This is a genomic window from Enterobacter sp. AN-K1, assembly GCF_020971765.1.
In the GTDB taxonomy this organism is placed as follows: domain Bacteria; phylum Pseudomonadota; class Gammaproteobacteria; order Enterobacterales; family Enterobacteriaceae; genus Enterobacter; species Enterobacter hormaechei_C.
On sequence record NZ_CP087390.1, the window covers coordinates 1,261,262 to 1,490,072 of the forward strand.

Here is a 228,811-nt window from a genome sequence, read left to right on the forward strand (position 1 = left end):
CAAACGGGCCAAGCATGCGCAGGATGAAGCCGTACAGCAACGTCCCCAGATAGCCGGTGGCATCCACCAGCCCGCCGAGGCCAAAGATCAGCTTCTGGAAATGCGGCCAGACCACGGTCATCAGCGCGCCGACGAGTATCGCTGCCAGTGAGCTGATAATGGGAACGAAGCGTGAGCCGCCAAAAAAGCCCAGGAATTGCGGAAGCGCGATTTTATTAAACCGATGATGCAGTGCGCAGGTCACCAGCCCAATAACTACCCCACCAAACACGCCCGTTTCAAGCGTCTGAATACCCAGCGTCATGCCCTGCCCTACGGCGCCCGGGTTTTCATGCGCCAGTTTTCCGGTCAGGATCAGCAGCGCATTGATAGTGGCATTCATCACCAGATAAGCGAGCAACGCCGCCAGCCCTGCCGTGCCTTTATCATTTTTCGCCAGCCCAACGGCGACCCCAACAGCAAACAGTACCGACAGGTTTGCAAACACAATCGAGCCTGCGCTGCTCATGATGGTAAAGATGGCCTGTAGCCAGCCAACGTCTAAAAATGGATACGCGGTAAGCGTATTCGGATTCGATAGCGCCCCGCCAATCCCCAGCAACAGACCTGCTGCGGGCAGTATGGCGATGGGTAACATAAAGGATTTGCCAAAGCGCTGCGCTTTTTCAAACCATCCGCCGGAAGACGCTCCGCTGAACATTTGCATCATTTTTTTATCCCCCTGGTTATTGATGAAAATTTTTACCACATATATTTTTAATTGTGAAAATTACCACCAAAAACCAGGACGCCGATCATACTTTTTCGAAATGACTGGCATCTCTCCCCCGCTTTCCGCCACACTAGTTGGCAGAGAAACGCATTAAGGATCTAGCATGTCGGACCATGAAAACCTGCTGCTGAAGCTACGCCAGGAGGCTTCCGGGTACAGCCCAACGCAACAAAAACTGGGGGAGTTTGTCCTCAACGATCCTGCCAGGGTGCTCTACCTGACGATCACCGAGCTGGCGCGTGAAAGCGGCACCAGCGAGGCCAGCGTCACACGCCTTTGCCGCACGCTGGGCTGTAAGGGATATAACGAATTTAAAATGGCGCTTGCGCTGGATATTCAGCAGGGTTTGCCGGAGCGTCAGGCAGGAGATGCGATAGATAACGTGGTGGATGAGTCTGTCCAGGCGCTGCAAGATACCGCAAAACTCCTCGACCGGGCCCAGCTTGAACAGGCGACACTGGCCCTGCATCAGGCGCAGTCAGTGCAAATTTACGGGGTGGCGGCCAGCGCAATTCTGGGGGAGTATTTGCATTACAAGCTGCTGCGACTCGGCAAACCTGCACAGCTGTTTAGCGATATGCATCGCGCCGCCATGAATGCGACGACGCTCTCGAAAGAGACGCTGGTGGTGGCCATCTCAAGTTCCGGCTCTACACGGGATCTGCTTCACGTGGTGAAACTCGCCCGCAAGAGGGGCGTTAAGGTACTGGCACTCAGCAATACGCCTCGCAGCCCGCTGGCCTCCCTGAGCGATTTACAGCTGGTTGCAGCCAAACCCGAGGGACCGCTGAGCGCGGGTGCGCTCAACGCCAAGGTTGGCGTGATGCTACTGGTTGAACTGCTAACCACTTCCCTTATTGCAGTAGACAGCCATTACGGTGACGTTAGCCAGCAAACGGCAAGCGCCACGTTGCCGCTTCTGCTATAGAAAACAAAAAACCCGCCGAAGCGGGTTTTTTCATAAGAACGAAGGTTCAGGCTTATGCCTGGCCTTTGATCTCTTTACGACCGTTGTAAGGTGCTTTTTCGCCCAGCGCTTCTTCGATACGAATCAGCTGGTTGTATTTAGCAACACGGTCTGAACGGCTCATAGAACCGGTTTTGATCTGGCCAGCAGCGGTACCAACAGCCAGGTCAGCGATGGTAGCGTCTTCAGTTTCGCCAGAACGGTGAGAGATAACCGCGGTGTAGCCAGCGTCTTTCGCCATTTTGATCGCAGCCAGCGTTTCGGTCAGAGAACCGATCTGGTTGAATTTGATCAGGATGGAGTTAACGATGCCTTTCTCGATGCCTTCTTTCAGGATCTTGGTGTTGGTTACGAACAGATCGTCACCAACCAGCTGGATTTTGTCGCCCAGTACTTTGGTCTGGTATGCGAAACCATCCCAGTCAGACTCGTCCAGACCGTCTTCGATAGAAACGATTGGGTACTGTTTGGTCAGGTCTTCCAGGAAGTGGGTGAACTCTTCAGAGGTGAACGCTTTGTTGCCTTCGCCGGCCAGAACGTATTTACCGTCTTTGTAGAATTCAGATGCTGCGCAGTCCATCGCCAGGGTGATGTCTTTGCCCAGCTCGTAGCCTGCTGCTTTAACCGCTTCAGCGATAACAGCCAGTGCTTCTGCGTTAGAACCCAGGTTTGGCGCGTAGCCGCCTTCGTCACCAACAGCCGTGTTCATGCCTTTAGCTTTCAGAACTTTAGCCAGGTTGTGGAACACTTCAGAACCCATACGTACCGCTTCTTTCAGGGTTTTCGCGCCAACTGGCTGAATCATGAATTCCTGAATATCAACGTTGTTGTCTGCGTGCTCACCACCGTTGATGATGTTCATCATTGGTACAGGCATAGAGTATTTGCCTGGGGTGCCGTTCAGTTCAGCGATGTGCTCGAACAGTGGCATGCCTTTAGCTGCCGCTGCCGCTTTGGCGTTCGCCAGGGAAACGGCCAGGATTGCGTTCGCACCGAAGTTAGATTTGTTTTCAGTACCGTCCAGATCGATCATGATCTTGTCGATGCCAGCCTGATCTTTAGCATCTTTGCCAACGATAGCCTGAGCAATAGGACCGTTAACAGCGCCAACCGCTTTCAGTACGCCTTTGCCCATGAAACGGGATTTGTCGCCATCACGCAGTTCCAGCGCTTCGCGGGAACCTGTAGAAGCACCTGATGGAGCCGCTGCCATACCGACGAAACCACCTTCCAGATGAACTTCAGCTTCAACGGTCGGGTTACCACGGGAGTCGATGATTTCACGACCGATGACTTTAACGATTTTGGACATTAGATTTTCCTCAGTACAAGTTAAACTAAAACTCCAGACAAACAACGCGTACCAAAGGTACGCGTTGCCGTTCTAACTTTTTTTACTTCGCCTGACGCTTCTGGTACTCGCTGGCGGCTTTCACGAAGCCTGCAAACAGCGGATGCCCGTCACGCGGCGTAGAAGTAAATTCCGGGTGGAATTGGCAGGCCACGAACCACGGATGGTTAGGCACTTCGATGATCTCGACTAACTGATCATCCCCGGAACGGCCCGCAACACGCAGACCCGCAGCTTCAATTTGTTTCAACAACATGTTGTTGACTTCATAGCGGTGACGATGGCGCTCGGTGATGACCGGCTCGCCGTACAGCTTGCGTACCACGCTATCGTCGGACAGCTGGCAGGCCTGTGCGCCAAGACGCATGGTGCCACCCAGATCGCTCTTCTCGGTACGGACTTCGACGTTACCGTCTTCGTCGCGCCATTCCGTAATCAGCGCCACAACAGGGTACTTACAGTCTGGCACAAATTCCGTAGAGTTCGCGTTTTCCATTCCCGCTACGTTGCGCGCAAATTCAATCAGCGCAACCTGCATACCCAGGCAGATACCGAGGTATGGAATATTGTTTTCACGCGCATAGCGTGCAGTGGCGATCTTGCCTTCAACACCACGGTAGCCGAAGCCGCCAGGGATGAGGATAGCATCCAGATCTTTAAGAATTTCAACGCCGCGCGTCTCCACATCCTGTGAATCAATCAGCTTGATGTTCACAGAGACGCGATTCTTCAGACCACCGTGTTTCAGCGCTTCGATAACTGACTTATAGGCATCTGGCAGTTCGATGTACTTGCCGACCATACCGATAGTCACTTCGCCGCCCGGATTGGCTTCTTCGTAAATCACCTGCTCCCATTCAGACAGGTTAGCTTCCGGACAGTTCAAGCTGAATCGTTTACAAATATAATCGTCCAGACCCTGTGATTTCAACAGGCCCGGGATTTTATAAATGGAATCGACATCTTTCATTGAAATAACGGCTTTTTCAGGCACGTTACAGAACAATGCAATTTTCGCGCGTTCGTTCGCCGGAATCGCGCGATCGGAACGGCAAACCAGGATGTCAGGCTGAATACCGATGGAGAGCAGCTCTTTAACAGAGTGCTGAGTCGGTTTGGTTTTCACTTCACCTGCTGCTGCCATGTAAGGCACCAGCGTCAGGTGCATGAACAGCGCGTGCTCACGACCAATATCTACCGCCAGCTGACGAATCGCTTCGAGGAACGGCAGGGATTCGATATCCCCTACGGTACCGCCGATTTCAACCAGCACAACGTCATGCCCTTCGCCACCGGCAAGGACACGTTCTTTGATGGCGTTAGTGATGTGTGGGATGACCTGCACGGTCGCGCCCAGGTAGTCACCACGGCGCTCTTTACGCAGAACGTCAGAGTAGATACGGCCAGTCGTAAAGTTGTTACGACGGGTCATTTTGGTACGGATGAAACGCTCGTAGTGGCCAAGATCCAGATCGGTTTCAGCGCCGTCTTCAGTAACGAACACTTCCCCGTGTTGGGTTGGGCTCATGGTGCCAGGATCGACGTTGATGTACGGATCCAGTTTCATCATGGTCACATTGAGGCCACGGGCTTCAAGAATGGCTGCGAGGGAGGCTGCGGCAATGCCTTTACCCAGAGAGGATACGACCCCGCCGGTCACAAAAATATAGTTCGTTGTCATGCTGAACCTGAGAAGTTAGGGTGAAACGATGGAATAACCAGGACGGGAAAGTAGTATACCCGAACACGACGAGCGCCACAAACTTTCATTCTCCGTCTCCACTCCAGGCCATGACAAACATAAGGAGTGAGAAAATAGCCCCTTTTGGGTAAATGTTTTTGACGCAAATCAAGCGCTTGTCATTTAAAAAATCACACAAATTGCGCTTGATCGCAAAATCTCGTTAGAGATCATGTTCCTGGCGTTTTACTTCCTGCCAGACTTCTTCCATCGCGTCGAGGTCAATCCCGCTCATTTCCAGGCCGCGCGAGGCCACAATCCGCTCAACTTCGCGAAAGCGTCGTTCGAATTTAATGTTCGCTTTTTGCAGGGCGGTTTCCGCTTTTACACCGAGGTGGCGCGAAAGGTTGACGGTCGCAAACAACAGATCGCCCATCTCCTCTTCCAGCTTTGCTTCATCCACAACGGCCTGCTGCGCTTCATGCATCACTTCGTCGATCTCTTCGTGCACTTTTTCCAGCACCGGGCCGAGAGAGTTCCAGTCAAACCCTACCGCCGAGCAGCGCTTTTGAATTTTGTGCGCGCGCATCAGCGCGGGAAGGTTCAGGGGAATGTCGTCCAGCGCCGAGTGCTGGGATTTTTCAGCGCGTTCGGCGCTTTTGATCTGCTCCCAGCGCGCCAGCACTTCCGCACTGTTGCCTGCGGAGGCATCACCAAAGATATGCGGATGACGACGCTCCAGCTTGTCGCTGATAGCGGCGCAGATATCGTCAAAGTTAAAGCGCCCCTCTTCCTGCGCCATCTGCGCGTAGAACACAACCTGGAACAGCAGGTCGCCCAGCTCACCGCGCAGGTCGTCGAAATCTTCGCGCGAAATCGCGTCCAGCACTTCGTAGGTCTCTTCCAGCGTGTAAGGCGCAATGGTGGCGAAAGTCTGCTCTTTATCCCACGGGCAGCCGTTTTCCGGATCGCGCAGGCGTTTCATGATGCCAAGCAGGCGGTCGATTTGAGTCATAACAGATTCCATTAAATGCCTGAGCCGGGTGGCGGCGTTGCCTTACCCGGCCTACAGAAGAGGATGTTTAGCCGCCGTGCAGACGACGCGCGTCAATCACATCCGGCACCTGGTTCAGTTTGCCGAGTACGCGGCCCAGCACCTGAAGGTTATAGATTTCGATAGTCATATCGATGGTGGCAAGCTGCTCGCGGGTATCGCTGCGGCTGGCAACGCCCAGCACGTTGACCTTCTCGTTGGCGAGAATGGTGGTGATGTCGCGCAGCAGGCCGCTGCGGTCGTTGGCAGTGACGCGCACCACCAGCGAGTAACCCGCCGAGTAGCTCTCCCCCCAGACGGCTTCCACGATACGTTCCGGCGCATGCGATTGCAGCTCTGCAAGCTGATCGCAGTCGGAGCGGTGAATCGAGATCCCGCGCCCCTGGGTGATAAAGCCGACAATATCGTCTCCCGGGATCGGCTGGCAGCAGCGGGCAATATGGTGCATGAGGTTACCCACCCCTTCAACCACCACACGGCCATTGTCCTTGCTGCGCTGCTGCGGAGCGTAGGTTTTCTGCTGGAGCTGTTTCAGCGCCGCCGCATCCTGCTCCGCTGCGCTTGGCTTGTTGAACTGCGCTTGCAGGAAGTTCACCATCTGGTTCAGGCGGATATCGCCGCCACCAATCGCCGCTAACAGTTCGTCGAGCTCGTTGAAGTTGTAGCGCGGCAGCAGGAATTTCTCCGCCTCTTTCAGGCTTATCCCGATATGTTCCAGCTCGTCGTCCAGGATCTGACGACCGGCAAGGATGTTCTTGTCACGATCCTGCTTGCGGAACCAGGCGTGAATTTTAGAGCGCCCACGGCTGGTGGTAACGTAACCGAGGTTCGGATTCAGCCAGTCGCGGCTTGGGTTTGGCTGCTTCTGGGTGATGATTTCAATCTGATCGCCCATCTGGAGCTGGTAGGTAAACGGTACGATACGTCCGCCGATCTTCGCCCCGATGCAACGGTGCCCCACATCGCTGTGGATGTGGTAGGCGAAATCGAGCGGCGTGGAGCCTGCCGGCAAATCAACCACGTCCCCTTTCGGGGTAAAGACGTAGACGCGATCGTCGAAGACCTGACTGCGCACTTCGTCGAGCATTTCGCCGGAGTCGGCCATCTCTTCCTGCCACGCAATCAGCTTACGCAGCCAGGCGATACGGTCCTCGTGACCGGAGCGACCGCCACCGGAGGTACCCTCTTTGTATTTCCAGTGCGCCGCCACGCCCAGCTCGGCGTCTTCGTGCATCTGTTTGGTACGGATCTGAATTTCCACCGTTTTGCCGCCAGGGCCGAGCACCACGGTATGAATAGACTGATAGCCGTTTGGTTTGGGGTTGGCGACGTAGTCATCGAACTCATCCGGCAGATGGCGGAAGTGAGTATGCACTATACCCAGCGCGGCATAGCAGTCCTGGAGACGCTCCGCCACGATACGTACGGCGCGCACGTCAAACAGCTCGTCAAAGGCGAGATGTTTCTTCTGCATTTTGCGCCAGATGCTGTAGATGTGCTTTGGACGCCCGTAGACCTCGGCGCGCACATTCTCCTCTTTCATCGACTGGCGCAGCCCGCTGACAAATTCCTCGATATAGTGCTCGCGGTCAATGCGGCGTTCGTGCAGCAATTTTGCAATGCGTTTGTATTCCGCCGGATGCAGATAGCGGAAGCAGTAATCTTCCAGCTCCCACTTCAGTTGCCCGATACCGAGACGGTTCGCCAGCGGCGCATAGATATTCGTACACTCTTTAGCGGCCAGGACGCGCTCGTCTTCCGGCGCATCCTTCACTTCACGCAGATGGGCAACCCGTTCGGCCAGCTTGATAACCACGCAGCGGAAATCATCTACCATCGCCAGCAGCATGCGACGGACGTTATCCACCTGCTCGGAAGAGACAGAGTCCGTTTGCGCGGCTTTAAGCTGACGAATGGCTGCCATGTCACGCACGCCGTGGATAAGCGCCACGACGGACTGGCCGACGCTTTCACGCAGGACGTCTTCCGTCACCACGTCGGCGTCCGCCAGGGGGAACAGCAGTGCGGCCTGTAGCGTTTCGATGTCCATGTTCAGCATGGAGAGAATTTCAACCATCTCCACGCCGCGCCACAACAGCAGTTCAGCGTCCGGATGCCCCTGCGTTGTGCGTAAACAATAGGCCCAGGTTTCGGTTAAGCGTTCACACGACTGCTGGCTGGAAATCCCCAGACTTGCGATCCATTTTTGAGGGTCAAACTCACCAGCTTTATTTAAATGTGCACTTCTTACCGCAACCATCGTCCTCTCCTTTAGGGACAAGGGCCTGTCGAAGTCGACAAGCCAAACTCATTAGATGTGCTCGAACAACACCATCGATTCCAGATGACCAGTGTGCGGGAACATGTCCAGCATTGCCAGACGCCGAATCTGGTAACCCCCGCTCAATAATGCTTCGCTGTCACGGGCAAGCGTCGCCGGGTTACAGGAAACATAGACCACGCGTTCAGGCGCGAGTTTAATTATATGCTGCATCACGCCCGGCGCACCTGCGCGCGCCGGATCGAGCAGGATCTTATCAAAGCCCTGCTTAGCCCACGGTTGCCGAGTGACATCATCCTCAAGATTTTGATGAAAGAATGTCACATTTTGCAAACCGTTCTGTTGGGCGTTCTCCTGGCCTTTCGCCACCAGCGCCTCAACGCCTTCCACCCCGACCACGCTGGCTGCTCTGCGCGCCAGCGGCAGGGTAAAGTTCCCCATGCCGCAGAACAGATCGAGCACCCGATCGGTGGGTTGTACGTCCAGCCACGCCAGCGCGTTCGCTACCATCTGCTGGTTCACGCCGTCGTTAACCTGGATAAAATCCCGCGGGCTGAACGTTAAGCGTAGCCCGTCTGACGCATACCAGGGCGCTTCTCCGCTGACCTGCTCAAGTATCTCGCTTTGCGGCGCGAGGAAAAGCGCAAGCTCATGAGAATGCGAAAAGCGTTCCAGTTTTTCGCGATCCGCCTTTGACAGCGGCGCGGTGTGGCGCAGCACCATCAGCGGGCCACTGTTGGCCAGCACCAGTTCGACATGGCCCAGCGAACGCACGCCATCCAGCGATGCAAGACAGTGGTGCACGTCCGGGAGCAACACCCCAAGATGGGGCGCCAAAACAGGGCACTGCGTGACAGAGACGATATCGCTGGAGCCAGCTTTGCGAAAACCCATCTCCAGCCGCTCGGTTTTGGGCTGGTAGCTGAGGCTCAGGCGAGCGCGGCGACGGTAGCCCCAGGGCCGATCGGCAATGATGTCATTCACGTCGTGTCCGACCAAGCGGGCCAGCGCGCTGCTTTTACTTTTTTGCTGTAATTCTGTGCTGGCATGCTGTTGCTGGCAGCCGCCGCAGACGCCAAAATGGGGGCAGCGAGGCGTCACGCGCTCCGGGCTATCATTAAGACGGCGCTTGACCTGACCGCGCGCATACTGACGTTTGTCTTCCGTCAGCGTAATATCTGCGCGTTCTCCTGGCAGCAAACCTGTGATAAACAGTGTCTTACCCTTGTGACGCGCCACCCCCTGTCCAAAAGGATCGAGGTCCGTGGCTTCAACAGTTATGATCTGACGCGTCGTCACGCGTCGTTTTGCAGAGTAGAATTGCGCCATCGCCGAGATTGTTCTCAAATAAACATAATTAGCCTGATTGTCCCATAACGGAACTCCATGACCAACTACAGCCTGCGCGCGCGCATGATGATTTTGATCCTCGCTCCTACCGTTCTCATCGGTTTGCTGCTGAGCATTTTCTTTGTGGTGCATCGCTATAACGATTTGCAGAGACAGCTTGAAGATGCCGGGGCCAGCATTATCGAACCGCTGGCCGTCTCCAGCGAGTACGGCATGAACCTGCAAAACCGTGAATCTATTGGTCAGTTAATCAGCGTGCTGCACCGCCGTCATTCAGAGATCGTGCGCGCCATTTCCGTTTATGATGAGCATAACCGTCTGTTCGTCACCTCGAATTTCCATCTGGATCCCACGTCGCTGAAAATCCCGGAGGGTACCCCCTTCCCGCGTCACCTTACGGTGTTGCGGCGCGGCGATATCATGATCCTGCGCACGCCGATTATCTCCGAAAGCTATTCACCCGACGAATCCGCCCAGTCCGATGCGAAGTCCAGCAATAATATGCTGGGATATGTGGCGCTGGAGCTGGATCTCAAGTCGGTGCGGCTCCAGCAGTACAAAGAAATTTTCATCTCCGGCGTGATGATGCTGTTCTGTATCGGCATCGCGCTGATCTTCGGCTGGCGACTGATGCGCGACGTCACCGGGCCTATCCGCAACATGGTGAATACCGTTGACCGGATCCGCCGGGGTCAGCTCGACAGCCGCGTGGAAGGCTTTATGCTCGGCGAGCTGGATATGCTGAAAAATGGCATCAACTCAATGGCGATGTCGCTGGCGGCTTATCACGAAGAGATGCAGCACAACGTTGACCAGGCCACCTCTGACCTGCGCGAAACGCTGGAGCAGATGGAGATCCAGAACGTGGAGCTGGATCTGGCGAAAAAACGTGCGCAGGAGGCGGCACGAATTAAGTCTGAGTTCCTGGCGAACATGTCGCACGAGCTGCGCACGCCGCTGAACGGGGTGATTGGCTTCACCCGTCTGACGCTCAAAAGCGAGCTGAACCCGACCCAGCGTGACCATCTGCATACCATTGAACGCTCAGCCAACAACCTGCTGACCATTATTAACGACGTACTGGACTTCTCGAAGCTGGAAGCGGGCAAGCTGATTCTGGAGAGTATTCCCTTCCCGCTGCGCAGCACGCTGGATGACGTGGTCACGCTTCTTGCCCACTCATCGCATGATAAGGGTCTGGAACTGACGCTCAATATTAAAAATGATGTGCCGGATAACGTCATTGGCGACCCGCTGCGCCTGCAACAGGTCATTACCAATCTGGTGGGCAACGCGATTAAGTTCACCGAGAGCGGCAACATCGACATTCTGGTCGAAAAAAGGGCGCTCAGTAATAACAAAGTCCAGATTGAAGTGCAGATCCGGGATACCGGCATCGGTATTCCGGAGCGCGATCAGACGCGTCTGTTCCAGGCTTTCCGCCAGGCCGATGCGAGCATTTCCCGTCGTCACGGCGGAACGGGCCTGGGGCTGGTGATCACCCAAAAGCTGGTGAAAGAGATGGGAGGCGATATCTCCTTCCATAGCCAGCCTAACCGGGGCTCAACCTTCTGGTTCCATATCAACCTTGATCTTAACCCGAACGTGCAGACCGACGGCCCGGTCACCGGCTGCCTGAAAGGGATGCGTCTGGCCTATGTGGAACCGAACGCCGCGGCGGCGCAGTGTACGCTGGATGTATTAAGCAGCACGCCGCTGGAGGTCATCTACAGCCCGACCTTCTCCGCGCTGGCTAACGATCATTACGATATCCTGTTGTTGGGGATTCCGGTGACGTTTACCGGAGAACTGACCATGCAGCAGGAACGCCTGGCGAAGGCGGCCTCAATGACGGACTACCTGCTGCTGGCGCTGCCGTGCCACGCCCAAATCAACGCCGAAGAGCTGAAAAACGACGGAGCGGCGGCGTGTCTGCTGAAACCCCTCACCGCCACACGGCTGTTACCTGCGTTGACCGAATATTGCCGTCTGACGCATCAGTCCCTGCCGCTGGAAAACGACGAACATAAGCTGCCGATGACGGTGATGGCCGTGGACGACAACCCGGCGAACCTGAAGCTGATTGGCGTGCTGCTTGAGGATCAGGTTCAGCATGTTGAGCTGTGTACCAGCGGCGCCGAAGCCGTGGAACAAGCCAAACAGATGCAGTTCGACCTGATCCTGATGGATATTCAGATGCCGGGCATGGATGGCATCCGCGCCTGCGAGTTGATTCGCCAGCTTCCGCACCAGCAGCAGACGCCGGTGATTGCCGTGACGGCGCACGCGATGGCGGGGCAAAAGGAGAAACTGCTGGGTGCGGGCATGAACGATTATCTGGCGAAACCGATCGACGAAGAGAAGCTGCACAGCCTGCTGCTGCGCTACAAGCCGGGGCACATTGGCGGGACATACACCATTACAGCTGAATCGCCGGAGATCAGCGTTAACCAGAATGCCACGTTTGACTGGCAACTGGCGCTGCGCCAGGCGGCAGGCAAACCCGATCTGGCCCGCGATATGCTGCAAATGCTGGTGGACTTCCTGCCTGAGATCCGTAACAAGGTTGAAGAACAGCTGGTGGGTGAAAACCCCGAAGGACTGCTGGAAGCCATTCATAAACTGCATGGCAGCTGCGGCTACAGCGGCGTACCGCGGTTGAAAAATCTCTGCCAGTTGCTTGAACAGCAGCTCCGCGCGGGTACGCCAGAATCCGATCTCGAACCGGAGTTCCTGGAGCTGCTGGACGAGATGGACAACGTGACGCGGGAAGCAATGAAGGTGTTGGGGAGCTAAGACCAAAGCCCGGTGGCGCTTCGCTTACCGGGCCTACAGGAGCACGAACGTTAACGCGACATCCCCTGCCCCACCTTCAGCACCGCCGCAATATTCCTTGCGGCCATCTGTACATTCTGTTGCGCATTTTCCAGCGCATCCTCCAGCGAGCAGATGGTGTAGATCACGCTGAATACGGCATCCAGTCCATGCTCATGCACCACGCCAACATCCGCCGTCAGGCTGCCGGCAATGCCGATAACTGGCTTGTTATAGCGCTTCGCGACTCTCGCCACGCCAACGGGCACTTTGCCGTGGATCGTCTGGCTGTCGATACGCCCTTCGCCCGTGATCACCAGATCGGCGTCCGCGACCTGTTCATCAAGATGCAGGGCATCGGTGACAATCTCAATCCCCTGACGGAGCTGTGCGCCGCAAAATGCATACAGCGCCGCCCCCATTCCGCCAGCCGCACCGCCGCCCGCCAGGTTTAAGACGTCAATATCCAGATCCCGGGCGATAATTTTTGCGTAATGCGCCAGCGCGTTGTCCAGCGTCCTGACCATCTCCGGCGTCGCCCCTTTCTGCGGACCAAATACCGCAGAAGCGCCAGCTTCGCCGATCAGGGGGTTGGTCACATCGCAGGCCACTTCAATTCGACAGTCTGCCAGCCGCTTATCCAGCCCGCTAAGATCGATATGCGCAAGGCTTGCCAGTTCGCCGCCGCCCGGCCCTACGGGCTGCGCTTTCGCATCCAGCAGTTTTACGCCCAGCGCCTGCACCATGCCTGCGCCACCGTCATTGGTCGCGCTGCCTCCAATGCCAATAATGATATGCTTAACGCCCGCATCCAGCGCATGACGGATCAGTTCCCCGGTTCCCCAGGAGGTGGTGATTAACGGGTTACGCTTTGCGGGAGCAACAAGCTCCAGACCGCTCGCTGCCGCCATCTCGATAAAGGCGCTTTTCCCGTCTCCGGATAACCCGAAAAACCCTTCCACGCGTTCACCCAAAGGCCCGGTAACGGGAACATGGACAAGACGCCCATGCGTGGCTGCCACCATCGCTTCCACCGTCCCTTCGCCACCATCGGCAACCGGTAATTTGACATAGTCCGCTGACGGGAAAATGTCGCGAAAACCGACCTCTATCGCCGTCGCCACCTCCAGCGCGCTCAAGCTTTCCTTATACGAGTCCGGAGCGATAACAATTTTCATAAGCCATCCTTACGCATGTTAGTTACGTTAAGCATACACCACGTAAGGGACCACTCATGGGAGCGGTCCCAATGTGCTTATCGTACCATGCACGGACGTTTATTGTCGAATGTCCACTCTGGGATCAGGTATTGCATCGCCAGCGCGTCATCACGCGCACCCAGGCCGTGTTTCTGGTACAGCTCATGTGCTTTCATGACCTGGTCCATATCCAGTTCTACGCCCAGACCCGGCGTAGCAGGAACCTGTACCATACCGCCTTTGATTTCAAACGGCTGTTTGGTCAGGCGCTGGTTGCCCTCCTGCCAGATCCAGTGGGTGTCGATGGCGGTAATGTTGCCCGGCGCGGCAGCCGCCACGTGGGTGAACATCGCCAGCGAGATGTCGAAGTGGTTGTTGGAGTGCGAGCCCCAGGTCAGGCCGAACTCATGGCACATCTGCGCCACGCGAACCGAGCCCTGCATCGTCCAGAAGTGCGGGTCTGCCAGCGGAATGTCCACCGATTGCAGCGAGAGCGTGTGCCCCATCTGACGCCAGTCGGTCGCGATCATGTTGGTGGCGGTTGGCAGCCCGGTGGCGCGACGGAACTCCGCCATCACTTCACGTCCGGAGAACCCCTGCTCTGCACCGCACGGATCTTCCGCATAGGCCAGCACGCCTTTAAGCTGCTTACCGATTTTTATCGCCTCATCAAGCGACCAGGCACCGTTCGGATCCAGCGTGACGCGCGCCTGCGGGAAGCGCTTCGCCAGCGCGGCGATCGCCTCTGCTTCTTCTTCACCCGCCAGTACACCGCCTTTCAGCTTGAAGTCATTAAAGCCATATTTTTCATACGCGGCTTCCGCCAGGCGCACTACCGCGTCCGGGGTCATCGCTTCATCGTGACGCACACGATACCAGTCGCATTTTTCGTCCGGCTGGCTCTGGTACGGCAGCGGGGTGAGTTTGCGGTTGCCGATAAAGAACAGGTAGCCGAGCATTTCCACTTCGCTGCGCTGTTGGCCGTCGCCCAGCAGGGAGGCGACATTGACGCCAAGATGCTGGCCCAGCAGATCCAGCATCGCGGCTTCAATGCCCGTGACCACATGAATAGTGGTGCGCAGATCAAACGTTTGCAGACCACGGCCACCCGCATCACGATCGGCAAAGGTCGTACGCACGCGAGTCAGCACATTTTTGTACTCGCCCAGCGTTTTACCCACCACCAGCGGAATCGCGTCCTCCAGCGTTTTACGGATCTTCTCCCCGCCCGGGATTTCACCGACACCGGTATGCCCTGAGTTGTCCTTGATCACCACAATATTACGGGTGAAGAACGGCGCATGGGCGCCGCTCAGGTTCATCAGCATGCTGTCATGTCCCGCGACAGGAATGATCTGCATGGAGGTGACTACAGGGGTAGAAAATGTGCTCATCGTTCGATCCTTTTATCAGTGACGTCCAAATACAGGGCGCTTACGGTCAAATGTCCAGCCGGGGATAAGGTACTGCATCGGGCCTGCGTCGTTGCGCGCGCCGCCCGGCAGTTTTTTATACGCTTCATGCGCCTTGTGGATCTGATCCCAGTCAAGCTCCACGCCCAGCCCCGGCGCATCCGGTACGGCAATTGTGCCGTTTTTGATTTCAAGTGGATTTTTCGTCAGGCGCGCTTCGCCTTCCTGCCAGATCCAGTGCGTATCGATGGCGGTCGGGTTGCCCGGCGCCGCCGCTCCAACGTGGGTAAACATCGCCAGCGAAATGTCGAAATGGTTATTGGAGTGGCAGCCCCAGGTGAGCCCCCAGTCATCGCACAGCTGCGCCACGCGCACCGCGCCGGAAAGGGTCCAGAAGTGCGGGTCCGCCAGCGGTATGTCCACCGCATTCAGCATCACCGCATGGCCCATTTCGCGCCAGTTGGTGGCGATCATGTTGGTCGCAACCGGCAGCCCGGTAGCGCGGCGGAATTCGGCCATCACCTCGCGGCCAGAAAATCCCTGCTCAGCGCCGCACGGATCTTCCGCGTAGGTCAGCACGTCGCCCAGCCCTTTGCACAGCGTGATAGCTTCATCCAGCAGCCAGGCGCCGTTCGGATCGACGGTGATGCGTGCCTCCGGGAAGCGTTTTTTCAACGCGCGCACGCTGTCAATCTCCTGCTCGCCGGGCAGAACGCCGCCTTTCAGCTTGAAGTCTTTGAAGCCGTAGCGATCCTGCGCCGCCTCTGCAAGGCGTACCACCGCCTCGCCAGAGAGCGCCTCCTGATGACGCAGGTGATACCACTCGTGGCTGCCCGGCGAGCGTTCCAGATACGGCAGATCGGTTTTCGTCCGGTCGCCAACGTAGAACAGATAGCCCAGCACCGTTACCGCATTACGCTGTTTGCCTGGCCCCAGCAGTTCGCAGACTGGCACGTTCAGCGCCTTGCCCAGTAAATCGAGGAGGGCCGCCTCCAGCGCCGCCACCGCGTTAACGCGCAGTTCAAACGTCCAGGCGCCTTTGCCGAAGGTATCAAAATCCGCCGACTGGTTACCCTTATGCACCCGCTGAACCACCTTGTTCAGGCGGGCGACCTCCTGCCCAACCACCTGCGGGATGGCGTCGACCAGCGTCTGGTAAATCACCTCTCCGCCAGGCGCTTCCCCGACGCCGGTATTCCCTGCGCTGTCGGTCAGCACCACAATGTTGCGGGTGAACCAGGCGTTATGCGCGCCACCAATGTTGAGCAGCATGCTGTCCTGCCCCGCCACCGGAATGACCTTCATCTCCGTCACGATCGGGCTTGATTGCGTTGTCATCATCCGCGCTCCCCAACAGGTTTCAGTTCGATTCGTTTGATGTCACCCACCAGCACCAGATAACTGAGTACCGCCACCAGCGCATGGACGCCTACATAAATCAGCGCGCCGTTGAAGGAGCCAGTGGTGCCGACGATGTAACCGATAGCGATTGGAGTGACAATGCCGGAAATGTTGCCAAACATGTTGAACAGACCGCCGCTCAGGCCGCTGATCTCTTTCGGCGCGGTATCTGCCATCACCGCCCAGCCCAGTGCGCCAATGCCTTTACCGAAGAAGGCCATCGCCATAAAGCCGATAATCATCCACTCCGCGCTGACGTAGTTACAGAACACCATGGTCATGGAGAGCAGCATGCCGAGTACGATTGGCGTTTTACGCGCAATATTCAGCGAACCGGTACGACGCATCAGCCAGTCGGAGATGACCCCGCCAAGCACCCCACCCACGAAGCCACAGATGGCCGGCACGGAGGCGACAAACCCCGCCTTCAGAATCGACATCCCGCGTGCCTGCACCAGGTAAACCGGGAACCAGGTGATAAAGAAGTAGGTTAAGGCGTTAATGCAGTACTGGCCGAGATAGATACCGATCATCATTCGTGAGCCGACGAGCTGTTTGATCTGCCCCCATTTCTGGCTGAACGGAACTTTAGCTTTCTGGGTTTTCTGATCCATGTTAATCAGCGCCCCACCTTCAGCAATGTAGTCCAGCTCTTTCTTGTTCACGCCCGGATGCTGGTTTGGTTCGTGGATCACTTTCAGCCAGATGAAGCTGATGACGATCCCCAGCCCGCCCATGAAGAAGAAGACGTGCGACCAGCCCACTTCGTGCGTCAGCCAGCCCATGATTGGCGCGAAAATAACCGTCGCAAAGTATTGCGCCGAGTTAAAGATGGCTACCGCCGTTCCCCTCTCCTGCGCCGGGAACCAGGCGGCCACAATACGGCTGTTGCCAGGGAATGATGGCGCTTCCGCTAAGCCCACCAGGAAGCGGAGGGTAAAGAGCGCAATGATAATGCCGAAGCCGCTGAAGATATCCACGAAGCCCTGTAACAGGGTAAACATCGACCAGATGAAAATGGACCAGAAATAGACCCGTTTTGAACCAAAGCGGTCCAGCAGCCAGCCGCCAGGGATTTGGCCGATTACGTAGGCCCATGAAAATGCGGAGAAAACATAACCCATACCTACCGGATCAAGTCCGATGTCCTTTGCCATCTCAGAGCCGGCAATGGATAACGTGGCACGGTCGCCGTAGTTGAAAGAGGTGACGATAAACAGCATCACCACTATCCAGTAGCGGGCGTTGGTGCGCTTCTCAGCGCTGCTCGCCGCGTGGCTTAATGTACTCATTGTTGCACTCCTGAAACATAGCTTTCGCCTGGTTCATTCTGTACAGCACCTGTAGGGTAATCAGAATGAGAGATTTGTGTTTGGTTTTGGTACGGCCAGAAGCCGTTTTATAGTGACGGGAAAAGTATATGAAGGAGTGCCTCTTCACCTCACCGTGCAAAAACACAGTATTGAAGGGCGTGAGGGAGGTTGTTTAGGGCATAAGCCCAGAGGAGTGGAAGGTGGTTCACGGAAATGGCGTTTGGGGCGGGGTGTAATGCCGGGTGGCGGCTACGCCTGACCCGGCCTACCATTGGTATAGCGCAGGGTTATTTAAGTAGCGTTGCCCAGTGCTCGACCCACGGGTTTGACTCGCTTTCTGGCTCAGGGTGTTCACCCGCATCAATCAGCAACATCTCTCCGACGCGCTGAGCGCTCTGTTCCTGCAACAGCGCGTCGAACTGCTTACCGCCACCGCAGAAATTGGCGTAAGAGCTATCGCCGAGGGCGATGATGCCATAGTGAACATCTGGCTGATAGCCAAGCTGGTCTTTAATGCCCTGGAAAAGCGAGACGATGCTGTCCGGCAGATCCCCCTGCCCGGTGGTGGAGGTCACCACCAGAATGTATTTATCTTTATACTTTTCCCAGTCCGCCAGCTCCGGATCTTCATAGACCGTTGCTTTATGGCCCTGATTTACAAGGATTGCTTCCGCTTCCTCCGCCACCAGCAGCGAGTTGCCGTACATCGTGCCGACAAAAATGCCTACTTCAGCCATGCTTTGCTCCCGTAATTATTGCGCTTGCTGTTCATCCTGAACGTTGACTGCGGCAAACTCAACCCTTTCATTTTCGGGGAGTTGTCCCAGCCAACCAAACTGTGACAACGCCTGCATCCAGACCTCGTCCAGCCCCGCGCGAATAGTCAGCGGTTCGCCGGTAAACGGGTGCGTCAGGCGTAGCTCGCTGGCGTGCAGCATCAGCCGGTTACAGCCAAAGTGCTCGGCCGCGCTGCGGTTCTGGCGCAGATCGCCGTGCTTGCTGTCGCCGATAATCGGGTGGCGCAGATGTGCAAGATGGCGGCGAAGCTGGTGCTTGCGCCCGGTTTTGGGCAAAAGCTCAACCAGACTGTATCGCGTGGTCGGAAATTTGCTGGTCGCCACCGGCAGTTCTGTGGTCGCCATACCGCGATAGTCGGTCACCGCAGGCTGCGGGCCTTTATCTTCGCGGGCAAATTTATCGGCGATTTTATCCAGTTCCTCCACCAGCGGATAATCAAGCGTGGCGGAATCCGTCAGCCAGCCACGCACGATGGCGTGGTAGCGCTTTTGCATCTGGTGCTGCTCAAACTGCTGCGAAAGCAGTCGACCCGCCTCACTGGAAAGCCCCATCAGCAGAACGCCAGAGGTTGGCCGATCCAGACGATGAGCAGTAAAGACGTGCTGACCGATCTGATCGCGCACGGTTTGCATGACCACCACTTTCTCATCGCGATCGAGCCAGCTACGGTGCACCAGCCAGCCGGACGGTTTATTCACCGCCACTAACCACTCATCCTGATAAAGGATCTCAAGCGTCATGCATCGTCACCGGCGAAAAGCGCATCGAGCTTTTCCAGCTCCACCAGCATCATGGCACGCGCCGGGTGGGTCGCTTCCAGCGCCATTTCGTAATAGGGAGAGACGGCAAAAGACGCGGGCAACGCGTGACCACCTTCCAGCAGCGCGTGCATACGCGGAATTAAGACCCACTGGAGCCACTCGAACGGGGCCAGCGTATCCAGACAAAACGGTTGGGTGCTGGCGAACGCGTCTGGCTGCGGCGCGTTATCCTGCCACAGCTGATGCTGGCGCATAAGGGCTTCGATGGCGTGCAACTGCGCACGAACGTTGTCATGATGCGACATATATACCTCAACTGAAAAACGGAATGGCGCGAAGCATAGCATTGCGGAAGACAGAAATAAAAAAAGGGAGCACTGTAAAAACAGTGCTCCCGGTTCGTTTCGCAGCATTCCAGCTACAATACGTGCTCCCTGCTCATCCGTGACAACTTTTCCTGATGCCCGAAGGCCTGGTCATCCCTTTACCTTTTGCTTCCTGCTCACATCGTCCTGATGTGTAGGTTTCATCCTGAAACGTCCTGGCCATCCTGACCCACCGACCATCCTGACCGGCTCTCGTTCTCCTTCCTGGAGGTGTCCCTTACGCATCCTGCATGATCCACTTTGCTTCATCCTGAAGCCTTCCTGCGGCGTCATCCTGACGTGTCCCTGGTAAGAAACGCCATCATCCTGATGTTCGTTTCTCGTGTCGGCATCCTGTCGACACAGATAGAATCCGCTATTCTGCTTCGTCTTACAACCCACCTTGTAAGCAATGTAAGCCAGGCGAAACGGGGGATTCCCTTTCAGAAAACCACTAACCTGTTGAAAGAAAAGTTAATATTAATCTGAAATTCCTAAGGCAACGCTAACTGTTTCGGCGATGTCTCACAGAGCGTGTAAGAGATCTCTCACACGTCCAGTAGCATCATGGATTACAGAAGCGGCTCAATTTGGGTAAGAAAATCCGCAAGTGAAGGCGCGAGAACGTCGCGATTGCGGGTGCCGAGCGTCTCTTTGATGACCTCACCAGACAGGTTGCAGACAGAAATGACGTCCAGTTCACTGTCGAGCGTCGCAATAAAAAGAGTCGGAGAGAGCTTAAGGCGTTTTTGCGTGACCAGGTGACCAATGAGGTTTTCCTGAACGCGTTGCAGATCGTCTTCGCTCCAGGTTTGCAGCAGCGTCAACGGCTGTCCTGCAAAACATGCAGTCATATCCCCGGCAAACTGCGTGGTATAAAATGCATGAAGCGCAGGTTGTATCACAATGTCCATCGCGCGTTCAACCGCATTTACATTCTGCTCGCCCGTGAACGGTTTCGGTTGCCAGATAACGTAATCATCCTGCGAAGCGATAATGCACGGTGACGGCACGCCATATAAGTCAGTACTTTGCGGCCACGTCCCCCGCTTTTCATGCCAGGCATCGCAATAGCGGGTCGTGAAGGACGTCAGGGCATTTGCAGTTTCGATATCCACCGATTTCTCTCTTCTTGTAAGACAGGATAAACTCAGCCCATAAGTGTACCTGTAAAGTGGCTATGAAACATGTCTTACGAAAATCATCAGGCGTTAACGGGCTTAACGCTGGGTAAATCGACCGATTACCGCGACACCTACGATGCAAGCCTGTTGCAGGGCGTGCCGCGCAGTCTGAACCGCGATCCGCTCGGGCTGCACGCTGACGCGCTGCCGTTTGTCGGCGGCGACATCTGGACGCTGTACGAACTCTCCTGGCTGAATGCGCGCGGTCTGCCGCAGGTGGCCGTGGGCCACGTCGAGCTGGATTACGCCAGCGTAAACCTGGTCGAATCCAAGAGCTTTAAGCTCTATCTCAACAGCTTTAACCAGACCAAATTCAACAGCTGGGACGAGGTACAACAGACGCTTGAACGTGATTTAAGCGCGTGCGCGCAGGGCAACGTAACCGTCTCGTTATACCGTCTGCATGAGCTGGAAGGACAGCCCATTGCCCATTTCCACGGCACCTGCATCGACGATCAGGACATTGAGGTGGAAAGCTATGAATTTAGCACCGACTACCTGGAAAACGCGGCGGGCGGAAAAGTGGTCAGCGAGACGCTGGTCAGCCATCTGCTGAAATCCAACTGCCTTATCACCCATCAGCCGGACTGGGGCTCGGTACAGATCCAGTACCGCGGCCCGCAGATTGACCGTGAAAAGCTGCTGCGTTACCTGGTGTCATTCCGTCATCACAACGAATTTCACGAGCAGTGCGTGGAGCGCATCTTCAACGACATCCAGCGTTTCTGCCAGCCCGAAAAGCTGAGCGTTTATGCCCGCTACACCCGTCGCGGCGGTTTGGATATCAATCCGTGGCGCACCAATACCGATTTTGTGCCTGCCACCGGACGGCTGGTGCGCCAGTAAGATAAATATTTTCACAATATGCGGGCGGTATTCCGCCCGAAGTGTTGTGAAACGTCATAAGCCAGGGCTATTGTAATCAACAGGGAAAGACGATAATCGTCCCATAAGGAGCTCACTTGATTACACATATTAGCCCGCTTGGCTCTATGGATATGTTGTCGCAGCTGGAAGTGGACATGCTTAAACGCACCGCCAGTAGCGACCTTTATCAACTGTTTCGTAACTGTTCACTTGCCGTACTGAACTCCGGAAGCCTGACCGACAACAGTAAAGAGCTGCTGTCCCGCTTCGAAAGTTTTGATATCAACGTGCTGCGCCGCGAGCGCGGGGTGAAGCTGGAAGTGATCAACCCGCCGGAAGACGCTTTTGTCGACGGGCGTATTATTCGCTCACTTCAGGCCAACCTGTTTGCCGTGCTGCGCGACATTCTGTTCGTTAACGGACAGATCAGCAACGCCGGACGTTTCCAGCATCTTGACCTGGAAAGTTCCGTTCATATCACTAACCTGGTCTTCTCCATTCTGCGTAACGCCCGCGCCCTGCACGTGGGCGAAGCGCCGAACATGGTCGTCTGCTGGGGTGGTCACTCTATTAACGAAACCGAATACCTGTATGCCCGCCGCGTGGGGACGCAGCTCGGCCTGCGCGAACTGAATATCTGTACCGGTTGCGGTCCTGGCGCGATGGAAGCACCAATGAAAGGCGCGGCAGTAGGTCACGCGCAGCAACGCTATAAAGAAGGCCGTTTTATCGGCATGACCGAGCCGTCGATCATCGCCGCTGAGCCGCCTAACCCGCTGGTTAACGAACTGATTATTATGCCGGATATCGAAAAACGTCTTGAGGCGTTTGTCCGTATCGCGCACGGCATTATTATCTTCCCGGGCGGCGTAGGTACGGCGGAAGAGCTGCTTTATCTGCTCGGGATCCTGATGAACCCGGCCAACAAAGATCAGGTTCTGCCGCTGATCCTGACCGGCCCGAAAGAGAGCGCCGACTACTTCCGCGTGCTGGACGAGTTTATCGTGCATACGCTGGGCGAAGACGCGCGCCGTCACTACCGCATTATTATTGACGATGCCGCAGAAGTGGCCCGTCAGATGAAAAAAGCAATGCCGCTGGTGAAAGAGAATCGTCGTGATACCGGAGATGCCTACAGCTTTAACTGGTCCATCCGTATCGCACCGGATCTTCAGATCCCCTTCGAGCCGTCGCATGAGAACATGGCGAACCTCAAACTCTATCCGGATCAGCCGGTGGAAGTGCTGGCTGCCGACCTGCGTCGTGCCTTCTCCGGCATCGTGGCGGGGAACGTGAAAGAGGTGGGGATACGCGCAATTGAAGAGTTTGGCCCGTATAAGATCCACGGTGATCCGGAGATGATGCGCCGCATGGATGATATGTTGCAGGGCTTTGTCGCTCAGCACCGCATGAAGCTTCCAGGCTCTGCCTATATTCCGTGTTACGAAATCATCAAGTAAAGCGACATTCCTCTCCTCTCAAGCCGGATCGTCATCCGGCTTTTTTATTCGTGTTGCAATTCATAGCGATCTTCAATGTTATTAACAAATCTGACGCCTGCGCAAACGATTACCTCGTTTTTGAAACCGTAAATAATCAGTCTTAATCGAAATTACCCGCCAGAAAATCCTAAAATCCCATTTCTTTACAGCGAAAGACACCTATCTCGCGGGTCGACCTTTTCGAAAACATGTCGTTAATGGTAGCCTTCGCGCCCGTAAATTCTCTTTGATGTTTTTTTAACAGATAAATGGTCTAAAGATACCCACATCACAAGTGGATTATTGCATTTGGGATCGCGATCACTGATAGATTCATAACTAGAATGTATCTTTCCGCCCGCCAATAGTTACGGGCAAAAATTATTAAAAAACCGTCACTGAACGAATTTCATATTACCGTCAGGCGCTTTTTCATCGGATTTGACTAAAAACCTGACAATTTGCTTCCTCCAGGAGATACAGATGGAAACCACTCAAACCAGCACCGTTGCTTCGATTGAATCCCGAAGCGGTTGGCGCAAAACGGATACCATGTGGATGCTTGGCCTGTACGGCACAGCAATCGGCGCTGGTGTACTGTTCCTTCCTATCAACGCAGGTGTCGGCGGTATGATCCCGCTGATCATCATGGCTCTCATCGCCTTCCCGATGACCTTCTTTGCGCACCGAGGCCTGACCCGCTTCGTGCTGTCCGGTAAAAACCCGGGCGAAGATATCACTGAAGTCGTTGAAGAACACTTCGGCGTCGGCGCAGGTAAGCTGATTACCCTGCTCTACTTCTTCGCGATTTACCCGATTCTGCTGGTGTACAGCGTTGCTATCACCAACACCGTAGAAAGCTTTATGATGCACCAGCTTCAGATGACCCCGCCGCCGCGTGCGATTCTGTCCCTGATCCTGATCGTCGGTATGATGACCATCGTGCGCTTCGGCGAGCAGATGATTGTGAAAGCGATGAGCGTGCTGGTGTTCCCGTTTGTTGCGGCTCTGATGGTGCTGGCTCTGTACCTGATCCCACAGTGGAACGGCGCTGCGCTGGAAACCCTGTCTCTGAGCAGCGCATCCACGACCGGCAACGGTCTGCTGCTGACCCTGTGGCTGGCGATCCCGGTGATGGTGTTCTCCTTCAACCACTCGCCAATCATCTCTTCCTTCGCAGTAGCGAAGCGTGAAGAGTACGGCAATGGCGCAGAGAAGAAGTGCTCCAGCATCCTGGCTCGCGCGCACATCATGATGGTACTGACCGTAATGTTCTTCGTGTTCAGCTGCGTGCTGAGCCTCTCCCCGGCGGATCTGGCGGCGGCGAAAGAGCAGAACATCTCTATTCTGTCTTACCTGGCAAACCACTTTAACGCACCGCTGATTGCGTGGATGGCGCCGATCATCGCAATTATCGCCATCACCAAATCCTTCCTGGGCCACTACCTGGGCGCACGTGAAGGCTTCAACGGCATGGTGATTAAATCTCTGCGTGGTAAAGGCAAGACCATTGAAATCAACCGTCTGAACAAAATCACTGCGCTGTTCATGCTGGTGACCACCTGGGCGGTAGCCACCCTGAACCCAAGCATTCTGGGCATGATTGAAACCCTGGGCGGCCCAATTATCGCGATGATCCTGTTCCTGATGCCGATGTACGCGATTCAGAAAGTGCCTGCGATGCGTAAATACAGCGGCCATATCAGCAACGTGTTCGTTGTTGTGATGGGCCTGATTGCCATCTCCGCTATTTTCTACTCGCTGTTCAGCTAATACCTCCTGCGCCGTCTGCGGACGGCGCACTTCTCCCCTCTGACTGAAGCAATGGACGCATCATGATTAGCGTATTCGATATCTTCAAAATCGGTATTGGTCCTTCCAGCTCTCACACCGTCGGACCAATGAAAGCCGGTAAACAATTCACGGATGACTTGATTGCACGCGGCATTTTGCACGACATCACCCGCGTGGTTGTCGATGTATATGGTTCCCTTTCCCTGACCGGTAAAGGCCACCATACCGATATTGCCATTATCATGGGGCTGGCGGGTAATCTGCCGGATACCGTTGATATTGATGCAATACCTGGCTTTATCCAGGACGTGAACACCCACGGTCGTTTGCTGCTGGCGAACGGCGAGCATGAGGTTGAATTCCCGGTTGATCACTGCATGAATTTCCATGCGGATAACCTGTCGCTTCACGAAAACGGCATGCGCATTACCGCGCTGGCCGGCGACAAAGCGGTTTACAGCCAGACGTATTACTCCATCGGCGGCGGGTTTATCGTCGACGAGGACCATTTTGGTCAAAGCACCAATTCTGCCGTTGATGTGCCGTACCCTTACAAAAACGCGGCCGACTTACAGCGTCACTGCCAGGAGACAGGGCTTTCTCTCTCCGGCCTGATGATGAAAAACGAGCTGGCCCTGCACAGCAAAGAGGAGCTGGAACAGCACTTCGCTAACGTCTGGGAAGTGATGCGCAGCGGCATTGAGCGCGGGATCACCACCGAAGGCGTGCTGCCGGGTAAACTGCGTGTTCCGCGTCGTGCGGCTGCGCTGCGCCGCATGCTGGTCAGCACCGACAAAACCACCACCGACCCGATGGCCGTCGTCGACTGGATCAACATGTTCGCGCTGGCGGTGAACGAAGAGAACGCCGCGGGTGGCCGCGTCGTCACCGCGCCAACCAACGGGGCGTGCGGAATTGTTCCGGCGGTTCTGGCGTATTACGACAAGTTTATCCGTGAAGTGAATGCAAACTCACTCGCGCGGTATATGCTGGTCGCCAGTGCGATTGGCTCACTGTACAAGATGAACGCCTCGATTTCCGGCGCGGAAGTGGGCTGTCAGGGTGAAGTGGGCGTCGCCTGCTCTATGGCGGCGGCGGGTCTGGCCGAATTACTGGGCGCAAGTCCTGCGCAGGTTTGTATTGCGGCGGAAATCGGCATGGAACATAACCTGGGGCTGACCTGCGATCCGGTCGGCGGACAGGTCCAGGTGCCATGCATCGAGCGTAACGCCATCGCCTCTGTGAAAGCGGTGAACGCGGCCCGTATGGCGCTGCGTCGTACCAGCGAACCGCGCGTCTGCCTCGACAAGGTTATCGAAACCATGTACGAAACCGGTAAAGATATGAACGCCAAATACCGCGAAACCTCCCGCGGTGGCCTGGCGATGAAGATCGTCACCTGCGATTAAGCCTCTCAGGAAGCCTCGTTTTGCGAGGCTTCTTCCTGTTTTCCCCACCATTCATAGTTTCATGCTGCGCTCAGTGTTACCCTTCCCCCATTAGACAGAAGGGAGATTATCTGTGGCCGTTCATTTGCTTATCGTCGATGCACTTAACCTGATTCGCCGTATTCATGCGGTACAGGGCACCCCCTGCAAGGACACCTGTTTACACGCGCTGGAGCAGCTCATTCGCCATAGCGAACCCACCCACGCTGTTGCCGTATTCGACGATGAAGCACGCAATACCGGCTGGCGGCACCAGCGCCTGCCGGACTACAAAGCCGGACGTGCGCCGATGCCGGACGATCTGCACGCAGAAATGCCCGCTATCCGCGCGGCCTTTGAGCAGCGCGGCGTTCCGTGCTGGGGCGCCCACGGTAATGAGGCTGACGATTTAGCCGCAACGCTGGCGGTTAAAGTCGCGAGCGCCGGGCATCAGGCGACTATCGTTTCAACCGACAAAGGCTACTGCCAGCTGCTCTCTCCAACGATCCGCATCCGGGACTACTTTCAAAAACGCTGGCTGGACGCGCCATTCATTGCCAGCGAGTTTGGCGTATCGCCTGAGCAACTGCCGGATTACTGGGGGCTGGCGGGGATCAGCAGCTCTAAAGTGCCGGGTGTCGCCGGTATTGGACCCAAAAGCGCCGCACAGCTGCTGACGGAGTTTCAGAGTCTGGAAGGAATTTACGCCAGGCTTGATGAAGTGCCGGAAAAATGGCGCAAAAAGCTGGAGGCGCATAAAGAGATGGCGTTTATCTGCCGGGAGGTGGCGACGCTACAGACGGATTTACAGCTGGACGGGAATTTACAGCAGTTAAGGTTAGAACGTTAAAACAACTACACGATTTTGTAGGCCCGGTAAGCGCAGCGCCACCGGGCGTTACAAACGTTATCGCTCGTCGCGACGCCCACCCACGGCCGCCCACCAGCGACGGATATGCACCGTCACTTCTTCGCGGTCGTGATAAAGCTGACGCGCCTGGATTTCCGCGTTAATCCCGTGTTCGTCCAGCTGCTGCTGAATATAGGCCAGGTTCTGCGACACCTCTTCGTAGCGCTTTTTCATCGGCAGCTTGAGGTTGAAAATCGTCTCACGACACCAGCCGTTCACCAGCCAGGAGGCCATCAGCGCCGCGACTTTCGCCGGTTTTTCTACCATGTCGCACACCATCCAGGAGATGTTGTTGCGGTTCGGGCGATAGCGGAAGCCGTCCTCACGCAGCCAGGTGACCTGCCCGGTATCCATCAGGCTTTGCGCCATCGGGCCGTTATCCACAGACGAAACCCACATATTGCGTTTCACCAGCTGATAGGTCCAGCCGCCCGGGCACGCGCCAAGGTCGACGGCATACATGCCGTTTGCCAGACGTTCGTCCCACTCGTCCGCCGGGATAAAGACGTGAAACGCCTCTTCCAGCTTCAGGGTTGAACGGCTCGGCGCGTCTGCCGGGAAGCGCAGACGCGGGATCCCCATAAAGAACGGCGAATTATTGGTGGTATACGAGTAGCCGGCGTAGCAACATCCTGGCGCAATAAAGAAGATATGCACGACCGGGCGCTTTGGCGTTTCGTAGTTTGTCAGCACACCCGCATCACGCAGCGCCGCGCGCAGCGGCACGGTGAACTTACGGCAGAACTTCATCAGCTCTTTGCTTTCGTTGGTGTCGGCCACTTCCACGCGCAAATCGCCGCCCTTCTCCACCACGCCCTGCAACAGGCCAACAATCGGCGTGATGCGATCTTCCGGCGGAAGATCTTTCAGCAGTTCGCCCGCGACAAACATCTGACGGGCGAAAATCAATGAGCTGAACGGCAGTTCGCGCGCCAGCTTGTCGGCATCATCAGGCTGATAGCATTCAAATACCACATAGCCCGCGTTCTCTTTGACGCGAGCGAATCCGAAGACTTCACGCTTCGCCGCTTTATCGGTGATTTCCGCGGCGCACTCTTTCTCAAACCCCGGGCGACAATATAAAACAACCTTATTCATGAACAACGCCCTTGCGTTTCAGACGGATAGCTCCGATAAACATTAACACCCAACCCGCCAGGAAGCTGACGCCGCCGACAGGTGTAACAAACGCCCACAGGCGTAAATGCGACAGCGCCAGACAGTAAAGACTGCCGCTGAACAGTACGGTACCCAGCGCCAGAAAGACGCTGCTCCAGTAAAACCAGATGCTGATGCGGCGCTGCATCGCCACCGCCAGCCCAAAAATTGCCAGCGTGTGGAACGCCTGATATTCAAGGCCGGTCTGGATCCAACCCATCTCTACAACGCCCAGAGATTTGCTTAAGACATGCGCGCCAAACGCGCCCAGAGCTACAAAAATAAAGCCACTCACCGCGGCGAAAATCAGCATGAATCGGCTGGTCATGTTTAAGTCCTGAATTGATGCGTGCCCGGCACACAAACGTTATTGTTCATACCTGAAGCGGAATTTTTCTTGCTCGCTTGCCGCTTTCGCCAGTATCCACTGCCGGAAAGCGGCTATTTTACCCAGTTCTGCCTGACTGTCATGACAAACCAGATAAAATGCATTCTTGCTGACCAGTACATCGTTAAATGGGCAAACCAGACGGCCTGCCTCAATTTCGGACTGCGCCATAACGTTGTTTGCCAACGCCACGCCCTGCCCGTGAATGGCAGCCTGTAGCACCATCGCGCTGTGGCTAAAAATGGGCCCCTGCTGCACGTTTATATGATTAAGACCTAACTGGCGGGTATAAGTTTGCCAGTCGCGACGCGAAGCATCGTGCAAAAGCGTATGTTGCGCCAGATCGGCGGGCGTTTTGAGCGCTTTATCCCCCGTCAGCAGCAGCGGTGAACAGACCGGCAACAGATATTCTGCGTATAATTTTTCCACACGCAAGCCCGGCCAGTTACCGCGACCGTAAAAAATCGCCACGTCCACATCATCTGCCAGCTTGTCTTCCTGACGGTCCACCGCCTGGATTCGGACATCGATTCCCGGATAAGTTGAGTTAAAGCTTGAGAGTCGCGGCACCAGCCACTGAATGGCAAAACTGGGCAATAAACTCACAGTCAGAGCGCCTTTTGCGCTCCGGGCCTGAAGCTTGCGCGTGGCTTCCGTCAGCTGGGAAAAAATCTCTTTAATATCCTGAAAATAGCTCTGCCCCTCTTCGGTCAACAGCAACGAACGGTTGCGTCGACGGAACAGCTTAAGCCCCAGAAAATCTTCCAGAGACTTGATTTGATGACTTACTGCGGCCTGTGTCACAAAAAGCTCATCGGCTGCGCGGGTGAAGCTGAGGTGGCGTGCTGCTGCATCAAAAACACGTAATGCATTTAGGGGTGGCAATCGCTTGGACATGGTTATCTGGCTTAGATGTTAACGAGATTTAACATATAGGAAACAACGTTTAACCTATTAGTTTTTTTTATCTGAGCCATTATAATTTGTCCGTTGAGGAACTACCAGCAAATACCTATAGTGGCGGCACTTCCTGAGCCGGAACGAAAAGCTTTTTTTGGAATGCGTGTTCTGAAGGGCTTTTGGCTTACGGTTGTGATGTTGTGTTGTTGTGTTTGCAATTGGTCTGCGATTCAGACCACGGTAGCAACGCTACCAATTTTTCACTTCCTGTACATTTACCCTGTCTGTCCATAGTGATTAATGTAGCACCGCCAACTTGCGGTGCTTTTTTTTCGCTTATCTAACTGTTAATGCTCGATTTCCTTCATCTCTTTCACGTCACTGCGGTTGATCTGCTGTTTGTTCCCGTTAGCATCTTTGTAAGAAATCATCCCGGTATCATTATCGGTTGTCGGTTTCCCTTCAGAGACGATAGATCGACCATCGTTGGTATGCATTACGTAGTTATTACCAGAACAGGCGCTCAGGGCAAAGGTCAACGCACAGGCAGAAATGATTGCAGCTGTCTTTTTCATGATTATCTCCTTTAGCAATTAATGCTATTCAAACCTCGATTTATAACAGGCTAAAACATCCGCCTAACACTATTTAGCATAACCTGCTTTTTCAGACTCGCCAGGATAAGCAGACAAATCTGATAGATATCAACTTCCTTGCCCTGCCGATGAATTTGCGCGACGATCGTAGAATCGATATGAGGAATTCCATGAACGCTTTCAGTCCTGCGCAGTTTCGCGCACAGTTTCCTGCGCTGGCCGATGCCGGCATTTATCTTGATAGCGCCGCCACGGCCCTTAAACCGCAGGCGGTGATTGAGGCAACCCGCCAGTTTTACAGCCTGAGCGCCGGGAACGTGCACCGCAGCCAGTATGCCGACGCGCAGCGCTTAACGGCGCAATACGAAGCCGCACGGGATCAGGTCGCGCGCCTGATCAATGCTGACAGCGGTAAGAACATCGTCTGGACGCGGGGCACCACAGAGGCCATTAACATGGTGGCGCAATGTTACGCGCGTCCGCTGTTGCAGCCCGGGGATGAGATCATCGTCAGCGAGGCGGAACACCACGCCAACCTGGTACCCTGGCTGATGGTGGCCGAACAAACCGGGGCACGGGTTGTAAAGCTCCCGTTGGGTGCGGACTTCCTGCCTGACGTGGCGCGTCTGCCTGAGCTGATTACGCCGCGCAGCCGTATTCTGGCGCTGGGGCAGATGTCCAACGTCACCGGCGGCTGCCCGGATCTGGCGCGTGCCATTGAGATTGCCCATGCCAGCGGCGTGGTGGTGATGGTCGACGGTGCGCAGGGTGTGGTGCATTTTCCGGCTGACGTTCAGGCGCTGGATATCGACTTCTATGCCTTCTCAGGACACAAATTGTACGGGCCAACCGGTATCGGCGCGCTGTACGGCAAAGCTGAACTGCTGGCCCGGATGACGCCGTGGCTCGGCGGCGGCAAGATGATTACCGAAGTCACCTTCGACGGTTTTAAAACGCAGGATGTACCCTACCGCCTGGAAGCCGGTACCCCAAACGTGGCCGGGGTTATCGGTCTGAGCGCAGCGCTCGAATGGCTGGCAGAAACGGACGTGGTTCAGGCTGAAAGCTGGAGCCGGGGTCTGGCGACGCTGGCGGAAGAAGAACTGAAAAAACGTCCGGGTTTTCGCTCGTTCCGCGTCCAGGACTCCAGCCTGCTCGCCTTTGATTTCGCGGGCGTGCACCATAGCGACATGGTGACGTTGCTTGCCGGATATGGCATTGCCATGCGTGCCGGACAGCACTGCGCCCAGCCGCTGCTGGCGGCTATTGGCGTGAGCGGTACCCTGCGCGCCTCGTTTGCACCGTACAATACAAAAAGCGACGTCGATGCGCTGGTTTCCGCCGTCGACCGCGCCCTGGAATTACTGGTGGATTAATGACAAGTTCAGCTTTAGCCGGACACCCGTTCGGCACCGTTATTACTGAAGAGACGTTAAAACAGACCTTCGTCCCGCTCACGCAGTGGGAAGATAAATATCGTCAGCTGATCCTGCTGGGTAAACAGTTGCCTACGCTGTCTGACGAGCTGAAATCACAGGCGAAGGAGATCGCAGGCTGCGAGAACCGCGTCTGGCTTGGGTTTAGCGTATCCGGTGAGAAACTGCATTTCTTCGGCGACAGCGAGGGACGCATTGTTCGCGGTCTGCTGGCGGTGCTGTTGACCGCAATCGAAGGGAAAAGCGCCGCAGAGCTGCTGGCGCATTCTCCGCTGGCGCTGTTTGATGAGCTGGGACTTCGCGCGCAGCTTAGCGCCTCGCGCGGTCAGGGACTGATTGCGCTAAACGACGCGGTACTGGATGCCGCCCATCAGGCTCAGGCCTGACGTTCCGCCTTCGCCATCATCTTCTTCAGGGCGTGAGAGACCGCCACAAAGCCGAAGGAGGCGGTCACCATGGTGGCCGCTCCAAACCCTGAGGCACAATCCATCCGCTTTGGCCCTTCCGCCGTGCTTTTCATTGCACAGACCGAACCATCCGCCTGCGGATAAACCAGCGCTTCTGTCGAGAACACACAGTCCACGCCCAGCTTGCCTTTGCTATTTTTCACCACGTTGAAGTCGCTTTTTAAGCGCTCGCGTAGCTTAGCGGCCAGCGGATCCTGAATGGTCTTCGCCAGATCCGCCACCTGGATCTGCGTCGGATCAATTTGTCCACCCGCGCCGCCCGTTGTCACCAGCGGCACCTTGTAACGACGACAGTAAGCGATCAGCGCCGCTTTTGGCCGCACGCTGTCGATGGCATCAATCACATAGCTGTAGCCTTTGCTCATGTACTCCGCGACATTATCTGCCGTCACAAAGTCGTCGATCACCGTCACACTACACTCCGGGTTGATGAGACGAATACGCTCCGCCATCACCTCGGACTTCGCCAGACCGACGTTATCACGCAGGGCGTGGATCTGACGGTTAGTGTTAGTGACGCAGACGTCATCCATATCAATCAACGTAATTGCGCCAATGCCGGTTCTCGCCAGCGCTTCTGCCGCCCACGAACCCACACCACCAATGCCCACCACGCAGACATGCGCATCCGCGAACAGTTGCAGGGCTTTTTCACCATATAACCGTGCCGTGCCGCCGAAACGCTGGCGCCAGGCATCGCTGATTACCACAGACATAAAACCTCAGATGTAAAAAGGGTGAGGTATTCCTCACCCTGAACCGTAATCCGTCTTGCCCTCAGAATACCACAATCAGCCGCTGAATACGTTTCCGGTACCCGGCGCTGCCTTCAGCACCCACACGCGTCCGTAGTGGTTATACCAGCCTGCACGATGGCCGGCATCCGGGCCGATGCCCTGATAAATGTCGAAGTGCTGGCCTTTGATCGCCCCACCCACGTCCAGCGCCACCATCAGGCGTAATTCATACTTGCCATTGAATTTGCCGTTGTTGTCGAGGAGTGGAACTTCCGCCAGCAGCGTAGTACCTGCCGGGATAATCGAACGATCCGATGCCACAGAAGCGCGGCCAATCAGCGGGACGGCGCTCGCCCCTTTCACCGGCGCAAAGTTCTGCGGTTTGAAGAAGACAAACGATGGGTTCTGCTCAAGCAGCTCACGCACTTCCGCTTCGCTGTGTTTTTCGCCCCACTCGCGGATCGCCTGCATCGACATATCTTCTCGTTTCACTTCGCCACGGTCGATGAGCACCTTACCGATGCTGCGATAGGCATGGCCATTTTTCCCGGCGTAGCTAAAGAAGTTCAGCGGCGAGCCGTCGCAAAAATCAATATAGCCGCTGCCCTGCACGTCCATAATGAAGTTGTCCATCAGGGAGTTGCTGTAGGCCAGCACGTAATTTTCGCTCAGCGCGCCAGCGTAGATCTCGGCGCGGGACGGCAGACGACCGCGTTTCGGCGGCATACGGTAAATGGGATACTGGAACTCGCCCTGGCGTGTGTGTCGCGCCTGGACAACCGGGGTGTAGTAACCGGTGAACTGGACGTTACCGTAGTTATCCGCCCCCTCCATCTGCCAGGCATCGATACCAAACTGGCGCATATTGCGGGTATCACCGCCTGCACGCAGCCAGTCCTGGACGGCGCTATAGACATTGTTCTGCGAACCGTATAAACGCGGAGAAGCAGTGCGGATCTGGTAGACCTGCTCGGAGAAGTCTCCGGCATTGATCGGAGCGCCCACGGCGTCTGGCTGGTTAACTAAAGAGAAAGGCTGGGATAACTTCCCGTCTTTATACTGTTGACCGCGATCGGTCGGTTTGGAAGAGCAGGCCGCAAGAATCGCCACCATTGCGCCTGTCATCAGATACTTCGCCCAACGTCCTTTCATTATATCTCGTCTTTTAGTTGCCCAATTCCGCGAGATGAAGATAACAAACCCACCGTGTTAATGAAATGCAATCACCTTCCCTTTGGCAAATTCTGCACAAAAAATAGTCCAAAGTGGCTTTTGCCGTTCATTTTGCATACAAAATAATGAATTATGTGAAAAAGGGGTTGCATCACAAACCTATCCGAGTATAGTGCGCTTCCACGGACGCGGGGTGGAGCAGCCTGGTAGCTCGTCGGGCTCATAACCCGAAGGTCGTCGGTTCAAATCCGGCCCCCGCAACCAATTAAAATTTGATGAAGTATCTTCTACGACAGTAGAAGTTTTTGCGAAGTAGTTCGAATCACAGCAAGGCGACGACGCAGTGAATCCTTAGGAACTTACTCCAGTAAGTGACTGAGGTGAACGAGGAAAGTCAACGCAGATGTGGTTTGAAATACGAAGCAAAAAGACGGACGCGGGGTGGAGCAGCCTGGTAGCTCGTCGGGCTCATAACCCGAAGGTCGTCGGTTCAAATCCGGCCCCCGCAACCAATCAAATTTGAAGAAGTAAGTTTCTACAAGTGTAGAAAGACGGACGCGGGGTGGAGCAGCCTGGTAGCTCGTCGGGCTCATAACCCGAAGGTCGTCGGTTCAAATCCGGCCCCCGCAACCAACACTTCTTAAAACAATAAACACCCTGAAGGGTGTTTTTTTGTATCTGGCGTTTGTGAAAATGCCGGGCATGATACCCGGCTTAATGCCCTACCCCCGCCGCGCCAGCGTTTCCCCGTCTGAGAAGTAGGCCCGGATCCCCGCCAGAATCGACTCCGCCACTTCCTGCTGGAATTTAGCCGTCTTGAGCTTACGTTCCTCTTCCACGTTACTGATAAACGCGGTTTCGACCAGAATGGATGGAATATCTGGCGCTTTCAGGACCGCAAATCCGGCCTGCTCGACGCTGTTTTTGTGCAGCTTGTTGACCCGGCCCAGCTTGCCCAGCACCGCTTTACCAAACTTCAGGCTGTCGGTAATGGTCAGCGACTGCACCATATCAAACATCGTATGGTCGACGTAACGGTCGCCACTTTTGCTCACGCCACCAATTAAATCCGAGGCGTTCTGCGTGTCCGCCAGGTATCTCGCGGCGGTACTGGTCGCCCCTTTCGTTGACAGGGCAAACACTGAAGATCCACTCGGCTGGCGGCTGGTGAAGGCATCCGCGTGAATAGAGACAAACAGATCCGCGCGCTGCTTTTGCGCTTTTGCCACGCGGACCTTCAGCGGGATAAAGACATCTTCGTTGCGCGTCATGTAGGCACGCATATTGCCCTCTTTGTCGATCAACGCCTTCAGACGACGGGCAATTTGCAGCACCACATCTTTTTCGCGGGTGCGATATTTCCCGACGGCGCCGGAATCTTCTCCGCCGTGGCCAGGATCGAGCATGATCACAATCGGGCGATCGCGCCCCGCCTTGCCCGGCTGTGGGCCACTTTGCGCTGGCGGAACCTGGCTGTCGAGATCGCCTTTGTTGTAATCCTCAAGTAATGCCAGAAGCGGATCCTGAATATCCGTCGCATTCGCCGGATAGAGATCCATCACCAGACGCTCCTTAAAGGCGGCTACAGGCGCAAGGGCAAAGAGCTGAGGTTTCACGTTCTGCTTCAGCTCAAACACCATGCGCACGGTTTGCGGATCGAACTGCCCGACGCGCGCCGATTTAATAAACGGATCGTCGCCACGGATCTGAGCTGCCATGCCTTTAAGCACGGAGTTGAGGTTCACACCTTCGAGATCAACCACCACACGTTCAGGATTGCTGAGGGCAAATTGCTTGTATTTCAGCACGCGATTGGACTCGACCGTCACGCGCGTATAGGTCGACGACGGCCAGACGCGCACCGCGACTACCTGGCTTGTGGCGGCAAGACCCACCTGGCTGACGCTAAGCAACCACATCGCCCCGGCCCCTTTTAACAAGCGGCGGCGGCTTATTGCTGAATTGGATCCCGACATGCTTCTCCCGAGCAAGAAATCTGATTGATGAACAAAACGCCCAAATTGACCGAAAACTTTAACGAATGACGCATAAACTGTCATCTATAAAAGGGTAAACAATCATACGTTAACGCACGGATTACTTATTATTTTCTGTGGGTCGCAGAAAATTTAGGCTTGCACACGCGGCCACAATCGAATAAAAATACAGAAATTACGAATAAACATTCACTAAGGGTTGTGTCATGGTTAAGGAACGCAGAACCGAACTGGTCCAGGGATTCCGCCATTCTGTTCCCTATATCAACACCCATCGGGGAAAAACGTTTGTCATCATGCTTGGCGGCGAAGCCATTGAGCATGAAAACTTTTCCAGCATCGTCAATGATATCGGCCTGCTGCACAGCCTCGGCATCCGTCTGGTGGTGGTGTATGGCGCACGTCCGCAAATTGAAGCCAACCTGGCCGCCCATCACCATGAGCCGATCTACCACAAACACACGCGCGTGACGGATGCGAAAACCCTCGAGCTGGTCAAACAGGCGGCGGGTCTGTTGCAGCTCGATATCACCGCCCGCCTGTCGATGAGCCTGAATAATACGCCGTTGCAGGGCGCGCACATCAACGTGGTGAGCGGCAACTTTATCATCGCTCAGCCGCTCGGCGTGGACGATGGCGTGGATTACTGCCACAGCGGCCGCATCCGCCGTATTGATGAAGAAGCCATTCACCGCCAGTTAGACAATGGCGCGATCGTTCTGATGGGCCCTGTTGCCGTCTCCGTAACGGGTGAAAGTTTTAATCTGACCTCAGAAGAGATTGCCACCCAGCTGGCCATCAAGCTGAAAGCGGAAAAAATGATCGGCTTTTGCTCCTCACAGGGTGTCGTGAACGATGAGGGCGTGATTGTGCCAGAACTTTTTCCGAATGAAGCCCAGGCGCGCGTCGAAGCGCTGGAAGCAGAAGGCGATTACTATTCCGGTACCGTGCGTTTTCTGCGCGGCGCCGTTAAAGCGTGCCGTAGCGGGGTGCGCCGCAGCCACCTGATCAGCTATCAGGAAGACGGCGCGCTGTTGCAGGAGCTGTTCTCCCGTGACGGGATCGGTACGCAGATCGTCATGGAGAGCGCCGAGCAGATCCGCCGTGCCACCATCAACGATATCGGCGGCATTCTGGAGCTGATCCGTCCGCTGGAACAACAGGGAATTCTGGTTCGCCGATCCCGCGAGCAGCTGGAGATGGAGATCGACAAGTTCACCATCATTCAGCGGGATAACCTGACCATTGCCTGTGCGGCGCTTTATCCGTTCCCGGAAGAGCAGATTGGCGAAATGGCGTGCGTCGCCGTGCATCCTGATTACCGTAGCTCCTCACGGGGGGAACTGCTGCTTGAACGCGTGGCGGCACAGGCGCGCCAGATGGGTCTGAGCAAGCTGTTCGTGCTTACCACGCGCAGCATTCACTGGTTCCAGGAGCGCGGCTTCACGCCGGTGGATATTGATTCCCTGCCGGAAAGTAAGAAAGAGATGTACAACTACCAGCGCCGCTCGAAGGTGTTAATGGCGGACCTGGGATAACAGTCACCCTCTCCTGCTGGAGAGGGCGTTCACTCAGACAGATTCAAATATCGCGCTTAATCCGCTTCTGCGCTCGGTACGGGTGGCAATCGCCTGACTCAACACGCGCTCATCCGCATACAGCGACAGAAGCTGGCGCGCACGGGTAATGGCGGTGTAGACCAGCTCGCGGGTCACAACCGGCGACAGCTGGGTAGGCAGGATCAGCGCCGCATGGTTGAACTCGGAGCCCTGAGATTTGTGTACCGTCATCGCCCATGCCGTTTCATGCTCTGGCAGGCGGCTGGGCTGGACGGACTTCACGCTGCCGTCCGGCAGCTGGAACCAGACGCGCAGTCCGTTACCGCGATCGAGCGCAATGCCGATATCGCCGTTGAACAGCCCCAGCGCACTGTCGTTGCGGGAGATCATCACTGGCCGGCCTTCATACCATCGCGAATGCTGTTGACGGTTAATTTTGCGTTTCTGCACCAGCAGTTGCTCCAGCCTGTCGTTCAGGCCCGTGACGCCAAACGGCCCTTCCCGCAATGCGCACAGAAGCTGGTATTCGCCAAATGCGGCGATGACCTGCCCGGGCTGACTGCGCTGCTGCACGCAGCTCAGAAAATGCTGGTATCCCTGAAGAGCCTCCTCAAGCATAGCCTGATACTCTTCCCCGCTTTGCAGCGATTTCTTTTCAATGTCAGTGAAGGAACCGTCAAACACCGTGCGCGTGGCGTGCCTGTCGCCACGGTTGACCGCCGCAGCCAGCTGGCCGATGCCGGAGTCGCTACCGAAACGGTAGCTTTTTTGCAGCAGGCACAGGCTGTCACGCAGTGCGCCCGCGATCGGCGTGTGATCGGGTTCAAGCGAGCAACCGGTCAGACGGGCGAGCTCCTGCGCCCGCGCGGGGGTATAACCGTAACTGGCGTAGGTACAGATATCCCCCAGCACCGCCCCGGCTTCTACAGAGGCGAGCTGATCGCGATCGCCCAGGAAAACCACGCGCGCATGGGGTGGCAGCGCATCGATCAGGCGCGACATCATGGTCAGGTCGATCATGGAGGCTTCATCCACCACCAGCACGTCCAGATGCAGCGGATTGCCCGCATGGTAGCGCAGCCGCTGGCTACCCGGCTGCGCGCCGAGCAGACGGTGCAGAGTACTTGCTTCACCCGGGAAAAGCGCAAGCTGCTCCTGGGTGAGCGGCAGCCGTTGCATCGCACCGCCCAGTGATTCGGTCAGACGCGCCGCGGCCTTCCCGGTGGGCGCCGCCAGACGAATACGGCATCGCTGCTCGCCTGAAAGCTGTATCAGGGCTGCCAGCAGCTTTGCGACGGTCGTTGTTTTCCCGGTTCCCGGGCCGCCGGATATCACCGAGATCCGCCGCGTAAGGGCGACGGCTGCCGCCACTTTCTGCCAGTCTGTGGCCTCACCGGAGTCAAACAGCCTGTCCAGCGTCTGGCGAAGCTGTGCTTCGTCGCAGGGAAGCGGCGCATTGGTCTCACTAAAGAAACGCGCTACCGTCAGTTCGTTTCGCCACAGGCGGTTCAGGTATAAGCGCTCCCCCGTAAGGATCAGCGGTGCCTGGTTGTCTCCCGGCCCGACGGCTGACGATTCACGCAAGATTTTCTGCCAGTCCACCTTATCTCCCAGCAGCGCAAAGCAGGACTGGAGGACAGGCGGCATTTTCTCGTCAACCACCAGACGCGAGAGCGGCAGACACACATGCCCCTCTCCGGCATCTTTACTCAACAGGGCAGCGGCAAGCATCACGGCGGGCTGGTCAGCGGCAATCATCATGGCAAACTGCACGTCCAGCTGACGCAGCACGCGTTGCTCTACCGCATCCAGCAATAAGTCCTGCATCGTCATGCCATCTCCTCCGTGTTTGCTGCAAACAGGTTATCCATTTTATTAATCAATTCCGCATCCGGACGAGTGCTGAAGATCCCGGAGCGCGGATCGGCAGCATCAACCCCGCGCAGGAACAGATAGATGACACCGCCAAAATGATCGTCGTAGCGATAATCAGCAATACGGTGGCGCAAATAGCGGTGCAGCGCCAGGGTATAGAGCTGATATTGCAGATCGTAGCGATGCATTTGCATGGCGGCCGCCATCGCCTGCTGGGTATAGGCTTCGCTGTTCTCGCCCAGCCAGTTCGATTTGTAATCCAGCAGGTAGTACCGTCCTTCGTGACGGAAGACCAGGTCGATAAACCCTTTCAGCATGCCCTGCACCTGACGGAAGTTCAGCGGCGGGCAACCGGCTGACAGCGGATCGTACTGACGGATGAGCGCATCGAGCGCGTCGGCCTTAAGCGGGCCTGCGACGGGCAGATAAAACTCCATCTCAACCTGCTTATTTTTGGCCGTTAACTGGCGAAGAGAGAAGCCCTGCGTCGTCAGCGGCGCCTGCAAAATGGCGTTGATCCAGTCAGTGAGAACGGGCTGCCAGTGCGCGTCATAGCCTCCGCTCTGCAACATCTTCAGCACCCACTCCTCACTGACAGGCTGGGTGAAATCAAGCTCTTCAAAGAGGCTGTGCAAAAAGGTGCCCGGCGACGCGCCGCGTGGGAACTGATGTGGAGTTAACGTCGGTTCAACCGGAACATCGCCCACCCCTGCGGCATCCACGTCCAGCTTCGGCATGAGATCCTGCGCAATACTTTGCCCGTGCTGTTGCAGGCCAGAATAGCTGGTGACGCGCCAGTCGTCGGCAAGCACCCGTGTAATCTGGCGCGCGTTAAGATCGGTCGCGGGCTCTTGCGCCATTTCCCAGCGGCTGTTGTCTGGCAGAGAAGGGATATGCAGGGCGATATCGTCTCCGCAAAGCGACTCAATACAGAGGCGCAACCCCGCCGCATCTTTCGGCTCACCACGCTGAACAAGCCGCCCTAAGGCGCTTAAATGGAAATCGCTCTCCCCTGTTTTCTCCCCGCGACGGCGGAAAACCGGCGCGACGCCCAGGCTGCAATGCCAGACAGAACGGGTCAGCGCCACGTAAAGCAGGCGCAAATCCTCCGCCAGACGCTCCGCTTCCGCCAGCTCAACGCTGGTTTCCGCCTTGCTGAGATCGAGCACCGCATCGAAAGTCTCGCGGTCATGATAATAGGCCTGATCCTGAACGCGGTAGTTGGCGATAAAGGGCAGCCAGACCAGCGGATACTCGAGACCTTTCGATTTGTGAATGGTGACGATTTGCACCAGATGCTTATCGCTCTCAAGACGCATCTGCTGGCTTGAGGCGTTACTGTTTGGATCCGCGATTTGCTGCGCCAGCCAGCGCACGAGGGCATGTTCACTTTCAAGCTGGGTGCCGGCTTCCTGCAACAGTTCGCTGATGTGTAAAATATCGGTAAGACGCCTTTCACCGCCCGATGACGCCAGCATATTTTCGGCAATCTGGCGCCGCGTCATCAATTCGCGCAGCATCGCCATGACGCCGCGTTTTTGCCAGCGTTCACGGTAATGGACAAACTCTTCCACCACCGCATCCCATGCGTTTTCGTCATGGTTGAGCTCATCTATATCGCGCGCGTTCAACCCCAGCATAGAGCAGGCCAGCGCGCTTCGAAGCGTATTTTCGCGCTCCGGGGCCAGCACCGCCTGAAGCAGCCAGAGCATTTCCTGGGCTTCCAGCGTGTCGAACACGCTGTCGCGGTTAGAGAGATACACTGACGGAATATCCAGCAGCGTTAGCGCATCGCGGATTAGCGCCGCTTCCTGACGACTGCGCACCAGCACGGTAATATCAGAGGCTTTAACAGGATTCGCCTGTTCCCCCTTCCACAGCAGCGCCTCGCCGCGCGCGCCTGCGCTCAGCCAGTCACGGATTTGCGCGGCGCAGTGCTGGGCCATCGCCGCCTGATAGTCGGCAACCCCATAGCCTTCCCCTTCCAGCAGCCAGAAGGTCATGGCGGGTTGTACCGCGCTACTGACTTCGAAGCGCAGGGATGCGTTTTTTGGGGCGGATTTCACCGGCAGGAAAGGGATTTCATTGAACATGAACGCCGTCTCCATACGGCTGAACAGCGCATTGACGCTCTCAACCATCCCCGGCGCGGAACGCCAGTTAGTTTCTAACGTGTAATGCGCGACAACCTCACTACGGGCTTTCATATAGGTGAAGATATCTGCCCCACGGAAGGCGTAAATCGCCTGTTTAGGGTCGCCTATCAACAACAGGGCAGTGTCGGGCTGCTGTCGCCAGATGCGGCGAAAAATGCGGTACTGCTGAGGGTCGGTGTCCTGAAATTCGTCAATCATCGCCACAGGAAAACGGGTACGGATCGCGCTGGCGAGCGCTTCACTATTCTCGCTGGACAGCGCCTCGTCCAGGCGGCTCAGCATGTCATCAAACCCCAGCTCGCCCCGGCGACGTTTTTCGCGCGCGACGGCCTGGCGGATCTCCGTCATAGCGCGGGTGATCATCAGGTCATTGAGCGTTAATGGCTCCGCAAGCAGCGCATCAATCGCCACAAACAGGGAATGCTCAGGCACAATGCCGTCGGCTTTGGTTCGCTCGGTCAAAAAGCGCTGCGAAAATTTTTCCAGCGCGTCCGGAAGCTGGTAGCCCCGCGTCTCCTCCTGGGCCCAGACGCTGATCTTTTCGATCCACTTCCCCTGGTTCCCACGGTTGAACTTGCGTCTGTCGATGCCTGAGTTTTCGATGATTGCATCAATTTCACCAACCGACTCATTCCACTTATGCTTAAGCGCCGCAATTTTGGCGACGATCTTTTCATGGCGCGAGGCCAGCGTTTCATCGGCAGGCGGCGGAGATTTAATGACCGGCGCTTCGCCTTGCAGGTAACGGTCGATGGCGCGAAGAAGCTCTTCCGGACCTTTCCACAGGGCGTGAACCGCTTCGGCAATGTCGCGCTGCAATGGATAACAGTGACGACGCCAGAAATCCGCACAGGCCTGATAGCGAAGCTCGGATTCATCTTCAATAAGCTGCTGCTCAAAGAGCATGCCGGATTCAAACGCATTCAGGCTTAACATGCGCTGACAAAAACCGTGAATGGTGAAGACGGACGCTTCATCCATTTGCCGCTCGGCCAGCAGCAGCCATTGCGCAGCCTGTTGCTTATCCGCAATCTCGTCAAGCAGGCTCGCGTAGAGGGGGTTATCCGTCGTCTGACGCAAACAGGCGATGCGCAGCTCATGAATGTTGCTGCGAATACGGCCACGCAGCTCGGCAGTGGCCGCTTCGGTGAAGGTTACCACCAGCAGCTCTTCCACGCTTAACGGGCGCGAAAAAGCGGCGTTGCCGCCGAGCCCCAACAGCAGACGCAGATAGAGCGCGGCGATGGTATAGGTTTTTCCCGTTCCCGCTGAGGCTTCAATCAGTCGCTCACCCTGTAGAGGTAAACTTAGGGGATCAAGCGGCTCAGCGGTATGGGTCATTCTTTCTTACTCCAGGGCATAGTTTGTTGCAGCGCGCTGACGCTCTTCCAGACGGTCCACTCTTTTGATTTTACGTAGTCCGTTTTCCCGTTCTGGCTGCCAGAAACCTGAGACAGGATGGCCATACCCTGCGGTTTTACTACCGCCTGATGGAAGAAATCGGCAACCTTTTGTGGCGTCAGCTGTTTTATTTCGGCCACTATTTTATCACGCGAATCAAATTTCATATTACCGCGATCAAAATCTTTGCTCAGCTGCGAGGCCTCTTCACCCAGCGTCTGCGGCGGCTGCATCACCTGGGCGATAACCGCCTGCTGAATCTGGGCAAACTCTTCCGGCTTCATGGCGCGCAGTTTTGCTTCCGCCTGCGGGAAGAACGCCTGATAACGCTGCCACAGGTAAGCGGGTTGCTTGTCGCTGCTTTGCAGAAGGAAGCCCAGCCCCCACTGACGGCCCACATTCATAGAGAAAGCGAATACCGCATAGCCCAGCTGCTCTTCGGTGCGCAGCTGGTTGTAAAACCACGGCTGAATAATTTGACCAAGCACCGCACTCTGGGCAGAGCTGGTAAATTCGTCATAACCGACAGGGACAAACACCGCGGCCAGCGCGGAATCCGTGCTGCTTCCCGCTTTTTCGAAGATCACGTTCTGCTTTTTCTCTACCAGCACATCCTGGTTACGGCACCACTCATCGCCTTTTGAACCCAGTTGCGCACGGACGTTTTGCGCCAGCGTTTTAGCCTGATCTTCGCTCATATTCCCTACAACCAGGAACTCCGGACGGGTATTGGTTTTCAGCGCATCACGGTAAGCCAGCACCTCTTTTAAGGTGACTGAGGGCAATAACGCGCGGCGATCTTCGCGCTGGAAGTACGGAATTTGCGACAGCATCTGTGCTGGCATAATCGCCTGATCGTAGGCTTTACCCTTCTCGGCAGAATCCATCATCTGGGCATACCAGGACTTAGCCTGCTCGAGCTGTTCTTCCGTAGGCGTATAGCTGAAATAACCGTCCAGCAGCGCCTGGAACAGCTGCGGCAAACGCTGGGTATAGCCGTTGGCATTCACCATCAGGCCGTTATTGGCATTGGTGGAGAAACTGATACCACCAACGGCAGCCTGGTTGCTGAGCTGATCGAGAGCAATACCGGCCAGATAATCGTTAAGCGCAAACAGCACCTGGTTTCTGGCGCTGTCCATTGCTTTGGGGTTACGCAGCACCACGCTAACATCCGCTTTTGGCTCGTCGGCGAAATAGCGGCTTGGGGTGTAGACCACGCGCAGCGTCGGCTCATCAACAATCAGCTCCGGGTGCGGATACGCCTTTGCGGGTTTGATCAGCGAGAAATCGTCCGGGATGTAGGGGTTAAGCTCCGGTAACTTCAGCGCAATTTCCCCGGCCTTTTTCTGCCAGCCCGCAAAGGTCTGTTCGCTGATTTTTTCAACCTGATACGGGGCATCAACGAAGTAGGCCATTTTGTTATGCGGTTCGTTCGGGCTGATATACCAGACGCGGGCATTCTGCGGAGTCATCATCGCCAGACGCGCTTTGAGCGCTCCGGCGTCATACTGGTCGGCAATATTTACCGCATCCAGCGTATGTTCCACCGGCACGCGGATCATGGTATCTGCCAGCCACTCAACGTAGTCCATATCACGCGTGATAGAGGGATAGCGGAAATCGAGATCCAGCACGTGCGCCAGCTCGTCAAAGTAGCGTTTATCGACGCCTTTATCGCGCAGCAGAGAGAGGTAACTGAAAATGGCCGCAACGACGTCGTCCCGGTGAGCCAGCCCTTTATCGGTCAGCGTCGCGGAGATGGCCAGCACGCCGCTATTCCCGTTTACAACGGGATCGGAGTCAGCGCGAATACCTTCCACCAGCCCCTGCTTTTGCAGCCAGTCGGAGAGCGTACCCGGGCTGCGGTTGCCGATAAGATACGTCACCAGCTCGTCGGTTTTGCTGCGGAACTGCGCCGTGTTGTTATCAATACGGAATTCAACGCGTAACACCTTGCGCGGCAAGGCTGGTACATAGTGAATAACAATGCCTTTTTGCGCGTCCGTGACAACCGGCACGTTAATCTGCGGCAGATCGATATTTTTATTTGGCACCCTGCCGTAGGTCTGCGCGGCCATGTTTGCCAGCGTCGGCAACGGTTTATTGCTGTAGATAACCGCTTTCATCAGATTGGCGGAATAGTATTTTTCACGAAACGCATGCAGCGCATCGAGCACCGGGCTACCTGGCTTGTCGCTCAGCGTTTCAAGGTTGCCGCCTGAGAAGCGCGAACCCGGGTGCGCCGGATTGATGGTTTCAGCGCTAACCTGCGCCATGCGCATACCGTCTCGCGTGCGCGCCATCGTCAGTTCGGCGTTCACGGCATTACGTTCCCGGTCAGCGTATTTTTTATCCAGCAGCGGTGCGGCGATGGCATCCGCCAGACGGTCCACCGCCCCATCAAGCGCATCATTTTCCACTTCCAGGTAAAACGCGGTGCGATACGGCGCGGTACTGGCGTTGTGGCTGCCGCCATGCATTTTCAGAAATTCGGACAGGCTGTCAGGCTGTGGGTATTTTTTAGAGCCCATCAGCGTCATGTGCTCAAGGTAGTGAGCCAGTCCAGGATGGGCGTCAGGATCTTCCAGCGAACCCACCGGCACAACCAGCGCGGAGAGCGATTTCACCGCCTGAGGATCGGAAACCAGCAGCACGGTCATCCCGTTATCAAGACGAATCGCCTGATACTCACGGGTGTCCTTATCGCTCTTACGGATTGTTTCCTTGACAGGTTGCCAACCGGAATCGGCCTGAGTGACGGGAGCCCAAAGGGCGATAAACAAAACAAACGCTTTGAACAAGGTGCTGCCTGGCATTACGACCTCTTTATCACGGCTACATCATTAACAACGTGCGTGCTGGACACGCCAGCATCTCTTTCTTTGGGTACATCAGTCCGTGATAAGAGGTGCATCATAAATGAACACCTCATACTGCGCAATTTTTATACAGCACTCAGGACTGATTAAATTTGAACAACGGTAACAGGTAGCGTTGCGCCTCCTGGGTGATAATGTCGAAATATTCTGGCTCCAGCGTTCGCCATAAACGTTGATACCAGACATCGTCACCTTCGCCACGTACCATCATGTTCCCTTCGTAGGCCTGCAAAAACTTGCTGCGCGCTTTCTGGAGCGAAGCCTCATCCGTTAACATGGCATCATTCTGCGCGTCGTAACAGGCTTTTATCCACGCCCCCCCACTTTCAGGCAGCAAAAGCAGAGGTTTGTTCATGCCCTGACGGTAACCTTCAATATAAAGCGACAGATACGTCAACGCCTGCTCAGGCTCCATCGGCGGGAAACGCCATTCGCCGTCCTTACGTACAAACAACCGGCTTTCACCTTCGTGACCACTCGCACTGTAGACAAGATGTTCGAGCCAGAGTTGCAGGCCATGTGAAACGCTGAGCATGGATGGCCGCCAGCGCAGCAGCCCGTCAGACTGCACGTGCGTGAGCCAGCCGCTGAGGTGCATACCGTTACAATCGAGATCGATTTCAATGCTGCTCGCCGGCTGCCGACACGCGATAACGCGGTCAGCAAGCGCTCGCATCTCCTCGCACTGGGCATCCCAGACGATTTCGCCGAATGCACCATACGGAAGTAATCCCGACGCCCTGTAACGTCGGAACAGTTTACTGGCGTCTTCTTCGTCAACCAGCGCATTCAGAAGCTGGGAATTAAGTTTAAAACGCTCCAGCCCATCAAGAATAAACGGTTCCGCATCGGGGATTTCGCTCTCTTCAGAGCGGAAATTCACCTGCAAGCGTTGCTGGAAAAAAGCCCGGACCGGGTGCGCCCAAAAACGCTGTAGCTGCTCAAACGAGAGGGTATCTATGACGCGCGGTTCGAGCGTCTTAATAAAATCGGTTTGCGGCGTCCCCGCTTTCTTCGCGGCGGGAAGCCACTCGCGGGCGTAGCTTTGCAGTTCATCAGGAACGTAATTGACAGGATCAAACGGCATACGGCTATGGTGACAGGTGATATGCGCTATCACCCGACGTTCGCTTTCGTCGCAGTTGCAGGCTTCATCCCCCGGCAGATAGTGGCTCTGTCCGATGTAATCCACCAGCTCCTGCACCAGCACAGACGGGAAACGCTCGCTGTTGTCCTGAATTGAACGACCGATATAGCTGATATACAGCCTGCTTTGCGCAGACATCAGCGCCTCAAGAAAGAGATAACGGTCATCATCGCGGCGGCTGCGGTCGCCCCGCTTCGGTTGTGCGCTCATGAGATCAAAACCCAGAGGTGGAAGCGCACGCGGATAAATACCGTCGTTCATGCCAAGCAGACAGACTACTTTGAACGGGATTGAACGCATTGGCATCAGGGTACAAATATTCACCGGCCCCGCAAGGAAGCGCTGGCTGATGCGCTCCTGATCGAGACGTTGCGTCAGCTCATCACGCAGAAGCGAAAGAGGAACCGCCTCGTGATAGTGCGAATTAACCCCCTCATCAACGATGGCCTGCCACTGCTTCTCGATAAGCGCCATGGCCGCTTCAGTTTCGCTGTCCGGCAGGAAGAAATCATTCAGCATTTCGCGGCAAATCGGCAGCCACTCTTCGAGCGGGCGGGGCTGCATCAACGCACGGCGCCAGCGGTTGAGCTGCATAAGCAGCGAGGCTAAGTGACCAACCAGTTCCGCGATTAACCCACTGGACTCATCGTACGGCAGCACGTCATTCCATTCGCCGTGGATGCTCTCCATCGCATACCCCAGCAGCATGCGCGTCAGGCCAAACTGCCAGGTATGCTGGCCGGTCGCAGGCAGTTCGAACTCCTGGACGTTATCATCGTCGATACCCCAGCGGACACCGGATTCGTTGACCCACTGGCGCAGATAGCGCAACCCCTCTTCGTTAATGTTGAAACGTGCGGCCAGAACTGGCACATCCAGCAGTGCCAGCACATCCTCAGAGATAAACCGGCTATCAGGCAGCGAAAGCAGGCTGATAAAGGCCTGTAGCGCCGGGTGTGACTGACGAGCGCGACGGTCAGAGATGGCGTAGGGCAGATAGCGGTCGCCCGTTGCGCTGCCAAATACCGCCTGAATAAACGGGCTGTAGCTGTCGATATCCGCCACCATCACCACGATATCGCGCGGCGTCAGGGTTGGGTCGTCCTGCAACATGGCCAGCAGGCGGTCATGAAGAATTTCAACTTCACGCTGTGGGCTGTGGCAAACGTGGATCGCGATACTGCGATCGTCAGGATCCAGTTTTCGCTTCTTATCGCTTCGCGCAAACTCTTCGGCAGTGATCCCGGCAACGGCACGGTTTTCTAAATCCAGAATATCAAGCTGAATATTGTGCAGCAGGCTGTCCGGCGTAATATCCGCAAACGCATCCACATCCCCTTCTCCCGAAGAGGTGATATCTGAAAGCAGATAAATATAGTCGCGTCCGAGCTTGCCCCACGAGGCAAGCAGCGGGTTCGGCAGGTTCTGAATCCCTTCTTCATCAAAAAGCTGCGCCGCGTTTTCACTGTCTTTAAACAGCGGCACGGCGCGCTCTTCAAAGAGGCGCTTTCTCTGGCGGGTGACCAGCCGTGAAAGCCAGCGCGGATCCTGAATATCCCCCCAATAGTGTCGACACGGGTTGGTAAAGAGGATATGGATATCAGTGTGCTTACCGAGCGCTTTTAGCGCGTTCAGGTAGACAGGCGGCAGCGCGGAGATACCGCAAATGAACACGCGTGACGGCAAACGGGCTGGCCGTTCTGCGCTGTTCTCAAGTATTGAGATAAAGCGATCGTACAGGTTAGCACGGTGCCACTTAGGCTGACCGAGTTTCCCGGTATGCTCGACCAGCGCTTTCCAGAGCGGCGCCTGCCAGATTTGCGCTTCCGGTAACCCATCGACTAATTCTCCCGCTTCCCAGCGAATCAGCCAGTCTGCACGGTAAACCAGATACTGGTCATAAAGGTCGGCAGTACGTGAGGCCAGCTGGAAAAGTTTACGCTTGTCGGTGTCGTCATTCAGATAGTGCCGCAGCATGGCAAACTCATCATGCGCCAGCATGTCCGGCAGCAGCGTCATCAGTTTCCAGGCCATGCTTTGTTTGTTGAAGGCGCTCTGCTCAGGGATATCCGGCAGGACGCGAACAAACATCTCCCAGATAAAGCTCGCGGGCAGCGGAAAATCGATGTTCGCCGCAATGCCAAATTTCTGTGAAAGGGACATTTGCAGCCACTGCGCCATACCGGTGCTCTGCACCAGCACCATTTCTGGCTCAAACGGATCGTCAAGACGCTCTTGCTCAACGATATACTCCATCAGTGCTTCCAGCACATCCAGACGATTTGAGTGGTAAACCCTTAGCATAAACGCTCCCGACTAGCGGCTAACCGGGCAATGCAGACGCGTCAACGCGCCCTGCCGCCCCATAGGAGAAATAAGTGTGACCGTGATGCTGACACATCCGGACTGTGTTGTCTGCCCCCGACTGACCTGCCAGCCCGGCGGGAGCGTTAATGTTGAGATCTGCGACTGATTCCACGCATGATGCCATAGCTGACGATACTGGCTAAGCGCCGCATACCGGGCTGCCAGCGCGCGATGATAGCCGGATAACGCCATCACAACCACAACCAGCAACATCATTGCCAGCAAAACCTCAACCATGCTAAATCCTTTTTGTCTGCTCAGGGTAACTGACATAGCGTACTTTCCTTAAGGGGGCAGAAATCACTCCAGCCGTGGGCGGAAAAGCGTATCTGCCCCTCCGAGATGTCCCCGCCTCGCCATAGCAATAGATTGTCATTGCCGGCAATAAGCAACACACGCGCCCCAAACAGCCTTATACAGACCCGCAAACGTTGTGTCTGTTTGCACTGAACCTCTGGCTGTAAAGCCCATTCCTGAACGCGCCCCCACTCCAGTGCAGATTGCACGGCAGCCTGCTGGCGAACAGACAAACTCTCGCCACTCACCAGCGTGCTAAAGGTTTGCAGCTGCTGATTTAATCCGGTGAGGATCAGCGTGCCGAGCACCAGTAATAGCAGGACCAGCGCCAGCGATGACATGCCCCGCTGACGATTCACAGATTAAACCCCGTTACGGTATGGCGAGCCGAAAAGGGTGCGGCCAGTTCACCTTTGCGGCGGGCACGCAGCTTGATACTGATGACCGGCGCAAAGCCATCATGATCGGTTTTAGTGACCATAAATTGCTCTATCAGGACCCGATCCGGGTCGGTGAGCTTATCCCATCCCTTACCGTCACAGGATGTGGCGCCCCGCAGCGTTTCAAGCGATCCGGACTCAAGCCGGAATCCCGTACTGTCGTTTTCTGACGCGGTGCTATCCCACTGGCCGTTGCTGTTCGCATCCCATAGCACAATCGCACATCGTCCTTGCCTGCCGATGATCATCCCCTGCCCCTGGCAATGCCCTGCACAATATCCTGCCCTCTGAAACTGTTTACCAATCGCGAACAGACGTTGCCAGACCTCATCCTCCAGCTCCTGCTGTCCGGATTGCAGTAAAACACCCCGCTGTAGCCCCGGTAAAAAACGTGACGTGCTGAGTAACAGAATGCTGCTTATCGTCATCGCAATAAGCACTTCCAGCAGGGAAAACCCTCTTCGATTTACTGGCATGCACCTTCTCCTGCGGCATTACACAGCCTGATACGTCCGCCATTTGAGACAATAACCCACCACGCACCGGCGCGGCTCTGCACGCGGATATGTCCGGCCCACGCGGTATCCCTTAAACCGTAAAATCCCAGCGCAGGGGTTATGTCGCTTATCGTGACCCCGGGCCACATCGGCTTCATCACGAACGGTCCGCCGCTGTCACAACCGGTCACCGCTGAACTGGCCAGACACTCCTTTTCACCGTCGTTATACAGCGCGATCCTGTGCTCGCTGTTGTGACGGTTGGCGTCATTGCGCAAAAACACCAGGTAATCCCGCACCTGGCAGGCGGTTTGCCAAAGCCGCTGCCGCTGCTGCCAGCTGTCCCAGACATAGAGCCCTGTGGCGCTGAGGATCACTGTCAGCGAAACGGCGATAAGGGTTTCGATAAGCGTAAAGCCTTGTTCGTTTTTCATGGCGGGAGTGTGGCGGAATAGCAAAAACGGTGCGAGCGTCAAACCAGAACTTTACGAGCCGCTTTCCGGAGATTTTCACCCGTTGCAACGCGTTGCATCATCTCTGGAAACAGGCTCGAAAAACAAAACGGGCGTGAAAAAAAACCGGCGCTAAAGAGCACCGGTTGTGTCAGGATTTGCCGTATCAGATGGCGACAGGAGCTTTAATGCCGGGATGCGGGTCGTAACCCTCAATCTCGAAATCATCAAAACGGTAATCGAAGATCGATTCCGGTTTACGTTTGATCACCAGCTTCGGCAATGCACGCGGTTCGCGCGTGAGCTGGAGATGCGTCTGTTCCATATGATTGCTGTAGAGGTGGGTATCACCGCCCGTCCAGACAAAATCGCCCACTTCAAGATCGCACTGCTGCGCCATCATGTGCACCAACAGCGCGTAGCTGGCGATGTTAAACGGCAAGCCGAGGAACACGTCGCAGGAGCGTTGATAGAGCTGGCAGGAGAGCTTGCCGTCCGCCACATAGAACTGGAAAAACGCGTGGCAAGGCGCCAGCGCCATTTTATCCAGTTCCCCCACGTTCCAGGCAGAGACAATGATACGGCGCGAGTCCGGGTCATTTTTCAGCTGGTTCATGACGGTCGTGATCTGGTCAATATGGCGGCCGTCCGGGGTAGGCCACGCGCGCCATTGCTTGCCGTAGACCGGCCCCAGGTCGCCGTTCTCATCTGCCCACTCGTCCCAGATGGAGACATTGTTTTCATGCAGATAAGCAACGTTGGTATCGCCTTGCAGGAACCAGAGCAGTTCATGAATGATCGAGCGCAGATGGCAGCGCTTCGTTGTCACCAGAGGAAAGCCTTCTTGCAGATTGAAGCGCATCTGGTGGCCAAAAATGGAGAGCGTACCGGTGCCGGTACGGTCGTTTTTCGGCGTGCCCTCGTCGAGCACTTTTTTCATCAATTCAAGATACTGTTTCATGATTCCTCAGGAAAGTTGTTGCTGTGGACGACGACGATACGCCCAAATCATCATAATGGCACCCGCGACAATCATCGGGATGGAGAGGATCTGCCCCATGCTGATGTACTGTACCCATTCCCCGGTAAACTGCGCATCCGGCTGGCGGAAGAACTCGACGATGATACGAAACGCGCCGTAGCCAATCAGGAATAGACCAGAGACAGCCCCCATTGGGCGCGGTTTGCGGATATACAGATTCAGGATGATGAACAGCACCACGCCTTCCAGCGCCAGCTCATAGAGCTGTGACATATGGCGCGGCAGAACGCCGTAGGTATCGAAAATAGACTGCCACTCAGGATGCGAAGGCAGCAGCGCGATGTCCTCCGCGCGGGAACCCGGGAACAGCATGGTAAACGGCACGCTCGGATCGACACGCCCCCACAGTTCACCGTTGATGAAGTTGCCCAAACGCCCTGCGCCCAGCCCAAACGGGATTAACGGCGCAATAAAATCAGCCACCTGGAAGAAGTTGCGTTTGGTGCGTCTGGCGAAGATCACCATGACCAGGATCACACCAATCAGCCCGCCGTGGAAAGACATGCCACCGTCCCAGACGCGGAACAGATAGAGCGGGTCGTTCAGGAATACCGGGAAATTATAGAACAGGACATAACCGATGCGACCGCCCAGGAACACGCCGAGGAAGCCGGCATAAAGCAGGTTTTCCACTTCGTTCTTCGTCCAGCCGCTGCCTGGACGACTGGCGCGACGGCCAGCAAGCCACATGGCAAAGACGAAGCCCACCAGGTACATCAGACCGTACCAGTGCAGCGCTACAGGTCCTATTGAGAAAATAACCGGATCGAATTCCGGAAAATGCAGATAACCACTGTTCATCTGTCACCACAAGATGTTGTTATTCCGCTGAAAGTGGACAGCGGGTGAATTGCATTCCCGCCGTTGGCAGGTGCTCCAAAGTTGCGAATCATAGCATAAGGCAGGCGTGGAGGATGCGCCTGAGATGTAAAAGATGTGTATAGGGTTTCATGCGCGCTGTTCCCCCTCACCCCATCCCTCTCCCTCAAGGGAGAGGGGGTCGTCGGAGCCGTCATTATTTTGTGGGGATCAGCGGCCGCCCCGGATCAAACCGCCCATGCCGCGTCGCTCCATAAACGCAGCCACCTGATGGCGCACTTCGGCTGCCAGCTGTGCTTCCAGGCTACGCGCGGCCAGTTCGCGCGCCTCATCTTGTTCGATGTGACGTAACAGGTATTTCACACGCGCAACGGAACGTCCGTTCATTGACAGGTGACGGAAACCGAGACCAATCAGGATCGCCACGCACATCGGATCGCCGGCCATTTCACCGCACAGGCGCAGGTCGATATTATGCTGCTCGGCTTCGCGGGCGATCATCGCCAGGGCACGAAGCATCGCCGGATGCAGGCTGTCGTAGATGCTGGCAACGCGCGTATTGTTGCGATCGACCGCCAGAATGTATTGCGTTAAGTCGTTGGTGCCAACGGAGATAAAATCAACGCGGGTCGCCAGCTGCGGCAACATAAAGACCATCGAAGGCACTTCAAGCATCACGCCAATACGGGGTTTAGGGATCGCATAGCCGATCATCTCTTCCACTTCGCGCCCTGCACGTTCTATTAACCGCCGCGCTTCGTCGATCTCGTCAATACTGGTGACCATCGGCAGCAAAATGCTGAGATTCCCCGTGGCCGCGTTGGCACGCAGCATCGCACGAACCTGGATAAGGAAGATTTCCGGCTGATCGAGGGTTATGCGGATCCCACGCCAGCCGAGGCAGGGATTCTCTTCACTGATAGGCATATAGGGCAGTTGCTTATCCGCGCCGACGTCCAGGGTGCGCAACGTGACGGGTTTGTCGTTAAACATCTGCAACATGCCCTGATACTGCGCCACCTGTTCCTCTTCTGACGGGAAGCCGCTTTGCAGCATAAACGGTATTTCGGTGCGGTAGAGGCCGATGCCATCGATGCGGCTGCCGAGCTTCTCTTCATGCTCGGGGCTTAAGCCAGCATTGAGCATCACCTTCACCCGCTCACCGCTCTTGAGCTGCGCGGGCAGGTTGACGTCATCTTCCGCCAGCTTGCTTAATTCATTCTCTTCGCTGATAAGACGCTGGTACTCCTGAAGGAGAACCGGCTCAGGATCCACCAGCAACTCACCGCGGTATCCGTCCACCACCAGCGTACGGCGGTGCAGTACGGAGGGCTGAATATCCGCCCCCATCACGGTCGGAATACCGAGCGCGCGCACCATAATGGCGGCATGGGAGTTAGCTGCGCCATCGCGCACCACCACGCCCGCCAGCCTGTCCTGCGGTAATTCCGCCAGCGTCGTCGCCGAGAGTTCATCAGCCACCAGCACAAACCGGCTCGGCCAGGCATTCGCCCCCTGAATAGTATCATCAAGGTGGAACAGCAGACGTTGCCCAAGCGCGCGTAAATCGCCGGCGCGCTCTTTCAGATAACCGTCAGTCAGCACCGCAAACTGCTCGGCAAATTTTTCAATGACCTTTTTAACCGCCCACTCTGCCACCGAACCTTTATCGACCTCGGCAAATAACTCACGACGCAAACGCGCATCGGAAAGCAGGTGTGAGTAGAGGTCGAAAATGGCCGCCGTCTCTTTTTGCGCGCCAGCGGCAAAGCGTTTGCTGTAGCGACGAAACTCATTTGCCGCCTCTTCCAGCGCAGCGGTAAGCCGTTCGCGCTCAAGCGCTTCATCCAGCGTCGAGGCTTCATAGACCTGCTCCATCAGCGGGAGCGTGGCATCCATCCAGCCTTCGGCAATCGCGACGCCCGGCGAGGCCGGAAGCGCGCGGATGCGGGTATGACGATACTGCCCAAAAAGGGCTGCCAGCTGAGACTGGGAGAGGATCGCAGCCATCTGCGTTGCCAGCGTGACGAGGAAAGACTCCTCGCTTTCGTCGTACTGCCGCAACTCTCGTTGCTGGACAACAAGCACGCCAAGCAGTTGACGACGCTGAATAATCGGCACGCCAAGGAAAGCGCGGAACCGCTCCTCTTTGACGGAAGGGATATATTTGAAGCTGGGGTGTTTTTGCGCATCGGCAAGGTTGATTGGCTCCGCCAGTCGCCCGACCAGGCCAACAATACCTTCATCAAACGCGAGCGTGACGGTGCGTCCCCGTGGTTTTTTTAAACCGCGGGTTGCCATCAGGTAGTAGCAACGTCGGTCATGGTCGGCCAGGTAGACCGAACAGACCTCGGTTTCCATCGCAAGACAGATGTCCGTCACCAGAATATTCAGCGCCTCGTTGAGGCGAGGCGCACTGGCAACCTTTTCAACTATTTCTCGCAAGCGGGTGAGCATGATTTGCGTAGCTTAACCTCTTTTACGTCGCCAGGCAGGTGCGCTCTGTGGCTTCGGAGGCGTCTCCTGAAGCTGCATCACGACACTTGCGAACTCTTTCATCACCCTACGATATACATCGCGCTTAAATGACACGACCTGACGAACCGGATACCAGTAGCTTACCCAGCGCCAGCCATCAAACTCTGGCGTGCTGCTGGTTTGCATATTGATATCTGAATCGTTGCCCACCAACTGCAAAAGAAACCACTTCTGTTTCTGGCCGATACAAACCGGCTTTGTGTCCCAACGCACCAAACGTTTCGGTAACTTGTAACGCAACCAGTTGCGGGTCGAAGCCAGGATGCGAACATCTTTTCGGCTTAAACCAACCTCTTCAAACAGCTCCCGGTACATCGCTTGTTCTGGGGACTCTCCGGGATTGATCCCGCCTTGCGGGAACTGCCAGGAGTGCTGACCATATCGCCGGGCCCACATCACCTGGCCCTGACGATTACAAATTACTATTCCTACGTTTGGGCGGTAGCCATCGTCATCAATCACCGGACTACCCCAAACTAAATCTGATATATGAATGATTGTTTCACACTACAGGGAGGCGGTAAACCACTCTCTTACAGGCCTGCAACCTAATAACATTTGAATAACTCACAATTTAGTGCGGAGTTATAAACAGATGCGGGCGACAGAGACCATTTTTATTCACCTTTTCTGTGGATATAGTTGTGAAGAAGTGCGGAATTACCGATGAACAACCTTGTAGCCCGACGAGCCGCCAATTTACCCCGCTTATAATAAATCATTTAAATTCATACGATTATATTGAAATTAAGGGTATCCAGGGCGATAAACGTGACGATCATCACATCAAAGATCCTCCTGCTGATGAAAGATCGAACAGCGTCGGTTTTATCCACAGTTTGTGCCAATAAGTTAGGCACAATTTGTGTGAAAATTCGATTTTCATCGCACGTCAAGGCTGTAAATTGAAACAGTAGTGGCAGTTATTCCCAGTTATCCCATTTTTCTGTGGATAACATGGTGTAAGATCCTGTTTATTGTCAGTGACCAGAATTGCACAACCTGTTTTTTAGCCGCCGCGGGACGGATTATATTCTAAAAAAGATGATATAAATCATCCACATGGAATAGGTGCACAGAAAAAGGTAAACTCTGTCCACAAGGGATAAAATATCAGCTCATTTTTTAATCAAAAGGTCGTTAGCATGCATTCTCTCGCCCCACTGCTCTCTCCTCCCGTCAGTGAAGCCCAGTTGCTCCAGCAGGCACAACGCCTGGCAGGCTATTCACTGGGCGAGCTGGCCGTGATGGCGGGGTTGACGATACCTAACGATCTAAAGCGTGATAAGGGCTGGATCGGCGTGTTGCTGGAACGCTGGCTGGGCGCAAGCGCGGGCAGTAAACCCGAGCAAGATTTTGCGGCGCTGGGGGTGGAACTGAAGACGATCCCCATCGATAGCCAGGGACGGCCGCTGGAAACCACCTTTGTCTGCGTTGCGCCGCTCACGGGTAACAGCGGAGTGACATGGGAAACCAGCCACGTCAGGCATAAGCTGAAGCGGGTGTTGTGGGTACCCGTTGAGGGCGACAGGCAGATCCCGCTGGCTGAGCGTCGCGTTGGCGCCCCGCTGCTCTGGATCCCGAATGAAGAAGAGGAGAGACAGCTTTCCCAGGACTGGGAAGAGCTGATGGACATGATTGTGCTGGGACAGGTTGAGCGTATCACCGCCCGGCATGGCGAAGTGCTGCAACTTCGTCCCAAAGCCGCCAACAGCAAAGCGCTCACTGAAGCGGTAGGCGCACAGGGCGAACCGATCCTGACGCTGCCGCGCGGTTTCTATCTTAAAAAGAATTTCACCGGGGCGCTGCTGGCACGCCACTTCCTGTTGAAAACATAGTTTTTTACCAATTTTGCGCTCCGGCTAACATAATCTCCTCCTTTTTAAGATTTCCCCCCTTTCACCTGTCGTAATATCAGGTTATTACTACACTATGATTTGATACGAGCCAGGTGAGGATGAGAACGATGAAAAAATGGGCAGTAATTATCTCAGCAGTCGGTTTAGCGTTTGCGGTATCGGGTTGCAGCAGCGACTATGTCATGTCAACGAAAGATGGTCGTATGATCCTGACCGATGGCAAACCCGAAGTCGACGACGATACCGGTCTGGTGAGTTACCGCGATCGCGAAGGCAATCAAATGCAGATTAATCGCGACGAAGTCTCCCAGATCATCGAGCGTTAAACAGATAAAGGTCAGTAGCTTGCTGGCCTTTTTGATTTTTTCCTTCCCCTTTTGCCTTCCCTCTGCCATGTTTATATTCCTTTGTCGGGAGGTTCCTGACGCAGTCTGTATGTCAAAAAAAGGAAACCGGCTATGCATTATCACCGTATCCCCCACAGCGCTCTGGAGATCAGCCAACTGGGGTTGGGCACCATGACATTTGGTGAACAAAACAGCGAAGCCGATGCCCATGCACAACTCGATTACGCCGTCAGCCAGGGCATTAACCTGATTGACGTGGCGGAGATGTACCCCGTTCCTCCCCGCCCGGAAACACAAGGTCTTACTGAAACGTATGTCGGCAACTGGCTGGCGAAACGCGGCAATCGCGAAAAGCTGGTCATCGCCTCCAAAGTCAGCGGCCCTTCCCGTAATAACGATGCCGGGATCCGCCCTAACCAGATCCTCGATCGCAAGAATATCCGTGCCGCGCTGGATGCCAGCCTCAAGCGCCTGCAAACCGACTATCTCGATCTTTATCAGGTGCACTGGCCGCAGCGTCCGACGAACTGCTTCGGTAAGCTTGGCTACACCTGGAACGAAAGTGCTCCGGCAGTTACCCTGCTGGAAACGCTGGAAGCGCTCACGGAGTGCCAGCGGGCGGGTAAGATCCGCTACATTGGCGTTTCCAACGAGACGGCGTTTGGCGTGATGCGCTATCTGCATCTGGCCGATAAACACGATCTGCCGCGCATAGTGACCATTCAGAACCCGTACAGCCTGCTGAACCGCAGTTATGAAGTGGGTCTGGCGGAGGTGACGCAGTACGAAGAGGTGGAGCTGCTCGCCTACTCTTGCCTGGGCTTCGGCACCCTGACGGGCAAATACCTGAACGGCGCGAAACCGGCTGGCGCGCGTAACACGCTTTTCAGCCGCTTCACCCGCTACAGCGGCGAGCAGACGCAAAAAGCCGTTGCGGCCTATGTGGATATCGCGAAACGTCACGGACTCGATCCGGCGCAGATGGCGCTGGCCTTCGTGCGTCGCCAGCCGTTTGTGGCGAGTACCCTGCTCGGCGCCACGACGATGGATCAGTTGAAAACCAATATTGAGAGTTTCCATCTGAACCTGAGTGAAGAGGTATTAGCGGAGATTGAAGCGGTGCATCAGGTATACACCTACCCGGCACCGTAATAAAAGCAAAACGGCAACGCACGTTGCCGTTTTTAGGGTTTTCACCCTCTCCCTGTGGGAGAGGGCCGGGGTGAGGGCATCAGGCCGCACAATTCAACGACGACGCTGCCAGACCCACAGACCGCTAATCGCCAGCGCGAACAGCGCGCCGAATCCTACCCCGATTGCCACGACCGGTGCACCTGCTTTTACCGCCAGCGAGTAAATCCCCAGCATCAGTAACATCGCCATGTTTTCACCAAGGTTTTGCACCGCAATGGCGTTACCCGCCCCAACGGTCTGCTTGCCGCGCTCCTGCAACAGCGCGTTTAGCGGCACCACAAAGAAACCGCCTAACATGCCGATCAGCAACAGCAGGGCATAGGCAGGCAATAGGGCATGTTGCAGGGAGAAGAACAGAACGCCGACGCCGATCAGGATCCCCGCAGGCATGCAGCGCCCGACGGTTTCCAGCGTCACCAGTTTTGCCGCAGCCCCGGCCCCGACAACAATCCCGACGGCGACCATGGCATTCAGATAAGTCGGCGTGGCGTTGTCAGTAATGCCCAGCGCCACCGGCACCCACAGCACCAGCAGGAAACGCAGCGTAACGCCGGCCCCCCAGAACATGCTGGTGCCCATCAGCGAGAAGCGTGTTTCACCGTTACGCCACAGTACGCGGCAGGCGTTGAAGAAGCTGCCGGTCATTGGCCCGAAGCGCCAGGATTGCCCCGGACGCGCCACGGCCAGTTTGGGGATAAACAGGTTGGCGATCACCGCGCCACCGTACATCAGGGCGCAGATGCCAAGCGCGGCGAGCACATGCCAGTCTGCCAGTACGCCACCCGCCACCGAACCCAGCAGAATAGCCGCAATGGTGGAGGACTCCATCAGGCCGTTGGCCTTCACCAGCTTATCACCGGTGGTGAGCTCACCCAGAATACCGTACTTCGCCGGGGAGTAGGCTGCCGCGCCAATGCCCACCAGCGTGTAGCCGACAAACGGGTTGATACCAAAGCAGATACTTGCCGCGCCCAGAAGCTTAAGGCTGTTGGCAAACATCATGACCCGACCTTTCGGGAAGCTGTCCGCCACCTGGCCGACAAACGGCGCAAATACGATGTAAGCACCCACAAACACCATCTGTAGGATCGGCTGGCTCCAGTCGGGATAAAACTCAGCTTTCAGCAATGCCAGCGTGGCAAACAGCAACGCGTTATCGCCGAACGCGGAAAGAAACTGGGCGGCGATAACCGCCATCATGCCTTTCGACCAGATTGAAGTGTTAGTGTGCACTGACTCACGCATTTTGCTGTTCTGCCTCTTCAACCATGCCCTTCAGGGTCACGAAATCGGGTTTACCGCTGCCCAGCACCGGTAACTGTTTGAGGTAACGAATATCGCGGGGGACCGCCAGCTCGGGGATACCGTGTTCGCGTGCATACCTGAGCAGCGCATCACGCTTCAGTTCACCGTCTGTCGTGAAGAGCACCAGCGCCTCGCCTTTACTGGCATCACTTTTCACCACGGTCGCATGCATTTTCTCCGCCGAGACTGCGGTCGCCAGCGTTTCGACCATTTCAAGAGAGACCATTTCCCCGGCGATTTTGGCGAAGCGTTTTGCACGTCCCTGGATCTGCACGAAGCCCTGATCGTCGAAGCGCACGATATCGCCCGTGTCGTACCAGCCCGTTTCAACCTCGCCATTGACGTTCTCGGCCGTCGGCGCCTCAAGCACGCCCGGGTTTTCCACACGCAGATAGCCGTTCATGACGTTCGGCCCTTTCAGCTGAAGACGTCCTCCGTCTTCAATACCCGGCACCGCCAGCAGACGCGCATCCAGCCCCGGCAGAATGCGGCCAACCGTTCCCGGTTTTGCCGCCATCGGAACGTTGATGGAGACCACCGGCGCGCACTCCGTCACGCCATAGCCTTCCAGAATGCGCAGGCCAAACTTGTCCTGCCAGATCTGGCGCGTGCTGTCCTGGAGTTTTTCCGCGCCCGCCACCACGTAGCGTACGCGGAAGAAATCATACGGGTTGGCGAAGCGCGCGTAGTTACCGAGGAAGGTGGACGTCCCGAACAGCACCGTGCAGTTACGGTCATAAACCAGTTCCGGCACAATGCGGTAGTGCAGCGGGCTTGGGTAGAGGAACACCTCAGCACCGGTCAGCAGCGGCGTAAAGAGACCCACGGTCAGACCAAATGAGTGGAACAGCGGCAGCGCTGACATAAAGCGATCGTTGGCGGTAAAGTCAGCAATGGTTTTAATCTGTTCGACGTTCGCCAGAATGCTTTTGTGGCTATGAACCACACCTTTCGGGTTGCCTTCAGAGCCGGAGGTAAAGAGGATAATGGCATCATCTTCCGGCTGCTGCTTAACCTGCGCCAGACGCGGCATCAGCAGGTGCGCGAAAATCCACAGCTTGTCGGCGGTCGTGACGTCTGCTTTCAGATCTTCCAGGAACACCCAGCGCACCTGCGTCAGCTGTTCCGGCAGGTGCCACAGCTTGCCTTTATCCAGGAACTGGCGGGAGGTAAAGATGGTGTTGATTTGTGCTGCGGTAATCGCGCTGGAGAGCCCTTTCACGCCCGCCGTGTAGTTCATCATCGCCGGAATGCGGCCCCGGGACACGGCACCAAAGATTACCGCCGCGCTGATACCCGCGTTTGGCAGCATCAGGCCGATCTTTTCGCCCTGTTTACTGTACTTTTCCAGAATACGCCCGACAAACAGCGTTTTGGTCAACAGCTTACGGTAGGTATCTGGCGTAAAGTTGATGTCTTCGATGCAGTTTTTCTTCGCACCGTAGCGATACTGGGCCGACAGCAACGATTCATACAGCGTTTCGCGCGGGCGAACGGCCATGCGCGCTTCCATCATAATCTGGTGCAGCATTTCCCCGGCGATTTTACGGCGGTCGCGCGCGCGCGGCGCCTCGGGCATCGGCAGTGACGTCGGCGGTAATATATGCAGGGTAATTTTCGGGAACAGACGCTGCTTCACCAGCCCTTTCAGACGGCTGAAAAAGGTCAGCTCAGCCCCGTCGATGCGTAGCGGCACGACGGTGGCCTGAGACTTCGCCGCGACAAAACCGGCCCCGTCGTAAATTTTCATCAGGGAGCCCGTCACTGAAATACGCCCTTCCGGGAAGATAACCACCGGGCGCCCCTGCCCAATCAGACGCACCAGATGTTTAATCATCATCGGTTTGGTTGGGTCGAGCGGGACAAAATCAATCAGCGGTTTGAGCCAGCGCATGTACCATTTTTCACTGATGGAGCTGTAAACCGCGAAGACGGGCCGCACGGGCAAAAACAGCGCCAGCAATACGCCATCAAGAAAAGAGACGTGATTCGGTGTGATAAGCACACGCTCGCCATAGAGTGCCTGCGTATCGCCAGTCACGCGGATGCGAAACAGGACACGAAACAGTGTGCGGAAGAACCCAAAAAGCATTTCAACTCCCTTTGCCAGCCAGTGTGAAAGGTATAAATGGTGGCAGATTACACGAGAAGTAGTGAGGGAGCGATAGCAAAAACAGAGGCGAAAAAAAACCTGCGCATCCGCGCAGGTTGGTGCAAGAGAAGAGTACGAAAACGTACCAGGAATTCTCACCAATCAATACCTCTGGGATCTTGATTGTGGCCTCCGGCGACAGGCTTCGCCAGCGGGAAAACGCAAGGGAATGAGCCGAAGTGCAACCAGGTGTGAATATTCTCTTTTGCTGTTACAGGTTGAACTTACAGGCAAAAAAAAACCTGCGTAAAACGCAGGTTGGTGTAAATCGTGTTAATCAACCGAAGTTGATTCCACCTATCAATACCTCTGGGATCTCGACTCTAGCAATTCACTACGCATCGTTGCTAACGGACAATCGCAACAGCCTGAGGCAAAGTGTAACTAAAGGTTCAGATTGACATTATTCAGACATGACTGGCCGTGTAACGATTACACCGCGAGGGATGTTCTGCTTCACGTTTGCAGAGGACGCTTACCCGCTCCCCTTGAATGCGCGCCGCTTTTCCGCAACACTAGTTAGTGTGTAAACGCTTACCCCAATAAGAAGGTATTGAATGGCGACAATTAAGGATGTGGCTCGTCTGGCCGGTGTTTCCGTCGCGACCGTCTCCCGCGTGATCAACAACTCCCCTAAAGCGAGTGATGCATCGCGCCAGGCCGTGCAGGACGCCATGGAAAACCTGAATTATCACCCTAACGCCAACGCGCGCGCCCTTGCCCAGCAGTCGACAGAAACCATCGGGCTGGTGGTCGGAGATGTATCCGATCCGTTTTTCGGTGCGATGGTCAAAGCCGTAGAACAAGTCTCTTATCACACCGGAAATTTCCTGCTGATTGGTAATGGCTACCACAATGAACAGAAAGAGCGCCAGGCCATTGAGCAGCTGATCCGTCATCGCTGTGCGGCGCTGGTGGTCCATGCAAAAATGATCCCCGACGCCGAGCTGATCCATCTGATGAAACAGATGCCGGGGATGGTGATTATCAACCGTATTATTCCCGGTTTTGAAACCCGCTGCGTGGCGCTCGACGACCGTTACGGCGCATGGCTCGCAACCCGTCATCTGATCCAGCAGGGCCATACCCGAATTGGTTATCTGTGCTCCAACCACCCAATTTCCGATGCGGAAGATCGCCTTCAGGGCTATTACGACGCGCTGCGCGAAGCCGGTCTGCCGTGCAACGATCGTCTTGTGGCGTACGGAGAACCGGATGAGAGTGGCGGCGAGCAGGCGATGACGGAGCTGCTGGGCCGCGGGCGGAATTTCACCGCCGTGGCCAGCTATAACGACTCCATGGCCGCCGGCGCAATGGGCGTGCTGAATGATAACGGGATTGACGTCCCGGCAGAAATTTCGCTGATTGGCTTTGATGATGTGCTGGTGTCGCGCTACGTGCGCCCTCGCCTGACCACCGTGCGCTACCCGATTGTGACCATGGCAACGCAGGCGGCAGAACTGGCGTTAGCGCTGGCCGAGCATCGCCCGCCACCGGAAATTACCCACCTGTTCAGCCCAACCTTAGTGCGCCGTCACTCGGTGGTATCGCCCGCGGAAGCCGTGAGCGAACAGCGATAGAGATGGACGGTTTTATCCGGGTATTCCAGCGCATCGCCAATGTAGTGCCAGCCGTAACGTTCGTAGAAGTCGCGGCAGGCAGACCAGAGATGAAGCTCGTGATACCCGGCGCGTCGCGCGTAGCCGATAACATGCTGCTGAAGTTTTCCCGCCAGCCCGTTTCCCCGGGCGGCTTCATCGACATACAGCGCAGCCAGCCAGGGGTAGAGATCCTGCCGGGAAATTAAATCGCAACGCCACAACCCAACGGTACCCAGCAGCTGGTCATCCTCAACGGCAATAAAGGTGAGCGGTAACTTGCCCGGCGTCAGGCTGTGCTCAACAATGCTCTGGAAAAAGGCACGCGGCATACCTTCACCAAACGCGTTCCAGATCCAGTCGATCACCCGCTGTGTAAACTGCGGCGCAGCGTGAAGCGGCAGTATATTCACACCAGCTTCCCCTGGAAAAGGGGGACCGATTCAAAGAGATAGCCGTCAAAATCGGGCGCGTCTTCGTCTGACAGCTCAAGCAGGCTCTTTTTGACGTTTTCAAGATGCTGGAACATCGCCTGCCACGCCCCCATCACGTCGCGGCGGCGGAGCGCAGCGAGAATGGTTTGCCTGTCGCCGAGCCATTTCAGCCGCCATGCGCGGCTGGCGATGTGGCCATTAAACTGCTGCCACAGCGGGCTGCTGTCCATGTGATGCCAGACGCTTTCAACGGTCGCCAGCAGCATCTGGTTTTGTGTGGCTCCCGCCAGCACCAGGTGGAACATTTTGTTGTTGTCCTGGCTGCGATCGTCGGCGGCAATAGCCCGTTGCTCCTGCTCGATGATGCGGCGCAGGTTGTCGATATCCGCCCGCGTCGCCATTTTTGCGGCAAAGGCGGCAATGTTGCTTTCAAGCAGCTGACGCGCCTGGAGAATTTCAAACGGACCCACGTCACTGTTCAGAAAACGCTCTTCCTCATTTTCATGCTCCTCCGGAATGCGCATCACGTACACGCCAGACCCCTGGCGAATATCCACCGTCCCCTGTAGCTCAAGCATCAGCAGCGCCTCGCGCACGATAGTGCGGCTCACGCCATACGTCTCGGCAATGTTGCGCTCCGGCGGCAGACGCGATCCCACGGGATAATGCCCCTGGATAATCTGCGCCCGTAAATCCTCGCCAATCTCCTGGTACTGTTTTTTTTCCGGCAGGATGACAGCCTTATCCACGTTTTCACCTGTGTTTATCAGTTAATGCGCGGGCCGGACGTCCTCCCGGCCAGTTTGTGCGCTATTTTACCAGAAGGCTTACTTCCATTCATCGTCAACCCTGAGCGTCAGCACACGCTCATCGCGCAGCTGGCGAAACCAGGATGCCGATTTCTTTGCCCGCCGTGCGCGATGGTTTTCAAGGTCGATCTCAATAAGCCCGTAGCGGTTTTTAAACGCGTTCGTCGGGGAGACGTTGTCGGTGAAGGCCCACAGCATATAGCCGTGGCAGTTAGCCCCCGCCTCCCGCGCCAGCAGCGTGTAATAAAGATGTTCGCTGAGAAACGCAATGCGGTATGCGTCATCGATAATGCCGTCGCGATTGCGAAACTGCGCTTCGTTCTCCACGCCCATCCCGCTTTCCGCTACAAACCAGTCAATGTTGCGATAGTCGTTTTTAATCCGCATCGCCATGTCGTAAATAATGCGCGGGAAGATCTCCCAGCCGCGGGAGGTGTTCATCCTCCGCCCCGGCAGCTCGAACGGCTCGTAGTAGTACGCCGGGTGGAACGGCGTCTCCGGGTGCCAGGCGCGGGACGGGGCTTTGACGCGATGCGGGTAATAGAGGTTAATGCCCAGCTCGTCGACGGTGTTGTCGGCAATCAGCGCCAGCTCGTCAGCCGTGTAATCCCACTGCACCTGATGCTGCGCCAGCAGGGTAAAAAGCGCCTGCGGATAGCGCCCGTGCACCAGCGGGTCAAGAAAGACGCGGTTATAGAACAGATCGTACATCTCTGCCGCCCGCACGTCATGCGGCGCGCGCGAGCGCGGGTAGGTCACCTCCGGGTTGAGAATACAACCCACCGTGCCGTCATACCCTTTCTCGCGAAACAGCTTCACCACTTTCGCCGTCGCCAGCACCTTATGGTGGTTCCACTGCATCCAGGTGCTGGTGTTCTGCTCATAGGGCCAGCGCAGTGCGTCAAGGTAGACGCGCGTCTGGACCACAATCGGCTCGTTGAAGGTAAACCAGCGGGTGACTTTGCCGTGAAAGCGCTCAAACACCTTTTCCGCATAGCGAACGAACAGCTCGACGACGTGCTTCGACGCCCAGCCGCCGTAGGTCTCCAGCAGCACGCCCGGCAATTCGTAGTGTTCCAGGCAGATCATCGGCTCAATGCCCTGACGGTGCATTTCATCGAACAGCGCGTCGTAATAAGCGGCGTACTCTTCATCTACGGTGGCGTTTTCATAGTCGGTCAAAAAGCGCGACCAGTTGATCGAGGTGCGATAGTGGGTCAGTCCCGCCTGCTTCATCAGCGCCACGTCTTCGCGAAAGCGATTGATAAAGTCGGTTGCCACCGCCGGGCCGTAGCCGTTGTGCCAGACGTGACGATCGTTCTTGTACCAGAGATCGATCCACGAATCCTGCCCCGACTTTTTGCCGCTCCAGCCCTCGGTCTGCCAGGCCGATGCCGCCGCGCCCAGCATAAAATCTGGCGGTATGGTTATCTGTTTTATGCTCATCCTGTCCTCATGCGTTATCGGTGGCTTGTTGCAGTGCGGCCTGATCTGCGCGGCGTGAGGCAATTTTCACAAACGGCAGATAGATAATCACCGCGGTCACGATGCAGATAAACTGGGTGATCACCGCCCCCATGGAGCCCGCGGTTGACAGCCAGGCGTTGATCAGCGGCGGCGTGGTCCAGGGCACCATCACCACGGCTTTCCCGGCAAATCCGGTCACGGTGGCAAAGTAGCCAATCGAGCCCGTCACCAGCGGCGTGATGATGAACGGGATAGCCAGGATCGGGTTGAGCATGACTGGCATCCCGAAGATCACCGGCTCGTTGATGTTAAAAATACCCGGGCCGATGGAGAGCTTAGCGATCTCCTTCATCTCTTTACGTTTGGTGGCAATCATGACGGCTATCAGCAGGCCGATGGTCAGGCCGGAGCCGCCGATGCTCATATAGACGTCCCAGAACGGCATGGTGATGATGTTTGGCACCTCTTTGCCCTGCTCGAACGCGCTCATGTTGACAGTGATCGCCCCCAGCAGCAGCGGCTCGCGGATCGGCTTGATCATCTGGTTGCCGTGAATACCAATCACCCAGAACAGCTGGGCGACAAACATCAGCAGCAGGATCCCCGGCAGGCTTTGCACCACGCGCTCCAGCGGCTGTTGCACCACCTGGTAAACCGCGTCGTAGAGATACATTCCGGTAACCCGATGAAACACGAAGCCAAAGGTGGCGATGGCGGTGGTGGTGATAATGGCCGGGATCAGCGCAGAGAACGACGCGGCGACGTTCGGCGGCACCGTGTCTGGCATCCTGATTTTCAGCCCCTTGCGGTTTTCCAGCCAGCAGTAAATCTCCACTGACAGGATGGCGATAAACATGCCGAGGAACAGGCTGCGGGTATCCGAGAACTGGCGCAGCAGCACGTCTTTCACCACGTGCATCTCGCCGTCCACCAGCATTTCCACCGTGGTCGGCGTCACGCAGATAAAGCAGATCACCGCCAGCAGGCCGGGGAACAGGGACTTAATGCCGTTAATACGCCCCAGCTCAATGCCGATTAAAAACACCGCGCCGATGTTGAGAAAGTTGAGCGTGGCATAGTTCAGCGCGCTGGTGATCGGCTTTAACGCCGCCAGAAACGACAGCGACTGAAAGCTCGCCAGGCCGTTTTTCGGATCCAGCACCATATTGGAGATCAGTACCGAGAACGCCCCCACAATGATGACCGGCATTAAGGTAATAAACGCAGACTTGATCGCCTGGATATAGCGATAGCTGTTGAAGGTGGTGGCAAAACTGCCCAGAGCGTCGATCAGTTTTTCCTGAAATGCCATAGGGTAATACCTCAGTAAAAGGGCTTTTATTGAATAAGATGGACAGCCGGATACTATTGGTATGCCAAAAATAGCGTCCACAGGCGCTTTGTTCTGTGATTAAGCTCTCAATGAGGTAAGAGGTATTCCAGATTGCGATTTATCACCATTTTGGCATGCCAATGACAGGCATTTATCCCGCGGGCGAGGATCGTTACCGAAAAGCGTGATCGTTATGGGGTTTTGCCCTTCCCACGTCGCTTATGCGCCGGATGGTCTGTGTTAAACTGCAAACCATTACGTGGAAACAGGAATTTCGAATGGCAACAATGCTGGATGTCTCACTGCGTGCGGGCGTGTCGAAGGCCACCGTTTCGCGCGTGCTGAACGGCACAGGTCAGGTTAAAGAGAGCACGCGTCAGCAGGTATTTCGCGCGATGGAGGAGCTGGGCTATCGTCCGAACTTTCTCGCGCGTTCGCTGGCTAACCAGACCAGCAACAGCATTGGTCTGGTCGTCTCGACGTTCGACGGTTTTTACTTTGGTCGTTTGCTACAGCAGGCGTCACGGCAGACCGAAAAGCACGGAAAACAGCTGATTGTTACCGACGGTCACGACGCCCCTGAGCAGGAAGAACAGGCGGTCCAGATGCTCGCCGATCGCAAGTGCGACGCCATCGTGCTGTATACGCGTTACATGAGCGAAAAGACGATCCTGAAGCTGATCAACAGCGTGCAGACGCCGCTGGTGATCATTAACCGTGAAGTGAGCCAGGCGGCGGATCGCTGCGTCTTCTTTGAACAGCAGGACGCAGCCTTCAAAGCGGTGGATTACCTGATAAGCCAGGGCCACCGGGAGATCGCCTGTATCACCGTCCCGATCCACACGCCAACGGGTAAAGCGCGACTGATGGGCTACCGTAAGGCGCTGGAGAAGCACGGTATTCGTCTCGACGAGCGGCGGATTAAATACGGCGATGCAGGCATGACGCGGGGTTACGAGCTGTGCAAGGAGCTGATTGCGGAAAAGACATCGTTCAGCGCCCTGTTTGCCTGTAACGATGATATGGCCCTGGGCGCCTCCAAAGCATTACACCAGGCCGGGCTGAAGATCCCGCAGGATATTTCGCTGTTTGGTTTTGACGATGCCCCCAGCGCAAAGTGGCTGGAGCCTGCCCTGTCGTCGGTGTATCTGCCGATCGACAACATGATCGTCACGGCGATCGACCAGGCGATCCGGCTGGCAAAAAACCAGCCGGTTGAAGCGATCCCGCCGTTCACCGGCACCCTGGTGTTACGCGATTCGGTGACAACAGGGCCCTGGTTTAATCAGACCAGCTCTAACGCCAGCAGCTCCTGAATGGTCTGGCGACGGCGAATCAGCCGCGCCACGCCGTTATCAAACAATACTTCCGGCAGCAGCGGGCGGCTATTGTAGTTGGAAGACATAGACGCCCCGTACGCACCGGTATCATGCAGCACCAGATAATCTCCCGGTTTTACCTCTGGCAGCGAACGGGTTTCGACTTTCCCGCCTTCCTGCTGAGTAAAGACGTCACCGGATTCACACAGCGGGCCGGCAACAACGGTCTCGATGCGCGGGGCGTTAACCAGATCGCGGCCATCGGCGGCAAGTGCGGTGATGTGATGATAGCTGCCGTACATGGACGGGCGCATCAGATCGTTGAAGCCAGCATCAATCAGCACAAAGTGACGGCTTCCCATCTCCTTCACGCTCCGCACCTGCGCCACCAGCACGCCAGCTTCGGCGACCAGGAAACGACCCGGCTCAATCTCCAGCTTCACCGCATGACCCAGATGGGCGGCGATGCTGTCACGCGCGGCGCTCCACAGGCCGTAATAGTGATCCGTGTCGATCGCCTCTTCCCCTTCGCGGTAAGGAATCGAAAGCCCTCCCCCGGCGGAGATCGCCTCCAGATCCTGACCAAAATCGATAACCTGACGCACCATGGCGCCACAGACCTGCTCAAGATGGCCGTAATCGACGCCGGACCCGATATGCATGTGAATGCCCACCAGCTTGAGGTTGTAGCGTTGTAAAACCTCCAGCGCCGCAGGCATATCGGCATACCAGATCCCGTGCTTGCTGTTTTCGCCCCCGGTGTTGGTTTTCTGACTGTGGCCGTGTCCAAAGCCCGGGTTGATGCGCAGCCAGACGCGATGGCCAGGAGAGACCTGCCCAAGCTGTTCCAGCATATCCACCGAACCGGCATTGACCGGGATTTGCAGCTCATGCACGCGCGCCAGCGTGGCGTCGTCTATCAGGTCAGCGGTAAAGACGATCGCGTCGCTGTCGGCTTTCGGATCAAACCCGGCCGCCAGTGCACGTTCGATCTCACCCAGCGATACGGAGTCAACCTTCACGCCCTGCTCGCGCATCAGGCGCAGAATATGAATATTGGAGCAGGCCTTCTGCGCAAAACGCACCACGTCAAACTGATGCAGCGCGGCGATCTTCTCGCGGACAATCTGTGCATCGTAGACCCACACCGGACAGCCGAATTCGGCAGGCAGGCGCAGCAGGTTATCGGCGTTTAAATCGGTCTCAGTCTGGTTGAGTGGGCGTGGCATGGTCGTCTCCGGAAATCTGTTTTTTATCATTACGACATAGCCTGAAGAGAATAAAAAATATCGTTTTATCTTGAGTCTATGCAAAAATGATATGGACTACGCTCAGCCATCAGGTGCCCTATGCCCGCCGTTAACCTACGCCATATCGAGATTTTTCATGCGGTAATGACCACCGGCAATCTCACTGAAGCCGCGCACATGCTGCACACCTCGCAGCCGACGGTCAGCCGCGAGCTGGCGCGTTTTGAGAAAGTGCTGGGGCTGAAGCTGTTTGAACGCACCCGCGGCAGGCTGCATCCAACGGTGCAGGGTTTACGTCTGTTTGAGGAGGTTCAGCGCTCCTGGTACGGGCTGGACAGGATCGTGAGCGCGGCAGAGAGCCTGAGGGAGTTCCGCCAGGGCGAGCTGTCCATCGTCTGCCTGCCGGTCTTTTCCCAGTCATTCCTGCCGGTACTGTTACAGCCGTTTCTGGCCCGCTATCCGGAGGTCAGCCTGACCATCGTGCCGCAGGAGTCGCCGCTGCTGGAGGAGTGGCTTTCGGCCCAGCGCCACGATCTGGGTCTGACCGAAACCCTCGTCACGCCAGCGGGAACGGAACGCACGGAGCTGCTGTCGCTGGATGAGGTCTGCGTGCTACCTGCCAGCCACCCGCTTGCCCACAAAGCGGAGCTGACGCCGGCGGATTTTCACGGTGAGAACTATATCAGCCTGTCGCAGACCGACAGCTACCGGCAGCTTCTGGATGGTCTGTTTGCCGAACATCAGGTGAAGCGGCGGATGGTGATGGAAACGCACAGTGCGGCGTCTATTTGCGCGATGGTACGCGCGGGCGTGGGTATTTCGGTGGTGAACCCGCTCACGGCCATGGACTACGCCAGCAGCGGCGTGGTTCTGCGCCGTTTTAGCGTTTCCGTTCCCTTTACCGTGAGCCTGATCCGCCCGCTGCACCGGCCCGCCTCAGCGCTGGTTGATGCGTTTAGTGAACACCTGATTGCGCACGCGCGTCAGGTGGCGCTTCGCTTACCTGACCTGCAAAAACCACTATGACAGCATGAACTCCACCGCATCCGCGGCATGGATGGCGGCGGTATCGAAGACCGTTATCGGGCTTTGGTCTGCCGGCACCAGCAGGCCAATTTCGGTACAGCCGAAGATAACCCCTTCCGCCCCCTGCTGCGCCAGTTTCTCAATCACGCTGACGTACCATGCGCGCGACGTTTCGCTGAAGGTGCCCAGACACAGCTCATCAAAAATAATCTGGTTAATGCGCGCCCGGTCAGCCTCTTCAGGGATCAGGCTTTCAATCCCGAACTGGCTGTTCAGCCGCCCGCAGTAAAAATCCTGCTCCATGGTGTAGCGCGTCCCCAGCAGCGCCACGCGCGTCATGCCGGCGGCACGTATGGCACGCCCGGTGGCATCCGCGATATGTAAGAACGGCAGCGAACAGCGGTCTTCAATGTGCGACGCCACCTTATGCATGGTGTTGGTACACAGCAGAATACCCTGCGCGCCCGCACGCTCCAGCCCGAGCGCGGCGTCCGCCAGCATCTGCCCGGCTTTGTCCCACTCCCCGCTCGACTGGCAGGCTTCTATTTCATGGAAATCCACGCTGTGCAGCAGCAGGCTGGCCGAATGCAGACCGCCCAGACGCTGTTTGACACCTTCATTAATCAGGCGGTAGTACGGGATCGTTGATTCCCAGCTCATGCCCCCTAACAGACCGATCGTTTTCATCTTTCCTCCTGTGCGTTTCACCCAGTGAAGCAAACTTGTGATCGCCTTTCCAGTTATTTGGCTAAACGTTTCCTTTTCGCCGCGGGTGCGATAAGTTAAATGAAACAATGTTTCATTACATAACAGGGCGAAAATATGTTTATTTTCCATAAAGAGACCACGCTTGAGGATCTGGGCAACGGCGTGACGCGTCGTATTCTGGCGCACGACGGCAGGATGATGGCGGTGGAAGTGAATTTCGAGCAAGGCGCGATTGGCCCGATGCATAACCATCCGCATGAGCAGCTCACCTACGTTCTCTCGGGGGAATTTGAGTTCACCATTGGCGAGGAGAAGCATGTGGTGATGGCGGGCGACACCCTCTATAAAGCGCCGCACGTGATGCACGGCTGCGTTTGCCTGAAACCCGGCACCCTGCTGGATACCTTTACGCCGGTTCGCGAAGATTTCCTGAAATAAAAAAAGGCGCTCAGTTGAGCGCCTTTTTTGATGTTATTCCGTAACCGGCTCAGGAAGTTGTTCCGGCAGCGGGTTGCGGGTGCTCATTGCCTCGCGCAGCAGCACGCTGCCACAGGCGAACAGTCCACCCAGAATACACGCCAGCAGTACGATCAGGGCTTTGCCCGGGCCATCTTTTTTCACCGGCATAGAAGGTGAAAGCTGGTATTTGAACGGCTCCAGGCTCACATCTTCGAAGGAAAGTTTTTGCAGCTGTGCCAGATAGTATTCGCGGTTCTGGAAATCGGCGTTCAGCTCAGAAACGTCCTTCAGATTTTTTTCAATCTGCAATTTCTGCGCAATCCCGTCCGCACCGAGGGCGACGGAATAATCCGGATCGTCTTTCACCGCCTGTCCATTGCTGTAGACCGGCTTTTTGATCCCTGCCGCGTTCGCCACTTCCAGCGAGTAGTTCAGGCGTTGCAGGTTGGTATTATGGATATTTGTCAGACGGACCCGATCCAGCTCCAGCTGCTGCTGAACCGTTTTGGTTCTCAGGATAAGCTGATCGCGAATGTTTTGCATGGTCTCCTGCTCGACGATGCGGGAGATGTACTGAATGTAACCCTTCAACACTTTCTGCGCGTCCTCTGCCGTTGGGGCAGTGAAGCTTAACGTCCAGGAGAGGTACGGTGCTTTATCGGCATTTTTTTCCTGCGTGTTATCAACGGCTTTCATCTTTTCGGCAATATTGACCACCGCGCGGTGCAGCTCCAGCGGGTCAACCTGAGCGCCATCGAGCTGAGCCATCACGTAAGGTGAGCTCTTCATGTACTCTTCAAGCAGAGACTGGGACTGAAACTTTTTAACAAACAGATTAAACACATCCGCACGGGTAATTTTCACGTCGACATCAAGCACCTGGAGCGCCACCATCATCTGGCGTAGCGAACTCCACTGCGTCTGTTCCGCGGGCGTAATGACCGCTTTACTGGTCCATTTTTGCGGTATCAGAAAAGCGATTGCCAGGCCGACCAGTGCAAATGCAAAGACAATGGTGATGATGCGTTTTTTTGCTGCCAGCAGGACGTCCAGCAGACCCAGAAGATCTATTTCTTTAGCGCTGACCGCCGGGGGAGCATAGTGAGGAAAATTGAGATCCGTATGTTTTTTGAAATCCATCGCTGACATAACTGTTCTTCTTTTAAGGATGCAGTGAAATTCTGCCTGACTGGTTCCGGTGTAACAAATCATACAAGAATGTAAGAATTATCTGAATGACGAATTGGTACATCTGTAGACCTGCTATCAGATCTGGTAGTTAGCCACGCTGCGTGACTATTCTTATTCCCGCTCCCTTTTTGCTTCGTTATCTCTTCCTCATGGCCGGCGGCAAAGCTTCGTGAAAAGTCAAAAATGCCACCTCCCTCACTATATTGAAACAGCGTTTCGACACCGATCACATTTCCACCATTAAGCGAATGACGCAGAAATAAATCGCAATAATATAAAATAAAACGATGTTTTAGTATCCAAGAACGCCGGTTCAGCTCTTTTGAAACCAGAAGCGCTTACAGCACAAAGAAAGACAAAAAAGCGTTAAAAAACAAACGTATATTTCGCCTTTTCCAGACGTTGCACCCTGAATTTCAGCTCCCATGCCGCGCATCGCAGGCCCGGGAAAATGTAACAAAGCAGATTTCGTATTAAACCATTGATTGCCAGGTAGGTATGTATGAATGAAAACAAGCTGCTGGGGCTCGCATGGATATCACCCTACATCATCGGGCTGATACTCTTTACGGCATTCCCCTTCGTCTCATCGTTTTTCCTCAGCTTTACGGATTACGATTTGATGAGTCCGCCGGTGTTTAACGGCATTGAAAACTATCGCTACATGTTTACCGAAGACACGCTCTTCTGGAAATCCATGGGCGTGACCTTTGCCTATGTATTTTTAACCATCCCGTTAAAGCTCGCCTTTGCATTAGGAATTGCCTTTGTCCTGAACTTTAAATTACGCGGCATCGGCTTTTTCCGAACGGCCTACTATATTCCGTCGATCCTCGGCAGCTCCGTCGCCATTGCCGTATTGTGGCGCGCCTTATTTGCCATTGATGGTCTGCTGAACAGCTTTATCGGTGTATTTGGCTTTGATCCGGTCAACTGGCTGGGCGAGCCGTCGCTGGCGCTGATGTCCGTTACCCTGCTACGTGTCTGGCAGTTCGGTTCCGCGATGGTCATCTTCCTGGCCGCGCTGCAAAACGTTCCGCAGTCCCAGTATGAAGCGGCAATGATCGATGGCGCATCGAAATGGCAGATGTTCATGAAGGTGACCGTGCCGCTGATTACGCCGGTGATCTTCTTCAACTTCATCATGCAGACCACGCAGGCGTTCCAGGAATTTACCGGGCCGTACGTCATTACCGGCGGCGGGCCAACCTATTCGACCTATCTGTTCTCGCTCTACATCTACGACACCGCGTTCAAGTATTTCGATATGGGCTATGGCGCGGCGCTGGCGTGGGTCCTGTTCCTGGTGGTGGCTGTCTTCGCCGGTATCGCCTTTAAGTCGTCGAAATACTGGGTGTTCTACTCCGCCGATAAAGGAGGCAAAAATGGCTGATATTCAACAACTCTCCACGGCAAGAAGCGTCGCCGAACGCGAAGTGGCCCGCACGCTGCGCAGAGAGAAAATCAACGCCTCCGTTCGCTATGTGATCCTGCTGGTTGTCGGCCTGCTGATGCTTTACCCGCTGGTGTGGATGTTCTCCGCGTCGTTCAAACCGAACCACGAGATCTTCACCACCCTGAGCCTGTGGCCAGCCCACGCCACCTGGGATGGTTTCGTAAACGGCTGGAAAACCGGCACCGAGTACAACTTCGGCCATTACATGCTGAACACCTTTAAGTATGTGATCCCGAAAGTGATCCTGACCATTATCTCCTCCACCATCGTGGCGTACGGCTTTGCCCGCTTCGAGATCCCGTGGAAGAAGTTCTGGTTCGCCACGCTCATCACTACCATGCTGCTGCCCAGCACCGTGCTGCTGATCCCGCAGTACCTCATGTTCCGTGAAATGGGCATGCTCAACAGCTATATGCCGCTGTACCTGCCGCTGGCCTTCGCCACTCAGGGGTTCTTCGTCTTCATGCTGATCCAGTTCCTGCGCGGCGTCCCGCGTGACATGGAAGAGGCGGCGCAGATTGACGGCTGTAACTCCTTCCAGGTGCTGTGGTACGTGGTGGTACCGATCCTGAAACCGGCCATTATCTCCGTCGCCCTGTTCCAGTTCATGTGGTCCATGAACGACTTTATCGGGCCGCTGATTTACGTCTACAGCGTGGATAAATACCCCATCGCACTGGCGCTGAAAATGTCCATCGACGTCACCGAAGGCGCGCCGTGGAACGAAATTCTGGCAATGGCGAGCATCTCCATTCTGCCATCCATCATTGTCTTCTTCCTGGCACAGCGCTACTTCGTACAGGGCGTCACCAGCAGCGGAATTAAAGGTTAAGAGGGAAATACCATGGCTGAAGTTATTTTCAACAAGCTGGAAAAGGTCTACTCCAACGGCTTTAAAGCGGTACACGCTATCGATCTTAAAATTGCTGAAGGGGAATTCATGGTGATTGTCGGGCCGTCCGGCTGCGCCAAATCCACGACCCTGCGCATGCTGGCGGGGCTGGAAACCATCAGCGGCGGCGATGTGCGCATCGGCGACAAGATCGTGAACAACCTCGCGCCGAAGGAGCGCGGTATTGCAATGGTGTTCCAGAACTACGCCCTCTATCCGCACATGACGGTGCGCGAGAATCTGGCCTTTGGTCTCAAGCTGAGCAAACTGCCGAAAGATCAGATTGAGTCTCAGGTGAATGAAGCAGCCAAAATTCTTGAGCTGGAAGAGCTGCTCGACCGCCTGCCGCGCCAGCTTTCCGGCGGCCAGGCGCAGCGCGTGGCGGTAGGCCGTGCGATTGTGAAAAAGCCGGATGTGTTCCTGTTCGATGAGCCGCTTTCAAACCTCGACGCCAAACTGCGCGCTTCGATGCGTATCCGTATTTCTGACCTGCACAAGCAGCTGAAGAAGTCAGGAAAACCGGCGACCACCGTTTACGTGACCCACGACCAGACCGAAGCGATGACCATGGGCGACCGCATCTGCGTGATGAAGCTCGGCCATATCATGCAGGTGGACACGCCGGACAACCTCTACCACAAGCCGAAGAACATGTTCGTAGCGGGCTTTATCGGCGCGCCGGAGATGAATATACGCAAAAGCGTGCTGGTCGAAAAAGCGGGCCAGCTGCACATCGCCATTGGCGATGAAACCATGCCGCTGAACGCGGAGAAGCAGGAGAAAGTCGCGGCTTACGCGGGTCAGGAGATCTTCTACGGCGTGCGCCCGGAATTTGTGTCGCTCTCTGATGAGCCCTTCCCGAATGGCGGCTGTAGCGGGGAGATGGTGCGCGTGGAGAACATGGGCCATGAATTCTTTGTGTACCTGAAGGTCGCGGACTACGAACTGACCGCCCGAATCCCGTCCGATGAAGCTAAGCCAATGATTGATAAAGGGCTTCATCGTAAGGTGTATTTCACGTTTGAGATGAACAAGTGTCATATTTTTGACGCAAAAACTGAACAGAACCTCTCTCTCTGATGGAGTGATAAAAATGAAAAAAGTGCTTTTAAGCGCAGCAATCTCCGCGACCCTGGGCCTTACCGCTTTGCCATCGATGGCGCAGAATGTGGATTTACGGATGTCCTGGTGGGGCGGCAATGGCCGTCACCAGGTCACTCTGAAAGCGCTGGAAGAGTTCCATAAGCAGAACCCGGACATCAACGTAAAAGCGGAATACACCGGCTGGGACGGTCACCTCTCCCGTCTGACCACCCAGATTGCGGGCGGCACCGAGCCGGACGTGATGCAGACCAACTGGAACTGGCTGCCGATCTTCTCCAAAACCGGTGACGGCTTCTACGATCTGAACAAGATGAAGGACGTGATCGACCTGTCGCAGTTCGATCCCAAAGAGCTGCAAACCACCACCGTGGACGGCAAGCTGAACGGCATTCCGATCTCGGTGACGGCGCGCGTGTTCTACTTCAATGACGAAACCTGGAAAAAAGCGGGTATTGCGTACCCGAAAACCTGGGACGAGCTGATGGCGGCCGGTAAAACCTTCGAGAGCAAGCTCGGCAAGCAATACTATCCGGTGATCCTGGAGCACCAGGATACGCTGGCGCTGCTGAATTCGTACATGATCCAGAAGTACAACATTCCTGCGGTGGATGAGAAAACCAAAAAGTTCAGCTACACAAAGGAACAGTGGGTGGAGTTTTTCCAGACCTACAAAAAGCTGATCGACAGCCACGTCATGCCGGACACCAAATACTATGCCTCGTTCGGTAAGAGCAACATGTATGAGATGAAGCCGTGGATCCAGGGTGAATGGGGCGGCACCTACATGTGGAACTCCACCATCAACAAATATTCCGACAACCTGAAGCCACCGGCGAAACTGGAGCTGGGCAGCTACCCAATGCTGCCGGGCGCCACCGACGCGGGTCTGTTCTTCAAACCGGCGCAGATGCTGTCGATTGGTAAGACGACCAAAAACCCGGAAGCGGCAGCGAAGCTGATTAACTTCCTGCTCAACAGCAAAGAAGGGGTTGATACGCTGGGTCTTGAGCGCGGCGTGCCGTTGAGCAAAGTGGCGGTGCAGTATCTGACCGAAGACGGCACCATTAAAGAGGACGATCCATCCGTGGCGGGCCTGCGCCTGGCGCAGTCGCTGCCGGCGAAACTCACCGTCTCGCCATACTTTGACGACCCACAGATTGTGGCGCAGTTCGGTACTTCTTTGCAGTATATCGACTACGGGCAGAAAACCGTGGAAGAGACGGCCGCTGACTTCCAGCGTCAGGCGGAGCGTATTTTGAGACGTGCGATGCGGTAAACACAAAGCCGGGTGGCGGCTACGCCTTACCCGGCCTACAGGCTATCGTAGGCCCGGTAAGCGAAGCGCCACCGGGCAATGACATTACACGCCGATATTACGTAGTTTCTCCCCTCTCATCAGCTTGCGTTCAATATGCTCCAGGGTCACGCCTTTGGTTTCCGGAATCAGCCAGAAGGTCACGCCGATAAATGCCACGTTCAGCACCGTATAGAGCCAGAAGGTGCCTGCCGCGCCAATCGCATCCAGCAGCGTCAGGAAGGTCGCGCCAATGATCATGTTCGACACCCAGTTGGTGGTGGTGGAACAGGTGATACCAAAGTCACGGCATTTCAGCGGCTGAATTTCAGAGCACAGGATCCACACCACCGGCGCGGCGCTCATCGCGTAACCGGCGATGCACATCATGGTCATGCCGACGGAGAGCCAGGAGAGGCCGCTTGACGCCGTGCCGTTATCGAACTGCATCAGGCAGTAGCCGAGTATTAAGGTGCCGAGCGCCATCACGCTAAAGCCAATTTTCAGGGCCGGTTTACGTCCGGCCTTATCAACGGTGAACACCGCGATAAAGGTGGCGAACATAAAGGTCAGCCCTACCACCAGCGTGGCGATCATCTGCTGTTCGGTGGTGGTAAAACCGGCCATTTTAAAGATGCGTGGGGCGTAATACATGATGATGTTCATCCCCGTGAACTGCTGCATCGCCTGTAACAGCATGCCGAGGAACACCGCGCGGCGCACGTTGCGGTTTGCCTTAAACAGCGACCAGCCGCCCTGCTTCAGCTTCAGGCTCTCGCGGATTTCGTTCAGCTCTTCACGCGCTTTTTCAGACGTGTCGCGCAGCATGCGCAGCACCTCTTCCGCCTCCACGTGACGCCCTTTTTGCGCCAGCCAGCGCGGGCTGTTCGGCAGGAAAATGACTAACACAATCAGCAGCACCGCAGGCAGCGCCAACACGCCAAGCATTGCCCGCCAGTTGCCGCTGTAGCTGAAGTACGTATCCGACAGGAACGCCAGCACGATACCGAGCGTCACCATCAGCTGGTACATGCTGATCATCTTCCCGCGCACGTTTTCGCTCGCCATTTCGGAGAGGTAAAGCGGCGCGGTGTAGGACGCGATACCCACCGCCACGCCCAGCAGCACGCGGGAGAGCAGCAGCACCTCAACGTTGATGGCAAACGCCGAGCCAATGGAACCGGCAACAAACAGGATCGCCCCAACCATCAGGCTGTATTTGCGCCCGAGACGGAACGACAGCCAGCCATTAAACAGTGCGCCGATGGCCGCACCCAGCATCATGCTGCTCACCACCCACTCTTGCAGGCGGTTGCTTAACGTAAAGTGGTCGGTAATAAAGGGCAGTGCGCCAGCAATAACGCCGATATCCAGACCAAACAGTAAACCGGCTACGGCGGCCGCAACAGAAACAAACTGGTTCATGCGTCGGGTATCGCGCAGCGCAGCGGGCATAAGGGTAGAGTCATTTACAGATGTCATAGTTTCCTGCCTCAACAGCGAAATTCGTTAAGTGAAATTACGAGATACCGGAAGAAAGTGTCAGGCCGGAACTGGTGAAGATATGGATTATTTCGCTACGACATACCGATCTGTGATGGACATTACAATTTCAAATCAGGGTGGTTTAACCTTATTTTTTATTAATTAGTTAATATTTAAGAAATAAATGTGTGATACCTGTCATTCATTCCTTTTCAGTATGGATTTTTCATCTTTAAGGATATGGATAAAGCCAATTTTGGCGCAAAAAAAACCTCCACCCGAGGGCAGAGGTTCTTTATTCGGGCTGAATTATCGTGCCAGCCAGCCGCCGTCTACGGCAACGGTGTAGCCGTTAATATAATCCGAAGCCGGGGACGCCAGGAACACAACCGGGCCCATCAGATCGCTCGGCAGACCCCAGCGACCCGCTGGAATACGCTCCAGGATTGCCGCGCTCCGCTCTTCATCCGCACGCAGCTGCTGGGTATTGTTGGTGGCCATGTAGCCCGGCGCAATCGCGTTGACGTTGATGTTGTGCTGCGCCCACTCGTTCGCCAGCAGACGGGTCACGCCCATCACGGCACTCTTCGATGCGGTGTAAGACGGCACGCGGATGCCGCCCTGGAAAGAGAGCATGGAGGCAATATTGATGATCTTGCCCCCTTTCCCCTGGGCGATGAAGTGCTTCGCAGCCGCCTGGGACATAAAGAACACGCTCTTGATGTTCAGATTCATCACGTCGTCCCAGTCCGTTTCGCTGAAGTTAATCGCGTCTTCACGACGGATCAGGCCGGCGTTGTTAACCAGAATATCGATATGCCCAAACTCCGCCACCGCGCGATCCAGCAGCTCAGGGATCGCATCGATTTTGCGCAGGTCCGCGGTCAGGCTCAGGAAACGGCGGCCCAGCGCGGTGACGCGCTCGATGGTTTCCGTTGGCTCAACGATGTTAATCCCGACGATATCGCAGCCCGCTTCAGCCAGACCTAACGCCATACCCTGCCCCAGCCCGGTGTCACAACCGGAAACCACAGCCACTTTACCTTGCAGAGAAAATGCATCCAGAATCATGTTTATTCCTTAATCGTTCAGCGCCTGTCAGCAACAGGCAGATATATACTTAACTGCCTGCGACTAGCGCAGATCCTTAACAGCGACGTGGTCCATGTCATCGAAGACCTGGTTTTCACCGACCATACCCCAGATAAAGGTATAGGCTTTCGTTCCCACACCAGAGTGGATAGACCAGCTCGGCGAAATGACCGCCTGCTCGTTGTGCATAACGATATGGCGCGTCTCCTGCGGCTGTCCCATCATGTGGAACACGCAGGCGTCTTCATCCATGTTGAAATAGAAGTAGACCTCCATGCGGCGCTCGTGGGTATGGCACGGCATGGTGTTCCACAGGTTGCCCGGCGCAAGCTCGGTCAGCCCCATGCTGAGCTGACAGGTTTCCAGCACATCCGGAACAAAGTATTTGTTGATGGTGCGACGGTTGCTGGTGAGGTTATCGCCAAGGGTCACCGGGGCAACATCCGCTGGCGTGACTTTTTTGGTGGGGTAAGTCGTATGAGCCGGGGCGCAGTTGTAGTAAAACTTCGCCGGTTTGCTGCCATCAATGCTGGCGAATACCACTTCTTTCGCCCCTTTGCCGACGTACAGCGCGTCGCGGTGACCAATTTCGTAGCACTGGCCATCAACGGTAATGGTGCCCGGCCCGCCGATGTTAATCACGCCCAGTTCACGGCGTTCGAGGAAGTAGCTCACGCCCAGCTGTTTGCCCACTTCACCGCCCACGGAGACGGTTTTCGCCACCGGCATAATCCCGCCCACAATAATGCGGTCAATATGGCTGTAGACCATGGTGTACTTGTCGGCTTCGAACACTTGCTCAACTAAAAACTCACTGCGCAGCCCCTGAGTATCCAGCGTTTTAGCGTGCGCACTGTGGATGCTTTGTCTGACGTCCACGTAAACCTCCAGAAATGATCGTGCCCGAAGGCAAAGACAATTAACGAAACAACGTTCCGTTTTCGTGATGAACACATATTATCCCCTGACCACGGGGTTTTCAATTGCATTTAAAACAACGTTTCATTTTTTCTGCTTGTTTATGCCAGAAATGGTGTTTCGATCACGATAAATCTTTAAGACCCTCAATCTGGTTAATGAAACTGAGAAAGTGCGCTGTCAGTCACACATAATGAAACAACGTTTTGATAATTTATCACCTAGCTTTCAACCTACATTACGCGTTTAAAGGAGTGCATTATGGCTAAAGGTATGCGGGTCAAGCTGAACTATGAGGTCAGCCGCGATCCGGATACAGGCGTGGAAGTCACCCGCCTGACCCCACCGGAAGTAACCTGTCATCGCAACTACTTTTACCAGAAGTGCTTCTTTAACGATGGCAGCCACCTGCTGTTCGCCGGGGAGTTCGACGGTCACTGGAACTATTACCTGTTGGATCTGAAAAACGCCGAAGCGGTACAGTTGACCGAAGGCGCGGGCGATAACACCTTTGGCGGGTTCCTCTCTCCGGACGATAAATCCCTCTACTATGTGAAGAACGATCGCACCCTGCTGGAGGTGGATTTACAGACGCTGGCAGAGCGCGAAGTGTACCGCGTCCCGGAAGAGTGGGTCGGCTACGGCACCTGGGTCGCGAACAGCGACTGCACCAAACTGGTGGGTATTGAGATTGCCAGACGTGACTGGACGCCACTCAACGACTGGAAAATTTTCCACGACTTCTTCCACAAAGGGCCGCACTGCCGCCTGCTGCGCGTTGATCTGAAAACGGGTGAAAGCACCACCATTCATGACGAGAAGATCTGGCTGGGACATCCGATATATCGCCCGTTCGATGACAATACCGTGGCCTTCTGTCATGAAGGGCCGCACGACCTGGTCGACGCCCGCATGTGGCTGGTGAACGAAGATGGCAGCAACGTGCGGAAAGTGAAAACGCACGCGGAAGGTGAAAGCTGTACACATGAATTTTGGGTGCCGGACGGGTCCGCGCTGATCTACGTTTCTTACCTGAAAGGTCAGCAAGGGCGCACCATCTCCCGCTTCAACCCGGACACCGGCGTGAATGAAGCGGTAATGAATATGCCCGCCTGTTCGCACCTGATGAGCAACGTCGACGGCACCCTGCTGGTTGGCGACGGCTCCGGTACGCCTGTCGATGTGAAAGACACCGGCGGCTACACCATTGATAACGATCCTTATCTGTATGCCTTTGACGTGGCGAAGAAAGCCTGTTACCGCATCGCCCGTCATGACACCTCATGGGCTACGGTGGCGAACAGCCGCCAGGTAACCCACCCGCATCCGTCCTTCACGCCGGACGAAAAAGCGGTGCTGTACAGTTCCGATAAAGACGGCAAACCGGCCCTCTATATCGCGAAACTCCCCGAGCAACCTGAAATGTTGCATGTCTGATTTGAGTTAGTGTTTCTGTAACTGGCCTTGCCCTCCGTTTCGGAGGGCTTTTTTTTGGGTGACTGCGCGGCGCTTTTTGCCGGGTGGCGCTTCGCTTACCCGGCCTACGAAACGACGGATTGGAAGGAAGGTGTAGGTCGGATAAGAAGGTGTAGGCCGGGTAAGCGTTAGCGCCACCCGGCGGTTTTAGCGAAGAAGATAAATTATCAGAAGGAGTACGCCACGCCTAAACGGAAACGGGTCTGGCGTTCGTCCGTGTCTTTAACCCCCACGTTGCCCACCTCCACATACGGCGCCCAGTTTTTATCCCATTTGTAGGCCAGCTTGGCGTTATATTCGTTGGAATAATCTTTATTGTTATTTCGGGCCACGCCTTCAGAACTTTTCGCGTAAACATAGTTCAGCTCGGTACGCCAGTCACCTAATACCCAACCGACCCACGCATCGCCACGGTTAACTTTATCGTCGTCCTTATTTGAGCTTGACGGGTAGCGGGTATATTCGTAACGGTAACGCGCAGCCACGTAGAAGCCATTATCGAAGCTATATTGCACATGCAGATTCGGTTTATAAATGGTGCGACTGTCTGTGCTTTCAATCGTAAACGCAGGGGTCAGGGCGATATTGTCTGTCGCTTTCCAGCGCCAGCTAATCTGATCTTCGTGACCGTTCCCCACTACATCCGCGAATGGCTGATCTGCCTTGTCCCCGCCTGATTTCCACTTCGCCTCGACTGAAAAACCGAAGCCATTATCAAAGCGGTGCGAGACGGCAACACGGTCGGCATTCGAGCCGCTGTCAATATATTCGTGACGCAGATCGACGGTAACGGCGCTAGCCGCAAAAGAGGCACTAATAAGGGAAGCAAGGAGCAGAGATTTCTTAAACATGAAAAAACCCTCAATTAAAATAACGTTTCGTTTTTATGAAACTTGAGTTTATTTTTTATGCACCGTTATTTTAGTGACAAGGATCGAAATTATTTGTTTCATTTTTTTTGGCAAAGATTGACGTGAACCCCATCAACAAAAAAAGGGTATTAACCGTAAATTTCAGGCGTGAGATCACATTAAGCACTTCACAAAGCCAATAATTAACCGCGCAATAATTATTGCGGGCTTCAGAAAGAACGCAGAAGTGTTAAAAAAGGATTCTGCGGACACAAAAAAACCTCCCGTGGGAGGTTTCTGTGCACAGAGAGAGGAAACTACCGTTCGATAGCCAGGGCCACCCCCTGCCCCCCGCCAATACAGAGTGTTGCGATCCCTTTTCGGGCGTTACGCTTTTTCATTTCGTGGACCAACGACACCAGAATGCGGCAGCCGGAGGCGCCAATGGGATGGCCCAGCGCGATGGCTCCGCCGTTGACGTTGACCCGCAGCGGATCCCATTCCAGCATTTTCCCGACCGAGATCGCCTGTGCAGCAAAAGCTTCGTTGACCTCAATCAGATCCACATCGTTCAGCTCCCAGCCCGCCCGCTCCAGGCAGCGGCGCGTGGCATAGACCGGGGCGATCCCCATTAACGCGGGATCAACGCCCACGCTGGCAAACGCTTTGATCCGCGCCAGCACCGGCAGCGCCAGCTCCTGGGCTTTGCTTTCACTCATCATCATCACCGCCGCCGCACCGTCGTTAATGGATGAGGCGTTGCCTGCCGTTACGGAACCGAGCGTTTCAAAGGCCGGATCGAGTTTTGCCAGCCCTTCTGCGCTGGCATCGGTGCGCGGCTGCTCGTCGGTATCGACGATGAGCGCTTCACCGTTCTGGCGCTGGGTACTGACCGGGACAATTTCATCGCGAAAACGCCCGGAGTCGATCGCTGCACGCGCTTTTTGCTGTGAGCTGAGGGCATATGCATCCTGAAGCTCGCGGCTGATACCGTATTCCCGCGCCAGGTTTTCCGCCGTTACGCCCATATGGTAGTCGTTGAAGGCGTCCCACAGCCCGTCGTGAACCAGGCTGTCAAGCAGCTGACTGTTCCCGAGCTGCGCGCCGGTCCGGCTGTCGGTCAGGACATGCGGGGCGCGGCTCATATTCTCCTGCCCGCCGGCAATGACCACATCCGCTTCACCACACTGGATGGCCTGCGTTGCAAGATGGAGCGCTTTCAAACCTGAACCACAGACGTCGTTAATGGTAATTGCCGAAACGGTATTAGGCAGGCCGCCCTTCAGCGCCGCCTGGCGCGCAGGGTTTTGTCCCGCGCCAGCGGTCAGCACCTGGCCCAGGATCACCTCATCAATTTCATGTGCGGCAATCCCGCTGCGTTCCACCAGCGCTCTTACCACCACGCTGCCAAGATCAACCGCAGAATGACGCGCAAGCGCTCCCTGAAAACAGCCGATAGCCGTACGTAACGCACCCACTATAACGACATCTTTCATCACGACCTCTGTGCAAAATGACATGACGATAGTAGAGGATTGTTATCAACAATTGACGCAAATGTTTAAAATTAGTGAGTTTAGTCACAGGATTATCGTGCGTCCTGCAAGTACTGGCGCAGCCAGCTTCCGGCGACGCCGGGCGGGGTTCGTTTGTTCCATACCAGATCGATGGCAATCGACCTCGGCCAGCCCGGCACGTTCAGCTGCACCAGCGATTTCGACGCGGCAAATTCGTCGACCAGCGCGCAGGGTAACGCGCACCAGCCAAAGCCCTGTACCGCCATGCTCAGCAGTAACAGATAATTCGGCGCAGACCAGACCGGCCCGCGCGAAAGGGGCGCTTCCCGTTCAAGATAGGTGCTCAACCGCAGCTCGCGCCAGCCATGCAGCTCGTCCGCCTGCGTCTCATGTTGCCCTGCCAGAGGATGTCCGGCAGAAACGTAGATGGCCATCCGCGTCTGCATAGGCAGACGGGTCGCGCCAATATCGGTCGGATAGCTGTCGCGCGCTTCCGTCAGGCCAATTTGCGCCCGCTCCTTTTGCAGCAGATCGATCACGTCCTCCTCTTCCCCAATCAGGCACTCAAATTCCGTGTGCGGAAAACGCTGGTCGAACTGGCTCATCATCTGTTCCAGCACGGCCGGGTTAAGCGTATCGGAGAGAACAAAGGTAAAACGCGCCTCCGTTTGCGCGGTTAAAGATACGGCCAGCTCATCCAGGCGCGCGCTGGCGGCGAGTATCGACTGGACATAGCCCAGCACCTGTTCACCCTGGGCGGTTAATACCGGGTGACGCGCCGAGCGATCGAACAGCTCAAAGCCAAGGTCAGCTTCAAGGTTGGCGATGGAGGTGCTGATGGTGGACTGGCTTTTACGCAGCCGTCGTGCCGCAGCAGAAAACGAACCTGCGGCGACAGTTTCAACAAACGCGGTCAGTGCTTCGGGAGAATAACGCATGATGTATCTGCTTTATCGATGGATACCATCTTTTATATATCACCTTAAGCGATAAGAATAGGCCGCATCAACGCCCATACTGGCGTCAATATGAGGTAAATATGCAACATCAGGATGCACTCCAACGTAAATTGCCGGAGCGGATCTTCCATGCCGTCTGTTTTGAAGGCATTGCTACGGCGATCCTCGCCCCGACGGCCGCGTGGCTAATGCAGCGCTCGGTGGTTGAAATGGGGGGTCTCACCATTATTCTGGCGACCACGGCAATGCTCTGGAACATTATCTATAACTTTGGCTTCGACCGTTTCTGGCCCGTCCAGCGGGTGAAGCGCACGGCGAAAGTGCGCGCCCTGCATGCCCTGGGTTTTGAATGCGGCTTTATTGTGATTGGCGTAACCATCGTTGCCGCCGTGCTGGGCGTGACGCTGCTCCAGGCTTTTACCCTGGAAATTGGTTTCTTCCTGTTCTTCCTGCCGTACACCATGCTCTACAACTGGGCGTACGACACCCTGCGGGATAAAATCATCAAGCGCCGCCAGCAACGACGCGCCCTGGCAAGCGAATAACCTTCCGGCCGGAGACCTGCTCCGGCCCACCCCCTGCGAAGCAACGGCGACCTCAACGCATAATTATGGTAAATTGCACTCCTTTTTGTTCGTTTTATAGTTGATACGTTGCTCTAATGTCGAAAATTTGGTCAAAAGAAGAGACTCTCTGGAGTTTCGCCCTCTACGGCACTGCCGTGGGCGCAGGAACCCTGTTCTTGCCCATTCAGCTCGGCTCTGCTGGCGCGATTGTCCTGCTGATCACCGCCCTTGTGGCGTATCCCTTAACCTACTGGCCGCATAAAGCGCTGGCGCAATTTATTCTGTCGTCGAAGACGAAAGGCAACGAAGGGATCACCGGTGCCGTTTCCCATTACTACGGCAAAAAGATCGGCAACCTGATCACCACGCTCTATTTTGTGGCCTTCTTTGTGGTAGTTCTGATTTACGCGGTGGCGATAACCAACTCACTCACTGAACAGCTGGCGAAACGGATGACGGTGGATACCGGCATGCGGATGCTGGTGAGCTTTGGCGTGGTGCTGATTTTGAATCTGATCTTCCTGATGGGGCGGCACATCACCATTAAGGTGATGGGTTTCCTTGTCTTTCCACTGATCGCCTATTTCCTGTTTGTCTCGCTGTATCTGACGGGCAGCTGGCAGCCGTCGCTGCTGACCAGCCAGATGGCCTTCGACCAGCATACGCTGCACCAGGTGTGGATTTCGATCCCGGTGATGGTTTTCGCTTTTAGCCATACTCCGATCATCTCGACCTTCGCCGTAGACCGTCGCGAGAAATACGGTGAAGAGGCGATGGGTAAATGCAAAAAAATCATGAAAGTGGCGTACCTGATCATCTGCCTCAGCGTGCTGTTCTTTGTGTTCAGTTGCCTGCTTTCGATTCCACCGTCGTATATCGTGGCGGCAAAAGAGGAAGGGGTGACGATCCTGTCCGCGCTGTCGATGATGCCTTCCTCCCCGGCATGGCTGGGCATTTCCGGCATTATCGTGGCGATTATTGCGATGTCGAAATCGTTCCTCGGCACCTATTTTGGCGTGATTGAAGGGGCAACGGAAATTGTGAAATCGTCGCTGATTCAGGTGGGTGTGAAGAAAAGCCGCGCCTTTAACCGCGCGGTTTCGATTCTCGGCGTGTCGCTGATTACCTTTGCGGTCTGCTGCATCAACCCGAATGCGATCTCAATGATTTATGCCATCAGCGGTCCGCTTATCGCCATGATCCTGTTCATCATGCCGACGCTGTCGACGTACCTGATCCCGTCATTAAAACCGTACCGCTCCATCGGTAACCTGCTGACGCTGATTGTGGGTGTGCTGTGTGTGTCGGTGATGTTTGTGGGTTGAGTATGCTGCCCGGCGCAATGCCGGGCATCTGTTTTACGCCCGAATATCGTCATACTCCCGCGTATTATCAAACTCATGCTTCGCAAATGGACACAGCGGGATAATTTTACGATTCTCACCGCGCATCTTCTCTACCACCTTCGCCACCAGCTGTTTACCCACACCCTGCCCTTTCAGGCTCGGATCCACATCGGTGTGCTCAATGATGCTCAGATGCTCGCCGGTCGGGACAAAGACGATCTCCGCTACCTGATTGCCTTCGGCGTCGTTGACGTAAAACTTGTTATGGCCTTCAAGAATTTCCATGGTTCCTCGCTTATTTTTGGCGGTACTTCAGCGCACCGATCGGGCAGGTATCAATTACGCGCATAACCGTTTCTGCATCTACTTCATCCGGCGCGATCCATGGTTTACGCTTCAGATCGAACAGCTTCGCGCTGCCGCGCACGCAGTTGCCCGAGTGTTTGCAGATCCCGGTGTTGAAGTAGACATCGATTTTCTCACCGGTATAGGCCCGGTACCCCGCATCCAGTAGCTCCTGATCCATGACATTGCCTCTGTAATTATTGTGGTGACAAAAGAAGCATACCCTCACCCGATCCGCCTGACCACGTCAAAAACGAGGTTTAGCCACACTCTTTTCAGCGCATGACTTCTTCACGTTCATAGGATTATTCCGAATACAAGAACCCCCGTTGCGAAGATATATTTTTGCGCTGTGTCAATTCTTGTAATAATTCACGCCACGTTCACATTAGGATTATTAGCCAAGCGCAATCTTAACCTCCGGATTTATTTTCATCTAACTGATGGATTTCCCATCCGTTTTTAAAACTCGTAACGAAGCGGTATTTCTTCACTCCCTGCAAAATTACCGCAAAACAACCCAGACAAGAAATTTGACTCTTCTCACATAACGACTAATGTTAATTTCTGAACGACAACTGATACGAATTACTTATCGTATCTCCTGACATAAACGCAACATGAGGGTTGATATATGGCAGAGCAACATCGTGGTGGTTCCGGTAATTTCGCTGAAGACCGTGAAAAGGCATCAGAAGCTGGACGTAAAGGCGGCCAGCACAGCGGCGGTAATTTCAAAAACGATCCGCAACGCGCATCTGAAGCGGGTAAGAAAGGGGGACAGAGCAGTCACGGCGGAGGCCGTAAATCTGATAACTCCTGATCTTATTTAAAGCTCTTATAAATATACCGAGAGCATGCTGCGGGCCCGTCGGCTCGCAGTACCTTCCCTTTATTTCACTGGAGCGAAAATATGAATATGAAAACTGTTGAAGATGTATTTATTCACCTGTTATCCGACACCTACAGCGCTGAGAAGCAGCTGACCCGCGCGCTAAGCAAATTAGCTCGCGCCGCATCCAGCGAGAAGCTGAGTGCCGCGTTCACGGCTCACCTCGAAGAGACGCAGGGACAGATCGAACGTATCGATCAGATTATTGAGCAGGAATCCGGCCTCAAACTGAAGCGCATGAAATGCGTTGCGATGGAAGGCTTAATTGAAGAAGCCAACGAAGTTATTGAGAGCACTGAGAAAAATGAAGTACGTGACGCTGCATTAATTGCTGCCGCACAGAAAGTTGAACACTACGAAATTGCCAGCTACGGCACCCTGGCCACCCTGGCTGAACAATTAGGCTATAAAAAAGCCGTTAAACTTCTTGCCGAAACGCTGGAAGAAGAAAAAGAAACCGATCTCAAATTAACCGATCTGGCTGTCGGTAATATTAATCAAAAAGCCCAGAAAGGATAATTAATATCTGATGAGCATCAGCACCAAAAATTAACCAGAAAATAAATCACAGGAGTTAATTATGAATCATGTAGAACACTACCATGATTGGCTACGCGATGCCCATGCGATGGAAAAGCAAGCCGAATCCATGCTGGAATCAATGGCCAGCCGTATTGATAATTATCCCGACTTACGTGCACGAATTGAACAACACGTTAATGAAACTAAACACCAAATTACCGTGCTGGAAGAAATTCTCGACCGCAATGATATTTCCCGTTCGGTCATAAAAGATTCCATGAGTAAAATGGCGGCGCTCGGCCAGTCCATTGGCGGCATGTTCCCTTCCGACGAAATTGTTAAAGGCTCTATCAGCGGCTACGTTTTTGAGCAGTTTGAAATTGCCTGCTACACCTCTCTGCTGGCTGCGGCCAAACAAGCGGGCGATACCGCCTCCATTCCAGCCCTTGAATCCATTCTGGAAGAAGAGCGCCAGATGGCAGACTGGCTGCTCCAGCATATTCCACAGACGACGGAACAGTTCCTGCTGCGCTCCGACGCGGATGGCGTTGAAGCTAAAAAATAACGAAATAGGGAGAATGTATGTTTCGACACGTAAAACAGCTGCAATACACGGTACGCGTAGCCGAACCGAATCCGGGCCTGGCCAATCTTCTGCTTGAGCAGTTTGGCGGGCCACAGGGCGAACTTGCCGCGGCATGTCGTTACTTTACGCAAGGATTGAGCGACGACGATCCCGGTCGTAAAGATATGCTGATGGATATCGCGACCGAGGAGTTAAGTCACCTGGAAATTATCGGCACCCTGGTGGGTATGCTGAATAAGGGTGCGAAAGGCGAACTGGCGGAAGGCGTTGAAAATGAAGCGGAACTGTACCGCTCCATGACCGAGAACGGCAACGACAGTCATATCACCTCCCTGCTCTACGGCGGCGGTACTCCGCTTACTAACTCCGCAGGCGTACCGTGGACGGCGGCGTACGTGGATACCATTGGCGAACCGACCGCGGATCTGCGCTCTAACATAGCGGCCGAGGCGCGCGCCAAAATTATCTACGAACGGCTTATTAACGTAACGGACGATCCGGGTGTTAAAGATGCGCTGGCGTTTTTAATGACGCGTGAGGCAGCACACCAGCTCTCGTTTGAGAAGGCGCTCCAGTCGATCCGTAACAATTTCCCACCAGGTAAATTGCCGCCAATCGAAGAGTACACCAACAAGTACTACAATATGTCTGAGGGGGGAGAAGTTCGCGGCAGCTGGAACAGCGATAAGCACTTCGACTACGTGGAATCTCCTCAGCCAGCGGTCGATGGCGGTGACGGCGGCGCAAGCGTAACGCTCACTACAGAGCAGGAAACGCTGGTCAAAGCGATGTGCGCACGCACGAAATCCGACCCCAATGCCGATCCGCTTACCGGTGCCGAGCTTGGTGCAGGTAAGAAAAAACCGTAACCGGTTTTGCCAGGCAGCCTGAGGCTGTCTGGCAATGCCTTGTGCGCTATCAGTTCCAGAGGTACGGAGCATGTTCGAGCTTGATGCGTTTCATCTGGCCAGGATACAGTTCGCCTTTACCGTCTCTTTTCATATTCTCTTCCCGGCGATCACCATCGGGCTTGCGAGCTATCTGGTGGTTCTCGAAGGCATGTGGCTTCGCACCAAAAATGATGTCTGGCGCTCGCTATACCATTTCTGGCTGAAAATTTTCGCCGTCAACTTTGGTATGGGCGTGGTTTCCGGGCTGGTCATGGCTTACCAGTTTGGGACTAACTGGAGCGGCTTTTCCCAGTTCGCAGGCAGCATAACCGGCCCTCTGCTCACCTATGAAGTCTTAACCGCCTTCTTCCTGGAAGCTGGTTTCTTAGGCGTGATGCTGTTCGGCTGGAACAAGGTCGGCCCCGGCCTGCACTTCTTTGCCACCTGCATGGTGGCGCTGGGCACGCTGATGTCCACCTTCTGGATCCTCGCCTCCAACAGCTGGATGCACACCCCGCAGGGCTTCAGTATTCAGAACGGTCAGGTCATTCCCGAAGACTGGCTGGCCATTATCTTTAACCCCTCATTCCCTTACCGCCTGATCCATATGTCCATCGCCGCCTTCCTGTGCAGCGCCTTGTTTGTGGGCGCGTCCGGGGCATGGCATCTGCTGCGCGGTAACGATACGCCCGCTATTCGCACAATGTTCTCCATGGCCATGTGGATGGCGCTGCTGGTCGCGCCCATTCAGGCCGTGGTTGGGGATATGCACGGCCTGAATACGCTTGAGCACCAGCCTGCCAAAATCGCCGCGATTGAAGGCCACTGGGAAAACCCGCCCGGCGAGGCCACCCCGCTGCTGCTGTTTGGCGTACCGGATATGGAAGAGGAGCGCACCAAATACGGGCTTGAAATTCCCGCGCTCGGCAGCCTGATCCTGACGCACAGCCTGGATAAACAGGTCCCGGCGCTGAAGGATTTCCCGAAAGAGGACCGCCCTAACTCGCTCATCGTCTTCTGGTCCTTCCGCATTATGGTCGGCATGGGGCTGCTGATGATTACCCTTGGCGTGCTGAGCGTCTGGCTGCGCTATCGCCGTCGACTCTATCACTCGCGGCCATTCCACTGGTTTGCCCTCTGTATGGGGCCTGCCGGACTGCTCGCGCTGCTCGCCGGGTGGGTCACCACCGAAGTGGGCCGCCAGCCGTGGGTCGTTTACGGCTATCTGCGCACGATAGATGCGGTGTCTCTGCACAGCACGTTGCAGATGAGCATCAGCCTGCTGGCCTTTATCGTGGTCTACTGTTCGGTGTTTGGCGTGGGTTATGTGTATCTCGCCCGGTTGATTAAGAAAGGTCCGCAGCCTGTGGGCACGCTAACGTCTAATACGTCGGGCACCCCTGCCCGTCCGCTGTCCGCCGCCGAGTCCGTTCCGGAAGAGGAGAAGATCTGATGGGCGTCGATATCCCGGTCATCTGGTTTGCCATTATTGTCTTCGCCACGCTGATGTACATCATCATGGACGGTTTCGATCTCGGTATCGGCATGCTGTTCAGCTTTGTGGGCGATGCCAAAGAGCGCGACGTGATGGTGAACAGCGTCGCCCCGGTCTGGGACGGAAATGAAACCTGGCTGGTTCTCGGCGGTGCAGGGTTGTTCGGCGCGTTTCCGCTGGCCTACGCAGTGATTATCGATGCCCTGACCATCCCGCTGACGGCCATGCTGATCGGGCTTATTTTCCGCGGGGTGGCGTTTGAGTTTCGCTTTAAGGCGACCCCTTCACACCGCAAATTCTGGGACTACTCCTTTGCCGGCGGTTCCCTGCTGGCAACCTTCAGCCAGGGGATCGTGGTTGGCGCGATGATCAACGGCTTTGACGTGGAAGGGCGTCGCTTTGTGGGCTCCTCGCTGGACTGGTTCACCCCGTTTAATCTGTTCTGCGGGCTGGGCTTAATTGTCGCCTATACCCTGCTGGCTACCACGTGGCTGATCATGAAAAGTGAAGGCGCGCTGCAAAACCGGATGCGCGAGCTGACCCGCCACGTGCTGCTGGCGCTGATTGCCGTTATTGCGGTGGTAAGTATCTGGACCCCGCTCGGCTGGCAGTTTGTCGCCGAGCGCTGGTCTACTCTGCCTAACTTCTTCTGGTTCCTGCCAGTTCCGGTTCTGGTCGCGGTATTCAGCCTGTGGATCTGGCGGCTGACGCGCAATCCTGACAGCCATGCCCGTCCGTTCCTGTTAACGCTGGGCCTGATCTTCCTCGGCTTTAGCGGCCTGGGCATCAGCCTGTGGCCACACATTATTCCGCCGCACATCACCCTGTGGGAAGCCGCCGCGCCGCCTGCCAGCCAGCTGTTTATGCTGATTGGTACGCTGTTAATCATCCCGGTGATCCTGGTTTATACCGCCTGGAGCTATTACGTCTTCCGGGGCAAAGTGTCTGATACCGAAGGTTATCATTAAGGATTGCTATGGCAGGCTGGCATACACGCGCCATTATTTACCAGATTGATACCGCCCTGTTTTACGATCTTAACGGCGATGGCTGTGGCGACATCGCCGGAATCACCGCGAAGCTGCGCTACATCCGCCGGATGGGCGCGACGGTTATCTGGATCACCCCGTTTTACCTCACGCCTTTTCTCGATGAAGGCTATGACGTGAGCGACCATTTGCAGGTCGATCCCCGCTTCGGCAAGCTCAACGATATCATCGCCTTTATTGAACAGGCGCGGGAGCTGGGGATGCAGGTCATTATTGAGCTGCTGATCCAGCATACCTCGGATGCGCATCCCTGGTTTCAACAGGCCCGCCGCAACCCCCAGTCACCCTACCGTGACTATTACCTGTGGTCCGACACGGACGACGACGATACGCCACCGATGTTCCCCGGCGTGGAGAAGAGCATCTGGACATGGGACGACGAGGCGGGGCAATACTACCGGCATATGTTTTATCACCACGAGCCGGATCTCAATCTCGCCTCCCCTGCGGTGCTAAAGGAGATTGAGAACATCATCATCTTCTGGCTAAAGCTCGGGGTGTCGGGCTTTCGCCTGGATGCGGCATCGCACCTGACAAAACAGGCCGGACGTGGGGATGAAAAACGCGGCCTGTGGATCCTGGAGCATCTGCGCCGTCTTATCGGGCAGCGTAACCCGGACGCGATCCTGCTCGGCGAAGTCGACGTGGAGGTCGAGGCCTACAAAGATTATTTTGGTCAGAACGACCGGCTCAACCTGGTGCTGAATTTCTGGCTCAATAAGTACTTTTACGTCAGCCTGGCAGAGAAGAGCGCACGACCGCTGCGCAACGCGGTGAAGAAGATGATTGTGCCGCCGGACTCCTGCTGCTTCGCCAACTGGCTGCGCAATCATGATGAGCTGGATCTGGAAGGGATAGGAAAAAAAGCGAAGCAGACCGTCATCGATACCTTTGCCCCTGATGAAGAGATGAGTGTGTATCAGCGAGGTATCCGCCGCCGTCTGGCGCCGATGCTTAATGGCGATCGAAAGCGGCTGGCCTTTTGCCACGCGGTCTTGTTTTCGCTGCCGGGGGTACCGGTCATGCGCTACGGGGATGAGATTGGCATGGGGGATGATTTGGATCTGGAGGAGCGTTACGCCGTACGCACTCCGATGCAGTGGGCCGGATCGCAAGGCGGCGGTTTCTCAGACGCCGCCCCGGAAACCTTTATCGCCCCGATGATTGACCATGGCCCGTACCGCTATCAAAAAATCAACGTGGCGGATTCGCTGTTGCACCGCAACTCACTCCTGCACTGCATTATCGATATCGCCAATACGCGCTCGGAGTTCCCTGAGATCGGCGTCGCGCCGTTTCGTCTTATTAATATCGACAGCGATGCGGTGCTGGGGATCTATTACGAAACCGACACGCGCAGCATTCTGACCTTCGTTAACTTCAGCAATAAGCACGTTAATTTTACCGCCAGAGGGATCCGGCATGCGACCTGGACCGCCTGCCTGGCGGACAAACGCTACAACGACGCGCTGGTGTGCGGCAAAACCGTCGCGCTTAACCTCAGCGGCTATGGCTACCGCTGGTTCTGGACCGATCGTACCGCACTGCGCTGATTATCGTCTCCGCGAGAGCAGCAGACGGGCCACGATCGCGCCCGTGACGGCAAGGGAGCCGAGCAGCACTTTCCCCGGCATGCCGGAGGTGACGCTGATAGCGCGCTCTTTTGCTTCGTCGGTGAAGTGCCCGTGGATTTTATGCAGGTCGTTAACCGGCTGATCCAGATAGTCCTGACGGTCATCCGCATTTAACGTATCGGTCATCTGCCCTTCCCAGGCCTTTTTAACCATCAGCCGATCCAGAAAGCCGGGGAAAAGAAATTGCCCGACAATCGACTGGACGGTGCTGCTGCCCACCCACAGTTCCCGCACCGGTTTCTGCGCCACCTTAAAAATAGCGCTGGCAGCTACTTCCGGCTGAAAAACGGGAGGAACCGGGCGCATCGCCCAGGCAAATTTATTCCTCGCCCACTCGAACTGCGGCGTATTGAGGCCTGGCATCTGTACCATTGCGATCTGCACCCGGCTGTTTTCATGCATCAGTTCGGTGCGCACGGCATCGGTAAATCCGCGGATCGCGGCTTTCGCCCCGCAGTAGGCTGACTGCAAGGGAATGGAACGGTAGGCCAGCGCGGAGCCAACCTGAATAATCGTTCCGCGATCGCGTGGGGTCATTAACTCCAGCGCGGCGCGGGTGCCGTTAACATAGCCCAGATAGGTCACCTCGGTGACGCGGCGAAACTCCTCCGGGGACATGGTGCGAAACGGCGCCAGCATCCCGCCCATAGCGTTATTCACCCAGACATCGATGGCCCCAAGCCGGTATTCAATCTCGTTAGCAGCATCGGTCACCGCCTTGCTGTCGGCCACGTCGGCCTGAACGGCACGGGCGTTGATCCCAAAACGGCGCAACTCCTCTTCTGTGGAGCGCAGGCTCTGCTCGTCGCGGGCAATGATGCCCACATCGTAGCCCGCTTTGGCAAAGTGCAGCGCCGTGGCTTTCCCCACGCCCGCCGTACCGCCGGTAATAACGATCACAGCCATAGCCTTTCCCCTTGTTTCAGACGTTATCCCAGCCGGAGAGTATTTCGATCAGTTCAGACAGGGAATAACGCACCGCTTTATCCACCACATCCTGACATTCACCGGAAAACAGCACGGTGCGGGTTTCCGTCTGTCCGCGAATATTCCAGCCGAAGCAGACCGTACCGGCTGCGGTGCCATCGTCGCCGCCTTCCGGTCCCGCATAGCCGCTGATGGCAAGGCCGATATCCGCCTCGGCAATTTCGCGAATTTTAGCGGCCATCTCGGTCACCGTTTGTTCACTGACGGCGGTGAAGCGCTCAATGGTTTCGTGCCGCACGCCGAGGATCCTCTCCTTCGCCGCATCGCTGAACACCACCATGCCAACGTCATAAAATTCCGCCGTGTTCTCTTCGGCACAAAGCGCAACCGCGAGATTGCCGCCGGTACAGGACTCTGCGGTGGTTAACCGCAAACCTCTGTCCGTAAGCTGAGTGGCGAGCTTTTTCGTCAGCTCGCTGATGGTGCTGTTGCTGTCGTGAATAAGGTTGCTCATCGCGTTGCCCCTTAATTTTCGTCCGGAATAATAGAAATATGACCATTACGCTCAAGAATAGCGTATTTAATCTCCTTCAATTCTGTAATACCGTGATTCTGGCGGGCTGATACCAATATATCATCACAGGATACATCGACCTTTTTCAGTTTATCGGCAAGGGGAACACCGTTCTCCACCAATATCACCGGCGTGCCATCAAGAATATTCTCGACAGTGGAAAAATATTTTTTCAGCAGGCCAAAAATAATATCCACAACCACCAGCGTCGTTATTGTAATCATCGCGCCGGTGACGGAGAAATCTTCGCCAAGCAGCGCCTGTTGTGTCGCCTCACTGATAATTAAGAGCAAAATAAGGTCAAAACTGGTCATTTGTAGCAGAGCGCGTCGCCCGGCAACTTTAAACACAATGACCAGAAACAGGTAAATTGCCAGGGCACGAAAAACCATGTCCATATTCGACTCCTAGGGGTAAATAAACTGCCAGAAATGGATATCTGGCTCGTTGTTTACGCGGATGCTGTTTGTCCACTTCCCTGCTTTTGACGGCGTGATGAATAACAAAACGGTAAATTTATCGGTCTGTTGTAAACGATCGTAGACGAGAAACAGGGTATTCCCCCGGCTGTACATGCTGTCCGGCTGTGGCCAGACGCTGCCGGGCTCATATGCGTCGCTGCTTTCGCTGGTCATGCTGAGGGTATATTTCCCCTCAGACGTCACCGGAAACGTCAGTGCCATCCGCGATTCGGTCTGGCGGCGACCGAAGCGCTCATAGCTCAGGGTCAGGGATTTTGCTTCGTTTGTTTTCTCCACGTCGCTGACCGCGCCGCTGGAAAACAGGCCGGCTATCGCGGCCACGATAATAGCTAACAGCACAATAAAACCCACCTGGCGAAATGCATACTCAAACGTCAGTAAACGGCTACTCTCTTTTATCCCAGGCACTTTTTCATTTTTTGGTTCCATGGCTGTGGTCACCGTTTCGCTTAATTGCCGAAATTTATGATTTTCCTGTGCAAATGCTTTTAAGACTTATCACATTTGCCACATAAAGGAATAGCAACAATACTTAATAAGTCAAGACATCCAAAATGAAGGATATCAGATGAAATTATCAGTGATTTCAGCCTTGTTTATATTAATTATCCCTACTGCATGGGCAGATAATAACGGCGGGTTACAAAAGGGTGACGCGCCGCCACCGCCGCATGCGCTGGACAGCGGTTATCGTGGTACCGATGATGCGCGCATTATGACCATTACTCAGGCGAAAGAGATGCATGATGGTGCCTCTATTTCATTGCGCGGCAATCTTATTGATGGCAATGGCGATAAATACGTTTTCCAGGATAAAACCGGGAAAATCGACGTTATTATCCCGAAAGCCGTATTTGACGACAGAACCGTGGAACCTGACAACATGATCAGTATTAGCGGCTCGCTCGATAAAAAATCATCCCCACCCGTAGTGCGGGTCAGCCACTTGCAAAAATAATTCAGCGAAGCGTTAACGCTGTAACTATCCATCAAATCTCACCCCTAACAAGGAGTTAGCTATGAGTGATAATGAACAACGTACGAACGCTTACCCAACGCCACCTTTCCCGGAGCAGCCCCAGACGCCACCGGGCCTGGCCTCTGAGATGGAACCCGTACCCGACCACGGCGAGAAGAGCTACAAAGGGCATGGTCGTCTTGCCGGTAAGAAGGCGCTAATTACCGGGGGCGATTCCGGCATAGGACGCGCGGTAGCCATTGCCTATGCCCGCGAAGGGGCAGATGTCGCGATTAACTATTTGCCGGAAGAGGAAGAAGACGCAGCGGAAGTCATCGCCCTGATTAAAGCGGAAGGACGAAATGCCGTCGCGCTTCCGGGCGATGTGCGGGACGAAACTTTTTGTCAGAACCTGGTGGAGCAGGCCGTCTCAAAACTGGGCGGGCTGGATATCCTGGTGAATAACGCAGGCCGCCAGCAGTACCGTGAATCGCTGGAAGAACTGACCACGGAAGATTTTGACGCGACCTTTAAGACCAACGTCTATGCGCCTTTCTGGATCACAAAGGCGGCGTTGCGCCATATGAAAGCCCCTGCTTCCATCATTAACACCTCCTCCGTTCAGGCGGTGAAACCGAGCGCCGTACTGCTTGACTATGCGCAGACCAAAGCCTGTCTGGCGGTGTTCACCAAAGCGCTGGCGAAACAGCTGGGGCCGAAGGGGATCCGCGTGAACGCGGTAGCGCCGGGACCTTACTGGACCGTGCTTCAGCCCAGCGGTGGGCAGCCACAGGAAAAAGTGAAACATTTTGGCGAGAGTACCCCTCTGGGACGCCCGGGACAGCCCGTGGAGATCGCACCGCTGTATGTCACCCTGGCCTCGGATGAGTGTTCATACACCTCCGGGCAGGTGTGGTGTTCAGACGGCGGGGATGGCGTCATCTAGCGCTCAAGGCGCGCAGAGTGTAGGCCGGGTAAGGCGAAGCTGCCACCCGGCAAATTGTTGCAGGCGAAAGCTAAAGGGCTGCGAAAGCAGCCTTTTTTACGTTTAAGGGGTGACGACAGGAAACCAGAAGCTGAAGCTTTCCATGCAGCGCAGCATTTCGTTTACCTTCGCGGCATTGCCGACGATCGTCACCTCTCCTGCCTGTTGCGCCTTTTTCAACGTGGTCTCTTTGAGGATGATTTTATTCAGCGTTTCGCGGCTGAGCGTGATGGTTGCATCCGGATCTTCTGCCTGAGCGTTGGCGCTATGGTTCAGCACGCCATTCTCCAGCTCCAGCTTGTACCTGCCGCCCTCGCGACCCAGATCAACGTTAAAAATCCCTCTGGCATTCGCAGCTCTGACGCCGTTAAGGTGAACGCCGAAGTAGTCAAAAATCATCTCAGTCGACATGGCACGAACCGCATCCGGGCTGGCGGTATTGGGCGTCGGCATCCTCTTCACCCCGTTACGCAACTCCTGCGCACCGGTGAGGTAGGCGTTACGCCAGGGTCCTGACTCGGCCTGGTATCCCAGCTGTTCAACCGCGTCCGCTTCCAGTTCGCGCGCCGCCTTATTATTTGGATCGGCAAAAACGACTTTACTCACTACCTGCGCCACCCAGCGGTAATTTCCCCGGGCATAATCAACCCGGGCTTTTTCAAGGATCGCGCGGGCTCCGCCCATGTAATCGACATATTTTTTCGCTGCCTCGACCGGAGGCAGTTCATTGAGCGTCGCCGGATTTCCGTCGAACCAGCCAAGATAGTAGACATAGGTGGCTTTGACATTGTTGCTTACCGAGCCGTAATAGCCACGGCCTGCCCAGGATTTTGCCAGCCCGTAAGGCAGGGCGAAATAAGCGGCTATCTCATCCCTCGTCAGCCCTTTATTCGCCAGCCTCAGCGTCTGGTCGTTGATATAGCGGTAGATATCACGCTGGCTTTTCATCAGCTTCACCACTTTTTTATTACCCCATGTGGGCCAGTGGTGCTGCGCGATAATAATTTCCGCTTTATCCCCCCAACGATCGAGGGCGTTATTGATGTATTTTGACCATGCCAGCGGATCGTGTATCTTCGCCCCGCGCAGCGAGTAAGTATTGTGCAGGGTGTGAGTGACGTTCTCTGCTGCTTCAATCAGCTTTTTCTCTTCCACATACCAGAGCATTTCAGACGGCGCTTCCGACCCCGGCGCCAGCATAAAATCATAGGTGAGACCGTCGATGATCTCTTTCTGCCCGTCTTCGGTAATGGCGTGAGTGGGCGCGATAAGCGTGACCGTCCCGGCTGAGGTGGTCGTCCCCAGACCCGCCCCTACCTGACCTTTTACATTGGCCTTTAACAGGTTTCCGTAGATATAACTGGCACGGCGGCTCATGGCATTTCCGGCCATGATATTTTCCGATACCGCCTCTTCCATAAAACCTGCTGGAGCATAGACTTTCACTTTGCCGGTTATCACTCCCGCTTCATCGACTACGCCACGCACGCCGCCATAATGATCGACATGACTATGGGTATAAATAACGGCAACAACCGGGCGTTTGCCACGATGTTGAACGTAAAGATCCATGCCCGCTTTGGCCGTTTCCGCAGACACCAGCGGATCGATAACCGTGATCCCCTCTTTGCCCTCTATAATCGTCATATTCGACAGATCGAGGTTACGGATCTGGTAGACGCCTTCCGTGACCTCAAACAGACCGCCAATATTATTCAGCTGCGCCTGACGCCACAGGCTCGGGTTGACGGTATCCGGCGCTTTTTGCCCTTCTTTGATAAAAGCGTATTTCTGGGGGTTCCAGATAACGGCGCCTTTTTCGCCTTTAATCACCGCGGGTGGCAGCGGGGCAATAAAGCCTTTGTGCGCATTTCGGAAATCGGTCTTATCAAAGAAGGGCAGTTGACCATAAAGTGCATCATTCATCTCTTTCGTATGGGCAGTGGCTCCCTTCCCTTCCTTTTGTGCCAGGACAGGCAATGAGGTCAACGACACTAATAGCAGACCAGCAACGGCCATCGCACTAACGAGAGTTTTAAATTTCATACTTCCTCGAGGAGTTATATTCACGCTGGCGGTATATGGGGGGAAAGGAGGCTATCACCAGGCTTATCTTTAACCTATGGAAATAACGTTTATAAATAAATTAGTTTATTCTTTCGTCGCTGCGTCCTTAAGGGATAATGCTGAGTCCAGTTATTTCCCCGGAGTGATTCGATGAAGAGCCTGCCGTTCTTTTTCGCTGTATTAACCATCAGCACATTATCAGCCTGTAGTTCTCCCCAACCAGACAATGTTGAAAAAATTAATCATCTGCAAATTCCACTGGTGTTGCCGGGGGAAAAACCGCCGCAGGCACAGATATCGCATATCGCGTCTCTTTATCAGGAAAATAAACAGCAGATCGAGACCTTAACGCGCAGCGTAAAATCACAGTATCTACAGGACACCACCGCAAAAGAAATTTTTGTTGCGGACAGTGACGTTCAACGCGTCTATGCCTCGCTGACCAAACTGGAACAGTTAGATATGGTTAATCAGCAATACCTGAAAGATAATAATGTCACGGGCCTGCAAAATATTCATATCATTCTTGAACCGTTATTCACCAGCTGAAAATAAAAAACCCGGCAACATAAGCAGCCGGGTTTTTATTAATGGGCATATCACGGGCATCAGTCGTACTGACCAAAGCGATAGCTAAGCCCTGCGGTGACGGAACTCAGGTCGCTGCTCACGCCGATCTGGTTAACATTGCCCACGTTGCTTACCCACTGATATTCCAGGCGGCCCGCCCAGTTTTTATTGAAAGCGTATTCAGTACCCACGGCTGCAAGCGGGCGCACACCGGTTTCAAAACGATTGTGACCACTTACATCGGATTCAGCGCGATAGCCCATTGCGCCGGCACGGCCGTAAATATCCCAGTCACTGGTCAGGGCATAACTGGCCTTCAGAGACATTTGCAGGCCCTGCGTCTTCATTTGCGCCCCGGCGCCATGCTGACCTTTAATCTGCATGTTACCTAAATAATCATAACCACCTTCTACCGCAAGCCATGGGGTAATCTGATAACCCGTATAAACACCCCCGCCGACATTATCATGGTTAAAATCGAAGTGATCGGAATACGTGTTCTCAAACGCTTTTGAACCCATATTGGTATCAAAATAGTGAGACCAGCCGAATTTAGCCCCGCTATACCAGGTGCCCGCATCAGCGGCGGCGAACGCGGAAGTGGCGGTAAATGCATTAGCCATAATCAATGCGATAACTGTCTTTTTCATAAATATACCGTTTACTTGATAATGTTAAATCTGAGAAAGCAAACGATATAGAAAATTAACGGTAGCGTTAATTGCATTTCTGTTTAATTTTAAACTTCCGCTAGAATGACTCGGGTAAATGTCTGACCTCAAGCAGATATCCACCGCGCTTAAAGGCGATATATTCCCCCTGCTTAAGGGCAGATAATACATTGAGTATACTGCTGCGAGAGAGCAGCGTACGATCCTGGATATATTCCAGAATCGTGGTACGCAAACGCGTCTCTTCCGGGAGCAAAATCATTTCCTGAAGGTGGTTACGAATAACGGAATAGGTACGCTGCTGGAGTACCTGGGCATCACGGAATATTAAATAGGCCGTATGGTATGAGAGCAGCGCGGCGACATCCTCCCAGACGCCCTCGGCACGAAACAATTCAGCCGCCTTGTCCGCATCGAGACGTAAAATAGTCGACTCTCTTTCAGCACGGAGAAGGTGCCCCTGCGTAGGCTGGATCATCTCTGCAATACCAAACAAATGCGGCTCGTAAACGGTCACTACCACCAGTCCATCCGAAGCCCGCAGCAGGGACAACTCCCCTTCCAGAAAGAGGTACATCTGCTGTTTCCCCTTCCGTAACCAGGTGAGTCGTTTACGCGGAACAACGTGCACTTTCTCCGCTATCGGCTCAAGGATGGCGGTCAGTCGTTCGATGGATTTTTCGGGTCGAACAGGCGGTAAAATATGCATGGTACAACCTTCTGACATTCAATATCTGCCATTATAGACCATATATTTTAAGCGGTTAGCCGATCAAAACTGATAGCTGTAGTTGACGCTGGCAAACCAAAGATAAGGATGATCGTAACTTCCGGCAAACGCCGTCGGGGATTTCACATGCGACGACTGCATATGAAGATACGACACGGCAATACCAATATTGCTGGCCGGGGTGATCTGATACTGGGCTCCCGTGCCAAATCGCCACTCATCCCCGGTGGGTAAAGTTAAGGCCACATCACTCTGACTCTCATACGGCGAGCTGTCGAACGCCACACCGATATTCAGTCGCCACTGAGGTGTTGGACGATACTGCACGCCCACCGCGCCGTGCCACGTATCCTTCAGGCGGCTGACGTTGTTCAGTTGCCGATCCCCAACGACGATTTGCGGGGCACCGAACTGGCTCCAGTCCTGCCAGCCGAGATCGCCCATAACCGACCACCGCGGGTTAATATCATGCACAAGACTGAGCATGATTTGCTGCGGCGCGCTGATTTGTGCCGACACCGGCAGGTCGTAGGCGCCATTCTGCATGCGAGCTTTGCCGTCAACAGAGTAGCGATAGTTCGTCTCGCTGTTCCATGTAATACCGGCTCGTGTCTGGTCGGTCAGTTGCATGAGTAGCCCAAGCCGATAGCTCATGGCCCAGTCCTCATCATGCTGCCGATAGTCATTATCATTAACGTTGCGGGTCAGCGAGAAATAACCGTAATTAACGTTGGCGGACGCCCCTATTGAGAGTCGGTCGTTGAGCTTGTATGCCAGTGACGGACTGAGCGTCATTGCAACCAGGGTGCTCTTTTTAATCAGCCTGTCGCCCGCCCAGCTACCGTAATCGATCCCCAGACCGTAATTACCGTAAAGCCCGATCCCGGCATAAAGATCATCGTTTATCTTCTGGCTATAAAAGGCGCTGGCATTCGGGATGGTTTTCATCACGTCGCCGGGGCTTTGATGGGCATGGTTATCCAGCTGGTTGTCGATGGAGCCATCCATAACCTGTAACCCACCGGTGACCATATGATCCGGCAGGCGCGTCATGCCAGCAGGGTTGGTCATGATTGTCGAGGCGTCCTGCGCACGAGCCGCCTGCCCTGCTCCGGCAAGCGCGGTATCTTCGGTGCCGGCTTCATAAAAATAGAGGGCGCTGGCATGGGCACTGGAGGCGGCAAATAAGCCCGCGCACAGGAGGAGTCGTGTTTTCATCTGCGATCCGGGAAATAAAAAATTTGCCGACAGATATAACAGGGGCGCCTGATGACGTAAAAAGGAAGAGGGTTTAATTTTAAATTATGCGCGGTTCAGCCCCTCTTAATATCTCTGAAAATTCAGCGACGTCCGGAATACGACGCCGCTACGTCCTGCACCTGTAATACGTTCAGGTACAGGACGATAAAATCCAGGAATTTTGTTCAGGTTTATCCGGCCTTACTTATAATGCTCCAGATTGGTTTCCGGGCCCGTTCTGGCAATTTCCTGAGCTTTGCCGAAACTTTCAATCAGGCACTTATATTCCGGACAGACATGCTCTGCCAGGATCTCAGCAAAGCGAGAACCTTCCGCGCGGTTCCAGGTTCTCATTAATTCAGCGACAATGGCAAACGTATCGGTAGGGATCGCTCCCGCCTGAGCCACGCGCGCGATGGTGGTATCGGTCGCGATTTTGGACCAGTTCCCCGAGGCATCCACAACACAGTAAACCTTATACCCCTCCTGGACAGCGCTAACCGCAGGGAACGCCATGCAGACGCTGGTGAGCGTGCCGGCAATAATCAGGGTCTTTCTGCCCGTCTTTTCCACTTCCTTCACAAACGCCGGATTATCCCAGGTATTAATCTGCCCGGTGCGTGGAACATACACGGCATGGGGTGCATATTTGTGAATTTCCGGGATGAGCGGGCCATTGGGACCGTCAGGAACAGAGGCCGTGGTGATCACCGGGATATTTAAAAGCGTGGCAACTTTGGCTATCGCTGTCACATAATTACGAAGGTCTGGTACAGGCACATCACGTACCGTGTTGAATAAGCCACTCTGATGGTCGATGAGTAAAATTACAGCGTCATCAGTATCAATCATACCGTTTGTAGCAGCCATATTTCTTTCCTCATGATTTCTTTTACATTGCCGTCAACTCTCCCGGCTCCGCGATTTTACATGCACATGGTCAGGGTATAATGCATTGATAAATCATAATGAATAGTAGTCCGATCCGGTCTGAATACCGCATCATTTCAGGACAATTTCTGGCACGGTACGCTGAGCCATCGACGCTGACGGAAAGCCCTCGTGAGGAGAAGAGATCTTTACAATGCCGTTATGCGGCCATTCGTATTCGTTCGGCTGAAGGCAAGCGTTACTCACTACTGGGATCGCCCTTATCCTCCCGCATGGATTCGATAAACTCCCGTTGCTCCTCTGTGAGTTCAAGCTCATCCAGCAAGCGATCTAACTCTTCTTCAGGTGATTCCTTTTGGTTCTTTCTCTTCCCGGTAGCCATACTCACCCTTGAGTTATTAGGATTAATCTCAGGGTATCCAGGGTACAGGAAATGTGCAACTTAGCGTGTTATGCCGACAACCGATCATAACAATGAACGAAAGGGGGAAGCAGGTACGCCAGTACAGGAAAGACTGATAGGGGTATTCCTGTTCCGGCGATGAAAGATAGCCAATTGAAAGCCTTGCCAGATCACATACGGGCTTTGCAATAATCGAGAGGGTGCAATGCCAACCTTCCCTTTAATTTAACTTAACTCAAATTTAATCACATTTAAATTAATGATTTTGTTAGATTTAATCGTTTATTGCCCTCTCACACATAGGTACACTTTCTCTATGGTTTTTTTTATAACAGCATGAGGAAAAAGTGAAAATGGCTATTCCAGCTTACCTATGGCTTAAAGATGACGGTGGCGCAGGATGGGCGCAAAGCCGCGCAGGAACAACGGATCCGGCTTTTGGTGATTGGTTTGGCTCAACGCCTTACGGTGATGATCCTAACGACCAGTACTGGATAAGAGCGGGTATCGACTATGCAAAACGCACAGGTTTTTAAGAAGCGGTATCTACTTCTGATCCTGTTGGCTGTTGTCGCCTATGGGATATACAACTTGCTGCACTTCTCACCACTTGAGCAAGTGATTATTAAGAAGGTGAAAGTTAACAATCTGGCTAATCTTTACATCACAGAAGCGAGTGCAGGAGCCACCACAGGCTTTTCCTACCGTTTCTATCTCTATGATGTAACCAAAGATGATAAAGCGTTTATGGCGAGTCTGGAGAACGATCACCAGCCTTTCATGATCACCACGGACAAAGATGCATTGAAGAAGGTCGAGAATAATGCGATCTACCTTTCCGTGAAGGGAACCATTTACACCTTTCACAGCCCTGCGGATTATCTGGCAGGTGGCTCGATCTACTCCGTCCCTGTCTATTTAACCGCATCACCATACTAAAAACATAGCCAGCTGCCACGCTGGCTCTTTCTCTTCTGGTTTTAGACAACAGAAACCATTAAGCCCCTTAGAGGTTAGAAGACAAGCGAAGCACAGCGATTTCATAAGACTGTCAGAGGGTTACCTGCATTTCGTGTGCAGGGAGGACGTCAATGCTCTACAGGACATAACGCCTAAACAAGTTAGTCAGCGCTACTGAGCAACCTACTGAAATAAAGAAAGTTTTTGAACGGTTCTACTTGGGGAAATTCTGGAGCGGGCGAAGGGAATCGAACCCTCGTATAGAGCTTGGGAAGCTCTCGTTCTACCATTGAACTACGCCCGCTTTGAGGTGCGTAAGGCATTATAGACCTTACGCCTCTTCATACAAGCCTTTACCCCACTAAGTGGCGATTAAATAATCACTTAACACTTCGGCTTACTGCCCTGCGCCGGAAGATAACGCTGCGGATCGATGGCTGTAGCCTTATAGCGGATCTGGAAGTGCAGCTTCACCGTATCCGTCCCGGTACTGCCCATGGTCGCAATCTTCTGCCCCGCCTTCACGTTCTGGCCGTTATTGACCAGCATCGTGTCGTTATGCGCATACGCCGTAATGTAGTCCTCACCATGCTTAATCATGATCAGGTTACCGTATCCACGAAGCTGGTTACCGACATAGACCACCTTCCCGGCCCCTGAAGCGTAAACCGGTGTGCCGCGTGCGGCAGCGATATCAATACCTTTATTGCCACCTTCCGAGAGCGAGTACGGCGCAACCACTTTTCCGCTTGCAGGCCAGATCCAGCAGCGCTGACCGACCGGCGGCCAGGATGATTTAGGCACCTGATAGGATGGCGTGACTTTGGCTGTTTTACGCGTTGAGGACTTTTTCCCTGAAGAGGAACCGCCGTTAACCTTGAGCTTCTGCCCTACCTCAATAGTATACGGTGGAGAGATATTATTCAGGCGCGCCAGCTCCTTCACGCTGGTTCCCGTGGCGCGTGAGATGCGGTAGAGCGTGTCCCCGCGCTTAACGGTATAGACTGCACCGGAATAACTGCCCATATCCGAAGATTTACTCCCCGAGCATCCTGCTACAAGTAGCGTCAGCGTCAGGCAGAAAACGGCAATGATCGGGTTTCTCGTCAGGCTTCCTGCAAACAAAACAGCTCCTCGGTCAGCGTGAATGGCGCACTATGATAGCAGCCCAAACTGATGCGGGTCATGCCCTTTTCCGCTCTGTGGGCCAAACCGTTCGCATAAGAATGCAGTATAATAATTCCGCTGGTGGTGCTGAACCATTAAGCATTTTGGCACTGGAGCATCAATGAGTATTCAAGAACACGTTATTTTGGTAAATGACCAGGGAAAGGTGATTGGCACTCAGGAGAAGTACGCCGCGCACACGTCACACACCCCGCTACACCTGGCCTTCTCTTCATGGCTGTTTAACGCTAATGGAGAATGTCTGATCACCCGGCGCGCATTAAGTAAAAAAGCCTGGCCCGGCGTATGGACCAACTCCGTTTGCGGCCATCCACAGGCCGACGAAGCGACAGAGCAGGCGATTATCCGCCGCTGCCGCTTTGAAGTCGGCGCCGAAATCACAGACATCACCCCCATTGCCCCGGAGTTCCGCTACCGTGAAGCCGACCCGTCAGGGATCGTTGAAAACGAAATCTGCCCGGTCTATGCCGCCCGCGTAACGAATACCCTCGCAATCAATGACGATGAAGTGATGGAGTATCAGTGGGTGGAGCTGGACGCGCTATTCCGCGCGCTGGACGCCACACCGTGGGCATTTAGCCCGTGGATGGTGCAGGAAGCGAACACCGCGCGTGAAAAACTCAGCGCCTTCGCGGCGCAATAAAAAAGCCCCGGCGATAAACGCACGGGGCTTTTTTTACGTCTTAACGGCTTATTTCACCGGACGCATCGCCGGGAACAGGATCACGTCGCGGATGGTGTGGCTGTTGGTGAACAGCATCACCATACGGTCGATACCAATACCCAGGCCAGCCGTCGGCGGCAGACCGTGCTCCAGCGCGGTCACGTAGTCTTCGTCGAAGAACATCGCTTCGTCGTCGCCTGCCGCTTTCGCGTTAACCTGATCCTGGAAGCGCTGCGCCTGATCTTCTGCATCGTTCAGCTCGCTAAAGCCGTTACCGATTTCGCGGCCACCGATGAAGAATTCGAAGCGGTCAGTGATTTCCGGGTTCTCGTCATTACGACGCGCCAGGGGAGACACCTCCGCCGGGTATTCAGTGATGAAGGTCGGCTGAATCAGATGCGCTTCGGCCACTTCTTCGAAGATCTCGGTCACGATACGACCCAGGCCCCAGCTCTTCTCAACCTTAATACCGATGCTTTCAGCGATCGCTTTCGCAGAGTCGAAGTTATCCAGATCCGCCATGTTGGTTTCCGGACGGTATTTCTTGATCGCTTCGCGCATGGTCAGTTTTTCGAACGGCTTGCCGAAGTCGAACACCTCTTCACCGTAAGGCACCTGGGTGGTGCCCAGAATGTCCTGCGCCAGGGTGCGGAACAAGGATTCAGTCAGCTCGATCAGATCTTTGTAATCCGCATACGCCATATAGAGTTCCATCATGGTGAACTCTGGGTTATGACGTACGGAGATACCTTCGTTACGGAAGTTACGGTTGATCTCAAACACACGGTCGAAACCGCCGACCACCAGACGCTTCAGATACAGTTCCGGCGCGATACGCAGGTACATGTCCAGGTCCAGGGCGTTGTGATGGGTGATGAACGGACGGGCAGAGGCACCGCCTGGGATCACCTGCATCATCGGGGTTTCTACTTCCATAAAGTCGCGGTTAACCATGAACTGGCGAATACCGGCCATGATCTGGGAGCGAATTTTGAAGGTCTTACGGGATTCATCGTTAGAGATGAGATCCAGGTAACGCTGACGATAGCGCGCTTCCTGATCCTGCAAACCGTGGAACTTGTCCGGCAGCGGGCGCAGGGCTTTGGTCAGCAGACGCAGTTCGGTGCAGTGGATAGACAGTTCACCGGTCTTGGTTTTGAACAGTTTACCTTTAGCGCCCAGGATATCGCCGAGGTCCCACTTTTTGAACTGCTCGTTGTAGATGCCTTCCGGCAGGTCGTCACGAGAGACGTACAGCTGAATGCGGCCGCCAACGTCCTGTAAGGTCACGAAGGACGCTTTACCCATGATACGACGGGTCATCATGCGGCCCGCCACGGACACTTCAACGTTCAGCGCTTCCAGCTCTTCGTTCTCTTTACCGTCGAAGTCTGCGTGCAGTTGGTCTGAGGTGTGGTCACGACGAAAATCGTTCGGGAACGGCACGCCCTGCTTGCGCAGCGCTGCCAGCTTCTCGCGGCGGGTTTTCAGTTCGTTGTTAAGATCGACTACCGCGTCAGCGCCCTGTGCTTGTTGTTCAGACATGTTGGTTCCTCATAACCCTGCTTTCAAACTTGCTTCGATAAATTGGTCCAGGCTGCCGTCCAGCACCGCCTGCGTGTTGCGGGTTTCAACCCCGGTACGCAGGTCTTTGATGCGGGAGTCATCAAGGACGTAAGAACGGATCTGGCTGCCCCAGCCGATATCGGACTTGTTGTCTTCCATCGCCTGCTTCTCAGCATTTTTCTTCTGCATCTCCAGCTCATAAAGCTTCGCTTTCATCTGCTTCATGGCCTGGTCTTTGTTCTTATGCTGGGAACGGTCGTTCTGGCACTGTGTTACCAGCCCGGTTGGAATGTGGGTAATACGCACCGCAGATTCCGTACGGTTAACGTGCTGACCACCCGCGCCGGATGCGCGGTAAACGTCGATACGCAGATCCGCCGGGTTGATGTCGATATCGATATCTTCATCGACTTCCGGGTAGACAAACGCGGAGCTGAAGGAGGTGTGACGACGGCCGCCGGAATCGAACGGGCTCTTACGCACCAGGCGGTGAACGCCGGTCTCGGTACGCAGCCAGCCGTAAGCGTAATCGCCAATAATCTTGATGGTGACGGATTTGATACCCGCCACTTCACCTTCGGACTCTTCGATAATCTCGGTTTTGAAACCGCGCGCTTCCGCCCAGCGCAGGTACATGCGCATCAGCATGCTCGCCCAGTCCTGCGCTTCGGTACCGCCAGAACCTGCCTGAATATCGAGATAGCAGTCAGCGCTATCGTATTCGCCGGAGAACATGCGACGGAATTCCAGCTGCGCCAGCTTCTCTTCCAGCACGTCGAGCTCTGCCACGGCTTCGTTAAAGGTTTCTTCGTCGTCGGCTTCGACAGCCAGCTCCAGCAGCCCAGAAACATCTTCCAGACCCTGCGCCATTTGATCCAGCGTATCTACGATGGCTTCGAGGGAGGAACGCTCTTTACCCAGCGCCTGAGCGCGCTCAGGTTCGTTCCAGACGTCCGGCTGTTCCAGCTCGGCGTTTACTTCTTCGAGACGCTCTTTCTTGGCATCGTAGTCAAAGATACCCCCTAAGAACGTCAGAGCGCTCCGTGAGGTCCTGAATGCGGTTTTTTACCGGATTAATTTCAAACATGGTCTGTTTTCTTTTATGAGCTTGTCAAAATGCGGTGATAAGAGCGGGATTGTACCGAATCCACGCCCTTTTTTATAGAGATTACTGACGCTAAATTGGCCAGATATTGTCGATGATGATCTGAAGGGAGCGGTTACCGCGGAACTCGTTAATATCCAGCTTATAGGCCAGCTCAACCTCGCGCACGCCGTTGTCCGGCCAGATGGAGGTATCAACGTTAAAGGCGATGCCGTCGAGCAGCGGTCCGCCGCCGACCAGTTCCACCATCACTTTGAGATGGCGTTCGCCCACGATGCGCTGTTGCAGCAAACGAAAACGTCCGTCGAAAAGCGGCTCCGGGAACATCTGCCCCCACGGGCCGGCATCGCGCAGCATCTGCGCCACCTCCATGGTCATTTCAGCCGGTGAAAGCTCACCGTCAGAAACCACTTCACCCTGCAACAGAGCCGGATCGATCCACTCGGTGACCAGTTCGCCAAACAGACGCTGGAATTCGTCGAACTTCGCCTCTTCCAGCGACAGGCCTGCCGCCATCGCGTGACCGCCGAACTTAATCATCAAGTTTGGATGCAGCGTATCCAGACGCTCCAGCGCATCGCGCATATGCAGACCCTGAATGGAACGACCGGAGCCTTTCAGCGTGCCGCCCCCGGCGGGGGCGAACGCGATCACCGGGCGGTGGAAACGCTCTTTAATGCGCGACGCCAGAATGCCCACCACGCCCTGGTGCCATTCGGGGTGATACATCGCCAGCCCGCCCGGCAGGGTATCGCCGCTGCGCTCCAGCTTTTCGCACAGGGTCAGCGCTTCGGCCTGCATGCCCTGCTCAATCTCTTTACGGGTCTGGTTGAGTGCGTCCAGCTCACTGGCCAGCACGCGCGCTTCGCCGATGTTGTCGCACAGCAGCAGCGCAACGCCAACCGACATATCATCCAGCCGCCCCGCCGCGTTCAGGCGCGGGCCGAGGGCAAAGCCTAAATCGCTTGCCGCAAGCTTCAGCGGATCGCGGTTGGCAATTTCCAGCAGCGCCTTAATCCCCGGACGGCATTTACCTGCCCGAATGCGGCTTAAGCCCTGCCAGGTGAGAATACGGTTATTGGTATCGAGCGGCACCACGTCCGCCACGGTTCCCAGCGCCACCAGATCGAGATACTCCGCGAGGTTCGGCACGGCAATTCCGCGCGATTCGAACCAGCCCTTATCTCGCAGCAACGTGCGTAACGCCAGCATCAGATAAAACGCTACCCCTACTCCGGCCAGCGATTTCGACGGGAAATCGCAGTCGCGCAGGTTCGGGTTAATGATGGCTTCGGCGGCAGGCAGAGTTTCGCCTGGCAGGTGGTGATCGGTGACCAGTACCGGGATCCCCAGCGCATGGGCATGATCGACCCCCGCATGAGAAGAGATCCCGTTATCCACGGTCATGATCATCTGTGCGCCACGGGCGTGGGCCTGATCGACCACTTCCGGGCTGAGGCCGTAGCCGTCTTCAAACCGGTTCGGCACCAGGTAAGTCACGTTATCACAGCCCAGCGCACGCAGGCTGAGCACGCTCAGCGCGGTACTGGTTGCGCCGTCGGCATCGAAATCGCCCACCACGACAATCCGCGTGCCTTCCCGGAACGCGTCGTAGAGCATTTCAGTCGCTTTTTCGATGCCATTCAGCGCCTGCCAGGGCAGCATGCCTTTGACGCTGCGCTCAAGATCGCTTGCCGTACGCACGCCACGGCTGGCGTACAGCCGCTTTAACAGCAGCGGAAGCGTGTCTGGTAAATCCGCGGTTTCACCCGCATCGCGGCGGCGCAGTTTTATCGGGGCTTTCACGCGAATTATTTACCACCCATCTGTTTCTGGTGCTCGTCGAGGAACGCTTTCATCTCTTTTGGACCCTGGTAGCCCGGTACCACGTAGCCGTTACTCAGCACAATGGCTGGCGTACCGCTCACGCCAAACTGTACGCCCAGCGCGTAGTGGTTAGCGATGTCGATATCGCAGGACGCGGGCTTCACGCCTTTGCCGTTCATCGCATCATCAAAGGCCTTGTTGCGGTCTTTCGCACACCAGATCGCTTTCATATCCTGCTCAGGCTGGCTCTGCACGCCAGCGCGTGGGAAAGCCAGGTAACGCACGGTAATGCCCAGCGCGTTGTAGTCTTTCATCTCTTCATGCAGCTTGTGGCAGTAGCCGCAGGTGATGTCGGTGAAGACAGTAATAACGTGCTTTTCCTGCGCCGCCTTGTAGACAATCATCTCTTTTTCGAGCGCGTTCAGGTTTTTCATCAGCAGCTGGTTAGTGACGTTCACCGGCTGCGCGCCGCTCACGTCGTACATAGGCCCCTGAATGATGTGTTTGCCGTCTTCGGTCACGTACAGCACGCCGCTGTTGGTCAGCACCGTTTTCATGCCAGCCACCGGCGCTGGCTGGATCTCGCTGCTGGCGACGCCGAGTTTCGTCAGAGACTGTTTAATGGCGGCATCGTCCGCATGGGCAATACCGGAAACCGAAGCTGCCAGCAGGGTGAGCAGCGCTAAAGACTTTTTCATATTTGTTCCTGTAACAATTCGTCGGCACTCACGCGCGAGGGTGGTGCTGTTGGTGTAGCTGCCGCAGGCGTTCCGTCGCGACATGGGTGTATATTTGCGTCGTTGAAAGATCGCTGTGTCCAAGCAACATCTGCACCACGCGTAAATCAGCGCCGTGGTTTAACAGATGCGTCGCGAAGGCGTGACGCAAAACGTGCGGCGACAGCTTCTCACTGTCAATACCCGCCAGTGTGGCGTAATGTTTAATGCGATGCCAGAACGTTTGTCGCGTCATCTGCTGCGCGCGCTGGCTCGGGAACAATACATCTATGGAGACGCCGTTCAGCAGCCACGGACGCCCGTGTTCCAGATACGTCTCCAGCCAGTAGACCGCCTCTTCACCCAGCGGCACCAGCCGTTCTTTGTTCCCTTTACCGATAACGCGCACCACGCCCTGACGCAGGCTGATATCGCTCATCGTCAGGCCCACCAGCTCGGAAACGCGCAAGCCCGTGGCATACAATAGTTCAAGCATGGCTTTATCGCGTAACTCCAGCGGAAGGTCAACTGCGGGCGACTGTAATAATCTCTCAACTTGTGCTTCGCTGAGATCTTTTGGCAGCCGCTGAGGCAGTTTAGGCGATGCCAGCAGTGCGCTGGGGTCATCCGCGCGGATCTTCTCGCGGTACAGGTGCTGGAACAGGCGGCGCATGGCGCTCAGCAGACGTGCAGAGCTGGTGGCTTTGTACCCCCCTTCCATCCGCTCAGCCAGTAACCCTTGCAGGTCATCGCTTTGCGCGCTTTCAAGCGTCAGCCCACGATGTGCCAGCCACTCGACCAGCAGCGTGAGATCACGACGATAGGCGCTGAGCGTATTTTCAGCGAGGTTTTTCTCCAGCCACAGCGCGTCGAGAAACTGTTCGATGAGTGCGAGATCCTTTTCCACATCAGCCCCTTTGGTTCTGCAATCTGGCCATTATGCCTGATTGCCATCGGTTTCTGGTACACTACGCGCAAAGTCATAGCAAGAATTGAGATAGTTACGCGATGAATATTGGTCTGTTCTATGGTTCCAGCACCTGCTACACCGAAATGGCGGCGGAGAAAATTCGTGACATCATTGGCCCGGAACTGGTGACGCTGCATAACCTGAAAGATGACGCGGTTGCCTTGATGGAGCAGTACGATGTGCTGATTCTGGGTATCCCTACCTGGGACTTTGGTGAGATTCAGGAAGACTGGGAAGCCATCTGGGATCAGCTCGATTCAGTCAATTTTGAAGGCAAAATCATTGCGATGTACGGCATGGGCGACCAGTTGGGCTACGGGGAGTGGTTCCTTGACGCACTCGGCATGCTGCACGACAAACTGGCGCCAAAGGGCGCGACCTTTATCGGCTACTGGCCTACGGAAGGCTATGAGTTCACCAGTCAAAAACCGATTATTGCCGACGGTCAGCTGTTTGTCGGGCTCGCGCTGGATGAAACCAACCAGTACGATCTTAGCGACGAGCGCCTCCAGAGCTGGTGCGAGCAGATTCTGGGTGAGATGGCCGAGCAGTTCAGCTGATTTACTCCTGCGTCGGCTGTTGCACGATCAACCGGCGCAGATCTCGCCACTCCGCAGGATCCATACTGTCTGCGGCCAGCCACAGGTGCTGGCGACGGTTATCCTCGACCCGACGCAGCCGTAGCATCATCCCGGTATTAAGCATCCACGGCGTCCCCATCATCTCCCACTCTTTTCCCTGCCAGCGCAGGCGAGAATCCATCAGCAGCTTAATTTCACCCTGACGGGCGTTGATTCGACGCTGGCTGCGCACGCTGTCAAACACCACAAACGACAGCAATAGCAACCACAGAGGGGTATAGCTAAGCGGCCACGGCACCAATAACACCAGTGCCGCCACCAGCCCGTGGAGCAGTAAGGACATCCACTGTGAGCGCCACGAGACGCGAAGATCAGATTGCCACAGGACCACGTTCCTGATTCCGTGTTTGAATTAATTGCACCATCCGTTGCAACTCGGTGTCGGCGGGCTTGCCGTGATTCATCAGCCAGTTGAATAAATCCGGATCGTCAGACTCAAGCAGACGGACAAACAGGCGCTTATCGTCATCGCTTAAGCTGTCGTACTCATACTCGAAGAAAGGCATGATGGAGATATCAAGTTCACGCATGCCGCGACGGCACGCCCAGTGAATACGGGCCTTGTTGTTAATATCCATGTTCTGTTTCCTGCATTACGTTTGGCACAGTCGGTATCCCGTTTGGTATTCATTATTGCTCTCCGGGAACACCTGCTAGTGTAACGTGTTTTTGACCGTTTCTTTACTGGAATATTGCGAACCTCGAGCAGGCTCCCTGAATAATCCTTATAAAGACAGCGGATTACACTATTTTGCGTAGCGCCACGCATAACCGCGTAATGGCACGAATGGCCTGCTGAAAGCGCTTGCATTGAATACAGTCTCTTTTACCATTAGGTATTATCAAAGCGTTAAGCAATTCAGGACATCACTATGGCATTTACACCATTTTCTCCTCGCCAGCCCGCCGCCTCTGCGCGTCTGCCGCTGACGCTGATTACTCTTGATGACTGGGCACTGGCGACACTGACTGGTGCGGACAGTGAAAAATACCTGCAAGGCCAGGTCACGGCGGACGTGGCGCAGTTGACTGAGCACCAGCATCTGCTGGCCGCGCATTGCGATCCAAAAGGCAAAATGTGGAGCAACCTGCGTCTGTTCCGCCGTCAGGACGGATTCGCCTTTATTGAGCGCCGCAGCCTGCGTGACGCCCAGCTTAAAGAGCTGAAAAAATACGCGGTCTTTTCTAAAGTCACCATCGCCCCGGACGATGAACACGTTCTGCTGGGGGTCGCGGGTTTCCAGGCGCGTGCAGCGCTGAAAAACCTGTTTGCCGAGCTGCCGGATGCTAAAAAACAGCTGGTCAGCGAGGGAGCGACCTCCATTCTGTGGTTCGAACACCCGGCGGAGCGCTTCCTGCTGGTAACCGACGAAGCAACGGCGGAACGCGTCACTGACGCCCTGCGCGGTGAAGCACAGCTCAACAACAGCCAGCAGTGGCTGGCGCTGAACATCGAAGCGGGCCTGCCGGTGATTGACGCGGCAAACAGCGCGCAGTTTATCCCGCAGGCGACAAACATCCAGGCGCTGGGTGGTATCAGCTTTAAGAAGGGCTGCTACACCGGTCAGGAAATGGTGGCGCGTGCGAAATTCCGCGGCGCGAACAAACGCGCCCTGTGGACGCTGGCTGGTCACGCCAGCCGTGTGCCGGAAGCGGGTGAAGATCTTGAGATGAAGATGGGCGAAAACTGGCGCCGTACCGGCACCGTGTTAGCCGCCGTCCAGCTCGATGATGGCCGCCTGCTGGTGCAGGTTGTCATGAATAATGATATGGAGCCCGACAGCGTGTTCCGCGTGCGGGATGATGCAAACACGCTCAGCATTGAGCCGCTGCCGTATTCACTGGAAGATTGATGCTGTATCGCCCGGTGGCGCTGCGCTTACCGGGCCTACGGTGTTGATATTCTCCCTCTCCCTGTGGGAGAGGGTCGGGGTGAGGGCATCAGACCGCACCTTACAAAAAAACTACACCTGCCCAACATACAGATAAATTGCCAGGAAGTGGCACACGCTGCCGCCCAGCACAAAGCCGTGCCAGATGGCATGGTTGTACGGAATACGCTTGCAGACGTAGAAAATAACGCCCAGCGAGTAGACCACCCCGCCCACCGCCAGAAGCGTCACGCCCCCCACCGCCAGCTTAATGGCTAACTGATACACCACAATCAGCGACAGCCAGCCCATTGTCAGATAGGTAACCAGCGACAACACTTTAAACCGGTGCGCAATAGTCAGCTTAAACAGGATCCCCAGCAGCGCCAGGCTCCAGATCACAATCATCAGGCCACGCGACAGCGGTGAGTTGAGCCCCACCAGCAAAAACGGCGTATAGGTACCCGCAATAAGAAGATAGATAGCGCAGTGGTCAAATTTCTTGAGCCATATCTTCGCCCGTTGATGCGGAATAGCGTGATACAGCGTTGAGGCCAGGAAAAGCAGGATCATACTCCCGCCATACAGACTGTAGCTGGTAATGGCCATCGCGCTGGCGTTGGTATCCACTGCCTGTACCAGCAATAACACTAAGCCGACAATCCCAAAAACCAGGCCAATGCCGTGGCTTATACTGTTGGCTACTTCCTCAGCCAGCGAATATCCCTGTGCGATTAATGGTCTGCTCACCATACTTAACTCCGGGAAAACAAAAGATGATTATTCATCGCCAGTCTATGCTAACTGAGAATGATTCCAGTGAACACCTGTTAGCTAAAATAAATCCACATTCAAGATTTATCCTTACAAATCAGCATAATGTAAAAACAATCCACCGCACAGGTGTAAATGATTTCATTAACATCTAAGTAATCAAGGAGATAAATCCGTCTCCCGCCCTTCGTCATCATGGTATGCTTCAGGAATAGTGTCCGACAGCGAGTTTAGCCATTGTGAGTATGTTCAGCCATTCCGCCATTGCCAGCCTCAACAATCTGGAAATGATGGTCTACAACTATGTCATTAAGAACCGCGATAAAGTGATGTACATGACCATCCGCGAGCTGGCGGATGCGGCGGGCGTTTCCACTACCACTATCCTGCGCTTCTGCCGCAAGCTCAACTGCGATGGTTACTCGGAATTTCGGGTGCGCTTTAAACTCTATCTGGAGCAGAACGAGCCGCAGCAGGCGAATTTTGGTGCCAGTGAAATCATCAGCTTCTTTAAAAGCGTAAATAACGAAGAGTTTGATGCGCTATTAGATAACGCCGTCGATATTATTTTATCATCTGAACGAATTATTTTTGTCGGTGCGGGCACCTCCGGATCGCTGGCAAAATATGGCGCACGTTTCTTTTCAAATATCGGGAAATTCAGCAACCATATCGACGATCCTTATTTCCCGGTCACTAACGATATGGCTAAAAATGCGCTGGCTATTGTACTCTCCGTCTCCGGCGAAACCGAGGAGATCCTGCGCTTCGCCAGCCAGTTCAGCCTGCACCACTGCAAGGTGCTCTCAGTCACCAGCCACGAACATTCACGTCTCGCAAAGCTGGCGGACTTTAACCTCTCCTGGCACGTCCCGCAAACGCGCATTGGCGGCGTTTACGACATCACCACGCAAATTCCCGTCATCTATATTCTGGAATCATTAGGCCGGAAACTGGCGAAGAAATTAACAGAATAAAACATCCTGTTTTTTTGATGTGACAAATTACAATTTCCGCAAAATGTTATATCGTGACATTTAATTCCGCTTTGCTAGACTCGAAATCAATAAGTCCTGAATTGAGAATAGCAAAGATGAAAAAACTCACCTTACCGAAAGATTTTTTATGGGGCGGCGCGGTAGCGGCGCACCAGGTTGAAGGCGGCTGGAACAAAGGCGGCAAAGGGCCAAGCATCTGCGACGTGCTCACCGGCGGCGCACACGGCGTTCCGCGAGAAATCACGCAGGAAGTGATTGAAGGCAAATATTACCCCAACCACGAAGCCGTCGACTTCTACGGCCATTACAAAGAAGACATCAGGCTGTTTGCCGAGATGGGCTTCAAATGTTTCCGTACCTCCATCGCCTGGACGCGCATCTTCCCGAAAGGCGACGAAACTCAGCCAAACGAAGAGGGGCTGAAGTTTTACGACGACATGTTCGATGAACTGCTGAAGTACAACATCGAGCCGGTGATCACCCTCTCCCACTTTGAAATGCCGCTGCACCTCGTTCAGGAATATGGCGGATGGACCAACCGTAAAGTGGTCGATTTCTTTGTGCGCTTCTCGGAAGTGGTATTTGAGCGCTACAAAAATAAGGTCAAATACTGGATGACCTTCAACGAAATCAACAACCAGCGCAACTGGCGTGCGCCGCTGTTCGGCTACTGCTGCTCTGGCGTGGTCTATACCGAGCACGACAACCCGGAAGAGACCATGTACCAGGTGCTGCACCACCAGTTCGTGGCCAGCGCGCTGGCGGTGAAAGCCGCACGCCGCATTAACCCGGAAATGAAAGTCGGATGCATGCTGGCGATGGTGGCGCTCTATCCGTACTCCTGCAAGCCAGAAGATGTCATGTTCGCTCAGGAATCCATGCGCGAGCGCTACGTCTTTACCGACGTACAGCTGCGCGGCTACTACCCGTCTTACGTGCTGAACGAGTGGGAACGCCGTGGCTTCTCCATCAAAATGGAAGCGGGCGACGGGCAGATCCTGCGTGAAGGCACCTGTGATTACTTAGGTTTCAGCTATTACATGACCAACGCGGTCAAAGCGGAAGGCGGTACCGGTGACGCCATTTCCGGCTTCGAGGGCAGCGTGCCGAACCCACACGTCAAGGCGTCCGACTGGGGCTGGCAGATTGATCCGGTAGGCCTGCGCTATTCGCTGTGCGAACTGTACGAACGTTATCAGAAGCCGCTGTTTATCGTGGAAAATGGTTTCGGCGCCTACGACACCGTGGAAGAGGACGGCAGCATCAACGATGACTATCGCATCGACTACCTGCGCGCCCACGTGGAAGAGATGATGAAGGCGGTGACCTGGGATGGCGTGGATCTGATGGGCTACACGCCGTGGGGCTGCATCGACTGCGTCTCCTTCACCACCGGCCAGTACAGTAAGCGCTACGGCTTTATCTACGTCAACAAGCACGACGACGGTACCGGTGACATGTCCCGCTCCCGTAAGAAGAGCTTTGAGTGGTATAAAACCGTCATTGCCAGCAACGGCGAAACGCTGTAATGGCTCGCCCTCTCTGCAAGCGGAGAGGGCAAACCGCTTATCTTCCAGACACTTCTTTACAGCTTTTGCGTTGCCAAAATATGTTCGCCCGATAATATAGGCGTCCTGAATATTTGAGGCGAACATGATCAAGCGACAACGCAACGCTATCCTGCTTGTAGCCCTGGCCTGCCTGGTGGTGCTGATATGCACCGCCCAGCGGATGGCCGGGATGCACGCGCTTGTCATGAACGTCACCGCCACGAGCCAGTCTGTCCAGCAGGGGCAGGAGAGTACCGACGCACCGGTAACCCCGTGTGAGCTTAGCGCCAAGTCGCTGATGTCGGTCCCGCCTGTTTTGTTTGAAGGCGCCCTGATTGCCGTCACCCTGCTGCTGGCGTTGCTGGCAGCCAGTCCACCGCGCCGCGAACGGCAGTGGCCTCCCCGCGTTATCTCCCCGCCCCGGTTAAGGGTGCATCTGCGATTATGCGTCTTCCGTGAATGAACCTTCGCCTGTTACTTCAGGTTAATTCATCATTTACGGAGAAAATTTATGTTTACTGTATTCAGGCGACTGCTGGTCTGCCTGCTTTGGCTATGGCTGCCCCTCAGCCAGGCTGCCGACAGCGGCTGGCTGCGCGCCGCCGATAATCAGCACGCCAGCGTCAGGTTGCGTGCGCAACCCGAAAGCACTGGCGAAACCCGCCTGCTGCTGGACGTCGCCCTGCAAAAAGGCTGGAAAACCTACTGGCGCTCGCCGGGTGAAGGCGGCGTCGCACCCGCGATTAAATGGCATCAGCCCGTCGAGGCGATCTGGCGCTGGCCTGTGCCGCAGCGTTTCGACGTCGCGGGCATCACCACGCAGGGCTACCACGGCGATGTCAGCTTTCCCATCACTCTGCGGGGCGACGTCCCGAAGATCCTGAGCGGCGTACTGACGCTCTCCACCTGTAGCAACGTCTGTATTCTTACCGACTACCCGTTTTCGCTGAACATGACCGCATCCGCAGGCGCCGGTTTTGATTACGATTTCAGTCGGGCCATGGGCACCCTTCCGCTCAGCGGCGGGTTGACCTCAACGCTTAACGCCACCTATGCCCCCGGCAAGCTGACCGTAACGGCGCAGCGTGACGCAGGCTGGCAGGCGCTGTCCCTGTTTATCGACGGTATGGATGATGTTGATTTCGGCAAACCGGCCCTCACCGTGCGCGGTGACTCGCTGGTCGCCACCGTGCCCGTGACGGACAGCTGGGGCGAGGCCGCGCCCAACCTCAGCGGCAAAACCCTGTCGCTGGTTCTGGCCGATAGCGGGCAGGCACAGGAGTCCAGCCTGAGCATTCAGCCGGGGAACGCCGCGCCGACGCTCTCGTTAGGCTGGGTGCTGCTGATGGCGATGGCGGGCGGTCTGATCCTTAACGTCATGCCCTGCGTACTGCCCGTGCTGGCCATGAAGCTGGGCACGCTGATGCAAACCGAACGGCAGGCGCGGGGTCAGGTACGCCGACAGTTTCTTGCGTCGGTAGCCGGGATCGTGATCTCGTTCCTCGCGCTGGCGCTGATGATGACGGTTTTACGCTTAGGCAATCAGGCGCTCGGCTGGGGGATCCAGTTCCAGAATCCGTGGTTTATTGGCGCGATGGCGCTGGTGATGGTGCTTTTCAGCGCCAGCCTGCTGGGGTTGTTTGAAATCCGTCTCCCTTCCGGCGCCAGCACCTTCCTCGCCACGCGCGGCGGCAATGGGCTTGCGGGTCATTTCTGGCAAGGCGCGTTTGCCACGCTGCTGGCAACGCCCTGCACCGCGCCGTTCCTGGGGACGGCGGTCTCGGTCGCGCTGGCGGCGCCGCTCCCCCTGCTGTGGGGGATCTTCCTGGCGATGGGTATCGGCATGAGCCTGCCGTGGCTGCTGGTGGCGGCCTGGCCGGGGCTGGCCCAGCGGTTGCCGCGTCCGGGACGCTGGATGAACGTCGTACGCGTAGTGCTGGGGATGATGATGCTCGGCTCATCGCTGTGGCTGCTGAGCCTGCTGACGGTGCACATTGGCAGCCTGCCCGTCATCACACTGGGCGTGTTCCTGATCCTTACGCTGCTGCTGGTCACCGCCTGGCGCTACCGCTGGCAAACGGCACTGCGCGCCGGGGTATTAGCTGTAGTGGTGGCCGGGGCGGTCGCGTTTGTATCCGGTTCCGGCGGCGAGGGTTCCCGCCGCGATCGTATTCACTGGCAGCCGCTCAGCGAGCAGGCCATTGCCCGCGCGCTGGCGGAGAACAAACGGGTGTTCGTCGACGTGACCGCCGACTGGTGCGTGACCTGTAAAGCCAATAAATACAACGTGCTGCTGCGCGACGACGTGCAGGATGCGCTCTCCTCCCCGGACGTTGTCGCCCTGCGCGGCGACTGGAGCCGCCCCTCAGATACCATCAGCCAGTTCTTAACCACGCGCGGCAGCGCCGCCGTACCGTTTAACCAGATCTACGGACCGGGATTACCGCAGGGCCACGTGCTGCCTGCGTTGTTAAGCCGCGAAGCGGTGCTGAGCACCCTGTCCGATGCAAAAGGAAAATAACATGAGAGCCTTCGTTGCCTTACTTCTGCTGTCGTTATCAACGTTCGGTTTCGCCGCACCTTCTGATGACGCTTCCAGCGACCAGCTGGCAAAACTGCTGTTTAACGACCCCAACAGCCCGCGAACCGGCGCGACATCGCCGAAGCTGACCATCGTCTCCTTCACTGACTACAACTGCCCGTATTGCAAGCAGTTCGACCCAATGCTTGAGAAAATCGTGCAGGAAAATCCCGACGTGCAGCTCATCGTCAAACTGCTGCCGTTCAAGGGACAAAGCTCGGTAAATGCCGCGAAAGCGGCACTCTCAACGTGGCAGCAGGCGCCGGATAAATTCTGGGCGCTCCACCAGCGGCTGATGATGAAAAAGGGCTATCACGATGACGCCAGCATCGCCGCCGCGAAGGTAAAGACCGGAACGGACAGCATTAAAACGGATGATAAAACCATGGACAGCCTAAAGATGAACCTCATCCTGGCGCAGGTGCTGAATATTCAGGGTACCCCGGCGACCATTATCGGCGACCAGATGGTGGCGGGCGCAATCCCGTATGACGACCTGGAGGGGCTGGTCAAAGAACAGCTGGCAAACGCCCGTGGCAAGTAAGCTTCCGCGCCTGCTGCGCGAGCTGGGCGTGTGGCTGCTGATTGGCGTAGCCGTGAGCCTGGCGGTGGACTATTTCCGCCAGCCCGCGCTGCCGCAGAATTTCTCCGCGACGGCACTGCACACCCTCGACGGTCAGCCCGTCGATCTTATCGCCATGAGTAAGGAGCGACCGCTGCTGGTCTACGTCTGGGCGACATGGTGCGGCGTCTGCCGCTACACCACGCCGTCGGTGGCGGCGCTTTCCGCGGACGGGGGTAACGTGATGTCGGTTGCGCTGCGCTCGGGCAATAACGCGACGCTCGAAACCTGGATGAGGAAGAAGAAGGCGATGATGCCCACGGTCAACGACGCCAGCGGAGAACTGGCGCGTAAGTGGGATGTTAAGGTGACGCCAACGCTGGTGGTGATCTCTCACGGTGAAGTGAAGTCGATCACCACCGGCTGGACCAGCGGCTGGGGAATGCGCCTGCGGCTGTGGCTGGCGTCGTAGCGTTACTTCCCGCCAGCCAGCTCCAGGAAGCTACCGGTGACATAGGAGGCTTTGTCGCTCAGCAGCCAGACAATGGCCTGGGCGACCTCCACCGGCTGACCGCCACGCTGCATCGGTAACATCGACTTCACCCGATCCACACGCCCCGGCTCGCCGCCGGAGGCGTGAATATCGGTATAAATCAGGCCTGGCCGCACGCCGTTAACGCGAATGCCCTGCGCCGCCACCTCCAGCGCGAGGCCGGTGGTCAGGGAATCCACCGCCCCTTTTGAGGCGGCATAATCCACATATTCCCCCGGCGCGCCCAGCCGTGATGCCGCCGAGGAGACATTCACAATCGCGCCGCCCTTGCCGCCGTGTTTATGCGACATGCGCTTAACCGCTTCACGGCAACAGAGAAAATAGCCGGTGACGTTGGTAGCCAGCACGCGGTTAATACGTTCAGCGGAGAGGTTTTCGATCGTGGATTGTTCAAACAAAATCCCGGCGTTGTTCACCAGCGCGGCGAGCGGCTCACCTTCGCGATCGATGCTGTCGAACATCGCCATCACCTGCGCTTCATCGCTGATGTCCGCGCGCACGGCAAAGGCTTTACCACCCGCGTCCACGATCTGATTAATGACGTCCGTCGCGGCTTTGATGTTGTGATGAAAATTCACCGCAACGGTGTAGCCTTCGCTTGCCAGCTGTAGCGCGGTGGCTTTACCAATACCCCGGCTGGCGCCGGTGACCAGTGCAATTGCCATTCTTTTCTCCCAATAAAAAAGCCGGGTGGCGGCTTCGCCTTACCCGGCCTACGTTACTACAGGAACAACGTTACTGGTATTCGCTCATCGGTACGCAGGAGCAGAACAGGTTACGGTCGCCGTAAACATCATCAAGACGTTTCACGGTTGGCCAGTATTTGTTTGCCACACCTGCCGGGAAGACAGCCAGCTCGCGGGTATAACCGTGGTTCCACTCTGCCACCAGTTCATTCTGTGTATGCGGCGCGTTCACCAGCGGGTTATCTTCCAGCGTCCACTCCGCGCCTTTCACGCGGTCGATTTCGCTGCGGATCGCCAGCATGGCGTCGATAAAGCGATCCAGTTCCACCTTGCTTTCAGATTCGGTCGGCTCAACCATCAGCGTTCCCGCAACCGGGAAGGACATGGTTGGCGCGTGGAAGCCGTAGTCGATCAGGCGCTTGGCAATATCCAGCTCGCTGATGCCCGTCTCTTCTTTCAGAGGACGAATATCGAGGATGCATTCGTGCGCCACGCGACCGTCGCGGCCGGTATAGAGCACCGGATAGGCGTCCTTCAGACGCGTTGCGATGTAGTTGGCGTTGAGGATCGCCACCTGGCTGGCCTGCTTCAGCCCTTCCGCGCCCATCATGCGGATGTACATCCAGCTGATTGGCAGGATAGAGGCGCTGCCGAACGGTGCCGCGGAGACTGCGCCCTGACGGGTCAGCATGCCTTCAATCTGCACCACGCTGTGGCCCGGCACAAACGGTGCCAGGTGCGCCTTCACGCCGATAGGACCCATGCCCGGGCCGCCACCGCCGTGCGGAATGCAGAACGTTTTATGCAGGTTCAGGTGCGACACATCCGCGCCAATAAAGCCCGGAGAGGTGATGCCCACCTGGGCGTTCATGTTTGCGCCGTCGAGGTAAACCTGGCCGCCGAACTGATGCACCACATCACACACTTCACGGATAGTTTCTTCGTACACGCCGTGGGTGGATGGGTAGGTCACCATGATGCAGGAGAGTTTGTCGCCCGCCTGCTCGGCTTTGGCGCGCAGGTCGGCCAGATCGATGTTGCCGTTTTTGTCGCACGCCACAACCACCACTTCCATTCCTGCCATCTGGGCAGAAGCCGGGTTGGTACCGTGGGCAGAGCTTGGGATCAGGCAGATATCACGGTGGCCTTCATTGCGGCTTTCGTGATAGTGACGGATCGCCAGCAGACCAGCGTATTCACCCTGCGCACCGGAGTTCGGCTGCATGCAGAGCGCGTCGTACCCGGTCAGCTTCACCAGCCAGTCGGAGAGCTGGTTGATCATCATGTGATAACCTTCCGCCTGCTCAGCCGGGCAGAACGGGTGTAGCTCAGAGAATTCAGGCCAGGTAATTGGGATCATCTCAGCCGCGGCGTTCAGCTTCATGGTGCAGGAGCCCAGCGGGATCATCGCCTGGTTCAGCGCCAGATCTTTACGTTCCAGAGAGTGCATGTAACGCATCATCTCGGTTTCGCTGTGATAGCGGTTGAACACCGGGTGAGTCAGGATCGCGTCGTCGCGCAGCATGCTTTCCTGAATGGAGCGGCTGTCGAGCGCAACCTCTTTGTCGAGCGTATCAACGTCCAGACCGTGTGCGTCACCCAGCAATACGTTGAACAGGGTCAGGATATCGTCACGGGTGGTGCTTTCGTCCAGCGTAATGCCGACCGCATTGTGAATGTCGCTGCGCAGGTTGATTTGCGCTGCCTCGGCGCGCGCCAGCACGGCCGCTTTGTCTGCCACCTCGACGCACAGGGTATCGAAATAGTGTTCATGACGCAGTCTGAGACCTTTCTGTTGCAGACCGCAGGCCAGGATATCGGCCAGACGGTGGATGCGGCTGGCAATACGTTTCAGGCCAGCCGGACCGTGGAACACCGCGTACAGGCTGGCAATGTTAGCCAGCAGCACCTGCGAGGTACAGATGTTGGAGTTCGCTTTCTCGCGGCGGATATGCTGCTCGCGGGTCTGCATCGCCATGCGCAGCGCGGTGTTACCGGCGGCATCTTTCGATACGCCGATAATACGGCCTGGCATGGAACGTTTAAATTCATCTTTCGCGCCAAAGAACGCCGCGTGCGGGCCGCCGTAGCCCATCGGCACGCCGAAACGCTGAGCTGAGCCGAAGACAATATCCGCGCCCTGTTTGCCTGGCGCCGTCAGCAGCACCAGCGCCATAAAATCAGCGGCGACGCTAACAATAACCTTACGGGATTTCAGCTCGGCGATCAGTGCGCCGTAGTCGTGCACTTCCCCGGTGGTGCCCACCTGCTGCAACAGCACGCCGAAGACGTCCTGGTGATCCAGCACTTTTTCAGCGTCGTCGACAATCACCTCAAAGCCGAAGGTTTCCGCACGGGTGCGCACCACGTCCAGCGTCTGGGGATGCACGTCCGCCGCCACGAAGAAGCGGTTGGCGTTTTTCAGCTTGCTCACGCGCTTCGCCATCGCCATCGCTTCGGCGGCGGCGGTGGCTTCGTCCAGCAGCGAGGCAGAGGCGATATCCATACCGGTCAGATCCAGCGTCACCTGCTGGAAGTTCAGCAGCGCTTCCAGACGGCCCTGGGAGACTTCTGGCTGATACGGGGTATAAGCGGTGTACCAGCCCGGGTTTTCCAGCATATTACGCAGGATCACCGGCGGTAACTGCACGTTGGTGTAGCCCATGCCAATGTAAGACTTATAGCGCTTGTTAAGGCCGGCGATGGCCTTCAGCTCCGCCAGCGCGGCGAACTCCGTCGTGGACTCGCCTACCTGCGGCGGCGTAGCAAGCTGGATGTCTTTTGGCACGATCTGGCCGATCAGTGCGTTTAATGAATCCGCGCCAACTGTCTTCAGCATCTCCTGCTGTTGCTGAGCATCCGGCCCAATGTGACGTTCAATGAAAGCGCCACGGTTTTCAAGCTGGCTTAAAGTCTGTGTCATGAGCGATGGTTCCTGAAACGTGCAGTGAATCGTAGTTATCTGTAACGCTGTTGCCCGGTGGCGCTAACGCTTACCGGGCCTACGTTGACCTGTAGGCCGGATAAGCGCAGCGCCATCCGGCACAACGTTATTCGTCTTCCAGTAGTGCTTCGTACGCGGTCGCATCCAGCAGCGCGGCAACCTGCGCTTCGTCGCTGGCTTTGATCTTGAAGATCCAGCCGCCTTCATACGGTTCGCTGTTGACCAGCTCCGGGGAGTCGCTCAGCGCGTCGTTCACGGCAACAATTTCACCGCTCACCGGGGCGTAGATGTCAGAGGCCGCTTTAACGGATTCCGCCACCGCACAGTCGTCGCCTGCGCTCACGGTTGCGCCCACTTCCGGCAGGTCAACAAACACCATGTCGCCCAGCAGCTCCTGCGCGTGCTCGGTGATCCCAACGGTGTAAGTGCCGTCCGCCTCTTTGCGCAGCCACTCGTGTTCTTTGCTGTATTTCAGTTCTGCTGGCACATTGCTCATTGAAGTTCTCCTGATAAAAATAGTTAGGCGACCGGCTTACCGGCGCGAACAAAAATCGGTTTGGTCACGTTGACCGGCATTTCGCGGTTGCGGATCTGCACCACCGCCGTTTCGCCAATCCCCGCCGGCACGCGTGCCAGGGCAATACTGTAGCCGAGCGTCGGGGAGAACGTTCCGCTGGTGATCACGCCTTCGCGATGATTGCCATCGGCATCGGTGAAGCGCACCGGCAGCTCGCCGCGCAGAACGCCTTTTTCTTTCATCACCAGGCCGACCAGCTGTTCAGTGCCCTTCTCGCGCTGCATCTCCAGCGCTTCACGACCAATAAAATCACGGTCAGCCGGTTCCCAGGCGATGGTCCAGCCCATATTGGCCGCCAGCGGAGAGACGCCTTCGTCCATCTCCTGACCGTAGAGGTTCATCCCCGCTTCCAGACGCAGCGTATCGCGCGCGCCCAGGCCCGCAGGCTTCACGCCCGCCTCCACCAGCGCACGCCAGAAATCAGCGGCCTTCTCGTTTGGCATCGCAATTTCGTAGCCCGCTTCACCGGTGTAGCCGGTGGTGGCGATAAACAGATCCCCCGCCTGCACGCCGAAGAATGGCTTCATGCCTTCGGTGGCTTTGCGCTGCTCGTCGCTGAACAGAGACGCGGCTTTCGCCTGCGCGTTTGGCCCCTGCACCGCAATCAGCGAAAGATCGTCACGAACGGTGATGTCTATGGCGTAAGGTTCAGCGTGTTGGGAAATCCAGGAGAGGTCTTTTTCGCGGGTGGCGGAGTTTACAACGAGGCGGAAGAAATCTTCGGTGAAGTAGTAGACGATGAGGTCGTCAATCACGCCGCCCGAGGCATTCAGCATGCCGGTATAGAGCGCTTTGCCCGGCGTCTTCAGTTTGGCGACGTCATTTGCCAGCAGATAACGCAAAAACTCCCGGGTGCGGCTACCGCGCAGGTCGACAATCGTCATATGAGACACGTCGAACATACCGGCATCGGTGCGCACCGCGTGGTGCTCATCAATCTGCGAGCCGTAGTGCAGCGGCATCATCCAGCCGTGGAAGTCCACCATGCGGGCGCCGCACAACACGTGCTGTTCGTACAAAGGAGTCTGTTGAGCCATCTTTTCCTCGTTGAAAAATTCACCGTGAAACCCGGTGTCGGCCTCGCGATCGGGGGCCGACGCAAACGTTCTCTTTTACCTGAACTTACCACCGAAACCGGCGGTTAACCATAAGGTAAAACAGGTCATCACATTAGCTTATGACCAAAAATCGCTGAAAAGCCTACAGAGTTATTCACTGGGAAAATGCGATTAAACCCGCATAAAATTAACAATGATCTAACAGAATTTAGCAGATGGTGATATTTCGTGCGGAAAAACGGGCCGAATTTCCGTAACATAAAAATAGTTAGATTAGATTTTCTAATGCGAAAAATGACGTGAAATTAGATTATTTCAAACGAGGAAATTTCCCCGGCGCGGAGGCCGGGAAAATAAAGTGTGACGGGGATCGAGATTAACGTAACCAGTCGGGAAGATCGTTGAGGCCCATTGCCTGACGAAGAAGCTGCGGTTTTACGCCGGGAAGGGTGTCGGCCAGTTTGAGGCCAATATCGCGCAGCAGTTTTTTCGCCGGATTCGCTCCGGCAAACAGCTCGCGGAAGCCCTGCATTCCCGCCAGCATCATCGCCGCACTGTGTTTGCGGCTGCGCTCGTAGCGACGCAGATACAGATGCTGACCAATATCTTTGCCTTCCCGATGCAGACGACGCAGCTCTTCAACCAGCTCAGCCGCGTCCATAAAGCCGAGGTTCACCCCCTGCCCGGCCAGCGGATGAATGGTATGCGCCGCATCCCCCACCAGCGCCAGACGGTGCGCGGCAAACTGACGCGCGTAGCGACCGGTTAACGGAAACGTCTGGCGTTCGCTTTCAAGCGTGCACAGGCCCAGACGGTTATCAAACGCCACGCATAGCGCCTGACTGAAGGCATCCGGCGTCGCCTCCTGCATCTGCTGCGCTTTCTCCGGCTCTAAGGACCAGACGATGGAGCAGAGATGCGGATCGGCAAGCGGCAGGAAGGCCAGAATGCCGTCGTTGTGGAAAATCTGCCGCGCCACGCCGCCGTGCGGCTCTTCGGTGCGGATTGTGGCCACCAACGCGTGATGGCGGTAATCCCAGAAGGTCAGCGGAATATCCGCTTTGTTACGCAGCCAGGAATTGGCGCCGTCGGCACCCACCACCAGACGCGCGGTCAGCATGTCGCCACTTTCAAGAGTGATAAACGCGTCGTTTTCGCCCCACGCCACCTGCTGGAGTTTCGCCGGTGCGATCAGCGTGACGTCGCTGCACTGCTGTGCTTTCTGCCACAGCGCGTGGTGGATCACCGCGTTTTCAACGATGTGTCCAAGGTGGCTATAGCCCATGCTTTCATCGTCAAACGCGATATGGCCGAAACTGTCTTTGTCCCACACTTCCATGCCATGGTAACAGCTGGCACGCAGCGCCACGATTTCAGACCAGACGCCAAGGTGCGTCAGTAGCTTTTCGCTGGCGGCATTGATCGCCGAGACGCGCAGCTCCGGCGGTGCATCCTGCGCCACAGGCTGCGGCGCTTTTTGCTCAAGCACGGCCACGCGCAGGCCGCTGCCCTGTAAACCACAGGCCAGCGCCAGTCCTACCATTCCGCCACCCACAATGGCGACATCAACATTTTGCACGGTCAATACTCCTTAACGCGCGACCCAACCCAGGGTCCGCTGCGCCAGCACGTCACGTGCCGGAATGAACAGTTCCATCGCCATCAGCCCAAGGTTGCGACCCGCAACCAGCGGTGCCCAGCGATTGGCAAACAGGTGGACTAAACCGTCGGTGACGCCAATGGTCGCCGCTTTGTCCGCCTGGCGTCGTTTCTGGTAATGGCTCAGCACCGAGTATGCGCCAAAATCCTGTTGTTCGCTCCACGTCCGGGCCAAGAGCTCTGCCAGGCTTATCACGTCACGGAGGCCAAGGTTGAAGCCTTGCCCGGCGATGGGGTGCAGCGTCTGCGCGGCGTTGCCGACCAGGGCGACGCGATGGGAGACAGTCTGCGATGCGGTCGTCAGCGCGAGCGGATAGGCCACGCGTTTTCCGGCATGGGTGATGCGCCCAAGCCGCCAGCCGAAAGCTTTTTGCAGCTCGGAACAAAAACGTTCGTCGGACCAGGAGAGAACCTCATCGGCCCGATCCTGCGCATGGCACCATACCAGCGAGCAGCGCCCGTTCGACATCGGCAGCATGGCCAGCGGGCCGTGCTCCGTGAAGCGCTCAAATGCCCTGCCGTTATGCGCGCCAGCCGTAGAGACGTTAGCGATGACCGCCGCCTGCCCATAGGGTTCAGAGCGCCATTCGACGCCGCACTGCGTGGCGATCGCGGAGCGTGAACCATCTGCCGCCACCAGCAGTTGCCCCTCCAGCGTGGTGCCGTTGTCCAGCGTCACGCTGACGGCCTCGTCACGGCGGGTAAAGCTGGCGACGCGCGCCGGACAGTGCAGCGTGACGCCAGGCGCGTCCTGTAACAGACGGAACAGCCGCAGCCCTACGTCATGCAGCTCGACAACCTGCCCCAGCGCCTCGATCCGGTAATCGTGGGCATCCAGCGTCACAAACCCGGCATGCCCGCGATCGCTGACGTGAACGGTGCCGATCGCCGTTGCGCAATCCGCTATCGCCTGCCAGATCCCAATACGCGCAAGCTGCTGACAGGTCCCCTGCGCCAGCGCGATAGCGCGGGCGTCGAAACCGGGATGATCGGCAGCCTGCGGCGCGACCGCCTCAACGAGATGCACCGGAAGCTGGCCCTGGGTTAACTGCGAAATAGCCAGCGCCAGAGTAGCGCCGGTCATGCCTCCGCCAACAATGATTACGCTCATTCGCGTGCCGCCGCCATCAGCGCCTCGATGTCGTCGGCTTTTTTCACCACGGTCGCGGTCAGGTTTTCGTTACCGGTTTCCGTGATGACGATGTCATCTTCAATACGAATGCCGATCCCGCGGTACTGTTCCGGCACGTCGGCATCCGGCGCGATGTACAGCCCCGGCTCAACGGTCAGCACCATGCCAGGCTCCAGCACGCGCGAACGTTCCGGACCGTATGCCCCGACGTCATGCACATCCAGCCCCAGCCAGTGGCTCAGGCCGTGCATAAAGTACGGACGATGGGCGTTTTCGGTTATAAGGGTGTCCACATCGCCTTTCAGAATGCCGAGCTTCACCAGCCCGGTAATCATGATGCGTACCACCTCGCCCGTAACCTCCTGAATGGAGGTGCCAGGGCGGAACAGCGTCAGCGCGGTCTCCAGAGACTCAAGCACGATGTCATAGATTTCACGCTGCGCGGTGGTGAATTTACCGTTCACCGGGAAGGTACGGGTGATGTCGCCCGCGTAACCCTGATATTCACAGCCAGCGTCAATCAGCACCAGATCGCCGTCGCGCAGTTCACTTTCGTTTTCGGTGTAGTGCAGAATGCAGCCATTTTCCCCGCCGCCTACGATGGTGTTATAGGACGGGAAGCGCGCACCGTGACGGTTAAATTCATGGTGAATTTCGCCTTCAAGCTGGTACTCGAACATACCGGGACGGCACTTTTCCATGGCGCGGGTATGCGCCAGGGCGCTGATTTCGCCCGCGCGGCGCATCACGTTCAGCTCTTCTTCAGACTTGAACAGGCGCATCTCATGCACCATCGGTCGCCAGTCCGTCAGGGTGGCGGGTGCAGACAAATTCTGACGTGAGCCTTTACGCAGCTTATCCAGCGCGGTGAAAACAATGTCATCCGCATACGCGTATTCGCCCTGGGCGTGATAGAGCACGTCCAGACCGTTCAGCAGTTGGTAGAGCTGCTGGTTGATTTCGCTGTAGGCCAGCGCGCGGTCCACGCCCAGTTTTTCTGGCGCCGCCTCCTGCCCTAAGCGGCGACCAAACCAGATTTCCGCGGTCAGATCGCGCACGCGGTTAAAAATCACGCTGTGGTTGTGGGTGTCATTGCTTTTAATCAGCACCAGTACCGCTTCCGGCTCGTTAAACCCGGTGAAGTACCAGAAATCACTGCTCTGGCGATAGGGGTATTCGCTGTCGGCGCTGCGCGTCACTTCCGGCGCGGCGAAAATCAGGGCAGCGCTTCCCGGCTGCATTTTTGCCAGCAGCGCCTGACGACGGCGAGAATACTCTTGACTGGAGATAACCATGACACCCTCCTGTGCGTTATTTTTCTTAGTGTAATGTTGGCTTGCGAACTTCCGGCGCGGTCGGCTGCGAGCGCGTAAAGTTGTCGTGGCACAGCAGAGACGCCACGCGCACGTACTCGATAATCTCTTCGAGAGACATCTCCAGCTCTTCCTGGTCTTCGTCTTCATCGTAGCCGAGTTGGGCGATGTTACGCAGATCGTCGATCGCTTCACCCGCTTCGCCGGTCACTTTATCCAGTTTAGGCTGGGTTACGCCCAGGCCAAGAAGATAGTGGTTTACCCAACCCGCGAGCGCATCAGCGCGATCGAAGACGCTGACATCGTCGCCTTCAGGCAGATAAAGCTGAAAAAGAAAGCCATCGTCTTCCAGGGAATCGCTGGTTGCGGCGTGCATTTTACGCAGCGCTTCCGCCAGTTCGTGGCCAAACGCCAGCCCTTCGTTGGTGAGGTCGTGGATCAGCGGCTGCCATGAGCTGTCGCTGTTTCCGCCGCACAGTATGCCGCTGATCAGACCGTGCATTTCGGCAGGGGTCAGACCGACTCCCTGCTGGTTCAGTAACTGGTTTAAATCCTTGTAACCAGGCATTTCGTTCTGTATAGACATACGCATTCGTCATCAAAGGGAGGATATTCATGATATGCTACCACTTTGGACCCTGGTGATACCAGAAAAGGGCTTGTATCTTCACATCAGGGTAGCTATAGTGTCGCCCCTTCGCAGCCCCCGGGGCAGTAAGCGAAGGCAGCGCAGTCAATCAGCAGGAAGGTGGCATGTCTGCACAACCCGTCGATCTCCAGATTTTTGGCCGTTCACTGCGAGTGAATTGTCCGCCTGAACAAAGGGATGCCTTGAATCAGGCTGCGGACGATTTGAATCAGCGGTTGCAAGATCTAAAAGAACGCACTAGAGTCACAAATACTGAGCAGCTGGTTTTCATCGCCGCGTTGAACATCAGCTATGAACTGACTCAGGAAAAAGCGAAGACCCGCGATTACGCGGCAAGCATGGAGCAGCGCATTAAAATGCTCCAGCAGACCATAGAACAGGCATTGCTTGATCAAGGTCGCAGTCCCGAAAGACCGGGACCAAAGTTTGAATAACACTTCTCAGTTGACTATGGTAGAGTAACTGTGAAGACAAAATTTCTCTGAGATGTTCGCAAGCGGGCCAGTCCCCTGAGCCGATATTTCATACCACAAGAATGTGGCGCTCCATGGTTGGTGAGCATGCTCGGTTCGTCCGAGAAGCCTTAAAACTATGACGACACATTCACCTTGAACCAAGGGTTCAAGGGTTACAGCCTGCGGCGGCATCTCGGAGATTCCCTCTCTTTTCTTCTACCGACTACCATGACTCAACTCCCTGAAGTTTCTGCTTCACGCCAGGACATCCGTCAGCTTATTCGCCAGCGTCGTCGCGCTCTAAGCGCCGAGCAACAGGCACAGTTTGCTCAGCAGGCCGCCGCCCGCATGATGGCCTATCCCCCTGTGGTGATGGCAAACACCGTCGCCCTGTTTCTCTCGTTTGATGGTGAGCTGGATACCCAACCGCTTATCGACCAGCTCTGGCGCGCCGGGAAAAAAGTTTACCTGCCGGTTCTGCATCCCTTTAGCCCGGGCAATCTGCTGTTTCTGCACTACCATCCGCACAGCGAGCTGGTGGTGAATCGTCTGAAAATCACCGAACCCAAACTCGACGTGCGCGACGTGCTCCCGCTTTCCGGGCTGGATGTGCTGATTACGCCGCTGGTGGCGTTTGACGAGCAGGGCCAGCGATTAGGCATGGGCGGGGGATTCTATGACAGGACGCTACAAAACTGGCAGCAGTACGGATTGCAGCCGGTGGGGTATGCGCATGATTGCCAGGGCGTGGAGGCATTACCCGTAGAGAAATGGGATGTGCCGTTGCCGGCGGTGGTGACGCCCAGTAAAACCTGGACCTGGTAGAACAAAGCCGGGTGGCGGCTACGCCTTACCCGGCCTACATAAATCCTCGAACATTGCAGGTCGGGTAAGCGTAAGCGCCACCCGACACACAGACCGCACGACAACTGTAGGTCGGGTAAGGCGTAGCCGCCACCCGACGCCACAGACCGCACCATCAGTACAACAGGCGCGCGCGAATCGTCCCCGGAATGGCCTTCATGCTCTGCAATGCTTTCTCGGCGATGTCTTCATCCGCTTCGATATCAATCACCACATAACCCATCTGCGAGTTAGTTTGCAGATACTGCGCGGCAATGTTAACACCCTGCTCAGCAAAGATCTGGTTGATGGCGGTCAGCACGCCAGGACGGTTTTCGTGGATGTGCAGCAGACGACGCCCACCGTGCAGCGGCAGAGACACCTCCGGGAAGTTCACCGCAGAGAGCGTTGAACCGTTGTCGGAATATTTGCTCAGCTTACCCGCCACTTCCAGGCCGATATTCTCCTGAGCTTCCTGAGTAGAACCGCCGATGTGCGGCGTCAGGATCACGTTGTCGAACTCGCACAGCGGAGAGGTGAACGGATCGCTGTTGGTGGCCGGTTCCGTCGGGAATACGTCAATCGCCGCACCCGCCAGATGCTTACGCTTCAGCGCGTCGCACAGCGCAGGAATGTCAACTACAGTGCCGCGCGCGGCGTTGATCAGCAGAGAGCCCGGCTTCATCAGCGCCAGCTCTTCCGCCCCCATCATGTTTTTGGTGGACGCATTTTCCGGCACGTGCAGACTGACCACGTCACTCATATTCAGCAGATCAGAGAGATGCTGCACCTGCGTCGCGTTACCCAGCGGCAGCTTGCTTTCGATATCGTAGAAAAACACGTGCATGCCGAGGGATTCCGCCAGAATACCGAGCTGCGTACCGATGTGGCCGTAACCGATAATCCCAAGCTTTTTACCACGCGCTTCGTAGGAGCCCGCGGCCAGCTTATTCCATACGCCACGGTGCGCTTTGGCGTTAGCTTCCGGAATGCCGCGAAGGAGCAGCAGCAGCTCGCCAATCACCAGCTCCGCCACGGAACGGGTGTTAGAGAACGGCGCGTTAAAGACCGGGATACCGCGTTTTGCGGCGGCATTCAGATCAACCTGGTTGGTGCCGATGCAGAAACAGCCAATCGCCACCAGCTTTTCCGCCGCAGCAATAACGTCTTCAGTCAGTTGGGTACGGGATCGCAGGCCAATGAAATGGGCATCACGGATGGACGCTTTCAGCTCTTCAGTGTCCAGCGCGCCTTTGTGAAATTCGATGTTGGTGTAGCCTGCTGCGCGAAGGCTATCGAGCGCTTTCTGGTGCACGCCTTCAACCAGCAGGAATTTAATCTTGTCTTTCTCCAGTGATACCTTTGCCATTTACCCGACCCTGTTTTTATCTGAACTGATGTTGTGCTGGATATAAATCCCGTGCAGCCAACATATCAAAAAAAACTATTGCAGCAATATGAACGTTTGCGTCGGCACTCTGAAGAAAAGTCATACAGAGCAAAATGGCAGAGGAAAATGCTGCGGATAATTACGAACGTGGCAGGATCGGCAAAAGAGGCGGAAAAACGTGACACAAGTCACCGAATTTAGCTTTTCAAAATTTTTTTAGCGGGGGGAGCGCTCCCCCCGTCAGATCATTTTACGATGGTTTTTACACCGTCAGCCGTGCCGATCAGCGCCACGTCCGCGCCACGGTTGGCAAATAACCCTACGGTAACGACGCCTGGAATGCCGTTGATCGCATTTTCCAGCGCAATGGCATCGAGGATCTCAAGGCCATGAACGTCGAGGATCACGTTGCCGTTGTCGGTCACCACACCCTGACGGTATTCCGGACGACCACCCAGCTTCACCAGTTGACGTGCCACGGCGCTGCGCGCCATCGGGATCACTTCGACCGGCAGCGGGAAATTCCCCAGAATGTCGACCTGCTTGGAGGCGTCCGCGATGCAGATGAACTTATCCGCCACGGAAGCGATGATTTTTTCGCGGGTCAGCGCCGCGCCACCGCCTTTGATCATCTGCATGTGGCCGTTGATTTCATCCGCGCCATCAACGTAAATGCCCAGACGGTCCACTTCGTTGAGGTCGAAAACGGTAATGCCGAGGCTTTTCAGCTTTTCCGTGGAAGCATCGGAGCTGGAAACCGCGCCCTCGATCTGCCCCTTCATCGTGCCCAGCGCATCGATAAAGTGCGCCGCCGTCGACCCCGTACCAACACCGACAATGGTACCCGGCTGTACGTACTGGAGAGCGGCCCATCCTACTGCTTTTTTCAGTTCATCCTGCGTCATGATCGTTTTGCCTGTGGTGTGAAAACTCAGGGCGCATTATAGAACACGTCGAATGGATTTCGTCTGCCACGAAGGGAAAATTGTGTCATAGTGCAGATTAAGCAAAATTAAGGAGTCAGCCAGAGCAATGAAACGTCCGGACTACAGAACACTACAGGCACTTGATGCAGTTATTCGTGAACGCGGTTTTGAGCGCGCGGCGCAAAAGCTGTGCATCACCCAGTCCGCCGTATCACAGCGTATCAAACAGCTTGAAAACATGTTCGGGCAGCCGCTGCTGGTGCGTACCGTGCCGCCGCGTCCGACGGAGCAAGGACAAAAGCTCCTCGCGCTGCTGCGTCAGGTTGAACTGCTGGAAGATGAATGGCTGGGCGATGAACAGACCGGCTCCACGCCGCTGCTGCTGTCGCTGGCGGTGAACGCCGACAGTCTGGCGACCTGGCTGCTGCCGGCCCTTGCGCCGGTGCTGGCCGACTCCCCTATCCGCCTGAATCTCCAGGTTGAAGACGAGACCCGCACCCAGGAGCGCCTGCGCCGTGGCGAAGTGGTTGGGGCGGTCAGTATTCAGCCTCAGGCGCTGCCAAGCTGTCTGGTGGATCAGCTGGGCGCGCTGGATTACCTGTTTGTCGGTTCAAAAGCCTTTGCCGAGCGTTACTTCCCGAACGGTGTGACCCGCGCCGCGCTGCTGAAAGCGCCTGCCGTCGCTTTCGACCATCTGGACGATATGCATCAGGCCTTCCTGCAACAAAACTTCGATCTGCCGCCGGGCAGCGTACCGTGTCATATCGTTAACTCGTCCGAAGCCTTCGTACAGCTCGCGCGTCAGGGAACCACCTGCTGCATGATCCCGCATTTGCAGATTGAGAAAGAGTTGAAAAGCGGTGAGCTGATTGATTTAACCCCGGGGCTGTATCAGCGCCGGATGCTGTACTGGCACCGTTTTGCGCCGGAAAGCCGCATGATGCGCAACGTCACTGACGCGCTGCTGGCGTTTGGGCATAAGGTGTTAAGACAGGATTGAAAAACTAGCCGGGTGGCGGCTTCGCCTTACCCGGCCTACGGGTTACTGAGCGGGCTTTTCAGTCGGCTCCAGCTGGAACACCACATCAACCTGATCGTCGAACTGAATGGTTGGCTGCTCATAGGTTTCCTGAGCAGAAACCGGCGCGGCGTCCGCCTTCATCATCCGAACCATCGGGCTTGGCTGGTAGTTTGAAACGTGGTAGCGCACGCTGTAAACCGGACCGAGCTTGGTCTTGAAGCCGGATGCCAGCTGCTGCGCCTGATGAATGGCATCATCAATCGCCGCTTTACGCGCTTCGTCTTTATATTTCTCCGGTTGCGCAACGCCCAGCGAGACGGAACGAATTTCGTTCAGCCCAGCCTTCAGCGCACCATCCAGCAATCCGTTGAGCTTATCAAGCTGGCGTACAGTCACTTCCACAGTACGCACGGCGCGATAGCCTTTCAGGATGCTTTTGCCGTTCTGGTAGTCGTAATCCGGTTGGGTACGCAGGTTCGCAGAGCTGATGTCTTTTTTCGCGACACCGTTCTGTTCCAGGAAAGAGAGGTATTGCGCAACACGATCGTCTGCCTGTTTCTTGGCGGAAGCAGCATCTTTCGCCGCCACGTTCACTTCAATTGCCAGGGTTGCAACATCCGGTACCGCATCCACGCTTGCCGTGCCTGAAGTGACAATGTGCGGGCCGTTTGGCAGTTCATTCGCCTGCACCGACACCGCACCTAAACTTACTAATGCCGCCAGGGCCATCACCTTAAACTTCACTGTCATTCCTCCATGTTGCGAAGAGTGCCCCATCAACAGGGCTCATGCCAGCAAGCTTAGCGGGTCTTGTTCAGATGTCCATAAGACAACGCTTAGTTGAACAATCCCTGTACGTGATGAATGCCCTCTTTCGCCAGCTGGAAGGCAATAAACCACATCACCAGCCCCACCAGCGTGTTAATGATGCGCTGCGCTCTGGCAGTCCGCAGCCGTGGTGCCAGCCACGCCGCCAGGATCGCAAGACCGAAGAACCAGAGGAAGGAGGCGCTGACCGTACCGAGCGCAAACCAGCGTTTGGGCTCAACGTCCAGCTGTCCGCCCAGGCTGCCCAGCACCACAAAGGTATCAAGGTAGACGTGCGGGTTAAGCCACGTCACGGCGAGCATGGTGACGATAATCTTCCAGCGCCCCTGCTTCATCACTTCGGCGCTCGCCAGCTCAAGATTGCTGCTCATGGCCGTTTTCAGGGCGCCAAACCCGTACCACAGCAGAAACGCTACGCCGCCCCAGGTAACCAGCGCCAGCAGCCACGGCGACTGCATCAGCAAGGCGCTGCCGCCAAAAATCCCGGCGCAAATCAGTAGCAAATCGCTCACCGCGCACAGCAGGGCAATCATCAGATGATACTGGCGGCGAATGCCCTGGTTCATCACAAACGCATTTTGTGGACCAAGGGGAAGGATCATGGCCGCGCCTAACGCAAGCCCCTGAAAATAATAAGATAACATGACGTAATTCTCGCAGAGTTGTCCTGGAGGCAGACTATACTGCGGGAACGACATTAGAGGAAATTGATAATATTAATTGGGGATTAGCCGGGCTAATATAAGAAAAGCCCGGTGTCGCTGACGCTTACCGGGCCTACGGGAGACGTTACTCTGCTTCTTTGATTTTTTTGACGTTTACGTCCATCTGCGGGTACGGGAAGCTGATGCCGTTGGCATCGAAATCACGCTTAATGCGCTCCAGCACGTCCCAGTAAACGTTTTGCAGATCGCTGCTTTTGCTCCAGATGCGCACCACAAAATTAATGGATGACGCACCCAGCTCGTTCAGACGAACGGTCTGCTCGCGATCCTTCAGAATGCGATCGTCAGAGGCGATGATGTTGGCGATCAGCGACTTCACCTGATCGATATCGGAATCGTACGCCACGCTGATGATCAGCTCGTTACGACGCACCGGCTCGCGGGAGAAGTTAATGATATTGCCCGCAATGATTTTCCCGTTCGGGACTACCACAATGCGACCATCCACGGTACGCAGGGTCGTAGAGAAAATCTGTACCTGCAACACGGTACCGGCAATACCGCCCAGATCCACATACTCACCGGAACGGAACGGACGGAAAGTCACCAGCAGTACGCCCGCCGCCAGGTTCGACAGCGAACCCTGCAATGCCAGACCAATGGCCAGACCGGCAGCACCGAGCACAGCGATAACGGATGCGGTCTGCACGCCGACACGCCCCAGCGCCGCAATCAGCGTAAAGGCGATGATGCCGTAACGGACCAGTGCAGAGAGGAAATCGGCGACTGTGGCATCAATGTGTCGTGCGACCATCACCCGGTTGACAGCGTTCGATACGATACGCGCCACGATCATCCCGACAATGATGATGGCAATAGCGGCAACAATATTCACGGCGTAGCTCAGCAGTAGCGCCTGGTTGCGCACCAGCCAGTTACCCGCGTTATTGATGCTGTCTACAACATCAAGTTGTTCCATTTATTCTTCCTTTTGCTAAACCAAAACACAAAATCTGTCCCTTAGGGGACAGGCAGGTCAGTAAAGGGTAAACAAAAAGAGCGGGTAATGCCAAACAGATCACAAAATTGGGTCTTGCAGGATATTGAAAAAGCATAAAAAAAGGCCCGCATATGCGGACCTTCTTGACGCTATGAACAGCTCAAATTACAGAACGTCAACCGCGTTCAGTTCTTTGAATGCCTGCTCCAGACGAGTAATCATAGAAGTCTGGGCAGCGCGCAGCCATACGCGTGGATCGTAGTATTTCTTGTTCGGCTGGTCTTCGCCTTTCGGGTTGCCCAGCTGACCTTGCAGGTAAGCTTCGTTGGTTTTGTAGTATTGCAGGATACCGTCCCAGGTTGCCCATTGGGTGTCGGTATCGATGTTCATTTTCACTACGCCATAGCTTACGGAGTCTTTGATTTCCTGAGCAGAAGAACCGGAACCGCCGTGGAAGACGAAGTTCAGGCTGTTGTGCGGCAGGTTGTGTTTCTTAGACACGTATTCCTGAGAATCACGCAGGATGGTCGGGGTCAGAACCACGTTACCTGGTTTGTATACGCCGTGTACGTTACCGAAGGACGCTGCGATGGTGAAGCGTGGGCTGATTTTGCTCAGCTCGGTGTAAGCGTAATCAACGTCTTCTGGCTGAGTGTACAGAGCAGAAGCGTCCATGTGGCTGTTGTCCACACCGTCTTCTTCACCGCCGGTGCAACCCAGTTCGATTTCCAGGGTCATGCCCATTTTGGACATACGCGCCAGGTACTTAGAGCAGATCTCGATGTTTTCTTCCAGAGACTCTTCGGACAGGTCGATCATGTGAGAAGAGAACAGTGGCTTACCGGTTGCTGCGAAGTGTTTTTCACCTGCGTCCAGCAGACCGTCGATCCATGGCAGCAGTTTTTTCGCGCAGTGGTCAGTGTGCAGGATAACCGGAACACCGTAGTGCTCAGCCATCTGGTGAACGTGATGTGCGCCAGAGATAGCACCCAGGATAGCAGCGCCCTGAGGAACGTCAGTTTTCACGCCTTTACCTGCGATGAACGCAGCGCCGCCGTTAGAGAACTGAACGATAACCGGTGCTTTAACTTTTGCAGCGGTTTCCAGTACGGCGTTGATGGAGTCGGTACCTACGCAGTTAACTGCTGGCAGAGCGAAGTTGTTTTCTTTAGCTACCTGGAACACTTTCTGTACGTCATCACCAGTGATAACGCCAGGTTTTACGAAATCAAAAATTTTAGACATGTTGCTTAGTCCTGTATCTTCGGCCGTTAGAAAAGGTGCGAGCTCTGATAAGCGCGCTGAAAATTGGGCAGGTTTCCCTGCCCCTGAATGGCTTACTTCTTAGCGCGCTCTTCGAGCATTGCTACTGCTGGCAGGACTTTACCTTCCACGAATTCGAGGAATGCGCCGCCACCAGTGGAGATGTAGGAGATCTTGTCAGCGATACCGAACAGATCGATAGCTGCCAGGGTGTCACCACCGCCTGCGATAGAGAACGCTTCGCTGTCTGCGATAGCGTTAGCCACGATCTCAGTCCCTTTGCGGAAATTCGGGAATTCGAACACGCCGACAGGACCGTTCCACAGGATAGTTTTTGCGTTTTTCAGGATTTCAGCCAGTTTCTGTGCAGAAACGTCGCCCAGGTCCAGAATCTGCTCTTCATCTTTGATGTCGTTAACAGATTTCAGGGTTGCGGTAGCGGTTTCGGAGAACTCGGTAGCTACACGAACGTCAGTTGGAACCGGGATATCACAGGTGCTCAGCAGACGTTTGGCTTCGTCAACCAGATCCGCTTCGTACAGGGATTTACCCACGTTGTGGCCTTGCGCAGCAACGAAGGTATTCGCGATACCACCACCAACGATCAGCTGGTCAGCGATTTTGGACAGGGAATCCAGTACGGTCAGTTTGGTAGAAACTTTAGAACCACCAACGATAGCGACCATTGGACGAGCTGGTTCTTTCAGAGCTTTACCCAGCGCTTCCAGTTCGTCAGCCAGCAGCGGACCTGCACAGGCGACGTCTGCGAATTTACCGATACCGTGGGTAGATGCCTGCGCACGGTGAGCCGTACCGAATGCATCCATCACGAATACGTCGCACAGCGCAGCGTATTTTTTGGACAGGGTTTCGTCGTCTTTCTTTTCGCCTTTGTTGAAGCGAACGTTTTCCAGAACAACCAGCTCACCTTCGGCAACTTCCACGCCGTCCAGGTAATCTTTCACCAGGCGAACCGGGCTGGACAGTTTGTCTTTCAGGTAATTAACAACCGGCAGCAGAGAGAACTCTTCGTTGTACTCGCCTTCAGTTGGACGGCCCAGGTGGGAGGTGACCATCACTTTAGCGCCCTGCTTCAGAGCCAGTTCAATGGTTGGCAGAGATGCACGGATACGCGCGTCGCTGGTCACTTTGCCATCTTTAACCGGTACGTTCAGATCGGCACGGATGAAAACGCGTTTACCTGCCAGATCCAGATCGGTCATCTTAATTACAGACATGGTGAATCCTCTCGTTGATTCTTAAAGTTTTGCAAGCGCAAGGTGCGCTCTACCTGAAACCTTTTGCGGCCATGGCTAACGTGGTGTCGAGCATTCGGTTAGCAAAGCCCCATTCGTTATCACACCAGACCAGCGTCTTGATAAGGTGCGCACCACTGACTCGCGTCTGCGTGCCATCCACGATGGCGCTGTGCGGGTCGTGGTTAAAATCTACTGAGACCAACGGTAATTCCGTATAGTCAACTATACCATGAAATGCTCCCTGTGCCGCTTTTTGCAGCAACAGGTTGACTTCACAGGCTTTTACCGGTTTTTTCACCGTCACGCTAAGATCGATTGCGGTGACGTTTATCGTCGGCACGCGCACGGCAATCGCTTCGAAACGGTCGTTAAACTGCGGGAAAATACGGGTGATCCCGGCAGCCAGTTTCGTATCCACCGGAATGATGGACTGGCTCGCCGCGCGAGTGCGCCGTAAATCCGGATGGTAGGCGTCGATGACCTGCTGATCGTGCATGGCGGAGTGAATCGTGGTCACGGTGCCGGATTCAATGCCATACGCATCGTCTAACAGTTTAATGACCGGAATAATGCAGTTGGTGGTGCAGGAGGCGTTGGAGACAATGCGGTGTTCAGCTTCCAGCTCGTGCTGGTTGACGCCAAACACGACGGTGGCGTCGAGGTCGTTACTGCCGGGATGGGAGAACAGCACTTTTTTCGCGCCAGCATTCAGATGCGCTTCGCCATGTTCACGGTTACCGTACACGCCGGTACAGTCCAGCACCACATCCACACCCAGTTCGCGCCAGGGCAGCCCTTCAATACTGTTCTCATGCAGCACGCGGATGGCATCGTCACCGACGAACAGCTGTTCCCTTTCCTGGCGAACGTCCCAGGCAAAGCGACCGTGGCTGGTGTCATATTTCAACAAATGCGCCATGCCCGCAGCATCCGCCAGTTCATTGATTGCCACCACGGTGATTTCCGCACGACGCCCGGATTCATATAAAGCACGAACCACGTTGCGTCCGATGCGACCGAAGCCATTAATCGCTACGCGTACGGTCATAGATCTCCTGCAAAGCTATCCCTGAGTTTGAGGTGGCTGAAAGAGTAATCCAGCGACGCCCGAAGGGGAATCCTTGCTGTCACAAACTGCGATTGATTGGTCAATTGTCGAACATTTAATCGACTGAAACGCTTCAGCAAGAATAAGCGAATCGGGGAATAAAAGGAATCTCTGTCCAGATGAATAAGCGAGCTATATGACTTGCATCACATTTTCGGTGGAATAATTTACAGAGCAGTTACATGTCTGAGGAATCGTGCATACAAAAAAGCCGGGTGGCGCTAACGCTTACCCGGCCTACATTTTATGCCATTTGTAGGCCCGGTAAGCGTTAGCGCCACCGGGCAAAACGGCAATTACAGCAGTTCTTTCGCCTTAGCGACAACGTTCTCAACGGTGAAGCCGAACTCTTCAAACAGCTGTTCAGCCGGCGCAGACTCACCGAACGTGGTCATACCGACGATAGCACCGTTCAGGCCCACGTATTTGAACCAGTAGTCAGCGATACCCGCCTCCACCGCCACGCGAGCGGAGACCGCTTTAGGCAGTACGGATTCGCGGTACGCGGCATCCTGCTTGTCGAACGCATCGGTAGACGGCATGGAGACCACGCGCGCTTTCACGCCTTCGGCAGTCAGTTTTTCCCATGCGGCAACGGCCAGTTCAACTTCAGAACCGGTCGCGATGAAGATCAGCTCAGGCTGGCCTGCGCAATCTTTCAGCACGTAACCACCGCGCGCGATGTTTGCCAGCTGCTCTGGGGTACGCTCCTGCTGCGCCAGGTTCTGACGGGAGAGGATCAGTGCGGTCGGGCCATCATGACGCTCAACGCCGTATTTCCACGCCACCGCAGATTCAACCTGGTCACATGGACGCCATGTGCTCATGTTCGGGGTCACGCGCAGGGAAGCCACCTGCTCTACTGGCTGGTGGGTAGGACCGTCTTCGCCCAGACCGATGGAGTCGTGGGTGTAGACCATCACCTGACGCTGTTTCATCAGCGCAGCCATACGCACGGCGTTACGTGCATATTCCACAAACATCAGGAAGGTAGAGGTGTACGGCAGGAAACCACCGTGCAGAGCGATACCGTTGGCAATCGCGGTCATCCCGAATTCACGTACACCGTAATGGATGTAGTTACCGGCAGTATCTTCGTTGATTGGCTTAGATCCGGACCACAGGGTCAGGTTTGATGGCGCCAGGTCAGCGGAGCCGCCGAGGAATTCTGGAAGCAGAGGGCCAAACGCTTCGATCGCATTCTGAGATGCTTTACGGCTGGCGATCTTGGCTGGGTTCGCCTGCAACTTCGCGATGAACTCGTTCGCTTTAGCGTCGAAGTCAGACGGCATGTCGCCTTTCATACGACGGGTGAATTCAGCCGCTTCCTGAGGGAAGGCTTTCGCGTATGCCGCGAACTTCTCGTTCCAGGCCGCTTCTTTCGCATGGCCCACTTCTTTCGCATCCCACTGAGCGTAGATTTCAGACGGGATTTCGAAGGCAGGGTGTTTCCAGCCAAGTGCTTCACGGGTCAGTGCAATTTCCGCGTCGCCCAGCGGTGCGCCGTGGGAGTCGTGAGTGCCCGCTTTGTTCGGAGAACCGAAGCCGATGATGGTTTTGCACATCAGCAGGGACGGTTTGTCGGTCACGGCGCGCGCTTCTTCTACGGCACGTTTAATCGAGTCAGCATCGTGGCCATCAACGCCGCGCACAACGTGCCAGCCGTAGGCTTCGAAACGTGCGGCGGTGTCGTCAGTGAACCAGCCTTCAACATGACCGTCGATGGAGATGCCGTTGTCGTCGTAGAACGCAACCAGTTTACCCAGCTTCAGGGTGCCTGCCAGAGAGCACACTTCGTGAGAAATGCCCTCCATCATGCAGCCGTCGCCCAGGAAGGCGTAGGTGAAGTGGTCAACGATGTCGTGGCCAGGACGGTTAAACTGCGCCGCCAGGGTCTTCTCTGCAATCGCCATCCCTACGGCGTTAGCGATGCCCTGACCTAGCGGACCGGTAGTGGTTTCAACGCCAGCGGTGTAGCCCACTTCCGGGTGACCTGGAGTTTTGGAGTGCAGCTGACGGAAGTTTTTCAGCTCTTCAATTGGCAGATCGTAGCCAGTGAGGTGCAGCAGGCTGTAGATCAGCATAGAGCCGTGGCCGTTAGACAGCACGAAACGGTCGCGGTCTGCCCATGCCGGGTTCTGCGGGTTGTGGTTAAGGAAATCACGCCACAGGACTTCGGCGATGTCAGCCATGCCCATAGGGGCGCCCGGGTGGCCGGATTTGGCTTTCTGTACTGCGTCCATGCTCAGCGCACGAATAGCATTAGCAAGCTCTTTACGTGAGGACATTTTAACTCCAGATCGGACTGTTAAAGGCCATGCCCTTGACGACAGCGCGTTTTGGGCTACGCCGGAAAAAAGTGCCAACAATGTAACCCAAGCCGCAGGGCATGTACATGGACCATTCTTTTGCAGCTTAAGAAATCTCTGGATCATGCTCGCATGTTGCGCAATCTGCTCGCCCGCCTCTGTCGATATTCCTTATACTTAGCCCGACACCGGCTTCGTTGACGGTGCATTTTTCGGAATTAATTCAGATTAACGAGTACGGAAGCAACATCATGAAAATGCGTGCAATCGGGCTGGCTGTGGGAACAACGCTCCTGCTAAGCGGCTGTCAGAATATGGATTCTAACGGCCTGATGACCTCAGGCGCAGAAGCTTTTCAGGCCTACTCATTGAGCGATGCGCAGGTGAAAGCGTTGAGCGACGAGGCCTGTAAGGATATGGATGGAAAAGCTACGCTTGCCCCGGCAAACAGCACCTACACGCAGCGTCTGAACAAGATTGCTTCCGCGCTGGGCGACAACATTAACGGTCAGCCGGTGAACTACAAGGTGTATATGGCGAAAGACGTCAACGCCTTTGCGATGGCGAACGGCTGTATCCGCGTTTACAGCGGCCTGATGGACATGATGACCGACAACGAAGTGGAAGCGGTGATCGGCCATGAAATGGGTCACGTTGCACTGGGTCACGTGAAGAAAGGGATGCAGGTTGCGCTGGGCACCAATGCCGTGCGCGCAGCGGCGGCCTCTGCGGGCGGCATCGTCGGCAGCCTGTCCCAGTCGCAGCTGGGCGACGTGGGCGAAAAACTGGTGAACTCGCAGTTCTCCCAGCGTCAGGAGTCGGAAGCGGATGACTACTCTTACGATCTGTTGCGCAAACGCGGCATCAATCCATCGGGTTTAGCTACCAGCTTCGAAAAACTGGCGAAACTGGAGGAGGGCCGTCAAAGCTCCATGTTTGACGATCACCCGGCTTCGGAAGAGCGTGCGCAGCATATTCGCGACCGTATGGCGGCAGACGGAATTAAATAATTTCAGAAGGAGGCAGTTTTGCCTCCTTTTTATTTCGCATGAATTGTTAACTTAAAAGCACGTATCGATAACACCCCTGAAAGCCCCGCCAAATCTACCCTGCCACTCTGAAATGTCTGGTCACATAATTATTGCAAAGGTTACTTTTTCCGGTAATTATCTCTTCCGCAGTTATTCAAATTAATATATCCAGACAGAGACGTTCCCTCCGTGAAAAAAGAATTATCATTAATTGCTTTAAGTTTATTTGCCGCATTACCTGCCGCCGCAAGCCAGCAATCCGACAGCAAGGGTTTTATTGACGACAGCCATCTGGATCTGTTTTTACGCAATGCGTATATCAGCCGCGACTACCATCAGGGCCAGCAGGACAAAGCCGAATGGGGTCAGGGGATCATCGCCACGTTTGCATCCGGCTATACCGAAGGGCTGGTGGGCTTCGGCGTGGACGGTATCGCGCAGTATGGCGTGCGTCTGGACGGTGGCCGCGGCAAGAGCGGCGCGGGCGGCATCGACTTCTTTAAGCAGGAAGACGACGGCCGGGCAAAATCCGATCTGGCAAAGTTTGGCGCAACCGCCAAAATGCGCATCTCCAATACCGTACTGAGCTACGGGAATCAGCGCCCTGAGCTGCCCATCGTGAATGCCGACAGCTCCCGCCTGCTGTTTGAAAGCTACACCGGCACCATGCTGACCTCGAAAGAGATCGACGGTCTGGAAGTCAACGCCGGTTACTTCACCGACGAGCAGCGTAAAAGCGATGACCGCCACGACAGCGGACTGAAGAGCCTCTCCTTCGGCGGTGCGAGCTATCAGTTTAACGACCATTTCAGCGGCGCGCTGTACGCCTCTCATAACGAAGAGGTGATGAACAAGCAGTACCTGGGCATGAACTTCAAACAGCCGTTCAGTACCGGGCAGCAGCTGGTGCTCGACTTCAACGGCTATAACTCCCGTCTCGACCAGCATTACGCGGACAGCCTCAACACGGGCCGCAGCAACACCATCTGGAGCCTGGCAGCGAGCTATATCTGGGACATTCACACGTTCAAAGTGGCGTACCAGCAGAGCAGCGGCAGTACCGGCTACAACTACGGCGGCTATCGCGACAAAGGCGGCGTGGGTGACGGCGGTAACACCATCTGGCTGGCGAACTCCTACTGGTCTGATTTCAACGGCGAAGATGAACGTTCCTGGCAGGCATCCTACGGTCTGGACTTTGGCGGCCTTGGTTTACCGGGCCTGAGCTGGACCACCGCCTACGTGCGCGGCGATAACATCAAAACCTCTGAAACCAGCAATGGCAAAGAGCACGAGTGGTTTAACCAGATCCAGTACCAGGTGCAGGATGGCCCGGCGAAAGATCTGAAGCTGAAGCTGCGCTACTCCGTACTGCGCGTCTCCAGAAACGCCAGCGAGTACAACGTGGGCGGGGACGAGATCCGCGCTTACGTGGAATACCCGTTTAACGTGTTCTGATGAAAAAAGCCGGGTGGCGGCTTCGCCTTACCCGGCCTACCGTTTTCTCCCTGTGGAAGAGGGTTAGGATGAGGGGGAAACAGCTAGTAAAGCGTCTTCTGCGGCGGCCCCGCAAACTTAAGGGCGCCAATCTGCCCCATCCGCACTTCCACTACCGACGGCCCCGGCATCGTCAGCGCCTCCGTCATCACCGCATCAAAATCCTCTGCCCGCTCAACGCTCCACGCCTGAAGGCCAATCGCCTGCGCCAGCAGGGTAAAGTCCGGCGTATGCAGTTCGTTATAGTACTGACGCCCGCCAAAATATTTATCCTGAATACCACGCATTACGCCGTAGCCGCCGTCGTTCATGACCAGCAGCGTCACGTTGGCTTTCTCCTGCGCCAGCGTCGCCAGCTCGCCTAAATTGAGGCTCAGGCCGCCGTCGCCCACCAGCCCCACCACCTTGCGCTGCGGGTTGGCAATCGCGGTGCCGATCGCCATCGGCAGCCCCATACCAATCGCCCCGGCGAGGGAGTGAATGTTCATCATCGGACCGTTAGCCCTGAACAGGCGGCTACCCCACAGGCTGCCGGACACGGTGATATCGCGCACCAGCAGGCCGTCTGTCGGCAGGGCTTTTGCTATGGCGTCGTTAAGCTTCGCATAGGCGCCGCACTGCTCGCGCAGCCCCTGTTCGGCTTGCCCGACCGCCTGCTGCACCTGCATATCCCACTGGGGACTGCCCCACTCGCGGCCCTGTACTTTTGCGGCCAGCGCGCCAAGCACCGCTGAACAATCGGCTATCAACGTGCTATCCATCAGGTAGTTACGGCTTGCTGCCGCCGGGTCGATATCGATCTGCACCCGCGGGGAAGGCAGCTCAAGCGTCCAGGATCGGGTTTCGTTGCTGCGCAGGCGAGAACCGGCCACCAGCGTAAAATCACACTGCGCAATCAGGGCCTCAACCGACGGCGAGTTGTGGAACGCGCGAAGGCTGGCGCGGTGGCTGTCCGGCAGCACGCCGCGCGCGTGGGTGCTGGAAATCACGGTGATGCCCGCATCCGCCAGCGTTTTCACCGCCTCAGCGCTGCCCAGCGCCCCGCCCCCCAGCCACAGCAGCGGCTGTTTCGCCTGCTTGAGCTGCGCCCACAGCGCGTCAACCATTCCGGTATCCACGGCTGGAACCGATGCCGGTTTAACCGGTTTAGTCACCAGCGACAGCGGAATTTTGGCGCCCTGAATATCAATCGGGATTTCCACCGAGACCGGTCCGCATGGCGCGGTCTGCGCGTCCTGGATAGCTTTATGCAGAATCGCTATCGCCTGATTCGCATTGCTGATGCGGTACGCCCGTTTTGAGCTGGCCTTCAGGAAGGTCAGCTGGTCACGGGTTTCATGGATAAACCCGGTGTCGGCGTCCAGCCAGGCTTTCTCAACCTGCCCGGTTAAATGCAGCAGCGGCGTGCAGGCATTCATGGCTTCCACCAGCGCGCCTACCGCATTACCCGCCCCCGCGCCGGTGCTGGTCAGCGCCACGCCGAGGCCGGAAAAGCGCCCGTGGGCGTCGGCCATGGTGACGGAACCGGCTTCACCGCGCGCGGGCACAAAGCGGATATTGCCCCGCTGCCCAACCGCATCCGCGATCGGCAGGTTGTGAATAGAGATGACGCCATAGATGGCCTCAACCTGATACTGCTCCAGCGTTCTGGCGATGGCGTCGCCGACGGTTATCATTTCGCTCATTGCTCACCCTTTCTCAGTCGCACCAGTGGTTGACGCTGTTACCCGTCGCCAGATAAATGCTCTTTTGTTGCATCCAGGCTTTCAGCCCCTGGATACCCTTCTCGCGGCCCAGACCGCTCTCTTTAAAGCCCCCGAACGGGGTCGAAATCGCAAAGACTTTGTAGGTGTTGATCCACACCGTGCCTGCCTCCAGCTGCTCGCTGAGACGCAGGGCGCGACCGGTATCGCGTGTCCAGATCCCCGCCGCCAGGCCGTAAACCGAGTCGTTCGCCTCGCGGATAAGCGTGGCTTCATCGGCAAACGGCATCGCCACCAGCACCGGGCCGAAGATCTCTTCCTGACAGGCGCGGGCGCTGTTGCTCAGCCCTTCGATAATCGTGGGCAGGAAAAAGCTGCCGTTTGCCAGAGCGGGATCGGCGGGTATCTCACCGCCGCACAGCACGCGGCCCCCTTCGCGCTTCGCCAGTTCGACGTACTCGATCACGCTCAGGCGATGTTTTTCGCCGATCAGCGGTCCGACATGCACGCCGTCGGTAAACGGGTGTCCGACGCGCAGCCCGCGAGTTAATTCCAGCAGCCTCGCCATCAGCGGGGCGTAAATGCTCTCGTGGATAAACAGCCGCGACCCGGCGATACACGCCTGCCCCGCCGAGCTGAAAATGCCATAGCAGATCCCGCGTGCGGCCTGTTCGATATCAGCATCCTCCAGCACGATGGTCGGCGATTTGCCGCCCAGCTCCAGCGAGGCCGGGATCAGTTTTTCCGCCGCCACGTGCGCCAGATGGCGGCCCGTGGTGGTTCCACCGGTAAAGGAGATTTTGCGCACGCGAGGATGGCGCGCCAGCGCATCGCCAATCACCGAGCCTTTGCCCGGCAGCACGCTCAGCAGCCCGGCGGGCAGCCCGGCCTGTTCAAAAATCCGCGCCAGCTCCAGCGCCATCAGCGGCGTGGCTTCGGCGGGCTTGAGGATCACCGCGTTCCCGGCGGCAATCGCCGGTGCGACCTTCTGCATTTCGCTGGCAATCGGCGAGTTCCACGGCGTGATGGCCGCCACCACGCCGAGCGGCTCATAGCGGCTCAGCGTCAGCAGATCCGGCTGGCGCGGCGTGGGCAGTTCCCCTTCCAGCAGCTCGCAGGCGGCGGCAAAGTAGCGCGCCGTTCCCGCCGCGCTCATCACCAGCCCGCGCGCTTCCGCCAGCGGCTTGCCGTTATCACGGCTCTGCATCTGCGCCAGCGCGTCGACGCGGGATTCAATGAGATCGGCAACCTTATACAGGATCTTCGCGCGCATATGCGGCAGGCTGTTACGCCAGGCGGGATCGCGCCAGGCGCGCTCTCCGGCGTCTACCGCCTCCTCCAGGTCATCCAGACTGGCGGCGTTCAGCGTCGCGTTGATCGACCCGTCTGCCGGGAAGTGGCTCTGCATCGGGTTGCCGCCGCCGTGTCGCCACTGGCCGCCGATAAAAATCTTCAGATCGTCCATCGTCTCTCCTCAGCTCAGGGCCAGCTCGCGGCAGGCGCGCACCGCGCTCAGTGCCGCCAGGGTGGAGGTTTTAGGATTAGAAGCCAGCGGCAGTCCGCTCAGCTCCAGATGAAACTCGCCGAACAATCCTTCCACATGGAGCGTGTGGGTGTTACGTTTCGTTGCCGGGTCAACCATCAGCTGCACGCGGGTGTCGTCCATCCCGACGCCGCCGAGCGCCACGGTCGCCGCCACGTTGGCGTTCGCCGGGAACAGCCGCGCCGCCTCGCGGGCGCTGCCTTCAAAAAAGACCTTTGCCTCTGACACCGCATTCAGATCGATAAGCTGCTCGGCATAGCTGCCGCGCCAGCTGGCCGGGCTTTTGCGCGACTGATAGGTAACGCGCTCAAGGCCGCCCTCTTTCGCCGCCGCCAGCCCGTCGATACCGGCCACCGCACCGGAAAGCAGGGTCATTTTTCCGCCCGCAGCGAGCAGACGCTGCTCCAGCGCGCTGTCCGCCAGCGCGCCGGTGGAAATGACGGCCAGATGCCAGCCGCGACGCAGGATCTCTTCCCCGTACTGGGCCACCGCCTGCTGGCTGGCGCATTCCAGCACCAGATCCGGCGTTTGTGCGCACGCCATCGGCGACGTCAGCGCCTCAACCGCATCGCCAAACTGGTCGTGAATGGCGGCATGGTGAGACGCGCGCGCCACGATCCAGCCGATAGCCACGCCGGCGGGCAGGCGCTCAATCACCGCCTGCGCCATGGCGCCAAAACCAATCAACATTACCTTTTTCATGATGTGTCCTTACAGATGGCGGCAGAAGCCGCCGGAAACGTCCAGCGCCGCGCCGGTGGTAAACGAGGCCAGCGGCGAAGCGAGGAACAGCAGCGCCTGCGCGGGCTCCTGCGGCTTGCCGAGGCGCGCCATCGGAATGCCGCGCTTGCGCGCGATATCCGCCGTCCATTCCGGCCAGCTCTGGCTTTTGTCCGCCCGGTTTTCAAAGCGGCGCTGCCACTGGCCGGATTCCACCATGCCGAGCAGAATGGAATTGACGCGAATACCTTTGCCCACCAGCTCTTTCGACAGCGTCAGCGTCATGTTCAGCAGCGCGGCACGAGCGGCAGAGGTGGCGATCATATGCTCCTCCGGCTGTAGCGCCAGCAGGGAGTTCACACAGGTAACAGAGGCAATGTCGGACTGCTCCAGCAGAGGCTGAAACGCCTGCACCGGGTTAATCACCCCGAACAGTTTGAGTTCGGCTTCGTGCAGCCACGCCTCGCGCGGGGTATCATGGAAGTGCGCCACGTAGCCCTGCCCGGCGTTGTTGATCAGCATATCCGCCGCGCCAAAGCGCGCCTGCACCGCATCCGCAAAGGCCTGAACTTCGTCGGCGTTCAGCACGTCGCAGCGGTAAGCAAAAATCTCCCCGTGAGGAAATTCGTTTTGCAGCGTCGCATGGGCGCTGGCGAGCCGGTCCGGGTCACGGCCGCAGAAGGCGACTTTCGCCCCTTCACCCAGCAGCAGGCGCAGCGTTTCAAAGCCAATGCCGGAAGAACCGCCGGTAACGACCGCTACGCGCCCGTCAATTTGTGCATTCATCGCGCACCTCTTCGTTAATGCGTAAAAGCTGTTGGTTGAAAAACGCGTCGTTATCGAGATAGCTGGCGTGCCCGGCCTGCGGAATGGCGATAAACGGCATGCCGTAGCGCAGCGCCAGACCCTGAACCAGTTCCGGCTGGGTGATGGCATCCTGCTCGCCGCACCAGACTTCAAACGTGCCGGAGTAGCGTTTAAGCCAGCCGTGAATGTCGTCATGTGCCAGCATCCATGCGGCAGCGAGGTAGCCTTCCGGGCGCAGCGCCCGCATGCCCGCCGCGACGGTGGCGATATCTTCCGCGCGCGCGCCGGGGCGCAGCAGCTTCGCGGCGCGGGTCTGGGCGAGGATGTCGCCCCCCAGCGCCATCTGCTGCTCGCGGTTACGCCAGACCTGCTCCCGCTGCTCCGGCGCGGCATTGCCGTACCCCTGTGCGGCGTCGGCCAGCACCAGATGAATGACGCGATCCGGGAACTTTGCCGCAAAGGCGCTGGCCACCAGCGCCCCCAGGGAATGGCCGACCAGCACTGCCTGCCAGACACCGGCGCGATCCAGCATCGCCGCCAGCGCGTCGGCGTAATCCCCCGCGTTCGCCCGCGCTACGGCCAGCATCGGGCTTTCGCCGTAACCGGGCATGTCCCACGCCAGCACGCGAAAACCGTTCAGCGCCATTTGCTTGTGCCAGGAAGCGGCGCCGGAGCTGATCCCGTGCAGCAGCATCAGCGGAATACCGCTTCCCTGTTCACGAAAACCCGTCATCATGCCCCCCTTAGTTCCGCTTCACTTTGGAAAGCGGATGGTCGGACGGATAGGTTGGGATTTCCGGCTTGTTGGTCCCCAGCATGACGCACATCAGCGCTTCTTCTTCGCCGTGGTTAAACAGGCCGCGATAGATGCCCGGCGGAACGGAGATCAGGTCACGCTCACGCAGCACAGTTTCTGTGTAGTTGTCGCCGTCCTGGATCATCAGCGTGATCTGCCCCTTGAGCATGAAGAACACCTCTTCCACGTCGTCGTGCAGGTGCAGCGGCCCTTCGCACTTCGACGGCAGCACCATGGTGGAGAAGGTAAAATGGTCCGCCTGCACGGTGTTGGTGTCGTTCGCGACGCCCGTTGCGCCGGTGCCGATATAGCGCATCTGCGCCCGGCGGTATTTCGGGTCAAAATCGGCCTGGAACTTCAGCGCGTTCCAGTCGTATTTGCGCCCTTCGAAGCGCGCGATGCGCGACTCGACCCACTCTTCCATCGTCAGATGGTCAGGTTTGATGCCCGTTTTGTTGGTTACGGTTGAATCAGTCATGACACTCTCCTCAGTAACGTCTCAGCAGCGGCAGTAACAGGACGCAGCCCACCGCCGCCATCACCGCCAGAAAAATCAGCCCGGAATCCATGCTGTGGGTGAAGGCGATAAGCGCGCCCATCACCGCCGGCGACAGCGCGCCCGCAAAGTTTCCCAGCCCGTTGAAGATACCGCCCGCCGTGGCGCTCACCCGGGGATGGGTGGCCTTCGCCAGCAGGGCGAAAATGTTGGGTGCGCCGGTGCCCCACATAAAGGTGCTGAAGCTCATCGCCGCGATGACGGCCAGCGGGGTATCAAGGTGCATCACCGCCGCCAGCCCGACGGCCGCCCCCGCCATGGAGATAAAGCATGCCGCCGCGCGCTTATCGACCCTGTCCGAGAGCCACGCGCCAATCACTTCCCCTGCCAGCATGGCGATGAACGGCATCGACGACAGCCAGCCCGCGTGCTCCAGATGAATGCCTTTGCCTTTGATCAGGTAGCCCGGCAGCCAGCCGTTGATGCCCCACAGATAGGTCAGGAAAGCGATATTAAAGATGCAGATGATCCAGAAGTGCGGGCTGACGAACAGCTCACGCCGCGCCGCGCGCCGCTCGTACCGGGACGCCTGCGAGGTGCCGGGTTTTGCCTCCAGGCGGATCCCGCGCAGACCAATGCGCACAAAGATAAGCACCGGCACGGTAAGCATGGCCATCACAAAGAAAGTGCTCTGCCAGCCAAAGGTGTTCAGCAGCCAGAGGGAAAGCGGGAAACCAATCGCCGCGCCCACCGGGGTCCCCAGCAGCCACAGCATGGTGGCGCGCGCCTGCAAATGCTGGGGGAAGTTGTGACGTACGATGGCGAAGGCCAGCGGGAACAGCGGTCCTTCCGCCACGCCCAGCAGAATACGCAGGACGATCATCAGCGTGTAGTTATGGGTAAAGCCCATCGCCACCATCAGCACGCACCACACCGCCATCATCCCGGTGAGCAGGCGCAGCGGCGCGATTTTGTCGCCCAAACCGCTTAAAAACACCGATGAGAAGCCATAGCTCAGCAGGAAAGCGCTCATCAAAATGCCGAGACGCGTGGTGTCGAAATCAATGCCCATCGCCTGCTGGAAATGGGTATCCGAAAAGAGCGCCGCGATGCTGATTTTGTCGAAAAACGCCAGCAGCACGCAGGCCAGCAGCGACAGCGGGATGGCCCAGCGCACCGCTTTTTCGGGCGTGCGGGTCCCCTCACCGCTCGCCTCAACCGGTGCGGTGTTAGTCTCTAGTGTGGTCATCTCTCCCCCTACGGGTGCGGGTTAGCTATCGCAATGACATCAGTGAAAAAGCCGGGTCGCCGAGCGGTACGTCCGATAAATCCCGCCCCGCTGCCATCCAGCGCTTCGCCAGCTTGACGGTGCGCGCGTCGTTGAACGCTACCAGCTGCGTCAGCCGCCCGTTGTCGTCCAGCGAGAAGTACAGCGCCTCTTCACGCACGACCGTTCTGCTGCCTGGCTGCGGAATACCAAGGATCTGAATATTGTGCTGGTATTGATCCGACCACAGCCACGGCGCGTCGTCGTAGCCTGGCGCATCCGGGTTGAGCATCGCTTTCGCCGTCGCCACCGCCTGATTCTGGGCGAAGGCCCAGGACTGGATGCACAAGCCGTAGTGATGGTGCTGGGCGACATCTCCTGCGGCAAAGATGAACGGATCCGACGTGCGTCCCTGGGCATCCACCACGATCCCGCGCCCGGTTTTCAGCCCCGCATCGCGCGCCAGCTCCAGATTGAGATCGACGCCGATCCCGACCACGACCGCATCAAAGGTTTCACGCTGGCCGTCGCAGTGGATGACCGGCAGGCCGCCGTCGTCCTCCAGCTCCAGCGCACCGCAGCCGGTACGGATCTCCACCCCCTGCTCGCGGTGGATGGCCTCCAGGCGCTGCGACACCTCGCCGCTCACCGAGCGCATGCACAGCGCGGGCTGCTGCTCGAACAGGGTGACCGCCACGCCGCTTTTCCGCGCCGAGGCAGCAATCTCCAGTCCGATCCAGCCGCCGCCGACGATCGCCAGTTTTTTACTTTCCGCCAGACGACTTTTCAGGCGCTGCGCGTCCTGCCAGTGGCGCAGGGTATAGACCTGCGGATGGCTGGCCCACGCCTGCGAAGGCAGGCGCGCCCGACCGCCGGTAGCGATTAAAAGGATGTTGTAACTAAGCCGCTCGCCGTTGCTAAGAACGACTTTTTTCTCATCGCGATCGACAGATTCAGCGCGCAGCGGCCGGTACCAGGCCAGGTTCAGCGCCTGCTGCACCTCGTCGCTAAACAGGCGCGGAAGCCCCGCGTCCGGCTCCAGCAAAGACGCTTTCGACAGCGGCGGGCGCTCGTAGAAATCCCACTTTTCTTCCGCTACCACGCAAATCTCGCCGTCGAAACCCTCATCGCGCAGGGTTTTCGCCGCCCAGCCGCCCGCCTGACCGCCGCCGATAATGACAATGCGCGACGTCATACCGCCTCCGGCTTTTTCTGCTGACGGCGCGTGTCGTGGTCAATCCCGCCTTCCACCGCCCACTCGGTAAAGGAGACCAGCGAATGCTCCAGCTCACGCGGCTGCCAGTTTTCCGTCAGATAATCATCGTTGGTGTAATACTCAAACGCCCCGCCGGTCGGGCTGTTGACGTACCAGAAGTACGCCGACGACACCGGATGACGGCCCGGCCCGATAAAGGTGCTCCAGTCATGTTTATTCATCGCGATACCGCCGCCGATCACCTCGTGGATGTCGCGCACGGTGAAGGCCACGTGGTTGAGGCCGCGCTTGCGGTTCGGCAGTTGCAGCAGGAACAGGTTGTGATGGCCGCCGCGCACGCCGCAGCGCAGGAACACGGCGCGGTTGATATAGCGGTCCGAGACCTGGAAGCCGAGCACCTCGCGGTAGAATTTCTCCACTGCCGCCAGCTCTTCCACGAAGAACACCACATGCCCCACGTTGATCGGCTGGGCGCGATCGTAAACCGGGCTGGGGGTGTCGATACGGCGGGCATCGCCCCACTGGTTAATTGGCTCGACGTTCAGCTCCACGTCAGTTTGCTGGGTCACCTGCACGCGCAGCGTCATGCCGTTCGGGTCCAGGCACTCCAGCGCGTCGCCCACTTCACGAAAACCTGGCTGTTGCGCCAGCTTCGGGCGCAGCGCGTCCAGGTCAGACTGGCTGGCAACCGCCCAGGTCATGCGGCGCAGGGTGTTGCCCGCTTCAAACGCGGGCGGCAGGTCGGGGCTGTCGATCGGGTTAAGCTCCACGCGCGCACCGCTCAGGGTGGTGAAACGCTGGCCGCTGGCATCGCCCGTCAGGCCAAAATCACGCATAAATTTGGCGCAGTGCGTCAGGTCTTCCACACCAAATTCCAGCTTTTCAATTCCGGTTACACTCATCGTTCGTTGCCTCATCTGGCCCAGATTGGGCGTAAAACATGCCCGACGCAGTCAAGCGCCTGACGTTAACTCACTGATTTAACTGGCCTGTGACAAATACCCTAAGAAGCCAGAAATTTTATCCGCCGCGAGGCGAACCTCGTTTTGCAGGCGCTCGCGGTCGCTCTGCGGGATCTCCTCCGACGGCACCAGAATGCTGACCACCGCCGCCACGCGGCCGCTTCGGTCATACACCGGGTAGACGATGGAGGAGATGCCGTGGCGGAAGAAGGATTCGCCGATGACATACCCGCGGGCTTTGTCCTGCTGCACCATCTGCCACAGGGCTTCACGGTCGTGAAGCTGCCCCGGCGTGTTGCCCGGCAGACGCTCATGCGGGAACAGCTGTTCGAAATCAGCGCGGGAAATATCGGTCAACAGCATGCGGCCCAGCGAGGTGCAGTGCACCGGCAGACGGGTACCAATACTGACCTGGTTGATGCGCGACCCGGCGGCGCTGACGCGGGCGATGTAGATAATGTCGCGCCCGTCGCGGATCGCCAGATGGCTGCTGCACTGGCTCACGTCGCGCAGCTGCTCGATGACCGGCTGGCCAACCTGGGCCACGTCAAGCGAGGCGATGTACTCAAAGCCCAGGCGCAGCACGTTCATGCCCAGCGAGAAGGTATTGGTGCGCGCGTTGCGCTCCAGAAATCCCATGTACTCCAGCGTCTGTACCACGCGATAGGCGGTGGCCTTCGGCATATCCACCAGCCGGTGCAGTTCGGCAAAGGTCAGATCGCGATGCTGTTCGCCAAAGGCCAACAGCAGCTGTAAACCGCGCTCCAGCCCCGGCACCAGATACTTCACTTCCCGATCGTTTGCCATCATCGCCCTACCTTAATTAAAGACAAAACCGCCGTTGACCGGGATCAGCTGTCCGGTGATAAACCGTGACAGATCGCTTAACAGCCAGACCACGCTGCCGGTGACATCTTCCGGCTGCTGCGCGCCGGTTAACGCGCGTCCGTTTTCGTAGAGCTGATGCCGTTCGGCGGGGACATATTCGGTTGCCTCGACGCGGGTTAATCCCGGGGCGATGGCGTTGATTCGAATGCGCTTTTCGCCAAGCTCGCGCGCCATTGAGCGGGTCATGGCAATCACGGCCCCTTTACTGGCGACGTAGGCCATCAGGCGCGGTGCGCCCCACAGCGCGGTGTCGGACGCTACGTTCACAATGCCTGCCCCTTCGCGCAGCAGCGGCACGGCGGCGCGCGTCACCAGCCAGGTGCCTTTGACGTTGACGCTCATCACCCGATCCCAGAGATCCGGATCGTAATCAAGCATGTTTTTGCCGCCCACGCCCGTCGCCATCGCCGCGTTGTTCACCAGGCCGTCAATCTGCCCTTGCTCGCCAATGGCGCTGAACACCTGGTCGATAGAGTGCTGATCGGCCAGATCGATAACGTGCGATTCGATCGCATAGCCCTGCTCGCGCAGCCGGTGGGCGCTCTCGGCCAGCTCGCCTTTGAGGATGTCGCACATCACCACCGCCGCGCCCTGCTCCGCGCAGGCCTGGGCAAAGTGGTAGCCCAGCCCGCGCGCGGCGCCGGTCACCACGATGCGCTTGCCGCTCAGCAGCCCATTCATCAGGCGGCTCCCTGCTGTGCTTCACGCATCGCCAGCTGCTCTTTGGCGGCCTTTTGCATCATGCGACGCAGGCGGGAAAGGCCGACGTCGTGCTGGTACAGGTACTCATGGTCGCGGGCGTTTGGGGCCAGGCTTTCCAGCACCACACGGTCCTGCTCCAGCACTTCCCAGTGCAGTTTTTCCAGACGGTTGCGGTACATGAAGCGCCACATATCGCGCTGCCAGCCCTGCACGCGGCGGATGCGCCAGAAGAAGACGCGGCAGTTGTCGTTATCTTCCGGCACCACCATGCCGACGATAAAGAAGTGGCCGCCCGGTCCGAAGCGCTTCTTGTACGGAATGGAGAGGCGCATCCAGCAGGTGCCGCTGTTGCCGAGCTCAACCCAGTCGAAATTGACGCCGCTCTGCCCTTTTTTCTCGAAAATAAAGCCGGTTTTGGTCGGCTGGAGCACCATGTCGGCCTTGCGATCCCCTTCCGCCATCGAGTGCGAGGACGAATGCAGATAGGTGCCGTGCATCGGGTCCATCACGTTTTCCAGCGCGTACTGGTAATTGCATTTCCACGCGGCGGTGCAGAGGAAGTTGCTGAAGTTTTCCGTGTCGGCGAGTTCATCCGGGAAGGTCAGTTCGTCCGGCTGCTGGTCAGCGGTGACGCCAAACCACAGGAAGATAGCGCCGTGCGCCTCCTGCACATTATAGCTGCGCACGCACTGCTGGCCGACCAGCGGACATTTATCCACGGCGGGCACGTCTTTCACCTCGCCGTTGCCCGCCACCTCTACGCCGTGATACCAGCAGGCAATGCGGTCCCCGAGGTTCCAGCCCATCGACAGGCGCGCACCGCGATGCGGACAGCGGTCCTCCAGCGCCTGAACCTGGCCATCTTTATTGCGCCAGACCACAATCTGCTCGCCCAGGCGGGTGATGCCCACCGGCGCAGACTGCACTTCCCAGCTCGCGAGCACCGGATACCAGAGGCCGCGCAGGCCTTTATCGAGATAGTTTTGTACGGTCGTCGTCATCGCGTTGCCCTCAGTAGCCGTTAACCTGTAAGAATGCCTGGAAGCTGGCGTCGCTCCACGGCTCGCCCTGCTGGTCGTGCATACGCACCGCGTTCAGCCCGCTTACCAGCTCCGGCAGGGTTTCAACGCCCTGCTCGAAGAGATCTTCCAGCGTCGCAATCAGCTTCACTTCCCAGCTTTCCGGCTCGCGGCTGCGGGTCTGCCAGATCAGGTTCTGGTACTCGCCCGGCTTGTGAATGGCGCCATTACCGCCCTCTGCCGGCGGGGTAAACTGGCGGCTTTCCGGCAGCGCCGGGTTGTAGTTCAGCGTGTCGCTCATGCCACGGTCTCCTCAACGAAGGTAATCTGAATCTGGTTTTCAAAGACCCGAACCGGGTATCGGTTGAGGTTGCGTCCTCCGGGGCCGTGCAGACACTGGCCGGTTTTGACGTCGAACACCGCCTCGTGCAGCGGGCATTCCACCTTGCCGTCTTCCACGAAGCCCTGACTCAGCAGGGCATAGGCGTGCGGGCATACGTCCTCCAGCGCGTAATATTTACCGTCGATCAGGTAAACGCCGATCTCTTTACCGTCGACGTTGCCGCTAAAAGGGAAATCTTCCTGTACTTGCTCTGCGTCACATACGCCTATCCAGCTCATCACGATCCTCCAGGCTTTTGTTTCATATATGAAACTCTGTTTCTTATTTAATACGGTCAATATAAAAGCGATGAATGTTTCGTCAAGCGACAATGTGACGAATTTGTTAATCGATCGGCAATTAATTAACTAAGTGTGCAAGGGATCACGAAAAAATGCAGCGATATGAAATTTTCATTATTGCAGCGTGAGAAATAGGTTTTTTTAATGGTCTCTTATTTTCAATAAAATATATTGACTTCTTTTCTTTTTACTCTCTAAAAATAAATGAACGTCACCTCTTTCGCGTTTCACCTGTGAAACGAATTTTTAATTTATCTTTAATAAACAAAGAGTTTCACAGGTGAACCATTTTAGCTCCGTGACAATCACATTGATGAAAAATATAAGTTACAAAAAACGTAAGGCGGACATGATGACGGCAAGATGGCAAGGCACGATTGCGCTTTTATTACTCATTATTATTTCCTACGTCGATCGGGTAAATATCTCGGTAATGATTTTAAACCCGGAATTTGCCGAACATTTTCAGTTAAATGAAAACAGAATGTTACAGGGCCTGCTCATGACCTGCTTTCTACTGGGTTATGGTTTTTCCGCTTTATTATTAACACCGGTTATTGAAAGCAAACTTCATTATCGGCAGGGATTATTAAGCAGCATTGCGATTTGGGCCGCGGTTTGCGCGGTTTCGCCTTTGCTTGGCTCGCTGACGGGAATGCTCATCGCCCGCGTGATTCTGGGGATCGCGGAGGGTCCGCTATTTTCGCTGAAAACGCGCTTTATCAGCGATAACTTTAGCGCGCAAGAGATCGGCAAACCCAACGCCGTGACCGCGCTGGGCGTCTCGCTCGGGCTGGCCGTGGGCTTTCCGCTGGTGACCTGGCTGATGTCGCATCTGGGCTGGGCCGGGTCGTTTTACGCCCTGGCGGTGATGAATCTGGTGTTGGGCGGCGGGCTCATCTGGCGTTTTCTGCCCGCGCCACACAGCCCGGTGAAGATGAAAAAACCGGGGTTTGTTCACACCTTCACGCTGGCCTGGCAGACGCCGCTGCTGGGCTGGATCCTGCTGGTTGAAATCGCCACGCTGAGCTATCTGTGGGGCAGCAGCGCGTGGCTGCCCGCATGGCTGCGTGACGAGCACCACTTCTCGCTGCATGCCACAGGCTGGCTTGCGGCGATCCCCTTCCTGCTCAGCCTGGGGTCAAAGTTTCTGGGTGGCGTGCTGCTCGACAAAATGCGTCCTGAACAGGCACCGGTGCTGTTTGTGGTGGGCGGGGCGATGACGGCGCTGTCCGTGGTCGCGCTGATGCTCAGCCATCAGCCTGCCTGGCTGGCGCTGTTTATGCTTTCGGCTAACGTCTTCTGGGGGCTACAGGGAGCGGCTATTCCGGCGGTGATCCAGCATCACGCCGCGCGGGAAGCGGTGGGCAGCGCTTACGGCATAATCAATGGGATCGGCAATATCTGCGCGGCGTTTATTCCGCTGCTGATGGGGATGGTGATGAGATCGGTGGGGTCGGTCAGTTCAGGCTTTTCGGTGCTGGTCGTCTCGCAGGTTGTCACCCTGCTTGCCGGGGGAATGTTGCTGCTGCGCATGCGGCGCGCAGCAGCAATCAGCGCGTAAGGTTTATTCGCCTTTTTTCGCCGCCTGGATGTAGAGCATTTCCAGCGCCAGTGTCGCCGCGGCCAGCGCGGTGATCTCGGACTGGTCATAGGCCGGAGCCACTTCCACCACGTCCATCCCGACGATGTTCAGATCCTTCAGGCCGCGCACCAGCTTGATGGCGCGATCTGACGTCAGGCCGCCGATCACCGGCGTACCGGTCCCCGGTGCGAATGCCGGATCAAGGCAGTCAATGTCGAAGGTCAGATAGACAGGCATGTCGCCGACGATCTGCTTAACCTGAGACAGAATATCGTCCACGCCGCGATCGTTCACCTGGCCCGCGTCGAGTACGGTGAAGCCGTTGTCTTTGTCGAACTCGGTGCGGATGCCGATCTGCACGGAGTGGTTTGGATCGATCAGGCCTTCCTTCGGCGCGGTGTAGAACATGGTGCCGTGGTCGAACTCGCAACCGTTCGCGTAGGTGTCGGTGTGCGCATCGAAGTGCACCAGCGCCATTTTACCGAAGTGCTTCGCGTGGGCGCGCAGCAGCGGCAGGGTCACGAAGTGGTCACCGCCAAAGGAGAGCATGCGTTTACCGGCCGCCAGCAGCTTCTCAGCGTGCGCCTGCAATTTTTCGCTCATCTCGCGCGCGTCGCCGAAGGCGTATACCAGATCGCCGCAGTCCACCACGTTCAGGCGCTCGCGCATGTCGAAGTTCCACGGGAAGCGGTTGTGCTCCCAGGCCAGGTTGGTGGAAACCTGACGGATCGCCGCCGGGCCATGACGTCCCCCCGCGCGACCGGACGTTGCCATGTCGAACGGTACGCCGGTGATCACCCAGTCCGCATCGCTGTCGTACGGCTGGAAGTTCATCGGAAGGCGTAAAAAACCAAACGCGTTAGATACCAGAGAGTTATCGTACTGATGACCTAAAGTGCTCATGTCCTGACCTCTTATAAAGTCGATACATTAAAAACAGATGAAAAAAAATCCCCTCCGCGTCGTTAAACCCGACGAGGAAGGGATTGATTCGTAAATCGCATATTGGGGCGAATTATCGCCGTTAATCCATATGGGTTCAAGTGAGTATAGCATTCTGCCGGATGGCGGCTTCGCCTTCTCCGGCCTACATTCGTAGGCCCGGTAAGCGCAGCGCCACCGGGCATCGGCGGCACAGCGGCCTGATGCCCTCACCCCGCCCCTCTCCCACAGGGAGAGGGAGGTTTTCTTACTCGTCTTCCAGATACGTATACCCGTACAGACCCGCTTCAAACTCTTCCAGGAACTGCTGCTGCAAGGCATCGTCCAGACCGGTGTTTTTCACCTGATCGCGGAACTGGGTGAGCAGTTTTTTCGGATCCAGCTGAACGTATTCGAGCATGTCCGCCACGGTGTCCCCTTCGTCGGACAGCTCAACCTCCACGCTGCCGTCAGGGAAGACAAACACGTCAACCGCTTCGGTATCACCAAACAGGTTGTGCATGTTGCCGAGGATCTCCTGATACGCACCCACCATAAAGAAGCCCAGCATTGGCGGGTTCTCCGGATCGTACTCCGGCATTGGCATCGTCGTTGCGATACCGTCGCCATCGACGTAGTGGTCAATTGCGCCATCGGAGTCACAGGTGATGTCCAGCAGCACGGCGCGGCGTTCCGGGGCGTGGTTCAGCCCTTCCAGCGGCAGAACCGGGAACAGCTGGTCGATACCCCAGGCATCCGGCATCGACTGGAACAGGGAGAAGTTGACGTACATTTTGTCCGCCATACGCTCCTGCAACTCGTCGATAATTGGACGGTGCGCGCGGTTGCTCGGATCGAGCTGTTTCTGCACTTCGTGGCACATATTCAGATAGAGCTGCTCCGCCCACGCGCGCTCTTGCAGGCTGAAGGTGCCTGACGAGTAGCCGACGTGAATATCGTGCAGGTCCATCTGGCTGTCGTGCAGCCATTCGCGCAGGGAACGACGCGTGCCCGGCTCGTGCATCTCCTGCCAGGTTTCCCACATGCTTTGCAGGGAACGTGGGGCATCGTCTGCCGGAGGCGTGGCTTCGGTGATTTCGCTACGCTCAACGCCAATGATGTTAGAGACCAGCACCGTATGGTGCGCGGTGACCGCGCGGCCGGATTCGGTGATCACCGTCGGGTGCGGCAGGCCGTGCTCTTCGCAGGCATCGCCAATCGCCCAGATGATGTTGTTGGCATATTCGTTCAGGCCATAGTTTACCGAGCAGTCAGACTGCGAGCGGGTCCCTTCGTAGTCCACGCCCAGGCCGCCGCCCACGTCAAAGCACTGAATATTCACGCCGAGCTTATGCAGCTCAACGTAGAAACGCGCGGATTCACGCACCCCAGTGGCGATGTCGCGAATATTGGCCATCTGCGAGCCGAGGTGGAAGTGCAGCAGCTGAATGCTGTCCAGACGACCGCGCTCGCGCAGAATTTCCACCAGCTGAAGCACCTGGTTCGCCGCGAGGCCGAACTTGGATTTTTCACCGCCGGAAGACTGCCATTTACCGGAACCCTGCGACGCCAGTCGCGCACGCACGCCAAGGCGTGGGATCACGTTCAGACGCTCGGCCTCTTCCAGCACGATCGCGATTTCGGTCATCTTCTCGATCACCAGATAGACCTTGTGGCCCATCTTCTCGCCAATCAGCGCCAGACGAATGTATTCGCGGTCTTTATAGCCGTTACAGACGATCACCGACCGGGTCATGCCCGCGTGCGCCAGAACCGCCATCAGCTCCGCTTTAGAGCCTGCTTCCAGGCCCAGCGGCTCGCCGGAGTGGATCAGGGACTCAATCACGCGACGGTGCTGATTGACCTTGATCGGGTAAACGAGGAAATAGTCGCCGTTATAACCATACGATTCCCGCGCGCGTTTGAACGCGGCATTAATAGAACGCAGGCGATGTTGCAGGATCTGCGGGAAGCAGAACAGTGCAGGCAAGCGCTGACCCTGCGCTTCACGGGTTTTCACCAGTTTAGCGAGATCCACGCGCGCTTCCGGGACGTCCGGATCCGGGCAGACACTGATGTGGCCCAGCTCGTTAACGTCGTAGTAGTTATTGCCCCACCAGGCAATATTGTAAGTGCGCAGCATCTTGCTGGCTTCCTGGGAGCTCATCGCAACCTCCTGCATAGAACGTAGTACACCCTGTTCGCCTGCTGACGAAGGCGAAAGCGAAGACATGTCGTCAGACATAGCGAACCTCAACTCTTTGTATTAAGTGTAAAACAGTTGACTACTATCGCAGCGTTATACGGCGATAACAACCCATTAACGGCTCCATTTCCCAGCAGAGTATGCTGAAATCCAGACCGTGCGACCGGTTTCTTATTCATATCATTGTAAAACACGTATCCGAACTCTGTATGACAAGGTTCGGCGAAACCACGAGAAAACTCCTGTATTAACAAGAGCGCCCTTGTTCAGTTTTCACAAAGCGTGACCGGCTCTGGAATCCTGAGAAGCACCGAGATGGGTATAACATCGGCAGGTGTTTAGACCAGAAGTGCGGGTGGGAATCAAATGCGCGCCAGAACGACTGCGCTGAATGAGCGGAAAACGATGGTTCATTATCTGGTATCACCTCCACGGCCGCCTCTGCTGAAACGGACCACAAGCCAAAGCTAAAAGTTCACTGCTTAACCCGGCTGGAAGTGGCGACACGATGTGTTCATCGAGCGCTTATTTTATATGAGCCGCGCGCCGCGTTTTATACCGAGAAGGTCGCTAAAAAGCAAAACAAAAATGCGCAGGTTGCCAGCGTCGTCAGGAAAAATTTCCAGCAGCGTTTTCAACACAGTGAGAGGTGAGTCAAAAAAAACTGGAAATCGGGTGAAGAAGTGACCTAAAATAGACGTCCAGATGTTAATCCATCCATACCGATTAACACTCAGACTGCCAGTGTCAAAATCCTGTAGGCCTTGGTAGAATTATCTCCTATGGCTATTCCACACAGCAGCTTGAGCTAACCAAATTCCTCTTAGGTGAAATAAAACATGGCAAAACACCTGTTTACGTCCGAGTCCGTATCAGAAGGACATCCTGATAAAATTGCTGACCAAATCTCCGATGCGGTGCTGGATGCGATCCTCGCGCAGGATCCAAAGGCGCGCGTAGCGTGTGAAACCTATGTCAAAACCGGCATGGTTCTGGTTGGCGGTGAGATCACCACCAGCGCATGGGTTGATATCGAAGAGATCACCCGTAACACGGTGCGTGAGATTGGCTATGTACATTCTGATATGGGCTTTGATGCCAACTCCTGCGCCGTACTGAGCGCGATTGGCAAACAGTCTCCGGATATCAACCAGGGCGTTGACCGTGCCGATCCGCTGGAACAGGGCGCGGGTGACCAGGGCCTGATGTTCGGCTACGCAACCAACGAAACCGACGTGCTGATGCCAGCGCCGGTAACCTACGCCCATCGTCTGGTGCAGCGTCAGGCTGAAGTGCGTAAAAACGGCACCCTGCCGTGGCTGCGTCCGGATGCGAAAAGCCAGGTGACCTTCCAGTATGACGACGGGAAAATCGTCGGTATCGATGCAGTGGTTCTTTCCACGCAGCATGCTGAAGAGATTGACCAGAAATCCCTGCAAGAAGCGGTGATGGAAGAGATCATCAAGCCGGTTCTGCCAACTGAATGGCTGAGCTCTGCGACCAAATTCTTCATCAACCCAACCGGACGCTTTGTTATCGGCGGCCCAATGGGTGACTGCGGTCTGACCGGTCGTAAAATCATCGTAGATACCTACGGCGGCATGGCACGTCACGGCGGCGGCGCATTCTCCGGTAAAGATCCGTCTAAAGTTGACCGTTCTGCGGCGTACGCTGCACGTTATGTGGCGAAAAACATCGTTGCTGCCGGTCTGGCTGACCGCTGTGAGATCCAGGTTTCCTACGCCATCGGCGTGGCTGAGCCAACCTCCATCATGGTGGAAACCTTCGGGACTGAAAAAGTGCCTTCTGAACAGCTGACCCTGCTGGTGCGTGAGTTCTTCGACCTGCGTCCATACGGTCTGATTCAGATGCTGGATCTGCTGCACCCAATCTACCAGGAAACCGCAGCGTACGGTCACTTTGGCCGCGAACATTTCCCATGGGAAAAAACCGACAAAGCCGCCCTGCTGCGTGATGCTGCCGGTCTGAAATAATCGACTGCCAGTAGCTTAAACAGGCCAGCCTTTGTGCTGGCCTTTTTTATGTCGGGTGGCGGCTATGCCTTACCCGACCTACGGGTAGTGAGTTTTTGTAGGCCGGGTAAGGCGCAGCCGCCACCCGGCAATGTTTGGAACCGTTTACACCTCACTCTCTATACCCCGCTTTCAGAATATTCTCTTTGCATGATCGCATTTCTTCTGCTGTTACATTCCCTTTCAGTTAAGTCTGAAATTTGTGCAAACGCGATGCACATCAATTAATTTACCTCTATATTTTCAAAGCTTTAATTATTTTTACGGTTACAAGCCAGTGTAACCGATTACACCGTTGTGATTTGACTCACATATTTTTATGAGCCGCTCACCTACTCTTAATATCGTAAAAACTGATAACCCAACTGGAGGGCATAATGCCTGACAATAATAAACAGGGGCGTACGTCCAATAAGGCAATGACGTTCTTCGTCTGCTTCCTCGCCGCTCTGGCAGGATTACTCTTTGGCCTGGATATTGGCGTAATTGCCGGTGCATTACCTTTCATCACCGATGAGTTCCAGATTAGCGCACACACTCAGGAATGGGTGGTTAGCTCCATGATGTTCGGTGCCGCCGTCGGCGCGGTCGGCAGCGGCTGGCTCTCCTTTAAGCTCGGGCGTAAAAAGAGCCTGATGATCGGCGCGATCCTGTTCGTTGCCGGCTCACTGTTCTCTGCCGCTGCACCTAACGTTGAAGTGCTGATCATCTCCCGCGTGCTGCTCGGTCTGGCAGTGGGCGTGGCGTCTTATACTGCCCCGCTGTACCTGTCTGAAATCGCTCCGGAAAAAATCCGCGGCAGCATGATTTCCATGTATCAGCTGATGATCACCATCGGTATTCTGGGGGCTTATCTCTCGGATACCGCATTCAGCTACAGCGGCGCATGGCGCTGGATGCTGGGCGTAATCATCATTCCAGCCATCCTGCTGCTGATTGGCGTCTTCTTCCTGCCGGACAGTCCGCGCTGGTTCGCCGCCAAACGCCGCTTCCATGATGCCGAACGCGTGCTCTTACGCCTGCGTGATACCAGCGCCGAAGCCAAAAACGAGCTGGAAGAGATCCGCGAAAGCCTGAAGGTCAAACAGTCCGGCTGGGCGCTGTTCAAAGAGAACAGCAACTTCCGCCGCGCGGTGTTCCTCGGTGTGCTGTTACAGATCATGCAACAGTTCACCGGGATGAACGTCATCATGTATTACGCGCCGAAAATCTTCGAACTGGCGGGCTACACCAACACCACCGAACAGATGTGGGGCACCGTGATCGTCGGCCTGACCAACGTGCTGGCGACCTTTATCGCTATCGGTCTGGTGGACCGCTGGGGACGTAAGCCAACCCTGACGCTGGGCTTCCTGGTGATGGCCGTCGGGATGGGCGTGCTGGGTACCATGATGCACATGGGCATTCATTCCCCAACGGCACAGTACTTCGCCGTGGCGATGCTGCTGATGTTTATCATTGGGTTTGCGATGAGCGCCGGTCCGCTGATTTGGGTGCTGTGCTCTGAGATCCAGCCGCTGAAAGGGCGTGATTTTGGTATCACCTGTTCTACCGCAACCAACTGGATTGCCAACATGATCGTCGGCGCAACGTTCCTGACCATGCTCAATACCCTGGGTAACGCCAATACCTTCTGGGTCTACGCCGGTCTGAACCTGTTCTTTATCGTTCTCACTATCTGGCTGGTTCCTGAAACCAAACATGTTTCACTGGAACACATTGAACGTAACCTGATGAAAGGTCGTCCTCTGCGCGAAATCGGCGCACACGACTGATCCTCCTGCGGGAGGCGCCTCTTGCGCCTCCCCGCTTCCCGCTTTATGCTCTGCCCCTATGAAAGCTCCCCGTCTCCCCATCGCCATTCAGCAAGCCGTCATGCGCAGCCTGCGGGAAAAACTCGCCCAGGCCAACCTGAAGCTCGGCCGCAATTATCCTGAACCGAAGCTGGTCTATCAGCAGCGTGGCACCGCGGCAGGCACCGCCTGGCTGGAATCGTATGAGATCCGCCTGAATCCGGTGCTGATGATGGAAAACCAGCAGGCGTTTATCGACGAAGTCGTCCCGCACGAACTGGCGCACCTGCTGGTGTGGAAACACTTTGGCCGCGTCGCGCCGCACGGCAAAGAGTGGAAATGGATGATGGAGGCGGTGCTCGGGGTTCCGGCCCGCCGCACCCATCAGTTCGAGCTGGAATCGGTACGCCGCAATACCTTCCCCTACCGCTGCCAGTGTCAGCAGCACCAGCTTACCGTCCGCCGCCATAACCGCGTGGTGCGCGGCGAAGCGACCTATCGCTGCGTTAAATGCGGCGAACCGCTGGTTGCGGAATAATCACTCGAACTTTCAGGAACTTTCCTGATCTGACTGATTGCATACGGGAACAACATTCGTTACGTTGCGGGCTCGTTTTGACACGGAGTGTAAGATGTCCCGTAATGTTTCTCTCGCGGTCGCTTTTCTGGCGACAGCGCTCTCCGGCCATGCTCTGGCCGACGGTATTCACAGTTTCTCTCAGGCAAAAACCGCGGGCGTAAAGATTAACGCCGACGTACCGGGTGATTTCTACTGCGGCTGTAAAATTAACTGGCAGGGTAAGAAAGGGGTCGTGGATCTTGGATCCTGCGGCTATAAGGTGCGCAAGAACGAGAATCGCGCCAGCCGAATCGAATGGGAACACGTTGTTCCGGCCTGGCAGTTTGGCCACCAGCGCCAGTGCTGGCAGGACGGTGGACGTAAAAATTGCGCAAAAGATCCGGTCTACCGCCAGATGGAAAGCGATATGCACAACCTGCAACCCGCCGTGGGTGAGGTTAATGGCGACCGCGGAAACTTCATGTACAGCCAGTGGAACGGTGGCGAAGGCCAGTACGGTCAGTGCGCCATGAAGGTCGATTTCAAAGAGAAAGTCGCCGAACCACCTGCCCGCGCACGCGGCAGCATCGCCCGCACTTATTTCTATATGCGCGACCGCTACGATCTCAATCTTTCCCGCCAGCAGACGCAGCTCTTCAATGCCTGGGACAAGCTCTACCCGGTGACGGACTGGGAATGCCAGCGCGACGAACGTATCGCCAAAGTCCAGGGGAATCATAACCCTTACGTCCAGCGGGCTTGCCAGGCGCAAAAGAGCTAACCTACACTACGGCAATTCGCTTATATCGCATGACACATGGAATTTCTGACTATGCGCATCCCTCGCATCTATCACCCTGAACTGATTACCCCAGGCGGCGAAATCGCCCTGTCTGATGATGCCGCAAACCATGTAGGTCGCGTGCTGCGCATGGGGGCAGGCCAGGCGATTCAGCTCTTTGACGGCTCTGATCAGGTTTTCGACGCTGAAATTACGCGCGCCGATAAAAAAAGCGTGCACGTGAAGGTGCTGCGTGGCGACGTGGACGACCGGGAATCCCCGCTGCACATTCACCTGGGCCAGGTGATGTCGCGTGGGGAAAAGATGGAGTTCACCATTCAGAAATCCATTGAACTGGGTGTAAGCCTCATTACGCCACTTTTTTCTGAGCGCTGCGGCGTTAAACTGGATGCGGAACGTCTGAACAAAAAGATCCAGCAGTGGCAAAAAATTGCCATTGCGGCCTGCGAACAGAGCGGCCGCAACCGTATCCCTGAGATCCGCCCGGCGATGGATCTGGAGGACTGGTGTGCAGAAGAGGAAAGCGGGCTTAAGCTCAATCTTCATCCGCGCGCCAGCGCCAGCATCAATACGCTGCCGCTGCCCGTTGAGCGTGTACGCCTGCTGATTGGCCCGGAAGGCGGCCTGTCGGCTGACGAAATTGCCATGACGGCGCGTTACCAGTTTACTGATATTCTGTTGGGACCTCGCGTTCTGCGCACTGAGACAACGGCACTCACCGCCATTACCGCGCTACAGGTGCGATTTGGCGATCTGGGTTGAAGCAAAGCCTGACCCATAACCGGAGAAGAAGATGATTAAGCTCGGCATCGTGATGGACCCCATCGCAAACATTAACATCAAGAAAGACTCCAGCTTCGCTATGTTGCTGGAAGCGCAGCGTCGCGGCTATGAACTCCACTATATGGAGATGAACGATCTTTACCTGATCAACGGTGAAGCCCGCGCACGCACCCGCATCGTTAACGTCGAGCAGAACTACGAAAAATGGTACGAATTCGGTACCGAGCAGGATATTGCCCTGGCCGACCTTAACGTGATCCTGATGCGTAAAGATCCGCCGTTCGACACCGAATACATTTACGCCACCTATATCCTTGAGCGTGCCGAAGAGAAAGGAACGCTGATCGTCAACAAGCCGCAGAGCCTGCGCGACTGCAACGAGAAGCTCTATACCGCATGGTTCTCTGACCTGACGCCGGAAACGCTCGTCACCCGCAGCAAAACGCAGCTGAAAGAATTCTGGCAGAAGCACGGCGACATCATCATGAAGCCGCTGGACGGCATGGGTGGCGCGTCGATCTTCCGCGTGAAAGAGGGCGATCCGAACATTGGCGTGATTGCCGAAACGCTGACCGAGCTGGGAACCCGCTACTGCATGGCGCAGAACTATCTGCCAGCCATTAAAGACGGCGACAAGCGTGTGCTGGTCGTAGACGGCGAGCCGGTGCCTTACTGCCTGGCGCGTATCCCGCAGGGAGGGGAAACCCGTGGCAACCTGGCGGCCGGCGGCCGTGGCGAACCGCGTCCGTTAAGCGAAAGCGACTGGGAAATTGCCCGCCGCGTCGGCCCTACGCTGAAAGCCAAAGGCCTGATCTTCGTCGGCCTCGATATCATCGGCGATCGTCTGACCGAAGTGAACGTCACCAGCCCGACCTGCATTCGTGAAATCGAAGCGGAATTCCCGATCTCGATCACCGGAATGCTGATGGACGCTATCGAAAAACGTTTACAGAAATAACCTGTGACAGCGCCTGTGTTTATCCCCATACTGGGCGCTGTCGCTTTTTAAACCAGGAAACAGTACCTCTGACAATGAATTTACAGCATCACTTTCTTATTGCCATGCCTGCTCTCCAGGATCCGATTTTCCGCCGCTCCGTGGTCTATATTTGCGAATACAACGAAGACGGCGCGATGGGGATTATCATCAATAAGCCGCTGGAAAACCTCCAGGTGGAAGGCATTCTGGACAAGCTGAAAATCCCTGCTGAAGCGCGGCTGCCGGAAATCCGTCTCGATAAACCGGTGATGCTCGGCGGCCCGCTTGCAGAAGATCGTGGCTTTATCCTGCATACCCCGCCGGTTTTCTCGTCCAGCATTCGTATCTCCGATAACACCGTCGTCACCACCTCTCGCGACGTGCTTGAAACGCTGGGCACTGCCAGTCAGCCTTCTGAGGTGCTGGTTGCGCTCGGCTACGCCTCCTGGGAAAAAGGGCAGCTGGAACAAGAAATTCTGGACAACGCCTGGCTGACAGCCCCTGCGGATATGAATATCCTGTTTAAAACCCCTATCGCCGATCGCTGGCGTGACGCGGCAAAACTGATTGGCATTGATATTCTGACCATGCCTGGCGTTGCGGGGCACGCGTAATGAGCGGCACCCTTCTCGCCTTCGACTTCGGCACCAAAAGCATCGGCGTCGCTGTGGGTCAACGGATCACCGGCACCGCTCGCCCGCTCACGGCGCTGAAAGCTAACGACGGCACGCCGGACTGGAACCTTATTGAGCGCTTGCTCAAAGAGTGGCAGCCGGACGACGTGATTGTCGGCCTGCCGCTAAACATGGACGGCACCGAGCAACCGCTTACCGCCCGCGCGCGCAAATTCGCGAACAAAATCCATGGCCGCTTTGGCGTCTCCGTTAAGCTGCACGATGAACGTTTGAGCACCGTCGAGGCACGCGCTGGCCTGTTCGAGCACGGTGGCTTCCGGGCGCTGAACAAAGGCAGCGTGGATTCAGCTTCAGCCGTCATTATCCTCGAAAGCTATTTCGAACAGGGTTACTGAGCGCCGGGGCTACAGCCGCCCCTGCGCCCGTCGCTCCGCCAGACTCTGCTCAAAGTTCTGCATTCCCGCCTGCTGCCCCGTTTGAATAATGCCCGGCAGTTGCCAGGTTTTGCCTTCGCGGATCAGGTTTGCCGCCGCCGAGGTATTCACCAGTAGCTCATACAGCGCCACGCGCCCGCCCTGGACATCCTGACGTAGCTTCTGCGCCAGGACCGCACGCAGGCTTCCCGCCAGCTGATTACGCACCGGGTCTTTCTCCTGCGCCGGAAAGGTATCGACCAGGCGCTCGATCGCCTGCGCCGCGCCGCGCGTATGCAGCGTGGCCAACACCAGATGGCCGGTTTCCGCCGCCGTCAGCGCCAGGCGTATCGTCTCGCTGTCGCGCAGCTCACCAAGCAGAATCACATCCGGATCTTCACGCAGCGCGCTGCGTAGCGCCTCGGCAAAGGACGGGCTGTGCTGGCCTATCTCCCGCTGCTGGATCAGGCAACGTTCGCTCTGGTACATAAACTCCACCGGATCTTCCAGGGTCAGAATATGCCCGTCTGTCTGATGATTGAGGAAATCGACCATCGCGGCCAGGGTGGTCGATTTTCCGCTGCCGGTGGCGCCGGTGACCAAAATCAGGCCATTGTCATTAGACAGCAGTTCCGGGATCGCTCGCGGCACACCTAACGCAGAGAGCTGCGGGCACGTCAGCGGCAACAGCCGCAGCGCAATCGAAACGCCGTGCATATGCTTAAACGCACTGCCGCGCAGCCGCTGACGGTCTGCGAGGGTAACGGCAAAATCCACCTGCCCGTTTGCCCACCATGCGCCCTGCTGTTCGTCGTTGAGCCACGCTTTTAATAACGCCTCCACATCCGGGGGCGGAAACGGCGCCGGTTCAAGACGGCCTGACCTGCGCCAGCGCGGTGGCGAATCACTGCACAGGTGTAGATCGGAGACGTTATGCTTTACACTAAGGGCCACAATTTCTTCCACATCCATAGACTACTCCTCGGAAAATGAACGACATTGCGCATAACCTGGCACAGGTCCGGGACAAAATCTCAGCCGCGGCAACGCGTTGCGGCCGTGCTCCAGAAGAAATTACGTTGCTTGCAGTCAGCAAAACTAAGCCTGCGAGCGCCATCGCAGAAGCGATAGCCGCCGGTCATCGTGCCTTTGGCGAAAACTATGTGCAGGAAGGCGTGGATAAAATTCGCGCTTTCCGGGAACGGGGAAATACAGACCTGCAATGGCACTTTATCGGTCCGCTACAGTCGAACAAAAGCCGTCTGGTAGCAGAGCACTTTGACTGGTGCCACACCATCGATCGTCTGCGCATCGCTACCCGTCTGAGCGACCAGCGTCCTATGGAGATGCCAGCGCTTAACGTGCTGATTCAAATCAACATCAGCGATGAAAACAGCAAGTCCGGCATTACGCTGGGCGAACTGGATGCGCTGGCGGCGGACGTGGCGGCGCTGCCGCGTTTAACCCTGCGCGGGCTGATGGCTATCCCGGCGCCAGAGTCAAGTTATGAAAGGCAGTTTGCCGTGGCACAGCAAATGGCTGTAGCATTTGAGGCGCTTAAGGCGCGCTATAACACGGTAGACACGCTTTCTCTGGGCATGTCGGACGATATGGAAGCCGCCATCGCGGCAGGCAGCACCATGGTGCGCATCGGCACGGCAATTTTCGGTGCGCGCGATTACCCCCAATAATAAGGAAACCTGAGGAACGCCATGAAGACGTTGACTTTCCTGCTTTCAACGGTCATTGAACTGTATACGATGGCGCTGCTGTTGCGCGTCTGGATGCAGTGGGCCCGTTGTGATTTTTACAATCCATTCTCACAATTTATCGTGAAAATCACGCAGCCCGTTGTGGGGCCGCTTCGCCGCGTCATTCCGGCAATGGGGCCAATTGACAGTTCATCTCTGCTGATGGCGTTTATTCTGAGCGTTATCAAAGCGATCGTGCTGTTTATGGTCATCACTTTCCAGCCGATTATCTGGATTTCAGCCGTTCTGATCCTGGTTAAAACCGTCGGCTCGCTGATCTTCTGGGTCCTGCTGGTGATGGCGATCATGAGCTGGGTAAGCCGGGGCCGTAGCCCGGTGGAGTACGCGTTGATTCAGCTGACTGAACCGTTGCTGCGTCCGATTCGTAGCCTGCTGCCTGCAATGGGCGGAATCGACTTCTCCCCGATGCTTCTCGTTCTGCTGCTGTACGTGCTGAATATGGGTATCGCGGAACTGTTACAGGCGACGGGTAATATGCTGCTGCCGGGGCTGTGGATGGCGTTATGAGTGCAGTTAGCCCCTGCGCCGACGGGCTGGTTTTGCGGCTGTACATTCAGCCGAAAGCCAGCCGCGACAGTATTGTTGGGCTGCATGGCGACGAGCTAAAAGTCGCCATCACTGCCCCGCCGGTTGACGGCCAGGCGAATGCGCATCTGACCAAATATCTGGCTAAACAGTTTCGCGTCGCTAAAAGCCAGGTCATCATTGAGAAAGGTGAACTTGGCCGGCATAAACAGGTAAAAATCCTTAACCCGCAATCTATCCCGACGGAAGTCGCGGCTCTGACAGAACAGGACTAAACCATGCAGAAAGTTGTTCTCGCCACCGGTAACGCCGGTAAAGTGCGCGAGCTGGCCTCGCTATTAAATGATTTTGGGCTGGACGTGGTGGCTCAGACCGAGCTGGGCGTGGACTCCGCCGAAGAGACCGGCCTGACGTTTATCGAAAACGCCATTCTGAAAGCGCGCCATGCGGCGCAGATCACCGGACTGCCCGCGATAGCCGATGACTCCGGTCTGGCCGTGGATTTTCTGGGCGGTGCGCCGGGGATTTACTCCGCCCGCTATTCCGGGGTGGACGCCACCGACCAGCAGAATCTGGAAAAGCTGCTTGTGGCCCTGAAAGACGTCCCTGACGAACAGCGTACCGCGCAGTTCCACTGCGTGCTGGTCTACATGCGTCACGCGGAAGATCCCACGCCGATTGTCTGTCACGGCAGCTGGCCGGGCGTGATCACCCGTGAAGCGGCGGGCAACGGCGGCTTTGGTTACGACCCGATTTTCTTTGTCCCGACCGAGGGCAAAACCGCTGCGGAACTCACCCGCGAAGAGAAAAGCGCGATCTCCCACCGTGGACGCGCCCTGAAACTGTTACTGGAAGCACTGCGTAATGGCTAATTTGCCGCCTCTGAGTCTTTATATTCACATCCCATGGTGCGTGCAGAAATGCCCGTACTGCGATTTCAACTCGCACGCGCTGAAGGGCGAAGTGCCGCACGATGATTACGTCGCGCATCTGCTGGCCGATCTGGATGCTGATGTATCTTACGCACAGGGACGTGAAGTGAAGACCATTTTTATTGGTGGCGGTACACCGAGCCTGCTTTCAGGCCCGGCGATGCAGACGCTGCTGGATGGCGTGCGCGCACGCCTGAACCTGGCAGTGGATGCTGAAATTACGATGGAAGCCAACCCCGGTACCGTTGAGGCCGACCGTTTTGTCGAGTATCAGCGTGCGGGCGTGAACCGTATCTCTATCGGCGTGCAGAGCTTTAGCGAGCCAAAGCTGAAGCGTCTGGGGCGTATCCACGGCCCGGAAGAGGCAAAGCGCGCGGCAAACCTGGCAACGGGGCTTGGGCTGCGCAGCTTTAACCTCGACCTGATGCATGGCCTGCCGGATCAGTCGCTCGAAGAAGCGCTGGACGATTTGCGTCAGGCGATTGAACTGAATCCGCCGCATCTGTCGTGGTATCAGCTGACCATTGAGCCTAACACCCTGTTTGGTTCCCGTCCTCCGGTGCTGCCGGACGATGACGCGCTGTGGGATATCTTCGAGCAGGGCCACCAGCTTTTGACCGCGGCGGGGTATCAGCAATACGAAACGTCGGCGTATGCGAAGCCGGGCTATCAGTGTCAGCACAATCTGAACTACTGGCGTTTTGGTGATTATCTGGGAATTGGCTGCGGCGCACATGGCAAAGTGACCTTCCCGGACGGACGCATTCTGCGTACCGCCAAAACGCGTCACCCGCGCGGGTATATGGAAGGCCGCTACCTGGAGCGTCAGCACGACGTCGAGGCGGCGGATAAGCCGTTTGAGTTCTTTATGAACCGCTTCCGTCTGCTGGAAGCCGCACCGCGCGCGGAGTTTACGCGTTATACCGGGCTGTCGGAGTCAGTGATTCGTCCGCAGATTGACGAGGCGCTGGCGCAGGGGTATCTGACCGAGTGTGATGAGTCCTGGCAGATCACCGAGCACGGCAAGCTGTTCTTAAACTCCCTTCTTGAGCTGTTCCTCGCTGAAAATCCTGAAGGCTGATTCAGAATTTTACATCCCGTTCTGCTGGCTGAGGGAAAGGCTGGCAGAGTGTGGGGATGGAAATTACTCGTTCTTATGCAAAACAGCTCAGACGCGAGCTGACACAGGAAGAAAGGCGGCTTTGGTATTTACTGCGCAGCCGCCGTTTCGAAAAATATAAATTTCGCCGACAGCACCCGGTAGGTCACTACATTCTGGATTTCGCCTGTTGCGCGGCTCGGCTGGCCGTTGAGCTAGATGGCGGACAACATGATGAAAAGCAGGAATACGATCGACAAAGGACATTGTGGTTAAACCATAAGGGCTGGCACGTTATTCGATTCTGGAACAACGAACTCTGGAATAACGAAGAGGCGGCGTTAGAAAGGATCCTTGAAACGCTGCAAGCGCTGCAACCCTCACCCCGGCCCTCTCCCTGAAAGGGAGAGGGGGCAAACCATCTCCTCGCCCCTTTAGGAAAAGGGTTAATGTGAGGGCGCAAACTATTCCCTCGCCCCTTTAGGGAAAGGGTTAAAGTGAGGGAGCAAACTATTCCCTCGCCCCTTTGGGGAGAGGGTTAGGGTGAGGGGCTAAGTGAATTACTTCAGCGTCCCCACCAGCGCCTTCCGACTGTCTTCCAGAGACACCACGCGTTTACACACGTCTTTGCCGAACTGCTGGAAATCGGCTTCCTGATTCTTCCACTCGTTCTGAATCGAGGTTTGCAGTCCGCCCAGGCTACCCAGTACACCCTGCAACGGATTACCGCCACCCTTCAGCACCGCTTTGGCGCCCATCTCGTTGATGCTGTCCTGGAGAATGCCGCCCATCGCCTGGTTCACCAGCTGCTGACCGTCGGCACGCACCTGATCGATCGCCTTATAGTGGAACGTCAGGCCATCAGAGCGCGTCTCGATAATACGGTTCATCTGCTCTTTCAGCTGTTTATCCAGCTTCGTCAGGCGGGTGCGCATATTGCTGCTCTCCCCCACCTCTTTGGTGATGATTTTATCCAGCGCCACGCGGCTCTTTTCAACGCGGGTCAGCGCGCCATCGTTGATCCAGGGCAGCGCGGTACGCAACTCGGCCTGGTAGTCCATCGCCTGCTCGCGCTGGGCGGCCGTCAGGTTTTGCGGTTTGCCATTAAAGGTCACGTTGCCATCCGGCGTAATCACCAGATTGCCATTCTCGCCCTTAACCTGCACGGTTTGCGGACTCAGCACCACGTCATCACGCGGGGTGACGCTACATTTATACTCCGCATGGGCGGTGGTTCCGATTGCCAGTAAAGCAACAGCCAGCAACGTTTTGCGCATCTTTAACACTCCCTCAGACAAAATGGGCCAGCTAATGCTGGCCCCGTTCTTGCTTTATTAGTCCCACCAAACGTCGAAAAGTTCGCTAACGCGGACATCTTCCAGTTTGTGGTCTTCAAGCCATTTGCGTACCAGCGCCTGATGCTCTTCGGTGCATTTCCCCACTTCCTGGGTGCAAATCAGACCTTCCCACGCCAGATAGCCGCTACCGTCGAAGGCCAGCTTGTTTGGCTCGATCACCTCGTTGATGAACGCATCAACGTCCTGATCGATCTGTTCCACACTGGTGCCTTCCGGGAAACGCCAGGCAACGGAGAAACCCACTTCCTGGAATTCTTCGATGTGCATCTTTTTACGCAGACGACGGCTACGATTCTTTGCCATTATTTCACCCTCTCGAACATTAAGTCCCATACGCCGTGACCAAGACGATGGCCACGCTGTTCAAATTTTGTCACCGGACGTGAATCCGGACGCGGTACGTAGTCGTTGCTTTCAGACTGATTTTTATACCCGTCCAGGGACGACATCACTTCCAGCATATGTTCCGCATAAGGTTCCCAGTCGGTTGCCATGTGGAAAACGCCGCCCAGCTTGAGCTTACTTTTCACCAGCTCGGCAAACGGCGCCTGAACGATACGGCGTTTATTATGACGCGCTTTGTGCCATGGGTCAGGGAAAAAGAGCTGAACCATGTTCAAAGAATTGTCAGGAATCATTTTGTGCAGCACTTCCACCGCGTCGTGACACATGACGCGCAGGTTCTCAACGCCCTCTTCGTGGGCCGTTGCCAGGCACGCGCCGACGCCCGGCGAGTGTACTTCGATACCGAGGAAGTTCTGCTCCGGGCGCGCTTTTGCCATGGTCACCAGCGAGGTGCCCATGCCAAAACCAATCTCCAGCGTCACTGGCGCGTCGCGGCCAAACAGGTCGGTGAAGTCGAGCGGTTGCTCGCTGAACTCAACGCCCATCACCGGCCAGTAGTTGTCCAGCGCGTGTTGCTGCCCTTTTGTCAGGCGCCCCTGACGGCGGACAAAGCTGCGAATACGGCGCAGCGGGCGACCGTTTTCATCAAATTCCGGTGAAATGACGTCGTTTTTCATAAAAGAGTTGTCTGCTTGTGAGAATGTTCGGGAAACGGGCATTATCCAAAGTTAAGGCTTCTATGCAAGCATGGGAAAGATCCGGTTTACAGCAGATTGACGCTGTGCTGCAATCTGCGTCCCTGATTAAGCGAATCGATGACCATGCAAGCCTCTCAATTTTCAGCCCAGGTGCTGGACTGGTACGACAAATACGGGCGTAAAACCCTGCCCTGGCAAATTGAAAAAACGCCGTACAAAGTATGGCTCTCTGAGGTGATGTTGCAACAAACGCAGGTCGCGACGGTCATTCCTTACTTCGAGCGTTTTATGGCGCGCTTCCCGACAATCACCGATCTGGCCAACGCGCCGCTGGACGAGGTACTGCACCTGTGGACCGGCCTCGGCTATTACGCCCGCGCGCGCAACCTGCACAAAGCCGCACAGCAGGTCGCCACCCGCCACAACGGTAAATTCCCGGAGACCTTTGACGAGGTGGCGGATTTGCCCGGCGTCGGGCGTTCAACCGCAGGCGCAATCCTCTCCCTCTCTTTAGGCAAACATTTCCCTATTCTCGACGGCAACGTCAAGCGCGTGCTCGCACGCTGCTACGCCGTAGATGGCTGGCCGGGCAAGAAAGAGGTTGAGAAACGCCTGTGGGAGATCAGTGAAGCGGTCACTCCGGCGAAAGGAGTGGAGCGTTTTAACCAGGCGATGATGGATCTGGGCGCAATGGTCTGCACCCGTTCAAAACCGAAGTGCGAACTCTGCCCGGTAAACAACCTCTGCGTGGCGTATGCGAACCACACCTGGGCGCAGTATCCGGGGAAAAAACCGAAGCAGACACTGCCTGAACGCACCGGGTACATGCTGCTGATGCAGCATGGCGACGAGGTGTTTCTCGCTCAGCGCCCGCCGAGTGGCCTGTGGGGTGGTCTATACTGCTTCCCACAGTTTGAGGATGAAGCCTCGCTTCGGGCATGGCTTGAACAGCGCGGCATTGCGGCCGATACCCTGACGCAACTCAACGCGTTCCGTCATACCTTCAGCCATTTCCATCTGGATATTGTGCCGATGTGGCTTCCCGTGTCCTCATTCACGTCGTGCATGGATGAAGGCAACGCTCTCTGGTATAACTTAGCGCAACCGCCATCAGTCGGGCTGGCGGCTCCCGTGGAGCGCCTGTTACAGCAATTACGTGTCGGTGCAATGGTTTAGCATCGGCAAGACAAAGAGGAATGAGTATGGCCAGAACCATTTTTTGTACTTTCCTACAGCGCGACGCTGAAGGCCAGGATTTCCAGCTCTACCCGGGCGACCTGGGTAAGCGCATTTACAACGAGATCTCCAAAGAAGCCTGGGGACAGTGGCAGAAGAAGCAGACCATGCTGATCAACGAGAAAAAGCTCAGCATGATGAACCCGGAACACCGCAAACTGCTGGAGCAGGAGATGGTGAACTTCCTGTTCGAGGGTAAAGACGTCCATATCGAAGGCTATACGCCACCGGAAAAATAATACTCTGCGGCTGCTGCCCCGCGGCGCTGCGCTTGCACGGGCCTACGGTTTCGTAGGCCGGGTAAGCGCAGCGCCACCCGGCAACAGCAACCCCAAAGCAAACACAACACGCACTCCCGGAATGATGAAAAAACTTTTAGCGCTAGCCCTTGTTGCGCCGTTGCTTGTGTCTTGTTCTTCCAAAAAAGGCGATGAATACAACGAAGCCTGGGTCAAGGACACCAACGGTTTTGACATTTTGATGGGGCAGTTTGCCCACAACATCGAGAACATATGGGGATTTAACGAAGTTCTTATTGCCGGACCGAAGGACTACGTTAAGTACACCGACGCCTATCAGACCCGTAGCCACATCAACTTCGATGACGGTACGATTACGGTTGAAACCATCGCAGGGACTGAACCTGCGGCGCATTTACGTCAGGCCATCATCAAAACCCTGCTGATGGGCGACGATCCGGGGTCTATCGACCTCTACTCTGATGCCGATGACATCACCATCTCCAAAGAGCCGTTTCTGTATGGCCAGGTCGTTGACCAGACCGGTCAGCCGATCCGCTGGGAAGGCCGCGCCACGAAATTTGCCGACTACCTGCTGCAAACGCGCCTGAAAAGCCGCACCAACGGCCTGAAAGTGATCTACAGCGTCACGATCAACCTGGTGCCGAACCACCTCGACAAGCGTGCGCATAAGTATCTGGGCATGGTGCGTCAGGCGTCGCGTAAGTATGGCGTGGATGAGTCGCTGATCCTGGCGATTATGCAGACCGAGTCCTCGTTCAACCCCTACGCGGTAAGCCGTTCCGACGCGCTGGGGCTGATGCAGGTTGTACAGCACAGCGCCGGTAAAGACGTGTTCCGCGCACAGGGGAAATCCGGCACGCCGAGCCGCAGCTACCTGTTCGATCCGCAAAGCAACATTGATACCGGTACGGCCTACCTGGCGATGCTGAACAATGTCTACCTGGGCGGGATTGATAACCCAACCTCACGCCGCTATGCGGTGATCACCGCCTATAACGGTGGCGCGGGCAGCGTGCTGCGCGTCTTCTCAAATGACAAAGTGCAGGCCGCGAACATCATCAACAGCATGGCGCCGGGGGATGTCTACTCAACCCTCACCACCCGCCACCCGTCTGCGGAATCCCGCCGCTATCTGTATAAGGTGAATACGGCGCAGAAGAACTACCGTCGCCGCTAAAACCAACCCCCCTCACCCTAACCCTCTCCCCAAAGGGGAGAGGGCATTTGAACACCCTCTCCCCAAAGGGGAGAGGGCAGGGTGAGGGGACATCAGGCCGCACCCATCTCATCCCCCCCATACGAAAATGCTATTTGCATCACAATCCAGACTGCAAATTAATGTGGATTGCATTTTTTTGCGGGAGGTAACAAAACATATCGTTGCCAACTGATAGAATTGCATCAAATAACAACCCTGAATGTTCCCAAAACAACATATCTCCCGCTCACTTGTGAGGAAAGTAACATGAACCTTAAGCTGCAGCTTAAAATCTTGTCGTTTCTGCAGTTCTGCCTGTGGGGTAGCTGGCTGACTACACTCGGCTCCTATATGTTTGTGACGCTCAAGTTCGATGGTGCGTCGATCGGTGCCGTTTACAGCTCGCTGGGTATTGCGGCTGTTTTCATGCCAACGCTGCTCGGTATCGTGGCGGATAAATGGCTAAGCGCGAAATGGCTGTATATGCTTTGCCACCTGGTGGGTGCGGGGACGCTGTTTATGGCGGCCGAAGTGACCACGCCGGGGGCGATGTTCATGGTGATCCTGCTTAACTCGCTGGCCTATATGCCAACGCTTGGCCTGATCAACACCATCTCCTACTATCGCCTGAAATCTGCCGGTCTGGATATCGTCACCGACTTCCCGCCAATCCGTATCTGGGGCACCATCGGCTTTATCATGGCGATGTGGGGCGTGAGCTTCGCGGGCTTCGAGCTGAGCCATATGCAGCTCTACATCGGCGCGGCGCTCTCCGTACTGCTGGCGCTGTTCACCCTGACACTGCCCACCATTCCGGTATCTAATCAGCAGAAAAACCAGAGCTGGAGCACCATGCTTGGCCTGGACGCCTTCGCACTGTTTAAAAACAAGCGCATGGCGATCTTCTTTATCTTCTCCATGCTGCTGGGCGCGGAACTGCAAATCACCAACATGTTCGGTAATACCTTCCTGCACAGCTTCGATAACGATCCGCTGTTTGCCGGGAGCTTTATCGTCGAACACGCGTCGGTGATGATGTCCATCTCGCAGATCTCCGAGACGCTGTTCATCCTGACTATCCCGTTCTTCCTGAGCCGCTACGGTATCAAGAACGTCATGCTGATCAGTATCGCCGCCTGGATGTTGCGCTTCGGTCTGTTCGCCTATGGCGACCCGAGCGCGTTCGGCACCGTGCTGCTGGTTCTGTCGATGATTGTTTACGGCTGTGCCTTCGACTTCTTCAACATCTCCGGCTCGGTGTTTGTGGAAAAAGAGGTGAAGCCTGAAATCCGCGCCAGTGCGCAGGGCATGTTCCTGATGATGACCAACGGCTTCGGCTGTATTCTGGGCGGCGTGGTGAGCGGCAAAGTGGTTGAGATGTATACCACTAACGGCATCACCAACTGGCAACCAGTGTGGCTGATCTTCGCCGGGTACTCGCTGGTGCTGTTCTTCGCGTTCATCGCGCTGTTCAAGTACAAGCACGTGCGCGAGCCGCACGGTGCGCAGCCGATCGCGCATTGATTGTTGTGCCCGGTGGCGCTGCGCTTACCGGGCCTGGAAAACCAGACCGTAGGCCGGGTAAGGCGTAGCCGCCACCCGGCTATTTTATTCCAGAAAGCACCCACCCCACCGACAGCAAATCCGCGCTGCCGCCCGGGCTCAGGTTGCGTTCAATCAATGCCTTATCCATCTTCAGCAACGCCTCGCAGTCCCAGCCGTTAGCCAGCAGTTCCCGCGCGTAGCCCTGAACGTAGCGCAGCCCCTCAATGCCGCCGCGCGAAACGAGATTGCTGTCCTGATTTACCGCCATCAGGCGCAACAGCAGGCCGTGAAGCGACTGACCGTTCCACGCATCCAAAGCCTTACGCACCGTGGCAAAGCCGCTTTCTGCCTCGCCACGCGCGCCGGTTAAACCGTACAGCTGAAACTGCCGCTCCCCCGCCGTTGCCTGCCCGCTGCGCCCGGCCAGCTCCCTCGCCACCAGCCCATGACAGATGTTACTTACCTCACAACAGAGGCTATCCGCAGAGATATTTTTCACACGCCCGGCGGCGAAGCAGAGCAAACCGAGGGCAAAAATCCCGCCCTTGTGGGTATTTACCCCGCCCGTGGCGGCGTACATTGCCTGCTCGCAGGCCATTCCCATTGGGCGAAGAATCCGCAACTGCCGATCGGCAGGTTTGGCCGCATGTGCTTCACCCAGTTCCGCAAACCGGGCAAACCACGGCGTAATCGCCATAATGCTGCGGACAAACAAGGCATGGTCCATATCGCGATGGGAGCCGTTATTGAGCCTGTCCACCAGCCCCGGTTTTGGCGTCAGCTCCAGCTCCTGCCACAGCGCATCTGCGGCAAGCGCAGGGAGATCAACCGGGCGCGGTTCAGTCGCGAGCAAACCAGTCATCGATCATCTTCTCCACGCGGGAAACCACCTGCTCAGCGGGGTGATTGCGCGAACGGGAACAGGCATGAGCGGGCTCGTCACAGATCAGGCAGCGTCTGAGATTCGCCCCCAGCGACTGACGCCCGACGTGGCCGTTTTCAGGGCAGATCACATCCAGATCCCACAGCCTGCCGAGTGGGTGCGTCTGCTCCAGTTCTGCACAGTGCGCCTTAATTTCCGCCGCCGGATGCGCGATGCACCACAAGGCTTCAGGTCCGGTGGGTAGCCACAGCACCTTACGGTCCAGCACCTGCCAGCGGTTTTCCCACAGCAGCTGGTCGCACATTTGCAGCGCCACGCCCATGGTGTTGCGATAGCGAAGGCTGTCTTTGATTTCCCCGGGCGTAACCAGCGTGAGGGAGATCACCGGTTGTTGATAGTGCGCAAGCATGTCAGCCTGGCGCGCTGCGCGGCGCTCTTTCGCCGCCAGCAGTTCGTCCAGGCTGACACCCGTCCGCACGGGTGTCGCAATAGTCACACTTCCTCCTTTACCTGTCGAACGGTGTCGATCACGCTGCCGTCGCGGTAGCGGATCACCCCGACGATTTTGTCGGTGAACTCAATCGGTTTCGGTACGCCTGTCAACGAAATCGCTCGCTCATACAGCGCGTTGATATCTACAACCTTCAGCCCTGCTTCCATAAGTCGTTCGCGGATCTCCGGGCGCGCCGGGTTGACCGCAATACCGTGGTCGGTGACCAGCACGTCAATGCTCTCCCCCGGCGTGAGGCGGGTGGTAACGCGCTTCACGACGGTCGGGATGCGGCTTCGCAGCAGCGGCGCGACCACAATGGTCAGGTTGGCTGCCGCCGCCACGTCGCAGTGTCCGCCGGATGCGCCACGCATCACGCCATCGGAGCCGGTGATGACATTGACGTTAAAGTCGACGTCGATTTCCAGGGCGCTGAGGATCACCACGTCGAGCTGGTCGCAGCTTGCCGCCTTGCTGCCGGGGTTGGCGTAGACGTTGGTGGAGATCTCCACGTGGTTCGGGTTGCGCGCCAGCGAGGCCGCTGCCTGGCCGTCAAAGCACTGGGTGTCGAGCAGCTTTTCGATGAGCCCCTTCTCGTGCAGATCCACCAGGCTGCCGGTGATGCCGCCAAGGGCGAAGCGCGCCTTCACGCCGCCGCGCTCCATCTTCTCTTCCATAAAACGGGTGCAGGCGGTGGCCGCTGCACCGGAGCCGGTCTGCATCGAGAAGCCTGGTTTGAAATAGCCAGAGTGTTCAATCACGTCCGCCGCATAGCGGGCGATCATCAGCTCGCGCGGGTTGCTGGTGACGCGCGCCGCGCCGACGCTGATTTTCGCCGGGTCGCCCACGCTCTCCACCTGCACGATGTAGTCCACCTGATCCTGCACCAGGCTGGCGGGCATATTGGGGAATGGCACCAGCGCTTCGGTCAGCAGCACCACCTTACGGGCAAAGTGCGCATCCACCATGGCGTAGCCCAGCGAGCCGCAGCAGGATTTGCCGTGCGTCCCGTTGGCGTTGCCAAACTCATCGCTGCACGGCACGCCGAGAAACGCCACGTCGATATTCAGCTCGCCGTCCTGGAGCAGCTTCACGCGCCCGCCGTGGGAGTGAATTTGCACCGGCTCGTCCATCAGCCCGTGGGAGATGGCATCCGCCAGCCTGCCGCGCATGCCGGAGGTGTAAATCCGGGTGATGACGCCACTCTCGATATGCTCGATCAGCGCGTCATTGCAGGTCATCAGCGAGCTGGAAGCCAGGGTCAGATTTTTGAAGCCCATCCGCGCCAGCAGCGCCACGACGGTGTTGATCACCCGGTCGCCTTCGCGAAAGGCATGGTGGAAGGAGATGGTCATCCCATCCTGCAAACCGCTGCGCTTAACCGCCTCTTCAATTGAGGCGCAGAGCTTGCGGCTGTGCTTCGCCTCGCTGTCCGCCAGCCACGGCGTCGCGCTGTGGGCGGTATCAAAGGGTTTCAGATCCCGCAGATGGGGGAAATTTACATGGAGAAGTTCTGTCTGATTCATTATGTCATCCTTACCGACGCACGCCAGAGGCCGCCGCGCGCTCCAGCACCACCTGCGCGTGGTTAATAATCGGTGCATCCACCATTTTGCCGTTGAGCGACACCACGCCCAGGCCGTTACGCTCGCCCTCTTCTGCCGCCTCAATCACCCTTTTGGCGTGATCCACCTCTTCCTGAGTCGGGGCGTAGGCGTTGTGCAGCAGGTCTATCTGGCGCGGGTTAATCAGCGATTTGCCGTTGAAGCCCATCTTGCGGATCAGGTCGACCTCGCGCAGGAACCCGGCTTCGTCGTTAACGTCGGACCACACCACGTCGAAGGCGTCGATACCGGCGGCGCGTGCGGCGTGCAGCACGGCGCAGCGGGCATAGAACAGCTCGGTGCCGTCGCCGCGCTCGGTCTGCATGTCCATCACGTAGTCAAAGGCGGCCAGCGCGATGCCGATCAGGCGCGGGGAGCTGCGGGCAATCGCCACGGCGTTGATGACGCCAATGGCCGATTCAATCGCCGCCATCACGCGGGTGGAACCCACATCACGCCCGCACTCCTTCTCGATACGCTCGAGGTGGCCTTCCAGCTCGTAAATATCGTCCGGGGTGTCGGTTTTCGGCAGGCGAATCACGTCCACGCCCGCGCGCACGGCGGCCTCCAGATCCAGCAGGCCAAACGGCGTGCTCAGCGGGTTAATGCGCACCACGGTTTCGATATCCTGATACATTGGGTGCTGCAACGCGTGGAACACCAGCATGCGTGCGGTGTCTTTCTCGCGCAGGGCCACGGCGTCCTCAAGGTCAAACATGATGGAGTCGGGGCGGTAGATAAAGGCGGTAGAGAGCATGGCGGCATTGGCGCCTGGCAGGAACAGCATACTGCGGCGGAGTTTGCTCATTTCAGCGCCCCCCAGTTGATGGCCTGTTCATCGGCGGCACGCAGAAGCGCGCTTTGCAGGCGAGCGCGGATCACACAGTCCAGCGCCCCTTTGTCTTCAATAATGATTAATCCCTGGTGCACGTTCATGGCGCGCAATGTGTCGTTGACCACCTGGCGTATCTGCTCGCCAAACTGCTTAATCACTTCACTGTGGATGACAATCTCCAGCTCACCGTGAGCGGGGGCGATTTTCACCATCAGGTCGCTGGACTCCTGCGTTCCGGCCAGCGCCTCCCTTACAATATTCATGATAAATTCCTGATAGTTATGCGACTTCCGCACTCGCACGATAATGTGCTTCGAGGTGCGCGAAGGTGGAGTCCGGGACAATCTCCCGGATCCGGGAAAACTGCTGTGTCTTGAGTAAACGGCGCACTTCCGAGGCCGAAATGGCGTTGCCGGTGGCCTTGATGCGCGGCATCTCCACCACCTCAATATGCGAGGCCAGAAGGTCGTGCAGCGTCTGGTTGTACTGCCGCGTGATGTCGCAGAACGGCTCCGAGCCGATGAAGCGGTGCGTGATGCCCAGCGCCGGGGCGATATAGTCCCGGAAGATCAGCACGTCGATCTCGCTCCACGCCTGCTGCACTTTGCCAGTCTCCTTCAGGAAGTAGGCCGGAAACGTGGCGCGGGAGATGATGTACTGCGAGCCTTCATGCACCACCACGTTCGGCAGATGCGCCACGCCCGCACGCACCATCTCAAGGCGCGCGCTGAACGGGAAGAACGAGGCGTCTTCACGCACCACAAACAGATGCAGGGCATCGCACTGCGCCGCTGCCTGCTCCACCAGATGACGATGGCCGAGGGTGAAGGGATTGGCGTTCATCACGATCGCGCCCGTTTTTTCCCCACACCGGCGCTTAGCGCGCAGGGATCGGCAGTAGCGCGCGATCCCCTGCGGAGTGTTCTCCATTAGCACCGCGTTGTTCCCGCTCTGGGCAATCGGCCAGAAACCGCTGCGGCCAAAGCGCTCCTTATTGCACGGACGGGTGCAGAGGAAGAGGTGAAAATGGCCGCGCTCCAGCGCCGCGTTTTCCACCTCTGCCAGCAGACGCGCGCTGAGGTTTTCCCCACGAAGCTGCTCGTTGACCGCCACGCATTTGATGACGTTGGCAGCCAGCCCGGCGCAACCCACCAGCTGCGCGCCGGACCAGGCTTCGACAAACAGCGTGATGTCGTTGTCCAGGCCAAGGCCGCTGTCTGCCAGCAGGTAGCGGATTTGGCTTAAGCGTTCTGGGTGTTTCGCCACAACGGTGTGCCGAAAATCAATGGGTTGCGATTGCATGCTGCCGCCTTACTCAGTGCGCTGCCGCGAGCCCGACGGCTGGCGCTTCCACGATCACGTTGCTCAGATGACCGATATGCTCGATCTCCACCTCAATGCGATCCCCCTCCTTCATAAACAGCGGCGGGTTGCGCTTTTTACCCACGCCACCAGGCGAGCCGGTGATGATCACGTCGCCCGGGCTGAGACGGGTGAAGGTGCTGATATACTCGATCAGTTCCGCCACCTTGTGGATCATGCTGCTGGTGTTGTCCTCCTGCACCATGCGGCCGTTCAGCCAGGTGCGGATCGCCAGGCTGTGCGGGTCCGGGATCTCATCCGCCGTCGCCATCCACGGGCCGAACGCCCCGGTCTGGCGCCAGTTTTTCCCGGCGGTGAACCAGGTGTGCTGCCAGTCGCGGGCGGAGCCGTCCATGTAACAGCTGTAGCCCGCCACGTGGCGCAGGGCGTCGTCGCGGCTGATGTTCTCCCCGCCTTTGCCGATGATCACCGCCAGCTCGCCTTCGTAGTCGAACTCGCTGGAGTGGCGCGGCTTCAGCACCGGCTCGTTGTGGCCGGTCTGTGAATCCGGGAAGCGGACAAACAGCGTCGGAGCCGGGTTGTGCTGGTCAAACTCCTTGCGCTTGTCGGCATAGTTCATGCCCACGCAGAGGATTTTTTCCGGCTGGACAATCACCGGTAAGAAGGTGATGGCATTCAGCGGTACATCCACCGCGTCGTTCAGAAAACGGGTGGCCTGCGCCAGCCCGTTCCCCTGCAACAGCGCTTTAAGGTCGCCATAGCGGTCGCCCAGGCGGCGGCCCAAATCAATCACGCCTTCGGCCTGTACGATGCCGTAGCTGCGTTTTCCCTGGTATAAAAAGCTTGCGAGTTTCATTGTTCTTTCCTGAAAACTTAAACGAGGAAGTTGCCCAGAATCAGCAGTGAGACAGACACGTTAATCGCGCCGCCGATACGGGTAGCAATCTGGGCGAATGGCATCAGGCTCATGCGGTTGCCTGCGGTCAGGATCGCCACGTCACCGGTGCCGCCCTGCCCGCTCTGACAGCAGGAGACGATGGCGACATCAATCGGGTGCATACCAATCTTTTTGCCAACGAAGAATCCGGTCGCCACCAGCGCGGAAACGGTGCTGACAATCACCAGCAGGTTGCTGACGGTGAACGCCGCCACCAGTTCATGCCATGGGGTAATCGCCACGCCGACAGCGAAGAGGATTGGGTAGGTCACGGAGGTCTGGAAGAATTTGTACACCACCTGGGAACCCTCCAGCAGACGCGGAGAGGCGCCGTTGCAGAGCTTCACCAGCACCGCCATAAACAACATGCCCACCGGCGCTGGCAGACCAATCAGCTTGTGACCGAGCATGCCCAGCATGTACAGCAGCACCGCCAGCAGCGCGCCCGAGGCGATTGTCGTCGCGTCCGCTTTGCCGGAGAACGCAGGTTGGGAAACAGTGGCATCAGCGTTGGCGCGATTCGGCATCAGCTGGCCTTCACCGGTCAGGTGCGGGTAGCGTTTACCGAGCTGGTTGAGGCAACCGGAGATAATGATCGCCGTCAGGCCGCCGAGCATCACCATCGGCAGCACGCGGCCGAGCGCCACGCCCTGATCCATATGCAGCAGGGTGGCATAGCCGATAGAGAGCGGGATCGCCCCTTCCCCGACGCCGCCCGCCATGATCGGCAGAATGATAAAGAAGAAGATCTGGAACGGCTCGAGGCCCAGCGCCAGCCCAACACCCATGCCGACAATCATGCCGACGATTTCACCGCACAGCATCGGGAAGAAGATGCGCAGGAAGCCCTGGATCAGCACGGTGCGGTTCATACTCATGATGCTGCCGACGATAATGCAGCAGATATAGAGGTAGAGAATATTGGTGGATTTATAGAATTTGGTCGTGGACTCAACCACCACGTCCGGCAGCAGGCCGTAATAGACCAGCGCGGAAGGGATAAAGGTGGCGCAAATTGCCGCTGCACCGAGCTTGCCGACAATCGGCAGGCGTTTGCCGAACTCACCGCAGGCAAAGCCGAAGAAGGCCAGCGTGGCCACCATGACCACAATGTCGCTCGGCAGTTTTCCGCCCAGGCAATCAATCGCAATCAGCGCGCCCGCCAGAACGAACAGCGGCAGAGGAATAATGCCGATTTTCCAGGTATCCATAATATGCCACCAGCGCTCTTTGAGCGATGGCCGCTGAATATCAATCGGGTCGTGGGTAACAGAGAATGAATCGTCAGTTGTGCTCATAATAAGCCCCTTAGTTATTTTGTGCGTTCAGCTTAGAGTCACAAAGGCTTACTTTATGTGAGGGATGGCATATTAAAAGCGAAGTTTTAATGGACGCTATGGTTTTAATGGTTTCTTTTATTTAATGTGATTTACGCCTTATTTATTGCCGTGGTTTTTATGGTTTCTTTTCTTAACTGAACAAAGAAATAACATTTATTCATTTAACCTTAAGAGGATGAGACTTTCGGAAAAATCTTTTACAGGCTGCGCTGTGCAAGGGATCACAAGTTTTCGGCAAAGCGGGCATCCTGGCCTTAAAAGATGATATATTCAGCCGACCTGTTGATATCTCGCGTGATAGTTATGAAAGTATCGTTTCAGATCAAGCTGTTTATTTCGCTGGTCGCCTTTTTCTCAGTGCTGTTCGCATTACTGGGCGGATATTATTATGTCGATGTCGGCAGGCAGCTTTATCAGGAAATGAGCGCGCGCGCAAAAATACAGGCCGAAGAAATTGCGCTTATTCCTACCCTGCGAAAAGAAGTCGAACAAAAGGATATCCTGGGTATCCATGACTTTATGCAGAAAATAGCCGCCCGCAGCGACGCCAGTTTTATTGTGATTGGTGACAATAAGGGGCTGCATCTTTTCCACTCCGTGTTTGCCGACCGGGTAGGCAAAACGCTGGTTGGCGGAGATAACGACGAGGTATTACACGGCAAAAGCACCATCACCATCCGCAAGGGCGGGTTAGGCATTTCGCTGCGCAGCAAAGCGCCCATTTTTAACGACGCCGGGCAGGTGGTGGGGATTGTTTCGGTAGGCTATCTCACGAGCTATCTGGACACCATCACCGTCAACAAGGTGGTTAATATCCTGATTGCCGCCGTGCTGCTGCTTATCGCCCTGTTTATTTTCTCCTGGTTCTTCACCCGCAGCATCAAGAAGCAGATATTCTCTCTGGAGCCGCGCGAAATCGGCCTGCTGGTGCGCCAGCAAAAGGCGATGATGGAATCCATTTATGAAGGGGTGATTGCCATCGACGACGATCTCCGCATTGAGGTGATCAACCAGGCGGCGCGTAAATTATTAGACTTACGCCAGCCCGCCCGCGAACTGCGAGGTCAACTCATCAGCCAGGTGATCGCGCCCGTCCCGTTCTTCAACGCGCAAACCATGCTTGCGAAAGACACCCACGATGAGATCTGTCGCTTTAACGATCTCACGGTCATTGCCAGCCGGGTGCGGATCATGCTGGAAGATGCGTTGCAGGGCTGGGTGATCACCTTTCGCGATCGCAACGAGATCGACTCGCTCAGCGCCCAGCTCAGCCAGGTGAAGCGCTACGTTGATAACCTGCGCATCATGCGCCATGAACAGCTGAACCGCATGACTACGCTGTCCGGCCTGCTGCATATGGGCCGTTATGACGAAGCGATTCGCTACATACAGGCGCAGTCGGAACACGCTCAGGAGCTGCTGGACTTTATCTCGTCCCGCTTTAGCTCTCCGACGCTGTGTGGTTTGCTGCTTGGAAAGGCCGCCCGCGCGCGTGAAAAAGGCGTTGAGCTGAGTTTCGACCCGGCCTGCCGGGTGGATAAACCGTTCCTGCCGCTGCTCGAATCGGAACTTATCTCGATCATCGGGAACTTGCTGGATAACGCCATTGAAGCGACCCAGCGTGCACCGCTCCCGCATGCCCCGGTGGACGTGCTGATAAAGCTGAACGAGCAGGAACTGATTATTGAAGTCGCCGACCAGGGCGTCGGCATCACACCGGAGATCCGCGACCGGATCTTTGAGCGCGGCATCACCACCAAAACGCGCGGCGATCATGGTATTGGCCTGTATCTGATTGAAAGCTATGTCACACAGGCTGGCGGTGCAATTGAAGTTGCCGATAACACCCCACGCGGTGCCATTTTCTCACTGTTTATTCCCGCCACGGGAACGGCCCGGCACCCCGTACAGGAACTGGAAGATACCGACTATGCAACATGAACTTATCGACGTACTGATTGTTGAAGACGAGAACGAACTGGCGCAACTGCACGCGGAGCTTATCGGTAAACATCCGCGCCTGAGGCTGGTGGGGATTGCCGCGTCGCTGGCCGACGCGCAGGTACAACTGGAGAGCAAACAGCCGAAGCTGATGCTGCTGGATAACTACCTGCCGGATGGCAAAGGCATCACCCTTATCAGCAACCCGATGCTCACCCGCGCCAACTGCTCGGTGATTTTCATCACCGCCGCCAGCGATATGGACACCTGTAGCCAGGCAATTCGTAACGGCGCGTTCGACTACATCCTCAAGCCGGTTTCCTGGAAGCGCCTGAGCCAGTCGCTGGAACGTTTTGTGCAGTTTGCCGAACAGCAGCGCGTCTGGAAGATCGTCGACCAGCAGAACGTCGATTCACTCTATCAGTTGCAGGCGAAAAACTATCGCCTGGACAACGGCAGCAAAGGGATAGAGGAGAACACGCTGGCGCGGGTGCAAATGCTGTTTAACAATAAGGCGGCGCACTGTTTTACGGTGGATGAGGTGGTGAGCGAGACGGGCCTGAGTAAAACCACCACCCGGCGCTATCTGGAACACTGCGTGGAGGTGGGTTTTCTGACGGTGGAGATGCTGTACGGGAAGATTGGGCATCCGAGAAGGATGTACCGCCGCGCAGAAGCCTGACGCAGTATTGTAGGCCCGGTAAGCTTGCGCCGCCGGGCACTCGCCGGGTGGCGCTAACGCTTACCCGGCCTACGTTCAGACATTCAATACGTATCCATACAGCCGCTTAATCCCGTCCGCATCTTTCTCGCTGTAAACGCCCTGCAACTCTGGCGAGAAACCCGGCAGCATATTAATGCCCTCTTCCAGCGCCAGGAAATAGCGCTGTACTGCTCCACCCCAGACTTCCCCGGGCACCACACACAGCACACCCGGCGGGTATGGCAGCGCACCTTCGGCGGCAATGCGTCCTTCGGCGTCACGAATACGCACCAGTTCGACGTTCCCGCGAATGTACTCCTGGTTGGCATCCTGCGGGTTCATCACCACGGCAGGCAGACTCTCCTGACGGAACATCGCCTTCTGTAAATCCTTCACGTTAAAGCTGACGTAGAGATCGTGCATCTCCTGGCACAGCTGACGGATCGTGTAGTCGCGGTAACGCACCGGGTATTTCTGATAGATAGTCGGAAGCACATCCGCGAGCGGTGTGTCGTCTTCAATATGCTGTTCAAACTGCCCCAGCATTGCCACCAGCTGCATTAGCTTCTCCGCGCTCTCGGCTGGCGTCAGCAGGAACAGGATGGAGTTGAGATCGCACTTCTCCGGCACAATGCCGTTCTCGCGCAGGTAGTGGGCGAGAATGGTCGCCGGAATGCCGAAATCGGTATAGTGACCTGTTTCAGCATCAATGCCCGGCGTGGTCAGCAGCAGCTTGCACGGATCGACGAAATACTGCTCGCGGGCATAGCCTTCAAAACCGTGCCATTTTGCACCCGGTTCAAAACTAAAGAAGCGACGCTCGCTGGCGATAGCCTGTGTGGGGTGATCCTGCCATGGCCGCCCCGCCACCACCGGCGGGATAAACGGTTTGATCATATTGCAGTTGGCGATGATGGCCTTGCGCGCTTCAATGCCCAGCTCGACGCACTCCGCCCACAGCCTGCGTCCGCTCTCGCCCTCGTGGATCTTGGCGTTCACGTCCAGCGCCGCAAACAGCGGGTAAAACGGGCTGGTGGAGGCATGCAGCATGAACGCATTGTTCAACCGCTTGTGCGGGCAGAAGCGCGACTGACCGCGAATATGGTTATCCTTTTTATGGATCTGCGACGTTTGCGAGAACCCGGCCTGCTGCTTGTGGACCGACTGGGTCACGAAAATTCCCGGATCGTTCTCGTTCAGTTCCAGCAGAAGCGGAGACGTTTCCGCCATCATCGGGATAAATTGCTCGTAGCCGACCCAGGCGGAGTCAAAGAGGATGTAGTCGCAAAGGTGACCGATCTTGTCGATCACCTGACGGGCGTTGTAGATCGTGCCATCGTAGGTGCCGAGCTGAATGATCGCCAGACGGAACGGGCGCGCCTCGGCGGCTTTCTGCGGCGCGACGTCACGGATCAGTTCCCGCAGCCAGGCCTCATCAAAGCAGTGCTCATCAATCCCGCCGATAAAACCAAACGGATTACGGGCTGCCTCAAGATAGACAGGCGTTGCCCCGGCCTGGATCAGCGCCCCATGATGGTTGGACTTATGGTTGTTACGATCGAACAGCACCAGGTCGCCGCGGGTCAGCAGCGCGTTGGTCACCACCTTGTTGGCCGCCGACGTGCCGTTCAGCACAAAGTAGGTTTTGTCCGCGTTGAATACTTTCGCCGCGAACTTTTGCGCGTGCTTGGCGGAGCCTTCGTGGATCAGCAGATCGCCCAGCTTAACGTCGGCGTTGCACATGTCGGCGCGAAAAACGTTCTCACCGAAGAAATCATAGAACTGCCGCCCCGCCGGGTGTTTTTTGAAAAAGGCACCGTGCTGGTGACCCGGACAGGCAAAGGTGCTGTTTCCCATCGCCACATACTGGCTCAGGGTGTCAAAAAAGGGTGGCAGCAGGTTCTCTTCATACCGGCAGGCGGCAGATTCCAGTTCCAGCAATTCCTGTGCTTTACCCGAGATGATCGCCGTGACACCCTCTGGCACCTCTCCTGGCTCTGTTGAGAACAAAAAAACCGGTAACTGAAAGCCCGTACGCTTCAGCAATGCGAGAATGCCGCTGTAGCTTTCAACAACCGTAATGACGACTGCCGCCACATCGGTGAAATCAGTGTTATCCAGCATAACTTTTTCGCGATGCGTAGAAACTTTGGATACCAGCTCACGGCTGACGGCAATTTTCATGGTTTTCATAAGCGCAAACACCCTCACCGAACGGTGAGACAGGAAGGAGAAAATTCGCGCAATCATGTCACCTTTTATTTTCAGGTGCAAGAAGGAATCAGTATGCGTTACGCCTCCCAAAGCTAAGCGTAATCAGGGACGAACGTGCCATAATCATGCAATGCCAGTGCTTAAATAACAGGAGTTAAACGTGGTAATTGGACCCTTTATCAATGCGGGAGCCGTATTGCTGGGCGGTGTACTTGGGGCAGTATTAAGTCAGCGCTTGCCAGAGCGTATTCGCGTCTCTATGCCCTCTATATTTGGCCTGGCGTCATTAGGGATTGGTATCCTTTTAGTGGTGAAATGCGCCAACCTGCCGGTGATGGTACTGGCGACGCTGCTCGGCGCGCTGATCGGCGAGTTTTGCTATCTGGAAAAAGGCATTAATCACGCGGTAGGCAAAGCCAAAAATCTGATTGCCCGACCGGGCAAGGCGAAGCACGGCACGCACGAGTCGTTTATTCAGAACTACGTTGCGATCATTATTCTGTTCTGCGCCAGCGGCACGGGGATATTCGGTTCGATGCAGGAAGGGATGACCGGCGATCCCAGCATATTGATTGCGAAAGCGTTTCTGGATTTCTTTACTGCCACCATCTTTGCCACCACCCTCGGCATCGCCGTCGCCGCGATTTGTGTGCCGATGTTGCTTATTCAGCTGGCGCTCGCCACCTGCGCCACGCTGATCCTGCCGCTGACAACGCCAGCGATGATGGCAGACTTTACCGCCGTCGGCGGCCTGTTGCTGCTGGCGACAGGGCTGCGCATCTGTGGCATTAAGATGTTTGCAGTGGTGAACATGCTCCCTGCCCTGCTGCTCGCGATGCCGCTTTCCGCGCTCTGGACGCACTTTTTCGCTTAAGTTTGCGACGAAATGGTGAGAGAGTGTGCAGTCTGCACCGAAAGCAACAAATTTCGTTGACGCCGGAAGGAGGATCGGGTTTAATGCGCCCCGTTGCCCGGATAGCTCAGTCGGTAGAGCAGGGGATTGAAAATCCCCGTGTCCTTGGTTCGATTCCGAGTCCGGGCACCACTTATTTCGAACCCTCGCCTTTGGCGGGGGTTTTTGCTTTCTAAGCCCGCCAGAACCACTACTTCTGCATTCCCTTAACGACACCCCGACCACTGCGTCAGCAGCGCATGCAGTTTAGCCGGCTCCAGAGGCTTGCGGAGCACCAGGTACCCCTCCTGCTCCGCCTCCAGCAGAACCGGTGAATTAAATTCGCCGCTGACTATCGCGCCGCTCATATCCGGCAGACGTTCAAAAAGCGCTTTCAGGATATCGAAGCCGCTTTCGCCGGATCGCAGGCGCTGGTCGCACAGCACGGCGAACGGCGTAAAGCCGTCGTCGATGATGGCAAACGCTTCTTCAGCGGAGGCCGCACAGCGTACGTCGATTCCCCAGACGCTCATCAGGCTCTCCCAGGCAGAAGTCACCAGCGGGTCGTCATCGACGACCAGGCAGGAACCGTGCAGCGGCGCATAGCGTACCGGCGTGGCGGTGTTATCAGCGGCGGGCGGGGTGTCCAGCACGATGTCTTCGCCAGCATATTGGGTAAAGCGCATCCAGAAGCGTGAGCCTTTACCTTCAATGGATTGCATCCCGTATTTCACCTTCATCATCTTGGCACAACGGGCAACGACGGCCAGTCCCAGCCCGTGTCCGGCGCTGTCGATCTTCCATGCCAGCTCGGGGCGGTAGTAAGGTGAGAAGATTTTGCCCTTCTCTTCATCGGCGATACCGACTCCCGTGTCCCACACCTCCACCATACACTCATCACCGCGCGGTCGGATGGCGACCAGCACCCCGCCCTGGAGCGTGTAGCGAAGGGCGTTTTGAATCAGGTTAATCAGGGACTGTCGCACCAGCAGCGGATCGCCCATCACGTAGATATAGCGTTTAGGCCGCCGGATGCACAGCCTAAGCGCGCGGCTGTTGGCCTCTTCGCGAAACAGCGTGATGACCGAGTCGAGCAGAGCACCGATATCCACTTTGGTCGGGGCAGAGAGGACATTCCCGGATTCTATTTTGCTGAGATCGAGCAGAGAATTGAGCATTAAATGCACCGAGCGCACGCTCTGCTGAAGGTCAAGGAGTTGCGGCGTCAGGCTGTCGTCCCGGTTTCGGTGGAGGATGGCTTCGATCAGAAAGCCCATTGCGTGTACGGGCTGGCGCAGATCGTGGCTGGCGGTGGTCAGAAACTGATTTTTATCCAGCAGTGCCTGCTCCGCGTCCTCTTTGGCCTGACGAAACTGTTCCGCCAGGCGTGAGCTTTTTTCCTCAAGCAGCGCTTGCTGAATAAAGAACGCATGGGAAGTTAACGCATGGCGGTAAATTGCGAAGCCGTAAAGCAGATTCAGCATGAGCACGATGAACATCAACTCATCCAGCCGCCAGATAATACCGAGGTTCAGCACCCCCCAGGAGGCGAAGAAAAAACGCGTAAAGGTACTGATGACAGGCGTCAGATGCGTCGCATTGGCGGCGACGATGGCGGCGATGCTGATATTAAGTAACAGGAAAAAGTCAAAATTCTGCGTCTGTGGCGTAATTAAATAGAGTGATGAAATTCCCAGCCCGTGAATAAAGGCGATATTATTAATACGCGGAAGCCAGCGTCGCAGAACGTCCCTTTCACCGTTTTCTTTCGCTTCACGCTGATAGCGTCGGTGCAATAGTCGTATCGCCACGGCACATAGCAGATAAATAATTATCCAGATAATCGTTGGGCCGAGTTCGTCCCCAAGCATATAAATCCAGATAGCGAAAGGAATACCAACAAAGGGCACCGCACTAAAGCTAAATACCAGCCGCAGAAAGGTGTTGTTTAGCAAACGGATCTGCGCCGGAGCAGAGATACCATCATTTTGTAAGCTCTGGAAAAACCTCATTCCGACGGTTCCTGCTTGCCATGCAGAAGCGTGATGGCTTCGACCCGGCTGTTAACGCCTATCTTTTTCAATATATTGCTGATGTGTTCTTTGACCGTGGGCTCAGAAATTGAAAGCTGCGCGGCGATGCGCTTATTTGGCAGGCCGCGCATAATCATATTTAACACGTCTATTTGTCGCGGCGTTAAGTTAAATTTACTTAACTTCTCATTATTCGTCTTAACGGAAATTTCGTTTCCCTCAGGAAACCAGGTCTGATTATCAGTGAGTGCGAAAACGGCCCGAGAGAACATCTCAGGTGGCTCGCTTTTCAATACAAAACCGTGCCCCCCGGCGGCATTAACTTTGCGCCAGATATCATTATTGTCATCCCCGCTGACCACCAGGAGTCGTACCTGTGGGTAAAGTTGCTTTACTTCTTTGAGTAATTTCAGGGCCGTTCCGGAAGAGAGCCAAAAATCGATTACCAGCAAACGTGGCGGGCCATGATCCCTAATTTGGCGGTAGCAATCATCCTCATTCGTCACCACACACGCCTGTTTAAACTGGCAATGTGTAATCAGAAAATTGGCGATGCCGCTTGCTACCAATGGATGGTCATCAACGACTAACGCATAATTCTGTCCCAAAGGAGCCTCCTTTTACCTTCGCATATCTTAGAGTACAGATGAATTATTATCTACCCACCCTACTTTAGGAGGGTTTTTTCGATTAGGAAAGAGAAATATATTATTCGCTGATTTGGGTAAAAGAAAACATAAATACAATCAGTGAAATTAACTGGTTGGATATCAAGGATAATTTATGAAAAAACCACTAATCGTTTTAACCGTTACGTTGATGCTAGCCGGTTGTTCCACGTTGAAAACCGATCAGGCTATTCCTCTCCTACAGGCGGAGACCGCTAAAATGCTGGGACTGGGCTCATCGGATGAAATAACCGTATCCAACGTTAATGGCGCCCAGCCGGACGCACTGGGAGGACAAAAACTCTCTTATCGCGCCACGACAGAAAAAGGGCGTATTTTCGATTGTTCATCGATGATGATGCCGGGAATTTTAGGATCTGCACCGACGCTGAGCGCGCCAACCTGTACACCAGTTGTCACACATAAATAATTAACGCCACATCAAAAGGCGTACTGAAATAACGCCTTTTACGTTATCTGACGTATCTGAGTTTTCATATAAAAACGATGTTCCTGACATCATGCTAATGAGTACGGAGATAGCCCGTGAATAACTCTACATCACATTCTTTAGCGGTTAAGACACCGCTTTCCAGACTTTACCTCGCTCTATTTTCCGCGCCGCTGTTACTTTTTTTACCTGCCGATGTCGCGCGTGCAGCCGATGCCTTTTTTGATGGCGAGTCGCGTATTACCGAAACGCTGGGTTACACCGGAGATGTTTATGTTGGACGTAACCAACGCGGAAACCTGCTGATCGATAATGGCAAAATCACCGCCTATAACATCAATATCGGTCGGCTGTTCGACGGCCAAATTTATGAAAGCGTGGTCACGGTCCGTGGGCCAGACGCTGAGCTTAACGCGGTGAACGATCGGTACGTCCTGCGCGGCGACCTGAATCTTGGCCTCGGCACCCTGCGAGTCGAAGAGGGCGCGCTGGCAAGCGCGAAGGAGATCGTTGTCGGCACCACCCGCGGCTACGACAGCCACCTAATCGCCACGGGTGCCGGCTCTCGTGTGACCAGTAATTTTCTTAGCGTAGGCACCGATCTGGGCGCACGCTCCACGCTTGCGATTGAAGACGGCGCTGCGCTCAATACCGCTTACGATGCACGCATCGGCAACGGTACCGGACCGGGTGAAACCGACACGCTGAGCCCGAAAGCCACCGTCACGGGGAGCGGGTCACAGTGGAACGTTGGCCGTACGTTGACGCTTTATGGCGACCTGGACGTGCTGAACGGCGGGGTGGTTAACGTTGGCGGCGTGCAGGTGGCGGGCGTCTCCGGGGCAGGGAAAACCGCCGAGCTGGTTATTGCGGGCAAGGACTCGCGCTTTACCAGCGGCAGCAGCGTGAGCGTGGGCGATTACGGCAATGGCGTGCTGTCTGTGATTGACGGCGGTTCATTTTCCGCTGGCAGCAATGCGCTGATCGTGGGGACATCGGGTTCCGGCTCGAACCGGGGTGCGCTCATCATCGGCAGCCGCGGCAATATGGACACCGGCACGGGTTTAACTGAGCCAACGCTTGGCACGGCGGGCGGCGCAGGTACCCTCGATGCGAAGACGGCAATCAGCCTGCGTGGCGGACTGTTCGGCAGCTATGTCTACTTCAACCATACCGACGGAAATTACCTCTTCAGCAACACGATGAGCGGTGAAGGTGATGTGATCAATACCTCCGGGCAGACGACGCTGAACGGCGATCTTTCCGCACTCAAGGCGAACGTAACCGCGCGGGGCGGTAAAGTCATCCTTGCCAGCAATATTAATACCCAGCCAGAAGACGATATCTTTGACGTCCAGACCCTTAGCGCGGAGAACGGCGGTACGCTGATCCTCAACGCGACGGCGGGTTCAGACGTCAGCAACGGGGTGGGTTACAGCAGTGCCGCGTCAATCAAGTCCGGCGGAACGCTGGGCGGCAACGGGACGCTGGGCCAGACCGAGATCCTGTCCGGCGGACATATCTCGCCCGGCGACGGCAATATCGGTACGTTGACGCTGAAACGCTATCTGAACTTTATCGGCGAATCCTTCTATGACGTCGATATCGCAGCAGATGGCCGCAGCGACCAGCTACTGGTATCGGGCAAAACCACCATCAGCAATCAGGCTAAGGTACAGGTCACCGCGCTGGATCCGCAAACCAGCTATAAAACGGGCCAAAGCTACCGCATTTTGACCTCCGACGGGGGAATCGACGGTGAGTTCGCCGGAGCGATCTCCAAATCCGCATTCCTCGACGTGGCGCTTAAGCAAAGCACCAACGCCGTCGATCTGACCATCGCGCAGAAAGAGACCGGTGGCGAGAATCCTGGAGGAGAAAACCCCGGAGGCGAAAACCCTGGCGGTGAGAATCCTGGCGGTGAAAACCCCGGAGGCGAAAATCCTGGTGGTGAAAACCCGGGCGGTGAGAATCCTGGCGGTGAAAACCCGGGCAGCGGCAAGCCGGGCATTTTCCAGACCGTGGCCCAAAGCAGCAACCAGTGGAATACCGCAGGCGCGCTCTCCACGCTGACGCAAAGCGGCCCGTCGCTGGCGCTGTATAACTCGCTGCTTCTGCTGAGCGCACCGGAAGCGCGCGAGGCGTTCAACCAGCTTTCTGGTGAAGTTTATCCGTCAATGCAGTCCAACCTGATCGCTGGCAGCACGCAGGTGTTTAACGTGTTAAACCAGCGGATGCAGCGCGCGTTTGATAACGACAGCCTGCCGATACCACCGTTAGCCATGTCGCTGGTGCAGCAGCCGGAGCCGCAAAACAATGGCGTCTGGGGCCAGACCTTCAGCTCCTGGAGCCGAAACAGCGGCGACGGTAACGTGGGCAAGCTGGACGGCAACACCACCGGCTTCCTGCTGGGGGCAGATCGCAAACTGGCGGACCATAACGTGCGTGTCGGCGGCTACTTCGGCTACAGCCGGGGTGATTATGACGTCGACAGCCGTCGCTCCTCAACGGATACCGACAACTATCACCTTGGTCTGTATGCGGCGGGTCAACAGGATGCGTTCTCCCTTCGCGGCGCGCTGGGTTACACCTGGCACAAGATCGAAGGCGAGCGCAATGTTGATTTCAGCGGCTTCTCGGATCGGCTGAAGTCAGATTACGACGCGAACTCCCTGCTGGCGTTCACCGAAGCGGGCTACCGTTTCGGCCAGCCAGACAGGAATATTGAGCCGTTCGTCAATTTATCGTACATCCGGCTGCATACCGACAGCTTCAGGGAAGACGGCGGTGCCGCTGCGCTGAGCGTCCGTAACGAAACGATGAACACCTTCTATACGACACTCGGGTTGCGCGGTGTGACCGAGTTGCCGAAGCACGTTAACCTCTACGGTTCGTTGGGCTGGCAGCACGCCTATGGCGATAAGAATACCTCTTCGCGCATGGCGTTTGCGGGCAGCGACGCGTTCATTACTCAGGGACAGGCCGTGGATGAGGATGTGATGGTCGGTGATATCGGCGTGAGCGTACAGCTGTCGCGTGCTGCGACGCTGGATGTGGGTTACCAGGGACAATATGGTGCGGATACCCGCGTCAACTCTGTTAACGCCAATCTGCGCTGGTCGTTCTGAATTATTTCCATTAAAAGAACCCGCCCTCGTGGCGGGTTTCTGCTTTTGGCTTCTGACGAAGCTAGGGATCGTTCCCAACCACGTCCAGCAGTTTGTTTTTAAAGATAAACAAACACGCCTCGTTGAAGTTACCTGCTCCTAACCGCTCCGACAGCACCGTTCGCTTGCGATAGAGGCTTTTAACCGACATATTCAGCTTATCTGCAATCTCTTCCATTGACCTCCCTGCCTTCAGCAACCTGATCATTATCGCTTCGTGTCGACTCAGCCGTAAGTTAAGCAGCCATTTGGTTGTCAGACGCCTGCCTTTCATATCAAGCACCAGATTGAATAACGACGCCATATCCGGAGCCGTAAGCGACGTGTTCATAAACAGCTTCATACTGAGAAGATCCTCCTCTCGAGGACGCATATCCAGCATAACGCAGCAGATCGTTTTTCTCGTTCTGGCCGGATGGCGTATCAGGTAATCATATAAACGGAGCGGCGTACGGCTATCAATCAGTACAGTATATTCATTTGCGTCGGTATCAAATATGTTTCTGTCTATCGAACTGAGGCAAATTATATCCGGGAAAAATAGCCGCATCCCCCTGACAAGGAAACAATCCTGAGTCACTAACACTATTGAAGTCGCCACTAACCATCCCTTTTAGATTAAAGCAAGCCCGCCTCTTAAGAAACAAGAACGCTTTCGTTTATAGCGCTTTACATTTACGGCAAATGTTTTCTGGCTTTGATCATCCCTCAATATGACATTGGTGAGCTAGACTTTTTGCAGACTATCACTCAATGTCTGTCGTTAATTATAAATAAAAAAGAATTTCAGAAAAGTCACTTCTCTGAACATTAAGAATTTTTGTCATGAAACTTCCCAAACATGTACCAGAAAGTACTTTAATTAACTCAGCAGAACTTCATTTCGAATATAACAAAACAGGAAGCAGAGAAAGAAAAAACATTTAACATCAATCAGTTAAAAAGAACAATCCTGCACTGAATTATCTAAAAAACTTACTTCTTCCAGAATTATCTCAAAACCTCCCAGCCGCTTTTCAACTTATTTATCCCCCAACATATCGGGTGTACATTAAGCCCAATCAGACCACTGAGATGAGGGCTCATAATTACCTTTAAGTAAGTACCCCATAACGTAGCATCATTCAGATTTAATGTTCTCCTTTATGCCCTTTAACACAGAGTTAAAAGGCGGCCGTGTTATGCAATGGATTCACGATAAACAAATGGCAAATAGATATGGAAAGATCGCTTAGCTTCACTACGTTATTCTTTTATCGCACCACAATATTATTGCTCCTGCTTTTACTCTTTCCTGTTCTGGTTCAGGCTGATGAATCCGTTTATGAGCATCAGATACAACAGGCACGTAACGGTAATTACGCTCTGTTTCTTGATTACCTACAGCGCTATGAGCAACAGCATGCTTTAACACCCGGACAGGTTGCGGACTGGTTACAGGTAGCCTCCTGGGCAGGACGCGATGATGAGGTTATCCGGGTCTGGCAGCGTTATGGTATTTATATGCCGCTGCCCGCTCGCGCCATCGCTGCTGTCGCCCAATCCAGAAGAAACCAAAAAGCCTGGCCATCCGCCTTATCGCTGTGGAAAGAGGCGCTCAGCCTTGCGCCGGATAACGACGATTACCGCATCGGCTATGTTAAGACCCTGGCCGATGCCCGCAGAGATCGCCTCGCGCTTTCGGAAGCCCGGCGGCTGGTTAAGGACAATCCTTCTCCCGCGCACCTTGAGACGCTCTCCTATGTCTGGATGCGCCAGGGAAAAAACGGGGACCGGCTGCTGGCGGACATGCGCGCACTGAACGCCGCTCCCGGGAATAATGCCCTTCTTCGCGAGACGATCGATGCGTTAACGGAAAACCGGGTAAGCACGCCTGCACTCTGGCTGTCGCAAAGCGCGGCGATGTCTCCCGCGGAGCGCCGCCGCCTTGAGCGTAACGCCGCGGCTGAAAGGGTACGCCTGGCGGATGTGCCTGGCAGAACGGAGAAAGAGCGCCTGCGGCTGGCACAAAACGCGTTAGATCGCTATCACGCCCTGCTTTCCCGCTGGCAAAACGAACCGCAGGCGGCTGAAGACGTCGTCCTTGCACGTATCGATCGGCTTGGCGCCCTGTATGCGCAGGGTAATTACCGGCAGGTCATTAGCGAATATGAGGCGCTGACGGCCGCACAGCATCCGGTACCGGACTGGGCCATCGGCTGGGTGATCTCGGCATATTTGCAGGAGAAAAACACCGTCGCCGCCTTCTCGCTTGTGCAACGCTATCCACACTACGCCTCCGATCCGCAGGATGAGGAGCATGCGCTTTTCTACGCCTGGCTGGATACGGGGCAGTATCAGACCGCCCGCCACTACGTTGAGCGCGAGACCCGCAGCGTTCCCTGGACCCGCTACGATTTCGGATCCCCGACCGCTCAGCCGAACGATCGGTGGCTCACCGGACAGTCTCTCAAACTTAACTATTTGCTGGCGACCAACGCCCTGCCGGAGGCCGAAAAGCTGTCGTATCGTCTGGCATCAACGGCGCCGGGAAATCAGGGGTTACAGATTGATTATGCCGCCCTGCTTCAGGCCAGAGGCCTGCCGCGCGCGGCCGAGCAAAAGCTTAAACGAGCAGAGGCGCTTGAACCCGCGAATCTGGAGCTTGAAAAACAGCAGGCTTACGTCGCAATGGACCTTCAGGAGTGGCGCCAGATGGATTTACTGGCTGCTGACGTGATTGCTCGCGCCCCCGCCGATCGCAGCGCCCGTCGCCTGGACAGGCTCAGAGCGGTCCACCACATGTCTGAGCTGCGTCTGAATGCGGGTAAAGGATTGCACTCAGATAACCCCGTCAGCGGTAGCCACGATATGAGCTGGGACGCCACGCTCTATGGCCCGCCCGTGGCGGATAACTGGCGGCTGTTTGCCGGCGCCCGCTATGCCCAGGGGAATTTCGACGAAGGTAAAGGCATCAGCCGCCACCTGCTGGGCGGCGTTGAGTGGCGCCCCCGTGACCTCACGCTCGAAGCCGAGCTCTCCAGCAACCGCTATCACGGTACAAACAGGCCGGGCGCACGGCTCTCAACAACCTACAGCCTGAGTGATCACTGGCAGGTCAGCGGTAACCTCGAACGCTTGTCACGCGCCACACCCTTACGGGCATTACGCAATGGGATCAGCGCCAACCGGGGTGAAGGTGGGGTGCGCTGGTATCAAAACGAGCGACGTGAATACCAGTTCAACGCCGCCGTCAGCCGCTTCTCAGACCACAACCGCCGTCAGGAATACACCCTCTCTGGGAAAGAGCGTCTCTGGCAGACCCCGACCCTGACGCTGGATCTCGAACCGGGGATCGCCGCCAGTAAAAACAGCCTGCGGAATACGCTCTATTACAACCCGGCACGGGATCTGTCCGTGACGGCTGCCCTGTCCGTTGACCATGAGATGTACCGCCACTACGACACCCTCTGGAGCCAGCAGTTCGTGGCAGGAGGGGGCAGCTACTGGCAGAAAAATCAGTCCGCGGGTGCCGTTACCCTGCTGGGTTACGGGCAACGCATCCAGTGGAACAACGTTGTCGATACTGGCGTGATGCTGAACTGGGATAAGCGCCCTTACGACGGCAAACGCGAGAGCAATCTCTCCGTCACGTTAGATGCGACTTTACGCTTTTAAGGATGAATATGCTGAACACACGTTTTTCTGTAAGCCTGATCGTCATCGGCTGGCTCTGCCTCAGCGCGAGCCTCTGCGCGCAGCCGCTATCCTTTATGGCCCCTGAAGAGAGGCCGCAGCTGGAGGCCAGCAAACCCTGGCCGGAGAATCAGTTTCTGGTCCTGGCCTACCACGACGTTGAAGATGATGCCGCCGATCAGCGCTACCTCTCCGTTCGCACCAGCGCGTTAAACGAGCAGATAAGCTGGCTTTTGCACAACGGCTATCACGCCATCAGCGTGCAGGACATTCTGGATGCGCATGAAGGGAAAAAAGCGCTGCCGCCGAAAGCCGTTTTGCTCAGCTTTGACGACGGCTACAGCAGCTTTTACACCCGGGTCTGGCCTCTGCTTCAGGCCTGGAACGTTCCTGCGCTGTGGGCGCCGGTGGGCAGTTGGGTGGATACGCCGGCAAATCAAAAAGTTAACTTCGGCGGTCTGATGACGCCCCGCGATCGCTTTGCCACCTGGGATATGGTTCACGAGCTCAGCCAGTCCCCGCTGATTGAGATTGGCTCGCATACCTGGGCCTCGCATTACGGCATTCCGGCCAACCCGCAGGGAAGCCGTGAACCCGCCATCGCCAACCGTTTTTTCGATAACGCGACGGGGCATTACGAAACCGATGAACACTTCAACCAGCGGATCGCCGCAGACGTACGCAAAGTCACCGATAAAATCACCCAGGTGACGGGAAAAGCGCCGCGTGCCTGGGTGTGGCCCTATGGGGCTGCCAACGGTACGTCGCTCGCTATCGCCCAAAAACAGGGCTATCAGTTGGCCTTTACCCTGGAGGACGGGCTGGGAAACGTGCGCGACCTCGGCAACATCCCGCGCCTGCTGATCGCCGGAAATCCGTCGATAAAAACCTTTGCCAACACGATTAGCCGCGTTCAGGAGTTTGACCCGGTGCGCGTCATGCATGTTGATCTCGATTACGTCTACGATCCCGATCCGGCCCAGCAGACGAAAAACATCAACAAACTCGTCCAGCGGGTCTACGACATGAAAATCAGCCATGTGTTTCTCCAGGCGTTTTCGGATCCGCGGGGCGACGGCAGGATCGATGCGCTCTATTTCCCCAACCGTCGGCTCCCGGTCCGGGCCGATCTCTTTAATTTTGTCGCCTGGCAGCTACAAACCCGCGCGGGAGTGAAAGTCTTCGCGTGGATGCCGGTTCTCTCTTTCGATCTCAGTCCAGCCTTGCCGCGCGTGCAGCGCCGGGATCGTCAAACGGGAGAGTTGACCGTGGCCGCCGAGCCCTATATCAGGCTCTCCCCCTGGAGTCCGCAGGTTCGCCAGCAGGTGACGGAGATCTATGAAGATCTGGCCCGCTATGCCAGCTTCAATGGCATCTTATTTCATGACGACGCGGTGCTGACGGACGTTGACGATGCAGGACAGGACACGACCCGACAGAAGAGTCAGCGACTTATCGGCTTTACACGCACCCTGAGCCAGGCGGTGAAAAACATCCGTGGCCCGCAGATCAAAACCGCGCGGAACATGTTCGCGTTGCCCATTCTCGAGCCGGAAAGCGAGGCATGGTTTGCGCAAAATCTCGATGATTTTCTGGCGGCCTACGACTGGACGGTGCCGATGGCAATGCCGCTGATGGAGTCCGTCCCGGCAGAAGAGAGCAATGCCTGGCTGACGCGTTTAGTCAAAGCCGTCGCCGCACGCCCCGGCGCGCTGAATAAAACGATTTTTGAGCTACAGGCCAGGGACTGGGCACAGAAACCGCAGCGTGCCGTAGCCGATGAACGTCTGATGGAGTGGATGCGGGTGCTCCAGCTGAACGGCATCAAAAATTACGGTTATTACCCCGACGACTTCCTCAACAACCAACCTGATATCTCACGTATCAGACCTGAATTTTCTTCGTACTGGTATCCTGACAATGACTGATCGCATTATCGCCTTCTCTATTTTGTGTCTGGTATTCGGGTTGCCGTTAGGCGTAGCCGCGCTGTTTACCGGCGAACTGATTCTGGACTTTGTCTTTTTCTGGCCGCTGTTTATGTCCGTGCTCTGGGTAACCGGCGGCCTCTATTTCTGGTTTCAGCTTGAACGGCACTGGTCGTGGGATAACGCAACACCCGCCCCCGCCTTAGCCGGTGAGCCGTTAATCTCGATTCTTATTCCCTGCTTCAATGAGGAACGCAACGCACGGGAGACCATTAGCGCCGCGCTGGGTCAGCGGTACTGGAATGTGGAAGTTATCGCCATCAACGACGGTTCTTCTGATAACACGGCGGAGGTACTGCAACAGCTGGCGCGAGAGCAACCGCGCCTGCGGGTGATTAATCTCGCGGAGAACCAGGGGAAAGCCGTGGCGCTCAAGGCCGGCGCTGCGGCGGCCCGGGGCGATTTGCTGGTCTGCATTGACGGCGACGCCCTGCTCGACCGCGACACCGCGGCGTATCTGGTGGCACCGCTGATTCAGTATCCCCACGTTGGGGCCGTCACCGGGAATCCGCGTATTCGCACGCGCTCAACGCTGATTGGCCGCATTCAGGTGGGCGAGTTTTCTTCCATTATTGGCCTTATCAAGCGAACGCAGCGGATCTATGGCCGGGTCTTTACCGTCTCCGGCGTCATCGCCGCCTTTCGCCGACAGGCGCTGGCGGATGTCGGGTACTGGAGCCCGGACATGATCACAGAGGATATCGACATAAGCTGGAAGCTTCAGCTTCGCCACTGGGATATCTTTTTCGAGCCGCGGGCACTGTGCTGGATCCTGATGCCGGAGACGCTAAAGGGGCTGTGGAAACAGCGTCTGCGCTGGGCGCAGGGGGGGGCAGAGGTGTTTCTGGTTAACCTGCGCAAGATGGCCCGCTGGGAGCATCATCGCATGTGGCCCCTGTTTCTTGAGTACGCGCTATCAACGCTGTGGGCGTTTGCCTATGGGGCAACCGTGGTGTTGTTCATTCTCAGCCATATTATCCCTCTTCCCGCGAACCTGGCCGTTGCGAGCCTGTTTCCCCCGGCGTTTACCGGGCTGCTGCTGGGTGTGATGTGCCTGCTGCAATTCCTCGTCAGTTTGTATATCGAGCGGCGCTACGAGCGGAAAGTGGCAGGCTCGCTGTTCTGGGTAATCTGGTTCCCGATGGTGTACTGGATGATTGGCCTGTTTACCACCCTCGTGGCATTTCCGAAAGTCATGCTTAAACGTAAACGCGCCCGCGCGCGCTGGATCAGTCCGGACCGGGGTAAAGGGAGCATTCAATGAACGAGAATACGTTAATTTTGACTGAACAGCGGCTGGCACCGCGTCTTTTCGATGCCGCATTAACGCTGATAGCCTGGGGAGGATTCCTGTTTTTCCTTTACGCCAGGCTGTGGATGCAGTTAACCGAGGAGGGCGATCACCGCTGGAGCGTGATTATCGCCTCTTTTAATACGGTGCTGGTCTATCTGCTGATTGCCGCGTTCAACGGCTGGCTGCTGATCCTGTGGTATCAGTACAATCGCCGCCGCGCGCATGTGAGGCGGCGTCATCCGGAAATGTTGCGCCATGACGAGCTTGCCCAAAGTTTTAACGTCACGCCGCAAATTATGTCCGAGATGAGCCAGTACAACCTGCTGACGGTTTACCATGACCAGATTGGCCGGATCATTGATTTGAAGATCAGCGAGCAGCAGGAAGAGGAAGAGCAGTAATGAAACGCCCCCGCAACATGCCCTGCGGGGGCGTTTTTATAACAGGGAGACGTTATTTATCTTTCACCACAATCAGCGGTTCAATATCGCTCTCTTTCTTCACCACCAGCGAGTCATCCCCGCGCAGACAGGTTCCGCCATAGTTCCCGCCCACGGTAAAGGTGCAGACCTGAATGTATCTGCCGTCAACTTTCGGCAGGCACCATAGCTGCTGGTAGATATTTTTGCGGTCAACAAACTTGCCGCTGGACTGGTCCAGCAGTTCGTCCTGGGCGCCGATCAGATCGATATTGCTCCCGCAGCGTCCGGCGATCGGTTTAACGGCATAACCGGTCCGTTTGAGCAGATCGTTGACCTCAAAATCGGTATCCAGCAGGTAACGGTGGTTCGGGAACAGCTGCCACAGCACCGGCAGGATCGCCTTGTTACCTGGGATCACCGTCCACAGCGGTTCAAAGACCAGCACTTCCGGGCGCAGCAGGACGTCAATCAGGCGGACTTCACCTTGCGGGTGACCGGTGCGGATAGGCACGGCGGCGTACTCGGTTTCGCTCACCTCGCGGATCTGCTCAATCGCCGTTTCCCACGCCCAGGTTTTCCATACGCAGTTGACGTGACGGCCTTCATCATCAATCAGTTGCCCGGCGGCATCCCAGCTCAGCGCCCCCAGTCCATGCAGGATTTTGGTTTCAAACCCGGCCTGGATCAGCGAGCGCTGAATAAAGAGCGCGTGGTAATCCTCTTCGGTATCGTTGTCCTGCATGATATGGACGAACGGCCGAGCGTGGCTGTGCTTCCATGCGCCGGTCAGCTCCTCCAGCAAGCCTTCCGCCGGATTGTGGCCGGTGCCGCGATAGCCGTTTTTCACCCACTCTTCAAGAATGAGCCCGCCCTCGGTATGGCAGGAGGCGGAATCCGCGTTGTACTCGTAAACCTTGATGCCGCGTTCATCCATGCAGAAATCCATACGACCGGTGATCATATGGTGACGACGCCACTGCCAGGAGAGACGCAGACGCGGCCAGAGAATTTTCGGGATGTCGAAAAGCGCGAGTAAGCTGTCGTCTTTCAGCACCTTGTCGGTGGCATGAAGGTACATCAGATGCAGTTCGTTGGTGGCTTTGATCAGCTCCTGCTCGGCGCTTTCGGTAATGGTGAAGTACTGGCAGGGATCGTTGTTGATAACGTGGCCGTTGGCGCGAACGTACGCCTGTTGCAGGGCGTCGTTTTCATTGAGCCATTTTCCGTCGAACTGACGGTTGTTCTTCAATCGCGCGCCGCTGATTTTCAGCAGTTCACCGTCGATCTCCGGCTGAGGAATACTGTGTTCCGTCTCCTCCGTCTGGATCATCCACCCGAGGATCTCGGTATCGTTGAACGTGTCATGAAGCGTATAGCAACCGTCCTCCACGCTCAGACGCAGCTCGCGCGTCCACTGCTGCCCCATCGGCAGCGGGGAGTGAATAACGTTCTGCTCGGCAATGCGCACTCTGTCATCCAGCAGCTGGGTAATGACGGCGACGTGGCCGGTTTCATGAAACTCACCGCCCTTTTGCCAGATGAGCAGCGCACCGGCCTGCGGCGCGCGTTTTGAGCCATTAGCAAAGGCCTGTAGCGGCAAAATATTGTCGTTTACCACCTGGCGCAAAAAACGCAGGGAGAAGATCTCCCACGCCATCCCGACGTCGGTAAAAACAAACCCGTGATTGAGAAACAGGAAACGGCGCGCAAACTCAACGCACTGCCATTTATGGCCCATGTATTCGTTGCCGATATAGCTGCGGAATTCCGCGTCTTCCGGGTAGTGACGCGGATCGAGACTGCCGTAATTTGAAGAGTAAATCGCCACGCCACCCGGCGCATAACCTAATAACGTCCCGAAGGGTGCGTCACTGCTTAACGTTCCTTTACGCATGTGTCCAACCTAAAACAGGCAGGCGGCAATTTTTTTGTGGGGTTGTCGTCGTCTGCACGTTGTAATTAACTGACAGAGGTGGCGTTATCATACACCCGCCCTGCCCATTACGCTCGCATCGTTAAACGGTTCCTGCATCTCCTGCTACACTGCCTCAACACAACACCAAAAAGGCAGGCCAACATGTCAGATAACACCTATCAGCCACCGAAAGTGTGGGAATGGAAACAGAATAACGGCGGCGCGTTCGCCAACATCAACCGTCCCGTCTCGGGCGCGACGCATGAGAAAGAGCTACCTGTGGGCGCGCACCCGCTCCAGCTGTACTCTCTCGGTACGCCGAATGGACAGAAAGTTACCATCATGCTGGAAGAGCTGCTGGCGCTGGGCGTGACGGGCGCGGAATACGACGCATGGTTAATCCGCATTGGTGAGGGCGATCAGTTCTCCAGCGGTTTTGTCGACGTGAACCCGAACTCGAAGATCCCGGCCCTGCGTGACCACTCGACCACCCCGCCGACGCGCGTCTTTGAATCCGGCAATATCCTGCTCTACCTGGCCGAGAAATTTGGTCACTTCCTGCCAAAAGATCCGGCAGGACGAACGGAAACCCTGAACTGGCTGTTCTGGTTACAGGGCGCGGCCCCGTTCCTCGGCGGCGGTTTTGGCCACTTCTATAACTACGCACCGGTGAAGATTGAGTACGCTATCGATCGCTTCACCATGGAAGCTAAACGCCTGTTCGACGTGCTGGACAAACAGCTGGCGCGCGGTCGTTACGTAGCGGGTGAGGAATATACCATTGCGGATATGGCAGTCTGGCCATGGTTTGGCTGCGTGGCGCTGGGCAGCGTGTATAACGCCGCCGAGTTCCTGGATGCCGGGAAGTACACCAACGTGCAGCGCTGGGCAAAAGATGTGGCGAATCGTCCGGCCGTTAAACGCGGGCGCATTGTTAACCGTACCAACGGCGAGCTGAACGAGCAGTTACATGAGCGTCATTCAGCAAGCGACTTCGATACCCAGACGGAAGATAAACGTCAGGGTTGATCCATGACCGGGCGGTTCGCCGCCCTTCTTCCGCGATGAGAAAAATGCGTCAGCACGCGTGCGCAAGGAGCCTCGTATGTCAGACCAGACGCTAAAAGCGACCCGACAGCAGAGTCTTATCACCTTGCTGAGTAAAAGCGACTGGCTGACTACCGATGTGCTGGCTGAAAAGCTCTCCGTCAGCAAAGAGACCATCCGCCGGGATCTGAAGTCGTTGCAGCAGCAGGGGAAGCTGCTGCGCCAGCACGGGCGCGCGCGTCTGATTCATCCGGACAGCCGCGACAGCGGTGAACCCTTTGGCGCACGCCTGAAAAGCCATTATGCCGACAAAGCCGATATTGCCCGCCACGCGCTGGGCTGGATCAGCGAAGGGATGACCATCGCCCTCGACGCCAGCTCAACCTGCTTTCATCTGGCGCGCCAGTTGCCGGACATCAACCTCACCGTATTTACCAACAGCCTGCCTATCTGCCACGAGATGGCAAAGCGCGAGCGGATCACGCTTATCTGCTCCGGCGGAACGCTTGAGCGTAAGTATCGCTGCTATGTTAATCCGGCGCTGGTGACGCAGCTAAAAGGGCTGGAGATCGATCTGTTCATCTTCTCGTGTGAAGGGGTCGATGAGCATGGCGTCCTTTGGGATCCGTCCGAGCACAACGCGGGCTTTAAGGCGCTGCTGTTAAACCGCGCCAGCCAGTCGCTGCTGCTGATCGACAAAAGTAAATTTATGCGGGCAAGTGAAGTGAAAATTGGTCAGCTGTCACAGGTGACACAGATTATTCAGAGCGATAAACGTCAGGCCGCCAGAGACGGCCTGACACGAGAGGTTACGCGGTGAGACGGAATTTCTGCACTGAGCGCTGGAGTTCTTCGGTCTGCCGTTCAAGTGCGGCGGCGGCGGCGGAAACCTGCTCCACCAGCGAGGCGTTCTGCTGGGTCACGCCGTCCATCTGCGTGATGGCAACGCCGACCTGAGAAATACCTTTGCTCTGCTCCTCTGACGCGGTGGCGATCTGCTTCATAATGACGGTCACTTCCGTCACGTCGCGCAGGATCGCTTCCATCGTGGTGCCGGTATCGTTCACCAGCTGCGCCCCCTGCTCCACGCGGGCAACGGAATCTGCAATCAGCCCTTCGATCTCTTTTGCCGCATTCGCGCTGCGGCTGGCCAGATTACGCACCTCACCCGCCACGACCGCAAAGCCCCGCCCCTGCTCCCCGGCCCGGGCCGCTTCCACCGCGGCGTTCAGCGCCAGAATATTGGTCTGGAAGGCGATGCTGTTGATGACGGTAGTGATTTCAGCGATTTTTTTCGAGCTGTCCGAAATGCCGCTCATGGTTGTGACCACATCTTCCACCAGCGAGCCGCCGCGGCTGGCCGTACTGGAGGCGACATCCGCAAGCTGGCTGGCCTGCCGCGCGCTTTCGGCGTTCAGCTTCACCGTTGCGGTTAGCTGCTCCATGCTGGCCGCGGTCTCTTCCAGCGCGGCGGCCTGCTCTTCGGTACGCGAAGAGAGATCGTTATTCCCGCTGGAGATCTCCGTTGCCCCGCGCCAGATATTCTCGCTGCCGGAACGAATCGTGCTGACCGCTTCCCGCAGGCTGTCCTGCATGGCGCTCAGCAGCGGCACCAGTTGCCCCACGCAGTTGCGGCCAAAGGATTCAATCGGCTGGCTGAGATCGCCCTGCGCAATCTGGCGGAACTGCTGACGGATACGATCCAGCGGTTTTACCAGTATCGCCACCAGGTAGCGGTCGGTGAACAGCAGGATCAACAGACCCACGATCGTGGCGGTGATAATCACCGTCCGGGTCATGCTGGTGAGGCCGTCGACCACCACGCGCGTGCTGTCGAGCGCCTTCGCCGCGGTGTTGTTAAAGTTCTCAGCCGCTGACCCGAATGCACGGCTTAGCGGCGGCGTGACGTTGTTGGCATGCTGACGATAGCCTTCGAGCGTCGCCTGCTTCGCCTGCGCCATCTGCGGCGTCACGCCACGATCGAGCAGCGCCTGCCAGGTGGAAATCACCTGCGCAGACACCTTTTCATCCATCGGGCCCGGAGAGATAGCTTTCATCTCTGCCAGCTTTTTACTCATGTTATCCAGCGCCTGCTGAGCAGGAGCCAGGTCCGGCGTGCCGCCCGCCGCTTTAACTTCCATCGCCCGGCTCAGGCGGGTGACGAAACGGAAATACTGATCGTTGCCCTGGCTCAGCACCGTCATTTGCCGGACCAGCTGGCGGTCAACATCATTACCATCAGAAACACGAGACAGAGACCAGGTGCTGTAAAGCCCCACGCCTGCCCACATGACACAAAAGATCCCCAGTATCGTCAGCATGACGAAACGGATGGTGAAATTACGAAGCATCTTCATTGAGTATTCCTTGCCATGAGGGTGAATTCGCCCAGAGGCGAGTACTACCCTCTTTATCGGCAGATACCGCAGAAAATATACTTTTTTGTTATCGAGTCGGCATAGAATGAAAACGTTGTTTCGAAAATTCACCGACAAGAAAGGAGACATCATGTCCTGGCACCCTTACACCGGCCGATACGAAAACATGCAGTACCGATACTGCGGCAAAAGCGGCCTGCGCTTACCGGCACTGTCGCTGGGCCTGTGGCACAGCTTCGGTCACGTTCAGCCGCTCGATTCCCAGCGCGCGCTGCTGCGTAAGGCCTTCGATCTCGGTATTACCCACTTTGACCTTGCCAACAACTACGGCCCCCCACCAGGCAGCGCTGAAGAGAATTTTGGCCGTCTGCTGCGGGAGGATTTTGCCGGGTATCGTGACGAGCTGATCATCTCCACCAAAGCGGGCTACGACATGTGGCCAGGGCCGTATGGTTCGGGCGGTTCACGTAAATACCTGCTCGCCAGCCTCGACCAGAGCCTGAAACGCATGGGTGTGGAGTATGTGGATATTTTCTATTCTCACCGCGTAGACGAAAACACGCCGATGGAAGAGACCGCCTCCGCGCTGGCGCACGCGGTGCAGAGCGGAAAAGCGCTGTACGTCGGCATTTCGTCCTACTCCACGGAACGCACGGCGGTAATGGCCAAATTGCTGCGCGAGTGGAAGATCCCGCTTTTGATCCACCAGCCGTCTTACAACCTGCTTAACCGCTGGGTCGACAAGACCGGCCTGCTGGACGCGCTGGAGAAAAACGGAACGGGCTGTATCGCCTTTACCCCGCTGGCACAGGGCCTGCTCACCGGAAAATACCTGAACGGTATTCCGGACGGTTCACGTATGCAACGCGAAGGGAAAAAAGTGCGCGGCCTGACGGAGAAAATGCTGACGGAAGCCAACCTGAGCAGCCTTCGTTTGCTGAACGAGATGGCGCACGCGCGCGGGCAGACGATGGCGCAGATGGCGCTAAGCTGGCTGTTGAAAGATGAGCGTGTAACGTCGGTGCTGATTGGCGCGAGCCGCCCGGAGCAGCTGGAAGAGAACGTTCAGGCGCTGAATAACCTGCGCTTTAGCGAAGATGAACTGACGCGGATTGACCAGCACGTTGCGGATGGTGAGCTGAATTTGTGGCAGGCGTCGTCGGATAAATAAATAGTGCGGTCCGATGCTTTCGCCCCTCACCCTAACCCTCTCCCCAGAGGGGAGAGGGTTAGGGTGAGGGGCATGGTGAATTTATTTCTTACTGATCTTATCCAGATACCCCATCACAAACGCCGACAGCACAAACGTCAGGTGGATAATCACATACCACATCAGCTTATTATCCGGGACGTTTTTCGCGTCCATAAAGACGCGTAACAGGTGTATAGACGAAATCGCCACAATCGACGCCGCGACTTTATTCTTCAGCGATGAGGCATCCATTTTCCCCAGCCAGTTGAGCTTTTCTTTGTGCTCGGCGATATCAAGCTGAGAGACGAAATTCTCATAACCGGAGAACATCACCATCACCAGTAATCCCCCCACCAGCGTCATATCCACCAGCGACAGCAGAACCAGAATCAAATCGGCTTCTGCCACGGAGAAAATGTTTGGCAGGACATGAAATATCTCCTGGAAGAACTTGATCGTCAGGGCGACCAGCGCCAGGGAGAGACCAAAATAGACGGGTGCGAGCAGCCAGCGAGAGGCATACATTGCGTTTTCAAAGAAGCGTTCCATAAAATCCTGTCTGCAAACGAAACCAGCGCTCAGTATATCTCAACTATACCTCGTTGGGATCCACATCCGGACGCGCATACTCCGGCCAGACCAGCGCGACCAGTTCCGGGTAGGCTTCCAGGCTAAACTCGCGAAAACACTGGCGCAGATTTAATACGTCTAAATCGGAGTACGACACCTTCTCGCCATTCAGACAGCGCTTTTTGATATTGTCGTAATATTTATAAACCGCCGAATTAAGGTCGCTACAACGGCGCTGCGCGTCGAACAGGCCGGGCGTATCATTAATTTCAGCCATTTTCATTCGCTTAATTGTCGCATGGAGAAAATCGATATATTCGTGATTTACCCGCCAGTACCAGACCGGCGTCACGGCGTTCATCAATACGGAGAAATGATCTTCCCCCTCCTCTTTCGACATCAATTCAGGCTGCGGCGGTTCACTGACGTCTTTTGACGCTTTCGTTTTATTTAACTCTTGCATCAATAAAAGCACGCCAGCGGTCAGTAATAGTAACGTTATGACCGTAAAGAAAATGCTGTTCATGGGTAGGCTCCATTTTTTTTGATTTTAAAATTGCCTCATGTTATTGTCAACGAATCTCACCCTTTTTCCACCCCCACCTTTTTTGAAATTAAAGGAAATTAAAATGCTGCCCGACAATCTTGTCCCGGCAAAGTACCACATTACGCCTGTGGAACAGCCTTCGACGGAAGCAGATAAAGAGGCGAATTTCACTCAAGGAAAAAGAAAACTCTCCGACTATGAAGCCGACATATTAATTGGTGTTTCACGCACCGGCAAATCCCGTAATATGGTGCTGGAAGAGCACGATCGCCATTTAAAAGAGCGTTTATTTCGCGCCATCAAGATTGAAGCCTTAGTTCATCTGCTGAATGATTTACAGGCCGAAGGGGAAATAGACGCCCAGAGGCTCAGTCAAATAATGACCGAGAAAACGCAGCAAATAAATGAGGCCGGCAATGAAATTTGGCTTAATTTAATTACGCGTGAAAAAAACAATCCCATTTTTTATAACCTGGGGGAAGATTAACGTGAATGATGACAGCGGTAATAACGTTTATTTGACTTTAGATGATAAGAAAAGCGATGAATTTATCTTAAAGCAGAATCTCGACGCCCTGAAAAAGATAAAAAATGACGAGATGACGCGAATTACGCAGGATTTGGTTTCGATTCCGGCCACGCTGGTGCGCCTGAAATGGCAGAATCGTCGGGAGATTTACGCCTTGCAGGCCAAGGAGGAGATTTACGGCGCGGTGATGAACGCCATTATTGAACAGCGCCCTGAGCTTAAAGAGAAAATCCTCGGGCGACTGGAGGCGAACTATCAGTACCTGCTGGCACGCGAGACAGCCACCCTGCGCCTGACCCGTAAACTCTCGGAAGGTCATTACCGAACTTCAAACTTGACCTGTGTAGCGCTTGATGAAGAGGCGCCGACGGCGCCTTCAGTGTGAGTCAACAATGATTGTTGCGGAATGCAGGCCGGGTAAGGCGACGCCGCCACCCGGCAGGGAAGGCTGCAAAAGCTTTCGTTTTACTTCGCGGCCGCTTTCTCTTCGCCGACCAGACCAATCTTCAGGTATCCCGCCTGATGCAGCGTGTCCATTACCTTCATCATGGTTTCATAATCGACGGTTTTATCCGCGCGGAAGAAGACGGTGGTGTCTTTCTTGCCGCCGGTAAGCTGGTCCAGCGCCGGAATAACCGAGGCATCCGTTACCGGATCGTTGCCCAGGAACATGGACTTATCGGCCTTCACGGACAGGTAAATAGGCTTTTCCGGACGCGGCTGCGGCTGGCTGGAGGACGCAGGCAGATTCACCTTCACGTCCACCGTCGCCAGCGGTGCGGCAACCATAAAGATAATCAGCAGAACCAGCATGACGTCGATAAACGGCGTCACGTTGATCTCATGCATTTCACCGTTATCGTCCAGATTTTCATTAAGACGCATTGCCATACAATCAACCTACGCGCAGTTTGGACGCCGCATGTACCGGTTTAACGGCGCTGGCGTTCAGGTCCAGATCGCGGCTTTGCAGCAGCAGAACCTGCGCGGCAACGTCACCCAGTGTGGCTTTGTAACTGCCAATCATGCGCGCGAAGATGTTATAGATAACAACCGCCGGGATAGCGGCAACCAGACCGATAGCCGTGGCCAGCAGCGCTTCTGCGATACCCGGCGCGACGACCGCAAGGTTAGTGGTCTGCGTCTGGGCGATACCGATAAAGCTGTTCATGATGCCCCAGACGGTACCGAACAGGCCGACGAACGGGGAGATGGCGCCGATAGTCGCCAGGTAGCCGTTACCGCGGCCCATATGACGACCCACGGCCGCAACGCGACGCTCCAGACGGAAGCCGGTACGCTCTTTAATGCCTTCGTTATCTTCACTGCCTGCGGAGAGTTCCAGCTCGTTCTGCGCTTCGTTCACTAACAGGGTAGTCAGGCTTTTCGCATGGAAGGATGAGGTGATATCAGAAGCCTGATCCAGAGAGCGGGCTTCCGCCAGCTGCTTCTGCTCACGCTTGAGGCGGCGTTTTTGTGAAAGAAGTTCGGCGCTCTTGCTGAAGAAGATAGCCCAGGTGATCACGGACGCCAGAATCAGGCCGATCATCACAATCTTAACTACGATGTCAGCATGTTGATACATGCCCCAAACGGAGAGATCCGTCTGCATCAAATTATTACCCACTCTGTATCTCCAGGACGCAAATCACAAAATCTGAACGTAATAATATCAAAACGTCGTCGAATTGATAGTAGTTCTCATTAGTATTTACATAGTGCCGTAATTTTCGCTCACTTTCCTTGCGCTTACGCAGTAAAAATTTCTTATGCGAATTTTTGATAATATTTTCTGCTTATTCGATAAGCATCCGGATGCACATTCTGACAATCGTGGTAGTCTGGACGTCCAGACGTATAAAAATAGGGTTAGCGAACATGACTAAAAAGCAGCTTGAGACCACGCTGGTGCAGGCAGGACGCAGTAAGAAATACACGCAGGGCTCGGTCAACAGCGTGATCCAGCGCGCCTCCTCGCTGGTGTTTGATACCGTTGAAGATAAAAAAATCGCTACGCGTAATCGCGCGAAGGGCGGACTGTTTTACGGTCGTCGTGGCACGTTAACCCATTTCTCGTTGCAGGAAGCCATGTGCGAACTGGAGGGCGGCGCGGGCTGCGCGCTGTTCCCGTGCGGCGCGGCGGCGGTCGCCAATACTATTCTGGCGTTTGTGGAACAGGGTGACCACGTCCTGATGACCAATACCGCCTACGAGCCAAGCCAGGACTTCTGCACCAAAATACTCAGCAAGCTCGGCGTCACCACCAGCTGGTTCGATCCGCTGATTGGAGCCGGTATTGCCGGGCTTATTCAGCCCAACACGCGCGTTGTGTTCCTGGAATCTCCCGGCTCCATCACCATGGAAGTGCATGACGTCCCGGCCATCGTGAAGGCGGTGCGCAGCATAGCGCCGGAAGCGATCATCATGATCGACAACACCTGGGCGGCAGGTGTGCTGTTTAAAGCCCTGGAATTTGACATCGATATCTCCATTCAGGCGGCGACCAAATACCTGATTGGCCATTCCGACGGCATGATCGGTACGGCGGTGTCTAACGCCCGCTGCTGGGATCAATTGCGTGAAAACGCCTACCTGATGGGCCAGATGGTGGATGCCGATACCGCCTACATGACCAGCCGGGGCATCCGTACGCTCGGCGTACGTTTGCGTCAGCATCACGAAAGCAGCCTGCAAATTGCACAGTGGCTGGCGCTGCATCCGCAGGTGGAGCGCGTTAACCATCCGGCGCTGCCGGGCAGCAAGGGCCACGAATACTGGCAACGTGACTTTACGGGCAGCAGCGGGTTGTTCTCATTTGTTCTTAAAAAGCGCCTGAATGACGCCGAACTGGCAAGCTATCTGGATAACTTTACCCTCTTCAGCATGGCCTATTCATGGGGTGGGTTTGAATCGCTGATCCTGCCCAACCAGCCGGAGCAGATTGCGGCCCTGCGCCCAGGCGGCGAGGTGGACTTCGAGGGGACCTTAATCCGCCTGCATATCGGGCTGGAAAATGTGGACGATTTAATTGCGGATTTATCGGCAGGATTTGAGCGCATCGTGTAAAGTGCTGGCTGAAATGTACTCCCCGGACGCTATTCTGAACACCGCAAGCAGAAAAGTCTGTATGAGATGCGCCTGCGATCAACCCCGACAGGCAAAATTGGGAGTACAATAGCGTTATATCTGCTGTTCCACAGGAAAGTCCATGGCTGTTATTCAAAATATCATCACGGCGCTCTGGCAACACGATTTTGCCGCGCTGGCGGACCCGCATGTCGTCGGGATTGTCTATTTCGTGATGTTCGCGACGCTGTTTCTGGAAAATGGATTACTGCCAGCCTCATTTTTACCCGGTGACAGCCTGCTCCTGCTCGCAGGGGCGTTAATCGGCAAGGGCGTGATGGACTTCGCACCGACAATGGTGATCCTCACCTCTGCGGCCAGTCTCGGCTGTTGGCTGAGCTACCTGCAAGGGCGCTGGCTTGGAAACACTCGCGTGGTGAAAGGCTGGCTGGCGCAGCTGCCGCATAAATATCACCAGCGCGCGACCTGCATGTTTGACCGTCACGGCCTGCTGGCGTTACTTGCCGGGCGTTTTCTGGCGTTTGTTCGTACCCTGTTGCCTACCATGGCGGGTATTTCAGGCCTCTCTAACCGCCGCTTCCAGTTCTTCAACTGGCTGAGCGCCCTGCTCTGGGTAGGCGTGGTCACCACGCTCGGCTACGCGCTGAATATGATCCCCTTTGTTAAGCGCCATGAAGACCAGGTGATGACCTTCCTGATGATCCTGCCGATTTTCCTGCTGGTTGCAGGGCTGGTGGGTACCATTGCGGTAGTGATTAAGAAAAAGTATTGCAGCGCATAAATAAAAGCCGGGTGGCGCTACCGCTTACCCGGCCTCCGTTTCCCCTCAGGCTCCCTGCATGGTTCTTATACGTGACGCATCTTCCCCCGGCGTGACGCCGAAGTAGCGCTTAAACTCCCGACTAAACTGCGACGCGCTTTCATACCCGACCCGCATCGCCGCGGCGCTGGCCTTCATGCCATCGTGGATCATCAGCATCCGCGCCTTATGCAGACGGTAGGTTTTGAGGTACTGCAACGGTGACGTGCTGGTGACAGATTTAAAGTTATGGTGAAACGCCGAGACGCTCATATTGGCTTCAGCCGCCAGCTGGTCAACGCTGAGGTTTTCCGTGTACTGGCTCTCGATGCGCTTCAGCACGCGGCTAATCAGGCTGAAGTGCGTTTGCCGGCTTACCAGCGCCAGCAGCGCCCCGCCGCCCGGTCCCAGCAGCACATGGTAAAGAATTTCGCGGATAATCTGTTTTCCGAGAATACGCGCATCCAGCGGCCTTTCCATCACGTCTAACAGGCGTTCAATCGCGCAGAGAATTTCCTCCGACAGGGTCGCGGAGTTGATACCGCTTGCCGCCATTGACGGCCGGAAAAGTTCGTCCTCCCCAATCTCCATCAGCAGCTCCTGCAACTGGAGGATGTCGACGTTAACGCGGATCCCGGCCAGCGGTACCTCCTCTGTCGCGAAAGTTTCACATTCGAAGGGTAAAGGTACTGTCAGAAGCAAATATTCATTGGTGTCGTAACGGAACACGCGCTCATTGATATAGCCAATCTTATGGCCAGAAAAGAGAAACACGATGCCGGGCTGATACATCACCGGGGTGCGCGTCCCGGGCTGGGTACCGTACAGCAATCGGATATCCGGCAACAGCTCAGCCGAATCATTTCCGTTATCTATCAGTCTTTTAATCTGCGACGTTAGCTGGCGGCAGATGGCATCACGGTTCATTTTCAGTTACTCCGGGTACGGTTTCCGACGCTGACAGTGTGCGCATTTTCTTACCGTTTCTCCAGCGCGCTGTAGAAATGGGCAAGACATCGGCAGGAATGTGCATTGAGAGGATAGCGCCTGCCCGCCACAATGAGCAGCATCAGGTTGCCTTCTGCGCCACCACGATTTTTTACCCACTACAGGGAACAAGCCATGAACAACTTTAATCTTCATACCCCAACCCGCATTCTGTTTGGTAAAGACGCCATCGCCGACCTGCGCGCGCAAATCCCCGCTGACGCCCGCGTCCTGATTACCTACGGCGGCGGCAGCGTGAAAAAAACCGGCGTACTGGATCAGGTGTACAGCGCTCTGGAAGGTCTGGACGTGCGCGAGTTCGGCGGTATCGAGCCTAACCCGTCTTATGAAACGCTGATGAACGCGGTGAAAATCGCCCGTGATGAGCAAATCACCTTCCTGCTGGCGGTGGGCGGCGGCTCCGTGCTGGACGGCACCAAATTCATCGCGGCGGCGGCCCATTACGCTGACGACATCGACCCGTGGCATATTCTGGAAACGGGCGGCAGCGACATCAGCAGTGCGATCCCGATGGGCTCCGTGCTGACGCTGCCGGCCACCGGATCAGAGTCCAACAAAGGCGCGGTCATCTCTCGTAAAACCACCGGTGACAAGCAGGCCTTTATGAACGAACACGTTCAGCCCGTGTTCGCGATCCTCGATCCGGTTTACACCTATACCCTGCCTGCGCGTCAGGTGGCGAACGGCGTGGTCGACGCCTTTGTTCACACCGTTGAGCAGTACGTTACTTACCCGGTAAACGCCAAAATTCAGGATCGTTTCGCGGAAGGCATTCTGCTGACGCTGATTGAAGAAGGTCCAAAAGCGCTGAAAGAGCCTGAAAATTACGACGTGCGTGCCAACGTGATGTGGGCTGCCACCCAGGCGCTGAACGGCCTGATCGGCGCAGGCGTGCCGCAGGACTGGGCTACCCATATGCTCGGCCACGAGCTGACGGCGATGCACGGCCTGGATCACGCCCAGACGCTGGCGGTGGTTCTGCCTGCGCTGTGGAACGAAAAACGTGACGCTAAACGCGCCAAACTGCTCCAGTACGCCGAACGCGTGTGGAACATCACCGACGGTTCCGACGATGCGCGTATCGATGCCGCGATTGAAGCCACCCGTCACTTCTTTGAAAGCCTGGGCGTGCCAACGCGTCTCTCTGGCTACGGCCTGGACGGCAGTTCCATCCCTGCCCTGCTGGCGAAACTGGAAGCACACGGTATGACGCAGATCGGCGAGCATGGCGACATCACCCTGGACGTCAGCCGTCGTATTTACGAAGCGGCACGCTAAGCGTTTTTAGGATCCTGACTTTCGTTTTTTGACATTTCGTCCAGACTTAATGCACATCACATCGTCGGAGGTTCCCTCCGGCGATGAGCACCTGAAGGAGGAAAAATGGCAAACCAAACCGTAATCAAGCTACAGGACGGCAACGTGATGCCCCAG

Annotated in this window: 213 protein-coding genes, 5 tRNA genes and 1 other RNA gene (2 of these 219 cut by a window edge); 92 read left to right on the plus strand and 127 right to left on the minus strand. The window is 56.2% G+C overall.

Going from position 1 to position 228,811, the window contains the following annotated elements:
- A protein-coding gene (locus LOC22_RS06075; protein ID WP_017382825.1) for a maltose/glucose-specific PTS transporter subunit IIC crosses the window boundary here: on the minus strand, positions 1-709 show its start. 851 nt of this gene lie to the left of the window's left edge; the window shows 709 of its 1,560 coding nt (coding positions 1-709); the start codon lies at positions 707-709; its stop codon lies beyond the left edge, outside the window.
- A gap of 166 nt (positions 710-875) precedes the next feature.
- On the opposite strand from LOC22_RS06075, the gene LOC22_RS06080 reads away from it, so the two are divergent.
- Positions 876-1,700 carry a MurR/RpiR family transcriptional regulator gene (locus tag LOC22_RS06080; protein ID WP_015571725.1) on the plus strand — a complete coding sequence of 275 codons (825 nt, stop codon included), beginning with the start codon at positions 876-878 and terminating at the stop codon, positions 1,698-1,700.
- A gap of 52 nt (positions 1,701-1,752) precedes the next feature.
- Here LOC22_RS06080 and eno read toward each other — a convergent pair whose 3' ends face one another.
- The 5 genes from eno to rlmD all read right to left on the minus strand — a co-directional run bounded on the left by eno (position 1,753) and on the right by rlmD (position 9,435).
- A complete protein-coding gene (gene eno, locus LOC22_RS06085) occupies positions 1,753-3,051 on the minus strand; it encodes a phosphopyruvate hydratase (RefSeq protein WP_006811784.1) in 1,299 nt (432 codons plus the stop codon).
- Between the two features lie 82 nt (positions 3,052-3,133).
- Entirely contained in the window at positions 3,134-4,771 is a 1,638-nt protein-coding gene (gene pyrG / locus LOC22_RS06090; protein ID WP_003862718.1) for a glutamine hydrolyzing CTP synthase, read from the minus strand.
- Positions 4,772-4,994: 223 nt separating this feature from the next.
- Positions 4,995-5,786: a nucleoside triphosphate pyrophosphohydrolase gene (gene mazG / locus LOC22_RS06095; RefSeq protein ID WP_017382826.1), complete on the minus strand. Its 792-nt coding sequence runs from the start codon at positions 5,784-5,786 to the stop codon at positions 4,995-4,997.
- Between the two features lie 67 nt (positions 5,787-5,853).
- Positions 5,854-8,085, minus strand: a complete 2,232-nt coding sequence (gene relA, locus LOC22_RS06100; protein ID WP_003862722.1) for a GTP diphosphokinase — start codon at positions 8,083-8,085, stop codon at positions 5,854-5,856.
- Between the two features lie 51 nt (positions 8,086-8,136).
- Positions 8,137-9,435: a 23S rRNA (uracil(1939)-C(5))-methyltransferase RlmD gene (gene rlmD / locus LOC22_RS06105; RefSeq protein WP_213735532.1), complete on the minus strand. Its 1,299-nt coding sequence runs from the start codon at positions 9,433-9,435 to the stop codon at positions 8,137-8,139.
- A 57-nt stretch (positions 9,436-9,492) separates the two neighbouring features.
- Between rlmD and barA the strand changes: the two genes are divergently transcribed.
- On the plus strand, positions 9,493-12,252 hold the full coding sequence (barA, locus tag LOC22_RS06110; RefSeq protein WP_017692749.1) for a two-component sensor histidine kinase BarA: 2,760 nt from the start codon (positions 9,493-9,495) through the stop codon (positions 12,250-12,252).
- Between the two features lie 50 nt (positions 12,253-12,302).
- On the opposite strand, the gene LOC22_RS06115 is transcribed toward barA, so the two are convergent.
- The 8 genes from LOC22_RS06115 to syd form a co-directional block, all read right to left on the minus strand.
- Positions 12,303-13,448, minus strand: coding sequence for a glycerate kinase (locus LOC22_RS06115; RefSeq protein WP_230239427.1), 1,146 nt, complete (start codon positions 13,446-13,448; stop codon positions 12,303-12,305).
- Positions 13,449-13,525: 77 nt separating this feature from the next.
- Complete coding sequence (gudD, locus tag LOC22_RS06120) at positions 13,526-14,863, minus strand: glucarate dehydratase (RefSeq protein ID WP_032619132.1); 1,338 nt, start codon at positions 14,861-14,863, stop codon at positions 13,526-13,528.
- 15 nt (positions 14,864-14,878) lie between these two features.
- Positions 14,879-16,219, minus strand: coding sequence for an enolase C-terminal domain-like protein (locus tag LOC22_RS06125; RefSeq protein ID WP_026080574.1), 1,341 nt, complete (start codon positions 16,217-16,219; stop codon positions 14,879-14,881).
- A complete protein-coding gene (gene gudP, locus LOC22_RS06130) occupies positions 16,219-17,574 on the minus strand; it encodes a galactarate/glucarate/glycerate transporter GudP (RefSeq protein ID WP_003862734.1) in 1,356 nt (451 codons plus the stop codon). The genes LOC22_RS06125 and gudP overlap by 1 nt, the downstream gene beginning before the upstream one ends.
- 308 nt (positions 17,575-17,882) lie before the next feature.
- On the minus strand, positions 17,883-18,332 hold the full coding sequence (locus LOC22_RS06135; RefSeq protein ID WP_230239428.1) for a flavodoxin: 450 nt from the start codon (positions 18,330-18,332) through the stop codon (positions 17,883-17,885).
- Positions 18,333-18,347: 15 nt separating this feature from the next.
- On the minus strand, positions 18,348-19,133 hold the full coding sequence (truC, locus tag LOC22_RS06140; protein ID WP_045141978.1) for a tRNA pseudouridine(65) synthase TruC: 786 nt from the start codon (positions 19,131-19,133) through the stop codon (positions 18,348-18,350).
- Positions 19,130-19,459 (minus strand): YqcC family protein, encoded by a 330-nt coding sequence (locus LOC22_RS06145; RefSeq protein ID WP_017382834.1) that lies wholly within the window; start codon positions 19,457-19,459, stop codon positions 19,130-19,132. Before LOC22_RS06145 ends, truC begins: the two co-directional genes overlap by 4 nt.
- A 632-nt stretch (positions 19,460-20,091) precedes the next feature.
- Complete coding sequence (gene syd / locus LOC22_RS06150; RefSeq protein WP_032669304.1) at positions 20,092-20,637, minus strand: SecY-interacting protein; 546 nt, start codon at positions 20,635-20,637, stop codon at positions 20,092-20,094.
- Between the two features lie 69 nt (positions 20,638-20,706).
- Here syd and queF point away from each other — a divergent pair, with 69 nt between their 5' ends.
- The 5 genes from queF to xni all read left to right on the plus strand — a co-directional run bounded on the left by queF (position 20,707) and on the right by xni (position 27,122).
- Positions 20,707-21,549, plus strand: a complete 843-nt coding sequence (gene queF / locus LOC22_RS06155) for an NADPH-dependent 7-cyano-7-deazaguanine reductase QueF (RefSeq protein WP_032669303.1) — start codon at positions 20,707-20,709, stop codon at positions 21,547-21,549.
- 116 nt (positions 21,550-21,665) lie between these two features.
- On the plus strand, positions 21,666-23,030 hold the full coding sequence (gene ppnN / locus LOC22_RS06160; protein WP_003862748.1) for a nucleotide 5'-monophosphate nucleosidase PpnN: 1,365 nt from the start codon (positions 21,666-21,668) through the stop codon (positions 23,028-23,030).
- A 504-nt stretch (positions 23,031-23,534) separates the two neighbouring features.
- Positions 23,535-24,824 carry an HAAAP family serine/threonine permease gene (locus tag LOC22_RS06165; protein ID WP_003862749.1) on the plus strand — a complete coding sequence of 430 codons (1,290 nt, stop codon included), beginning with the start codon at positions 23,535-23,537 and terminating at the stop codon, positions 24,822-24,824.
- Between the two features lie 62 nt (positions 24,825-24,886).
- Entirely contained in the window at positions 24,887-26,254 is a 1,368-nt protein-coding gene (locus tag LOC22_RS06170) for an L-serine ammonia-lyase (RefSeq protein ID WP_015571736.1), read from the plus strand.
- 112 nt (positions 26,255-26,366) lie between these two features.
- Positions 26,367-27,122 carry a flap endonuclease Xni gene (gene xni / locus LOC22_RS06175; RefSeq protein WP_023295348.1) on the plus strand — a complete coding sequence of 252 codons (756 nt, stop codon included), beginning with the start codon at positions 26,367-26,369 and terminating at the stop codon, positions 27,120-27,122.
- A gap of 57 nt (positions 27,123-27,179) precedes the next feature.
- Here xni and rlmM read toward each other — a convergent pair whose 3' ends face one another.
- From rlmM to LOC22_RS06195, 4 genes are all read right to left on the minus strand, one after another.
- Complete coding sequence (rlmM, locus tag LOC22_RS06180; RefSeq protein ID WP_003862754.1) at positions 27,180-28,280, minus strand: 23S rRNA (cytidine(2498)-2'-O)-methyltransferase RlmM; 1,101 nt, start codon at positions 28,278-28,280, stop codon at positions 27,180-27,182.
- Positions 28,273-28,668: a DUF423 domain-containing protein gene (locus LOC22_RS06185; protein ID WP_003862756.1), complete on the minus strand. Its 396-nt coding sequence runs from the start codon at positions 28,666-28,668 to the stop codon at positions 28,273-28,275. Before LOC22_RS06185 ends, rlmM begins: the two co-directional genes overlap by 8 nt.
- Positions 28,669-28,707: 39 nt before the next feature.
- On the minus strand, positions 28,708-29,625 hold the full coding sequence (gcvA, locus tag LOC22_RS06190) for a glycine cleavage system transcriptional regulator GcvA (RefSeq protein ID WP_003862758.1): 918 nt from the start codon (positions 29,623-29,625) through the stop codon (positions 28,708-28,710).
- Positions 29,626-29,975: 350 nt separating this feature from the next.
- Entirely contained in the window at positions 29,976-30,203 is a 228-nt protein-coding gene (locus LOC22_RS06195; RefSeq protein ID WP_015571738.1) for a YgdI/YgdR family lipoprotein, read from the minus strand.
- 191 nt (positions 30,204-30,394) lie between these two features.
- On the opposite strand from LOC22_RS06195, the gene csdA reads away from it, so the two are divergent.
- Entirely contained in the window at positions 30,395-31,600 is a 1,206-nt protein-coding gene (gene csdA / locus LOC22_RS06200) for a cysteine desulfurase CsdA (RefSeq protein ID WP_047734020.1), read from the plus strand.
- Positions 31,600-32,046, plus strand: a complete 447-nt coding sequence (gene csdE / locus LOC22_RS06205) for a cysteine desulfurase sulfur acceptor subunit CsdE (RefSeq protein WP_015571740.1) — start codon at positions 31,600-31,602, stop codon at positions 32,044-32,046. Before csdA ends, csdE begins: the two co-directional genes overlap by 1 nt.
- Here the strand turns inward: csdE and tcdA are convergent.
- Both tcdA and mltA read right to left on the minus strand, forming a co-directional pair.
- On the minus strand, positions 32,037-32,843 hold the full coding sequence (gene tcdA, locus LOC22_RS06210; protein ID WP_015571741.1) for a tRNA cyclic N6-threonylcarbamoyladenosine(37) synthase TcdA: 807 nt from the start codon (positions 32,841-32,843) through the stop codon (positions 32,037-32,039). The two genes, csdE and tcdA, sit on opposite strands and share 10 nt — an antisense overlap.
- A gap of 75 nt (positions 32,844-32,918) precedes the next feature.
- Positions 32,919-34,016, minus strand: coding sequence for a murein transglycosylase A (gene mltA / locus LOC22_RS06215; RefSeq protein WP_230239429.1), 1,098 nt, complete (start codon positions 34,014-34,016; stop codon positions 32,919-32,921).
- Positions 34,017-34,224: 208 nt separating this feature from the next.
- Here mltA and LOC22_RS06220 point away from each other — a divergent pair.
- The 3 genes from LOC22_RS06220 (at position 34,225) to LOC22_RS06230 (ending at position 34,670) form a co-directional block, all read left to right on the plus strand.
- A tRNA-Met gene (locus LOC22_RS06220) sits at positions 34,225-34,301 on the plus strand.
- A 171-nt stretch (positions 34,302-34,472) separates the two neighbouring features.
- A tRNA-Met gene (locus tag LOC22_RS06225) sits at positions 34,473-34,549 on the plus strand.
- Positions 34,550-34,593: 44 nt separating this feature from the next.
- Positions 34,594-34,670 (plus strand) — tRNA-Met (locus LOC22_RS06230).
- A gap of 89 nt (positions 34,671-34,759) precedes the next feature.
- Here LOC22_RS06230 and amiC read toward each other — a convergent pair.
- On the minus strand, positions 34,760-36,013 hold the full coding sequence (amiC, locus tag LOC22_RS06235; RefSeq protein ID WP_017382840.1) for an N-acetylmuramoyl-L-alanine amidase AmiC: 1,254 nt from the start codon (positions 36,011-36,013) through the stop codon (positions 34,760-34,762).
- A gap of 227 nt (positions 36,014-36,240) precedes the next feature.
- Between amiC and argA the strand changes: the two genes are divergently transcribed.
- Complete coding sequence (gene argA / locus LOC22_RS06240; RefSeq protein WP_015571744.1) at positions 36,241-37,572, plus strand: amino-acid N-acetyltransferase; 1,332 nt, start codon at positions 36,241-36,243, stop codon at positions 37,570-37,572.
- A gap of 33 nt (positions 37,573-37,605) precedes the next feature.
- Here the strand turns inward: argA and recD are convergent, their stop codons facing one another.
- The 12 genes from recD to rppH form a co-directional block, all read right to left on the minus strand.
- Positions 37,606-39,426, minus strand: a complete 1,821-nt coding sequence (gene recD, locus LOC22_RS06245) for an exodeoxyribonuclease V subunit alpha (protein WP_047062376.1) — start codon at positions 39,424-39,426, stop codon at positions 37,606-37,608.
- Positions 39,423-42,965, minus strand: a complete 3,543-nt coding sequence (gene recB, locus LOC22_RS06250; RefSeq protein WP_033487596.1) for an exodeoxyribonuclease V subunit beta — start codon at positions 42,963-42,965, stop codon at positions 39,423-39,425. The genes recD and recB overlap by 4 nt, the downstream gene beginning before the upstream one ends.
- The gene (ptrA, locus tag LOC22_RS06255) at positions 42,962-45,844 is read right to left on the minus strand and encodes a pitrilysin (protein ID WP_023304348.1); all 2,883 of its coding nucleotides are present in this window, start codon (positions 45,842-45,844) and stop codon (positions 42,962-42,964) included. The genes recB and ptrA overlap by 4 nt, the downstream gene beginning before the upstream one ends.
- Positions 45,845-45,983: 139 nt before the next feature.
- Entirely contained in the window at positions 45,984-49,358 is a 3,375-nt protein-coding gene (recC, locus tag LOC22_RS06260; RefSeq protein ID WP_230239430.1) for an exodeoxyribonuclease V subunit gamma, read from the minus strand.
- A gap of 12 nt (positions 49,359-49,370) precedes the next feature.
- Entirely contained in the window at positions 49,371-49,694 is a 324-nt protein-coding gene (locus tag LOC22_RS06265) for a prepilin-type N-terminal cleavage/methylation domain-containing protein (RefSeq protein ID WP_023295356.1), read from the minus strand.
- Entirely contained in the window at positions 49,679-50,077 is a 399-nt protein-coding gene (locus LOC22_RS06270; protein ID WP_017382846.1) for a DUF2509 family protein, read from the minus strand. The genes LOC22_RS06265 and LOC22_RS06270 overlap by 16 nt, the downstream gene beginning before the upstream one ends.
- Positions 50,074-50,634 carry a prepilin peptidase-dependent protein gene (locus LOC22_RS06275; RefSeq protein WP_230239431.1) on the minus strand — a complete coding sequence of 187 codons (561 nt, stop codon included), beginning with the start codon at positions 50,632-50,634 and terminating at the stop codon, positions 50,074-50,076. Before LOC22_RS06275 ends, LOC22_RS06270 begins: the two co-directional genes overlap by 4 nt.
- Positions 50,625-51,089, minus strand: a complete 465-nt coding sequence (locus tag LOC22_RS06280; protein ID WP_230239432.1) for a prepilin peptidase-dependent protein — start codon at positions 51,087-51,089, stop codon at positions 50,625-50,627. The genes LOC22_RS06275 and LOC22_RS06280 overlap by 10 nt, the downstream gene beginning before the upstream one ends.
- Positions 51,090-51,273: 184 nt before the next feature.
- Positions 51,274-52,068 (minus strand): thymidylate synthase, encoded by a 795-nt coding sequence (gene thyA, locus LOC22_RS06285; RefSeq protein ID WP_015571751.1) that lies wholly within the window; start codon positions 52,066-52,068, stop codon positions 51,274-51,276.
- Positions 52,069-52,074: 6 nt separating this feature from the next.
- A complete protein-coding gene (gene lgt, locus LOC22_RS06290) occupies positions 52,075-52,950 on the minus strand; it encodes a prolipoprotein diacylglyceryl transferase (RefSeq protein WP_003862787.1) in 876 nt (291 codons plus the stop codon).
- 228 nt (positions 52,951-53,178) lie between these two features.
- Complete coding sequence (gene ptsP, locus LOC22_RS06295; protein ID WP_015571752.1) at positions 53,179-55,425, minus strand: phosphoenolpyruvate--protein phosphotransferase; 2,247 nt, start codon at positions 55,423-55,425, stop codon at positions 53,179-53,181.
- Positions 55,426-55,437: 12 nt separating this feature from the next.
- Complete coding sequence (rppH, locus tag LOC22_RS06300) at positions 55,438-55,968, minus strand: RNA pyrophosphohydrolase (RefSeq protein WP_003862791.1); 531 nt, start codon at positions 55,966-55,968, stop codon at positions 55,438-55,440.
- 683 nt (positions 55,969-56,651) lie between these two features.
- Between rppH and mutH the strand changes: the two genes are divergently transcribed.
- The 3 genes from mutH (at position 56,652) to LOC22_RS06315 (ending at position 58,864) form a co-directional block, all read left to right on the plus strand.
- Positions 56,652-57,344, plus strand: coding sequence for a DNA mismatch repair endonuclease MutH (gene mutH, locus LOC22_RS06305; RefSeq protein WP_230239433.1), 693 nt, complete (start codon positions 56,652-56,654; stop codon positions 57,342-57,344).
- Between the two features lie 128 nt (positions 57,345-57,472).
- On the plus strand, positions 57,473-57,691 hold the full coding sequence (locus LOC22_RS06310; RefSeq protein ID WP_003862794.1) for a YgdI/YgdR family lipoprotein: 219 nt from the start codon (positions 57,473-57,475) through the stop codon (positions 57,689-57,691).
- A 132-nt stretch (positions 57,692-57,823) separates the two neighbouring features.
- Positions 57,824-58,864, plus strand: a complete 1,041-nt coding sequence (locus LOC22_RS06315; protein ID WP_015571754.1) for an NADP(H)-dependent aldo-keto reductase — start codon at positions 57,824-57,826, stop codon at positions 58,862-58,864.
- A 93-nt stretch (positions 58,865-58,957) separates the two neighbouring features.
- Here LOC22_RS06315 and lplT read toward each other — a convergent pair whose 3' ends face one another.
- Positions 58,958-60,151, minus strand: a complete 1,194-nt coding sequence (gene lplT, locus LOC22_RS06320; RefSeq protein WP_023304351.1) for a lysophospholipid transporter LplT — start codon at positions 60,149-60,151, stop codon at positions 58,958-58,960.
- Positions 60,144-62,303, minus strand: a complete 2,160-nt coding sequence (gene aas / locus LOC22_RS06325) for a bifunctional acyl-ACP--phospholipid O-acyltransferase/long-chain-fatty-acid--ACP ligase (protein ID WP_032669292.1) — start codon at positions 62,301-62,303, stop codon at positions 60,144-60,146. Before aas ends, lplT begins: the two co-directional genes overlap by 8 nt.
- Before the next feature lie 617 nt (positions 62,304-62,920).
- Between aas and galR the strand changes: the two genes are divergently transcribed.
- Positions 62,921-63,943: an HTH-type transcriptional regulator GalR gene (gene galR, locus LOC22_RS06330; protein ID WP_003862806.1), complete on the plus strand. Its 1,023-nt coding sequence runs from the start codon at positions 62,921-62,923 to the stop codon at positions 63,941-63,943.
- On the opposite strand, the gene LOC22_RS06335 is transcribed toward galR, so the two are convergent.
- The 4 genes from LOC22_RS06335 to LOC22_RS06350 form a co-directional block, all read right to left on the minus strand.
- Positions 63,898-64,374, minus strand: coding sequence for a GNAT family N-acetyltransferase (locus LOC22_RS06335; RefSeq protein ID WP_064489126.1), 477 nt, complete (start codon positions 64,372-64,374; stop codon positions 63,898-63,900). The genes galR and LOC22_RS06335 overlap by 46 nt on opposite strands.
- Positions 64,371-65,144, minus strand: a complete 774-nt coding sequence (locus tag LOC22_RS06340; protein WP_003862809.1) for a GntR family transcriptional regulator — start codon at positions 65,142-65,144, stop codon at positions 64,371-64,373. The genes LOC22_RS06335 and LOC22_RS06340 overlap by 4 nt, the downstream gene beginning before the upstream one ends.
- Before the next feature lie 78 nt (positions 65,145-65,222).
- Positions 65,223-66,650 carry a glycoside hydrolase family 1 protein gene (locus LOC22_RS06345; RefSeq protein ID WP_230239434.1) on the minus strand — a complete coding sequence of 476 codons (1,428 nt, stop codon included), beginning with the start codon at positions 66,648-66,650 and terminating at the stop codon, positions 65,223-65,225.
- 7 nt (positions 66,651-66,657) lie between these two features.
- Positions 66,658-67,983 (minus strand): PTS sugar transporter subunit IIC, encoded by a 1,326-nt coding sequence (locus tag LOC22_RS06350; RefSeq protein WP_032649375.1) that lies wholly within the window; start codon positions 67,981-67,983, stop codon positions 66,658-66,660.
- Positions 67,984-68,282: 299 nt separating this feature from the next.
- Here LOC22_RS06350 and LOC22_RS06355 point away from each other — a divergent pair, with 299 nt between their 5' ends.
- On the plus strand, positions 68,283-69,320 hold the full coding sequence (locus LOC22_RS06355; RefSeq protein ID WP_003862814.1) for a LacI family DNA-binding transcriptional regulator: 1,038 nt from the start codon (positions 68,283-68,285) through the stop codon (positions 69,318-69,320).
- On the opposite strand, the gene lysA is transcribed toward LOC22_RS06355, so the two are convergent.
- Entirely contained in the window at positions 69,290-70,552 is a 1,263-nt protein-coding gene (gene lysA, locus LOC22_RS06360; protein ID WP_017692727.1) for a diaminopimelate decarboxylase, read from the minus strand. The two genes, LOC22_RS06355 and lysA, sit on opposite strands and share 31 nt — an antisense overlap.
- A 120-nt stretch (positions 70,553-70,672) precedes the next feature.
- On the opposite strand from lysA, the gene LOC22_RS06365 reads away from it, so the two are divergent.
- Complete coding sequence (locus LOC22_RS06365) at positions 70,673-71,599, plus strand: LysR family transcriptional regulator (RefSeq protein WP_017692726.1); 927 nt, start codon at positions 70,673-70,675, stop codon at positions 71,597-71,599.
- On the opposite strand, the gene LOC22_RS06370 is transcribed toward LOC22_RS06365, so the two are convergent.
- A complete protein-coding gene (locus LOC22_RS06370; RefSeq protein WP_032649380.1) occupies positions 71,594-72,286 on the minus strand; it encodes an aspartate/glutamate racemase in 693 nt (230 codons plus the stop codon). The two genes, LOC22_RS06365 and LOC22_RS06370, sit on opposite strands and share 6 nt — an antisense overlap.
- Before the next feature lie 135 nt (positions 72,287-72,421).
- Between LOC22_RS06370 and LOC22_RS06375 the strand changes: the two genes are divergently transcribed.
- Complete coding sequence (locus LOC22_RS06375; protein ID WP_015571763.1) at positions 72,422-72,745, plus strand: cupin domain-containing protein; 324 nt, start codon at positions 72,422-72,424, stop codon at positions 72,743-72,745.
- A 33-nt stretch (positions 72,746-72,778) separates the two neighbouring features.
- On the opposite strand, the gene wzz(fepE) is transcribed toward LOC22_RS06375, so the two are convergent.
- Complete coding sequence (gene wzz(fepE) / locus LOC22_RS06380; protein ID WP_126513986.1) at positions 72,779-73,915, minus strand: LPS O-antigen length regulator Wzz(fepE); 1,137 nt, start codon at positions 73,913-73,915, stop codon at positions 72,779-72,781.
- Positions 73,916-74,459: 544 nt separating this feature from the next.
- Here wzz(fepE) and LOC22_RS06385 point away from each other — a divergent pair.
- The 4 genes from LOC22_RS06385 to LOC22_RS06400 are packed head-to-tail and all read left to right on the plus strand — an operon-like array spanning position 74,460 to position 78,685.
- Entirely contained in the window at positions 74,460-75,350 is an 891-nt protein-coding gene (locus tag LOC22_RS06385; RefSeq protein ID WP_006811834.1) for a carbohydrate ABC transporter permease, read from the plus strand.
- Positions 75,343-76,245, plus strand: a complete 903-nt coding sequence (locus LOC22_RS06390) for a carbohydrate ABC transporter permease (protein ID WP_017692724.1) — start codon at positions 75,343-75,345, stop codon at positions 76,243-76,245. The genes LOC22_RS06385 and LOC22_RS06390 overlap by 8 nt, the downstream gene beginning before the upstream one ends.
- Positions 76,246-76,257: 12 nt before the next feature.
- Complete coding sequence (locus LOC22_RS06395; RefSeq protein WP_230239435.1) at positions 76,258-77,385, plus strand: ABC transporter ATP-binding protein; 1,128 nt, start codon at positions 76,258-76,260, stop codon at positions 77,383-77,385.
- 13 nt (positions 77,386-77,398) lie between these two features.
- Positions 77,399-78,685 (plus strand): ABC transporter substrate-binding protein, encoded by a 1,287-nt coding sequence (locus LOC22_RS06400; protein ID WP_017382862.1) that lies wholly within the window; start codon positions 77,399-77,401, stop codon positions 78,683-78,685.
- Positions 78,686-78,769: 84 nt separating this feature from the next.
- Here LOC22_RS06400 and LOC22_RS06405 read toward each other — a convergent pair whose 3' ends face one another.
- The 3 genes from LOC22_RS06405 to kduI form a co-directional block, all read right to left on the minus strand.
- Entirely contained in the window at positions 78,770-80,185 is a 1,416-nt protein-coding gene (locus LOC22_RS06405; protein ID WP_023295370.1) for a sugar porter family MFS transporter, read from the minus strand.
- Between the two features lie 312 nt (positions 80,186-80,497).
- Positions 80,498-81,259: a 2-dehydro-3-deoxy-D-gluconate 5-dehydrogenase KduD gene (gene kduD / locus LOC22_RS06410; protein ID WP_003862835.1), complete on the minus strand. Its 762-nt coding sequence runs from the start codon at positions 81,257-81,259 to the stop codon at positions 80,498-80,500.
- A 63-nt stretch (positions 81,260-81,322) separates the two neighbouring features.
- The gene (gene kduI / locus LOC22_RS06415; RefSeq protein WP_017382863.1) at positions 81,323-82,159 is read right to left on the minus strand and encodes a 5-dehydro-4-deoxy-D-glucuronate isomerase; all 837 of its coding nucleotides are present in this window, start codon (positions 82,157-82,159) and stop codon (positions 81,323-81,325) included.
- Positions 82,160-82,459: 300 nt separating this feature from the next.
- Between kduI and LOC22_RS06420 the strand changes: the two genes are divergently transcribed.
- Positions 82,460-83,635, plus strand: a complete 1,176-nt coding sequence (locus LOC22_RS06420; protein WP_047745242.1) for an oligogalacturonate lyase family protein — start codon at positions 82,460-82,462, stop codon at positions 83,633-83,635.
- Between the two features lie 206 nt (positions 83,636-83,841).
- Here the strand turns inward: LOC22_RS06420 and LOC22_RS06425 are convergent, their stop codons facing one another.
- The 3 genes from LOC22_RS06425 to LOC22_RS06435 form a co-directional block, all read right to left on the minus strand.
- The gene (locus tag LOC22_RS06425) at positions 83,842-84,525 is read right to left on the minus strand and encodes an oligogalacturonate-specific porin KdgM family protein (RefSeq protein ID WP_003862842.1); all 684 of its coding nucleotides are present in this window, start codon (positions 84,523-84,525) and stop codon (positions 83,842-83,844) included.
- Between the two features lie 317 nt (positions 84,526-84,842).
- On the minus strand, positions 84,843-86,021 hold the full coding sequence (locus tag LOC22_RS06430) for an acetyl-CoA C-acetyltransferase (protein ID WP_015571770.1): 1,179 nt from the start codon (positions 86,019-86,021) through the stop codon (positions 84,843-84,845).
- 92 nt (positions 86,022-86,113) lie between these two features.
- Positions 86,114-86,980: a LysR family transcriptional regulator gene (locus tag LOC22_RS06435; RefSeq protein ID WP_032649394.1), complete on the minus strand. Its 867-nt coding sequence runs from the start codon at positions 86,978-86,980 to the stop codon at positions 86,114-86,116.
- Between the two features lie 101 nt (positions 86,981-87,081).
- Between LOC22_RS06435 and LOC22_RS06440 the strand changes: the two genes are divergently transcribed.
- Complete coding sequence (locus LOC22_RS06440) at positions 87,082-87,546, plus strand: multidrug/biocide efflux PACE transporter (protein WP_032669280.1); 465 nt, start codon at positions 87,082-87,084, stop codon at positions 87,544-87,546.
- 116 nt (positions 87,547-87,662) lie between these two features.
- The gene (locus tag LOC22_RS06445; RefSeq protein ID WP_163359030.1) at positions 87,663-88,892 is read left to right on the plus strand and encodes an amino acid permease; all 1,230 of its coding nucleotides are present in this window, start codon (positions 87,663-87,665) and stop codon (positions 88,890-88,892) included.
- A 33-nt stretch (positions 88,893-88,925) separates the two neighbouring features.
- On the opposite strand, the gene LOC22_RS06450 is transcribed toward LOC22_RS06445, so the two are convergent.
- Both LOC22_RS06450 and yjdI read right to left on the minus strand, forming a co-directional pair.
- Positions 88,926-89,198, minus strand: a complete 273-nt coding sequence (locus LOC22_RS06450) for a GNAT family N-acetyltransferase (protein ID WP_003862848.1) — start codon at positions 89,196-89,198, stop codon at positions 88,926-88,928.
- A 10-nt stretch (positions 89,199-89,208) separates the two neighbouring features.
- Positions 89,209-89,439, minus strand: a complete 231-nt coding sequence (gene yjdI / locus LOC22_RS06455) for a 4Fe-4S mono-cluster protein YjdI (protein WP_230239436.1) — start codon at positions 89,437-89,439, stop codon at positions 89,209-89,211.
- A 453-nt stretch (positions 89,440-89,892) separates the two neighbouring features.
- On the opposite strand from yjdI, the gene LOC22_RS06460 reads away from it, so the two are divergent.
- The 7 genes from LOC22_RS06460 to LOC22_RS06490 all read left to right on the plus strand — a co-directional run bounded on the left by LOC22_RS06460 (position 89,893) and on the right by LOC22_RS06490 (position 96,245).
- Positions 89,893-90,081 carry a general stress protein gene (locus LOC22_RS06460; RefSeq protein WP_015571775.1) on the plus strand — a complete coding sequence of 63 codons (189 nt, stop codon included), beginning with the start codon at positions 89,893-89,895 and terminating at the stop codon, positions 90,079-90,081.
- A gap of 90 nt (positions 90,082-90,171) precedes the next feature.
- The gene (locus LOC22_RS06465; RefSeq protein WP_003862851.1) at positions 90,172-90,669 is read left to right on the plus strand and encodes a ferritin-like domain-containing protein; all 498 of its coding nucleotides are present in this window, start codon (positions 90,172-90,174) and stop codon (positions 90,667-90,669) included.
- A 61-nt stretch (positions 90,670-90,730) separates the two neighbouring features.
- The gene (locus LOC22_RS06470) at positions 90,731-91,237 is read left to right on the plus strand and encodes a ferritin-like domain-containing protein (protein WP_017382870.1); all 507 of its coding nucleotides are present in this window, start codon (positions 90,731-90,733) and stop codon (positions 91,235-91,237) included.
- 17 nt (positions 91,238-91,254) lie between these two features.
- Complete coding sequence (locus LOC22_RS06475) at positions 91,255-92,127, plus strand: manganese catalase family protein (RefSeq protein ID WP_015571777.1); 873 nt, start codon at positions 91,255-91,257, stop codon at positions 92,125-92,127.
- Positions 92,128-92,197: 70 nt separating this feature from the next.
- A complete protein-coding gene (locus LOC22_RS06480; RefSeq protein ID WP_017382872.1) occupies positions 92,198-93,601 on the plus strand; it encodes a cytochrome ubiquinol oxidase subunit I in 1,404 nt (467 codons plus the stop codon).
- Positions 93,601-94,611, plus strand: coding sequence for a cytochrome d ubiquinol oxidase subunit II (cydB, locus tag LOC22_RS06485; protein ID WP_230239437.1), 1,011 nt, complete (start codon positions 93,601-93,603; stop codon positions 94,609-94,611). The genes LOC22_RS06480 and cydB overlap by 1 nt, the downstream gene beginning before the upstream one ends.
- Before the next feature lie 8 nt (positions 94,612-94,619).
- Entirely contained in the window at positions 94,620-96,245 is a 1,626-nt protein-coding gene (locus tag LOC22_RS06490) for an alpha-amylase family protein (RefSeq protein WP_230239438.1), read from the plus strand.
- On the opposite strand, the gene LOC22_RS06495 is transcribed toward LOC22_RS06490, so the two are convergent.
- The 4 genes from LOC22_RS06495 to LOC22_RS06510 are packed head-to-tail and all read right to left on the minus strand — an operon-like array spanning position 96,246 to position 98,738.
- Positions 96,246-97,232 (minus strand): SDR family oxidoreductase, encoded by a 987-nt coding sequence (locus LOC22_RS06495; RefSeq protein WP_015571781.1) that lies wholly within the window; start codon positions 97,230-97,232, stop codon positions 96,246-96,248. It lies immediately after the preceding gene.
- A 16-nt stretch (positions 97,233-97,248) separates the two neighbouring features.
- Positions 97,249-97,767 carry a 2-oxo-tetronate isomerase gene (locus tag LOC22_RS06500; protein WP_003862863.1) on the minus strand — a complete coding sequence of 173 codons (519 nt, stop codon included), beginning with the start codon at positions 97,765-97,767 and terminating at the stop codon, positions 97,249-97,251.
- Positions 97,768-97,778: 11 nt separating this feature from the next.
- A complete protein-coding gene (locus LOC22_RS06505; RefSeq protein WP_006811854.1) occupies positions 97,779-98,225 on the minus strand; it encodes a DUF421 domain-containing protein in 447 nt (148 codons plus the stop codon).
- Between the two features lie 9 nt (positions 98,226-98,234).
- On the minus strand, positions 98,235-98,738 hold the full coding sequence (locus LOC22_RS06510) for a hypothetical protein (RefSeq protein WP_015571782.1): 504 nt from the start codon (positions 98,736-98,738) through the stop codon (positions 98,235-98,237).
- Between the two features lie 139 nt (positions 98,739-98,877).
- Between LOC22_RS06510 and LOC22_RS06515 the strand changes: the two genes are divergently transcribed.
- Positions 98,878-99,267 (plus strand): YdeI family stress tolerance OB fold protein, encoded by a 390-nt coding sequence (locus LOC22_RS06515; RefSeq protein ID WP_032649404.1) that lies wholly within the window; start codon positions 98,878-98,880, stop codon positions 99,265-99,267.
- A gap of 61 nt (positions 99,268-99,328) precedes the next feature.
- Complete coding sequence (locus tag LOC22_RS06520; RefSeq protein WP_032649406.1) at positions 99,329-100,213, plus strand: SDR family oxidoreductase; 885 nt, start codon at positions 99,329-99,331, stop codon at positions 100,211-100,213.
- Positions 100,214-100,315: 102 nt separating this feature from the next.
- Here the strand turns inward: LOC22_RS06520 and LOC22_RS06525 are convergent, their stop codons facing one another.
- On the minus strand, positions 100,316-102,298 hold the full coding sequence (locus LOC22_RS06525) for an alkyl/aryl-sulfatase (protein WP_230239439.1): 1,983 nt from the start codon (positions 102,296-102,298) through the stop codon (positions 100,316-100,318).
- 171 nt (positions 102,299-102,469) lie between these two features.
- Between LOC22_RS06525 and LOC22_RS06530 the strand changes: the two genes are divergently transcribed.
- The gene (locus LOC22_RS06530; RefSeq protein ID WP_039269849.1) at positions 102,470-102,868 is read left to right on the plus strand and encodes a hypothetical protein; all 399 of its coding nucleotides are present in this window, start codon (positions 102,470-102,472) and stop codon (positions 102,866-102,868) included.
- 59 nt (positions 102,869-102,927) lie between these two features.
- Here LOC22_RS06530 and LOC22_RS06535 read toward each other — a convergent pair whose 3' ends face one another.
- From LOC22_RS06535 to LOC22_RS06555, 5 genes are all read right to left on the minus strand, one after another.
- Positions 102,928-103,539, minus strand: a complete 612-nt coding sequence (locus LOC22_RS06535; protein WP_032619086.1) for an outer membrane beta-barrel protein — start codon at positions 103,537-103,539, stop codon at positions 102,928-102,930.
- A gap of 100 nt (positions 103,540-103,639) precedes the next feature.
- On the minus strand, positions 103,640-104,269 hold the full coding sequence (locus LOC22_RS06540; protein WP_015571785.1) for a winged helix-turn-helix transcriptional regulator: 630 nt from the start codon (positions 104,267-104,269) through the stop codon (positions 103,640-103,642).
- 63 nt (positions 104,270-104,332) lie between these two features.
- Positions 104,333-105,508, minus strand: a complete 1,176-nt coding sequence (locus tag LOC22_RS06545) for an OmpP1/FadL family transporter (RefSeq protein ID WP_063150902.1) — start codon at positions 105,506-105,508, stop codon at positions 104,333-104,335.
- A 222-nt stretch (positions 105,509-105,730) separates the two neighbouring features.
- Complete coding sequence (locus tag LOC22_RS06550) at positions 105,731-106,399, minus strand: isochorismatase family protein (protein ID WP_023295377.1); 669 nt, start codon at positions 106,397-106,399, stop codon at positions 105,731-105,733.
- 259 nt (positions 106,400-106,658) lie between these two features.
- On the minus strand, positions 106,659-106,802 hold the full coding sequence (locus LOC22_RS06555) for a hypothetical protein (protein WP_015571788.1): 144 nt from the start codon (positions 106,800-106,802) through the stop codon (positions 106,659-106,661).
- A gap of 374 nt (positions 106,803-107,176) precedes the next feature.
- On the opposite strand from LOC22_RS06555, the gene LOC22_RS06560 reads away from it, so the two are divergent.
- On the plus strand, positions 107,177-107,359 hold the full coding sequence (locus tag LOC22_RS06560) for a hypothetical protein (RefSeq protein ID WP_072134569.1): 183 nt from the start codon (positions 107,177-107,179) through the stop codon (positions 107,357-107,359).
- Positions 107,337-107,762 carry a hypothetical protein gene (locus tag LOC22_RS06565; protein WP_023295378.1) on the plus strand — a complete coding sequence of 142 codons (426 nt, stop codon included), beginning with the start codon at positions 107,337-107,339 and terminating at the stop codon, positions 107,760-107,762. Before LOC22_RS06560 ends, LOC22_RS06565 begins: the two co-directional genes overlap by 23 nt.
- Positions 107,763-108,013: 251 nt before the next feature.
- On the opposite strand, the gene LOC22_RS06570 is transcribed toward LOC22_RS06565, so the two are convergent.
- Both LOC22_RS06570 and actS read right to left on the minus strand, forming a co-directional pair.
- A tRNA-Gly gene (locus tag LOC22_RS06570) sits at positions 108,014-108,087 on the minus strand.
- Between the two features lie 80 nt (positions 108,088-108,167).
- Positions 108,168-108,908: an amidase activator ActS gene (gene actS / locus LOC22_RS06575; protein WP_022651807.1), complete on the minus strand. Its 741-nt coding sequence runs from the start codon at positions 108,906-108,908 to the stop codon at positions 108,168-108,170.
- 163 nt (positions 108,909-109,071) lie between these two features.
- Here actS and idi point away from each other — a divergent pair, with 163 nt between their 5' ends.
- Complete coding sequence (gene idi / locus LOC22_RS06580; protein ID WP_003863454.1) at positions 109,072-109,614, plus strand: isopentenyl-diphosphate Delta-isomerase; 543 nt, start codon at positions 109,072-109,074, stop codon at positions 109,612-109,614.
- A 48-nt stretch (positions 109,615-109,662) separates the two neighbouring features.
- Here the strand turns inward: idi and lysS are convergent, their stop codons facing one another.
- From lysS to xerD, 5 genes are all read right to left on the minus strand, one after another.
- A complete protein-coding gene (lysS, locus tag LOC22_RS06585) occupies positions 109,663-111,180 on the minus strand; it encodes a lysine--tRNA ligase (protein ID WP_047719219.1) in 1,518 nt (505 codons plus the stop codon).
- A 9-nt stretch (positions 111,181-111,189) separates the two neighbouring features.
- A protein-coding gene (gene prfB / locus LOC22_RS06590; RefSeq protein ID WP_096147815.1) for a peptide chain release factor 2 occupies positions 111,190-112,288 on the minus strand; the annotation gives its coding sequence in 2 pieces (ribosomal slippage) (positions 111,190-112,212 and positions 112,214-112,288; 1,098 coding nt in all).
- A 90-nt stretch (positions 112,289-112,378) separates the two neighbouring features.
- On the minus strand, positions 112,379-114,112 hold the full coding sequence (gene recJ / locus LOC22_RS06595; RefSeq protein WP_230239440.1) for a single-stranded-DNA-specific exonuclease RecJ: 1,734 nt from the start codon (positions 114,110-114,112) through the stop codon (positions 112,379-112,381).
- A 5-nt stretch (positions 114,113-114,117) separates the two neighbouring features.
- Positions 114,118-114,831, minus strand: coding sequence for a bifunctional protein-disulfide isomerase/oxidoreductase DsbC (gene dsbC, locus LOC22_RS06600; RefSeq protein ID WP_015571792.1), 714 nt, complete (start codon positions 114,829-114,831; stop codon positions 114,118-114,120).
- 28 nt (positions 114,832-114,859) lie between these two features.
- Positions 114,860-115,756, minus strand: coding sequence for a site-specific tyrosine recombinase XerD (gene xerD, locus LOC22_RS06605; protein ID WP_003863442.1), 897 nt, complete (start codon positions 115,754-115,756; stop codon positions 114,860-114,862).
- 101 nt (positions 115,757-115,857) lie between these two features.
- Here xerD and fldB point away from each other — a divergent pair, with 101 nt between their 5' ends.
- The gene (gene fldB / locus LOC22_RS06610; protein WP_015571793.1) at positions 115,858-116,379 is read left to right on the plus strand and encodes a flavodoxin FldB; all 522 of its coding nucleotides are present in this window, start codon (positions 115,858-115,860) and stop codon (positions 116,377-116,379) included.
- 1 nt (position 116,380) lies between these two features.
- Here the strand turns inward: fldB and LOC22_RS06615 are convergent, their stop codons facing one another.
- Positions 116,381-116,791, minus strand: coding sequence for a protein YgfX (locus LOC22_RS06615; protein WP_017382887.1), 411 nt, complete (start codon positions 116,789-116,791; stop codon positions 116,381-116,383).
- Positions 116,772-117,038 carry an FAD assembly factor SdhE gene (gene sdhE, locus LOC22_RS06620; RefSeq protein WP_003863437.1) on the minus strand — a complete coding sequence of 89 codons (267 nt, stop codon included), beginning with the start codon at positions 117,036-117,038 and terminating at the stop codon, positions 116,772-116,774. Before sdhE ends, LOC22_RS06615 begins: the two co-directional genes overlap by 20 nt.
- Before the next feature lie 294 nt (positions 117,039-117,332).
- Between sdhE and ygfZ the strand changes: the two genes are divergently transcribed.
- Complete coding sequence (gene ygfZ / locus LOC22_RS06625; protein WP_017692714.1) at positions 117,333-118,313, plus strand: tRNA-modifying protein YgfZ; 981 nt, start codon at positions 117,333-117,335, stop codon at positions 118,311-118,313.
- Between the two features lie 111 nt (positions 118,314-118,424).
- Here the strand turns inward: ygfZ and trhA are convergent, their stop codons facing one another.
- Complete coding sequence (gene trhA / locus LOC22_RS06630; RefSeq protein WP_003863433.1) at positions 118,425-119,084, minus strand: PAQR family membrane homeostasis protein TrhA; 660 nt, start codon at positions 119,082-119,084, stop codon at positions 118,425-118,427.
- Positions 119,085-119,350: 266 nt separating this feature from the next.
- Here trhA and LOC22_RS06635 point away from each other — a divergent pair, with 266 nt between their 5' ends.
- From LOC22_RS06635 to LOC22_RS06660, 6 genes are all read left to right on the plus strand, one after another.
- Entirely contained in the window at positions 119,351-120,082 is a 732-nt protein-coding gene (locus LOC22_RS06635; protein WP_015571796.1) for a MurR/RpiR family transcriptional regulator, read from the plus strand.
- Positions 120,083-120,198: 116 nt separating this feature from the next.
- On the plus strand, positions 120,199-121,632 hold the full coding sequence (bglA, locus tag LOC22_RS06640; protein WP_045356743.1) for a 6-phospho-beta-glucosidase BglA: 1,434 nt from the start codon (positions 120,199-120,201) through the stop codon (positions 121,630-121,632).
- Between the two features lie 124 nt (positions 121,633-121,756).
- Complete coding sequence (locus tag LOC22_RS06645; RefSeq protein WP_003863427.1) at positions 121,757-122,116, plus strand: hypothetical protein; 360 nt, start codon at positions 121,757-121,759, stop codon at positions 122,114-122,116.
- 48 nt (positions 122,117-122,164) lie between these two features.
- Positions 122,165-124,174 (plus strand): protein-disulfide reductase DsbD family protein, encoded by a 2,010-nt coding sequence (locus tag LOC22_RS06650; RefSeq protein ID WP_230239441.1) that lies wholly within the window; start codon positions 122,165-122,167, stop codon positions 124,172-124,174.
- Between the two features lies 1 nt (position 124,175).
- Positions 124,176-124,778 (plus strand): DsbA family protein, encoded by a 603-nt coding sequence (locus tag LOC22_RS06655; protein WP_045141943.1) that lies wholly within the window; start codon positions 124,176-124,178, stop codon positions 124,776-124,778.
- Positions 124,768-125,268: a protein disulfide oxidoreductase gene (locus tag LOC22_RS06660; protein WP_045327259.1), complete on the plus strand. Its 501-nt coding sequence runs from the start codon at positions 124,768-124,770 to the stop codon at positions 125,266-125,268. Before LOC22_RS06655 ends, LOC22_RS06660 begins: the two co-directional genes overlap by 11 nt.
- A 2-nt stretch (positions 125,269-125,270) precedes the next feature.
- Here LOC22_RS06660 and LOC22_RS06665 read toward each other — a convergent pair whose 3' ends face one another.
- The 8 genes from LOC22_RS06665 to LOC22_RS06700 form a co-directional block, all read right to left on the minus strand.
- Positions 125,271-126,014: an SDR family oxidoreductase gene (locus tag LOC22_RS06665; RefSeq protein WP_045327261.1), complete on the minus strand. Its 744-nt coding sequence runs from the start codon at positions 126,012-126,014 to the stop codon at positions 125,271-125,273.
- Positions 126,015-126,084: 70 nt separating this feature from the next.
- Positions 126,085-128,958: an aminomethyl-transferring glycine dehydrogenase gene (gcvP, locus tag LOC22_RS06670; protein WP_015571799.1), complete on the minus strand. Its 2,874-nt coding sequence runs from the start codon at positions 128,956-128,958 to the stop codon at positions 126,085-126,087.
- 127 nt (positions 128,959-129,085) lie between these two features.
- Positions 129,086-129,475 (minus strand): glycine cleavage system protein GcvH, encoded by a 390-nt coding sequence (gcvH, locus tag LOC22_RS06675; protein WP_006811885.1) that lies wholly within the window; start codon positions 129,473-129,475, stop codon positions 129,086-129,088.
- Between the two features lie 23 nt (positions 129,476-129,498).
- Positions 129,499-130,593, minus strand: coding sequence for a glycine cleavage system aminomethyltransferase GcvT (gene gcvT, locus LOC22_RS06680; protein WP_003860107.1), 1,095 nt, complete (start codon positions 130,591-130,593; stop codon positions 129,499-129,501).
- Positions 130,594-130,990: 397 nt separating this feature from the next.
- Complete coding sequence (gene ubiI, locus LOC22_RS06685) at positions 130,991-132,193, minus strand: FAD-dependent 2-octaprenylphenol hydroxylase (protein WP_017382899.1); 1,203 nt, start codon at positions 132,191-132,193, stop codon at positions 130,991-130,993.
- Between the two features lie 12 nt (positions 132,194-132,205).
- Positions 132,206-133,384: a 2-octaprenyl-6-methoxyphenyl hydroxylase gene (gene ubiH / locus LOC22_RS06690; RefSeq protein WP_045327263.1), complete on the minus strand. Its 1,179-nt coding sequence runs from the start codon at positions 133,382-133,384 to the stop codon at positions 132,206-132,208.
- On the minus strand, positions 133,381-134,694 hold the full coding sequence (pepP, locus tag LOC22_RS06695) for a Xaa-Pro aminopeptidase (protein WP_026094261.1): 1,314 nt from the start codon (positions 134,692-134,694) through the stop codon (positions 133,381-133,383). The genes ubiH and pepP overlap by 4 nt, the downstream gene beginning before the upstream one ends.
- 31 nt (positions 134,695-134,725) lie before the next feature.
- Positions 134,726-135,304: a YecA family protein gene (locus LOC22_RS06700; protein WP_003860099.1), complete on the minus strand. Its 579-nt coding sequence runs from the start codon at positions 135,302-135,304 to the stop codon at positions 134,726-134,728.
- A gap of 167 nt (positions 135,305-135,471) precedes the next feature.
- On the opposite strand from LOC22_RS06700, the gene zapA reads away from it, so the two are divergent.
- The 3 genes from zapA to LOC22_RS06715 all read left to right on the plus strand — a co-directional run bounded on the left by zapA (position 135,472) and on the right by LOC22_RS06715 (position 136,647).
- A complete protein-coding gene (zapA, locus tag LOC22_RS06705) occupies positions 135,472-135,801 on the plus strand; it encodes a cell division protein ZapA (RefSeq protein ID WP_003860096.1) in 330 nt (109 codons plus the stop codon).
- A 41-nt stretch (positions 135,802-135,842) separates the two neighbouring features.
- Positions 135,843-136,026: non-coding RNA, 6S RNA (ssrS, locus tag LOC22_RS06710), on the plus strand.
- Positions 136,027-136,050: 24 nt separating this feature from the next.
- Positions 136,051-136,647: a 5-formyltetrahydrofolate cyclo-ligase gene (locus LOC22_RS06715; protein WP_017692706.1), complete on the plus strand. Its 597-nt coding sequence runs from the start codon at positions 136,051-136,053 to the stop codon at positions 136,645-136,647.
- 154 nt (positions 136,648-136,801) lie between these two features.
- Here the strand turns inward: LOC22_RS06715 and serA are convergent, their stop codons facing one another.
- A complete protein-coding gene (gene serA / locus LOC22_RS06720; RefSeq protein ID WP_017692705.1) occupies positions 136,802-138,034 on the minus strand; it encodes a phosphoglycerate dehydrogenase in 1,233 nt (410 codons plus the stop codon).
- A 266-nt stretch (positions 138,035-138,300) separates the two neighbouring features.
- Complete coding sequence (gene rpiA, locus LOC22_RS06725) at positions 138,301-138,960, minus strand: ribose-5-phosphate isomerase RpiA (protein ID WP_003860091.1); 660 nt, start codon at positions 138,958-138,960, stop codon at positions 138,301-138,303.
- A 127-nt stretch (positions 138,961-139,087) separates the two neighbouring features.
- On the opposite strand from rpiA, the gene argP reads away from it, so the two are divergent.
- On the plus strand, positions 139,088-139,981 hold the full coding sequence (gene argP / locus LOC22_RS06730; protein ID WP_003860089.1) for a DNA-binding transcriptional regulator ArgP: 894 nt from the start codon (positions 139,088-139,090) through the stop codon (positions 139,979-139,981).
- Between the two features lie 42 nt (positions 139,982-140,023).
- Here argP and LOC22_RS06735 read toward each other — a convergent pair whose 3' ends face one another.
- From LOC22_RS06735 to tkt, 7 genes are all read right to left on the minus strand, one after another.
- Complete coding sequence (locus tag LOC22_RS06735) at positions 140,024-140,746, minus strand: oxidative stress defense protein (RefSeq protein WP_017382904.1); 723 nt, start codon at positions 140,744-140,746, stop codon at positions 140,024-140,026.
- Between the two features lie 92 nt (positions 140,747-140,838).
- Complete coding sequence (gene argO / locus LOC22_RS06740; protein WP_032682211.1) at positions 140,839-141,474, minus strand: arginine exporter ArgO; 636 nt, start codon at positions 141,472-141,474, stop codon at positions 140,839-140,841.
- Between the two features lie 145 nt (positions 141,475-141,619).
- A complete protein-coding gene (mscS, locus tag LOC22_RS06745) occupies positions 141,620-142,474 on the minus strand; it encodes a small-conductance mechanosensitive channel MscS (RefSeq protein WP_032610091.1) in 855 nt (284 codons plus the stop codon).
- A gap of 186 nt (positions 142,475-142,660) precedes the next feature.
- A complete protein-coding gene (gene fbaA / locus LOC22_RS06750; protein ID WP_017692704.1) occupies positions 142,661-143,740 on the minus strand; it encodes a class II fructose-bisphosphate aldolase in 1,080 nt (359 codons plus the stop codon).
- Positions 143,741-143,832: 92 nt separating this feature from the next.
- The gene (gene pgk / locus LOC22_RS06755) at positions 143,833-144,996 is read right to left on the minus strand and encodes a phosphoglycerate kinase (RefSeq protein ID WP_015571809.1); all 1,164 of its coding nucleotides are present in this window, start codon (positions 144,994-144,996) and stop codon (positions 143,833-143,835) included.
- A gap of 49 nt (positions 144,997-145,045) precedes the next feature.
- Positions 145,046-146,065 carry an erythrose-4-phosphate dehydrogenase gene (gene epd / locus LOC22_RS06760; protein ID WP_032668611.1) on the minus strand — a complete coding sequence of 340 codons (1,020 nt, stop codon included), beginning with the start codon at positions 146,063-146,065 and terminating at the stop codon, positions 145,046-145,048.
- Between the two features lie 356 nt (positions 146,066-146,421).
- The gene (tkt, locus tag LOC22_RS06765; protein ID WP_230239442.1) at positions 146,422-148,413 is read right to left on the minus strand and encodes a transketolase; all 1,992 of its coding nucleotides are present in this window, start codon (positions 148,411-148,413) and stop codon (positions 146,422-146,424) included.
- Between the two features lie 272 nt (positions 148,414-148,685).
- On the opposite strand from tkt, the gene LOC22_RS06770 reads away from it, so the two are divergent.
- Both LOC22_RS06770 and LOC22_RS06775 read left to right on the plus strand, forming a co-directional pair.
- A complete protein-coding gene (locus tag LOC22_RS06770) occupies positions 148,686-149,444 on the plus strand; it encodes a M48 family metallopeptidase (RefSeq protein ID WP_017382909.1) in 759 nt (252 codons plus the stop codon).
- Between the two features lie 210 nt (positions 149,445-149,654).
- The gene (locus tag LOC22_RS06775) at positions 149,655-150,923 is read left to right on the plus strand and encodes an OprD family outer membrane porin (RefSeq protein ID WP_230239443.1); all 1,269 of its coding nucleotides are present in this window, start codon (positions 149,655-149,657) and stop codon (positions 150,921-150,923) included.
- 83 nt (positions 150,924-151,006) lie between these two features.
- Here the strand turns inward: LOC22_RS06775 and LOC22_RS06780 are convergent, their stop codons facing one another.
- From LOC22_RS06780 to LOC22_RS06845, 14 genes are all read right to left on the minus strand, one after another.
- A complete protein-coding gene (locus LOC22_RS06780) occupies positions 151,007-152,647 on the minus strand; it encodes a thiamine pyrophosphate-binding protein (protein WP_230239444.1) in 1,641 nt (546 codons plus the stop codon).
- A gap of 13 nt (positions 152,648-152,660) precedes the next feature.
- A complete protein-coding gene (locus tag LOC22_RS06785; protein WP_230239445.1) occupies positions 152,661-154,130 on the minus strand; it encodes an aldehyde dehydrogenase in 1,470 nt (489 codons plus the stop codon).
- Between the two features lie 9 nt (positions 154,131-154,139).
- Positions 154,140-154,910, minus strand: a complete 771-nt coding sequence (locus LOC22_RS06790) for an aspartate dehydrogenase (protein WP_017692699.1) — start codon at positions 154,908-154,910, stop codon at positions 154,140-154,142.
- A gap of 9 nt (positions 154,911-154,919) precedes the next feature.
- Positions 154,920-155,714: an SDR family oxidoreductase gene (locus LOC22_RS06795; protein ID WP_015571822.1), complete on the minus strand. Its 795-nt coding sequence runs from the start codon at positions 155,712-155,714 to the stop codon at positions 154,920-154,922.
- Positions 155,698-156,468, minus strand: a complete 771-nt coding sequence (locus LOC22_RS06800) for an alpha/beta fold hydrolase (protein ID WP_032619068.1) — start codon at positions 156,466-156,468, stop codon at positions 155,698-155,700. Before LOC22_RS06800 ends, LOC22_RS06795 begins: the two co-directional genes overlap by 17 nt.
- Before the next feature lie 10 nt (positions 156,469-156,478).
- Positions 156,479-157,009 carry a cupin domain-containing protein gene (locus LOC22_RS06805; protein ID WP_017382915.1) on the minus strand — a complete coding sequence of 177 codons (531 nt, stop codon included), beginning with the start codon at positions 157,007-157,009 and terminating at the stop codon, positions 156,479-156,481.
- Positions 157,010-157,019: 10 nt separating this feature from the next.
- Positions 157,020-158,276: an MFS transporter gene (locus LOC22_RS06810; protein ID WP_230239446.1), complete on the minus strand. Its 1,257-nt coding sequence runs from the start codon at positions 158,274-158,276 to the stop codon at positions 157,020-157,022.
- Between the two features lie 25 nt (positions 158,277-158,301).
- On the minus strand, positions 158,302-159,489 hold the full coding sequence (locus tag LOC22_RS06815; RefSeq protein ID WP_230239447.1) for an NAD(P)/FAD-dependent oxidoreductase: 1,188 nt from the start codon (positions 159,487-159,489) through the stop codon (positions 158,302-158,304).
- On the minus strand, positions 159,486-160,412 hold the full coding sequence (locus tag LOC22_RS06820) for a VOC family protein (RefSeq protein WP_015571827.1): 927 nt from the start codon (positions 160,410-160,412) through the stop codon (positions 159,486-159,488). The genes LOC22_RS06815 and LOC22_RS06820 overlap by 4 nt, the downstream gene beginning before the upstream one ends.
- Positions 160,413-160,490: 78 nt before the next feature.
- Positions 160,491-161,279, minus strand: a complete 789-nt coding sequence (locus LOC22_RS06825; RefSeq protein WP_230239543.1) for an IclR family transcriptional regulator — start codon at positions 161,277-161,279, stop codon at positions 160,491-160,493.
- A 12-nt stretch (positions 161,280-161,291) separates the two neighbouring features.
- The gene (locus LOC22_RS06830; protein ID WP_017382918.1) at positions 161,292-162,041 is read right to left on the minus strand and encodes an SDR family oxidoreductase; all 750 of its coding nucleotides are present in this window, start codon (positions 162,039-162,041) and stop codon (positions 161,292-161,294) included.
- Complete coding sequence (locus LOC22_RS06835) at positions 162,041-163,063, minus strand: aromatic ring-hydroxylating oxygenase subunit alpha (protein WP_006811913.1); 1,023 nt, start codon at positions 163,061-163,063, stop codon at positions 162,041-162,043. Before LOC22_RS06835 ends, LOC22_RS06830 begins: the two co-directional genes overlap by 1 nt.
- 10 nt (positions 163,064-163,073) lie before the next feature.
- Complete coding sequence (locus LOC22_RS06840) at positions 163,074-163,382, minus strand: recombinase-like helix-turn-helix domain-containing protein (protein ID WP_003860045.1); 309 nt, start codon at positions 163,380-163,382, stop codon at positions 163,074-163,076.
- Positions 163,379-163,702, minus strand: a complete 324-nt coding sequence (locus LOC22_RS06845) for a Rieske (2Fe-2S) protein (protein ID WP_230239448.1) — start codon at positions 163,700-163,702, stop codon at positions 163,379-163,381. The genes LOC22_RS06840 and LOC22_RS06845 overlap by 4 nt, the downstream gene beginning before the upstream one ends.
- Positions 163,703-164,117: 415 nt before the next feature.
- On the opposite strand from LOC22_RS06845, the gene LOC22_RS06850 reads away from it, so the two are divergent.
- Complete coding sequence (locus LOC22_RS06850) at positions 164,118-165,329, plus strand: MFS transporter (protein WP_230239544.1); 1,212 nt, start codon at positions 164,118-164,120, stop codon at positions 165,327-165,329.
- Between the two features lie 3 nt (positions 165,330-165,332).
- Here the strand turns inward: LOC22_RS06850 and speB are convergent, their stop codons facing one another.
- The 3 genes from speB to yqgB all read right to left on the minus strand — a co-directional run bounded on the left by speB (position 165,333) and on the right by yqgB (position 168,656).
- The gene (gene speB / locus LOC22_RS06855) at positions 165,333-166,253 is read right to left on the minus strand and encodes an agmatinase (RefSeq protein ID WP_003860040.1); all 921 of its coding nucleotides are present in this window, start codon (positions 166,251-166,253) and stop codon (positions 165,333-165,335) included.
- Positions 166,254-166,539: 286 nt separating this feature from the next.
- Positions 166,540-168,516, minus strand: coding sequence for a biosynthetic arginine decarboxylase (speA, locus tag LOC22_RS06860; protein ID WP_017382922.1), 1,977 nt, complete (start codon positions 168,514-168,516; stop codon positions 166,540-166,542).
- Between the two features lie 8 nt (positions 168,517-168,524).
- Entirely contained in the window at positions 168,525-168,656 is a 132-nt protein-coding gene (gene yqgB, locus LOC22_RS06865; protein WP_057979949.1) for an acid stress response protein YqgB, read from the minus strand.
- Between the two features lie 660 nt (positions 168,657-169,316).
- Here yqgB and metK point away from each other — a divergent pair.
- The 8 genes from metK to ruvX all read left to right on the plus strand — a co-directional run bounded on the left by metK (position 169,317) and on the right by ruvX (position 176,456).
- On the plus strand, positions 169,317-170,471 hold the full coding sequence (metK, locus tag LOC22_RS06870) for a methionine adenosyltransferase (RefSeq protein WP_003860037.1): 1,155 nt from the start codon (positions 169,317-169,319) through the stop codon (positions 170,469-170,471).
- Between the two features lie 416 nt (positions 170,472-170,887).
- Entirely contained in the window at positions 170,888-172,285 is a 1,398-nt protein-coding gene (gene galP, locus LOC22_RS06875) for a galactose/proton symporter (RefSeq protein WP_015571832.1), read from the plus strand.
- 58 nt (positions 172,286-172,343) lie between these two features.
- Positions 172,344-172,841, plus strand: coding sequence for a SprT family zinc-dependent metalloprotease (locus LOC22_RS06880; protein ID WP_015571833.1), 498 nt, complete (start codon positions 172,344-172,346; stop codon positions 172,839-172,841).
- Between the two features lie 94 nt (positions 172,842-172,935).
- Positions 172,936-173,643 (plus strand): deoxyribonuclease I, encoded by a 708-nt coding sequence (gene endA / locus LOC22_RS06885; protein WP_003860034.1) that lies wholly within the window; start codon positions 172,936-172,938, stop codon positions 173,641-173,643.
- Between the two features lie 51 nt (positions 173,644-173,694).
- A complete protein-coding gene (rsmE, locus tag LOC22_RS06890) occupies positions 173,695-174,426 on the plus strand; it encodes a 16S rRNA (uracil(1498)-N(3))-methyltransferase (protein WP_230239449.1) in 732 nt (243 codons plus the stop codon).
- A 31-nt stretch (positions 174,427-174,457) separates the two neighbouring features.
- Positions 174,458-175,405, plus strand: a complete 948-nt coding sequence (gene gshB / locus LOC22_RS06895) for a glutathione synthase (RefSeq protein ID WP_015571835.1) — start codon at positions 174,458-174,460, stop codon at positions 175,403-175,405.
- Positions 175,406-175,479: 74 nt separating this feature from the next.
- A complete protein-coding gene (locus LOC22_RS06900; RefSeq protein WP_006811924.1) occupies positions 175,480-176,040 on the plus strand; it encodes a YqgE/AlgH family protein in 561 nt (186 codons plus the stop codon).
- Positions 176,040-176,456, plus strand: coding sequence for a Holliday junction resolvase RuvX (ruvX, locus tag LOC22_RS06905; protein WP_006811925.1), 417 nt, complete (start codon positions 176,040-176,042; stop codon positions 176,454-176,456). The genes LOC22_RS06900 and ruvX overlap by 1 nt, the downstream gene beginning before the upstream one ends.
- A 9-nt stretch (positions 176,457-176,465) precedes the next feature.
- On the opposite strand, the gene LOC22_RS06910 is transcribed toward ruvX, so the two are convergent.
- Positions 176,466-177,446, minus strand: coding sequence for a type IV pilus twitching motility protein PilT (locus LOC22_RS06910; RefSeq protein ID WP_163359017.1), 981 nt, complete (start codon positions 177,444-177,446; stop codon positions 176,466-176,468).
- A 17-nt stretch (positions 177,447-177,463) separates the two neighbouring features.
- Here LOC22_RS06910 and LOC22_RS06915 point away from each other — a divergent pair, with 17 nt between their 5' ends.
- From LOC22_RS06915 to LOC22_RS06940, 6 genes are read left to right on the plus strand one after another with little or no spacing between them, the layout of a single operon-like run.
- On the plus strand, positions 177,464-178,165 hold the full coding sequence (locus LOC22_RS06915; RefSeq protein WP_047062742.1) for a YggS family pyridoxal phosphate-dependent enzyme: 702 nt from the start codon (positions 177,464-177,466) through the stop codon (positions 178,163-178,165).
- A 21-nt stretch (positions 178,166-178,186) separates the two neighbouring features.
- Positions 178,187-178,753 (plus strand): YggT family protein, encoded by a 567-nt coding sequence (locus tag LOC22_RS06920; RefSeq protein ID WP_015571838.1) that lies wholly within the window; start codon positions 178,187-178,189, stop codon positions 178,751-178,753.
- The gene (yggU, locus tag LOC22_RS06925) at positions 178,750-179,046 is read left to right on the plus strand and encodes a DUF167 family protein YggU (protein ID WP_003860023.1); all 297 of its coding nucleotides are present in this window, start codon (positions 178,750-178,752) and stop codon (positions 179,044-179,046) included. The genes LOC22_RS06920 and yggU overlap by 4 nt, the downstream gene beginning before the upstream one ends.
- A gap of 3 nt (positions 179,047-179,049) precedes the next feature.
- Entirely contained in the window at positions 179,050-179,643 is a 594-nt protein-coding gene (locus LOC22_RS06930) for an XTP/dITP diphosphatase (protein ID WP_015571839.1), read from the plus strand.
- A complete protein-coding gene (gene hemW, locus LOC22_RS06935; protein ID WP_230239450.1) occupies positions 179,636-180,784 on the plus strand; it encodes a radical SAM family heme chaperone HemW in 1,149 nt (382 codons plus the stop codon). Before LOC22_RS06930 ends, hemW begins: the two co-directional genes overlap by 8 nt.
- A 56-nt stretch (positions 180,785-180,840) precedes the next feature.
- Positions 180,841-181,203: an endonuclease domain-containing protein gene (locus tag LOC22_RS06940; protein ID WP_230239451.1), complete on the plus strand. Its 363-nt coding sequence runs from the start codon at positions 180,841-180,843 to the stop codon at positions 181,201-181,203.
- Positions 181,204-181,362: 159 nt separating this feature from the next.
- Here the strand turns inward: LOC22_RS06940 and LOC22_RS06945 are convergent, their stop codons facing one another.
- Genes LOC22_RS06945 through trmB form a run of 3 tightly spaced genes read right to left on the minus strand, consistent with a single transcriptional unit; the run spans position 181,363 to position 183,182 of the window.
- Positions 181,363-182,079, minus strand: coding sequence for a DUF2884 domain-containing protein (locus tag LOC22_RS06945; RefSeq protein WP_015571842.1), 717 nt, complete (start codon positions 182,077-182,079; stop codon positions 181,363-181,365).
- Between the two features lie 57 nt (positions 182,080-182,136).
- Positions 182,137-182,463 (minus strand): YggL family protein, encoded by a 327-nt coding sequence (locus LOC22_RS06950; protein WP_003862421.1) that lies wholly within the window; start codon positions 182,461-182,463, stop codon positions 182,137-182,139.
- Positions 182,463-183,182: a tRNA (guanosine(46)-N7)-methyltransferase TrmB gene (trmB, locus tag LOC22_RS06955; RefSeq protein ID WP_015571843.1), complete on the minus strand. Its 720-nt coding sequence runs from the start codon at positions 183,180-183,182 to the stop codon at positions 182,463-182,465. Before trmB ends, LOC22_RS06950 begins: the two co-directional genes overlap by 1 nt.
- Positions 183,183-183,326: 144 nt before the next feature.
- On the opposite strand from trmB, the gene mutY reads away from it, so the two are divergent.
- From mutY to LOC22_RS06975, 4 genes are all read left to right on the plus strand, one after another.
- Positions 183,327-184,379 carry an A/G-specific adenine glycosylase gene (gene mutY / locus LOC22_RS06960; protein WP_168728606.1) on the plus strand — a complete coding sequence of 351 codons (1,053 nt, stop codon included), beginning with the start codon at positions 183,327-183,329 and terminating at the stop codon, positions 184,377-184,379.
- A 26-nt stretch (positions 184,380-184,405) separates the two neighbouring features.
- A complete protein-coding gene (locus tag LOC22_RS06965) occupies positions 184,406-184,678 on the plus strand; it encodes an oxidative damage protection protein (RefSeq protein ID WP_003862425.1) in 273 nt (90 codons plus the stop codon).
- A 124-nt stretch (positions 184,679-184,802) separates the two neighbouring features.
- Positions 184,803-185,879 (plus strand): membrane-bound lytic murein transglycosylase MltC, encoded by a 1,077-nt coding sequence (gene mltC, locus LOC22_RS06970; protein ID WP_017382930.1) that lies wholly within the window; start codon positions 184,803-184,805, stop codon positions 185,877-185,879.
- Between the two features lie 288 nt (positions 185,880-186,167).
- Entirely contained in the window at positions 186,168-187,424 is a 1,257-nt protein-coding gene (locus LOC22_RS06975) for a nucleoside permease (protein WP_015571846.1), read from the plus strand.
- A 79-nt stretch (positions 187,425-187,503) separates the two neighbouring features.
- Here the strand turns inward: LOC22_RS06975 and citG are convergent, their stop codons facing one another.
- Genes citG through LOC22_RS07015 form a run of 8 tightly spaced genes read right to left on the minus strand, consistent with a single transcriptional unit; the run spans position 187,504 to position 194,815 of the window.
- Positions 187,504-188,307, minus strand: coding sequence for a triphosphoribosyl-dephospho-CoA synthase CitG (citG, locus tag LOC22_RS06980; RefSeq protein ID WP_040118084.1), 804 nt, complete (start codon positions 188,305-188,307; stop codon positions 187,504-187,506).
- A complete protein-coding gene (gene citX, locus LOC22_RS06985; protein ID WP_022651835.1) occupies positions 188,285-188,824 on the minus strand; it encodes a citrate lyase holo-[acyl-carrier protein] synthase in 540 nt (179 codons plus the stop codon). The genes citG and citX overlap by 23 nt, the downstream gene beginning before the upstream one ends.
- Positions 188,821-190,344 (minus strand): citrate lyase subunit alpha, encoded by a 1,524-nt coding sequence (citF, locus tag LOC22_RS06990; RefSeq protein WP_023304410.1) that lies wholly within the window; start codon positions 190,342-190,344, stop codon positions 188,821-188,823. Before citF ends, citX begins: the two co-directional genes overlap by 4 nt.
- Positions 190,345-190,354: 10 nt before the next feature.
- Positions 190,355-191,230 (minus strand): citrate (pro-3S)-lyase subunit beta, encoded by an 876-nt coding sequence (gene citE / locus LOC22_RS06995; protein ID WP_015571849.1) that lies wholly within the window; start codon positions 191,228-191,230, stop codon positions 190,355-190,357.
- A complete protein-coding gene (gene citD / locus LOC22_RS07000) occupies positions 191,227-191,520 on the minus strand; it encodes a citrate lyase acyl carrier protein (protein WP_017382935.1) in 294 nt (97 codons plus the stop codon). Before citD ends, citE begins: the two co-directional genes overlap by 4 nt.
- Positions 191,521-191,536: 16 nt before the next feature.
- Positions 191,537-192,559 (minus strand): [citrate (pro-3S)-lyase] ligase, encoded by a 1,023-nt coding sequence (gene citC / locus LOC22_RS07005; RefSeq protein WP_039269781.1) that lies wholly within the window; start codon positions 192,557-192,559, stop codon positions 191,537-191,539.
- Positions 192,560-192,572: 13 nt separating this feature from the next.
- Positions 192,573-193,436, minus strand: a complete 864-nt coding sequence (locus LOC22_RS07010) for a fumarylacetoacetate hydrolase family protein (protein ID WP_015571851.1) — start codon at positions 193,434-193,436, stop codon at positions 192,573-192,575.
- Positions 193,437-193,453: 17 nt separating this feature from the next.
- Positions 193,454-194,815 (minus strand): 2-hydroxycarboxylate transporter family protein, encoded by a 1,362-nt coding sequence (locus LOC22_RS07015; RefSeq protein WP_230239452.1) that lies wholly within the window; start codon positions 194,813-194,815, stop codon positions 193,454-193,456.
- Between the two features lie 345 nt (positions 194,816-195,160).
- Between LOC22_RS07015 and LOC22_RS07020 the strand changes: the two genes are divergently transcribed.
- Together LOC22_RS07020 and LOC22_RS07025 are read left to right on the plus strand one after the other, a co-directional pair.
- Positions 195,161-196,798 (plus strand): sensor histidine kinase, encoded by a 1,638-nt coding sequence (locus LOC22_RS07020; RefSeq protein ID WP_017692682.1) that lies wholly within the window; start codon positions 195,161-195,163, stop codon positions 196,796-196,798.
- A complete protein-coding gene (locus tag LOC22_RS07025) occupies positions 196,788-197,480 on the plus strand; it encodes a response regulator (RefSeq protein ID WP_015571854.1) in 693 nt (230 codons plus the stop codon). Before LOC22_RS07020 ends, LOC22_RS07025 begins: the two co-directional genes overlap by 11 nt.
- Before the next feature lie 75 nt (positions 197,481-197,555).
- On the opposite strand, the gene LOC22_RS07030 is transcribed toward LOC22_RS07025, so the two are convergent.
- Positions 197,556-199,694: an ornithine decarboxylase gene (locus LOC22_RS07030; protein ID WP_058687341.1), complete on the minus strand. Its 2,139-nt coding sequence runs from the start codon at positions 199,692-199,694 to the stop codon at positions 197,556-197,558.
- Between the two features lie 181 nt (positions 199,695-199,875).
- Here LOC22_RS07030 and LOC22_RS07035 point away from each other — a divergent pair, with 181 nt between their 5' ends.
- Positions 199,876-200,589 carry a DUF554 domain-containing protein gene (locus tag LOC22_RS07035; RefSeq protein WP_003862452.1) on the plus strand — a complete coding sequence of 238 codons (714 nt, stop codon included), beginning with the start codon at positions 199,876-199,878 and terminating at the stop codon, positions 200,587-200,589.
- A gap of 95 nt (positions 200,590-200,684) precedes the next feature.
- Positions 200,685-200,760: transfer RNA gene (locus LOC22_RS07040), tRNA-Phe, on the plus strand.
- Positions 200,761-200,834: 74 nt separating this feature from the next.
- Here LOC22_RS07040 and LOC22_RS07045 read toward each other — a convergent pair.
- Together LOC22_RS07045 and LOC22_RS07050 are read right to left on the minus strand one after the other, a co-directional pair.
- The gene (locus LOC22_RS07045) at positions 200,835-202,619 is read right to left on the minus strand and encodes a hybrid sensor histidine kinase/response regulator (protein WP_230239453.1); all 1,785 of its coding nucleotides are present in this window, start codon (positions 202,617-202,619) and stop codon (positions 200,835-200,837) included.
- Positions 202,616-203,248 carry a response regulator transcription factor gene (locus LOC22_RS07050; RefSeq protein WP_017692678.1) on the minus strand — a complete coding sequence of 211 codons (633 nt, stop codon included), beginning with the start codon at positions 203,246-203,248 and terminating at the stop codon, positions 202,616-202,618. Before LOC22_RS07050 ends, LOC22_RS07045 begins: the two co-directional genes overlap by 4 nt.
- Before the next feature lie 175 nt (positions 203,249-203,423).
- Between LOC22_RS07050 and LOC22_RS07055 the strand changes: the two genes are divergently transcribed.
- Positions 203,424-203,738, plus strand: coding sequence for a lipoprotein (locus tag LOC22_RS07055; RefSeq protein WP_017382737.1), 315 nt, complete (start codon positions 203,424-203,426; stop codon positions 203,736-203,738).
- Positions 203,739-203,854: 116 nt separating this feature from the next.
- Positions 203,855-206,887 carry an autotransporter domain-containing protein gene (locus LOC22_RS07060; protein WP_230239454.1) on the plus strand — a complete coding sequence of 1,011 codons (3,033 nt, stop codon included), beginning with the start codon at positions 203,855-203,857 and terminating at the stop codon, positions 206,885-206,887.
- Between the two features lie 61 nt (positions 206,888-206,948).
- Here LOC22_RS07060 and LOC22_RS07065 read toward each other — a convergent pair whose 3' ends face one another.
- Positions 206,949-207,476 carry a helix-turn-helix transcriptional regulator gene (locus tag LOC22_RS07065; RefSeq protein ID WP_045324834.1) on the minus strand — a complete coding sequence of 176 codons (528 nt, stop codon included), beginning with the start codon at positions 207,474-207,476 and terminating at the stop codon, positions 206,949-206,951.
- Between the two features lie 668 nt (positions 207,477-208,144).
- Between LOC22_RS07065 and pgaA the strand changes: the two genes are divergently transcribed.
- The 4 genes from pgaA to pgaD are packed head-to-tail and all read left to right on the plus strand — an operon-like array spanning position 208,145 to position 214,284.
- Positions 208,145-210,583: a poly-beta-1,6 N-acetyl-D-glucosamine export porin PgaA gene (gene pgaA / locus LOC22_RS07070; RefSeq protein WP_045338199.1), complete on the plus strand. Its 2,439-nt coding sequence runs from the start codon at positions 208,145-208,147 to the stop codon at positions 210,581-210,583.
- Between the two features lie 8 nt (positions 210,584-210,591).
- Complete coding sequence (gene pgaB / locus LOC22_RS07075; protein ID WP_032655016.1) at positions 210,592-212,529, plus strand: poly-beta-1,6-N-acetyl-D-glucosamine N-deacetylase PgaB; 1,938 nt, start codon at positions 210,592-210,594, stop codon at positions 212,527-212,529.
- Entirely contained in the window at positions 212,522-213,853 is a 1,332-nt protein-coding gene (gene pgaC / locus LOC22_RS07080; protein ID WP_015571860.1) for a poly-beta-1,6-N-acetyl-D-glucosamine synthase, read from the plus strand. The genes pgaB and pgaC overlap by 8 nt, the downstream gene beginning before the upstream one ends.
- Complete coding sequence (pgaD, locus tag LOC22_RS07085) at positions 213,850-214,284, plus strand: poly-beta-1,6-N-acetyl-D-glucosamine biosynthesis protein PgaD (RefSeq protein ID WP_032655018.1); 435 nt, start codon at positions 213,850-213,852, stop codon at positions 214,282-214,284. The genes pgaC and pgaD overlap by 4 nt, the downstream gene beginning before the upstream one ends.
- A gap of 52 nt (positions 214,285-214,336) precedes the next feature.
- Here pgaD and gss read toward each other — a convergent pair whose 3' ends face one another.
- Positions 214,337-216,199 (minus strand): bifunctional glutathionylspermidine amidase/synthase, encoded by a 1,863-nt coding sequence (gss, locus tag LOC22_RS07090; RefSeq protein WP_032655021.1) that lies wholly within the window; start codon positions 216,197-216,199, stop codon positions 214,337-214,339.
- A gap of 183 nt (positions 216,200-216,382) precedes the next feature.
- Here gss and yghU point away from each other — a divergent pair, with 183 nt between their 5' ends.
- Positions 216,383-217,249: a glutathione-dependent disulfide-bond oxidoreductase gene (yghU, locus tag LOC22_RS07095; protein WP_003862465.1), complete on the plus strand. Its 867-nt coding sequence runs from the start codon at positions 216,383-216,385 to the stop codon at positions 217,247-217,249.
- A gap of 76 nt (positions 217,250-217,325) precedes the next feature.
- A complete protein-coding gene (gene fucR / locus LOC22_RS07100; RefSeq protein ID WP_032655022.1) occupies positions 217,326-218,087 on the plus strand; it encodes an L-fucose operon activator in 762 nt (253 codons plus the stop codon).
- Here fucR and LOC22_RS07105 read toward each other — a convergent pair.
- Positions 218,077-219,624: a methyl-accepting chemotaxis protein gene (locus LOC22_RS07105; protein ID WP_015571864.1), complete on the minus strand. Its 1,548-nt coding sequence runs from the start codon at positions 219,622-219,624 to the stop codon at positions 218,077-218,079. The genes fucR and LOC22_RS07105 overlap by 11 nt on opposite strands.
- 151 nt (positions 219,625-219,775) lie before the next feature.
- Here LOC22_RS07105 and LOC22_RS07110 point away from each other — a divergent pair, with 151 nt between their 5' ends.
- Positions 219,776-220,816 (plus strand): aldo/keto reductase, encoded by a 1,041-nt coding sequence (locus LOC22_RS07110; protein WP_032655026.1) that lies wholly within the window; start codon positions 219,776-219,778, stop codon positions 220,814-220,816.
- Between the two features lie 81 nt (positions 220,817-220,897).
- On the opposite strand, the gene LOC22_RS07115 is transcribed toward LOC22_RS07110, so the two are convergent.
- Positions 220,898-221,386, minus strand: a complete 489-nt coding sequence (locus LOC22_RS07115; protein WP_006811956.1) for a TIGR00645 family protein — start codon at positions 221,384-221,386, stop codon at positions 220,898-220,900.
- Positions 221,387-221,429: 43 nt separating this feature from the next.
- On the minus strand, positions 221,430-221,933 hold the full coding sequence (locus LOC22_RS07120; protein ID WP_023295431.1) for an ESA_00282 family adhesion-associated protein: 504 nt from the start codon (positions 221,931-221,933) through the stop codon (positions 221,430-221,432).
- Positions 221,934-222,036: 103 nt separating this feature from the next.
- Between LOC22_RS07120 and LOC22_RS07125 the strand changes: the two genes are divergently transcribed.
- A complete protein-coding gene (locus tag LOC22_RS07125) occupies positions 222,037-222,441 on the plus strand; it encodes a hypothetical protein (RefSeq protein ID WP_032655029.1) in 405 nt (134 codons plus the stop codon).
- A 1-nt stretch (position 222,442) separates the two neighbouring features.
- Complete coding sequence (locus LOC22_RS07130) at positions 222,443-222,868, plus strand: cytoplasmic protein (protein WP_230239455.1); 426 nt, start codon at positions 222,443-222,445, stop codon at positions 222,866-222,868.
- A gap of 80 nt (positions 222,869-222,948) precedes the next feature.
- Here LOC22_RS07130 and exbD read toward each other — a convergent pair whose 3' ends face one another.
- Both exbD and exbB read right to left on the minus strand, forming a co-directional pair.
- Positions 222,949-223,374: a TonB system transport protein ExbD gene (gene exbD, locus LOC22_RS07135; protein ID WP_001251472.1), complete on the minus strand. Its 426-nt coding sequence runs from the start codon at positions 223,372-223,374 to the stop codon at positions 222,949-222,951.
- 4 nt (positions 223,375-223,378) lie between these two features.
- Positions 223,379-224,110: a tol-pal system-associated acyl-CoA thioesterase gene (exbB, locus tag LOC22_RS07140; protein WP_003862482.1), complete on the minus strand. Its 732-nt coding sequence runs from the start codon at positions 224,108-224,110 to the stop codon at positions 223,379-223,381.
- Positions 224,111-224,361: 251 nt separating this feature from the next.
- Here exbB and metC point away from each other — a divergent pair, with 251 nt between their 5' ends.
- Together metC and yghB are read left to right on the plus strand one after the other, a co-directional pair.
- Positions 224,362-225,549 carry a cystathionine beta-lyase gene (gene metC, locus LOC22_RS07145; protein ID WP_003862484.1) on the plus strand — a complete coding sequence of 396 codons (1,188 nt, stop codon included), beginning with the start codon at positions 224,362-224,364 and terminating at the stop codon, positions 225,547-225,549.
- Positions 225,550-225,691: 142 nt separating this feature from the next.
- Positions 225,692-226,351 carry a DedA family general envelope maintenance protein YghB gene (gene yghB, locus LOC22_RS07150; RefSeq protein WP_015571869.1) on the plus strand — a complete coding sequence of 220 codons (660 nt, stop codon included), beginning with the start codon at positions 225,692-225,694 and terminating at the stop codon, positions 226,349-226,351.
- Between the two features lie 45 nt (positions 226,352-226,396).
- Here the strand turns inward: yghB and LOC22_RS07155 are convergent, their stop codons facing one another.
- Positions 226,397-227,296 carry an AraC family transcriptional regulator gene (locus LOC22_RS07155; protein ID WP_017382749.1) on the minus strand — a complete coding sequence of 300 codons (900 nt, stop codon included), beginning with the start codon at positions 227,294-227,296 and terminating at the stop codon, positions 226,397-226,399.
- Between the two features lie 195 nt (positions 227,297-227,491).
- Between LOC22_RS07155 and yqhD the strand changes: the two genes are divergently transcribed.
- Positions 227,492-228,655: an alcohol dehydrogenase gene (gene yqhD / locus LOC22_RS07160; RefSeq protein ID WP_032672000.1), complete on the plus strand. Its 1,164-nt coding sequence runs from the start codon at positions 227,492-227,494 to the stop codon at positions 228,653-228,655.
- Between the two features lie 105 nt (positions 228,656-228,760).
- On the plus strand, positions 228,761-228,811 hold the 5' end (the start) of the coding sequence (gene dkgA, locus LOC22_RS07165) for a 2,5-didehydrogluconate reductase DkgA (RefSeq protein ID WP_032655034.1). Its footprint extends 777 nt past the window's final position; 51 of the gene's 828 nt are visible here — the first part of the coding sequence; it begins with the start codon at positions 228,761-228,763; the stop codon falls past the right edge of the window.

What these genes read in the sequence shown, in the direction of transcription:
- LOC22_RS06850 (WP_230239544.1), top strand. Translation starts at nt 164,118, where the DNA reads ATGACGGCAAGATGGCAAGGCACGATTGCGCTTTTATTACTCATTATT.
- LOC22_RS06795 (WP_015571822.1), bottom strand. Translation starts at nt 155,714, where the DNA reads ATGAATGCACAAATTGACGGGCGCGTAGCGGTCGTTACCGGCGGTTCT.
- LOC22_RS06715 (WP_017692706.1), top strand. Translation starts at nt 136,051, where the DNA reads ATGACTCAACTCCCTGAAGTTTCTGCTTCACGCCAGGACATCCGTCAG.
- rlmM (WP_003862754.1), bottom strand. Translation starts at nt 28,280, where the DNA reads ATGAATAAGGTTGTTTTATATTGTCGCCCGGGGTTTGAGAAAGAGTGC.
- LOC22_RS06315 (WP_015571754.1), top strand. Translation starts at nt 57,824, where the DNA reads ATGCATTATCACCGTATCCCCCACAGCGCTCTGGAGATCAGCCAACTG.
- LOC22_RS06770 (WP_017382909.1), top strand. Translation starts at nt 148,686, where the DNA reads ATGAAAATGCGTGCAATCGGGCTGGCTGTGGGAACAACGCTCCTGCTA.
- lysA (WP_017692727.1), bottom strand. Translation starts at nt 70,552, where the DNA reads ATGCCACGCCCACTCAACCAGACTGAGACCGATTTAAACGCCGATAAC.
- argA (WP_015571744.1), top strand. Translation starts at nt 36,241, where the DNA reads ATGGTTAAGGAACGCAGAACCGAACTGGTCCAGGGATTCCGCCATTCT.
- endA (WP_003860034.1), top strand. Translation starts at nt 172,936, where the DNA reads ATGTCCCGTAATGTTTCTCTCGCGGTCGCTTTTCTGGCGACAGCGCTC.
- LOC22_RS07065 (WP_045324834.1), bottom strand. Translation starts at nt 207,476, where the DNA reads ATGCGGCTATTTTTCCCGGATATAATTTGCCTCAGTTCGATAGACAGA.
- trhA (WP_003863433.1), bottom strand. Translation starts at nt 119,084, where the DNA reads ATGGTGAGCAGACCATTAATCGCACAGGGATATTCGCTGGCTGAGGAA.
- citC (WP_039269781.1), bottom strand. Translation starts at nt 192,559, where the DNA reads ATGCAATCGCAACCCATTGATTTTCGGCACACCGTTGTGGCGAAACAC.
- metC (WP_003862484.1), top strand. Translation starts at nt 224,362, where the DNA reads ATGACTAAAAAGCAGCTTGAGACCACGCTGGTGCAGGCAGGACGCAGT.
- LOC22_RS06910 (WP_163359017.1), bottom strand. Translation starts at nt 177,446, where the DNA reads ATGGATGTGGAAGAAATTGTGGCCCTTAGTGTAAAGCATAACGTCTCC.
- LOC22_RS06350 (WP_032649375.1), bottom strand. Translation starts at nt 67,983, where the DNA reads ATGGCATTTCAGGAAAAACTGATCGACGCTCTGGGCAGTTTTGCCACC.
- cydB (WP_230239437.1), top strand. Translation starts at nt 93,601, where the DNA reads ATGGGCGTCGATATCCCGGTCATCTGGTTTGCCATTATTGTCTTCGCC.
- LOC22_RS06145 (WP_017382834.1), bottom strand. Translation starts at nt 19,459, where the DNA reads ATGTCGCATCATGACAACGTTCGTGCGCAGTTGCACGCCATCGAAGCC.
- LOC22_RS06355 (WP_003862814.1), top strand. Translation starts at nt 68,283, where the DNA reads ATGGCAACAATGCTGGATGTCTCACTGCGTGCGGGCGTGTCGAAGGCC.
- yghB (WP_015571869.1), top strand. Translation starts at nt 225,692, where the DNA reads ATGGCTGTTATTCAAAATATCATCACGGCGCTCTGGCAACACGATTTT.
- LOC22_RS06940 (WP_230239451.1), top strand. Translation starts at nt 180,841, where the DNA reads ATGGAAATTACTCGTTCTTATGCAAAACAGCTCAGACGCGAGCTGACA.
- LOC22_RS06525 (WP_230239439.1), bottom strand. Translation starts at nt 102,298, where the DNA reads ATGAAATTTAAAACTCTCGTTAGTGCGATGGCCGTTGCTGGTCTGCTA.
- citF (WP_023304410.1), bottom strand. Translation starts at nt 190,344, where the DNA reads ATGAATCAGACAGAACTTCTCCATGTAAATTTCCCCCATCTGCGGGAT.
- LOC22_RS06265 (WP_023295356.1), bottom strand. Translation starts at nt 49,694, where the DNA reads ATGTCAGTTACCCTGAGCAGACAAAAAGGATTTAGCATGGTTGAGGTT.
- eno (WP_006811784.1), bottom strand. Translation starts at nt 3,051, where the DNA reads ATGTCCAAAATCGTTAAAGTCATCGGTCGTGAAATCATCGACTCCCGT.
- LOC22_RS06400 (WP_017382862.1), top strand. Translation starts at nt 77,399, where the DNA reads ATGAAAAAAGTGCTTTTAAGCGCAGCAATCTCCGCGACCCTGGGCCTT.
- LOC22_RS06345 (WP_230239434.1), bottom strand. Translation starts at nt 66,650, where the DNA reads ATGAGCATAAAACAGATAACCATACCGCCAGATTTTATGCTGGGCGCG.
- LOC22_RS06515 (WP_032649404.1), top strand. Translation starts at nt 98,878, where the DNA reads ATGAAATTATCAGTGATTTCAGCCTTGTTTATATTAATTATCCCTACT.
- truC (WP_045141978.1), bottom strand. Translation starts at nt 19,133, where the DNA reads ATGACGCTTGAGATCCTTTATCAGGATGAGTGGTTAGTGGCGGTGAAT.
- yghU (WP_003862465.1), top strand. Translation starts at nt 216,383, where the DNA reads ATGTCAGATAACACCTATCAGCCACCGAAAGTGTGGGAATGGAAACAG.
- mscS (WP_032610091.1), bottom strand. Translation starts at nt 142,474, where the DNA reads ATGGAACAACTTGATGTTGTAGACAGCATCAATAACGCGGGTAACTGG.
- rsmE (WP_230239449.1), top strand. Translation starts at nt 173,695, where the DNA reads ATGCGCATCCCTCGCATCTATCACCCTGAACTGATTACCCCAGGCGGC.
- LOC22_RS06370 (WP_032649380.1), bottom strand. Translation starts at nt 72,286, where the DNA reads ATGAAAACGATCGGTCTGTTAGGGGGCATGAGCTGGGAATCAACGATC.
- LOC22_RS06460 (WP_015571775.1), top strand. Translation starts at nt 89,893, where the DNA reads ATGGCAGAGCAACATCGTGGTGGTTCCGGTAATTTCGCTGAAGACCGT.
- gcvP (WP_015571799.1), bottom strand. Translation starts at nt 128,958, where the DNA reads ATGACACAGACTTTAAGCCAGCTTGAAAACCGTGGCGCTTTCATTGAA.
- LOC22_RS06500 (WP_003862863.1), bottom strand. Translation starts at nt 97,767, where the DNA reads ATGAGCAACCTTATTCACGACAGCAACAGCACCATCAGCGAGCTGACG.
- LOC22_RS06840 (WP_003860045.1), bottom strand. Translation starts at nt 163,382, where the DNA reads ATGAGCGACACGCTGAACTACAACCCGGCGCTGCCGGAAAGCCGCCAG.
- yqhD (WP_032672000.1), top strand. Translation starts at nt 227,492, where the DNA reads ATGAACAACTTTAATCTTCATACCCCAACCCGCATTCTGTTTGGTAAA.
- lplT (WP_023304351.1), bottom strand. Translation starts at nt 60,151, where the DNA reads ATGCGTGAGTCAGTGCACACTAACACTTCAATCTGGTCGAAAGGCATG.
- LOC22_RS07010 (WP_015571851.1), bottom strand. Translation starts at nt 193,436, where the DNA reads ATGAAACTCGCAAGCTTTTTATACCAGGGAAAACGCAGCTACGGCATC.
- LOC22_RS06510 (WP_015571782.1), bottom strand. Translation starts at nt 98,738, where the DNA reads ATGGAACCAAAAAATGAAAAAGTGCCTGGGATAAAAGAGAGTAGCCGT.
- LOC22_RS06915 (WP_047062742.1), top strand. Translation starts at nt 177,464, where the DNA reads ATGAACGACATTGCGCATAACCTGGCACAGGTCCGGGACAAAATCTCA.
- csdE (WP_015571740.1), top strand. Translation starts at nt 31,600, where the DNA reads ATGACAAGTTCAGCTTTAGCCGGACACCCGTTCGGCACCGTTATTACT.
- LOC22_RS06945 (WP_015571842.1), bottom strand. Translation starts at nt 182,079, where the DNA reads ATGCGCAAAACGTTGCTGGCTGTTGCTTTACTGGCAATCGGAACCACC.
- LOC22_RS06635 (WP_015571796.1), top strand. Translation starts at nt 119,351, where the DNA reads ATGTTCAGCCATTCCGCCATTGCCAGCCTCAACAATCTGGAAATGATG.
- galR (WP_003862806.1), top strand. Translation starts at nt 62,921, where the DNA reads ATGGCGACAATTAAGGATGTGGCTCGTCTGGCCGGTGTTTCCGTCGCG.
- barA (WP_017692749.1), top strand. Translation starts at nt 9,493, where the DNA reads ATGACCAACTACAGCCTGCGCGCGCGCATGATGATTTTGATCCTCGCT.
- LOC22_RS06505 (WP_006811854.1), bottom strand. Translation starts at nt 98,225, where the DNA reads ATGGACATGGTTTTTCGTGCCCTGGCAATTTACCTGTTTCTGGTCATT.
- mltA (WP_230239429.1), bottom strand. Translation starts at nt 34,016, where the DNA reads ATGAAAGGACGTTGGGCGAAGTATCTGATGACAGGCGCAATGGTGGCG.
- mutH (WP_230239433.1), top strand. Translation starts at nt 56,652, where the DNA reads ATGCATTCTCTCGCCCCACTGCTCTCTCCTCCCGTCAGTGAAGCCCAG.
- rpiA (WP_003860091.1), bottom strand. Translation starts at nt 138,960, where the DNA reads ATGACGCAGGATGAACTGAAAAAAGCAGTAGGATGGGCCGCTCTCCAG.
- LOC22_RS06520 (WP_032649406.1), top strand. Translation starts at nt 99,329, where the DNA reads ATGAGTGATAATGAACAACGTACGAACGCTTACCCAACGCCACCTTTC.
- LOC22_RS06450 (WP_003862848.1), bottom strand. Translation starts at nt 89,198, where the DNA reads ATGGAAATTCTTGAAGGCCATAACAAGTTTTACGTCAACGACGCCGAA.
- csdA (WP_047734020.1), top strand. Translation starts at nt 30,395, where the DNA reads ATGAACGCTTTCAGTCCTGCGCAGTTTCGCGCACAGTTTCCTGCGCTG.
- epd (WP_032668611.1), bottom strand. Translation starts at nt 146,065, where the DNA reads ATGACCGTACGCGTAGCGATTAATGGCTTCGGTCGCATCGGACGCAAC.
- dsbC (WP_015571792.1), bottom strand. Translation starts at nt 114,831, where the DNA reads ATGAAAAAGTCTTTAGCGCTGCTCACCCTGCTGGCAGCTTCGGTTTCC.
- gshB (WP_015571835.1), top strand. Translation starts at nt 174,458, where the DNA reads ATGATTAAGCTCGGCATCGTGATGGACCCCATCGCAAACATTAACATC.
- LOC22_RS06275 (WP_230239431.1), bottom strand. Translation starts at nt 50,634, where the DNA reads ATGCCAGTAAATCGAAGAGGGTTTTCCCTGCTGGAAGTGCTTATTGCG.
- serA (WP_017692705.1), bottom strand. Translation starts at nt 138,034, where the DNA reads ATGGCAAAGGTATCACTGGAGAAAGACAAGATTAAATTCCTGCTGGTT.
- LOC22_RS06780 (WP_230239444.1), bottom strand. Translation starts at nt 152,647, where the DNA reads ATGAGCGAAATGATAACCGTCGGCGACGCCATCGCCAGAACGCTGGAG.
- LOC22_RS07025 (WP_015571854.1), top strand. Translation starts at nt 196,788, where the DNA reads ATGCAACATGAACTTATCGACGTACTGATTGTTGAAGACGAGAACGAA.
- LOC22_RS06280 (WP_230239432.1), bottom strand. Translation starts at nt 51,089, where the DNA reads ATGAAAAACGAACAAGGCTTTACGCTTATCGAAACCCTTATCGCCGTT.
- yjdI (WP_230239436.1), bottom strand. Translation starts at nt 89,439, where the DNA reads ATGGATCAGGAGCTACTGGATGCGGGGTACCGGGCCTATACCGGTGAG.
- LOC22_RS06405 (WP_023295370.1), bottom strand. Translation starts at nt 80,185, where the DNA reads ATGACATCTGTAAATGACTCTACCCTTATGCCCGCTGCGCTGCGCGAT.
- LOC22_RS06430 (WP_015571770.1), bottom strand. Translation starts at nt 86,021, where the DNA reads ATGAAAGATGTCGTTATAGTGGGTGCGTTACGTACGGCTATCGGCTGT.
- LOC22_RS07020 (WP_017692682.1), top strand. Translation starts at nt 195,161, where the DNA reads ATGAAAGTATCGTTTCAGATCAAGCTGTTTATTTCGCTGGTCGCCTTT.
- ygfZ (WP_017692714.1), top strand. Translation starts at nt 117,333, where the DNA reads ATGGCATTTACACCATTTTCTCCTCGCCAGCCCGCCGCCTCTGCGCGT.
- LOC22_RS06950 (WP_003862421.1), bottom strand. Translation starts at nt 182,463, where the DNA reads ATGGCAAAGAATCGTAGCCGTCGTCTGCGTAAAAAGATGCACATCGAA.
- LOC22_RS06385 (WP_006811834.1), top strand. Translation starts at nt 74,460, where the DNA reads ATGAATGAAAACAAGCTGCTGGGGCTCGCATGGATATCACCCTACATC.
- galP (WP_015571832.1), top strand. Translation starts at nt 170,888, where the DNA reads ATGCCTGACAATAATAAACAGGGGCGTACGTCCAATAAGGCAATGACG.
- LOC22_RS06805 (WP_017382915.1), bottom strand. Translation starts at nt 157,009, where the DNA reads ATGACTGATTCAACCGTAACCAACAAAACGGGCATCAAACCTGACCAT.
- LOC22_RS06375 (WP_015571763.1), top strand. Translation starts at nt 72,422, where the DNA reads ATGTTTATTTTCCATAAAGAGACCACGCTTGAGGATCTGGGCAACGGC.
- thyA (WP_015571751.1), bottom strand. Translation starts at nt 52,068, where the DNA reads ATGAAACAGTATCTTGAATTGATGAAAAAAGTGCTCGACGAGGGCACG.
- queF (WP_032669303.1), top strand. Translation starts at nt 20,707, where the DNA reads ATGTCTTACGAAAATCATCAGGCGTTAACGGGCTTAACGCTGGGTAAA.
- LOC22_RS06495 (WP_015571781.1), bottom strand. Translation starts at nt 97,232, where the DNA reads ATGGCTGTGATCGTTATTACCGGCGGTACGGCGGGCGTGGGGAAAGCC.
- recC (WP_230239430.1), bottom strand. Translation starts at nt 49,358, where the DNA reads ATGCTAAGGGTTTACCACTCAAATCGTCTGGATGTGCTGGAAGCACTG.
- citG (WP_040118084.1), bottom strand. Translation starts at nt 188,307, where the DNA reads ATGACTGGTTTGCTCGCGACTGAACCGCGCCCGGTTGATCTCCCTGCG.
- LOC22_RS07115 (WP_006811956.1), bottom strand. Translation starts at nt 221,386, where the DNA reads ATGGAACGCTTCTTTGAAAACGCAATGTATGCCTCTCGCTGGCTGCTC.
- LOC22_RS06965 (WP_003862425.1), top strand. Translation starts at nt 184,406, where the DNA reads ATGGCCAGAACCATTTTTTGTACTTTCCTACAGCGCGACGCTGAAGGC.
- LOC22_RS07110 (WP_032655026.1), top strand. Translation starts at nt 219,776, where the DNA reads ATGTCCTGGCACCCTTACACCGGCCGATACGAAAACATGCAGTACCGA.
- LOC22_RS06540 (WP_015571785.1), bottom strand. Translation starts at nt 104,269, where the DNA reads ATGCATATTTTACCGCCTGTTCGACCCGAAAAATCCATCGAACGACTG.
- LOC22_RS06480 (WP_017382872.1), top strand. Translation starts at nt 92,198, where the DNA reads ATGTTCGAGCTTGATGCGTTTCATCTGGCCAGGATACAGTTCGCCTTT.
- LOC22_RS06645 (WP_003863427.1), top strand. Translation starts at nt 121,757, where the DNA reads ATGATCAAGCGACAACGCAACGCTATCCTGCTTGTAGCCCTGGCCTGC.
- gcvT (WP_003860107.1), bottom strand. Translation starts at nt 130,593, where the DNA reads ATGGCTCAACAGACTCCTTTGTACGAACAGCACGTGTTGTGCGGCGCC.
- LOC22_RS06825 (WP_230239543.1), bottom strand. Translation starts at nt 161,279, where the DNA reads ATGGCAAACGATCGGGAAGTGAAGTATCTGGTGCCGGGGCTGGAGCGC.
- LOC22_RS06475 (WP_015571777.1), top strand. Translation starts at nt 91,255, where the DNA reads ATGTTTCGACACGTAAAACAGCTGCAATACACGGTACGCGTAGCCGAA.
- gudP (WP_003862734.1), bottom strand. Translation starts at nt 17,574, where the DNA reads ATGAGTACATTAAGCCACGCGGCGAGCAGCGCTGAGAAGCGCACCAAC.
- aas (WP_032669292.1), bottom strand. Translation starts at nt 62,303, where the DNA reads ATGCTTTTTGGGTTCTTCCGCACACTGTTTCGTGTCCTGTTTCGCATC.
- pgaA (WP_045338199.1), top strand. Translation starts at nt 208,145, where the DNA reads ATGGAAAGATCGCTTAGCTTCACTACGTTATTCTTTTATCGCACCACA.
- argO (WP_032682211.1), bottom strand. Translation starts at nt 141,474, where the DNA reads ATGTTATCTTATTATTTTCAGGGGCTTGCGTTAGGCGCGGCCATGATC.
- pgaB (WP_032655016.1), top strand. Translation starts at nt 210,592, where the DNA reads ATGCTGAACACACGTTTTTCTGTAAGCCTGATCGTCATCGGCTGGCTC.
- amiC (WP_017382840.1), bottom strand. Translation starts at nt 36,013, where the DNA reads ATGTCGGGATCCAATTCAGCAATAAGCCGCCGCCGCTTGTTAAAAGGG.
- LOC22_RS06435 (WP_032649394.1), bottom strand. Translation starts at nt 86,980, where the DNA reads ATGCGTTATTCTCCCGAAGCACTGACCGCGTTTGTTGAAACTGTCGCC.
- kduD (WP_003862835.1), bottom strand. Translation starts at nt 81,259, where the DNA reads ATGATTCTGGATGCATTTTCTCTGCAAGGTAAAGTGGCTGTGGTTTCC.
- pgaC (WP_015571860.1), top strand. Translation starts at nt 212,522, where the DNA reads ATGACTGATCGCATTATCGCCTTCTCTATTTTGTGTCTGGTATTCGGG.
- fldB (WP_015571793.1), top strand. Translation starts at nt 115,858, where the DNA reads ATGAATATTGGTCTGTTCTATGGTTCCAGCACCTGCTACACCGAAATG.
- mltC (WP_017382930.1), top strand. Translation starts at nt 184,803, where the DNA reads ATGAAAAAACTTTTAGCGCTAGCCCTTGTTGCGCCGTTGCTTGTGTCT.
- LOC22_RS06550 (WP_023295377.1), bottom strand. Translation starts at nt 106,399, where the DNA reads ATGGCTGCTACAAACGGTATGATTGATACTGATGACGCTGTAATTTTA.
- LOC22_RS06135 (WP_230239428.1), bottom strand. Translation starts at nt 18,332, where the DNA reads ATGGCTGAAGTAGGCATTTTTGTCGGCACGATGTACGGCAACTCGCTG.
- LOC22_RS06835 (WP_006811913.1), bottom strand. Translation starts at nt 163,063, where the DNA reads ATGACGACGACCGTACAAAACTATCTCGATAAAGGCCTGCGCGGCCTC.
- LOC22_RS07015 (WP_230239452.1), bottom strand. Translation starts at nt 194,815, where the DNA reads ATGAGCACAACTGACGATTCATTCTCTGTTACCCACGACCCGATTGAT.
- ruvX (WP_006811925.1), top strand. Translation starts at nt 176,040, where the DNA reads ATGAGCGGCACCCTTCTCGCCTTCGACTTCGGCACCAAAAGCATCGGC.
- LOC22_RS06815 (WP_230239447.1), bottom strand. Translation starts at nt 159,489, where the DNA reads ATGACGTCGCGCATTGTCATTATCGGCGGCGGTCAGGCGGGCGGCTGG.
- LOC22_RS06920 (WP_015571838.1), top strand. Translation starts at nt 178,187, where the DNA reads ATGAAGACGTTGACTTTCCTGCTTTCAACGGTCATTGAACTGTATACG.
- ptrA (WP_023304348.1), bottom strand. Translation starts at nt 45,844, where the DNA reads ATGCCAGGCAGCACCTTGTTCAAAGCGTTTGTTTTGTTTATCGCCCTT.
- LOC22_RS06420 (WP_047745242.1), top strand. Translation starts at nt 82,460, where the DNA reads ATGGCTAAAGGTATGCGGGTCAAGCTGAACTATGAGGTCAGCCGCGAT.
- LOC22_RS06490 (WP_230239438.1), top strand. Translation starts at nt 94,620, where the DNA reads ATGGCAGGCTGGCATACACGCGCCATTATTTACCAGATTGATACCGCC.
- LOC22_RS06535 (WP_032619086.1), bottom strand. Translation starts at nt 103,539, where the DNA reads ATGAAAAAGACAGTTATCGCATTGATTATGGCTAATGCATTTACCGCC.
- LOC22_RS06650 (WP_230239441.1), top strand. Translation starts at nt 122,165, where the DNA reads ATGTTTACTGTATTCAGGCGACTGCTGGTCTGCCTGCTTTGGCTATGG.
- metK (WP_003860037.1), top strand. Translation starts at nt 169,317, where the DNA reads ATGGCAAAACACCTGTTTACGTCCGAGTCCGTATCAGAAGGACATCCT.
- ptsP (WP_015571752.1), bottom strand. Translation starts at nt 55,425, where the DNA reads ATGCTCACCCGCTTGCGAGAAATAGTTGAAAAGGTTGCCAGTGCGCCT.
- LOC22_RS06975 (WP_015571846.1), top strand. Translation starts at nt 186,168, where the DNA reads ATGAACCTTAAGCTGCAGCTTAAAATCTTGTCGTTTCTGCAGTTCTGC.
- LOC22_RS07055 (WP_017382737.1), top strand. Translation starts at nt 203,424, where the DNA reads ATGAAAAAACCACTAATCGTTTTAACCGTTACGTTGATGCTAGCCGGT.
- LOC22_RS06170 (WP_015571736.1), top strand. Translation starts at nt 24,887, where the DNA reads ATGATTAGCGTATTCGATATCTTCAAAATCGGTATTGGTCCTTCCAGC.
- LOC22_RS06445 (WP_163359030.1), top strand. Translation starts at nt 87,663, where the DNA reads ATGTCGAAAATTTGGTCAAAAGAAGAGACTCTCTGGAGTTTCGCCCTC.
- LOC22_RS06115 (WP_230239427.1), bottom strand. Translation starts at nt 13,448, where the DNA reads ATGAAAATTGTTATCGCTCCGGACTCGTATAAGGAAAGCTTGAGCGCG.
- LOC22_RS06880 (WP_015571833.1), top strand. Translation starts at nt 172,344, where the DNA reads ATGAAAGCTCCCCGTCTCCCCATCGCCATTCAGCAAGCCGTCATGCGC.
- gss (WP_032655021.1), bottom strand. Translation starts at nt 216,199, where the DNA reads ATGCGTAAAGGAACGTTAAGCAGTGACGCACCCTTCGGGACGTTATTA.
- LOC22_RS06555 (WP_015571788.1), bottom strand. Translation starts at nt 106,802, where the DNA reads ATGGCTACCGGGAAGAGAAAGAACCAAAAGGAATCACCTGAAGAAGAG.
- LOC22_RS06820 (WP_015571827.1), bottom strand. Translation starts at nt 160,412, where the DNA reads ATGAGTGTAACCGGAATTGAAAAGCTGGAATTTGGTGTGGAAGACCTG.
- LOC22_RS06185 (WP_003862756.1), bottom strand. Translation starts at nt 28,668, where the DNA reads ATGACCAGCCGATTCATGCTGATTTTCGCCGCGGTGAGTGGCTTTATT.
- speB (WP_003860040.1), bottom strand. Translation starts at nt 166,253, where the DNA reads ATGAGCACTTTAGGTCATCAGTACGATAACTCTCTGGTATCTAACGCG.
- recB (WP_033487596.1), bottom strand. Translation starts at nt 42,965, where the DNA reads ATGACCCATACCGCTGAGCCGCTTGATCCCCTAAGTTTACCTCTACAG.
- LOC22_RS06310 (WP_003862794.1), top strand. Translation starts at nt 57,473, where the DNA reads ATGAAAAAATGGGCAGTAATTATCTCAGCAGTCGGTTTAGCGTTTGCG.
- exbD (WP_001251472.1), bottom strand. Translation starts at nt 223,374, where the DNA reads ATGGCAATGCGTCTTAATGAAAATCTGGACGATAACGGTGAAATGCAT.
- speA (WP_017382922.1), bottom strand. Translation starts at nt 168,516, where the DNA reads ATGTCTGACGACATGTCTTCGCTTTCGCCTTCGTCAGCAGGCGAACAG.
- fbaA (WP_017692704.1), bottom strand. Translation starts at nt 143,740, where the DNA reads ATGTCTAAAATTTTTGATTTCGTAAAACCTGGCGTTATCACTGGTGAT.
- hemW (WP_230239450.1), top strand. Translation starts at nt 179,636, where the DNA reads ATGGCTAATTTGCCGCCTCTGAGTCTTTATATTCACATCCCATGGTGC.
- LOC22_RS06565 (WP_023295378.1), top strand. Translation starts at nt 107,337, where the DNA reads ATGCAAAACGCACAGGTTTTTAAGAAGCGGTATCTACTTCTGATCCTG.
- LOC22_RS06195 (WP_015571738.1), bottom strand. Translation starts at nt 30,203, where the DNA reads ATGAAAAAGACAGCTGCAATCATTTCTGCCTGTGCGTTGACCTTTGCC.
- LOC22_RS06665 (WP_045327261.1), bottom strand. Translation starts at nt 126,014, where the DNA reads ATGGCAATTGCACTGGTCACCGGCGCCAGCCGGGGTATTGGTAAAGCC.
- LOC22_RS06425 (WP_003862842.1), bottom strand. Translation starts at nt 84,525, where the DNA reads ATGTTTAAGAAATCTCTGCTCCTTGCTTCCCTTATTAGTGCCTCTTTT.
- gcvA (WP_003862758.1), bottom strand. Translation starts at nt 29,625, where the DNA reads ATGTCCAAGCGATTGCCACCCCTAAATGCATTACGTGTTTTTGATGCA.
- LOC22_RS06125 (WP_026080574.1), bottom strand. Translation starts at nt 16,219, where the DNA reads ATGACAACGCAATCAAGCCCGATCGTGACGGAGATGAAGGTCATTCCG.
- LOC22_RS06790 (WP_017692699.1), bottom strand. Translation starts at nt 154,910, where the DNA reads ATGAAAAAGGTAATGTTGATTGGTTTTGGCGCCATGGCGCAGGCGGTG.
- tcdA (WP_015571741.1), bottom strand. Translation starts at nt 32,843, where the DNA reads ATGTCTGTGGTAATCAGCGATGCCTGGCGCCAGCGTTTCGGCGGCACG.
- relA (WP_003862722.1), bottom strand. Translation starts at nt 8,085, where the DNA reads ATGGTTGCGGTAAGAAGTGCACATTTAAATAAAGCTGGTGAGTTTGAC.
- LOC22_RS06560 (WP_072134569.1), top strand. Translation starts at nt 107,177, where the DNA reads ATGGCTATTCCAGCTTACCTATGGCTTAAAGATGACGGTGGCGCAGGA.
- LOC22_RS06080 (WP_015571725.1), top strand. Translation starts at nt 876, where the DNA reads ATGTCGGACCATGAAAACCTGCTGCTGAAGCTACGCCAGGAGGCTTCC.
- LOC22_RS06800 (WP_032619068.1), bottom strand. Translation starts at nt 156,468, where the DNA reads ATGACGGGTTTTCGTGAACAGGGAAGCGGTATTCCGCTGATGCTGCTG.
- argP (WP_003860089.1), top strand. Translation starts at nt 139,088, where the DNA reads ATGAAACGTCCGGACTACAGAACACTACAGGCACTTGATGCAGTTATT.
- mazG (WP_017382826.1), bottom strand. Translation starts at nt 5,786, where the DNA reads ATGACTCAAATCGACCGCCTGCTTGGCATCATGAAACGCCTGCGCGAT.
- gcvH (WP_006811885.1), bottom strand. Translation starts at nt 129,475, where the DNA reads ATGAGCAATGTGCCAGCAGAACTGAAATACAGCAAAGAACACGAGTGG.
- LOC22_RS06785 (WP_230239445.1), bottom strand. Translation starts at nt 154,130, where the DNA reads ATGGACGATCTGAAGATTTTTATCGGCGGCCAGTGGCGACACGGCGGC.
- recD (WP_047062376.1), bottom strand. Translation starts at nt 39,426, where the DNA reads ATGACGATGCAGGACTTATTGCTGGATGCGGTAGAGCAACGCGTGCTG.
- rlmD (WP_213735532.1), bottom strand. Translation starts at nt 9,435, where the DNA reads ATGGCGCAATTCTACTCTGCAAAACGACGCGTGACGACGCGTCAGATC.
- zapA (WP_003860096.1), top strand. Translation starts at nt 135,472, where the DNA reads ATGTCTGCACAACCCGTCGATCTCCAGATTTTTGGCCGTTCACTGCGA.
- LOC22_RS07155 (WP_017382749.1), bottom strand. Translation starts at nt 227,296, where the DNA reads ATGAACCGTGATGCCATCTGCCGCCAGCTAACGTCGCAGATTAAAAGA.
- trmB (WP_015571843.1), bottom strand. Translation starts at nt 183,182, where the DNA reads ATGAAAAACGACGTCATTTCACCGGAATTTGATGAAAACGGTCGCCCG.
- LOC22_RS06700 (WP_003860099.1), bottom strand. Translation starts at nt 135,304, where the DNA reads ATGTCTATACAGAACGAAATGCCTGGTTACAAGGATTTAAACCAGTTA.
- LOC22_RS06365 (WP_017692726.1), top strand. Translation starts at nt 70,673, where the DNA reads ATGCCCGCCGTTAACCTACGCCATATCGAGATTTTTCATGCGGTAATG.
- pyrG (WP_003862718.1), bottom strand. Translation starts at nt 4,771, where the DNA reads ATGACAACGAACTATATTTTTGTGACCGGCGGGGTCGTATCCTCTCTG.
- LOC22_RS06900 (WP_006811924.1), top strand. Translation starts at nt 175,480, where the DNA reads ATGAATTTACAGCATCACTTTCTTATTGCCATGCCTGCTCTCCAGGAT.
- sdhE (WP_003863437.1), bottom strand. Translation starts at nt 117,038, where the DNA reads ATGGATATTAACAACAAGGCCCGTATTCACTGGGCGTGCCGTCGCGGC.
- LOC22_RS06930 (WP_015571839.1), top strand. Translation starts at nt 179,050, where the DNA reads ATGCAGAAAGTTGTTCTCGCCACCGGTAACGCCGGTAAAGTGCGCGAG.
- LOC22_RS07030 (WP_058687341.1), bottom strand. Translation starts at nt 199,694, where the DNA reads ATGAAAACCATGAAAATTGCCGTCAGCCGTGAGCTGGTATCCAAAGTT.
- lgt (WP_003862787.1), bottom strand. Translation starts at nt 52,950, where the DNA reads ATGAACAGTGGTTATCTGCATTTTCCGGAATTCGATCCGGTTATTTTC.
- citE (WP_015571849.1), bottom strand. Translation starts at nt 191,230, where the DNA reads ATGAGCAAACTCCGCCGCAGTATGCTGTTCCTGCCAGGCGCCAATGCC.
- LOC22_RS06470 (WP_017382870.1), top strand. Translation starts at nt 90,731, where the DNA reads ATGAATCATGTAGAACACTACCATGATTGGCTACGCGATGCCCATGCG.
- yqgB (WP_057979949.1), bottom strand. Translation starts at nt 168,656, where the DNA reads ATGAATAAGAAACCGGTCGCACGGTCTGGATTTCAGCATACTCTGCTG.
- lysS (WP_047719219.1), bottom strand. Translation starts at nt 111,180, where the DNA reads ATGTCTGAACAACAAGCACAGGGCGCTGACGCGGTAGTCGATCTTAAC.
- pgk (WP_015571809.1), bottom strand. Translation starts at nt 144,996, where the DNA reads ATGTCTGTAATTAAGATGACCGATCTGGATCTGGCAGGTAAACGCGTT.
- LOC22_RS06465 (WP_003862851.1), top strand. Translation starts at nt 90,172, where the DNA reads ATGAATATGAAAACTGTTGAAGATGTATTTATTCACCTGTTATCCGAC.
- LOC22_RS06530 (WP_039269849.1), top strand. Translation starts at nt 102,470, where the DNA reads ATGAAGAGCCTGCCGTTCTTTTTCGCTGTATTAACCATCAGCACATTA.
- LOC22_RS07120 (WP_023295431.1), bottom strand. Translation starts at nt 221,933, where the DNA reads ATGAACAGCATTTTCTTTACGGTCATAACGTTACTATTACTGACCGCT.
- yggU (WP_003860023.1), top strand. Translation starts at nt 178,750, where the DNA reads ATGAGTGCAGTTAGCCCCTGCGCCGACGGGCTGGTTTTGCGGCTGTAC.
- LOC22_RS06655 (WP_045141943.1), top strand. Translation starts at nt 124,176, where the DNA reads ATGAGAGCCTTCGTTGCCTTACTTCTGCTGTCGTTATCAACGTTCGGT.
- LOC22_RS07125 (WP_032655029.1), top strand. Translation starts at nt 222,037, where the DNA reads ATGCTGCCCGACAATCTTGTCCCGGCAAAGTACCACATTACGCCTGTG.
- ubiH (WP_045327263.1), bottom strand. Translation starts at nt 133,384, where the DNA reads ATGAGCGTAATCATTGTTGGCGGAGGCATGACCGGCGCTACTCTGGCG.
- LOC22_RS06845 (WP_230239448.1), bottom strand. Translation starts at nt 163,702, where the DNA reads ATGAGCTGGATAGGCGTATGTGACGCAGAGCAAGTACAGGAAGATTTC.
- citD (WP_017382935.1), bottom strand. Translation starts at nt 191,520, where the DNA reads ATGAATATTGTAAGGGAGGCGCTGGCCGGAACGCAGGAGTCCAGCGAC.
- fucR (WP_032655022.1), top strand. Translation starts at nt 217,326, where the DNA reads ATGTCAGACCAGACGCTAAAAGCGACCCGACAGCAGAGTCTTATCACC.
- LOC22_RS06390 (WP_017692724.1), top strand. Translation starts at nt 75,343, where the DNA reads ATGGCTGATATTCAACAACTCTCCACGGCAAGAAGCGTCGCCGAACGC.
- bglA (WP_045356743.1), top strand. Translation starts at nt 120,199, where the DNA reads ATGAAAAAACTCACCTTACCGAAAGATTTTTTATGGGGCGGCGCGGTA.
- LOC22_RS07045 (WP_230239453.1), bottom strand. Translation starts at nt 202,619, where the DNA reads ATGAGGTTTTTCCAGAGCTTACAAAATGATGGTATCTCTGCTCCGGCG.
- idi (WP_003863454.1), top strand. Translation starts at nt 109,072, where the DNA reads ATGAGTATTCAAGAACACGTTATTTTGGTAAATGACCAGGGAAAGGTG.
- tkt (WP_230239442.1), bottom strand. Translation starts at nt 148,413, where the DNA reads ATGTCCTCACGTAAAGAGCTTGCTAATGCTATTCGTGCGCTGAGCATG.
- LOC22_RS06810 (WP_230239446.1), bottom strand. Translation starts at nt 158,276, where the DNA reads ATGACCACACTAGAGACTAACACCGCACCGGTTGAGGCGAGCGGTGAG.
- gudD (WP_032619132.1), bottom strand. Translation starts at nt 14,863, where the DNA reads ATGAGCACATTTTCTACCCCTGTAGTCACCTCCATGCAGATCATTCCT.
- LOC22_RS06165 (WP_003862749.1), top strand. Translation starts at nt 23,535, where the DNA reads ATGGAAACCACTCAAACCAGCACCGTTGCTTCGATTGAATCCCGAAGC.
- pgaD (WP_032655018.1), top strand. Translation starts at nt 213,850, where the DNA reads ATGAACGAGAATACGTTAATTTTGACTGAACAGCGGCTGGCACCGCGT.
- mutY (WP_168728606.1), top strand. Translation starts at nt 183,327, where the DNA reads ATGCAAGCCTCTCAATTTTCAGCCCAGGTGCTGGACTGGTACGACAAA.
- LOC22_RS06830 (WP_017382918.1), bottom strand. Translation starts at nt 162,041, where the DNA reads ATGAATGGGCTGCTGAGCGGCAAGCGCATCGTGGTGACCGGCGCCGCG.
- LOC22_RS06545 (WP_063150902.1), bottom strand. Translation starts at nt 105,508, where the DNA reads ATGAAAACACGACTCCTCCTGTGCGCGGGCTTATTTGCCGCCTCCAGT.
- LOC22_RS07105 (WP_015571864.1), bottom strand. Translation starts at nt 219,624, where the DNA reads ATGAAGATGCTTCGTAATTTCACCATCCGTTTCGTCATGCTGACGATA.
- LOC22_RS06395 (WP_230239435.1), top strand. Translation starts at nt 76,258, where the DNA reads ATGGCTGAAGTTATTTTCAACAAGCTGGAAAAGGTCTACTCCAACGGC.
- LOC22_RS06440 (WP_032669280.1), top strand. Translation starts at nt 87,082, where the DNA reads ATGCAACATCAGGATGCACTCCAACGTAAATTGCCGGAGCGGATCTTC.